The sequence below is a fragment of the Myxosarcina sp. GI1 genome (genome assembly GCF_000756305.1).
Classification (GTDB): Bacteria; Cyanobacteriota; Cyanobacteriia; order Cyanobacteriales; family Xenococcaceae; genus Myxosarcina.
In genome coordinates, this window is sequence record NZ_JRFE01000019.1 from 57,672 (window position 1) to 250,313 (window position 192,642).

Here is a 192,642-nt window from a genome sequence, read left to right on the forward strand (position 1 = left end):
GAAACCAAAATTGTCTACACTTCTGAGACAAACAACAACTCTGCCCTTAGTTTTTATAGCCAACATCAAATTATTTATTTAAATGTTTCACAGCTAAAGCAATACTGGACAGAAAGCTCATCTGCTTATCTGTTGCTAAACAATGAAGCAGTTCGGAAACTCGATCTATCTGCTAAAGAAATTAACGCATTTCCCACAGTCGAGGATACTTGGGTTCTTGCAGTCAAAAACACCAAAAATAAATAGTAACACTGACGCAGCGTGAAAAAAATAGGGTGAGGCTGTTAACTATTATTAGCTTGAAATAGCATTACAACCTCAAAGTTCCGCTCSRRCTKYTTYGAGCAAGCTCAATTTTTTAGCTAAGAAGCTACTAACCTAAGCATGAACTTGCAAATAGTAACATTGAAAAATGCCAATTACCAAGTTAGTTTATTCTTCTTCATCTCCACCTATTTGTCGGAGGTGGATATGTTTTCTACCAAGAGTAATTTCAAACTCATCTCCTCGTTTTAAACCCATCTTAGAAGTATATGCCGAACCAATAAGCAAATTACCATTAGACTGAACGCTAATCCGATAACTGGCAGACCTTCCACCTCTACCCTGTCCGTCGGAAGTACTGTCTAATTCAATTCCTTCTGCATCAATTAATGCGTTAAGAAATTTCATCATGTTGACTCGTTCTACACCGTTCTTAGTAACCGTATAGTAACCACATTCACGAGCTTTTTGCTCTTTAGAGAGATTATCTAGTTTTTTGACTTTATCAATTAGTTCTTGACCAACTAAAGGTTTGGGCTGAGTTGTTTTTGCCATTAACTTAAGACAACTAAATTATATATTTGGTTTACAGATTTGCACTTTAGCTATAGCCATGCCAAAGCAATAATATTTATCTTGCTAATCTATCTAAAACTATATTACACTTCTCTTGCAAAAATAACTAAACTAACAAAAATAAATTTTGTTTAACTAGCTCGATTGGAGTAAATTATCTTAATACCTATTTAATACATAAAATCAAACAGATAAATATACTTTATCTACCAACTAAATTATTCAGATGAAGTTAACAACTAGAAGTCACTACAGTGTTAAAGCACTACTAGATCTTAGTTTGCAACCAGGATACGGACCGACATCTGTTAAAGAAATTGCCCTTCGCCAAGATATACCAGCTCCATATTTAGAAAAATTGCTGATAGAAATGAGACGTTCTGGCATAGTTATTTCAATTAGAGGTGCCAGAGGCGGATACCAGTTGGCACATAGTCCCGAACAAATTTCTCTGGGCAAAATTTTTGAGGCAGTAGGAGAAACTATCGAACCTTTATCTAAACATAGCCCCGATACAAACATTGCCGAAGACTGGGTGACATTTAGTCTTTGGCGCAGACTCCATCAAAAATTAAAAGAAGCTCTATATAATATTACTTTGGCAGATTTATATTATGATGCTCGAAGCCGTCAGGCAGCACAGGGTGAAGAAAATAATTTTATTGTTTAGTTAGGGTACGATTTAATGACTAACAAGAAAGAGGCAAAAATTTTTCAGGGAGGCTGCCACTGCGGTGCGGTTCGCTTTCAAGTGTCGATAGATCGCTTTGTAGCAGATGACTGTAATTGTTCGATTTGCCGTAAAAAAGGTTTTTTACATCTAATTGTCCCTCCCGAAAATTTTACTCTTATTAAGGGTGAAGATGTTTTAACTACCTATACTTTTAATACCCATATTGCTCGCCACACATTTTGCTCTATTTGTGGTATCCATGCTTTTTATCGTCCTCGTTCTCATCCCAACGCGATTGATGTCAACCTCCGCACTCTTGATGGCGAAGCAATGGCGTACTTTGAAATTAAACCGTTCGACGGCAAAAATTGGGAAGATAACGTTCACAAAATTCGGAATTAACAACAATTTTCGTATCCAGTTTTAGCAATTCGGCATTAATTTTATTTCTAGCAGCGATCGCAGATTTTATTATTGGCGATCCTTGGAACTGGTATCATCCCGTACGTGTTATGGGTTGGGGCATTAAAAATTTATCTCAGTGGATAATTGCTGGCACTGACAAAGCAATACTGCGACGTTTGGCAGGAATCGGGCTTGGTATCGGCTTAATTTTTGGTAGCGGCTTGGCTGGCTGGATAATAGTTTGGTCTGGCAGTTGGATTCATCCTTGGCTGGGTAAGCTCGCCGCAGTAGTTTTACTGGCTAGTTGCTTTGCAGGAAAAAGTCTGCGATTGGCAATTGAAGACGTTCTACAGCCTCTTGATTTGGGAGATTTGGTTGCGGCGAGGACTCGCTTGAGTTTATACGTTGGTAGAGATACGGACAATTTATCAGAGTCAGAAATATTGCGAGCATTACTGGAAACTGTAGGAGAAAATGCCGTAGACGGCGTTACCGCTCCGCTATTCTATGCAATTGTAGGCGCGTTTATTCCTGCAATCGGCAGTGTGCCTTTAGCATTGGGTTATAAAGCTGCTAGTACCCTTGATTCAATGATAGGATATCGCCGCGAACCCCATACAGATTTAGGTTGGTTTAGCGCGAGACTGGAAGATTATCTGACGTGGCTTCCCTGTCGGTTGACCGTACTGACTCTCAGTTGCTTTTCTGGTTCTCCCTTACGAGTTTTAGCTTTATGCAGACGCGACGCAGTAAGCGATCCCAGTCCTAATTCGGGCTGGAGCGAATGCGTTTATGCGGCAATTTTAAAAGTTCAGTTAGGAGGTACTAATTTTTATCAAGGAATAGCCAAAGTTAAGCCGCTGTTGGGAAATTTAGTTGAATCTATTACTCCAGAGAAAATAATTGGGGCTTTACGGCTCACTCGTTACTGTTTTTTGCTTTGGCTGGCGATCGCAACATTGCTATTGAGCTACATGAGTTTTTAGTAATATTCACTATTTACTGCTTACTATTCTCTGTTTTTTCTCTATTCAGACTTATTGTTATCTACACCTTAAATAAAAACAGTCATTATGAGTTAGTTCGGCAATCCCTCCTATCAATAGCTTTAAATAGCAACTATTTTCGATCGATAATAAACTTAGTAGCGATACTGTAGTTTACATAACGTTAAAAATCCGTTTGAGGTTAGATTGTTAAGCAATTTTTGAAATTTTTATCGAACCTTTAACTAGTTTTCAACGTCTAAAATAACCGAACGCCAATTTGAGTTGAGTTGACCAATAAACACCAAGAAGAATAAAAATATTCCTCTTGCCGATATTTCGGATTGAATAGGTTGAAATTCAGCTAAATCGACGGACTTTTGATAACTTCAAAGGAGTCAGAACTGTAAAGATGCCCAAAGCCAAAATTGATAAATCGACAAAAAAAGCAAACCATTCAGCAGATATGGTTAGAACTTATCTGCATGAAATTGGTAGGGTACCGTTGTTAACCCACGAACAAGAAATTGTTTATGGCAAGCACGTACAGAAAATGATGACCCTGTTGGCAGTAAAAGAAGAGTTAGAGCAAAAGTTAGATCGTCAACTCAGTCTGAAGGAGTGGGCTAACGAAGTCCAAATGAGTGAAGTAGAACTAGACAGGGTTGTCAAGATAGGACAACGGTCGAAAAGAAAAATGATCGAGGCTAATTTGCGTCTGGTAGTAGCGATCGCTAAAAAATACCAGAAGCGCAATATGGAATTTCTCGATCTAATTCAGGAAGGAAGTTTGGGTTTGGAAAGAGGAGTAGAAAAATTCGATCCCACTAAAGGATACAAATTTTCTACTTATGCTTACTGGTGGATTCGACAGGCAATTACTAGAGCGATCGCCCAACAGGCTCGCACGATTCGTTTGCCAATTCACATTACCGAAAAACTCAACAAAATTAAAAAAACCCAGCGAGAACTAGCCCAAAAACTCGGACGTAGTGCCGAACCAAAAGAGATAGCGGCAGAATTGGGCTTAGAAACTTCCCAAATTCGGGAGTATTTAAGCGTAGCTCGCCAACCAATTTCACTAGACGTACGCGTCGGCGATAATCAAGATACGGAATTGTCGGAACTTTTAGAAGATGACGGCATTTCTCCCGACAATTATGCAACTCAGCAACTGCTCAGACAAGATTTATACGATTTGCTAGCAGATTTGACTCCCCAGCAACGAGAGGTATTATCCTTGCGTTTTGGGCTAGAAGATGGCAAGGAACTATCTTTAGCTAAAATTGGTCAAAGAATGAGTCTTAGCCGCGAACGAGTACGTCAACTAGAGCATCAAGCTCTATCACAACTTAGACGCAGACGTTCTTTTGTCCGTGAATATATTGCCAGCTAAAAAGTGAAATATCTTTCATTGGACGAGTGGCGATCTAAACTGGTTTGTTATAGATTCAATCTAAATCTAGTAATTTATTTTTAACCAGAATGAGGTCGCCGAGCAATTGAAAATAAATCGACTAACACCAACCCCTGCTAAATACACTAGTATTTTGGCGGGGGTTCGTGGCAAAATAACCATCGTATCCGAGCGCATGGTCTGGGAAAGTGTCGGCTAGACCAAAAGTTAAAAAATAAAGTGGTGTAGGAGTTAATAATGACACTATTAAATGAAACCTGGAACGGTAAGGAAAACAAAAATGTTTCTCTGAGAAATGGTACGTTACAAAATCTTAGTAATTCATCTAAAACAGAAGTCATTGAAGGATGGCTGATCGACAAGCTGTCACAAATATTAGCAATTGAACCCAATCAAATAGATGTAAGCCAAGATTTTGACGAATTCGGTCTGGATTCAGCCGAAGCTATCAACCTCTCAGGAGAATTAGAAAATTATCTGGGCTGTCGGCTTTCCCCTACTTTGCTTTGGGATTATAAAAACATTGAAACTTTAGCTAAATATTTAGCGACCAACTTCAAGCCTGTTTCTTCTGAGGAAACCAGCGTAAGTTTGGAAACCGAAGCCTGCCAACCAAATGAGGTAGCAGAAATTTTGCCAGAAAACTATATTTTTGACCGATTCCCCGAATATCAAAAGTTGCGTTCTCAGCTCGAGCGAGTATCTAGCTTAGGTAAGGGCAATCCTTTTTTTGTTCCCCAAGAAAAAATAGTTAATGACAAAACAACCGTTAACGGTAGAGAACTAATAAATTTTGCCACCTATAATTATGTTGGAATGTGCGGCGATCCTGTGGTTTCGCAGGCAGCTAAAGATGCTACAGATCTTTACGGAACCTCTGCCTGTGCCAGTCGCCTAATTTCAGGAGAAAAACCCTTACACAAAGAATTAGAAGCTGAAATTGCCGACTTTATTGGTGTAGAAGATAGTATCGTCATGGTAGGCGGACACGCTACCAACGTTACTACCATCGGGCATCTGTTTGGTAAAAACGATCTGGTTATCTACGACTCTCTCAGTCATAACAGCATTCTACAAGGCTGTTTTCTTTCGGGAGCGAGCTTGGTAGCTTTTCCCCATAACGACGCTGCGGCTCTAGCCAAAATTTTACGCGAGCGTCGCCACCGCTATCAACGAGTTTTGATTGCCATTGAAGGTGTATACAGTACCGATGGTGATATTGCCGATCTACCTCAGTTTATCGCGCTGAAAAAACGCTACAAAGCATTTTTGATGGTCGATGAAGCTCATTCAATGGGAACGATAGGTAACAGCGGTAGGGGTATAAGCGAATATTTTGGTGTAAATCCTCGCGATGTCGATATCTGGATGGGAACTCTCAGCAAGTCGTTTGCTAGCTGCGGTGGCTATATCGCTGGCGATCGCGCTTTGGTAGAGTATCTTAAATATACTGCTCCAGGTTTTGTTTTTAGCGTGGGGATGTCTCCTCCTAACACAGCAGCGACTTTAGCAGCAGTCCGCGTTCTTAAAGCAGAACCAGAACGAGCCGTTATTTTACAAGCTAGAGCTAAGTTGTTTTTAGAACTAGCTAGAGCTAAAGGACTGAAAACGGGGATGAGTAAAGATTCTCCTGTAATTCCAATTATTGTTGGCGACTCGCTTAAATCGATTCAGCTATCGCAGCAGCTTTTCCAGCGAGGAATTAACGTTCCTTTTATGATTTATCCTTCTGTACCCCAAAATGAGGCTCGCTTGAGGTTTTTTGTTACCTGCAATCATACTGAAGAGCAAATTCGTTTTACTATCGATACTGTGTCTGAAGAGTTAGCCAAGTTGTAAAAACACTAGTACCCCAATCCTTCTCGAATAAGCTATCAAAATTATCTAGTTGTATTCGGGAAAAGGTCATAAACCAGAGTAAAAAAATAGAGGCGTTCGAGAAAATGCTCGCGTCTCTATTTTTTTTGAGCCAAAAATCAAAATTTATTGACATTGCTTAAATTGACTAACTGCCAAGACTTTTCAAGGATTTTGATTAGTAATTTCAATTCTAGTTATTAACTTTGTTTATCAAAATATCATTGCGGGGATCGCAAAAGTCATGAAACGATCGCATAACGATCCCCAAAAGCCAGGAAATTCGTTTGATAAACATTATTCGTTAGTTTGACCCCTGGATATCTCAAAAATTTTTTTGTTAAATATAGTTAAGCAGTCGCAGACCGATTTTTATTTAATTCATCAAACTAAAAATTAAATTTGTGAAGAGCGGAAATTTTGCTATTAGCAGTTTGAATACAAACAGACTCAAATTTACAAAACACCGTATAGAACAAAATGCCTGCGACAAACAATACAGATAGACAAATATTGGAAAGTATCCAATATTGTTTGAATAATTTTTAGTAGACAAAACACAAATAGAAAAAGCTTTAATTATTTTAAATCTGGAGATATCGCCTAATTAAATATCGTCTACAAACTGGAGACTGTACACACAATGGCAAAAGAACGTCCACCATTAGAAGAAATGACTTTAAGGCAACTGAGAAAAGTTGCCAGCGAGTTTAGCATTTCTCGCTACAGTCGGATGCGTAAAGCGCAATTACTGACTGCCATTAAAGAAGCAATAACAAGATCGGAAACAGAAAGATTTTCTCAAAATTCAATAGTAGTTACAGAGGAGCAAGAAGTGGAAGCTGCAAAATTTGAAGTAGGTCAAGAAGATAATCAAACCGATTCTTTAACTTCGGTCGATCGCGATTTAGGAGAGCTACCCGACGGCTATGGCGAAAGTCGTATCGTGCTAATGCCTCGCGATCCTCAATGGGCATACGCATATTGGGATGTTCCTAACGATCGTAAAGAAGAACTACGTCGTCAGGGCGGACAGCAGTTAGCCCTGCGTCTTTATGACGTTACTGACATCAACATCGATACTCAAGCCCCTCACAGCGTTCAAGAATATCTTTGTGATGAAATGGCAAGAGAATGGTATCTACCCATTCCCGTAAGCGATCGCAATTACGTGGCTGATATTGGCTATCGCTGTGCGGATGGTCGTTGGCTAATTCTAGCTCGTTCGACAGCAGTTAGTATTCCTCCCGTCTATCCTTCAGACTGGATTGAAGATGCCTTCATTACGGTTAATTGGGAAGAAGATTTACGAGGTAAAACTTTCTACGAGTTAGTTCCTCCTGCTAAGAAACAAGCAAGCGTTACAGCCGAAGGAGTTGCCGAAGGTAACAAGATTTACGACCGCGTCTTTGGTATGACTAAAACTACCGAAGCTATGCGCGTTGCAGGCTCTTTGTTTGGATCGATGCAGCAAGTTCCCGAACAGGCAGTTAGCTCTTATGTCTTCCCCTCTGGCGTTGGTATGTGGGCTGTACCAAATGTATCGGGCTTGAATATGTCTGGTGTTGGCTTTTCTGCTGATGTCGTACCTCCCCGTCCTCGTCAGTTCTGGCTGGTTGCCGACGCAGAACTAATCGTTTATGGTGCTACCGAACCCGATGCCACCGTAACTATCGGCGATCGCCAAATTAAGCTCAATCCTGACGGAACTTTCCGCTTCCAGATGTCTTTCCAGGATGGTTTAATCGACTATCCCATCAAAGCAGTAGCAGTCGATGGGGAACAAACCCGTTCGATTCACATGAAGTTCGAGCGCGAAACTCCTTCCCGCAATACAAATACTAAAGAAGAAGCAGTTGAAGAGTGGTTTGCTTAATTTTAAATTTTAAGCTATGGCAATATAACGCCATTTAAAAAAATAAGTTCGTTCGAGCTAGGGGTTTGACAAGTTCAAACCCTTTTTTTAGTTTCAATATAGAATTAAAAATTACGGTGAGACTTCTTGCCGTTAAGCTAAAAATTTTCTTTTGCGAGCGCAACTAAAGTTTATTAAGTTTTTTTTCTTTGTGTTATGATTAATTGGCTTACAGATAAACTTAATTTAAAAAGTATTAATAAATACTTAATCAAAGGTATTTGATACAGGCAAAGTTGACCTATTTTGTTTTATTGTAAACTTATGCTCAAAGCTAAGTTTTTAGCTTTTTGCGCTCAAATTATACTTTTTCAGTAAAAAAGAGGAATCAATTTGATGAAACTGAAGTCAAATTCTCTGCAAAGTAAACAAGTACCGATAATATTAGTTATTGAAGATAACGAAGATAATTTACTGTTTATTTCTCACGCACTGATTTTTTTAAAGTATACTTTTGTAGCAGCAAGAAATTTAGAAGAAGCTAGAGCAATTATCGAGCGGCAGCAGCCAGCATTAATTTTGTTAGATATTATGCTTGGTAAGGAAAATGGCTTGAGCTTGGTGCGGCAACTAAAAGGGAATCCTCGGACTAAAAAAATTCCAATTGTAGCAGTAACGGCAATAACTCAGCAGCAAGAATGCGATCGCCTTTTACTTGAAGGCTGCGATCGCTATTTGAATAAACCTTACTTACTAGAAGATCTGCAAAAAATTATTGCGGGTTACATTAGTAAAGCGGCTGTAAATGTCCAGGGCTTGTTTCCGTTAATGGCTTTTAGCTAAATACACAAATTAGATGACGGTAAATAATCTTAGCTTTTGGGATACAAAACCTATATTAGCAAGCAGCATAAATCCAAACTTCGTATTTGGCTTGAGACGATAACTGTCTAGTTAAAGAACCGTATTTTTTTACACAAAACTCTTCAAACTTTTTTATTATTCGCTTAAAAATTTTATCTGACACGCTCCAACATAAACCGTACGCTTTTAATTTATAGAAGCTAAGAAGTTCTTCAACAGAGTTGCTTACCGTCCATTCAGACGCGATCGCATAATTAGATTGATAACCTTGGCTCTGAAAATAGCTTTCTATATCGATTTCGACTACTTTCGATCTTGGTTCGACTCGATACTCAGCCAAAATAGCTCTCAAGTAATTCTCAAATTCCAGACGTGCTGGTGGAGTAATCCAGCGAGCGTTGAGGTAAAAACCTTGTGGTTTTAAAACGCGATCGATCTCTCTCAAAAATTGCTGCCAATTTGCAACCGTATGAATCATGTTAACTGTTAACACAACGTCAAAACTACAGTCTGTAAAAGGTAGTTGTGAAGCATCGGCATGAATGAGCTTGAGATTTAGCGGAATTTCGTGCAGTTTTTGTCTGAAGCGATCGATCATTTCTTGAGAAATATCGATTCCAGTCACAGAGTAGCCGCGTTTAACTAAAGGCAGAACATTTAAACCAGTACCGACCCCAGGTTCTAAAAAAGAAGTTGTAGGAGTCGCCTTTACTAATTCCAAAATAAATTCTGCAATTTCTTCAGCAACTGATTCTGTCATCCAGCGAGTGCGATCGTAGAGATGAGCAATATTGTCGTAATAGTTAAACTGGCTCATACACTATCTGTTACGCTGCTAAAGTGAAAATTCTCAACTTGGCAACCAGGAATAACGCTACTGCCACAACGCTGCGCTTCACTCACTGCGACAACATTATTTAGCATTTCAGGTAAACTTTGATTGAAGCGTAAATTTTTAATGGGATATGCTAGCTTACCATCTTCAATGAGGAAAGTACCATCTCTAGTCATTCCCGTTACTTCTAAGGTGCGGGGGTTAACATAACGCACGTACCAGGCGCGACTGACAAAAATACCTCGTTCGGTGCTAGTTATTAAATCTTCGATGCTTTGTGACGAGCCAGTCATCACGATGGGATACATTGCGCCAGTAGGTTGTTTGCCCTGTTTTTCTGCCCAATACTGACTGTAGGATAAGGTTTGGGGAATACCATCTTTGATAATGTCTAAATAGCTATTAGCCAAACCGTTACCAAAAAATCTACCCGACTGTAACAGAGGATGAGCGGGATTGCGCTGTACCTGCACGATAGGATTGAACAACTGCTCCCCAACTCTATTACCCATAGCTCCAGTTTCATCGCTACGGGACATAAACGATCGCCCTTCATCAGCCGAGCGCGCATCTAAATTCCAAATTACCCAGGGTAACAGACTGCTCATCGCCGCAGGTTCAAAGATAACCGTATAGTCTTCTGGTTTAATTTCACGGGGATTAACCGAAGCGATCGCCCGTTCGATAACTCTTTCTGTAGTTTCCTCAATTGGCAACTGCGATACGCTCCAGGCGGTGCGCCTACTCCAGCTAGAACCATTGTCCAAACGAGCGGTAAAGCTAAAATTGGCATCCGTACCGCGATCGCTGACTAATAAACCGCGAGAGTTACCGATGGCGTATAGTGAAGTATCCGTACTTAGGGTTCCCGAACCATTTACCCCTGCCTTTTTGCTCAAGGAACAGACTTTTTGAATCATTTCTCCTTTAGCTAATGGGGAAAAATTAGCAGTGGCGCGATCGAAAGCTGGAACACGTTCTTCGTAACTTTGAGGCGGCAGCAATTCTACCCATTCTGGATCTTCTGGGGCAAAACGAGCTAAAGCTTCCGAACGGCGTAAAGTCTGAGTAATAGCGTCTTTATCCAGTTCGGTGGTAGATGCCGAAGCACTGCGCTTGCCAAAATAGCTAGTTGCCGTCAGGTTGAACTTATTTTTGCGAATATTTTGCCCGATCTGATTTTCGCTAAAGCGGCTGAGAGCAGATTCGCTCGCACTCAGACTGATAAATACTGCTTCTGCTTCCGATTGTGCGATCGCCGCTTCAATTAAAGTTTGGGCTTCTTCTCGACTGATAAGAGTGGTTTCAGTAGCTATGGTCATAAACTATCTAGCAACAAACAGTAAAATTAGTTTTATTATGCTTTTAGCTTAGAAAATTTTTAAAAACCGTGCTTTTAGATTCTTATAGTACCGAAAATTTTTTCGATGAGTATATGACAGCTACTGGCGAGGCGCGATCGCCAGTTGTAGCAGTTGTTGAATGGCTTCAGCAACGCTCATTAGCAGAACTGGAAAAGATCGAGCAGCAGGCGCAGCAAATACTAGATGACTTGGGAGCTATTTATATTGTTGACGGTAAAAAACAAGTTTTGCCTTTCGATATTATTCCCAGAATTATTGCTGCCAAAGAATGGCAAAAGTTAGAAGCAGGTTTAAAACAAAGAGTTCGCGCTCTCAATTTATTTTGCGCCGATATCTACGATCGCCAGCAAATTATTAGCGATGGTATTATTCCAGAAAATATTGTAACTTCAGCAGTTGGTTTTGTTCCCGAATGTATGGGCATGAAGCCACCTAATGACGTTTGGTGCCATGTTAGCGGTATCGATCTAGTTAAAGACAAAGACGGAAGTTGGTTTGTACTAGAAGACAATCTGCGTATCCCCTCTGGTATTGCCTACGCGCTTTACAATCGCTCGACCATGAAGCAAGTTACACCACAACTATTGGACAAAGTAGCAGTCGAACCAATTGCAAACTATCCCCAAGAACTATTAAAAACCATGCAGAATAATTTTCTTGGCGATAAAAAACCAACTATAGCAGTAATAACCCCAGGTAGCCACGAAACGGCATATTTCGAGCATTCTTTCTTAGCCGAGCAAATGGGAGCTTATTTAGTAGAACCAAAAGATTTGGTTATCGATGATGGTTACTTGAAATTACACGACGATGAACGATTACAGCAGATTGACGTTCTCTACCGTCGCGCCAATTTCGATCTGCTAGATAAGATGCCAGGCAACAACTATGACAGCGGTACGGCAGCAATTATTGCTCTATGCAAACAAGGTAAGCTCGCCGTAGCCAATGCCGTCGGTACGGGAGTAGCAGACGACAAGGTAATTTACGCTTACGTACCAGAAATGATTCGCTACTATCTAGATGAAGAACCCCTATTATCTAATGTTCCTACCTATCTCTGCTGGCAGGAAAGCGATCGCGCCTATGTTTTAGATAATTTAGATAAGCTGGTAGTCAAAGCGGCTAGTGGCGAGGGGGGCAAGGGAATGTTAATTGGTAATAAAGCTAGCCAGGAAGAAAGAGAAACATTCGCGCAAAAAATTAAAGCCCAACCCAGAGAATATATCGCTCAACCGACACTTGCTCTATCTCGTATTCCTACATTAGTTGATGGCAACATAGCAGGCAGACACGTAGACTTGCGCCCCTATATCTTACACCAGGGCGATCGCCTGTATGTTTTTCCTGGAGGCTTAACCAGAGTAGCTTTGGTCAAAGATTCTTTAGTAGTCAACTCTACTCAAGGTGGCGGTAGTAAAGATACTTGGATTTTGGCAAACTAATCTAAGTTACATTTGTGGCTAGATAGATAGTGGTAGGATTAATTTTTGCTGAGGTTAGATAAATATACTTATGGCTGAAACTTTGATGTTTAACGCTTTAAGAGAAGCGACAGACGAAGAAATGGCAAGAGATAACACCGTCTTTGTCTTGGGAGAAGATGTCGGACACTATGGTGGTTCGTACAAAGTTACTAAAGATCTGTATAAAAAGTATGGAGATTTACGTCTGTTAGATACTCCCATCGCCGAAAATAGTTTCTGTGGTATGGCGGTAGGAGCGGCTCTCACTGGCTTGCGCCCGATTATTGAAGGGATGAACATGGGCTTTTTATTGTTAGCGTTCAACCAAATTGCTAACAATGCGGGAATGCTGCGCTACACTTCGGGCGGTAACTTTAAAATCCCGATGGTAATTAGAGGACCTGGAGGTGTAGGCAGACAGTTGGGTGCAGAACACTCTCAAAGGTTAGAAGCGTATTTCCATGCCGTACCTGGCTTAAAAATTGTTGCCTGTTCTACTGCCTACAATGCTAAAGGTTTATTAAAAGCAGCGATTCGCGACGACAACCCCGTATTATTTTTTGAACATGTCTTACTTTACAACCTCAAAGACGATTTGCCAGAAGAAGAATATATCGTACCTCTAGACAAAGCAGAAATTGTTCGTAAAGGCAAAGACGTTACTATTCTTACCTATTCGCGGATGCGCCATCACTGCACCCAGGCTTTAAAGGCGATCGAAAAACAGGGTTACGACCCCGAAATTATCGATCTAATTTCTCTCAAGCCTTTTGATATGGAAACAATTCGGGAGTCGGTACAAAAGACTCATAAAGTGATTATTGTCGAAGAATGTATGAAAACAGGCGGTATAGCTGCCGAATTAGTCGCTTTGATTAACGAACAGCTATTTGACGAACTAGATGCGCCAGTACTGCGTTTATCTTCCCAGGACATTCCTACCCCTTACAACGGTGCTTTGGAAAGATTGACCATCGTACAGCCAGAACAAATCGCTGAAGCCTTACAAAAAATGATGGAATTGCGAATATAGACGAGTAGTGAGTAGTGAGTAGTGAGTAGCAAGTCAAGATAAACTACCCATTACCCGCTACCTAATATATTTTCGTCTATGGTAAATCGTACAAACTATTATCAGGTAAATTAGTAACCGCACGTTGCAGTTGAACATAAGACTGATTGTAGTCAATAATTGCGCTTACTAAATCGCCTCTCGCCTGAGTTAAGGCTGTTTGAGCGTTAATAACATCGGTTTGCGTACCTACACCAGCCTGAAAACGCAATCTCGCCAGTCGTAAACTTTCTTCGGCTAAATTTACTCCTCTAGTAGCAGTGTCGATGTTTTCCTGGTTGGCTTCCAAACCGTAGTAAGCTTGCTCCACTTCAAAACGTACCTGATTGCGCTGGTCGGCAAACTGTGTTTCAGCAATGTCAATATCGGTTTCTTCCTGGTCGGCTATAGCACGAGCTGCGCCACCGTCAAAGAACTGCCACTGAACAATCGCCGCAGCAGTGTAACCATCACCCAACTTATCGACATCATCATTAAAACCATTAAATAGCTGGTAACTACCAGTTACACTTACTTGAGGTCTAATATCTGCTAAAGCAATTTGTCTTTGCGCCGCGTTAATTTCCCTTTGTAGTAAAAATTGTTCTAATTCGGCACGATTTTTATATGCTAGTACGATACTTTGGGGTAGAGTCAAGTTCCAATTACCAGCTTCTTCGATCGCATCAGCACTTCTTAAGTTAACCTGTTGCCCCAAACTCAAGGTTTCTGCTAGCTGTCTTCTGGCAATGTTTTGATTAGCTATAGCGGTAGTCAAATCCTGCTGTGCCTGAGCAAGTTCTACTTCGGCTTGTAAAACTTCAAAGCGCGTACCTAATCCTGCCTGCTCTAAAAGCTGTGCGTCTTTGAGTGTTTGTTGGGCATCTTCTACGGCAGCACGCTGAATTTCTACTTGTGCATCGCTATTTTGCAGTTGGTAATAGTCGCTGGCAGTGTCAAAGCGTGTTTGTTCGACGATTGTTTCTAAATCTAATTCATTAAAACGTAGTTGTCTTTTGGCTCGGCGAATATCTGCTCCTCTTCTACCTCCTGTATAAATATCGTAGTTGACTGACACAGAGCCATCAAAGCTAGTACTAGATTCATTGGTACTTCCAAACTGTTGCTCTAACTGTTGTGCAGTCACAGGATCTGCTCCCTCTATAGCTGCCTCTGCGGCTGCCTCACTTAAATCTGCACCCGCAGAGCGAGCATTTTGAACATTTACTGAAGTACTAAAAGTCGGATATAGATCGGCTCTTGCCTGACGTAGTTCTTCCTGCGATCGCTCTACATTCAGACGCGACACCTGTATATCTTTGTTATTTTTAATTGCTAATTCCAATGCCTGTCTTAAAGTAATCGGTTGGGGGGCATCAACATCAACTTCACTAGGTTTAGTAGGAAACAGCAAGGGATTAGCATTAGGATTGAGAATTTCTGGGTTGGGAATTGGCTCTTCTGCCGATTCTAAAATGTTAGTTCTATTTTCTGAAGATGCTGGCGTTGGTGTTGACTGAGAGATTATTGGTACCGACTCAATAGTCAAATTGCTGTCTGTATTTACTAATTTGTTACTTTTGGGGCTAACTACTACTGGTTTAAATAATCCTTTGGCAGAGAGAAAATGAGCTTCAAACTGCGGATAAGGTTCAATCGTATTTAAATGTTTATTTGCTTTGGTAGATGCTTCGGCAGCAGCCAAAGTTACGTTACTCAAAACTATAGCTGTACCAATACTTACGGCTTTTAAAAAAAAATCGATCTTGTCCACTCCTCACTCCTCATATTAAAAAAACATCAACTTTAAAAATCAAACACTACAGACTTTCAATCTCATTCAACAGTCACATTAGTCGCTATTGACGGCGCGAGAAAGTTAGTTTTCAACTCAGTTATATAGGTAGCAAAGCTTACCCAAGCTAGAGCCAGCGATTCTCCTGTAAGTGCCGTTATTTCACGGCAGAACGATCGCCAATGTCAATTGAAATAGTTGAATTCGTTCCTAATATAACAAGCCTCTAGAACTTGCGAACATAAAATAAATTAAAGTATTTCTCAATTTAATTTTTGCCGCGATCTAACTAGCTACTTTATTAAAGTCTGTAATTTTACCCGATCGCAGCAACCTAAGTTAGAATTTGTTGAGAGTCCATTCTGTCTGAACTTTATTGCTTTATTAGGAAGTTAAAAATGAATAAGACCATAAAGTTAATGGGACGCAGTATAGACGATTTAACGGCAGAAGATGTAGCTGCTGTAGCCAATCGTTTAGAAAAAGATGAATATAGTAGTCCTTTTGAAGCTTTGGAAGATTGGCATCTGTTGCGAGCAATCGCCTTTCAAAGAGAAGAGTTGGTCGAGCCATATTTCCACTTATTAGATATTGAAGCTTACGACGAAGCATAAAGTTTCAATTGTTAGAAACCAATAAATAACATTTCTACAAATTTTTGTTAACCAATTCTTTAAAGTTTGTGGAAAACTATGGGGTAATTTGTGGAAAAACAATATTTGCTGTGGAAAACATTTAACTTCTCATCTTGTTAGCAAAATATTAAGATCGAGTAATAGAGTTAGAGAAAGGGTTTCTGTTAAAAACCAATAGTGCCATCTTATAGTAGTGTTGCATTTGCGTACGGCTTTTTTGTAAGCTCTAGTACGCGAGCAAAACCCTTCTAACTAAAGAACCAACTCGATCTTAATTCAAACGTGAGCGACAACAATACGGGGAGAATGCTGCTTTCCCATAATTTCAATCTTTTTAACAACGAACTGCCCGCACTTAATAGAGAACAATTTGCCCAAATATTTATCGATGGATTGAGCGATCGCGATAAACTTAGCTGTAACTCGATTGACAATCCACACTGGATTGTAGAAATTATTTTCTCGAAGCAAACTTTCACTGCCGAACAGATTGGCAAAATATGTGGCGAGCTACTGGCAAACAAAAGACGGGGTGACTTTGGAAATAAATCTAATAGTGAGAAAGCTGCCGATATTTTATTACTGGGAGGAATGAAAACTACCCCAGCTTTGGGTTCTCCCAGTTCATTGCAGCCAGGGGAATGGGGCGTAGATGTAGTTGAGACTAACTCAGCGGCGGAGTTTTTAACTGCTCTCGGTTGGTCGAGTCGTATTGCCCAAAAACCTGTCGAAAGTATTTTTAAAATTGAGATAAAGGGTGAACAATGAATTCTATTTTTCAAGAGTTTTTTCAAGATTGCGTTGGTAGTTGGAAATCGGAACGTACCTATCACTATTTGCCAGAACAACACGTAGAGCGATCGCAAACTACGTTTCAGGTTCGACCTTTAACCAGCGAACAAAAAGTCAAAGTCCTCACAGACAACAGCTACAATTTAGAGCGAGATTTAGATAATCTGCCAGGATTCAATTTAGGTTTTTATACGATTTCTGAAACGGGAGAAGAGGTAACTCAAAATTTAAACTTAATGTTCGTACCCACTACCGAAAGTGGCTCGCTCCTTGAAGGAGATTATTTGCGCGATCGCGCTTATGAAGAAGCCAGACCAATTATTTCTCATTTTCGGTTTAATTCCGTTACCAAAGAATTATTGATGACTACTAACTATACCAAGGTAGTTTCGGTAGATTCAATTACTCTCAACAATCCCAAGGTTCGGATTCGCAAAATACTTAATTATTTACGTCCTTCAGAAGGTCAACCTTTAGAAAACCTACTGTTAGTAGGGTTTGGTGTGGAACTTAAGACAAATTGACAGGCAACAAAGTCTGAAGTTACTTAACAATAGTTAATAATATCCAGCATAAATTTACAAAACTTGATGCTATGTGTTCTGGCTGCATTGTATAAATGAACTTGTAACAGTATATTTTGCCGTTAGCAATAGAGTATGCGTAGGGCAGTGAAACATCACAGAGTAATAGAAAGCTGTGCTGTAACAAGCGCAGAGTCTCTCTAATAAATAACTAACTCGATTTTTCGTTACCTTGCGTTGGCTTGAAGCTTGGCATAATTGATTGATTCACGAACAAAACAAATATTGTTGACGAGACAAGAAAAAGAAGTCACTGAAATGTTTACCTGGGACTTACAACTTTTACTTGTCGAGTTCGCGTATCGATTTTACCAAAGCTCGGAGAAAGCTCCACTGCGGCTAGCAACAGGCTGGCGGAACATACCTCACAGTAGCAAAGCTGCTTTGCCTGTAAAACGCAATAGGAGTTTATCTGACTGACAGTCTGAGTAGGCTGCATCAATCATACTTTGGCAGTATTCTCGACTGGAAATATTTTTAGTATGCTCTAGCGTACTATTTTCTGTTAATCGATCACAAGATTGTTTCTCATAGGAGATTTAAACATGGCTTTTGGTTCATTTGGACCTGCATCAGAATTGGGAGTAGCTCAATATGAAGATACTCCACCTCTAGAACGCACGCCAAATCTTTCCACAGACGAATTAGACACCATTATTAGAGCAGTTTACAAACAAGTGTTAGGTAATGCTTATGTAATGGAAAGCGAAAGGGTAGAAATTCCCGAATCTAAATTCAGAGATGGAGAACTTAGCGTTCGCGAATTCGTCAGAGCAGTTGCTAAATCCAATTTATATCGCTCGCGATTTTTTGAAACTTGTCCCCGCTATCGTTTTACCGAACTAAACTTCAAACATTTTCTCGGTCGCGCTCCTAATAGCTACGACGAGATGAAATTCCACAGCAACATTTTAGATACAGAAGGCTACGAAGCTGATATCGATTCCTATCTCGATAGTGATGAGTATCAAAATGCTTATGGCGAAAACTTCGTTCCTTTCTATCGCGGTTATAAGAGCCAACCAGGTCAAACAATGGTTGAATTCACCCATATGTTTGCATTGTTGCCTGGTGCGGCAGGAAGCGACTTAAAAGGTAGCCTGGCAGGTAACAAACCAGCATTAAATAAAGACGCGATTTTAGGACTTCCCGTTCCCGTAGTTCCTCCTTCTGGTGGTGCTGCTGGTAATGGCTGGTCATTCCAGGAACCAGATACCGCTGGTGTAACTCGCCAAGGATATGGTGCTGGTGCTAATGGTACGGTTTATCGTGTTGAGGTAACGGGTTATAAAGTCTCTAACGTCAAAAGAGACCGCGTTGGTAGATTCCCCGTCAACTCATATTCTAAATTCCGTCGTAGTAATAAGGTTTATTTTGTACCTTACGACCAGTTATCCAAAGAATATCAGCGCATTCACAAACAAGGCGGTCAAATTGCCAGCATTACTCCAGTTAACTAAGACTGACATTCATCTTCGGTAAATACTGAATCAGGAAGATAGATATAAAAGAAAGAAAAAATCACTTTCTTTTATCTTCTTCCTTGGTGTCAATAAAAAGCTCCTCATGTCAGAGATCGAGCAAATCGTTTATCAAACTAAAAACTTTTATTTAAATACAGGGAAAAAATCATGTCATTTTGGGTTACAGATTTACAGCCTGTAGAACTCCGCGAACGTCAAGACGACCAAGATTTTGATGTTATTATTCGTGCGGTCTACAAACAGGTGTTGGGCAACGCTTATTTACTAGAGAGCGAGCGTTTGGACACGGCAGAATCTCTATTGCGTAATGGAGATATTACCATACGCGGTTTTGTGCGTTTGGTCGGTCAGTCAGACCTATATCGCTCTTTATATTTTGAGACTTGCTCGCAGTATCGCTTTATCGAGCTAAATTGCAAACACTTTTTAGGACGCGCACCTTTCGACCAGGCAGAAATTTCTCGGCACGTTCAAATTTATAACGAACGAGGTTACGAAGCAGAGATCGACTCCTACATCGATAGCGATGAATATCTCGATGCTTTTGGCGAAAATATCGTTCCCTGTCCTCGCACCGAGAGTAATCAAAAAACCCTGCAAAACGTAGGTTACAATCGTACCTATGCTTTATATCGTGGTTATGCCAGTAGCGATACTGTTACTAATGAAGCGAGATTAATTAAAGATTTAGCAGCTAATCTACCTACACCAGTCGTGTTACCCAAAAAAGGAGGTGGCGGAACTCCTGGAAATCGCAGCAAACGCTATCGGGTTCAAACTACCAAAGCCAGCCAGGGTTCTCTCAACCGCTTTAGCAATCAAACTTTTGAAGTTAGTTACGACCAGTTAAACGCCAGAATCAAAAACATTCAGCGTACTGGCGGCAAAATCGTCAGCATTACTGAAGTTTAAAGCTTTGGGCGAAGTCAACTTCGCCCATAAAAATCCTAATAAATCTATTCTATTAAATGAGGTAGCAAAATTATGTCAGGAATGGTCACAACTGGAGATACCAATATCAGCAGTTATGGTAGCCGAACGCTAGAAATTACCGTTACTGGTGTTGCCCGACAAGACATTGCTATGCGTAATAGCAACTATACAATGAAAGTCCCATACAGTCGTTTGTCTTCTACAATCCAAAATATAATTCGGATGGGTGGAAAAGTAGAAAAAGTAACTACTTTACCCGCGTCATCTACTTCTACTGAGGAAAATAATTAAATTTACAGCCTCAAAATCTCAACTATAGCTAAGTTTTGTTGCGCTTGAGTCTAGCGGTTATTTACTTAACTGCTAGCACGACGGTTCAAAAAAAGTTTTGTCACTATTTAATTAACAACAATTATTTAATTATTTTTTTAATGGACATCACAGAATTTGTCGAGCTATCTTTAGGAAGATGGCGATCGCAGCGTAGCGTACATCATTTGGCTTTTCGTCATTTTGAACAAGTCACTTCTACTATTGATATCGAACCAATAGACAGTAGCGATAAAGCAATTATCGAGCTTTGTAAAATTCATCAAATCGAACCAAAATTAGCATCTAGTGCTTTTCGGATGACTTGGGAAGGAGAATCGGACTGGGATGAAGATGAAGTTACTCAGGGTTCGACGATTTTAGTTCCTATTCCCAACCGCAGCGATCGCACTAAAGGCATTCTATTGCGAGAACAAGGATATGCCGAGACAATTCCAGCAGTAGGTAACTATACTATAAGTGCTGACGGCACTTTCATTTTACATACTAAATATCAACGAGCCACTGCGGAAGAAAAAATTTGGTTTGCCATGCCAAATTTGCGCTTTCGAGTTTCTTCGATTAAAACTAGTGAGGGAACGGGAGTAGTAACCGCTTCTTTTTCTTCTGAAATTCGTTCTTTAGCATCAAATAATTAAAATAATAGCCAATGTTATTACTTCATAAGTAACTAGCGAACTTTTTAGCAAAAACTTTTTAAAATGTCATCGAAAACCAATAGTTTAGGAGCAGAAAAAAATAGTTTATTATACGAACTAGCTAGCCTAATGGCTGGAGACTTTGATAACTATCGTCAAGCACTTGCAGATCCCAAAACTTACGCTCGCATTCGCATTTTTTTCCGTCCTTTACCTTGGGATTTTTTTTCAGGAATTGGTTTTTATTCCGAACAAGTTTACGAATACGATCTTTGGAGTCCCTATCGTCAGGGAGTACACCGTTTAGTAGATCGCGGAGATGATATTTATATTGAAAATTATCGTCTTTTAGATGCTGAAGAATATGCGGGTGCGGGTCATAACCGCGATATTTTGCTAACTATAGATCGCGATCGCATTCAAAGACGGTTGAACTGTTCGATGGTGTTTAAAAAAGAGGGCGATTTATTTCGTGGTAGCGTCGAACCTGGAAATAAATGCTGGATTGAGAAAAAAGGAATTCAAACTTATTTAGTTAGTGATGTCGAACTCACCGCCAATACTTGGATTAGTTGGGATCGAGGTGTAGATCCTAATACCGAGCGGCAAGTTTGGGGGTCGGCAGCAGGAGCTTTAAAGTTTGATAAAAAAGAAAGTTTTGCTGCCGAACTTCCTTTTGCATAACTGTAAGCAAAGCTTTTAATAGTAATCTTTGTAATATTTAAAATACAAAAATTTAGATTACAATTAAAAGCAAAAAATAAAATTTTTTATTACGCTTTTAAAAAACAAAATTATATTTGGTGACTCGTTATAGCAACAAGTGAGGGTCTTGATTTTTTACTCTAATTAACAAAAAGTTTGTCTTATCGCTCGACACTATTTAAGACATATTATGCCAAATACTGAAAATACCATATTCATTAAAAAATTTTAAAAATTATGATATCGGAGCTAAAAATAAACAGGATGTTGCCACCAGTAGCGAGCAAAAAAATGCAAGCATGGATTAGAAGTAAACATCTAATTTGTGAGGGTCATTTTTTTGTTTTTGAAACTTTAGAATACTCTACGGTAGAAAGGTTTGAAGACTGTGTTAAAAGTTTAGGAGGTAGCTTGATTTCGGTTGAGCCTGTTAAAAAAGTTTGGATTGGCAATCATCGTCAGGTAATTCTATATCAAGCTAAAGCTAGCTTACATACTCCCCATCACGATTTGAAACAATATTGGGTTAAATATGGCGGATTTTATACCAGATTTGACGAACGTTATTGTTAAATTTAGTAGATGGGTTTAATTAATTAAATATAAATTAGCTTAGGCAGGGAACAGGGAACAGAGAAGTAATAAGTAATCAGTAATCAGTAAATTATTTTGACTCGCTACTTGCTACCTCGCGCCTTCCCTTGCGCCTTACTCTTTCAGAGAAGCTTCGCAACGTCGGCGCGGGGTCGCTCGTCTACTTACGAACAAATAACTGTCATGTTTTACCATAAGTTCGTACTGCTCTGGCAACTACAGCTACACCACCTACTCTAAAACCAAAACTGGTTAAAATTTTTGTAGCTTCTATTGCTGTGGCACCTGAAGTATAAATATCGTCTAATAGTAAAAGAGGATATTTTGGTGTCTGTTTGCCAAGACAAAAAGCATTAGTAATGTTTTGCTTTCTTTCTAAGGGGTTTAAACCAAACATAGCTTCAGTGTTGTGTTGTCTAAGTAAAACTTTGGTCTGTAATAAATCACCCGTTTGCTGACAAAAACCCTTGGCAATAATCTCTGCTTGATTAAAACCTCTCGATCGCTGTTTATCTGGATGTAAAGGAATAGGAATTACCGCCATTTTTTCTGGCTTTAAAGCAGTTTCGCGCCAAGTTTTGCCCAAACAGTTGCCCAAAACCATGCCAATTTCTGGGTGAGAGTCGTATTTCATTGTAGCGATCGCACGTTTTAGCTGTCCGTCATATCTTCCCCAGGCAAACAGCGGTAAATCGCCTTGCCACCAGCAATGTTTGGCTAGACGACAACTCTCTAACTTTCTTTCGCAGTAGATGCAAATTGTCTCTGCCGAAGTGCGGTCGCACAAAGGGCATTTTGTTTCGAGAAAAACAGAAAGTAACTCTTTAAACATATACTGTTGGTTCTAAAGATCGATTCAATTGTGCGATCGCTTTAGAGTCAACCGCCACACTTTTAAATGTTAAAAAAAAACTAAGAATTATTTATAGCGGTTCTCATAATTAGTAAAGTACAAATCTACACTTGGAACAGAGCGCTCAAATCCTAAAGCCTAGTGCCTAGTGCCTAGCAAAACCGAAGTGTACCTCATATGACCGAGAACCACTATATTACGATTTTGAGTAAGAGATCGGACGATTAACTTTTGGTTTGGCAAAGCGTTCCCAGGCGTTGCCTCCACGCAAAAATAACTCCATCCAGGTTACTTTGGTGCCGTCTTTTTTTTGCCAGCCAGAACTACCAGGAGCAAAAGCAAGAGTACCTTCGGGGACGCGAAAGCTACCGTCAGAATAAATAGCATCGCTAACTACATCACCAACGCGGACTACTACTTTACTAGACTGAGGTAGATCGACACTGCTGGCTGGTATGGTAGTTTTGATATTGCCGTAACCGTCGCTCCAGGCTACGCGATCTGCTGGTGGATCGGGAATTGCTGCTGGCGCGATCGCATCACCTAAAAGACTGTAATCTTCCATGGCGATCGCTGCTGCTGCTTGCGGAAACACATCCCGCGAACGAAACTGCGAACCTCCTCTAGATACGTTTATATTATTAATCTGTAAAGCTTCTTCTTTTACAAAGGAAAGAGTATAGCCTGCCAAAACTCCAACTATCTGTACCCCGTTGGCAAGTTTCACATAGGTCAATCCTTCTCCTTCATTGTCAGGTCGCGCTTCAAGATTATCCTGTCGGGGGGCGCAGTTATGATAGATCAGGCGATCGGAAGCACCAGGGTTTAAACCAAGTTGGGCGATCCAAAATCCCGTTGCTAAGGTACTAAAAGGAGGCACGCTCAAGCAATAAATTTGTGCGGCAGGTAATTTTTGATTTAAGCGTTGGCTGACTTCAGCAAATGCAGGATCTCCTATACCGTAATCCCCAATCAGATTTATCAACATCTATCTTTTTATAGCGGTAGTTTTCTCTCTAATTTTATTCTCTAAAAAGTTGAAATTAATAAATAACTCTTTGTAGCTACGCTCGCTAGAAAGTTTGGCTGCTGAAGTCAAACTTATTTGTATACTGTATGTAATGTTTCAGAATAAAAATTGTATTGAAGTTAATCTAATTTAGTTAAGAAAGATCGGGCAATCTATCCTGAGTCGGAAAACGCGATCGGTGCCAACAAGAGCGAAAGGCATTCTTAACTATTTATGGTTGAATTTTGAAAGTTAGCTTAAATCAATTGATAAACAAAACGTTATGCATGCATTTATCCGAGACTTACCCAAAGCCGAACTGCATTTACACATTGAAGGTACGTTAGAGCCAGAATTAATGTTTGAATTAGCTCGACGCAACAATATCGATCTACCTTATAAATCGGTGTTAGAGGTAAAAGAAGCTTATAACTTTGAAGATCTGCAATCTTTTCTCGATATTTATTACCAGGGTTCGCAAGTATTACAAAAAGAAGTAGATTTTTACGATTTGACCTGGGCATATTTGCAAAAAGCCGCCAGTCAAAACGTGCGGCACACAGAAATCTTTTTCGATCCTCAATCCCATACCGATAGAGGTATTGCTTTTGAAACCGCCTATCAAGGTATTTACCAAGCTTTACAGGATGGTAAATCTAAGTTGGGTATTTCTAGCCAGCTAATTCTTTCTTTTCTCCGCCATCTTAGTGCTGAAGAAGCACTTGCCACCTTAGAACAAGCACTACCTTATAAAGATAGTATCGTGGCTGTGGGTTTAGACTCTGCCGAACAGGGCAACCCACCTTCAAAGTTTAAAGAAGTTTTCGATCGCGCCCAAGCCGAGGGATTTTTAACCGTTGCCCATGCAGGAGAAGAAGGACCACCAGAGTATATTTGGGAAGCAATTAATTTGCTAGAAGTATCTCGGATCGATCACGGGGTTCGGAGTATGGAAGATCCAGAATTACTACAGTATTTGGCAGAAAAACAAATTCCTCTAACCGTTTGTCCTCTATCTAATGTCAAACTAAAAGTGTTTGATTCGATGGCAAAACATAACCTGAAAAAACTTTTAAACTCAGGTATCTGTGCCACAGTTAACTCTGACGATCCTTCTTATTTTGGTGGCTATATTGCCGAAAATTATCAAGCAGCACAAGAAGCTTTGGATTTAAGCCAACAAGAGCTATATCAATTAGCAAAAAATTCTTTTCAAGCCACTTTCTTATCGCCAGAATCTCAGCAGAAATTAATAGCAGAACTGGATAATTATTGTCAGGTATTGAGTTAACTGTAGCGATACTGTATTTATATTTATTTGTGAACTAAACAATAGAGAAAGGCAATAGAATTTTTTTCAGGAATCATTTAGGATTGCTAATTGCTATAACAATTTATTACCAATATCAATTGCAAACAGCAATCTAAGCTACATTGAGCCGTGAAGCGAGCGTATCAAATAATAGGCAGCGAGCGATCGCTTCTGTTTTTATATCAACTTACATAAGGTTAGGCTCAAATGATCCATCATCTTTCTATTCCCGCTAAAAATCCCTTTCACGTAGCTAAAGTCTTAACCGAACTGTTTGACAATAGTTATTGCGCTCCTTTTCCGTCTTATTCGGGTAGCTACGTAGCTTTTGCTGGCGATAAATACGGAACCGTAATTGAAGTTTATCCCCTCGGTACGGAAATGCTGCCAGGAAAAGACGATAAACCCATACAATTTCGTCATCAAGACACCTCAAATCCATTTATTGCTACTCACGCTGCTATTTCTATTCCCATCGAGCGAGAGCAAGTAGAAGCCATTGCCAAACGCGAACAGTGGCGATGCGTACGTTGCGATCGCGGCTACTTTGAAATAATTGAGTTTTGGATTGAAAATGCCGTATTACTCGAATTAAGTACTCCAGATTTGGCAGGACAATACATAGACGCTTTATCACCAGACAAGCTAGCAGAATATTTTACTAAAGCTAATTCTTAAGTAATCTAAAGAATTTAAACTTTAGCTTATCGCTATTTGAGAGTATAGCTCTCAAATCCTAGTTTTTTGGTAAATATCAAAATGGCAACTATTATTGGTACTACAGACAACGATTTTCTCTTTGGCACACCAGAAGACGATGTTATTAAGTCTTTGGCAGGTAACGACGATATTATTAGTGCTGGAGATGGTAACGATACGGTTGCTGCTGGTAGCGGCGAAGATAATGTTTTTGGTGCCGAGGGTGACAATCGCATTACGGGAAATGCAGGAACAGACTACATTCGAGGCTGGTTTGATAACGATTGGCTCAATGGCGGTAAGGGAACTGATATTTTAATTGGAGAAGACGGCAATGACAGTCTCTATAGCGATAAAGGCAATGACTTGATGTTTGGTGACACAGATGATGTTAATGGTATTGGCGATGATGTCCTAAACGGCAATCTTGGTTAATAATGGCGCTTCACCAGAACTGGTTGCGATTTTGGCAGACGTTTCCTCTGATGCACTCGATCTAAATAATTCCGAGCAATTTGTCTTTTAAACTTGAGATTATTTGCAGCTATAGAGCTAAATATACATATCTCAGTATAGGATGCGATCGCAACTATCTCAATCGTTTTTAGTGTAACGCTGCTGCGGTCTAAATAGTCAGCAGCTTGTTCTTGAAAACGCGAGTGATAAAAATTAAATTCATCTATAGCAGTAAATCTATAGGTATTTAGCATAGTTTTACTGCTTTTTATTGTTTAATCATAGATAATTCAGACTTTAGTTATAAAAAAATATACTCAATGAAACAACTAAAGTTTGTAGTAGTTCTATTTCTTTGGTAAAGCTCAGTTAGAGACGGTTTTCAAATATTTATTATTTTTGTTGTTTATCTGATTATGTCAATCGTTACAAAAAAGTGCATTTAAATAACTACATCAATATCTAATTGAGTTTTATTCATTTGCATAAAACATTCAAATTAAACGTAATAAAAAATAGCAGACAGAAAACCAAAATATTTTAGTCAACTATAGTCTCGTTATTAAGGAGAAAGCTGATGAAACGTTTGATAGTTTGTTGTGATGGAACTTGGCAGAGTCAAAATAACAAAGTAGCTACTAATGTACTTAAAATAGCTCAAGCAATTGAAACAAAAGGAAAAGATAAGAAAGGAAACGAAATCTCTCAAATTCTCTATTACGACCAGGGAATTGGCGCAGTTCCGAACTATGGATCGAAACAATCATTTTTAAAAAATACTTCAGAACGTCTACAAAAACTAGGTGGAGGAGCTTTTGGCTGGGGAATTGATGAAAAAATTGAGGAAGCTTATATTTTTCTTTGCCTCAATTACGAGCCTAAAGACGAAATATATTTATTTGGTTTTAGTAGAGGAGCATACACAGTTCGGAGTTTGGCTGGTTTAATTAGCTATTGTGGGCTACTTCAACGTCCTGATATTAATCATACTGCTGATGCTTATAAAATTTATCGCACTAAAGATGAAACAAACCGAAAACAAAAAGCTGATAATTTTTGCAGTATACACCAAATTAAAGACATCAATATTAAATTTCTTGGATGCTGGGATACTGTAGGAGCTTTAGGAATTCCTAATATCATTCCCTGTTTTTCAATTGATAAATATCTCACAAAAAAATATAAATTTCACAATAATAAACTAAGTTCGATTATTGAAAATGCCCGTCATGCGATCGCCATTGATGAAAAGCGATCGGCTCTTGAAGTTACATTGATGAAACCAGGAGACGGTTTTGAAGAAAAAAGTTTAAAACAAGTTTGGTTTCCAGGCGATCATGGTTGCGTTGGCGGTGGCTCAGATGAAATTATTGAGTTGTCAGACGGTTGCCAGCTAAATACTTTAGATTTGTCTAAAGTAGCTTTAGAGTGGATGGCAGAAGAAGCCAAACAGTTAGATTTAGATTTAGATTTAAAACTTGTAAAAGATTGTGGTGACTTGGCGAGTAATCAGAAGTATTTAATAGGAAACAAAAATATTAGAGAATTTGTAAATAAAATTCTTAGGGCGACTTTGAAACCTATTCAAGACAAGCTAAGTAGTTTTGTTATTAAGGAACGAGATCTTAGCAAGTTTAAGGATTTAGAAAAAGACTTTGATGAAAGCGTTATAGATCTCTGGTGCGATCGCAACTACCGCCCTAATAATCTGAGTTTTATTAACAAAGAGCTAGAGAAGCATTGTTTTTCTAAAAAAGATGTTGATATATAGGCGAGCGCAATCTACTCGAACACATTTAGCTTAGTACTTATAGCTATTTAAGCTTATAAAATTGTCAGTAAAGTTAGCTTGTTTTTTTTGGTGTTATAGCTGGTGGCAGTCAAGGCGTTCACGAACTAGCTAATGCTTATCAAGGAATTATGCAAAGACTCAAAAAGTAATAAACTAATAAAAAAGATATCAAAATGATATTTTGTAATAGTTATCGATTAGAAAAAATAAAAGAAATTTGTTTAATTATCTTTAGCAGAAATTGGTGAGATTATAGTTTTATGAAGCAACAGCAAGGTGACGTAACAATTCTTGCAAAGGGTCAAGCCACACCAAAAGGAACGACTACACCACCGAGAAAAGCAAAGTGGTACGATACGTTTGTTTATATTGCCGATCCTGCTAAATTTTGTCAGCAAAATCTTAAAAAATACGGCGCGGTTTTTAATACAGGTGTTTTTGGAGGTAACACGATCTTTGTTGGTTCGCCTCAAGCAATTCAAATGGTCTTTAACGGCGACTCGCAGTATACCGAAATTTTCTTACCCGACACCACAATGGATATGTTTGGCGAGTATAGTCTGTTTCAACGTCCCGATTTACATAAAGAGCGGAAAAGTGCCTTGAAACCAGGACTTACTGGCAGTGTTTTAGCGGGATATATACCTCAAATTAATAAAATTATTATTAATGGTCTAAATAACTGGACTGAAGGAAAAATTTCACTTTATCCAGCAGTAGAGAAAATTTGTTTTGAAATACTCGTTCCTCTACTGTTAGGAGTTGACATAAATGAGGCTAACCCTAGTTTTAAAGGATTGCCTCTCTCTTCTCCCGATGAACTAAAATCTCTCTACCAAACTTACTTTGATGGTTTCTATGGTTTGGTGAAATGGAAATTACTTTTAACTGCCTATGGTAGAGGACTGAAAGCAAGAGCAAAGTTGCTGGAGTTTATGCGTGCGGTTATCGCACAACGGAGAGCTGCCTCAGCAGAAATCGATCCTCAAGCCGATTTTCTGGCGATGATGCTTGTCAGTCAGCAGGAGAACCCCGATGGAGTTTTTAGCGATGCTCTAATCGAAAATCAATGTTTGTTGCAATTATGGGCATCTCATTATGAAATTTCTGGGCTGATATCGTCCTTAATTTATCTGCTGGGAAAACATTCTCAGGTATTAGAGAAATTGAGAGCCGAGCAACAAGAAATAGGTATTGAGTCACAAGCGAATACCTTATCGCGGGAGAAGTTACAGCAAATGAGCTTTTTAGAAGTAGTTATAAAAGAGACTCTACGAATTTTGCCTCCTACTTCAACAGCTAACCGCCGCTTGACTAAATCTGTAATTGTCGAGGGAACGCTCTATCCCCAAGGTTCTACTGTTATTGCCGAACCGCGTTTAGCACACATTATGCCAGAACACTTCGAGCGACCCGAAATGTTTGAACCAGAACGTTTTCTACCGCCTCGCAACGAAGGCAGAATGTATGAATATATTCCTTTTGGTGGTGGCGTACACGCTTGTTTGGGAGCGCAGATGGCAATGATAATTACTAAAATATTTGCTTCTCAGTTAATCCAGTTGTTTGACTGGCAACTAATAGGCGAACCTTCTTTTGTGCAGTTTCCCATTAAAAGAATTAAAGATAACTACCAAATTAAGCTACAAAAGCGTTAGATGTATTTTGAGACTACAAAGAATTAATCATAGCAACACAGTACGCAAAGGTTTTATCTGCCTGCCTTGCTTTATCAGTTTGTCCAAATGATACAGATTCTGCTGGTTATGTCTGACAAAATCGATCGCGCTCTTTGATAAACAGTTAATAGTGACTGACAGCAAATAAAGCAAATAAATAGAAGACATTTTTCTCAATCGGAAATATTACCTGAATTTTTCCTCTTTTTTCTATCTTCTAGCGATCGCCCAATATTAATAAACCAAATCCAAACTGCTACAGCGCAACCGCAAGATGAACGAATAAACAAGTTGAAAAGTACTGTCTCGTATCGATTAAGCTTATGACTGAAATACAAAACCGCTCGTCAAAAAATACTCAAGATGCGATCGCGTCTACGGCATATCATTTTCGCCTGCGAGATTTTCTACTCGGCGCACAAATGCTGTTTGTGGCTTTTGGTGCTTTGGTCTTGGTGCCAATTTTAGCGGGGTTAGATCCTAATGTGGCTTTGTTTACCTCTGGAATAGGAACTTTATGTTTTCAACTGGTTACGGGGGGTAAAGTTCCCGTATATCTGGCATCGTCTTTTGCTTTTATCGCACCTATAACTTTGAGCGTCGAGCGATATGGTGTGGCTGCGACTCTATCGGGGCTTGCTGCTGCTGGAGTGGTGTATTTAATCTTGAGCTTAGTTGTATTTTGGGGCGGTTCGTCTATTATTAATAGGGTTTTACCTACTATAGTTACTGGTCCTGTAATTATGGTCATTGGTTTGAGTTTGGCTTCTACTGCTGTCGAAATGGCAACAGAAGCAGGAGAAACCTACAGTGCGGCGATCGCCATTTTAGTAGCTGCGGTTTCTTTACTGGTAACTATGCTGACGGCAATTTTAACCAGAGGCTTCTTACGGTTAATTCCGATTTTGTTTGGCATACTTGCAGGCTATATAATCTCTTTGCCTTTGGGCTTGGTAGATTTTTCCCCAATGGCGCAAGCACCCTGGTTGGCAGTTCCTAGCTTTACCGTACCGAGTTTTCATTTACCAGCCATACTATTTATTTTACCTGTAGCGATCGCCCCTGCGATCGAGCATATTGGCGATGTCGTAGCAATTAGTTCGGTAACGGGCAATAACTATCTCAGAGATCCTGGAATACATCGAACTTTATTAGGAGATGGCATTGCTACCAGTCTGGCGGCATGTTTGGGCGGTCCACCCAATACGACCTATTCGGAGGTTACGGGAGCGGTAGCTCTGACCAGAGCCTTTAACCCTGCAATCATGACCTGGGCAGCGATTGCAGCTATATTACTCTCATTTTTTGGTAAATTAGGAGCGGTCTTACAAACAATTCCCGTTCCCGTTATGGGGGGAATTTTAGTGGTGCTGTTTGGTACGGTGATTATTGTCGGCATGAATAGCATGACTCAAACGCAAGAAGACCTACTACAACCGCGTAATATTGCCATCGTTGGCGCAATTTTAATTCTCGGTGTAGGTGGCATGAGCGTTAATGCAGGAGCTTTTGCCTTAGAAGGAATTGGTCTATCGAGCATCATTGGAGTGTTGTTAAATCTGTTGCTTCCTCAAGGTAAGGAGCGGAGTTAGTCATTTAAACTATTTTTATTGTCTGTTTCTCGTCGATAAATAAACTTCGATCGTAAGGTATTAAGATGCAGCATATTCGTACTAAAGGTTTGGCTAAAGTTAGTTCCTTATTGGTTCTTGCTGGAGTAACATTTTTCTCTAGCTGTGGTGTTGCGCGATTGCAACTAAAAACCGAAGAATTAATCGCTTTAGATTCAGCAACAGGAGAAGAACTTTTATTTACCAGTCAAGCTCGTAGCGATTATTTACCTCTATCAATAGAGTTCGTCACCCAGGACAATCTTGCTTACTGTGGTGTTGCTACTCTGGTAATGGTTCTCAATGCTTTAGATATTAAAGCTCCCGTTGCACCCAATCATACAATTGCAGGTCTAGTTTCCTATCGGTTTTTTACTCAAGAAAATGTTTTTGAGAACGAGCAAACCCATAAGGCGATCGCACCCGAAACAGTCGCCAGACAGGGAATGACATTGGAGGAATTGGGAAAACTGTTTCAAAGCTATCAGTTAGAGGCACAGACTTTTCATGGTGAAGATGTAAATCTGGAGCGATTTCGCCAAAAAATCGTTCAAAATCTTCAGCAAGCAGGCAACTTTATCGTAGTAAACTATTCACGGCGCAGCTTGGGGCAACAGGGTGGTGGACATATTTCTCCTGTAGTTGCGTATCATCAACAGTCCGATCGCTTTTTAATTTTAGATGTAGCTCGTTATCGCTATGCACCTGTCTGGGTAAAAGCCAAAACTTTATGGAAAGCGATAAACACAATAGATTCGGTATCGAATAAGACCAGAGGATTTGTAGCGATTGAGCTTTTAAAGTAGATTATTCAGTTCAGAGAATTAGTACAAACCCTACAGCCAGCCTTTTAAACGGTATATTACAAAACCAATGTATTCTTTAATTGCATTTGTAGTCCAATCTAAGTATATAGAAGCAGGAATCAAACTTAAAATTCTAGTCTGAAAGCTTTCATCGCGCTCGCCTGCAAACTTTGTTACCAAAAAATCTGTCGGTGCGGCAATAGCAGAAATATCTTGTTTGTTAAAAATAGCCAGCGATCGCGGCATGTGTATGGCAGAAGTTACTAACAAGATTTGGTTTATTTTTCGCTCGGTTAAAATTTTCTTGGTATAGATAGCGTTTTGATAGGTATTGAGAGAATCTGGTTCTAAAATCATTGCCGTTTGAGGCACTCCCATTAACCTCAGTAAAGTAGCCATATCTGCTGCTTCCGAAGCGGGATTTCCATACCAGGGAATACGACCACCAGAAAGAATAATTACTGGTGCTTTACCATCTTTATATAGTTTGGCAGCATACAACAGGCGATCGCCTTGCTGGTTAATCTCTGGCATAACTCGCGGTGGCTCGACACTGTAAGTAGCACCACCCAAAACTACAATAGCTTCGGCAAGAGGCAGGTTATCTGGAGGTAAATTTTGCCACTCTAATGACTTAACCAGCCAGCTACTAACTTTTTCATTGCCAGCAGTAAATAAAATTATTAAGGCTAACAACACGGGAATAAATGCAGGACGCGATCGCTTCCTACTAAAAAATAAAGCCCATAACAGCAAAACACAGCTTAATCCTACGGGATAAATCAGCAAAGGCAAAAGTTTGGAAAAAAATAGAAAATCCATGTTGTTTAAGCGATCTTTTTGCCATTAGTTTAAATAAAAATTTTTGTATTGAAAACTCAAATAGGCTTAAATAATACTTCCTTACCTAGTTATTGCCACACATGTTAGACTATATAAGTTTGTAAAATCACTGGGCAATCCATTACGCCCATTAAAATTCACACATTCAAGGTTTCGGGTGTTTTCTTAGAGAAAATAATCGCCGAACTTCGAGTGCTGATTCAGCAATTCGGTTCCCCTTGAATGGAGGCAACAACCCGAACAGGAGCAAAAAAGAATATGCCAGTTGTATCTCTCGCAGAACTATTAGAGTCTGGGGTTCATTTCGGTCATCAAACTCGCCGTTGGAATCCTAGAATGTCTCAATATATTTACACCGCTCGTAACGGCGTTCATATTATTGACTTAGTACAAACTGCTCAGTTAATGGAAGAAGCCTACGAATACATGCGCTCTTCTTCCGAACAGGGCAAAAAAGTTTTATTTGTCGGTACCAAACGTCAGGCAGCAGGAATTATCGCTCAAGAAGCCAGCCGTTGTGGGGCATACTATGTCAACCAAAGATGGTTGGGAGGTATGCTAACTAACTGGGAAACCATTAAAACTAGAGTCGAACGACTCAAAGAACTAGAAAACTTAGAGGAAAGCGGTGCTTTAGACAAAAGACCCAAAAAAGAAGCCTCAATGTTGCGTCGCGAACTAGGTAAGCTACAAAAATATCTTGGCGGGATCAAAACTATGCGCAAAGTTCCCGACATTGTAGTGATTATCGACCAAAAACGCGAACATAACGCTATTTCCGAATGTCAAAAATTGAGCATTCCTGTTGTATCTACTTTAGATACTAACTGCGACCCCGAAATCGTCGATATTCCAATTCCCGCCAATGATGATGCTATTCGTTCGATCAAGCTAATAGTTGGCAAACTAGCAGACGCAATTTACGAAGGTCGTCATGGCGAACTCGATACTCAAGAAGATTATGACTATGAAGAGTTTGAAGAGGGTATTGATGAAATGGACTATCCCGACGAAGAGGAAGAAGAGGCAGCAGAAGAATTTGAAACTGCTACAGAAGCCGATAATCTAGAAGTCTCTGAAGCCGATACTGCTGCTGTAGCTGCCAGTTCTGAATCTCAAGAAGCTGATACTGCTGCTGTGGCTGCCAGTTCTGAATCTCAAGAAGACGACAGCGAAGAATAACACCAACTAAAACAAGATCGACCTTAGAGTAAAGGCGTTGCCTGTTTGCAGGATGATTTCAAACTGAGAAAATAAACAGCAAAAAGCAAGAAGTATTAATTATCTGGCTTTTTCTGCTCGGTTAAAATTCAGCATCCCATAATGATGCAACGCCAAAGTAACTAATGAATGTATAAATTACTCTCACAGAGACTAAAATCATTTTGTCTTTATTAATATTGAGTTTTACATAGGGAAAAATTAGATGGCGAACATATCGGCAAAACTAGTAAAAGAACTCCGTGAAAAAACAGGTGCGGGGATGATGGACTGCAAAAAAGCTCTGGCTGAAAGTGATGGTGACATGACTAAGGCTACAGAGTGGTTGCGGCAAAAAGGTATTACCTCAGCAGATAAAAAGCAAGGTAGAGTTGCCGCAGAAGGCTTAGTAGAAAGCTATATTCACACGGGCGGACGCATTGGCGTATTGGTAGAAGTAAATTGTGAAACCGACTTTGTCGCTCGTCGCCAAGAATTTCAGGAACTAGTCAAAAATATTGCCATGCAGATTGCAGCCTGTCCTAACGTCGAATACGTTAGGGTGGATGATATTCCTGAAGATGTAGTCACCAAAGAAAAAGAAATTGAAAAGGGACGCGAGGACTTGGCTGGCAAACCTGACAACATCAAAGAGAAAATTGTCAGTGGTAGAATTGGCAAACGTCTCAATGAAATTTCTTTACTACCCCAACCTTATATCCGCGATCAAAGCATCACCGTAGAAGAGTTGGTCAAGCAAAGCGTGGCACAATTAGGCGAAAATATTCAAATACGCCGTTTTGCTCGGTTTGTTTTGGGTGAAGGTATTGAAAAAGAAGAGACTAATTTCGCTGAAGAAGTTGCGGCTCAAACGGGTAAAAAATAAGTTAGTGATTAGTGGTTAGTAGTTAGTAGATTAGTAGTTAGTCGGGGAACAGAGTCTAGTCAAGAGTCAGTTAAGACAATCTACTTCTTAATTTATTTACTTTCTACTTTCTACTTTCTACATTTTTACTTTCCCAACCTGACTCTATTGTAGTTTGAAACTTAGTTTTGCTATAACTAAACAAAAAATCAGATGGCAAAATCGATCAAGCAAATTCAACAAGAGTTAAAAACGTTAGAATCGAGCGTGGAAGAAGCTGGACGAGAACTTAAAGATGCTTACGCTCGATATTTAGAGTTATTAAGTCAATCTGCCAAACAACAGCTTATTTTGGCTTGCTATCAGTTGTGCACTCAAGTTTATCCAGAGTTTTTTTTAAGCTTGTCATTAAGCCAAAAACAAGAATTACAGCAGAAATTAAGAACCCTCGGTCGAGAAATTCAACCTCAAATAACTAACTGTGCGGCAAATGAGGAGATTCAGCCAGTGTCGGTGCAGCGCGAACTCGATCTCCTGGCAGAAATGGTCAAAAAATTACCAATAACTCCAACCGACAGAGATAAGTTAGCAGCTAAACTCAATTTTGGTTCTGCTAACTCTAGCTCGAATATATCAGATATAGAAGAAATAGAAACAGAAGAAATATTTTTGCCTGAAGAAGAACCAGATAGTTCCGAACCACCACAAAAACTAGATTTGAAAAATCCCGAACATCTTTTTCTCTGGCACAAACAGGTAGAAAAAACGATTAAGAAAACTTTAGACGATATCTCTGAAAAAGCAAATAAGTGTTTGCAGGAAGCTGCAATAATACCCAGTCGCTTACCAGCTAAAATTATTGAAGTAGCAATTCAGGCTGACGAAGCTAGCTCGTCCTCTGGCGATCGCCAGGTGAAAAAATCACCCAACATTCTTAGTTTGGCAATTGAAACTGAAAAAGAAAAAAAGTCTAAACCGCAGAATATACAGCAGTTCGAGCTATTACGTTTGCGTTTAGCAGAGATTGAGTTTGCCGATCCGAGGCTAAATGTCCGACGCAATCAAGTTCGTAGTGTAGTGGGAAAAATTGCCAAACTACGCCAGCGATTTGGGCAGCTAAAGGAAGAGTATACTGTAGCAGAAGCAGAGGCAGCGTGGCGATCTACCTGGTATGAAGATTAGTCAAACGGCGAATTGGGAATGAGCGAGCCAGATTGGATTAGATTGCAAAAGGCATTGTCTATAGAGGCAGAAAAAGGTTACGGCGATTTGGTAGGTAATCAGTATCGCTTTAGCGAGTTTCTCTGTCTGAGTTTGGGAAAACCACCGTCAAGTATACCCCAACAGGAGCGATCGCGCTGGCAGGATTTAGCCGCCAAGTTTGCAGCTTATACCCAACTCAGTCAGGCACAAAGACAGCAGCTAATTATTAGAACTTGCAATTTTTTGCATCAGCAACGGGCGATCGCCACAACTGCCAACCAACCCCCCAAACCAAAACTACCCCGCACCGCTTCCTTAAATAGCACTTCAACTTCAAACTATTTTACACCCAAGCTAACTTTAGATAAGCCTTTAAGTCAGGTTATCGATGTCGGACGCAGAAGCCATTATTTAGAGCGTCTGGGCTTGCATACAGTAAGAGATTTACTATTTTATTATCCCCGCGAACATCTCGACTATGCCCGACAGATGCAAATTGCTCACCTTACCCCAGGCGAAACGGTAACGGTAATCGGTACGGTGAGAAGCTGTAAGTGTTTTAGCAGCCCCAAAAACAAAAAATTAACCATTTTTGAGTTAGTTATGAGCGATCCGACGGGAAGACTCAAAATCAACCGCTTCCTAACAGGTAATCGCTTTAGCAGTCGAGCATCACAAGAAAGTCAAAAACGCCGATATCCTAAAGGCTCGATTGTTGCCGCATCGGGATTGGTCAAGCAAAATAAATACGGTATTACCTTAGATAAGCCAGAAATAGAAGTTTTAGACGGCGCGGGTGCCAGTATCGAATCGATTAAAGTAGGGAGAGTTTTACCCGTATATAGCTTGAGTGAAGGAGTTCCTGCCGATACGGTGAGAAAATCAGTAATTGCGGTAATGCCTGCTGCCACACAGCTTAAAGACCCCTTGCCAGCAGCAATCCGTAACCAGTATGGTTTAATAAAACTAGAACGGGCGATCGCCGATATTCATTTTCCCGATACTCAAGAGCGACTGACACACGCCAGACGCAGACTGGTATTTGATGAATTTTTCTATCTCCAGCTAGGCTTTTTACAGCGTCGCCAACAGCTAAAGCAAAACCAAGCCAGTGCTAGCTTTGCTCCTACAGGTAAATTGGTACAGCAGTTCCAGCAAATACTGCCCTTTCCCCTAACTAATGCCCAACAGCGAGTAGTAACAGAAATTTTTCGAGATCTAGCTACTACCGACACTTCGATGAATCGTCTCGTTCAAGGTGATGTAGGTTCGGGAAAAACTATCGTCGCCGTGTTTGCCATTCTCGCAGCAATTCAGTCTGGCTATCAAGCAGCATTAATGGCACCAACTGAAGTATTAGCAGAACAGCACTACCGCAAATTAGTCACCTGGTTCAATCTGCTGCATCTTCCCGTAGAGTTACTAACGGGTTCTACCAAAACCGCCAAACGCCGCGAAATTCACTCCCAACTAGAAACGGGAGAATTACCCTTATTAGTAGGAACTCACGCTTTAATCCAAGATCCCGTTAACTTTCATAAGTTGGGTTTGGTCGTAATTGACGAACAGCATCGTTTTGGGGTGCAGCAAAGAGCCAGACTGCTAAGTAAAGGCAAATCACCCCATGTTTTGACCATGACTGCTACTCCCATTCCTCGTACTCTAGCACTTACCCTACATGGAGATTTAGATGTCAGCCAGATTGACGAATTACCGCCGGGCAGACAGGTAATTGAAACCAGAATGAAAACTGGCAGAGATCGCAGTAAAGTTCACGACTTGATTCGTCGTGAGGTAGCAAAAGGCAGACAGGCATATATTATCTTTCCTTTGGTAGAAGAATCAGAAAAGCTAGATCTTAAAGCTGCTGTAGAAGAACACCAACGTCTAACCGAAGTTATCTTTCCCGAATTTCAAATTGCTTTACTACACGGACGCATGAGTTCGGCAGATAAAGATGCAGCTTTAACTGCTTTTCGCGATAACCAGTGTCAAATTATTGTTTCTACAACGGTAATTGAGGTCGGTGTAGACGTACCCAACGCTACGGTAATGGTAATCGAACACGCCGAACGCTTCGGTCTATCGCAGCTACACCAGCTACGGGGACGAGTAGGTAGAGGCAGCCATAAATCCTATTGTTTTTTGATGAGCAGCAGTAAAACTCCCGATGCCAAACAGCGACTTACGGTATTAGAACAGTCCAACGACGGCTTTTTTATCTCCGAAGCCGATATGCGCTTTCGTGGACCAGGAGCGGTTTTAGGAACCCGTCAGTCTGGCTTGCCCGATTTTGCCCTAGCAAGTTTAGTAGAAGACCAGGAAGTGCTAAACTTAGCGCGAGAAGCAGCAGAAAAAATTATTACCGCCGATAAAAATTTGTCTGGCTTTCCCAGTTTGCAGCAAGAGTTAGAGATTCGTTATCGTCGCTTGATGGGTGGGGATATTTTAAATTAACATGAGTTCGATGATTACAGAACTTATCGGTGAAGGTAAGGCAAAAGCAAACTGACGTTGAATTAAAAGCGATCGCGCCTACCAACTTTATTAATAGACAATTGATAATTATTTCTTCTTTTTGCCAAATTATCTGATTGGTTCACCTTTTGTCATCTGAATAAGTTATATCCAAGCTAAAAAAATGCCCGATCGCCCTTAAGCTCAGTTTAGTTTCGACTGGCGATTGCTAAAAAATTTATTTTATCGTTCAGCAAAACCATAAGTCAGAAGATAGCTACAAAATGCTTGATAATAAATAACTGACGCTAAAAAAATACTAGATCGCAGATGGCACGAGTAAGCTTGCAGGGAGTTACCCGTAAATTTGGTAACGTAACGGCAATTGAAGATATCACCTTTGAAATAGAGGATCGCGCTTTTTGGGTTTTAGTCGGACCTTCTGGCTGTGGTAAATCGACGGTTTTAAGGGCGATTGCGGGATTAGAATCGATTACTAGCGGCAGACTCTATATCGGCGATCGCCTAGTAAACGATATCCCCGCCAGACAGCGAGATGTAGCGATGGTATTCCAAAACTATGCTTTGTATCCCCACCTGAGCGTAGCGGAAAACTTGGCTTTTGGCTTAAAAATGCGTAACGAAAATTCCACGAAGATTGAAAACAGAGTAGGGGAAGTAGCGCGATCGCTCAATATAGAACACCTACTCAAACGCAAGCCCAAACAGCTATCGGGAGGACAACAACAGCGAGTAGCTTTAGGACGGGCGATCGCTCGACAGCCACAGGTGTTTTTACTAGACGAACCTCTATCTAATTTAGATGCTCAATTAAGAGACGATACTAGAGCCGAATTAAAACGACTGCACGATCGCGTCGGCATTACTACAGTTTATGTCACTCACGACCAAGTAGAAGCCATGACTTTAGGCGATCGCGTAGTAGTGCTGGAAAACGGTAAAATTCAGCAAATAGGCAAACCCCAAGAAGTCTACGCTCATCCTGCCAATCGCATGGTAGCTAGCTTTTTAGGTAATCCACCGATGAATATTTTGTCAGTAACTTATCAAGACGATAGTTTGGCGATCGACGTTACCGACAACGGCAAGCGGCAAAAAATACCAGTTCCTCTAGCAATGTCTAGCCGCATACAAGCATCTGGGTTGCGTAAATTTGATTTAGGTGTTCGTCCCGAACATATTACAGTAGTTCCTTCAGACACGGCATCGGGCATCATGTTGGTAGTAGATCTTATCGAGCCTTTAGGCAGAGAAACTCTAGTCAAAGCTAGCTTACCAGACTCTAATTTAAGCCTCGGTTTCATCACCGATGCTGCTTGGCAGGGAAAGCCAGGAGAGCTTTTAAAGGTTCGATTCGATGCAGAAAAATTATTTATTTTTGATTCTAATAGTGGAGAAGTTGTTAACGGGCATTAATTGTTCGAGGCAATTGCTTAAAATTGGAGAAAATCTAAAGTAGCTACTGAAGTCTAAATAGCTTCTACTACACTTAACTATTGAACTTTGTGCTTAAACTAAGAAAAATTCTATGGATACCGCTAAACTTTGGCAACGCTACCAAGACTGGCTTTACTACGACAAAGATTTAGAATTCTATCTAGATATTAGCCGTATTAGCTTCGATGATGCCTTTGTCAGAGACATGAAACCCAAATTTGAAAAGGCATTTCAAGATATTGATGGTATAGAAGCAGGTGAAATTGCCAATCCCGATGAAGACCGAATGGTCGGTCACTATTGGCTGCGCGACCCCGAACTCGCTCCTACTAAAGAACTAAAACAAGACATTATCGAGACGCAAGAGCGCATTCTCCACTTTGCCAAACAGATTCATAGTGGAAAAATTACTCCTCCAACTGGAGGCAAATTCACCGATATTCTCTCTATTGGTATAGGTGGTTCGGCATTAGGACCACAATTTGTCGCTCAGGCTCTAGCTCCTTTAGACGCACCGTTAGACATTCACTTTATCGATAATAGCGATCCCGAAGGAATCGATACAATTTTAGCTCAAATCGGCGATCGCTTGGATACTACTTTAGTTTTGACGATCTCTAAATCTGGCGGTACCGCAGAAACTCGCAACGGAATGTTAGAAGTCCAAAAAGTCTATCAAGACAGTAATTTAGATTTTGCCGCTCATGCCGTTGCAATTACAGGTAAGGGCAGTAAATTAGAAGGAATTGCCAAAAGAGAAGGCTGGTTAGAAATTTTTCCCATGCGAGATTGGGTAGGCGGGCGTACTTCAGAACTATCTGCCGTTGGTTTGGTTGCCGCCGCACTACAGGGAATTAATATCGTAGAGATGTTAGACGGTGCCAAAGCAATGGACGCTCTAACCAGAAAACACGATCTCAAAAACAACCCTGCTGCTTTGCTAGCTATGGCTTGGTACTATGCTGGTAACGGTCAGGGAGAAAAAGACATGGTAATCTTGCCCTATAAAGATAGCCTGTTGTTGTTTAGTCGCTATCTCCAGCAGCTAGTTATGGAGTCGTTGGGTAAAGAAAAAGACCTCGATGGTAATGTGGTTAATCAAGGTATTGCCGTATATGGCAACAAAGGCTCTACCGACCAACACGCTTACGTACAACAGCTAAGAGAAGGAGTAAATAATTTCTTTTTAACTTTTGTCGAGGTACTGGAAGATCGAGAAGGTAAACCCGTAGAAATAGAACCTGGAATTACTTCTGGAGACTATCTTTTAGGCTTTTTGTTGGGAACGCGCCAAGCACTTTTCGATAAGCAAAGAGACTCGATTACAATTACCATTTCTAGAGTCGATGAGTTTAATGTTGGTGCTTTAATAGCTCTTTACGAACGTACTGTCACTATCTACGCTTCATTAATTAATATCAATGCCTATCATCAACCTGGAGTGGAGGCAGGTAAAAAAGCTGCAAATTCCGTACTTAAGCTACAAGATCGTGTTGTCGATATTTTAAAACACGCTCGTTCTCCACTGTCTTTGTTGGAACTAGCAGAAAAAGCCAAGTCTACAGACCAGATTGAAACTATTTATAAAATAATCCGCCATCTTAATGCTAACGATCGCGGTTTGATTTTAAAAGGCAATCTCGGTCAACCAGATAGTCTTGAAGTTTTCTGGCAAAAATAACGAAAGAAAAAGGAAGAAGGAAGATGTTTTCAAGTCCCTTCATCTTTCTTCTGTCTCACTTCATCCTTAAGTCAATTTGTAGCAAGCGAAATTTATAAAAATTATTTCTATATCATAAAATGGCACTAAAATGTCGTTTCGATCGCATAAATTTTAAAATTGGTAGTTAAAATAGGAGCATTAACTATCTACCAAATACCAAAGTGCAAACATGGGACTAATTAAAGGAGTAACAATTCGCCCAATAGAATCAATTAAAGGAGGAATGGCAGAGTTTTATACTCCTTTGTCTAGCGATGAAACAATGGTGGTAAAAGTTCCTGCTAACACGGTTGACGATTTATTCGTTCACAAACATCAAACAGACCATCTGCTAGTAGTAAAAGGTAGCTTTGTTCTGGTAGTGCTTTACAATCGTCGCTATCAATATATTCCCTTAAGCGAACACTATCCCCAGGCAGTTACAATTCCTCCCAACGTGCTGCATGGTGCGATTAATCCCAACTCAGAAGATTGTTTGTTGGTTAATGCCTTACAGCGCCATGGAGAACCGAACGATCGCGACTATCAACCAGTCAAAAAACCATTTCACTACGACTTAGAACGAGCTAAAAATAGTTTGATGCAGTTAAATTTGACTAAAGTTGCTTAACTAAAAACTAAAATCTTTCTCAAGGCTATTGATTTTAGTTCTAAAATTTGTACTACTAAGTATTATCAACTTGTAGATTGTTAGGCTCAATTATACACTATTTATTGCTAAAACAAGCGCAATTTTGTAAAGTTTAAATAAACTATAATTTTGTATATAGATTTATTTCTAATAAACTATATGTAAAGTTACATATGTATACTGACCTAACATTAATAATACTTAATGCCTTTATTAATTTTAATTGCCGAGGACGACCCGAGTATTCGCTTGTCTGTTAAAGACTATCTCGAAGATCGGGGATATTCAGCGATCGCTGCTGAGAACGGAAATAGTGCATTATTAATGTTGGAAAAATTTCATCCTCATTTACTAATTTCTGACATCAAAATGCCAGGAATTAATGGTTACGAGTTAGTTAAAAAAATTCGTCAACTACCAAAATTTCGTCTGCTGCCAGTAATTTTTCTCACCGAACACAATAGCGTAAACGAGCGTGTTAAAGGATATGAGGCGGGTTGCGATATTTATTTACCAAAACCTTTTGAATTAGTAGAATTAGGTGCGGTCATTCGCAATCTGTTAGAGCGATCGCAAATGATTCATTCAGAACTACGATTTTCTCAGGAGGAAGAACGAGAAAAACCGCAGTTAGATAACAACGATGGCAACAGCAGTAATAATTTGCCAGAATTTTGCGAACATTTAGAACTAACCCAACGCGAACGTGAAGTCCTCATTTTACTAATGGATGGTCATTCAAATCCAGAAATTGGTAATCAACTGCATCTTTCACCTCGTACTATTGAAAAATATGTCAGTAGCTTATTGCGTAAAACTGGTAGAAACAACCGCGTAGAATTAATTCGCTATGCGTTACAGGGAAATTTAGTTTAAAAAAGCTATAAGCTCTAAGCTTTTAATTCTAAGCTAATTAACAGTACTCAAACAATTTTAACAGTCAAAATAAGCTAAAATACTTTTGCTGATTGACTTTAACATTATGAGTCTTCAGTTTACTGGTAAGTTAATCTAGATATAGCTCAAACCACGAAATATATTAACTTTTACCTAAAAAGCTTTTTCAAAAATGACCGATCTTAAAAAAATTATAGAATCTAATGCCAGAGCGATCGCTGCACTAACCGACGATATCTAAGAAATGAAGCGCGATAAGCCTACGGCATGACTTCATGTTTTTGTAAATCTGCTTCATCGGAGATAAAGGTAGACATAGCAATTTCTACTTTGTCTTCATGGCTGCTAATTTTCGAGATAAAGTTTATATAGAGACGAGCGGGATAGAAATGAAAGCAGCAGAGATAGTAGTTGTTGGTGGCGGTATAGTTGGATTGGCGATCGCGATTGAGTTAAAGCGGCGCGGTGCAGACGTTATGGTGGTTAGCCGTAATAGTAGTGAGGCGGCGGCTAATGCGGCGGCAGGAATGCTGGCACCAATGGCAGAACAGATCGATTCTGAGCCAATGAGGGAATTGTGTCTGCGATCGCGCGATCTCTATCCCGAATGGATCGGCAAGCTAGAAGAACTAACGGGAATAGATACGGGTTATTTACCACGCGGTATTTTAGCACCTGTGTACACTCAGCCATCAGCGATTGAAACCGCTCGTAGCAGCATTTGGCTGGATGAAACTGCAATTCGACATTATCAGTCGGGTTTGGGTAAAGATGTCGTTGGTGGTTGGTGGCATCCCGAAGATGGACAGGTAGATAATCGGGCATTAATGCGATCGCTTCTGCAAGCCGCTCGAACTCTCGGTATTGAACTTAAAGAAGGAGTTACGGTAAAAGCAATTCGACAACAGCAGGGACGAGTAGCTAGTTTAGTTACCGATATTGGCAATATAGAATCAGAGCAATACGTTATCGCTGCTGGTTCTTGGATAAGTCAACTGTTACCTTTACCAGTACGTCCCGTTAAAGGACAAATGCTAGCATTAAAAATGCCTCCAGAGATTCAGCCTTTATCGCAACAAGTTTTATTTGGCGAAGATGTTTATTTAGTTCCTAGACTGGCGACTAGAAGATGCGAGGCTTCATCGCATCTCGCGCCCTCAGAAAACGGACGCTTAATTGTCGGTGCTACAGTAGAAGAAATCTCTTGGACACCAGGCAATACAGCTCAAGGAATACAGAGTTTGTTAAATAAAGCTACCAGACTCTATCCCGCGCTCGCGCCCTTGCAAATAGAAGAATTGTGGTGGGGTTTTCGTCCTGGTACTCCCGATGAGTTGCCCATTTTAGGTCGAGGTAGCTGTGATAATTTATTTTTGGCTACAGGACACTACCGCAACGGTATTTTGCTAGCACCTATTACGGCTAGGATAATGGCAGATTTAATCTCGGAACAAAAAGCCGATCCACTACTGAAGCATTTTAGCTATCTACGTTTTCAACAAATCAAAGTCAAAAGTCAAAAGTTAGAAGTCAAAAGTATGCTTGAGTTACAAAGTAACGGCACCTCCCCTCAACAAATCTCTTTACCTGCAACAACAGAACATAACGAAGATTTAGTTATCGCAGGACGAACCTTTCAATCGCGTTTAATGACGGGTACGGGGAAATACCCCAGTATTGAAGCGATGCAGCAAAGTATTGCAGCTAGCGGTTGTCAAATTGTTACCGTTGCCGTCCGCCGAGTGCAAACTAAAGCCGCAGGACATGAAGGTTTGGCAGAGGCGATCGACTGGAGTAAAATCTGGATGTTGCCCAATACTGCTGGCTGTAAAACCTCAGAAGAAGCCATACGAGTAGCTAGGTTAGGTCGAGAAATGGCAAAACTGCTCGGTCAGGAAGATAATAACTTTGTCAAGCTAGAAGTTATTCCCGATGCTAAATATCTATTACCCGATCCCATTGGCACCTTAGAAGCTGCCGAAAAGCTAGTAAAAGAAGGTTTTGCTGTCTTACCTTATATCAACGCCGATCCCTTACTGGCAAAACGGCTAGAAGAAGTAGGCTGTGCGACGGTAATGCCTTTGGGTTCTCCTATTGGTTCGGGACAGGGGATTAAGAACGCCGCTAATATTCAAATTATTATCGAAGAAGCCAATGTACCTGTAGTAGTGGATGCGGGTATTGGTTTGCCCAGCGAAGCCGCATATTCTATGGAACTAGGGGCAGATGCCTTACTGGTTAATAGCGCGATCGCCCTGGCTAAAAACCCTCCAGCAATGGCACAAGCTATGGGCATGGCAACAGTAGCAGGAAGACTAGCGTATTTGGCAGGTAGAATTCCCATCAAGCAATATGCTAGTGCTAGTTCTCCGCTAACGGGAACGATTGATTCGTAGGGTCGATGGATATAATTTTATGCCACCAAACGGTAGATTTTGACGCTCTAGGTTCGGCGATCGCTCTATCGCGCCTCAAACCAGGAGCCAAAATTGTCTTAACGGGAGGCGCACACCGTGCGGTTAAGAATTTTTTGGCTCTATATCGCGATGAATTTGCTTTAGTAGAATTGCGATCGATTACTCCTGAAAGCATCACTGCAATTAATATTGTCGATACCCAAAAGCGCGATCGCCTGGGAAAAGCCGTTGAGTGGTTGGATTTACCTAACGTAACTGAACTCGAAATTTACGATCATCATGTAGATTTGACCTCAGATATCCCCGCAACTAAAATCCATACCGAATCTTTAGGGGCAATAACGACATATATAGTTGAGTTATTACAACAACAGGCAATTGTGCCTACGCCTTTTGAGGCGACAGCAATGGCTCTCGGCATTCATGTCGATACGGGTTCGCTAACCTATAGCGGTACTACCCCCAGAGATGCAAAAGCTTTGGCTTGGCTGATGGAAAATCAAGCTAATGTCGATATTATCTCGGAATATGTCGAACCTGGATTATCACCTCAACTACAGGAATTACTTCAACAGGCTCTAGCAGATTTGCAAGTAGAAAATATTAGAGGTTATGCGCTAGCTTCAGTTTTGTTGCAAACCGATGAATTTGTACCTGGTTTGTCTAGCTTGGCGGCGAGATTAATCGATCTGACCGAAAGCGACGTTCTGTTGTTAGGACATCAATACAACAAAAAAAACGAAAAAAAATTAGTAGTTATCGGGCGATCGCGTCTTAAAGAGATCGATTTAAATGAATTGTTTGCCGCTTTTGGCGGTGGCGGACACGCTCAGGCTGCGTCAATGACGATCAATACTAAAGAACCTACATATATTTGGCAACAAATAATCAGTCAGTTACAAGAACAAATTCCCCATCCCCCTACTGCTAGAGACTTGATGTCTTCTCCCGTTCGCACTATTCGCCCCACTACTACCATCGAACACGCCCAAAGAATTTTGTTTCGCTACGGTCATTCGGGACTGTCGGTAGTTGATGAGAGCGATCGCCTGGTAGGGGTGATTTCTCGTCGCGATCTCGATCTGGCTTTACATCATGGCTTTAGCCATGCCCCAGTCAAGGGATACATGAGCCGTAATTTAAAAACTATTACTCCCGATACGCCATTGCCAGAGATTGAGTCATTGATGGTAACTTATGATATTGGCAGACTACCCGTACTGGACGACGAACGATTAATTGGCGTAGTTACTCGCACCGATGTTTTGCGGCAGCTACATCAAGATCGCAGCGCGATCTCTCCAGACATAGGTGCTAAACCCAAGTTTACTTCTCATTTATTACCGACTCTGCAACAACGTCTAGAACCTCCTATTTGGCAGCTTTTATCCCAAGTAAGTCAAGAAGCAAAGGCAAAAGGATGGAATTTGTATTTAGTTGGTGGTGGCGTAAGAGATGTTCTGTTGGCAAAAGATAAAGAATGTTTACTATTGCAAGATATCGATCTAGTAGTAGACGGATTTCATCGAGCGGCTGACAACCGCGCTGGCGTAGCATTAGCCGAAACTATTAGGGAAATTTATCCTCAAGCTCGTTTATCCGTTCATGGCGAGTTTCAAACTGCAGCATTACTCTGGCATCAAGATCCAATCTTAGGTAATCTCTGGATCGATATTGCTACTGCCAGAACCGAATTTTATCCCTATCCAGCCGCTAACCCCGAAGTGGAAGCCAGTTCGATTCGTCAAGACTTGTACCGTCGCGATTTTACTATTAATGCTCTGGCAGTTAGACTAACGCCACCTAGAAAAAGAGAATTATCTCGTAAAGGAGATTTGTTGGACTTTTTTGGCGGTTTGTTAGATTTGGAATCTGGTTTAATTAGAGTGCTTCATCCCAACAGCTTTATTGAAGATCCGACACGCATCTATCGGGCAGTAAGGTTTGCAGTGCGGTTGGGTTTTACCATCGAACCTCAAACTGAGGGCTATATTCGTTATGCCATTGACAGCGGCGTGTACGATCGCCTGCGTTTGAGCGATCGCCAAGCACCAGCATTGACTACCCGATTGAGAGCAGAATTAAAATATATTCTTGACAGCAACTATTGGCAACCTGCTTTAAAGTTACTATCAGATTTAAAGGCATTGCGCTGTCTGCATCCAGATTTGGAATTAACTACAGAACTTTGGCGACAAGTAAAAACGGGTTCGGGTTGGTTACAATATTTAGATCCCAATCGCGACTGGCAACACTGGTTAATTAGACTAGAAATCTTAATCGCTCATTTACCTCCTTCGGAAAGAAAAATTGTCGCTACCAATCTACAGCTACCTAAAGACAGTCTGCAACGTCTCAGACAATTGCAAAAACTAGAAACAGAAATAGCCGAACAGTTAAAATCGAGCGATAAATCTAGCGAAATTTATCAGTTACTTCGTCCATATAAATTTATTGGTTTAGTTTTATTTGCGATTAGAAATTCTCTAACAATACGTCGGATAGTCTGGCAATATATGACACGATTATCTAAAGTTCAACCACCTTTAAACGGCAACGATCTCAAAACTTTAGGTTATTCTCCAGGTCCAATCTACAAACAAATTCTCGACGATTTATTATGGGCAATTTTAGATGGAAAAATAAAAGATCGCGATGGCGCGATCGCCTATCTAAAAGCAAAATATTAATTGCGAATTAATTAAGCGGCAATACCTACCTTACTAGCAATTGAGTTTTTAATAGTATTAAGATCGATATACTCATCTGCTAAAAATCGTAGTCGATTGTTAACAGAATCCTGTGCAGCAATAATCGTAACTTTAACATCGCGTTGCTTGATTTTTTTAATAACGGGGCAAAAATCTCCATCACCACTAATCAAGATAACGCGATCGCCAGATTTTACTTCGTCTATAATATCGATGGCAATATTTACATCGTCTCCACTAGTTTTAGAAGTACCATCTTGATGAATATCTTTAGGCAAACAGGTGACTCGATAACCAAGTCTACGCAAATGAGAATGCTCTTCTATTTTTTTACTTCCAGAATAAACACCACTATAAAAATTTAGCTTTGATTTGCTGTTAAATGGGTTATAACAGGATTGCAAATAAGATTTTAATGCTTGATAATCTATTTTTGATTTCATCCGAAAAATAGAACAATTTAGATTATTACCATCTATATACACATGAGTAGTAGGCTTTTCAGCAATTAATTGCGAGGTAATTTTTGAGGACTTTGAAAACTGAGTAGATTCGGTTTTAAATTTTAAATTTGTAGCTTTGTTTTTTTCTATTTTTTTAACACGGTGCTGTAATTTATCATACTACGATCGCATTTTATTTTGCTGTTTTTCCTGCGCTTTTAGTTGCTGCTTGTTTTTGTCAATTGTCTGTTGATGATGTTTTAGTTTTACTTCTATATTTTGCAATTGACGATCGAATTGCAAATTAGATTTGACAACTTTATTTTCTAACTCTTGATGTTTGTGGTTAAGTTCATTTTCTGTAGATTCTAACGATCGCGATATGGTTTCAAGACATTCGTAAATATTATTTTGCCAATCGGTTAGCTTTTGCTTTGTAGTAGCACGTTCGCGCTTGTTAATAGTTTCTTGTTTAATTAACCCCGTAGCGATAAAGGTGCCAATTCCTAGATCTTTCAATGATGAATTTTGGACGACTGCACCCGTTATAAAAAATGAACTGGCAATAGCGAAAATAGTATTAGCGATTGTGTTAGTATTTTTCATAATGATACAGAAAATAGAAATTTAAAAAACTTAGAAGTAAATCAATTAGTAAGATAGAGCGATCGCTAATTTAAAAAGAAATATTAATCGGCAAAAACTACGGGATTATTATTAACAATCATCATCACATCTTGTAGATCGTAAGCCGAACTTGCAGTATTAGTTGTTCCCAACTCTACTAAAAATAGTTCTTCGTAATCATTCAAGCCATCTAAAATTTCTTGGATGGATTGTTGTTCGTATGCGCCAGGAAGATCGGGAACTAAATCGTTAGGAGCCAAAACCATTTCGGTGGGAGTGCTAGGGTTACAGCTAGAATTGACAAAACTATATTTAAATGTCAAATCCCGTACAGAATCAACAGGTAGTAAAACTTTTTCCTCTACTGATATAGTTCTTACCAACTGACTATTCTGATAGATATCAATATTGACATTTATAGGAGAACCGTTAGTACCGCATTGAATTTGAGAAGCTAAATATAGTAGTTCTATCATTGGTATAAATCTTTAAGTATTATTGGTTTAAAATAGTTACATATTTATAATTACTTACTTGTTTTTTAAATAGGTAAACTTACTGTAAAAAGTCAGTGGTTTAATTTAAATTTAACGTTAACAACACCGTCTCTAAATTTACTATTATTTAATTAAGCCACTAGCAATCGCTGCCGATCGAGCAAACGTCAGGATATTCATTGACATTTTTGCTTATTAATTGGGAATTATGAAGCAAGGATAAAGACAATCTATTACTTACTTCAAAATGCTATTAAAGATCGTAAACTTGATAGTCTCGCGCCTTAACCGATTTTGCAGCGCAGCATTTTTTGTAGCTTGTTTTGCTGCATTAATGAATCCACCACCATATTTACTTATTGGAACGTTTTTTTTGATGATGGGGTTGGTATTATTACCCTCAACTAGCAAATTGACTACGCAATTATTTAATTGGAAAATTAACGGTGGAACCAAGACAGCGGTGATTTTAATCGGTTTTATCTTAATTTACTTGCTCGTACCTCAAGTAGAGACAAAACCTTCTCCTTATTCTAAAAATCGCGCTTATCATTTGGAAAGAATTAATAATTAATCTTTCTGTAGAATTCTAGCGATCGCACTAACTAAAATCTGATTGTCTTCTGCTAAACGGACTGCTACACGAAAATAGCGATCGCCTAGTTCGGGAAAGCTAAGGCAATCTCTAATTAAAATTTTGTCTTGTTTCAGTAATGTTTGCTGTAGTTGAGTACAAGATATTTCCGACTTAACTAATAGAAAATTTGCCGCACCTGCTAATGGCTGGAGTTGGGGAATTTTCGATAAGCCCTCAAACAATTGCGATCGCGCTGTAGGTAGCCATTCCCATGTCCGTTGTTGAAATTCATAATCTTGGAGAACTGCTTCGGTGACAAGTGCAGCTAATATATTCACCGACCAGGGATCGCGCCATTGTTGCCAACGTTGTAGCCTGTGGGGATGAGCGATCGCATAGCCGATACGTAGCCCAGGTAAGCTGTAAAATTTGGTTAGAGAACGTAAGATTATTAAATTAGGAAAATCTTTGACCCAGGCAATTAAACTTTGTTCGCGATCGCTGGGCAAAAAGTCCATAAAGGCTTCATCTACAACCACTAGCTCAAATCTTTCCAGATAAGGTAAAATCTCCTCTCTCGTCCATAGATTACCCGTTGGGTTATGAGGATTATTAATAATTATTCCCGCTCTATTTAGTTTCGGTTGTGTATTGCGAGGGAATTCTAACCAATGACAGACAGAAATATTAGCGTTAAAAGCCGATAATGCTCTTTGGTAATCGCCAAAAGCAGGAGTAACTAAATATGTAACTTCTTGTTGGGCTAACTCCCTAGCTGCCCAGGTTAACAATTCTGCCGAACCGTTACCAGGCAAAATATAGTCGGGACTAAGGTTATGGTAATCGCCCAAAACAGAGCGCAACCGAGCATAGTTTGGATCGGGATATGCAGTAAGCCGTTCCAGATTATTATTAATTGCTGCGATCGCGCTTTGAGGCAATCCTAAAGGATTGATACTGGCAGAAAAGTCCAGAATAGCAGAAACTGGACAGCCTGCAATTGCGGCTGCCCAAGCTAAATTTCCACCGTGTTTTGGTCTGGACAAAAAGTAAATGCCAATAAGGCTATTTAGGAGCGACTTTATCCTTAAATAGTTTACCTGCGGAAAAAGCTGGTACTTGAGTCGCAGGAATTGACATTTTTTCGCCAGTTTTTGGGTTACGTCCCTCTCTTTCTTTGCGATCGCGTCGCTCGAAAGAACCAAAGCCGACTAAAGTAACTTTGTCGCCATCGGATACGGCTTCCATAATGGTTTCGATTGCTGCCGATAAAACTGCATCGGCTTGTTTTTTGGTAACAGTCGCTTTTTGAGAAATGCGATCGACTAATTCACCTTTATTCATAGAATAATCTCCTTCTAGTGTGTAATTTTGGCTTATTTAAACGAAATAACCAGCTTAATTTATAGCATTAGTAGAGAAAAATCCCCACAATAACCATAGACTGTGTATTTCACTGCCTTATTCTAAGCTCTACTTGGCAAATATGGAGCGTCAAAACCATTAATTTATATAGATTTCAACAATTTTTTCGTTTTCGAGCTTAAAAATTGGTCACAGAGCGGGAGATGAAATTTACATACTTGCCTCTAAAACCCTTTGTTTTTAAGGGTTTTCACAATCTTTTCTTTCAGATTTTGAAGTGCAGGAAAACAAAATTTATTCAACTGCATGAGTTATGAAGATTTTTAATTTAAGTTAAGGATTACCAGGAAGACCAACCCCATTTTCTCTAAGGAGTTCGCGACTTTCTTTACCTGGGGTGTAGTCATAACCAAAGTTAGAATCTTCGTCAACCACTTCAGGAGTCAACAGAACTATGACTTCTGCCCGTTCGTTGGCTTTGTCCGTGCTTCTAAACAAAGAACCGAGTAAGGGAATGTCGCCTAAGATCGGTACTTTCGATACAGTTGTCCGCTCTTGGTCTTGAATAATTCCCGAAAGAATTAAGGTTTGACCATCTCTAAGGCGAACCAAACCAGAACTCAGTTCGCGCTTACTCAACAAGTTCAAAATGTTAGTCGCACCACCGCCACTATCAAATTCCTGGGTTTGACCCACAGAACTTACAGTAGGACTCACAGAGAGAGAAATAAAACCATTATCATCAATGCGTTCGATGTTGACAGTCAGGACTACACCAGCTTCACCGATAACTGGTGTAATAGTTCTTGCGCCACTTTCGGCATCAATGCTAGTCTCTACACTCTCAACAATGTTTTGCGCCAGTTTTACCGTCGCCTGCTGTCCTTCCTGCACCATCAAAGTCGGATCGGTAAGAATTTTGGCGTTACCATTGGTAACTCTAGCTTCTAACTGAGATAAAAAACTGTCGGGAAATTGAAATAGACTAGGAAGACTATATTCATATTCAATTTGTCCAGTCTCTGAATCGATATTTACGTCCGATAGTCCTGGTTGAAAAGGATTGTTGTTTTTACCGAAATTAGGACGAGCATAAGGAATAGTAGTGTCAGTAAATTCATTAAAACCAGGATTTATTTCATTAAAAGGAGTATTTTCTTGAATATCAAAGAAGGGTGCTAACTCTGCCTCCCCTACTTGTAAAGGAGCGATAGTAGGAAAAAACTGACTGCTGTTTACTTGTGCGGCATTAGGTGGTGCGGTATCACCAAAGTTAAGAATAGCAGAACCATTATCTTGTACGAAGAAAGTATCGTTAATTCCAAAAGAAAAACTGCTGTTATAGGCATCCTGATTGAGTAAGTTAACATCTATAACTTTGACATTAACTGCTACCTGACGGCGACGGGCATCTAATTGAGTTAAGAAAGAGGTTGCGACTTCTACTTTACGCGGTTCGCCAACTAAAGTAATGGAGTTAAGACGGTCATCTGTAGATACCTGTAATCCTTGGAGTAAAAGTGCTTGGGTACCGTCTTCATCTTCCAAACCGCCATCGAGATTTTCTAAGGTAGCTGGTAATTCGACTCTTTGAACTACTCGTCCTGTTTCGGGATCGATAGTTTCTTCTACTTCCGTAGTTAGTCTTTTACCCTGTGCGCCCTGACTAGCCAGATATAATGCTGCGTTCTCAGCACGAACTTGGTTGAGGCGGAGAGTGCGACTGATTAAATTGCGGGCTTGAGGAGGTAATTTATCGCCAATGTAAATAATATTACCTTTACGATTAGCATTCAAATTAGAAACTAAAAGCACCGAATTAAATGCTTCTTGTACGGATTGATTTTCTAAATCCAAGCTTACGGTAGGACCAATTACTTCTCCTTCTTCGTTGGTTGGTGCGCCTTCAGTTTCGCTTAGAGAAAAGACAATATCTAATCCAGCCTCGCGAGCCAGTATCGATAATACTTCTCTAACAGGTGCATCACGTAAAACTAAACGAGGCACAATAGTCTCAGAACCTAAATCGACAATATCGGGACTGGCATCGATATTAGAAACCGCCATGTCTCCTACAGGAGGAGCGACGGCTCTCGGTAAGGTGGGAAGATTTTGATTGCCTCCCGTAATTTCAACATCGGGGTTGGGAACTAAAACATCGGGTTCGGTATTGTTCTGAACTAAACCTTCTGGAGGAGTTGAGGCTGGTAGAGGCTCGCTATTGGATAAATCTTCTACGCGATCGTCGATAATTATTTCGGAAGTGGTGTTTTGAGCCAGTTTGGGAGCGGGTTTGACTTCATCTTTAGACTTGCTATCGCTACCAAAAGCCGAATTATAGGTTTGCTTAACAGTGTCGATCGCTTTTTTACCTAATTCCTGTAGTTTATTAGGTTGGTGCGATCGCTCCAGACTGAGAAGAATTTCTTTTTCTTGTTGTTGCAGTTGTTTGAGATCGAAATCTTTTTCAGTAGTAACTACAACTTTAGTATTTTCTTTATCTACTTTAGTAATTTCAACTGAGTCAATACCAGGAAAGGGTTTAGTTTGCTCAAACCTATCTCCTTCTGGTAGCTCTAGTTCGGTATCTAAGAGATTAGCTTCAATAGTATTTTGATTGCGAACGGTAAAGAAAGAAGCTTCAGCATTATTTTTAGTTGTCAGTTTTAGTTCGAGCTTGTTATCAATTTCTTTTAGATTTACTCCAGTAATCGAATTTTCGGCAGCAAGTGCGGGGTTAGCTGCCAACAGCATTACTGTTAATCCCGTTAATAAAGAAAAGCGATCGCGATGATTATTCATAGTTTTTCCTCAACCTAATATTGATAACGAATAAAAATAGTTCTACTTGTAAAATTTCTTGACGATATTACTGTTGTGGTGCTTCTTCGGCAGTTGCCTTAGCTGCTTCGAGTTCTTCTGGAGTTCGAGCCAAAATAGCGTCTAGCTGTATTTGAGTTTTGAGTTTTGCCTCTTGCTGGGGTACAATTGCGCTGCGATCGCTCGATAGGGCTGCCGTTGGCTCTTCGCTAATGCTAGAGTTAATGTTTTTGACCATCAACAGAGGCTGCAATCTTTCTATATCGCGGATAATTCCTTTAGTTTGCTTAAACGTCCCTTCAATAGTTAGAGATATTCCTTTGCGTTTGACCTTTCCCTGTAGTTCCGTTCCTAAAGAAGCGTCTTCCACCACAGTAACGCCGCTGTCTGGCTGATATTGCAGTAATGTACCTTGATTGGCAGCGATAAAACTGTTGAGATCGATCAACAAAGTTTCTAAGTCGCTTTCATTGGTATACATAGCTAAAATGGTAGACTTTAGTGCTTCTTGCCGTTCTATTTCTGCATTTAACTCGGCAATTTGCTGTTGTATATCGCCAGATTTAAGTCCCTGTAGTTGTCCTGCTGTTTGTTGCTCTTGAGTTAGAACTTCTTGGTATTTTGCCCGTGCGGGTGCGACCATATTAAAGTAAATATAGCCTGCCCCTACAATTCCCAAAATTGCCAGAGCAATTCCCGAAACCTGGGGGGTAAAGGTAATGCCAAAGGCAGACGGATAATCTGCTTCTAGCTCTTTTTCATCTAGAAAATCACCTGTTAAAGTCATTTTGCGATCGCTCCTTGACGTTCTAGGGTTTTTAATCTGGTAACAACTCCAACCGAACCTTTATTGTTTATTTCCTGGATTAGTTGTGAAGTTGGAGTGTCGCTCAATTGAGCGAAAATAGTATATTTAACTCCTTGAGGAATGACCAAAGAAGCATTTTCGGGTAATTCTGGTTCGTCTTCAAAATTGACCGCTAATTCGGTGGTGCTAGCACCGTTTAATTTAGTGTTTCGACTATCGAAAAAAGGCGAGCGTTCTAAAAACAGTACAAAGTCATTCACATCATCGTAAGAAAGAGCCACACCTGCTAAATTGATACCTGCTTCTCCTTCCGCACCCGTTTGCTGAAGAGAATCTACTCTTACTCCAGGGGGAGTGCGATCGCTAACTTCCTGCAAAATTGCCGCCCAGGGAGTGAGCTTTTCAAATACGCTGACAAAAGCCTGGGTTTCTGCTTTTGCTGTCTCTACCTGTTGCTTTAGTTCGTCTAGCTGGCTGTTTTCTTGACTGAGCTTCGCTATTTCACCCTGTGTCTGTTGAATCTCTCCTTCAAGCTCGGCAGTTTTAGCTTCTACACGTTTGAGATAGCCAAACATCAAAGCGGGAAAAATGAGAGCCACTGCTGCTCCGATAGCGATAGGTGCTTTGTCAGCAAGAGCCGAAGGATCGGTTAGAGACTTGGTAGTAGTTTCCGAGGTTGTTACTAAGTCTCGGTCTTTAAGAAAATTAATATCTAAACTATACATAATAAGTAAATAGTGATTTTTAGTAATTACTTACAGTAAAAATTTCGCTCAGTCTTCTCTCATGCCCAAACCCAGAGCCACGCCCCAGCCAGGCCGTTGAAAAGGTGCGATACTATCGTTTGCTTCTAATGCCAAAGCCATTACAGGATCGATTTTGAGAGCGGGTAAGTTTAATTTTTGAGTTAAAAAGTCATCGAGTTGCGCGATCGCTGCTCCTGGACCTGCCAGCAATAATTGGGCTATTTCCAAATCTTCGCTTTGGTTGAGATAAAAATTGATCGATCGTCCCAATTCATCGGTCAGTTCGCTCAAAACTCTCAAAACGGCAGAAGTAATAATGGAAGCATCCATATCGTCTTCTTCGCTGGGTACATTTTCCATCAACCGAACCTGCTGCAAGAACTCTAAGTCATCAACAATATTTTCATCACCTATTGCTTGAGACATCGAATCATACATCTGTTCGAGTCCTACAGGTACGGTTCTCGAAAACTGAGGTACTCCCTCGACAATTATGGCAATTTCAGTGCTATCAAAATCAATATCGACTAAAACTACTCCCTCTCTAGAACCAAACTGACGAAGCTGTTCGCGAATAGTTCTAATCAGAGCAAAGCTATTAATTTCGAGTACGACAGTTTGTAAATTTGCATGCTCGAAAACTTCTAAATAGAGGTCGGTAACTTCTTTTCTGGTTGCAACTAATAAAACGTTGACTTTTTCAATGCCGTCTTCGTCCATAAAGTAGCCCAACTTAACATAATCGAGATCTACTTCTTCTCGCGGATATGGCAAATACATGCCCGCTTCATGAACCAGAACCATATCTTTTAACTCTTCTTCGTCTAGTTCGGCAGGAACGGGAACGATTCTGATAATTGCTTCCCGCATTGGCACAGCACTAACGACTCTTTTGGCTTTAATATTATTAACTTTAAGCGTATCTTTAATTAACTCTGATAGAGTTAAAGCATCGACAATTTGACCATCTTCGTACACGCCATCAGGAACATTAGCCGAAACATTTTTAAGTAGTTTGTATTTTTGACCTTTTTTGGCTATCTGAACGATATTGATTTTGCGGGGATTTATTTCAATACCAATACTGTCACTCTGTTTGGCAAAAATATTGGTTAGATTTTGGAGCATAACTTTGTCCTTAATAATATTATTTCTAATAGCAAGCGCGTGTTTTCAGTTAAAGTATGCTATTGAGTCTGGCACTCGTACTAGTTATACTCAAATTTATTGCTAGCCGCACCTTTTCTATTCGCCACAAACACACTTTGTTGCAATTGACAGGCTTTTTAGCCAATTTTTTACTTGTCAAATATCCAAACATGAGTTAAGCATTTACTTAATAAATTTCAATCTAATGCTCGCTATCTAGGACATTGTAGCTGCTAAAATTAATTTTCAAGATAAGTGGTTGTACTGAAAAAATGTAAAATACAGTGTCATTGTTTTGGTTAATAATACTTATTAAGTCTATTTGTTATTAGTAAAAAATATATTAATTTACTTGAGGAATAACATCAAAAAATGAACGGTATTTTGAATTTTAAAAAGTTTGGTCTGTGGCTCTCATTAGGACTATTAATTAGCTGGTTGTTTAGCTGTAGTCCGAATACTGGTTCTAATTCTCAAGAGCTTGAATTTTGGACGATGCAGCTAAAACCGCAATTTACTCAGTACTTTCAGAAACTAAATAGTAATTTTGAAACGACAAACGAATCGGTAAAATTGCGTTGGGTAGATATACCCTGGTCGGCAATGGAGAGTAAAATTTTGACTTCTATTTCGGCAAAAACCGCGCCAGATGTAGTTAACTTAAATCCTGGCTTTGCTTCTCAACTGGCAACTCGCAATGCTTGGTTAAATCTAGACGAGGCAGTCTCTTCCCAAGTAAAACAAACCTATTTACCTCAAATCTGGCAAGCCAGCAGTGTTAAAGTTTGTGAAGAAAATAACTGTAGCCAGACTACCTTTGGTCTGCCTTGGTATCTAACTACCAGGGTTACTATTTACAATCAAAATCTCCTACAGCAGGCAGGTATTGCTAAACCCCCTCAAACTTACGAAGAACTAGCTGAAGTCGCCAGACAAGTCAAAGAAAAAACTGGAAAATACGCTTTCTTTACTACTTTTGTTGCTGGTGATTCGGCAGAAGTATTAGAATCTTTGGTGCAAATGGGAGTAAATTTAGTAGATGAAAATGGCAAAGCTGCTTTTGATAATCCTCAAGGGATTGAGGCGTTTCGCTACTGGGTAGATTTATACCAACAAGGATTACTGCCGCCAGAAGTGTTGACTCAGGGACATCGTCACGGAATCGAACTTTATCAGGCTGGAGAAACGGCTTTACTTGCTTCTGGTGCGGAGTTTTTAAACGCTATTACTAATAATGCGCCAACTATTGCCAAAGTTTCCGCTGCTGCCCCCCAAATTACGGGTAAAACTGGCAAAAAAAATGTCGCGGTAATGAATTTAGTCATTCCTCGTAGTAGCGATAAATTAGATGCAGCATTAAACTACGCACTTTACGTCACCAACACCAAAAATCAAATTGCTTTTGCTAAAGAAGCCAATGTGCTTCCCTCTACTGTCGAAGCAGTAGAACAATATGTTCGAGAGATAGAAACCCAAGAAACAACTACCTCAGTAGAACAAGCTAAAAAAATTAGCGCACTTCAATTAAAAGATGCCGAAGTCTTAATTCCTGCAATGGACAATCTTCAGGTATTGCAAAAAGCAATTTACGACAATTTACAGGCGGCAATGCTAGATGAGAAAACTGTAGAACAGGCGGTTAAGGATGCTGCTATGCAATGGAATAATAGCTAATTAATATATTGCTATGACTTACGCAAAGACACTAAACGAGGGAAGCTGTTCCCTCTTGCCTGAGATTTTTATTAACATTTAAAGTCGGTCAAAACTCCGTAAATTCCCCAAATAGCCATTGCTCTTAAATAGTGCGAAGCGCGAAACGTGCCAACGGCGGTAATAGCTTCTGGGGTACGGAACTGCAAGCCGTTTTCATATACTTGTTTGACTGCGGTTTTAGTGAGTTTGAATGCTTCTTGTTTCATGCCCATTTGCAGCATAAAAGCCGCCAAACCAAAATTAATCCCCGTCCAGACTTCCAAAGGATGTGTATCATCTGGGTTCACAGGACTACCATCGGGCATAACACCATTAGCCGCACCAAATTCCCCTTCGTGAAATTTRAGGAAGCAAGCATCGTAGATTTTGTTTAGTGCAGACTTGGTATATTTTTCTTCAACTACGTCTGGTAAACCCAATAAACGAGCGTAAAACTGTCGTCCGCATAGCCGATCTGCCATAACGACATCCGAACCGCTTTCGGTATCGAGTTGGTAATATTCACCATTCCAGAGAGCATTGTGATATTGCGATCGCGAAATTAGTTAAAGACATTCTGTCTCAGAATACTCGACAATTCGATCTCAATTGAGGCTATAAAGCTGCTTGATTGAGGGTTGGGAAAAGATAATTAATGTTGTTATACCAACCAAAAAACCATAGCGAGGAATAAAGCATTCTAAGCAAGCGACTATAATTTCTCTAATGTTGTAAATTACAGCAATCGCGATTTGCTTCTGCGGTTCTTCAAAACTTTGAATTTGCAGTCAATCTTGCAATTAAATAATTAAAAATGCTTGTTTCTAAGTAAACAATTTCTTTCATTTGTATTGGATTTTAGCAGTGAGCGATCGCCTTTTAGCGCAATTATGCTGCGCGTAGCTAGGTATTCAGTTCTCAAAAACCATACTTGAAAAAAAATTATTAGTTACTATACTTGAATGAAAGTAAAAGATGCAGTTAAAAAACTAGAACAAGATGGCTGGTATCTTAAGAGAACAAAAGGCAGTCATCGTCAGTTTAAACATCCGACTAAATCGGGTACAGTAACAGTATCAGGAAAACTCAGTAAAGAAATTCCGATTGGCACTTTAAAGAGTATTTGGAAACAAGCACAGATAGAAGAGGATTAAATTAATGCGCTATGCAGTCATAATCGAACGAGGTAAAAATAGCTATGGTGCTTATGTTCCTGACTTACCAGGTTGTATTGCGGTAGGAGATACTCCAGAAGAAGTTAAGATCTTGATTCAAGAAGCAATTGAATTTCACTTAGAAGGTTTGCAAGAAAACGGAGAATCTATCCCACAGCCTAGCAGTTCTATTGAATATATTGAAGCAAAAATATCAGCATAAAGATTAGTAAAAGGCGATCGCAATTTGTCTTTATTTATTAGCTCTCCGTTTGATTGAAGTTTTATAATCTTTTGTGAATAAGCTTTTTATTTATTTTTTAAATCTTGAAATATAGCGTTGAGATTGTGATTAAAAGATTTAGCATGCTCTGCTTCTTTCATCTGTACTAGACTTTAGCAGTTGGCGATCGCATCTGTTTTTCGGCTATAAACTTTAATTTAGCGCGATTGCTTTTTAGTTATATATTTACTTCTATGTCGCTGGATTATACTTTTGAGTAGGAGCTTTTGCTATTTCTTCTTGCGTAGGAAGTCTATCGTTTTGTGATAAATGTTCACATGACCAAGCTCTTTCATAGCAGAATTAACAGCATTATCAAATGTTGTTGTATCGAAGTTAAAATTTTCCACTGTTATTTCAGTTTTATTGTTTGTTAGTTATGTTCATTCTTTATATATTTATTTAATTCACTTTTTGTTTAGGTGAAAATGATTTCGATCGCTAAAAATGCTTGGTAATCAAAATTTTTTAGCCTATATATGAAACTATTCCCACCCACATAAAATCCCGTAAATTCCCCAAATAGCCATTGCTCTTAAATAGTGCGAAGCGCGGAAAGTTCCGACGGCAGTGATGGCTTCTGGGGTACGGAACTGCAAGCCGTTTTCATATACTTGTTCGACTACGGTTTCTGTTAGTTTAAATGCTTCTTGTTTCATGCCCATTTGCAGCATAAAAGCCGCCAAACCAAAATTAATCCCCGTCCAGACTTCCAAAGGATGTGTATCATCTGGGTTCACAGGACTACCATCGGGCATAACACCATTAGCCGCACCAAATTCCCCTTCGTGAAATTTAAGGAAGCAAGCATCGTAGATTTTGTTTAGTGCAGACTTGGTATATTTTTCTTCAACTACGTCTGGTAAACCCAATAAACGAGCGTAAAACTGTCCGCATAGCTGATCTGCCATTACTACATCTGAACCGCTTTCGGTATCGAGTCGGTAGTATTCGCCGTTCCAGAGAGCATCGTGGTAGATAGTTCTTGCCTGTTGCAACCATGTTGTATAAAGCTCTATTTTCTCGATGATACTTTGAGGAAAACGATCGGGCTGTAGGTTAGGATTTTGGGGAGGATTATCGATTAAGACTTCGCCAATTTCTTTGGCTGCTTCTAGTGCCGCGATCCACAAACCGCCGCAGTAGGCACTAATACCCCTAAGTTTCCAGTCGTCGAAGGTTTGATCGGGTGCGCCAGAGTTTTCGGGTATGCCATCATTGTCGAGATCGAACTCTTTTAAATATGCCAGAGTCTGGGTAATACTATCCCAACATTCCCACAAGAAATTTGTGTCTTTACTGCCAGTCAGAATATAATCGCGATATACCTGCAAGACAAAATCACTCGGTAAATCTTTCCACTGATTGCAGTCTTGATAGGAGGTATAGTTAGTTTCCTGCCAGGGATGCTCGTTGGGTGCGCCGAGGTCGTGTGGAGTAGCACCAGCAGCCTTCCTAATGGCTTGAGCCTGGTTATAACCGATGATGCGAGGAGTATTGTCACCTTGAGGAATTGCTCTGGCAAACGCCTCTAACACCGCCTTATCCAAACGCGACCACAGCATTAATAAGCCAAAAGAGCCATACAGGCGCACGTCTAGACTTTCATACCAGCGATAATCCATACATTCTAGAACGCCAAACTGCCCGATGGGGTAGTCTTCTGTCGCTGCAGTCCACAGAGTTCCACCGTCTGCAAGCAGATACAGTTCGTTAAACAATGCCATCTTAAACCAGTCGGGTAGATCTTCTCGTTGTAAAATGGGTTGTTGCCAAGTTTCAATATTTTCTCGCCACCAGTCACCGTGTTTTAAAGCAGTTCTAACCATACTCCAGGCATTTTTACCCGATCGCCCGAAAAAGTCTGTATAGCGACGATAATAGTTTACTCCTTGCTTGAATTCAGTTACGGGCAAGTCCCACGCCAAGACAAAGGGAATTTTCTTGGTTTTACCAGGACGCACCGTAAAGCGAATCGCGATCGCCGTAGCAATTTGTTCTCCAGGATCGGCAGGTGTCTCGTTTTCTTTGTCGGGTAAAGAACCGTCAGCGGCAAAATAATCCCAGACCTCTGCACCATCGCTATGAGGATTCCAACGACCGAAATAAAATACTTCTACACTGGGATTGGCAACTGAGGCGATCGCCATTTGTCCTTCTCCTTCCCCTACTTCTTCGTGAGGACGTACGCGATCGAGCAAACAGCCAACGCGATAGTTATCCTGAATCCACTGATTGTAATTTCCCGTACTGTCGCCCCATTTTGGCTGATATTCGTATTCGGGACTGCCATCATCTCTTACCTTTACCGTTGGCGATTTAATGGCGTTAGAAAACCAGCCGACCGTATTTTGCCAGGTCAGCATGATACTAAGGGTAATCGGTTTATCGGTAGGATTGTGTACCGTCCAGTTAAAATTAACTATGGGATAGCTGGTTTCCTGGTAATTTTCTGCCCAAATTGGCGAAAACTGTTCGCAAACTAATTGAGATTTAAATACGCCCTGGTACTCAAACCAACTGCGAGGATAGAGGGCGTGATAAGTTCCTTTATTTTGGGGATACCAAGACCAGCGCGATAGCATATCATCTTCTGGTGCGTCGGTACACATGGCATAAGCTTGAGGCTGTTCTCCCTCCACTCTCTCGAAGACACTAAACTGACAGGCAGCAAGGGTTTTAAAGATATGTTCGCCGCCGTCTAAATGCCACAGATTAAAATCTCCCCTTGGCGATCGCCCGATACAGCCAGCACCAAAGCCTCCCAAAGGCATTCCGTGCCAGGGTCCATCGTCTAAGTTACTTGCGTAGCGTACGGTATAGGGTTTTTCCCATCCTTGACCGATAAGTCTTTGCCAAGCACAGGAGGGTATTTTTGGTAGGGCGATCGGATTTATCATGACCCTATTTTATGGGGTTTTTTAAATTTGTCATGAGCTTGGAGAAAATTTTTTTGCTGTGGCGATCGCTCTAATTTTACTTTCATATTACAACTTCAATATCTATTAACTGTCCCTCACGAACAAATTTTACGAGGTTGGTTATTTCTTTCATGACATAGCCGTGAGATTTTGTTCACCTCAATTGGGGAAAGTTTCATTTACCTACTTTAAAACCTCAAATCTTTTGACGGTTTTTAACTGGCGATCGAAAGTAACGGTGCGATCGCCTTTATAGTGGTGATTTATTGCACCGATGAGATAAGCGGCAAAGTCGGCTGTTCCTTGCCTGGCAAGACTAATAGCTTGATAGATAACTGATTTGTTCTCAAATTCAAATTTAGGGCTTTGCAATATTAGTTCTAGAGTCCTCATAATTTCTGCTGAAGAATATTTATAGGGTTTACCTTTTAAAACCCAAAATATTTCGCACAACACTACATTACAGATAAAACAAGATTCTGCGCGATCGATAATTTCTACCGCTTTTCGCCATTGTGTTTCATCGTCGCATTTAGCGATCGCAATTAACTGCGCTAATAAATTAATTAATACTTTTACACTGCAACAAGTAGCAACTTTACTCAAACCATACACGCTCGAACTATTGAAAGAAGAATATCCAGGTACAACTCCTTTGGGTGAAGATAGATACTGGCATATCTTTCATATCGTCGCTAGAAAAAAATAATCTCAATTACTGTAAAGGCGAACGAACCGTTCGCCCCTACCAATTTATGACTGACCTAACTCCAATTTGGATTTCCCTCAAAACTGCCACTACTGCCACGATAATTACCTTTTTTCTAGGCATTATGGCAGCGCGGTGGATGCTGGGCTATCGGGGTAAAGCTAAGGGAATAATTGAAGGCTTGCTTACCGCTCCTCTGGTACTCCCTCCAACGGTGGTAGGTTTTCTGTTGTTGCTGTTATTAGGTAAAAACGGATTTATCGGTCAAATACTAGATTACTTTGGCATTACGGTTATTTTCTCTTGGTACGCTACCGTCATCGCTTCGACGGTGGTAGCTTTTCCCTTAATGTACAAAACTGCTTTAGGAGCCTTCGAGCAAATTGACAGTAATTTGCTTGCCTGTGCCAGAACTCTGGGAGCTACAGAATGGAGTGTTTTCTGGCGCATTATGCTGCCCTTAGCCAAACCAGGATTAATTGCTGGTACTTTACTAGCTTTTGCGCGGGCTTTGGGTGAATTTGGCGCGACTTTAATGTTGGCTGGTTCGATTCCTGGTAAAACTGAAACTATTCCCATCGCTATCTTCTTAGCATCGGAAAGTGGAGCGATGGATCGAGCGTTATTGCTGGTAGTTATTATGCTGACAATTTCTCTGGGAGTGATAACGGCAGTTAATTATGGTACGGAAGGTAATAGGGCAAGGGTTAAAGGTAAAAGGTTAAAGGATAAGAAGAATAGTATCGAGCGGCTAATGAAGAGGGCGATCGCCAAATCGATCGCCCGTCCCAATATTAGCAACCGTGAAAGAATTGACTATCCTTTACCAAAATATTCCATTGAATTAATTGTCGAGATTCAAAAACAGCTACCTGGGTTTTTATTAGATGTTTCGTTTCAAGCAGATCGAACGCCATTAGGATTGCTAGGGGCTTCTGGAGCAGGAAAAACCCTGATTTTACGCTGTATTGCTGGCTTAGAAACTCCCGATCGAGGACGCATCGTTTTAAACGACAGGGTCTTATTTGATTCGGCTAAAGGGATCGATTTACCGTCACGCGATCGCGCATGTGGTATTTTGTTTCAAAATTATGCCCTATTTCCGCATTTAACTGTTGCTGAAAATATTGCTTTTGGTATGCCTTCAGGTAGATCTTATCGAGAACTAAAACAAGAGGTAGAACGACAATTAATTGCCGTAGACTTACCGAGTATTGGCGATCGCCATCCAGTAGAACTTTCAGGAGGACAGCAACAACGGGTAGCGTTAGCTAGAGCAAAAGCAAGCGAACCAGAAATAATGCTTTTAGATGAACCTTTTTCCGCTTTAGATACTTATTTGCGCGATAAACAGGAAAAAATGCTCAGAAATAACCTAATTCGCTTTCGAGGAGTAACTCTGTTTATCACTCATAACTTAGAAGAAGCCTATCGAGTATGCCCAAATTTGACGGTAGTAGATCGAGGACAAGCCATCGCTAGCGGTACCAAACAAAATATTTTCGAGCATCCTGGCAACTTTAGAACCGCTCAAGTAACTGGCTGTAAAAACTTTTCTCGCGCCGTGGCAATTAGCGAACACCGAATTAAGGCGATCGACTGGGATTGCGAACTCGAGGTAATTGAGACAATACCACCTACTTTGGATTATATTGGCATTCGCGCCCATCAATTAATTTTTCCCGACAGTGAAGAACCAAATACTTTTTCTTGTTGGTTGGCAACTATCAGCGAGACGCAACACCGTATGACTTTATATCTTAAGTTAAATCGACCTGCTAATAATCCCGAAGACTATCATCTACAGGCGGAAGTTTTCAAGAAAAAGTGGCTGGATTTAAAAGAGCGTCCCTTACCTTGGAAAATTCAACTCCATCCACTAAGAATTATGCCATTAGAGAATTAATCTTTTTTTAAAATATTATCATCGGACTAAAAGATCGCAATCTAAAATTGGTTGATTAAAGTTATCGCACGATAGAATTATAAGCACATAACATTGCTTTCTCCTCATAAGATCCTCAAGCTTTTAGCTTAACTTGAAGACAAAATTCTCTAATTGCGATCGCGCTATTCGTGGCTCTCCGTAGATTTGTCTCTAGTTAGGTTATGCCCAATAAGCTCGATCTGCCCTCTATAAGAGCTTTAGAAGGAACGATGCAGCCATCGGTCTGCCACGATTTTTTGACTGTGGTAGTAAAGGTTTAATGATTTTCCATTCTGTGTCGCTTAAGTCTGAAGGATATGGTTTACGAGCCATTTTGAACTTTTAGTTCGGCTTATTTCCTTTTTACAAACAGTCTCTTAGCAGAATTGTCATGTTTAAAACAGTATAAAAAAAATGCTTGTTGCCCCTTTAAAAATTTAAAGAAGGCAACATCAAAAGGCGATCGCTTATCTTTTAGCCAGCTTTTTAGTCTGTACTTTCCGTAAGCGAATTGATTCGGGCGTTACTTCTACCAGTTCGTCTGCACCAATATACTCTAAAGCTCTTTCCAAGCTCATTTCTGTAGGTGCCTGTAGCTGTACCAATTCATCGCCACTAGCAGCGCGGTGGTTGGTTAGCTGTTTAGTTTTGCAGACATTTAGATCTAAGTCTTGAGCGCGATTGTGTTCGCCAACAATCATACCTTTATAGACTCTAGTTCCTGGAGTAATAAAGAAGATACCGCGATCTTCAGCATTTTTAAGAGCGTAGAAAGTTGCCAAGCCTTCTTCAAAAGCAATAATTACGCCGCTGTTGCGAGTTTCTAGTTCTCCAGAGAAAGAACGGTATTCAAGGAAACTGTGATTCATAATGCCTTCGCCGCGAGTCAGACGCACAAAGTCACCACGAAAACCAATCAAACCACGAGCGGGAATGACAAACTCTAGCTGAGTACGTCCTACATTTGCCTGCATATCGCGCATTTCTCCCTTACGCTGTCCGAGGCGTTCGATACAGCTACCTACAGCTTCTTCGGGAACGTCTAACACTAAATATTCATAAGGTTCGCATGGTTCGCCATTAATTTCGCGATAGATTACCTGGGGTTGGGAAACCTGAAACTCATAGCCTTCACGACGCATGGTTTCGATTAAGATACCTAAGTGGAGTTCGCCCCGACCAGAAACTAAAAATTGTTCGGCAGAACCACCATCTTCAACTCTTAAGGCTACATTAGTTTCTAGTTCTCGATACAGGCGATCGCGCAACTGTCTGGAAGTAACAAATTTTCCTTCTTGTCCTGCAAAGGGCGAGTTGTTGACCGAGAAGGTCATTTGTAAAGTAGGTTCGTCTACCTTAATTAAAGGTAAGGCTTGAGGTTCGTCTGGACAGGTAATAGTTTCGCCAATATTGGCATCGGTAAATCCTGCTACCGCTACAATGTTACCTGCGGTCGCTTCTTCTAGTTCGACGCGAGCAAGTCCTTCAAAACCCATCAACTTACTAATTTTAGTTTTGACAATTTTGCCATCTTCTTTGATTAATGCAGCTTGCTGCCCTGCCTTAATCACACCATTATGAATTCTACCGATCGCAATTCTGCCTAAATAATCGGAGTAATCTAAAGTAGTTACCTGTATTTGTAAGGATTTATCTACATCTCCCGCTGGTGGTGGAACGTGGTGTAAAATTGCTTCAAATAAAGGCTGCATGTCTACGCCTTCTTCATCAACATCTTCCTTGACATAACCCTGCAAGCCAGAAGCGTATAAAGTAGTAAAGTCGCACTGATCGTCATCTGCACCTAATTCTACAAACAGATCGAATACTTTATCTACTGCCAAATCTGGATGGACGTTAGGGCGATCTATTTTGTTAACTACTACAATCGGACGCAAACCTTTTTCCAAAGCTTTTTTAAGCACGAATCGCGTCTGGGGCATCGGTCCTTCGTTGGCATCGACGATTAGAACGCAACCATCAACCATACCCAAAATGCGCTCTACTTCTCCGCCAAAGTCGGCGTGTCCTGGAGTATCGACAATGTTAATTAAAGTATCTTTGTAGCTTACCGCAGTGTTTTTAGAAAGAATGGTAATACCCCGTTCTCGTTCGAGGTCGTTAGAGTCCATAACACAATCTGGTACTTCTTCTCCTTCGCGAAAAATACCCGACTGTTTGAGAAGAGCATCGACTAACGTAGTTTTACCGTGATCGACGTGAGCAATGATAGCAATATTGCGAATGGGAAGAGACATAAGATTTGTCTATAGACTTTTGTATAGTTAGTTCAAGTTTTCTTAATAATTATAGCGTAATTGTACTGCTGCTTAAGCCATTGGAGTTTAGTAAAAATACTATAAAGTGACGGCAAAAGGCAGAAGAGTTTGAAACTGTTAGCAAAGACAACAGAATAAGATTCTGCTAGGTATTTACAGACGTTATCGAAATTCAAATAGTAATCTTGCTTTTAGAAATTTGGATTACCATTGGTATCTTACGGTAATTTGACTAAACTTGCGATCGCTGGGTTTTAGAGTAAATAGAGTTGCGATCGCGATTTTTTAAAGCGATTAAAACTGTATTGCACTGTCAAGATTAAATTTGCTATTTACGATCTGAATACCTATTACCGTAATTTATTGACATTCGGAATATCTTTAGCATTGTGTATAGTTGCATTTTTTGTTTTTATTAGAGCAGAAAGAATTAATCGCTATAAAGCAGCCATTCCAGAAGAACTAGAAATAAACGGTATTGCTTTACAAAGGGAAAATAATACGCCTTTAATTTTTGCTTTATTACCATCAACTGTCCGACCTTTTTCTTGCGGTGGTGGAGTGTTTAAATTATCTCAGTCTACTATTGATGCTATTAAGTTAAAAGGATTAGCATTTTTTGAAGACGCAACTCAGCCCAGAAGAAAAAAATACACTTATACTGATACTTATCCTGCTTGGCAAGAAACGCCTGTTCCTAATACTTGGACTAACAATAGGACATGGACAGTTAATGGAGAATGGGCAGGGCTAGATTGTATTAATAAAAACACTGAAATAATACGGAAAAACACAGAAGCCTCCAAACTTCCTGGTTCTTATTACTTGGATATAGGCTATTACAAGATTGTGGTATTACCAGAACTTGGTTTTGTTACTTTTACCTTTTGGGGCATTACTAAATGCTTATGGCGGTCGCAGTAACAACATCTCAAATTCTTTTAGTTGAAAAATCTACACTAGCAATCTAAAAAAGGGTTTAGCATAGCTAAACCCTTTGAGAATGTATAATTAAGCTGCAATTCTATTAAACAGTTGCAGGTTTTGGTTCTGGTTTGGGTGGTTCGCTTTGAGCCATCTCTTGCTGTACTTTCTCTGCTAGTTCTGGAGAAACATTGCGGAACAACTTCATTTGGTCGTCGATAATTTGTTGTTCGCATTTACCAAGACTACCAGCAATATTATGATACAGACGTGCTTTTTCTTCAGCATTTAGCATATCGTAATACATACGAGCCTGATCGTAATGATCTTCTTCGTCTAACTCGATTCTGGCTGCCATACCCGATACATGATATGCAGGATCTTCAGCGCGTTTGTCTGCTTCGGGATATTCATCATGAGTGGGATGATAATTAGTCCGTCCGCCGTTGTTGTCGTCTACCCGCATAAAGCCATCGCGATAGGGAGTATTAGCTTTAGTAGCATGAGGTTTGTTGACAGGAATCGTGTCGTAGTTTACGCCCAGGCGATAGCGGTGGGTATCGGCATAGGACATAATCCGCGCCTGTAACATGCGGTCTGGCGACCAAGAGATACCAGGAACTACATTACCAGGAGAAAATGCTGCCTGTTCTACTTCGGCAAAGTAGTTTTCAGGGTTGCGATTTAGTTCAAATTTACCAACTTTGTGCAGAGGAAAATCACCATGAGGCCAAACTTTAGTAAGATCGAAAGGATTCCACTGAAAGTTTTGTGCTTGTTCGTCGGTCATAAGCTGAATGTGCATCGTCCAGGAAGGATAGTTGCCTTCTTCGATCGCCTGGTATAAATCCTTAGTTGCCCATCGGGGTTCTACACCCTGCATTTGCATCCACTGTTCTTCAGTGAAGAATTTATTGCCCTGGTCGGTAGTAAAGTGAAATTTAACCCAAATACGTTCGTTAGCTTCATTAATAAAGCTAAAAGTGTGGCTACCATAGCCGTTCATATGTCGCCAGCCCATCGGTGCGCCGCGATCGCCCATCAGCCAGAGAACTTGGTGTATACTTTCAGGTGATAGCGACCAAAAATCCCACCACATGCGATCGTGTCGCCAGTGTTCTTTAGGATGTTCTTTTTGCGAACGGATAAAGTCCATAAACTTCATTGGATCGCGAACAAAGAAAATTGGCGTATTATTGCCTACCATATCCCAATTGCCGTCTTCGGTGTAAAATTTAAGCGCAAACCCTCTCAGGTCGCGATAAATATCAGAACCACCTTTCGACTTAGCAACAGTAGAGAAACGGGCAAATACTTCGGTTTGTTTGCCGACTTCGGAAAAAAGCTTGGCTTTGGTATATTGAGTGATGTCGTCGGTAACGGTAAACGTACCGTAGGCTCCAGCACCTATTGCATGAACTACTCGTTCTGGAATGCGCTCGCGGTTAAAGTGAGCCATTTTTTCCAGAAGCGTGTAGTCTTCTAACAGTAAAGGTCCCTGTTTGCCAACGGATTTAGAAACTTCATTGTTTTCAATAGGAATTCCTGCTGCGTTAGTTAAAACTTCGTTATTATTATTCAAAATAGAGATAATACCTTTCGTTGCATTGCGTTTTTTGATGTATAAATCTTAGTCAAGTTAAGCTTCAAGAACCATCTGACTTAAGTTAGAGGCGTTAATGTTAAAGTCAATTGTTTCTTACTATTGGTACCATTAGGTACTTTAACTGCGATCGCCTGTCAGCTTTGCAACAAGAACAAGAAAGAAAAAGTCAAATTGGCATTCTGATACCCTTTAAACTGCTGTAAATGGCAGTACTCAAACCAACTTACTAGCGAAATCTATTAAAAAAATCGGACTTATGGTCAGCAACCCTATCTCAAACACACCACAATCCACTCCTGCACAATGTCCTTTCCGTGGAACCCGCGTTGGCGGTGCCCTCGGCTCTAAACCGCAAATTGATGACTGGTGGCAGAACCGACTTCAGGTCGAGCTACTTCACCAAAATTCTCCCCAGGCTAATCCGCTGCAAGATTTCAACTACAAAGAAGCGTTTCAAAAGATCGACTTCCAGCAGTTGAAAAGCGATATCAAAGCACTGCTGACAGACTCAAAGGACTGGTGGCCAGCCGACTATGGCAACTATGGACCTCAGATGATCCGTATGGCGTGGCACTCCGCAGGTACCTACCGTATCGCTGACGGTCGTGGTGGAGCGAGTCAGGGTATGCAACGCTTTGCCCCGATCAATTCCTGGTGGGATAACGGCAACACCGACAAATCACGGCGACTACTCTGGCCCATCAAACAGAAATACGGTGCGGCACTGAGTTGGGCAGATCTGATGATCTTGGTCGGCAACTGCTCGCTGGAAATTATGGGCTTCAAAACCTTTGGCTACGGTGGCGGTCGCATCGATGCCTGGGAGGCAGACCGCGCCACCTACTGGGGTCCTGAGTTCTGGAACGGTCAACCGTTCGGCGAAAATGGCAAGCAGCACGAGGGACATCCAGATGAGATGGTCACTCGAACAATTCGCTGGGTAGGCGAGCCAAAAGATAAGTACTATGACCTAGAGAACCCATTGGCAGCCTCGCATCAGGCACTAATCTATGTCGATCCAGAAGGACCTAATGGAAGCGGCGACCCGATCGCATCCGCCCGTGACATCCGTGAGACTTTCGCGCGCATGGCGATGAACGATGAGGAAACCGTCGCGCTAATCGCTGGCGGTCATGCCTTCGGCAAAAGTCACGGCATGGTCGCACCAGACAAAATTGGTCCAGCACCAGAAGGCGCGCCGATTCAGGCTATGGGTCTGGGGTGGCAAAACCCTGAAGGCACTGGCTTTGCCAAGTATACAATGACCAACGGAATCGAAGGCTCTTGGACTCCAAACCCGACCCAGTGGGATAACAGCTACCTGGAAAATCTATTTAAGTACGAGTGGGAGCAGAACGAGAGTCCAGCAGGTTCGATTCAGTGGAAGCCGAGCGATCCTGATGCGCCCAAGACCCCAGATGCTCATGAGTCGGGTGTCGAAAACGATTTAATGATGATGACCTCAGACATTGCTTTAAGAGAAGATCCAGACTATCGTGAGGTCTGTCAACGCTTTCTCAATGACTTCGATTACTTTAGTGACGCGTTCGCGCGTGCTTGGTACAAGCTGACTCACAGAGATATGGGACCAAAAGTGCGCTATCTCGGTCCAGAAGTTCCAGAGGAAGATCTGTCCTGGCAAGATCCGATTCCTGCGCTCGACCATGAAGTTGTTGATGATGCTGACATCAACGCGCTTAAGAACCAGATTTTAGCGAGTGGACTCTCCGTCTCGGCACTCGTGTCAGCAGCCTGGGCATCGGCATCAAACTATCGCGACTCCGACAAGCGTGGTGGTGCCAATGGCGCGCGTGTTTGCCTGGACCCACAAAAAGACTGGGAGATAAACCGCCCGCAGGAACTTGGCGAGGTTCTATCGACCCTAGAGAAAATTCAGTCAGAATTTAATGACGCTCAGTCGGGTAACAAAAAAGTCTCCCTGGCAGATCTTATCGTTCTTGGCGGCTGCGCTGCGGTTGAGAAGGCTGCAAAAGATGCTGGGATCGATGTCAGTGTTCCGTTCGTTCCAGGTCGGATGGATACAACTCAAGAACAGACCGATGTGGAAAGCTTTGAATGGCTGAAGCCAGTCTCGGATGGTTTCCGCAACTACCACAACGATGCTGTTGGCTATAAGGTGAAGCCAGAGCGGATCTTTCTCGATCGCGCACAGCTTTTGACGCTAACCGCGCCCGAATGGACGGTTCTCGTTGGCGGACTTCGTGCCCTCGATCAGAATTGGGATCGCTCTAAGCATGGCATCTTTACCGATCGACCAGGTGTACTAACCAACGACTTCTTCCGCGTCCTGACCAGCATGGACTACGAATGGAAGCCGATTGACAATCGCGAAATGATTTTTAACATTGACGATCGCCAAACGGGCGAAACGAAATTCACAGCGACACGGTGCGATCTGATTTTTGGTTCAAACGCGGAGCTTCGTCAGGTTGCAGAGGTTTATGGTGCTAATGATGGTCATGAGCGGATGGTCAAAGACTTTGTTGCTGTTTGGAATAAAGTGATGATGCTCGACCGCTTCGACCTATGCTAGTCTAAGCAAGAACTTTCAGGATTTCAAAGCATAGCCTCGGTTCAGCATCTGGTGCTTCAGAAGTTGAGGCTATGCAGACTTGCAAAAATGTTAAGGGAATTCCAGAAAATAAATTATCCAAGCTTATTCAGAAACAGGAAAGATATCAACTTTGGTACGGTCACAGTGCCATACTTGACTGCTATGAGTGATGTTAGTCTCTCTCTATTATTACTAATAAGCTTTTACACCATTACTAATGATCGATATTAGCCACTCTTCCAATTTATCTCGAAAGATACTTTTAGAACGTTACAAACAACCACAACATCGTGGTATAACCAATCCAGTCGATTTACAGGAATGCGGTCACAATCCCTATTGTGGCGATACAGTTAAACTAACCTTGGCATTAAATAAAAATAATAATTGTATTAAAGATATTAAATTTGAGGGACATGGTTGCGTTTTATGTTTGGCTTCAGCCGAGCTTTTAGCATCGGTAGTTAAGGGAAAGAGCATTACAGAAGCTTTGGCAATTGTATCCCAGGTTCGTCAGGCAGTTATCGAACAGATACCATTGCCACTAGATTTAGATACCTTAAGGGTTTTACAAGGAGTCTCTCAATATCCTAGTCGCGTTAAATGTGTGACTTTAGCCTGGCATACTTTGAAAGCTGCTTTGGCAAAAATTTAAAATTGAGTTTTTAGGCAAATACTAACAATGTCTTTTATTTTTTAGTCTATTTCTATAGCCATCGCATTTTTATATTATTTAAGATTTGCTAATGATATTTCAGAATTACTGTTATTGCCAATAAACCAATTAACATTAGTCCAACTAAACATAGAGAGCGACCAAAATCATGAAAGCAGAAGAAAGAAAAGGATTTTTGCAGCGACTGGTAAAGCTTATTAGCGACATTTTCTCGAAGCTAGTTCGTTGGCTGCAACCACGTCGGCAATAAGAATAAACGAAAAAGTATAGCTTGTGTTACTTGCTTTTAAAAATATGCCTTGGCACTGGAAAGCAGGGGGATCTCAGTCCAACTAATTTTCCCCTGCTCCCTATCTCTCTGTCTAATATTTTGGCTACGCTCGGCGTTAGCCCTGAGTTTCGACAGGCTCAACTTCCACAAAGTAGAAGGGCTAATACCTAAATCTGGACTACTAAGTGCGAAAAATGCCGTTACAAGTCTTCCGTTGCCAACATTTGAATCAAACGTGGAACTCCAGGATCGAATCCTGCCAAATTCCAAACTCGATTGTCGTTGGGATCTGCCAAATTAATGCGGTAAGGTGCGAGGGTAACATACACTGCTTTAACCTGCGGATTAACCAGACGACGATATTCTGCCAAAGCTTGAGAGGGATGTTTTCTACCCGCCCAGCTTTCACTATCAGTCCAAAAACAAACTACGTCTGCTTGGAACTTGTTTTTAATCATCCAGTCATAGGCAACCGAGGCATCGGTACCGCCAAAGTTACGATCTTGAGCTTTTTTTAAAGCCGAACTAAATGAATCGCGCCGTGTAATTCCCAGATTGATAAAGGAAGTCGAAAAACCACGAATCATGTAGTTTTTCTCTGCCTTAGCCGTTGCCAATGCCATAGCTGTGGCAATTTCGCAACAGCTTAAGCCAATAGAACTTACAGTGCTGTAAGCCATCGAACCAGAAATATCCACCGCGTGTAAAAATACCGCCTCGGTCGGCTTGACAGTTTCAAAAGATAATTCTAGAGCTTTCTCTAAAATATCTACAATCCGAGGTACGGGAGTCCAAGTTTTTTGACTGCGACCGATTTTACCGCCAGAAGTGTAAGTTTTTAAGGCTTTAAGCACGTCAATAGGGTGAATTCTACCGCGACGTAAATGCTTTTTGTCGTTTAATACCGCTCGAACTCTCTCTAAATTCTTGCGGCGATCGCCTGTCAGCACTTCTAACTGAGTTAGAGAACCCAAGTTACGCAACATTGCCCCAATTGGCATCGACTCAAACAGTAACTGCCAAGCCTGTTTATCCATATTACCTACAGGAGCAGCCATTTCGTGAGTTAATTTACCTTGTGCGATCGCGCGATGAGTCTGTTCGGGGTTGCGTTTGAGCCATTCATACCACCAAATTTGTGCCAGAGCTTCACTCTCGATTGCCAACGGTAACTCAGTCCAACCATTAACCGCCCATTCAAACAGGCGATCGTGGTCTATCGTCGGTGGTTTGACGTGAAACAGACGCAAAGCATCGCGATGTTGGAAACCATGACGCTGTTGGTATTTCAATAACTGGTAAGCCAAACCTCTAACGTCTTCTCGCGATAGCCAAGCCGTACCTACTTCTCTAATAATTTTGCCAAAACCTCGTAGAGACTTAGTGTAATTCAACCATTCATAAAAATGGCTGCCAGTCCGTACTACTTTGGGAAAAATTTCGCGAAAAGCATTTTTAGCTTGAGGAGTTTCTCCCATAGACAATAAGACCAAGGCTAAAATTGGCGCACTATTGTTGAGAGAGCGACCATCACTAGCATAAAGAATTTCTTCAGCGACGCGATCGCCATCTTCGGCTACTGCTTGCCGAACAACATCGACAAAATCATTAGTCAATTCTCGTTTGTCTGCATAATAGGTACTTTGAGCAGTACCAATCAACAAACAACGCCGCAGCATTTGCCAAATACCGGCATCAAACATCCAACCGCCAGAGCGACCTCGAATCATTTCTGCTTCTCTTCCTGGAATTGGCTGAGTTTGAGGTGTACCTCTGGCTTTATTTACAAAAAAACTATAATTCATTAGACCTCCAGCTCTTGCGAGCAAATTTGTGTAAATTAGTTCGGTTAAATTAATGGCATTAACCAAACAGGGGGCGGTTAGGAGTCGAACCTATAAAAACCAACGATAACCCTCATTCTGCGACCCTAAAGGATAAGTAAGGACACGACTACCGACACAAGTTCTGTAGTTTGAGTCGTCCGTTTTGAATAAGGACTTTTCTTTCTCAATAGCTAACTACCAAGAAAGTACCGCCCCAAGCAATCATTTTTGGGGCGACGAAGTAGGAATCGAACCTACAAGACTTTTTCATCAATAGACCCCGATAATCCTCAATTCTTCAGCCCTTACGGACGAGATACAAACCAAGGTTTTTTTCTATCGCGTTTACCATTCCGCCATCCGTCGCATAAAGTAATAATTGGGGGGTGGAGCAGGAGTTGAACCTGCAATCTCCGACGGGGCATACAAACCCCGAAACGAATTCGAGGGACAGCCCCTTACGAATTAAGGGGGAGTTCGTGCCAAACGATAACCCTCAATTCTTCAGCCTTTGCAGACAAGATGGTGCTGTGCCAATAGCAAACCACCCCAAGTAAGTATGGGTGCGTTGTGTGGGATTTGAACCCACGTCTTCTGGGAAAACCCAGTTGCTCTAGGTCGATAACCTTCACTCTCCAACCCCATTGGGATAAGGTACGAATAAAGATGTTTTGTACTGAGCTATCAACGCTTGTTTTTAGGTGATTTGGTGCGTTGGGTAGGACTCGAACCTACGTCATGCCGATTATGAGTCGATAACCCTCATTCTTCGACCCCAAAGGGATAAGCTTTTGAATAAGGATAATGCTGCTCTACCTACTGAGCTACCAACGCTTGTTTTTGAGACAATCTAAACTAGCGCAATTAGAACAACAAAGAGTAAAATCTTCGATCGATCGTTGCAACCATATTTAGATTTAACAAAGTCAGAAAAAGCTCCGTCAAATCGAGATAAACTTTCTCTAACTCATACCCCTAACTGGATTTGAACCAGCAACAGACGGTTTTTAAGTCCGTCACCTCTTCCAATTGGGTTACAGGGGTTTATCAGAATAGCAAGCATTTAACCTGCATATCTTGTTAAGACAAATTACTTTATTGCCCTGCCAGGACTCGAACCTGGAGTCATCTGAGCCAAATTCAGATGTGTTGCCAATTACACCACAGGGCAATAACAGTGCTGACGGGATTTGTTGGCGAAGTCTTCTCGAAGAGTACCCGCAATTTCCTGCTTGAAAGAAGGAGGACACGGGTGCTGAAATGAATTCAGCACCGTGAGATGTCCGCGCGACTTTACCAGTTTGTCTACAGCACCATAAGATATTCTTTATAGCATCGGGTATGATTTGAACTCTAATAGTTTTGCGAGGCAAAGCGTCTTGAGAGTTCCCCTCATAGAGCTATTGCCGAGAGAGCAGACCACCGCCTTACCAACTTGACTGAGGAAGCCCGCGTCGGTGTAAGACGCAAGGGCAAATCTCAGTGTTGGCTACCGATGCCAGAAAAATATATTGCTTTATTTAATTTTCAAGGTTCTAAATTTTATTTTTTGGAACAAATAAATAATCAAAATATTATTTATTAATCTACGTAAAACATCGATTTTATAGCAGCAAAAACTGTTTGTAATATACGTATTATTACAAGTAGCAAAAACTGCTTGATTTTTAAAATTGATATTAACACCAACTCAAAAATAATTTAAGTTACTGTGTTTTCTATCGATATTATTCTTTTCTATGAAATAGTAAATTTCTCATGGCAAATTTTGGCGCAATACGCTTTGCGATCGCCTGACGCAACGCAATTTATTACGATAAGTACTAAGAATTTCAGCTTAAACTATGCTGGCTAAATGTCTGCAAACAAAAACTCAGCTAATAATAAAAGCCCAATTAAAATAATTTCAAGCAAATGCTACCGCCAGATATTGAATGTTGTTTATTCAGCAATACGTGAAAAGCCTCTATGAATATGCTTTCGTTAGTAACACCTAACATAAAGCATCTAGTCTACAAAACGTAAGTACGAGCATGACTAGATATATAGATACGAAAACTGAAGTATCGATCGCTGTAAGAAGCTAATATGGCTCTGCGGCTTCAAGTACAGTAGCTGTATAGTAATGAAATTCTAATAATAACTAACTCTGTATTTGCTGTAGTGGCGAGTAACAGCATAGACTATCCATTTGACAAAGTGTCTCTTTGGTATCGAATTGCCAACAATATACATTTCCTTCCATTTTGCTGAAGCTAAATTTTACAGTAGTTGTATTCATTGGTTTCGACCTCCTTTTTTTAACTTTTTGTAGTATAGCACTATTTTTTAAATTTTGTACTTTATTTTTGAAATATAATTTTATTTTTTCTGAATTTGTATTTTGATTCAGTAAACAAGCCAATTTGCAAGGCTTAAAAACTCAAATTTATAACTATAAAAATAAAGAACAAAGAGAAGCAATTGAGCTTTGCTTTCTCTAATCAGTTATCTGGCGATCGCCACAATCTCTATCGTTTTCACTTTTGAATAAAACTGTCGCTCGCTTGCTATAGATGTGGTTTAGCTTTCTGCAAACACCACAGCAGGAACTCGTTTAAAAGCTGGCGTACCGCTACGAGTTTCTAAAGGTGCATTAAAGATTACATTTACTTCAGGGTAAAACATCAAAGCCGCACCAGGACGCACCGCACCAAAAATAATCTCAATATTTTCTAGTTCTCCTGCATTACCGCGAACTGTAGCTCGCTGGTGTTCCTCTAATCCCACGCTTTCAGCATCGCTACGATTCATCAAGATACAATTACGATGAGGTATACCGCGATATTTGTCTGCAGTGCGATAAACTACCGTATTGTGTTGGGCGTAACTTCTTCCCGTCATTAAAGCTACCACAACAGAGCGGGCATTATCGGCAACGTTAAAGTCTTTTGGTTCGGGTAAAGTCAACTCTGGCAGTGGGGTAATAAACATCGATGCCTTGCCAGAAGGAGTAGAAAATTTTGGTTCGGTAAAAATTCGTCCACCAATAGTAAACTCTTCCTTGGTTTCATCTATATTAGCCATCTGCTCGAATCCAGGAATGGTTTGAGCAATTAACTGACGCACGTATTTAGTGTCTTGAAGTTTGCGCCAGTTAACGGGATAGTCTCCATGAAGGCGATGGGCGAGTTCGCTGAGAAAATCTACCTCGGCAATTAAATCGGCATCAGCTAAATGAGTTTTACCTTCATCGTTGAGACGAACAAAGTTATTACCAGATTCAACTGTAGTTTTATGAGGATTTTCAAAGCGATTGAGAACGGGAATAACAATCGTGTTTTCTTTTGCCAAACCATGAAAATGTCCGAGGTTGGGTTTGGTAGCCAGGTAAATAATGGTTTGAATTTTGCCCAAGGCTCGTTTGACTTTTTTAGTATTTGGATTAGCAGCGTATAAATTGCCCCCTACACAGATAAGGGTATCTACTTTTCCTGCATCTGCGGCTTCAATTAAAGCTTGAGCATCGTATCCCTGCACCCGACTGAGAGATTTACCCAACAGCTTTTCTAGTGCCTGTTGGATTTCTTGCTTGAGGTTGACGGTAACACCCATCGAACCAAAACCTTGAACGTTAGAGTGTCCCCGTACTGGCATAACTCCAGTGCCTTCTCTGCCGATATTGCCCGTTAATAGTGCGGTATTACCAATACTGTAAACATTATCTACGCCATTTTGTTGCTGAGTTATACCCATTGCCCAGGCAAAAACTACTTTCTGAGAGTCAGCAACGATCGCTGCAGCAGCTTCAATTTCAGCTTGAGTAATGCCACAGGTAGAAACAATAGTTTCCCAGTCAGTCTCTTGGGCATGAGTAATTACCTGTTGCCAATTTTCTGTATGTGCCTGTAAAAACTCTTGTGCGATCGCGCCACGTTCGATTAATGCTTTTTGAATACCGACAAATAAAGCGACATCGCTACCTGGGATTGGCTGTAAAAACAACGAGGAAATATCGGAACCGACTAGCAAAGACTTGACAAAAGCAGGAGAACCAAACTTAACTAGCCCCGTTTCCATAACGGGATTGATAACAATTACCTTACCACCGCGATCGCGTAATTTAATCAATTCATTCATCAAGCGAGGATGATTGTAAGCGGCATTAGAACCCGCCAGTACGATACAGTCTGCCTGTTTTAAACTTTTGAGGCTTACTACCGAGGTACTCGTACCAAACATCTGTTTGAGTCCAAAAGTAGAAGGCGCGTGACAGAGATCGGAACAGTCGGCAAGGTTATTTGAACCCAAGGTTCGCATCATTAGCTGCAATAAAAAAGCAGCTTCGTTAGAAGAACGTCCAGAACTATAGGAAGCGACTCGTTTTGGTTCTCTCTTAAAAGCAGTTTCGGCTAGTTGATAAATTTCTTCCCAACCAAGGCGTTGATAATGAGAATTACCTTCTCGCAGAATTACAGGGTAACTCCATCTTCCCAATCTATCTGCTTCTTGGGAAGTAAGCTGTTGCAGTTTGCTTATGGTTTGCCGTTCAAAAAACTCAGTAGAAATTGGCGGTTGAACTTCGGCATAAATTGCCTCTACGCTTTTCATACAGCGTTGCAGCTTTTCACCTTCTTCATTAGTAAAGCCGCCTTTTTGTCCTCCAGTTCCCCAAGAACAGGATAAACAAGCACTTTTATGTAATAGAGTTTGCCAAAGTTTGGCTCCTTTTGGTGCGATCGTATGTTCTGCCCAATATTCAATTACGGGTAAGCCACCACCCATATCTGGAGCGTGTTCTTGCTGTTCTTCAAAAGGTGGTGTGGGTCGAACTTCTTGTCTATCCATGCTTCGCACTCTACTTTAGATATAAATTTATGATAGACAATCAAATTTTTAAAAGTGTATCTATAACAAGATAGGTAATCAAAATTTACGCTCATATTTGCGCCAGCATTAAAAGCAGATTTAAGTTTAAATTTTTTATTGAGAACTTTAAACTATACATACTCTCGATATATTATCTTGTCGATCTAGTTTGGCATTTTCCATACTTTAGATAATTTCAATTGGTAACATACATTGCTACTGTATGGCACATAAAATGATTAATAAAAAAGATAGCAATTGCAATAATAATAATTTTAACGCGGTCGCCCATTCCTTAGAGAAAGTTCGTTTTTACCTAATAAACCTATTAAATGAATTAGGCGATCGCTACCGAACCAACATCTCAAAGTTTCCGCTAACTCGTCGTCAGTAGATTGATATATTTCAAAGTCAATTGGTGGATAAGTTATAAAATCTCGTTCGTATAGCTCATCTATAAAATCTAGTGAAGTCTGAATTGCAGAACTTATTTTATTTTTCATTTATTCTTTTTTTGATTTTTAGTAAGTGCGATCGCAATAAATAACTTCAAAGTTATTGTTAAACTTCAAGTATTTATTTTTATAGTTACTTTTAATCGAAATAAACTGTAAAAAGCTTTTTATAAAATATTTTAAATCAATTTATTTTTATCTGTAAAAATAATTTTTCGATCGTTTGTTAATAGCTTCATATTCTTTTCTTAACCAGATCGTGAAATTATAACTAAGTGATATTAGCGAAACTAATAAATTGCTATTGTCGCTAATTAAAACAGTATTCATGTCAATACTAATTTCTAATTATTTCTAGGTTAAGTAAAAGTTAAACATGGCTAACGAACTAATCGGTTTTGCCTCGCTTCCTGCGGATACTTTTGCCGAAGGACCGCAATCTGGTGCGGATGATGGTGAAGGTAATCCTATCGAAGCCAACGGTCGAACGGGACCATTTGACGGACAGCCCGTACAGGGTTTTAGCGGCGTACAGTTCGCTCCCGATAATAGCGGTGCGTTGTGGTTTTTATCCGACAACGGCTTTGGCGCRCAAGAAAATAGTACCGACTATYTATTACGYATYTATCARGCAGATCCCGATTTTGCTGGTGCAGAAAAGGGAGACGGTAGTGTAGAAGTGCAAAACTTCGTACAGCTATCCGACCCCGATAAGCTAATTCCTTTTAATATTGTCAACGAAAACAGCGAAGAACGTCTACTTACTGGTAGTGACTTCGATATTGAGTCCTTTGTCTTCGATAGTAATGGCGATATTTGGGTAGGTGATGAATTTGGTCCCTATCTACTTCATTTCGATCGAGGTGGCACTTTAATCGAAGCTCCCATTCCCACACCCAATATCCCCAGGCTCAATACTCTTAACGGACAAGACCCCTTAGTAATCGGACATCGTGGTGCTAGCGGTTTATTACCAGAGCATACCTTAGAAGCTTACCGTGTGGCGATCGCGCAAGGAGCAGACTTTATCGAACCCGATTTAGTTTCTACCAAAGATGGCGTGTTGATTGCCCGTCACGAGCCAATTTTAGACGATACTACTAATGTCGCAGAGGTATTTGGTGAAGACAGAATGTCTACCAAAATACTCGACGGCGAAGAAGTTACCGCTTATTTTGCTGAAGATTTTACCTTAGCAGAAATCAAGCAGTTAAGAGCGGTTCAACAAAACGATTTTCGCTCGCAAGAATTTAACGGTGCTTTTGAAATTCCCACATTTCAAGAAGTCATCGAATTAGTACAAGAAGTCGAGGCGCAAACGGGAGTACAAGTAGGCATCTATCCCGAAACCAAGCATCCTACTTACTTCGATCTTCAGGACTTATCTCCAGAAGAATCGTTAATTGAAACTTTACAAAAAACGGGATTTACCAATCCCAACCGCATCTTTATTCAATCCTTTGAGTTTGAAAACTTAATTAAACTACAGGGAATGTTAGATGAAGCAGGTTTGGGCGATATTCCTTTAGTTCAGCTTTATGGAGACACTACTAAAGATGCCAGTCCCGAAGATGGTTTCTCCGTTCCTTATGACATTCGTTATAACCTCGAACAGGGTAACGACTTAAAGGCAATTTACGGACAAGAGTTTTTAGCTGCGGTCGAAAACGGTTTATCTGAAGCTACTACCTATCGTGACATGGATAGTGCCGAATTCTTACAGGTTATTGCCGACCTCTATGCAGAAGGTGCTGGTCCCTGGAAAAACAATATTCTGCTTAGAGAATCTTTGGAAGAACCAGTTGATGGTAATGACGATGGCGAAGCCGAAATTACCACTCAGCTTACTGGCGAAATTACTTCTTTCATCGATGACGCTCACACTGCGGGTTTGCAGGTTCATCCTTACACTTTACGCAACGAAGAACAGTTTTTAACTTTAGAAGCAGACGGTACCCCTCAAACACCCGAAAGAGAATTCGAGCAGCTAATTCAAATCGGTGCCGATGGCTTCTTCACCGACTTTCCTGGTACTGGAGACAAAGTTAGAGATGCGGTAGTTGCTGACTTGGTTAAATCTCCCCAAAATCCTACATTGGGCGAAGAACAGTTAGCCAACTTGAATCGCTCTCAAGGCTTTGAGGGTATGGCGTTTAGTCCCGATAATACTACACTCTATCCTTTGCTCGAAGGTCCAGTATTGGGCGATCCCGACAATGCTTTACGCATCTATAAATTCGATCCCGAACGCAGCGAGTACAGCGATGAGTTAGTTGGCTACTACCCTACCGAAGACTCTCACCCCATTGGCGACTTTACTCCCATCAACGAAAACGAGTTTTTAGTTATCGAACGGGACAACAACGAAGGTGAAGAAGCCGAATTCAAAAAAATCTTCAAAATCGATTTTTCTAAGGTAGACGAAAACGGTTTTGTTGCTAAAGAAGAAGTTGTCGATTTGCTAAATATTGCCGATCCTAACGACCTTAACGAAGACGGCAAAACTTCTTTTTCTTTCCCCTTCGTAACTATCGAAGACGTAGTGGTAGTAGACGAAGACACCATCTTAGTCGCCAATGACAATAACTATCCTTTCTCGATGGGCAGAGAAGGCGATATCGACAACAACGAAGTAATTCTTATCGACTTAAACAAGCCATTAAACATAGATTCAAGAATTGGAGAAAATCCCATGACTACGAATAATTTTGCAATCGACTCTGGAACTACTAGTGTATTTCTCGATTTACCTTTACTAGAATCAGCAGCAGGATTAAGTTTTACAGGTGCAAAGAGCGAAGGCGAGCCTTTTTCCGATAAATTTCAAGTTGGTTTTCCTATTACAGAAGAAACTGACTTTAGTTTTGAAATACCTTTTGCACCAGTTGGCGGTGCGATCGAACATTCTGGCACTGTCTCCTTTGCTTTAAATGAGGGTGAAATAACTCTGGGAAATTTTTCAATTGGCTACGATCCTGCAAGAGTTTCAGAAACTGCCAGTGGCTTTTTTGTTGCCGATACTTTGGAAGATTCTCTAGGACTAGAGATCTTGTTTGATGTTGGCGCGCCAGGAAAAGTATCTGCTACTCCTAAAGATTTAAAAATTGCTGAAGCAGATTTATTACTAGCTCCTGAATTTGCTGAAGCTTTAGAATTATCCAATCTTAGTGGTGCTGACGTTGGTGATACTCGCATTGATGCTTCGGTAATACCTATTGAAGAAAAGGATGCGCCCAAAGCTAAAAATGTCATCATTATGATTGGCGATGGTATGGGCTGGGAAATGGCTCGTGCTGCAGCAATTCAGAAACTAATTAATGAAGGCGATGAAGGTACTGCTTTAAAGGACTTTTATACAGAAGGTACTGGAAGCGGCTTGAGTTTCCAAGAACTAGAAAAATATGGACTGGCAACTACTACCACCACTTATATTGACGGTAGTAAAGATAATTCTGCTTTAGAAGGCGACACTTTCGACCATGTAACTGGTGAATCGGAACTAAGAGAAGGCTTTGAATTTAGTAGCGATGCGGCAATTGTCGAAGGTTTCTCTCCTGCAATTCGCGAACGCATCAACGGTGAAGTAGATGCTGATGGTAATCCACTCGAAGCCACATACGACCCCGAACTAGGATTTAATGAAAACCCAATTTTAGACGCTAACGGCGATCCTTTGGGTGGCAATCTGCCCATTTACGATCTAGATCTCGGCGGGGCATATCCTTGGGAACAGGGCGCAGATCCAGAGTATATTAAAAATCTCTATCCCGATTCAGCCAACACTGCCACCACTTTATACACAGGTGAAAAAACTTATTCTGGCGCGATTGGAGTCGATGTTTTTGAAGAAACTGTCGAAACTTTAGGAGAACGTGCTGAAGCTGAAGGTAAATCCTTTGGTATTGTCAGTTCTGTACCTTTTAGCCACGCCACTCCTGCTGCTGCTGCCGCTCACGTCAACGATCGCAATAAATATCACGATGATAGCGTCGTAGAAGTAGCGCAAAATGGCGATCCAGTTTTAGATAAAGATGGCAATCCCATTCCTGCCGAAGTAGACGAATTCGGTCATCCCATTCCCGACACTGACAATATCTTCCGTCAAATTGTCGAAGAAACTCAACCTGCCGTAGTTTTAGGTGGCGGACATCCCGCAGCCGAAACCGAGTTTAACTACATCAGCGAAGACGGCTACAATGAGCTAGTCAATGGTGAATATGACGACGTTTATACTTTCCTCGAAAGAGGACCTAATGCAGGTCAGACCTTACTAGAAACTGCGGCTGAGATCGATCCCGATAACAGCGAACGTCTATTTGGTTTGTATGGTGCTAGAGGTCAAAGCGGTAACTTGCCCTGGAGTACTGCTAATGGTGACTACAGCAACACTGGTTTGACCAGTCGTACCGATGCCGAACGTCCTTTGGAAGAAGGTGAGACTGTAGAAGAGTTCATCGCTACAGAAAAAGACGAGAACCCCACATTAAAAGAACTAACTCAAGCTTCATTAGATGTTCTGGGTGATGACGACCAAGGTTTCTGGGTCACTATTGAAGGGGGAGACATTGACTGGTCGGCTCACGATAACAACCTCGACAATATGCTAGGTACTACGTTAGACTTTGCCGAATCTGTTGGCGCAGTTCAAGATTGGATTGAAAACAACGGTGGCTACGAAGAAAACTTACTTATCGTTACTGCCGATCACGACCACTATTTTACTCTCAATGAAGACTTCCCCGAATTACTTCGCACTAAAGGCGCAGAAGCTTTGACTACAGGAGTTGATGACAATGGAGATCCTCTGCTAGAAACTAATGATGACGGCGAACTAGCAAAAGTAGACAATGAAGATCCTCAAGCTTCTGGTCACTATTGGGGTTCCGATCCTAACGAAAAATACGGTTGGGGTACTCATACAACTCGTCCCGTTCCCGTATACTATCAGGGTGCTGGTAGCGAGTATTTAGATAACGCTGTCGGTCAGGGATTTGAATCTTACGGACAACAAGTTCCTGGTATCGATGGCTATATCGATCAGGTTCATATTGCCGAAGCACAGTTTAACGCTCTTGGTATGTAGTTAATTTTCTTAGCAAATTAGTCAAAATATTTGCTGTGTAGATAAACCTAAACTTAGACGACTAATTCATTCTTAAATTAATAAGGCGAGTATTTTGGCTCGCCTTTTTTTATGCGATCGCGCCAATTCAATAACATTCCACTTAGCGATCGCAAGTAAGATAGAAGTAAAACCAAGCTTTGTCAGGTAAATGTACGAATTACAAGAGCTTAGAGCCAAAATTGAAGCCAAAGATTATCAGGGTGCGCTGGCAATTATCGACGAATTAGAAGAGATGTCCAAAGATGACAAGTTAAATAAAATTTACAGTTATTTGGTTGTCTTGTTGATTCATTTAATTAAACAAAATGCTGAAGATAGAAGCACTATTTCTTGGGAGCGATCGATAAAAAATTCGCTTAAATATATCAAAAAAACTAATAAAAGGCGGCGCTTTGGCGGTTATTATGCTTCAACTAATGAAATACTTGAAATGCTCGACGAAGCTTATGAAGATGCTTTAGATGAGGCTGCTTATGAAGCTTTCGGCGGTGCTTACGATCGCGATGAATTTAACAATATGGTTAGAGAGAATGTTATCAAAAAACAGGCAATCGCTCTAATTCGAGATTCCTATTAATTACAGCACTTCTCAGCCGCTTTAAAAGCTTGAAATTGTAGAGAATGCGATCGTAACTTTAATTACTACCATTGTTAGCTGGTAGGCTATTTTTAGTTTCCCAATTAATTATTTAGCTTGCTTTAAATTAGATTGCAGTCATCAATTGAGGGGTTGTTTAAACATCTGCCAAATTTAAAGCTATTTTCAAAGCTTTTTGTACTTCGACTGACCAATCTGCCGCTAAATTGCCTAATTTTCTCTGAAATACTGATGTACTAACTGTAGCTATCTTATCGGCTCTAATCAAAGATGTTTTCTTTAAACCTTTCTGTGAAAAATGAGCATCGCTATCTCGAATCAAAATCCAGCTATTTTGCAAGTCGCCAGCAGGAATTTTGGAAAATATACCCAAAATGATTACTTCTTCTCGATGAACCGCTAGGATGAGTGCTGGTCTTAGTTTAGCAGAAGTTAGATCGCTAAAAGGAAATCTTACTAGCCATATTTCTCCAGGTTGAGGCTTAGACATCATAGATATCTTCTTCATCATCATTCCATTCTGTAAAACTCGTTTCTGCGAGTTGCATCATATGTAAGGTTTCTAGTTTTTCTTCCAAATCTTCCATCAGTATTATTTGTTCTTGTATAGGTAACTGAAAGATCATTTGTTTAATTTCTTCTAGTGTTGGCATGGTTTCACAAACGATTGAGTCATCTTCATTATCATTGTCTCAAACTCATCAAGAGATGCGATCGCCTCGATCGCTTTGATTCAGGATTTATAACTAATTACAGCACTTCTCGGTTGTTATAAATGACAAGATATTGAATATCCTAACTGTCCAACTTGCGATCGCGCTATGAATAGTTTTATCTTTGAATTTGCTTCGGATGACAATGTACCTTTTCTTTGGGGTGATGGCGGTACGGGTTACATCGTTCAATGTCCAGAACATAAAGAACAGGTTGCTTTTTTTTGGCAATGCGGATAAACAATCATTCTTAAAGAGATCGATTGAACACTCTCAACAGGCAAAAACCAATTATCATCGCTCATCGGGGTGCTAGCGGCTTGCGTCCCGAACATACTCTAGCTAGTTTTCGACTTGCCTTAGAACAAGGTGCGAATTTTATTGAAACCGATGTGGTGATGACTAAAGACGGGATACCAATTATCCGTCACGAACCGTTGTTAGATAATACTACTAATATTTGTGACCATCCTGAATATAGTAATTGCTACACTACCAAAATCATTGATGGCAAGAAAGTTACGGGCTTTTTTGCCGAAGACTTTACCCTAGAAGATATTAAAACTCTACGTGCCAGACAGCCAGTTGTAGAACGCAGCAAAGAGTTTGACAATCTTTGGGAAATTCCTACTCTGGCTGAAGTTATCGAACTGGTAAAAGATTTTCAGGCTAATACGGGCAAAGCAGTTGGTATCGTTCACGAACTCAAACACAATAGCTATTTCAACAGTATTGGTTTAAATGTAGAAGAAGCCGTAGTAAAAGTTTTAGTTGAATCAAACTTTACCAAGCGAGAACAAAACATCATTCAAGCTTTTGAAATCACGCCTTTAATCCGTTTGAAAAATGAAATTATGCCTGATGCAGGGATCGATCTTGCTTTGCATCAGCTTGTAGGGGCAACTATTCAAAACAATTATCCTAATTTTTCTTTACCTTACGATTTAATAGTTAATTTAGGTGATTCTAATTTGACCGAAGCAGATTTACGTTCAATTTATGGTGACTTAATCGAGCTTATCGATCGCCCTTGGCGGTACGCGGAGCGTAATCGCAATACAACGAATAACTATAATTACAGCAACTTACTATCGTCGCCCGAATTTTATCAATTTGTATCTACCTATGCTGAGGCAATTAATCCCGATAAAAATATAGTTTTGTTACGTAGAGATTTAAACAGATCGGTTAATAGCAATAACAAAATCACCTTTAAACTAACAGGAGAAGTCTTTCCCCTAATCGATCTGGCTCATCGGGCTAGTTTAAAAGTCAACATTTATACTTTACGAAACGAAGAACCCTATTTAAGCCTGAACCTCGATGGAATGCTGCAAACTCCAGAAGCAGAAGCGGAAAAATTAATTCGCCTGGGTGTAGATGGTTTAATTGGCGACTTTCCCCAGACTCTTGTTAATGTGCGCGATCGCATCTTCCAAAACGACAAATAGAAACTGCAAAACCTTAACTATTTCCTTTCTATACGAGCGATCGCAGGATGACTCGATTTTAACAGTTGGTTCAGTGCCGTTATTGCCTGTGTTTGAGAGCGAACATGAGCATCGATAAATAAACCGATAGTTTCTGCCATTAAATTTCTGATGTCTTCTTGAGATCGCGCTGTAGGAAAATCGAGAAAGGTAGTACCCGTATTAGCATCAAAAGGATGAGTAATGGCAAAATGATTGGCTTCTTTTAAAAGTAGTAAGTAGCTATCGTTTCTACCACCTGCGATCGCTTCATTAAAAGTGCGCTCTATAGGAGTTGTGGCTCGTTCCCAGGTAACTCCGTAGATATTGCTGCTTTGAGCGATAACTCCATCATTAGTCCCTCCCATTAGCATTAGCGGTAAAGAGTCGGGTAGGGGCAAAATTGTTCCTGGTACGTATCCCGCCTGTACTGCTGCAGCTGTATGTGCGCCGTAGGCAAAAGCGGCTACAACTTGCGGAAAAAATTGCGGATTGGTATTTTCCATTGCTATTCTACCGCCAGCAGAATGCCCTCCGAGAACAATTCGTTCTAAATCTAGCAAGCCAGCTAAAACGCCTTCAGATTGTAAATCTTCTAGAACTTGTAATAGCGTAGGCAAAGCTGAAGCTGAAGGAATAGTGCCATAGACATCGGGAGTCCAAGCTTTAACCTCGACACCAGGAGTAATAGCGATTCTTCCAGGTAGATTTTCGGCAATCCAGTTAAAGGTAACTACTACTAGCCCGCGTTCTGCCAATTTTACCGCTAGCCATTGATATCGTTCCGCGCCGCAGTTGACACCGTTGAAGAAGATAACAATTTTAAAAGGAGAGCGATCTTTATTAGCAGGAACGATACCAAAATTTTGCTGACTTTCCTTACCCGATAGGCGAGCAGGATAAAATACTTTGAGGTGAATAGTGTCATAAGGCGAAGGGGCATTTGCTACTTTGGCAGCCCGATACAAGGCGCGAACGCTCATATAGTAATATTTTGAATCTAGCTTTGCGTTTTATCTTAAAAAACTTTATAGCCGAAAAAAATAAAATTTTTTGTCTTCTGCTCATTTGCAGTTTAAATTAGGAAAAAATTAGCAACAAGACTTAAAATGCTTCTGATAACAGTTAACACTGAGACAGCAATAGATCGCTTCTGGAGTTTAGTCTCTGGTGTATTAACGTTAAATACCGATACTTTTGGCGAGATTCATCAGCTACCTTTAAGTTTAATAGCCAGCATTTTAGTGGTTTTATTAGCGGGTTTATCCCAATCTATCGGACAAAGCGTGATGCTGTTTGTCAATCAGGTGCGTCCGTTAAGATTTTTGCTATCAGTGGCGATCGCCGCCGTCTTGTTTTTGTTTAACTATAATTTTTGGGTGTTGAGTACCTGGTTGGTTGCTAACTGGCTATATAAAGTTTCAATTCCGCTGCTTGAGGTGATTAAAACTCTGGGATTTAGCTATGCTCCCTTATTATTTGGCTTTTTAATGGTTATTCCCTATTTTGGGATGCCAATCTTAATCGTGCTGTCGATCTGGACTTTACTGGCGATCGCTAGAGGTATTGGTGCGATATCTCCGTTGGGAATCTGGGATGCGTTTGAATGCTGTCTCGGTGGCTGGCTAGTCTTACAACTTTCACAGCGTATTTTTGGCAGGGCGATCGCTTCTGTTACCAATAAGCTAGTTAACTGGTTCGCGGGGGTAAAATTAGTTACCGATCCCAGTCAATTAGAACAAATGTTATACAGTGGCTTACCAATTCCTCCTGCTAGTTCTGATATCCCCAATCTTTTGGGAGAAGAAGAGTCGTGAGCAGACAATTAATAAGACGTTCGGCATTTGTCATCCTGGCTCTAGCTTTGATTGCCTTTCTGTCTCCTGCTAATGCTTGGTGGCGACAATGGTATTTGCTGCTTCAAGGCGAGTTATTCAAGCTGTTATTTGATGTCGGTAGAATTATTTTAATTTCGATGACTATAGCAGGGTTGCTAGCTCCTTTTGAAGCTTTGGGCTGGTGGGCGGGATGGTACGGCGAAGAGAGAGATTTACCTCTACCAGAAATATCTACTGACAGTGCCAGTACTATTGAATTCAAGCCAATATCTAACAAAATTAATCACTACGTCGTCTATTTGGATGGAATTGGCAAAAGTTCTTTTGATTACTCTTTTAGAGTCGAAAAATTTCTGGAACGCTTACAGGAATCTTTACCGAGCGATCGCCTATTAATCCGCGATATCATTCCCTATTCGGTTAATAATCTTCCTCTAACTATTGGCAGACCTCTAGCAGCTATTTGGCGAAAAATTGAGAGTATTGCCAGGCTGGAAGTACTAATTTTGCTCCGCAATATGTTTCAAGTAGCAGTATCGGTAGATCGTCGCTATGGTCCTATCTACAATCGCGGTGCGGCAGAGGTAATAATCGAGAGTTTGCTGTCTCGCGGCTATAAACCAGGAAGCGGTGTTTTAGTAACTTTAATTGGCTATAGTGGCGGTGGGCAAATATCTTTAGGCTCGGTTCCCTATCTTAAAAAGGTTCTAGCTGCACCTATAGAGGTAATTTGTCTGGCAGGGGTAATTAGCGGTAACACTGAGGTAGTTAGGTTAGAGCATTTATATTATTTGGCAGGTAAAAAGGATCGGGTAGCTCGTCTAACTCCCTATTTATTTCCGCAAAGATGGTCGTTGTTTTCCTGGTCGAATTGGAATCTTGCCAAGAGTCGGGGTGAAATTAGCTTTATTTCTTTGGGAGATGTAGGACACGATTCTAAAAATGGACCTTTAGATGAAGAGGCAATACTACTCGATGGACGCAACCATTTGGAGCAAACTTTAGATATTGTTACTCGCATTTTAACTCGCAAAGATGGCAAAGAACCTTTTCCTGCGGCGGTTCCCGAGCTTGCTCCCAATAAACCTCAAGTTACCAGTAATTACGAACGTTATCTTCAAGCTGCTTTTAACCATCCCAGTTACTATCCTATAGAGCCAACTATTTCTGCTAATTATTTGCCAGTAGGCAACTGGCTCGGTCGATTGATTTTACCCCAGGTTGAAGAACGTTCCAAAGTTAAAGGAGTTTATTTTGAAGTCCACCACGCACCAAATTCCGATCGAGATTTAATCGGACAAACGGTATACTTGCGTTGGAGCGATCGCCCAGATCTTCAAGCTTACGTCAATCAGGTCAAAGTTGGGATCGATTTTTCCGAACAGGCTTATGAAAGTATCGCTCAGGGGATAGTTCATCCTACACGCTTAAACCATTGGCGACAGGTACAGCCTTTAGAGTCTCTAGCAGGTGCCAGACCGAATGATGACGTAATGGTTTCTTTGGGTCAAGCGGTAGAGGTAAATAGAGAAGCAACAATTACCAGTTTATATATTAGCCGCGAACCAATTGTCATTACTGGTAAATTCTTCGCGCTGGTAAGTATTGGAGAGGCAGTAGAGCCAGATCTGTATCAAGTACGTCATTACAATCGCGCTTCTAAGCAGTTTGACGGCAGAGAAGAAACTATTTATCTACCGCAAGTAATTGCCGACCGCCGAGGGGTATTACCCGCCACTACTAATAAAATCGAACGCTCGTCATCAAATGCCAGTGGGTGGTACATCTACGGCGCAAAAAATGCAGAGGGAATGTTTACCGTAAGGGCGATCGCGCCTCGCGCTTTATTTCAACTTCAGCCACAAAAAATTATTACGGGTCGTCGCCGCAGCTTTAGCTATATTCGCGATTGCTACTGGCAGGGAGCCAAAAACAAGCAGGGTCAGATCGACTCTATTTTACTCAATCCCCAAAACCTCGACCCAGAAAAACTAATCTCTTCCTATCAAGAAGGCGATCGCTTATTAGTTTTGCATACTTTTGGGGGAATAGGCGGCAACAAAAAAGAATTTGCTCCGTTAGGCATTTTTTTCGGTCATTTTGCCTTTGGTTTGGCAAGAGTAGTACGCGATCCTTTTAGTCGGGAACTTACTTTTAAAATTACTTATAGCCAGGTTTATACCCAAAATACAGCAGGAATTATTGCAGGTAATTTAGACTGGACTAACTACATGGGCGATCGCCAGTTTGGCTGGTTGGGAACCCGCCCGATAACCGATATTATTGTCAAGCTGGACATTTTAGACGAATACAACTTTGGCGGTTTGCGCCGCTTCCCGCTCAATGCCTTAGTCTATCAGCTAGATAAAATGATGGCGCGTTACCGTACGGGAGACGGCACTGGTGCCACCTTTGTAGGCATGGCAAACTCCTGTGTTCAAGATTCTTTTCAAGCACTCCATCAGGCAATTAATATGACGATGTCGGAAATAGAGCGCAATGCTCAAATCCAAGACTGGATAAAAGCTAATCCCCAAGATCCTCAAACTCTACGCTTAGAGAGATTATTTGCTTTCAATCAAAGTTTGAGAAATAAGTTAATTCCCTGGCAGGTTCGCTCAGATTGGGTAGATTCGACTCAATCACTAATCGGAACTCGTTTGGAAGACCGCCCTATTACTACCATTATCAATGCTTCTACTAGCTGGCGATCGCTCTTACCCCGTCTGGCTAACGACCGACTAGCAGAAATTTTCTTACAGCATGGTGCCACTCTCTGGCTATTGCAAACATTTCAGGTAGGCGGTAAAAACGAAGATATTGCACCTATTGTCCCAACCAAATTGTGGATTTAATTTACCTACCGCAAAGGCGAGCGAATAAATGAGTAATGAGTAATGAGTAATAGGTTCTATTCAACTGAAAAGCGCAGTAAAGTAATTATCCGTACTTAGGATAAATCCCTGTTTTTAGTATTGTTCGTCCCAAACTTTTAACTTTTAACTTTTGCTATAGATTGTGCTGTTTGAGAAAATCTAGCCAAGCCCAAACTGCGTAAGAAAGATTGCAGTTAGTTAGAGTGGCAGCGACAACAGTACGTTCTAATGGTTGGGGTAACTGACAAACCTTTACTCCTTCAGGAAGATGGAAAACCGAAAGCTCAGGTAAAATTGCCGCTCCTTCACCTGCGGCTACTAGCTTAACGATCGTATCGCTTTCTTTTACCTGTTCGCAGGGTTGAAACTGATAGCCAGCATTTTGAAAATACTCAGCGATCGCAATAAAACAGCTATTGCGATCGGGATAAGAAATGATTGGTATAGAATTTAGCTGTTGCCAGGTTAGCTTTTTTGTCTGCTTCAACTGTGAGTTGGGGGGTAATAACAATACGTAGCGATCGCACACTATTTCCACTGCTTCCATATCTTCGGGAATAGGCAAAGTAGTAAAACCTAGATCTGCTTTACCTTCACGAATAGCATTTTCTACTTGGGGACAGTCTGCTTCTTCGACAATTTTGACCTCGATTTGAGGATAATTAGCTTTAAAATCCGCTCTGATTTTAGGTAACAACTGAGCCGCCGCACCCCGAAAGGTAGAGATTCTAATCTTGCCTCTCTCTAGAGTTTTATGACGCTCTGCCTCTTGCTGTATTTCTGTCAGAGTCTCTAAAATGCGATCGCAACGAACTAATATACTTTCTCCTGCGGGGGTAAGTCGGACACCTTTGCTACCGCGAAATAACAGCTGTATGCCCAATTCGTCTTCTAAAGTAGCGATGGCATGACTGACGGTAGGCTGTGCTAGCTGTAATTCTTCAGCAGCCTGACTAAATTTGCCGCATCTGGCAACTGTGACAAAGGAGCGAATTTGAGAAAGCTTCATCATCAAAGCCTCAATCTTAAGAATTATCTTTTCTTATTGTTCTTAATCTATCATTTGCCACATTTGGAAAACTGAAAGATCGCTCATTCTAAGATCTTTTCTAATTCTGCTACTGACTCTATTACAAAATCTGGCATTTCATCGGAGCGCTCAGCTAATTCTATAAACCCTTCAACTGTTTTTTCTCAAGCTACTCGAATTCTTTGCCAACTTGCTCAATTAAAATTCAGAGGAAAAGACGAAAGAGTGAGAAGAAAAGGAACGAAGAATTGGGCTTTTATTTCCCACCTTTTATCATTTACCTCTGCTTGTAGAGAACATTGCCTAAACGCCCCAATCAAGATTGCCCCGAATGAATAATAATAAGACTGAAGATGTTATCGAGCTTTACTACATTTGTTTGGGAGACATATGAAGACCAATTGTATTCCCTTCTGTATCTAAGATTAAAGCAATGAAGCCGTATTCACCGATTGAGCTTTTTGGTTTGTAGATTTGCCCGCCCGCTGGTTCGACACGCTCTAACTCTACAGCAACATCATCGCAATAAAAATACGGTAAAGTGCCGCTGCCACCAGATTTAATGCCCTCCATTTTAACTAACGCTCCCGAAGCCCCTGCCGAATCCATATTCATAGGAAAGCCCCACATCTCATCGGCGTTTTCAAGTTTCTCCAATTGCACCTGAAATACATTCTCGTAAAAACGCTTCGCTCGCTTTATATCCTGCACGTAAATTTCAAACCAGATAACGGGGTTTGGTTTCACTCTCTACCTCCTGCTCTCTTAAAAGCGAAGTTGTTTGATTGTCAATTTCTACCTCAGTTTAATACATTAGCCCATCCAGACAAGAAATTTAAGGCATACATTCTTGCCTGAAGTTAAGTTATGCTATCGCTTAACCCAACTGACCTATCTACACTTCAAAAGCTTGAGGCAAACCTAGCCAAAATAATCGGGTTCGTTACCTGGTTTCCACTTGATGTTGCATCCCAAACTGGGCATCTGATCGGAATCTACTTCCTTACCTGCTAAAACTGCCTCGATCGCGCCGCGTAAATCTTTACCCGTCACTGGTATATCGGTACTAGGGCGACTATCATCTAGCTGTCCGCGATAGACTAGTTTTTTATCGCGATCGAAGAGAAAGAAATCGGGGGTACAGGCAGCAGTATAGGTTTTAGCTACTTCCTGAGTTTCGTCGTAGCAAAAGGGAAAGTTAAAATCTAATTCTTTTGCCATTTTAAGCAGATGTTCGGGAGAATCATCGGGGTGGTTCTCAACATCGTTAGCACTAATTGCCACAATACCCAAAGGGCGCTCGGCGTAATCTTTACCAATCTTGGCTAATTCTTCTTTTACGTGTTTGACAAAAGGACAATGCTGACAGATAAACATTACCAACAATGCTTCATTATCGGCAAAGGTATCTAAAGAAATTTGTTGACCAGAAATTACATCTTTTAATTGAAAATCTGGTGCTTTAGTGCCTAAAGGCAACATGGTTGAAGCTGTTTTGACCATTGTTTATTGAACCTACTTAAATCGTGTCTGAATAAATTCTAGTAGTTTAAGATTAATTGCTGGCGATGAACTCTCAATAGTTGAAATTCTCTTTGGGTAACTCGTTCGAGCATATACACCAGATTATCGGGAACTAAGTTGGTTCCATCGTTGCCACAGCTACCAGTAAAACGCAACACCGCAGTATTAGCATCATTCGATTCGAGACTGAGAGCAAACAGGCGATCGCACAAATTAACCTGCTGTTTTTTTCCCGATTTGGTAATTTTTTCCCAAATCACCTCTTGGCTATTGTTTACCTCGGCAATCCACTGCTGCCAAGTATCTTTGCTAATGTCTTCCTCTGTCTCTACAGTAATAAGGTATTCGGCTTTAGCTATTAGCTGAGTTGCTGCTTTGGATTTAAGATCTATTTCTTCTACTGCATAGATAGGAATATTATCGGGTAGCTGTGCCTCTAGGCGACTGCGAAATTCTTCCAGTTCTAAATCTTCTGTCAGTTCAAAATCGACAACTTCCCCACTGCTGGTAATACCTAAAGAGAGAGCATTGGCGATTGAAATTCTCGGTCCTGGATGATAGCCTCCAGTAAAGGAAATAGGTAAAGCTGCCCGACGTATGGCGCGATCGAACAGACGCACTAAATCTAGATGGCTAACTAACGCCATCTCTCCTTGTTTGCCAAACCAGACTCGAATTCTCTGTTCGCGGTTTTTGTTTGGTTGAAAATGCCCTTTAAACTCGGGTATGGGTAAGGGAGGAACGACGATATTGTGTCCGAAATCGGTACCGCAAACGCCACAGTGAGAACAGCCTTCAAAGGCGCAGTCGGGAACGGTAGCAGCTTCTAAGGCGCGATTTAAATCTTCTTTGAGCCATTGTTTATCGATCCCCGTATTTAAATGATCCCAGGGTAAGGGTGCATTAGTAGCATCTTGAGGTGCTGCCTCTTTTTCTTCTGCATTGGCTGCAAACAAATTCCACTCGCCGTTTTCTACCTGACGGTATTTCCAGGTTAAATCCGATTCGGCGATCGCTTGTTCCCAAGCTGCATAGGCTTTATCTAAATTTTCCCACCAGGAATCCATCCCCGCCCCTAATTCCCAAGCGCGACGCACTACAGCCGACAGGCGGCGATCGCCCCGACCGACAAAATCTTCCATTGCCGAGATGCGAACGTCGGTATAGTTTACCTTAGTGCCTTTAATGCGTCTAAATTCGCGGCGCAGTAATTCTTGCTTGCGCTTAAATTCGCTAGTAGAAACCGAATGCCATTGAAACGGAGTATGGGGTTTGGGGGTAAAATTGGAGATGGTGATGTTAAAGTTGAGGCGTTTTTTGCCTAACTGAGCGCACTCGCGACGCAGCCAACGGACTGTATCGGCAATACCGATAACATCGACATCTGTTTCTCCTGGTAAACCGATCATAAAGTAGAGTTTGACTTTATTCCAACCCTGTTCGACGGCAGTTTTAACACCTCTAAGAAGTTCTTCATTAGTTAAGCCTTTATTGACTACATCCCGCATCCGCTGCGTTCCTGCTTCGGGAGCAAAAGTTAAGCCCGACTGCCGCAAGCCGCCAATAATATTGGCAATATTTTCATCAAAGCGATCGACTCGCTGACTTGGTAGGGAAAGAGAAATATTTTCTGACTGCAAGCGGTTTTTAATTTCCATACCGACTGCTGGTAAAGCCAAGTAGTCGGAACAGCTAAGAGAAAGCAAAGAAAACTCATTATATCCCGTCGCCCGCATTCCCGTTTCAATTGCCTCTACTACCTGTTCTGGTTCTACATCAGTTGCGGGACGGGTTAGCATCCCAGGCTGACAAAAACGACAGCCGCGAGTACAGCCTCTTCTAATTTCTACCGTCAGGCGATCGTGTACGGTTTGGATGTAGGGAACTAAACCGATAGAATATGCCGGGATCGGTGTAGCTACTCGGCGAAGAATTCTGGGTGGAATTTCTGGACGAGAGGGATAGACAGAACCATCCGCCGCCATTTCGTAAAACCTGGGAACGTAAACTCCTGGTACTTGAGCGAGATCTAATAACAAATCTTCCTTACTCAAGCCTGCGGCTTTACCTTCTCTTATTACCAAGCCAATTTCTGGCAGTAATTCTTCTCCGTCCCCCAAAGCGATAAAGTCAAAAAACTCGGCATAGGGTTCGGGGTTAGAAGTAGCGGTTTGTCCTCCTGCAAAAATTAACGGATAATCTCCCGTTGCTCTTTCTTTCCAAGTTAGAGGAATCTTAGCCAGATCGAGCATTTCTAAAATATTTGTCGCCCCTAGTTCGTAGCTGAGGCTAAAGCCCAAAATATCGAAGTCTTGTAGGGAGCGTTTTGATTCTAGAGCGAATAAAGGCGTATCTGTCCCTCGCAACTTAGCAGCTAAGTCTGGTGCTGGTAGATAGGTGCGATCGCACAATTGCTGGGGTTGCGCGTTGATAATATTGTAAAGAATGATATGCCCTAAATTTGACGCACCAACTTCATATATTTCGGGATAGGTTAAAACCCAGCGTACTTCAGCATCGTTCCAGGGTTTGTGTTTTGCTCCTAGTTCGTTACCCAAATAGCGTGCTGGTTTGGTTATGTCTGCTCCCAAAACTATTTCGCTACCATTTTTAGAAGGTGACGAAGTATCTCCTGAATTTTTGTCGGTGAAAATATTAGAGGCAAGGGTCAAAATAAGTTTCTCCTGCAATATCGATATACGAGCAACACTTCTAATTTTCTTACTATAGCTAAGGTTGCTTGTAATTTGCAGCGAGAATAGTTATGGGTTCTATGATATCTTTACGAAGCTTTTGTTTTGGGGCTAAATAACCAGGCTTAATTCCTTGCTGCTTCAAAACTGCTACGGTTTTCAAAAATCTCAATGAGCTTATCTAGCTGAGTTAGCTCGAAGATCATCTTTACTGAAGGAGCGACAGAACAAACAGATAGTTTTCTGCCCGAGTTTTGACACCAGCGAAAAGCTTTAATCAACACTACCAATGCTGCGCTATCCATAAATTCTACTTCACTCATGTCAATCAAAATAGGCGAGTTTGAAGAAGTTTTAATAGCAACTGTCAGCTCGTTTGACAGTTCTTCAGCGTTTGCCGCACTAAGATATCCTTGCGGTTGAAAAGTAACAAATTCGGTTTGTAGTTGTGTGCTGTTCATAATTTTTTTTACTCGGTCGCCCTAGATAATACTTAAAAATCGAAGTTTATTTAATAGAAAAACATATTGTAATATAACGTATATTTACCAATAGCACCAGTTTTTTACAAAAACTTGATTTAAACGTGAAGTTGTCTTTAAATCTAGATGTAATCTCTTTATTGTCTACTGTTGATAGATTTTAGAACGTTAAAAACAATTTAAAAATACCCCAGTAGATATATATTTTTTGGCTCAAACGCATTAAATTGAAAATCACTTTACTTTTATAGCCAGTTTTTTCCAATTGTAATATTGTGGCAAATACTTAAATATTTGCTTTAATATTTAAACCAAAATTGCTTGCTCCGCGATTGCACTTAAAATTATGCTCGATCGCCAAAAACATGCTGTATCCCCAATTACAAAAATTTAGTTTAAATTAATTGTATTTTTAAACGAAGTCATCAGGCGGTCATAATAATCAGGTTTACTCTTTATTACGACCGTTCGATGAAGAGAATATAAATAATAAAAGTAAAAAACTCGATCGGTAATCGAGCTAACGATTAATAACAAACTTGAAATAAACTACATTCAAAATTACTCGTAGTCAAATGCTTCTCGGTTTGTTTGCCAGAGAGATCTTACAAAACTGTATAAATAGTTATGACTTATAGATTCGGCAGGGGAACAATTATGGCTATAAAGTTTGGCTAATAGAGGAATTATCTCCGTGTCGAGACGGCGATCGAACCAATTCTGGGGCAAAATCAAATCGGAACTTTGGCGTAGATCGATAAGATTGCAGTCAAGGGAACTGGTTTGATTACAAACGTCCTCAACTAAAAAAAGCGGTCTAAACCAATAAACCTGTTTGGGAGGGATCGCTTGAATCACCTCTCCATAAAGTCGATCCCGTCGATCGCTCAGACTGAGAATTTGACGAGACGAAGTAGACAATTGGCTCATACAGATTAGCAGCTAGTTGAAAATTTGAGGTAATAGCGTAGACTTCGATCGCTTTAATTTGTTGCCACCGCCATTACCTCATTAGTTAATCAAACGTTCTGTTTGGGTTTTATAACTTAGGCAATATAACCCATCTCCTGTAGTTTACCGTAAATTTTATCAACGCTCTCTGACAAATCTTCTAGATCGGTTCGGCATTCAACTTCAGGATTAGTTGGCGGTTCGTAAGGGTCATCAATTCCAGTAAACTGCTTGATTTGTCCCGCACGTACTTTTTTATAAAGTCCTTTGACATCTCTTTTTTCGCATTCTTCAATGGGAGCATTAACAAATACCTCGACAAAATTACCAATTTGCTTTCTCATTTCGTCTCTAATCGCTCTGTAAGGCGAAATTACAGGAACCAGCACAATTACTCCATTACGAGCCAGTAGCTTAGCCACATAACCAATACGACGAATATTAGTATCTCGATCTTCTTTAGAAAACCCCAATCCTTTAGTCAGATTTTCCCGAATTTCATCCCCATCTAAAACTTCAATTTGATAGTTCTGAGATTTTAGTTTTTCAGTAAGGGCTGTGGCAATAGTGGTTTTACCCGCACCACTAAATCCAGTAAACCAAACCGCTACTCCACGTTGCTTCATGTATATTTTCCGTTAAATTACTAAATGGCTCTTCGTATTTTACCCATCTAAATCGTGATTTCAAGACAATTTCTCAAAGAGAACAGCATGAATTATCTAGAATTAAATATGCGATTAAATTAATTAAGAATTTATCAAAGATGACGGATCGACCTATTTTTCACCTTGCCATTCCTATTAACGATGTGTCTCTAGCCAAACAATTCTATCGAGACGGTTTGAATTGTCAAGTCGGTCGCGAAAATCGCAATGCGGTTATTTTTAATTTCTATGGCACTCAAGTTGTCGCTCACGTAACCAAACAGCCGTTGACGGAGCAAGCAGGAATTTATCCACGTCATTTGGGTTTGATTTTACCTACAGAATTGGAGTGGCGGCAACTTTTAGAGCGCGCCAGAGAGAAACAGCTATCTTTTTACGAAGAACCAAAGCTGCGTTTTCCTGACAAACTGACCGAACATCGAACCTTTTTTTTAGAAGATCCCTTTCACAATTTGCTCGAATTTAAATATTATCGTCATGATGAAGCCATATTTGGCGGTAGAGAAATAGTAGAAATAGGCGATCGCGACTAAAAGTAGCAAGTAAGTTTTTTTAACTTTTGACTTTTGACTTTGAGCGAAGCGATAAAATTTGGGTTGCTACTCTGTAATATGCTGACTAGAATCTACAGAAGTATAGGGTATCAACAAAAGGGATAAGTTTGGGAGAACGATCGTGGGAGAATACAATGCCGCAGAAATTTTAGTTCGATGTTTGGAGAATGAAGGTGTAGAGTATGTCTTCGGTTTACCAGGAGAAGAAAACTTACACATTCTCGAAGCTCTAATCGATTCGCCAATTCAGTTTATTACCACCCGTCACGAACAGGGCGCGGCGTTTATGGCTGATGTTTACGGTCGCCTGACGGGGAAAGCAGGAGTTTGTCTGTCTACTTTAGGTCCTGGGGCGACTAACTTAATGACTGGGGTAGCAGATGCCAATCTTGACGGCGCGCCTCTGGTGGCAATTACAGGTCAGGTAGGCACCGATCGCATGCACATAGAGTCCCATCAATATTTAGATTTGGTGGCAATGTTCGCCCCCGTTACCAAGTGGAATACTCAAATCGTTCGTCCAAATAACACGCCAGAAATTATTCGTAAAGCTTTTAAAATCGCCCAAACTGAAAAGCCAGGGGCGGTTCATATCGATCTGCCCGAAAATATTGCGGCAATGACAGTTCAAGGTCAACCTTTGCGTATAGACGATCGCGAAAAGACTTATGCTTCCTATCGTAGTATCAATGCCGCTGCCGCAGCTATTTCTAAAGCGGTAAATCCTTTAATTTTAGCTGGTAATGGAGCGATCCGCGCTAATGCTAGTGAAGCCCTGACCGAATTTGCCACGCAGCTAAATATCCCTGTTGCCAATACTTTTATGGGCAAAGGAGCAGTTCCTTATACTCATCCGCTGTCTTTGTGGACGGTAGGATTACAGCAGCGAGATTTGATTAGCTGTGCTTTTGACGATACGGATTTGGTAATTGCCATCGGTTACGACTTGATTGAATATTCTCCTAAAAAATGGAATCCCGAAGGCAAAATTCCCATCGTCCATATTGGGGAAACTCCAGCCGAAATCGACAGTAGCTATATTCCCGAAGTCGAAGTTTTTGGCGATATTTCCGACTCGCTAACTGATATTATCAAACGTTGCGATCGCCTGGGAAAACCCACCCCTTCAGCAGTAAGACTACGCACTCAAATTCGCGAAGATTACGAATTGTATGCAGAAGATAAAGAGTTTCCCATCAAACCGCAAAAAATCATTCACGATTTGCGTCAGGTTATGGAACCTTCAGATATTGTGATTTCTGATGTTGGCGCACATAAAATGTGGATGGCAAGACACTATCACTGTGATTGCCCCAATACCTGCATTATTTCTAATGGCTTTGCGGCTATGGGTATTGCCATTCCTGGCGCGATCGCTGCTAAATTAGTCCATCCCGATAAAAAAGTAGTGGCGGTTACGGGAGATGGCGGTTTTATGATGAATTGTCAGGAATTAGAAACAGCGTTGCGAGCTAAAACTCCTTTTGTAACTTTAATTTTCAATGACAATGGTTACGGTTTGATTGAATGGAAACAAATCAATCAGTTCGGTCATCCTGCTTTTGTCGATTTTGGCAATCCCGACTTTGTTAAATTTGCTGAAAGTATGGGGGTAAAGGGTTATCGAGTTGAATCTGCTGCCGAGTTAGTTCCCACATTGAAAGAAGCGTTGGCGGCTGATGTACCTGCGGTAATTGACTGTCCTGTAGACTACAAAGAAAATCTGCGTTTTTCTCAAAAAGCTGGCGATTTGAGTTGTGAAATAGGTTAATACCATTGTTTAAGTTAAGCTAACAAACGCTGCTGTATCGTACCAATAGCGATAGGATCTAAACAGCAAAATATCTTAGCCATTTTAAAAAACTAACTATGCCCCGCAGCCAAAGAAACGATAATTTTATAGATAAAACTTTTACCGTTATGGCAGACATTATTCTTAAAGCTCTGCCAACTAACAAAAAAGCTAAAGAAGCATTTGCTTACTATCGAGATGGTATGTCGGCTCAAGCCGATGGCGAATATGCTGAGGCATTAGAAAATTACCAAGAGGCTCTAACTTTAGAAGAAGATCCCAACGATCGCAGCTATATTCTTTACAATATGGGCTTGATTCATGCCAGCAATGGCGAACTAGAGGAGGCTTTAGAGCTTTATAACGAATCGATCGAACTCAACCCTAGAATGCCTCAATCTCTAAACAATGTGGCGGTAATCTATCACCATCAGGGCGACAAAGCCAAAGCAGCAGGAAAAACCGATGAAGCTGAAGCTTTGTACGATAAAGCGGCAGAATACTGGAAACAAGCAGTTCGCATCGCACCTAATAACTATATGGAAGCGCAAAACTGGCTTAAAACCACAGGGCGATCGGAAATGGACGTGTTCTTCTAAAAAGTAAAAAGTCAAAAGGAGCGGCGACCCCGCGTCGTAAAACGACGCTAGGGAATGCGCCGCGATGCAAAAGTCAAAAGTTTTTTCGGTTCTTTTGAACCTGCGATATAAAATTTAGAGAGAATAATTGCCAAAGGCATACTAGGTAAGGTTTTGAGTATATGATAGCTTTATTTTGTATGCTTTTGTCTCAAACTATTTACAGAATAAAATTTCTACCTAATTCATTAGTAAGTTCGGTAGAACCGTTTTTTACCAAACCATAACTTTAGATTAACTACTAACTACCAACTATCAGCAATTAACCAATGAAAATCGATCGCCAGGAAGTAAAAAAAGTAGCCAATTTAGCCAGACTGTCTATTACTGAAGAAGAAGAGGAGCAGTTTACTACTCAACTTAACGATATTTTAGAATACTTCGACCAGTTGAGCGAGTTGGATACTGAGAATGTAAAACCTACCACTAGAGCGATTGAAACTAGCAACATTACTCGCCCCGATAAGCTCGCTCCTTTTTCCGACAAGGAAGCCTTAGTCAAAGCAGCTCCAGAACCCCAAGGGGAATTTTTTCGCGTTCCCAAAATTCTCAGTACGGATGAGGAAGGGTAATAAGAAGTAAAAAGTAAAAAGTAAAAAGTGAAAATATATGGCTAGTTTACCAACTTAAACAGAACGGTAAGGATGATACTCAGTAGCAAGAGAATTGCGCTAAAAGCAAATCCCATAATCCATTTGAGCCATCCCAAATCATTTTTGACGAGTTTAATTTCTGCTTCTACACCATCAACTCTCTTGTCAACTTTTCTATCTAGCAGATCGATTTTGCGCTCTAGCTTTCCTAATAGCTCTTTAACTTCGCTATTAGTCTGTGTCATACCAGTCAAGAATTAATATACATATTGCAGGCAGCCAAAGAGCTACCTGTCTTTTTTTATTATCACATTTTCGTTTGTGGCGATCGCCGATCGCCCCTACGGTTTAATTGCTCAAACGTATTTTCAACGCCTCCCTAGCCTGTTCGCGGTCGTCAAAGTGAATTTTTTCCGTTCCCAAAATTTGATAGTCTTCATGCCCTTTACCTGCAATTAAGATTCCGTCTCCAGGTTGTGCGTCGGTAATTGCGCTTTTAATGGCAGTAGCGCGATCGCCTACCACTTTATAATTAGCGGTATCGGGAATACCAGCTACCACATCGGCTAAAATTTTTTGGGGATCTTCAGTACGGGGATTATCGGATGTTACTACCGCAACATCTGCTAGTCGGGCGGCAATTTTCCCCATTAAAGGACGTTTGGTGCGATCGCGATCGCCGCCACAGCCAAAGACACAAATCATTTTGCCGCTGATAAAAGGACGAGATGCCTTAAGCATGTTTTCTAAACTATCTGGGGTGTGGGCATAATCGACAATGACGCTAATATCTTGTTCTGGAGAGATTTGTACTCTCTCCATCCTCCCTGGTACGCCTGCAAATTGGGGCAACGTTGCCGAGATCGTCTGCAAGTCAACTCCCAGATGCAGCACCGCACCTACAGCAGCCAGCAAATTGGCTAGATTAAATTGTCCCACCAGAGGCGAATCAAACGGTACTTCTCCAACTGGAGTATGCAAAATACCGCTAACACCAGTAGGCTGATAGTCTAATTCGCTTAGATATAAATCTGCTTGGGAATTGTTGACGCTATAACTCCAAACTTGCTTGTCTAATTTATCGAGCAAACGCCTTCCGTAAGCATCATCTAAATTAATAATTGCTTTTTGTTGCAAATATTCAGGACTAAACAGCAATGATTTAGCCTGAAAATATGCTTCCATGTCTGGGTGGTAGTCCAGGTGATCTTGAGTAAGGTTGGTAAATACGGCAACTTCATAACGACAACCTTTTACTCTACCCTGATCCAGAGCATGAGAACTGACTTCCATCACGGCATATTTATTACCCGCAGCTACGGCTTGGGCTAAGAGAGACTGTAACTCAACGGCAAAAGGTGTAGTATGTACTGCCGTTTGTTGGTATCCCTGCCAGCGAGTATAAAGAGTGCCAAATAAAGCTGTGGAAAGTTTTGCTTGTAACAAAAAATATTCGACCAGATGAGTAATAGTAGTTTTGCCATTGGTTCCCGTTACCCCTACCAAATTTAATTTTTGAGCGGGATAGTCATAAAAAGCAGCAGCGATCGCGCTAGCTACAGCGATAGTATCTTCAGTTACGATCGCACAAGCTTCTGAGGTTGGCAGCTGTTTGGCGGCAGCTTGAGGAGAAATTATTGCCGCGATCGCTCCTCCATCAATCGCACTTTGCCAAAATTCTCCACCGTCAACTCTGCTACCTGGTATGCCGATAAACAAATCTCCCTGGCGACAGGCATGAGAATTAGTACAGATTCCCGTAACATTTTGCTCTAATGCTCGATTTGCTTCTGGCTTTAGATCGATCTTTGCTAGTAATTGGCGCAGCTTCATTAGTTTTATTAGTGATAAAAGCGTTTGTTTTTTTGACTTAGCTACATTTTGGATATTTTTTTTAGATTATATAGCCAAAAATTTCTGTAGCATTTGCTCTAATCTAGATACTGAAGTGCGCGGAGACAAGCGAGGCAGGGTTTTTTCTCCTTGTGGGAGTTTTTGACACAATACGGGAATTTCGTACCGATAGGCAGCAAACCAATCTTCATTAGTGGTAATGTCTCGCACCTCTAGCTGTATATCGAGCTTTTCAACTCGCTCTAGCTTTTCTTGTAAACCTTCACAGAGATGACATCCTGGTTTGCTATAAAGAATTAAGTCCATTGCCAATTTTATTGAGATTTAAAAGAAGTTTCAATTGTGTTTGAATATTAGTTTATTCTAAGAGACGATTTTGCTATAAAGCGATCGCTAGATTTGATTAACTTGCGCAACAGACAAAATTGCAGCTTCAGGCAATAGCCAAGCTAATAGTTTTCAACATTGCAACTTCGCTATATTATTAACTTTAATCGATTTGTTGCAAATTTTTTTAACTATTTATCCACAAGTTTTCAACAAAAAATTTGGCAATCGTGCAATTGTCAAAAAGCAATTGTTGCAGAGCAATTTACGATTTTATTATACTTGCATAGCAGATAAAAATTACTAATTTTAATATAAATGCTATAATCAATTTTATTATGATTTTTTAGTCCGTTGACAAAAATAAATTAAATTGAGAAGATACAAAATATAGCTTTATTGAAAAAGTAAAATAAGCATTTAGTTAGTTTTAGTTAAATACTTACTGCAATACAATAATTTTACAGAGATATAATTAGCTTAGAGTATCGAGTTAAAAATATTAATATTTATTCTACCGAGTACGGTTTTTCCAGGTTTATAACTATAAGAATAAGGCATAATTTACATGAATAAAGAACATTATATTAGCGTTGTAGCAGAAATCGATCCAGAATTACATCAATCTTTGTCAAAATATTTAGACAAACATCCTTGTTGGGATATAAATAAAGTATTCAACGCTTCTTTGTCTTTGTTCATGTTGCAAAATTGGCAGGGAGAAAACAAAATTGAATCAGAAGATATGCGTACCTGTAGTCGAGTTTATCTTGACAGCATTTTTGCCGAATATTGCACTTATAACTATTACAAAAAAAACAAACTGTAGACAATTAGAAAAAGTAAAAAGTAGAAAGAGACAAGATATGCAAGGGAATCCTCTCCAAGAAAGTAGAAAGTAAATTAGGCTTTAGAAACGAGACATTCAGCATTTATTTTTTGTACTCTTCACTATTCATTACTTAATGTTTACTGTTCATTGCTCATTGTTCATTGTTTCCTGCTTCCCCTTCTACTTCTAGTTCTGAAGCATCGGGTGTTAAATCGTTTAAAGGGCGAATAATTGCCCCTTCCGAATCACCTTGAGTGAAAATAGCATCTAATGCCGAGTCCAAAGTTTCCGCCATCACGATTTGACTCTCATACACCACAATTACCCTGGCTAGAATTGGCAGACTATTGCGTTCGGCTTCGAGATATAGTGGTTCGACATAAAGTAAAGATTGCTCTATAGGTATAATCAATAAATTTCCCTGAACGACGCGAGAACCTTCGCGATTCCATAGAGAAATCTGTTGTGAAATTACGGGATCTTGGTTGATTAACGCTTCAATTTGATTGGGTCCATAGACCAGCTTTTGTTTGGGGAACTGGTAAAGTAACAAACGTCCGTAGTTAGCATTGTCAGAACGTGCTGCCAACCAGGCAATCAGATTAGGACGACTTACAGGAGTATAGGGATGTAGTAAGATAAATTCTTCATTAGTAGCAGTAGGAAGCTTCATAATCAGGTAATACGGATTAATCGGTTGAGCTTCCGTGCCGTATATTTCTTGAGGAATTTGCCACTGGTCTTCTCGATTGTAAAACACCCTGGGATCGAGCATGTGGTAGGTTAACAGCCTTTCTGATTGAATAGCAAACAAATCTTCGGGATAGCGAATGTGACGACGCAAGTCGGCTGGCATTGCACTTAAAGGCTTAAATAATTGCGGAAAAACTCGATCCCAGGTTTGAATAATCGGATCGCTGGGTTCGGCAATATAAAAATCAACATTACCGTTATAGGCATCGACCACAATCTTGACCGAATTGCGAATGTAGTTAAAATTGTTTTTTCCTGGATCGGAATAAGGATAGCGATCGCTAGTAGTATAGGCATCGATAATCCAGTAGAGATAATTGGCTTCACTCTTATCTTCGGGGTTGCTAGTTTCTGCCACTACTAGATAGGGATCGCGATCGAAGTTAAGAAAGGGTGCGATCGCTTTAACTCGTTGTTTGATGTTGCGTCGAAACAACAGACGTGTTTGAGATGTAAAGTTGCGGGTAAACAACATTTGCCAATCTCTAAGATACTGAGAAAATAGTATTCGCCTGCCGTAATTGTTAAGAGCGATGCCTCCCTTGCCATCGTAAGTGTTATATACGTTGTCTTCTCCACTGGGATAGTCTAATTCTCTAACTTGAGTAGAAGTCATGATGTAGGGATTGGTTAATTCGCCGTAGTAAATGCGAGGTTTGCCAATCGGAATATTTTGCTCGATCGCCTTATTAGAGACAGATAAATCACCTTCTTCTTCCGTACCAGCACCAATATCTCTCACAAAATAAAACGGTAATCCGCCATCATCTACTTCGTTGACTGGCGAGAGCGTAAATCCATAACCGTGAGTGTAAACTAAGTGTTGATTGACCCAGGTTTTGGCGCGATCGGGTACGGTTTCGTAATCCAATTCTCTAGCAGCAATAATTACCTGTTGTTTGTAATTATTGACAACTTCACCAGTTTCGACATTCCTTTCATCTAAGAGATAGCGATCGATATCGGCATCGGGAAACTGATAGTAAGGGCGAATGCGCTGTAGCTGACGATTAGTTTGCAGAATGGGACGTGTATCCCAAAGACGAATATTTTCGATAGTAAGATCGTTTTCGGCAATATCCCGAGCGGTTAAATCTCCCTGGGGGTTAAAAGTTCTTGCTTCTATGGCATCGAGATTAAATCCCTGTCTGGTTAGAGCAATGCTGCGTTCGATATAAGGGCGTTCGGCATCTAGTTCGTTGGGTTGAACTGCCAACCTTTGAACGACCTCACTGCCCAAGTTGCCAATTAGCAAAATTAACAGGTAAGTTGCTAACGGAATTGCAATTAAAATAATTTTAGAAAATCTTTGCTTGAGAATTTTTGGCAGCGAATAGCCTGTAAATGCTTTAATTAAAAACCAAATTGCGATCGCCAAAGAAACCAAAGTCAGTATATTTTCTACTGGTAGCTGAATTTTGATATCCGTATAGCCAGCACCATACACTACTCCTCTAGAAGCATAAAGTAGGCGGTAGCGACCGAGCCAGTGATGCACCGCCAGACTTAACATCAATCCCGCAGCCAAAAAAGAGAGATGGCGCATTTGAGGTCGCGAAAAACCAGGAAATTTACCTTCAGAAAGACTGTTGGCAGACAATAAATAAACTAAAAAGCAGATTGCCAAACCGCAACCAAACAAACCCAGCAGCCAAGTTTCTAGCAGTTGCCATATAGGAAAACGAAAAATATAAAAGCTAATGTCTCGATTGAATTGAGGGTCTAAAACTCCCAATAGTGTCGGTTTAAAAAATTTGAGTAATAGCGTCCAGTTTCCCGCCCAAATAAACCCAAAAACAATACTAATCAATCCTGCGATCGCCCAGGACAAATATTTACTCTGCCAGATTAGTAACAAAGCAATAAAAATTATTACACTTAACTGTTTTAAATACAGCCAGATAAAATTTCTCAGATTTTCTAATGGAGAAATATCGGCTGGKGGTTTGAGAGCCAAAGCTACTTTGGGCAAACGATAATTAGACTGCCAAACGTCTAAAGCTGTATTGCCGTAGTGCAAAAGCATAGTAGCAATTGCCAAAGCTGCAATTATAGCCAAAGGTAACAGCAGCGAAAGCTTAAATTTTGGAGTATTGGTTTTGGTTATTAAGTTATTATTACGCTGCAAATTAGCCAAATAAGAGCGATAGGAAGGAGGATTGTTTAACTTGTCAATTAACTGCCTGGAATCTTTACTGGTATAGGAAATACCGTTTTCATACCATTCTTTTTGTGCCAGCCACCGCCATTGCAGCCGACTGGTCAACCACAGATTGCCCCAAAGAAATAAAATTGAAACGCTGCTAAATACCAGCCACAGTCCACCTTGAGTTTGCCACTTCGTATATAGTACCGATTGATACTCAACTTCCTCAAACCAGAGTATTTCGGCAAAGACGCGACCAACTAACTGGAATATTAGCCATAGTCCGAAGATAGCAGGGATAATAACTAAAATTTTGCGGGATAGACGTTTGGTCATCAGGGAAGCAGCTTACGAGGGTAGACTTTTTACTTATGACTGTTTTGGTCGATCGGGAATGGGGTGATAGGGAGAGGGGAAAGTCAAACTCTCTTCCTCAAATAATAATAAAAAAAATAGTGCCGTCCGACAGCGCGATCGCTTTAGTATAAAGATCGACCGCACCGCTACAACGACACAAATTTTATAAGATACTTATAATTGCTTAGTATGCCAGACCCATACTGCGGGTAGTTTCTGCACCTAAATAAACGCGAATACTCAAAAAGTCGGTAGGACAAGCAGTTTCACACCGCTTGCAGCCTACACAGTCTTCGGTGCGAGGAGAAGCAGCAATTTGACCTGCTTTACAGCCGTCCCAGGGTACCATCTCTAGTACATCGGTAGGACAAGCCCTTACGCATTGAGTACAGCCAATGCAAGTATCATAAATTTTGACGCTGTGTGACATAAGAAGGTTGACTCCCAGTCTATGTATTTTTTAGTTATCGTATTCTTTATAGAATCAAAGCTAGTTTACCCTATGCTCATAGCCCGATTTTGTAAAAGCCAGGATAACTTTAAATTCTGTAACAACAATCAGCCTCAAACCAAAGAAAAAAAATAAAAATTAATATAGCAGTTCTACTTGATTGAAGAGACTATATTCTTGGTAAAGGGAATAAGTCAAGTGGGAAAAGAGTTTTTTCATTTAGGATTGCTAAAGTTTAGAAAAACTGTCTGGCGATTGGCAAAGCCAGCGCGCCATCCGCTTCGCGATCGCGAGATTACTATTGGACTAGCTATAATTTAAAGTACGAAACCCCTCCACAGTTGGCTACTTTAGATTAATATCGAAAAAAAACTATGTTTTTAATAGGACTTAGAATTATCATTCTGCTAGCAGTTGCCTACTTGTTTGGCTTGTTAGTAGCCTGGTTGTTTGCCATGTTTGGTAATGGTAATGGTGGTGATGATTTTCGTAGAGACGATCCCGAAACTCCTTCACCACAGGGAGATCCAGAAAATAAGAAACGCCTGGTAGAAGTAGATGAATCTTACTATCTTGAAGAATTCGATCTCAGTAAAAAGTAACGCGAAAGGCAAATAGAGCTCAGTAGTTTATCAATATTTAATAGGCTTTTTTATGCAGGGGGGCAGAGAGCAGGGGGATTTTTGTCCGACTTGTTTTCCCTGCTCTCTTGCACCCTACTCCCAAGCGAAGTGATGCTCTCTACCTACGTTATCCCTCATTAATTAATCGACAAAGCACTAGCCTTTTAAGGCGATCGAGCAATAATGGAAGCAATGCTATAATTTATTTAAAAATGGCAAACCTGTCGCCCCAAGACCGAGAACGGGCAAAAAAAAGCAATCTTTCTCCTGAAAAATACGCCAGACTTCAAGCCGAAGCTAAAGCTCCCTTCAAAGGCTTAAGAAAGTTCTTTTATCTAGCTTTTGCCGCATCTGGCTTTATTGGAGCGATGATTTTTTTAGCTAAGTTAGCGGCAGGAAAAGATGTAGCTTCTAACCTGCCTAATTTTATGCTGCAATTGGGTTTAATTGGTTTAATGTTTTTACTATATAGTTGGGAACAAGGAAAAACTGACTAGATACAATTGTCAGCGGCGACCTAATTAAAAGGTCTAGGTTAAAAAACCATAGAGGCTTTGATAATTAAGCTTCTGAGTAATAAATGCTACCACTAAGTCATCAAACCCAGATAAAACAACTACATATTCGATCGGCATGAGAATATACAATTAATCTCGCTAGTGTTAGTGAAACAAAAAAATTAGAGTTTTATGCCCCGACGCGACGATCTTCACAAAATTCTACTTCTTGGTAGTGGTCCTATTGTCATCGGACAAGCCTGCGAATTTGACTATTCTGGAACTCAAGCCTGTAAAGCATTACGGGAAGAAGGATACGAAGTAGTCCTGGTCAATTCTAATCCCGCTTCGATTATGACCGATCCCGAAATGGCAGACCGTACCTACATCGAGCCATTGACCCCAGAAATTGTGGAGAAAGTCATCGCCAGAGAAAAACCCGATGCGCTCTTACCAACTATGGGCGGACAAACTGCATTAAATGTGGCAGTATCTCTAGCCAAGAATGGAGTTTTAGATAAGTATGGTGTCGATTTAATCGGAGCTAAATTACCCGCTATTGAAAAAGCCGAAGATCGCCTGTTATTTAAAGATGCAATGGCAAAAATTGGCGTTCCCGTATGTCCTTCGGGGATTGTCAGCAATATTGCCGAAGCCAAAGAAATTGCCGATGAAATTGGTAGCTATCCCCTAATTATTCGTCCTGCCTATACTTTAGGCGGTACTGGAGGCGGTATTGCCTACAACCAGGAAGAATACGAAACAATGGCTCAATTTGGTCTTGACGCTTCACCAGTCTCGCAAATTCTGGTAGAAAAATCGCTTTTAGGTTGGAAAGAGTACGAACTTGAAGTAATGAGGGATTTAGCAGATAACGTAGTGATTATCTGTTCGATCGAAAATATCGATCCGATGGGGATACATACGGGGGATTCAATTACCGTCGCTCCAGCCCAAACTCTTACAGATAAAGAATATCAGCGTCTGCGAGATTACTCTAAGAAGATTATTCGTGAAATTGGCGTAGAGACGGGTGGTTCTAACATTCAGTTCTCGGTCAATCCTGTAAACGGCGAGGTAATTGTTATTGAAATGAACCCCCGCGTTTCTCGTTCTTCGGCACTGGCTTCTAAAGCGACTGGTTTTCCAATCGCTAAATTTGCGGCAAAACTAGCAGTAGGCTATACACTCGATGAAATTTCCAACGATATTACCAAAAAGACTCCTGCTTCCTTTGAACCGACAATTGATTATGTAGTTACCAAAATTCCTCGCTTTGCCTTTGAAAAATTTCCTGGCACCAAACCCATTCTCACTACGCAAATGAAATCTGTAGGGGAAGCAATGGCAATTGGCAGGACATTTAACGAATCCTTTCAGAAAGCCCTGCGATCGCTTGAAACGGGACGTTATGGCTTTGGCTGCGACAAAAAAGAAACTCTGCCTTCAATTCCCCAGGTTAGAGCGCGTCTGCGTACCCCCAACCCCGAACGCATCTTTAGTATCTATCATGCCATGAAGTTGGGAATGTCTCCCGAAGAAATCCACGAACTGACGGCAATCGATATGTGGTTTTTAGATAAGATGCAGGAGTTGGTAGAAAGCGAGAAGTTTCTCAAACGCACCAGTTTTAAAAAGATTTCCGCTGAGGAGATGCGCTATATCAAACAGCAGGGATTTAGCGATCGCCAGATTGCCTTTGCTACTAAAAAGACCGAAGATGAGGTTCGCACCTATCGTAAAGAGTTGGGAGTTTTACCCGTCTACAAGTTGGTAGATACCTGCGCGGCAGAATTTGAAGCCTTTACTCCTTACTATTACTCTACATACGAAGAAGGAGAGTCGGAAATCGAACCCTCGGAGAAATCTAAGGTAATGATTTTAGGCGGTGGTCCCAACCGTATCGGACAGGGAATTGAGTTTGACTACTGCTGTTGTCATGCGGCGTTTTCTCTTTCAGAAGCGGGTTACGAAACGATTATGGTCAATTCTAATCCCGAAACCGTTTCTACCGATTACGATACCAGCGATCGCCTCTATTTTGAACCCCTAACTAAAGAAGACGTTCTCAATATTATTGAAGTCGAACAACCAGCAGGTATCATCATTCAGTTTGGCGGACAGACCCCGTTAAAATTGGCTATACCCTTACAGAATTACTTATTTAAAGCTCGGCTGGAAAGTTCTTTTGTAACCTCAAAAGCAACGGAAACAGAAATTTGGGGAACTTCTCCAGATTCGATCGATACTGCCGAAGATCGCGAAAAATTCGAGCAGATTTTGAGAAAGTTAGAAATCGAACAGCCACCCAACGGCATTGCTAGAAGCTATGAAGAGTCTTTAAATATTGCCAATCAAATTAGCTATCCCGTCGTAGTTCGACCTTCTTACGTTTTAGGAGGAAGGGCAATGGAAATTGTCTATTCCGATAACGAACTCAAACGTTACATGACTTATGCGGTAGAGGTAGAACCAGACCACCCAATTTTGATTGACAAGTTTTTAGAAAATGCAACTGAAGTCGATGTCGATGCTTTGTGCGACAAAGAAGGCAAAGTAATTATCGGCGGCATTATGGAACATATCGAACAGGCTGGCATACATTCTGGAGACTCGGCATGTTCGATTCCCTATACTTCGCTTTCAGAGACAGCTTTAGCAACCATTCGCGACTGGACGGCAAAGCTAGCCAACGCTCTAGATGTAGTCGGCTTGATGAATATTCAATATGCCGTTCAAGGAGAACAAGTATACATTCTCGAAGCCAATCCTCGCGCTTCCCGTACTGTCCCTTATGTATCCAAAGCTACGGGAGTACAGTTAGCCAAACTAGCTTCTTTAATCATGTCGGGCAAAACTCTAGCAGATTTGGGAGTTACTAAAGAAACTATTCCCCAACATATTGCCGTTAAAGAAGCGGTGTTGCCCTTTAATAAATTCCCCGATAGCGACACTTTATTAGGACCAGAAATGCGTTCTACGGGTGAGGTTATGGGTATCGATACCGACTTTGGTAAAGCCTTTGCTAAAGCTGAAATTGCGGCAGGGGTCAATCTGGCTTTGTCGGGAACGGTATTTATTTCCATGAACGATCGCGATAAAGAAGAGATCGTCCCCGTAGTTAAAGATTTTATCGAGCTAGGATTTAAAGTGGTGGCTACCTCTGGTACGCAAGAAGTCTTACAACAAAACGGCATTGAAGATGTAGAAATCATACTCAAACTACATGAAGGTCGTCCTCATGTGGTTGACTGGATTAAAAACAAACAGATTCAGTTAATTATTAATACTCCTACTGGGGAAGAATCTCAAACCGATGCGCGGTTAATCCGTCGTATGGCATTAGACTACAAGTTACCAATCGTAACTACCATTGCAGGAGCAAAAGCCACCGTCGCCGCGATTCGTTCGCTACAGTCAGAACCAATGGAGGTCAAAGCGTTACAAGACTATATCTACTAAATAGGTAGAAATGAAATACTTAAAGCGCGGTCGCTAATTTTATTCATTTATTATAAACCGTCAAGCTTAGAAGTATATTTCTTTATATCGCTTGAAGATAAGCCTTCTCTCCTCGTTCCTTATATAAGCTCTTTAGAGCGTCTATGAAATTGTTTAGGAGAGCAGGTTCTGTTTTCAAGTAAAGCGTTGCCTCACTAGCTGCTTTCATGACCGAAAAATCTTTAAACTCCGATTGTTGTTTGCAAGTAATGTAGAGTTTACCTGGCTTTGCAAAATGAAGCCGTGCATGAAATGCTCCATTAGCATACTCTAGTCCAAACTCCCCAAATCTAAGATCTAGTACCCCTCCGTAGACTTGGTCTTTAAATACATCGAGTTCCGTGATAACATTGGCAATTCTTGAGTAGCTAACGTATACTCGATTTGAGAATAACGAGTTACCATCTGAAACATCAATTTTTAGCTCGATAATATCATTATCAAACCAAATTTTAGTTAAGTGAATACCTGACTTTATTGGATTATGGATTATATTTTCACTCCTCACTCATCCGACAACCGACTATGTTCATCGCCTGAGTTATAGGAGCAAAATCGGGAGCAAACTGACGGGACTTTCGATAGGTATCGCAGGCGGCATCGTAGTTTTGCTGCTCGGTCAAGATGGAACCTTTAGTCTGCCACAGTAAGGGGTTTTGAGGTTCGAGGTCCAAAGCGCGATCGATCGCGTTAATAGCTTTTTCTTGACGACCGACTGCCTGTAAAGCATTGGCAAAACCCACCCAGGTTTCACTGTCTTGAGGATTGAGTTGACTGGCTTTGGTAAAAGAAGCAACTGCCCGAGCGTATTGACCTGCCTGAATCAGTGCCAGACCGCGGTCGCGCCACAGTGCGGCATAATCGGGATTTAGCTCGATTGCTCGCTCGTAAGCTGTAACTGCTGCTATGGGGCGTTCCAAGCCATCTTTGAGAATCGAACCGCGCATTTGCCATGGTCGGTCGGCTTGGGGACGAATTTCCGAGGCGCGATCCAATGCGGTTAAGGCTGCCCGATATTCACCTGCGGCTAGGAATGTTTTGGCTTTACCAATCCAGGCTAGATAAGATTCGGGTGAGATGGCAGTTGCTTCTTCGTAAGCTGCTATTGCCTTACTCTGAATTTGTAAGGGGGAAGAAAAAGCTTTGTCGGTAGCAGCATTAGCAAACAAGTTTTGAGATTGAGTGATGCGTAACTGAGTCAAAAAATCGCCTTTTGCCAGCCATAGACTATAGTTGGCGGGGCTTTGTTCGACTAAATCCTGATAGGTGGCAATAACATCGCGGTAAGTGCGATCGGCTTCATCAAACCGACCGAGAGCTTGCAGGGCAAAAACCTTATCCTGCCATAGTTGGGGACTATTGGGTTCGATGTTTCTAGCTCGATCTAATACCGCTAGCGCGTCATAATAGCGACCTAGTCTAATCAAAACTCTAGCGCGATCGCTTAAAAACTCGGCATTGAGGCGATCGCCCTTCAACGCTGCTTCATGAAATGATAGAGCTTCTTCGTATCGCTGTAAATTTTCCAGGGTTTTACCTTTACTATTGAGGACGGCACGATCGCTTGGTTTTAGCTTTAGTGCGCGATTGTATGCTGCTAGAGCCTGGGGAAATTTTTCCAAACGATAGTAAACATCTGCTTGTTTTTGCCAGTTTTGAAAATCGTTAGCGTTTAATTCACCAGCGCGATCGTAAGCCGTTAGAGCGCGATTGAAGTATTTGAGGTTGTATAAAGCATCTCCTTTACCTTCCCAAGCTAAATAACTGTTTGGCTGTAGTTCTGTAGCTCGCGCAAAGGCGTTTAAAGCAATTTGAGGCTGTTGTGAAAGAAGCTGTCTGCCGCGATACCAATAATATGCTGGTCTGAGAAACGGAAAAGCAAATTCAATACTAGCCAGTAAGCTAACAATTCCTAAAGTTGCGATTAATATTTGACCTGGCTGTAACGACCATTTGGAGAAAACAAGTACTAAATCGGAGCGCTCGAGTTTATTGCGTCGAAATTCTGAGGTTTCTTCAGAATGGACGCTGGAGCGTCCCGACGCGGACTGGAGTCCGCCGTCTTCGCTTGGCGAAGGCGAGTCGCTCCAGCGACTTTCGGAACGGCGAAGCTCTCCAGAGCTTGAGGCAGTAGTTTTACCAGTAAAGACTCGTTGAGATTTAACCTTTACTTTTACTTTACGCAGATCTGCAATTGCTTTTTCTACCGCTTGATAGCGTTTACCAACATCTGAAGCAGTCATTTTAGCGATTATTTTTGTCAGGCGGTTGCTGACTATTGCTTTTTGCCTCAGAAAGTTTGCTGTTTGCTCGTGCTTGAAATGTTTGGGTTCGATTCCCGTCAGAGCTTCAATAGCGATTATGCCTAAAGCATAAATATCGCTGCTTAAGGTTGCTCTGCCGGCAATTTGTTCTGGAGCAAAATATTCACTATAGTCAGTTTGGCGTTCGTCCGTGCTGCTCTGACATGAAACTTGAATATCTTCTAAAATTCCCAGTCCCGTCAATACAACTCGCTGGCGATCGTCAATTAGTAAATTTTCTGGACTGATATAACGATGAATTATACGTTGTTTGTGTACGAATGCTAATGCGGCGAGCGCGCTTTTAAGAAAATTTAATACCTCAGCTTCGGAAAAATTGCGTGCTGATAGTATTTGTCTGAGGCTTTTGCCCCCAACATAAGCCTTAACTAAGTAAAACTCACCATTTTGTTGAAAATGATCCCATAGCTGGGGTATTTGAGGACAATCATTGAGCTTTTCTAAAACTGCAAGCTGTGCGGTCAAACTCTGCTCGATTTTTTGCCAGCTTACAGCATCGCAACCGCTCAATTCTACTCGTTCGAGTATACAGGGAGACTGATAGGAGCGGCGTAAATTTTCGGCAAGATAACTATCGATTGCGCCTTTTTGCTGTAGATGTCTGATAATGCGATAGCGTCCGTCTATTACTCGGTCTACAAACAATAAAGGCTTGAGATCGGCAAGAACTTCTAAAGCATTGTGATAGCGTTGGGTGTGGTTGGCAGCAGTCATTTTTTCAATAATTGCTACCAACCTCTCGCTGACCTGACAGCAGCGATACCAAACCGTGCTGGTTTGTTTTAAATTTCGCGGTAATAGTCCTGTCAAAGCATAAATAGCAGTTTTGCCCAATCCGTAAATATCGCTGCTAAATCTTGGTTTTCCTATTTGTTGTTCTGGTGCTATATAACCATTATTGGCAGCATATACAGTTATTTTGCTCGAACCGCCGTTAGGGGAAGGGTTAAACGCGCTAAATTTGACTAGCGCGTAACTATTTAACTCTTGGCGTTCGACTAAGTTTGCGGGGACGATCGCCTGATGAATGAGGTTGTTTTTGTGAATTAAATCTAAAGTTTTAAGTACGTCGTGCAGTAGATGTATTGTTTGCGCTTCGTTAAAAGTGCGACCTTCTATTTTTTGCTTTAGTGTTTCACCATTGATATATTCTCTAACTAAATAAATTTGCCCTTTGTCAATAAAAAAGTGTCTGTATTGAGGAACTTGCAGGCGATCGCTCAGTCTTTGAAAAACTTCTAGTTGTCGAACTAAGCAGGCTTTGACTTCGTCTTTAGATTCAGAACTATTCAAATCCAATCCAACTAATTGCTCGATAACACATCGCGCATCCCCCTCTAGTTTTAAATCTTTAGCCAGATAGATTTTGTCTGCTTTTTCTTTGCCCAACTGCCGTACAATTTGGTAGTGTCCGACAATTGCACCAGGAGAATAAATTTTATTACTGCTAGAAATTGAAGCTGCCGAATCAGTCTGTTGGGGTTTGGGGTCTGGCATAATTCTGATTGGCGATGATAATCTAAAGCAATTTCTTTAACGCTCGAACCATTCTAATTCATCTAAATAAAAATACTTAGATTTTAAATAGGATAATGATTTTTGCCGTACATTAGTATTCTAATTTACGAACGCAGAGACGGCTTGAGATCGATTACCACAGCTCGATCGCTCTCTCTGGCAACTCTTACCAGCAATCCCGCTAACAGCAATGAAGCTACGACAGAGTTTATTCCGTAGCTAAAAAACGGTAAGGGTAAACCCGTAGTTGGTAAAGTCCCCGTAGCTACACCAATATTTATTAGAGATTGTCCGACTAACAAGACCATTGAACCTATAGCGATCGCCTTGGGAATGGCTTGACGGCATTTAATTGCCACTCTTAAAGCCAGGGTTGCAAAACCTAAAAGCAAGATTAAAAATAATAGACAGCCAATAAAACCAAATTCTTCAGCATAAACGGCAAAAATAAAGTCTGTCGAGCGAATTGGTAAATATGACAGTTTTTGTTGCGATAGTCCAAATCCCGCGCCACTAATTCCCCCTGAAGCGATCGCCAGTAAGCTTTGAATTAACTGATATCCTTTGCCGTGATAGTCTCGCCAGGGATCGAGAAAAAACACGATGCGATCGCGCTGATAGGAATTGATGGCAAGACTCATACTCGCGAGAGTCGAACCTACAATAGCAGAGCCAATTAGCTGCTGCCAGGGCAGGCAGGCAGATAGGGCAATCAGCCACAGGCTCAAACCGCACAAAGCAGCCGTACTCAAATTAGGCTGCTTTAAAATTCCCAGCAGCATGAGGGCAAAAACGATCGACCAGACTAGTTTTACTTTCGGTTTTAATACCTGCCAACGTGAAAACAAATAGCTAGCCTGTAAAACTAAAAACGGTTTGATTAATTCCGAAGGCTGTAAAGAAAAAGGACCGATAGCAATCCAACGGCTCGCTCCCATAGTGGTTTTGCCCAAACCAGGAACTAAAGTTGCCAAAATTAACAGCAGCCAGATTAATACCATCCAAGGGGCAGACTTAAGAGTTTTTTTTAGTGACTGTCTGGATACTAAATTAAAACCTAAAATACCGAGCAAAACACCGATCAGCTGTTTTTTGAGAATATACAGTCCGTCGTTAAAAGTAACTATTCCTTCGGCATAAGATGCAGATACCAAGGTAACTAATCCAATTAACAGCCAAATACAGGTCAACCAGTTTAATAATCGAGCCTCCCACGACCAAGATTTGACTTGAGGATCGACAAAGGGAATTAAATATCGTAGATATCGCCTCACGGTTTTAGTTATTAAATTGCTTACCCTATCAAAAGTAACAGACAAAAAATAAAAAGAGGTCGCGATCGACCCCTTTGATTAAATTAAATTTTGTAATGTAATAAATTTTATGATAAGCCCGTGTTCATTCCTTGCTTGCCCGTAGCTAGCTCTACTTTCATAATTTTGCCGCCCATTTTCATGATGCGCTGCTGTTCGCGGAACCAGTTATCGTAGGGAACGAGTTTGGTAAAGTAGGTGTTTTGTAACTCTCTTTGCGTACGAATCCTGGACTGGCTAGGAACGCAAGCAGTAACTTTAAACATTCTCATAAGTTTTTCTTCTCCTATTTTTCTTAATTAAATTATTTTCTTTTGGGATACCAAGGTTAAACCCTGATGAAAATTATGGTTTTTGTAAATTTGTCAAAAAATTCTACCGATTGTCATCATTCCGCAGCGTTTGATGACCTAAAAACGCTAAAGTTCGGGAGTCAAAAGTCAATACTAGATCGTCAAAACTTATTGCCGACCGATGCGATCGCTTATCCTAAGCTTCATTAGAACTAGCACTCACTCTAGACTTCCCGAACCAACGCGACTACTATTTATGAACGACTTTCAAACCAGGTTTAGTTTAGCTCAAGCCAGAGCAAATGTAGTCAAAGTAAACGCCCATTTCTTTACCAGCATCAGCACCAACTAAGCTAGCAGTTACTTCTTTCATAGCCTGGATGGCTTGAACTGTAGAAGAAACAGGTACGCCTAAAGAGTTATAGGTTTCTTTCAAACCGTTGAGTACGCGCTCGTCTAGGATCGAGGGATCGCCAGCCAACATAGCGTAAGTAGAATAGCGAAGATAATAATCCAAGTCGCGGATGCAGGCTGCATAGCGACGAGTAGTATACATATTTCCGCCAGGACGAGTAACATCAGAATACAGTAGAGATTTAGCTACTGCTTCTTTGACAATACTCGCTGCATTAGCACTGATTACGCTGGCTGCACGAACGCGCAGTCCGCCAGTTTGAAAATAGTTTTTGAGCTTGTCCATGGCAGAACCATCGAGATACTTGCCTTGAACGTCAGCGGAATTAATAACAGAGGTAATTGCGTCTTGCATAATTTTATTTCCTTATCTTACCTAGTCTTAAATGCTTTAACACCGATAAGTTAGTGTATCTTTTTTAGAATTTGCGATCGATATTTTGAGTTAGTTTGGTTAACAGCAACTAAATGCTACTGCATAGCCCCAATAACGTAGTCGAAGTAAGAAGCTGCTTCGTTTTGGTCGTCAGCCGACATCATCGAAGTTGCTACGTCTTTCATTTCACGAATGCTTTGAGCCATAGCACCGACATCGGTTCCAAGAGATTTGTACATCTCCCGCGCACCAACCAAACCAATTTCTTCAATAGGAGTAACGTCTCCTGCAACTACACCATAAGTGATCAGACGCAGGTAGTAATCCATATCCCGCAAACAAGTTGCTGTCATTTCTTCACCGTAAGCGTTACCGCCTGGAGAAACAACGTCGGGACGTTTTTGAAATAGTCGATCGCCAGCTTGCTTGACAATGCGTTCTCTAGACTCGGTTAGAGTTTGAGCGATACGCAGACGGCTTTCGCCAGTAGTAACAAAAGACTTGATTCTTTCTAGTTCGCCTGGGCTCAGGTAACGAGCTTCAGCATCGGCATTCACGATTGATTTCGTGACAATACTCATCGATGGATTCCTCCCAATACAATGAAATCAAATAATGGATGAGCTACCCCAAGAGATAGTGTTTCTCAAACAAGGTTTCCAGCTTTTTATTTTTACTCTATATGACCTACTTGAGTTGTAGTTTTAGAGTAATAAAGCTAGCCGAACAAATCTAACTAACTTTAGCTGGTTAAACCCCTCAGATTTTAGATTACTCTATTTTGCTAATTAGTTTTTAACTTTCAGCTACAAAATAGTATTGCAGTTAGTCAAACCGAATATATCAAAGGTAGCCATTACATTAACAAACTTTTACATAAAGACAAGTTCATTAATCAAAGTTGCTTTAAGTTAGCTATATTTTTACAGATGCGATCGAGTAAGCGATCTGGTACAGACTAACATTCGAGCCAATTGTTGAATCGACCCAACTCAATTATTTTGCGATATTTGGTTCTAAAAAGCTATTTTTTCTTAACAAAAAATAATAATCTTCTTCAGAAACGAGGGACGAAGCGATCGCCTCAGCTATAAATTTTAAGTAAGGCAAAAGAAAAATCCTCTACTTCCTCACTTTAGTAAAAGAGTAGCATAAGCTATCTATGCCAATTGATAGCGGGTGACGATGAGTAAAACTCACCATCCCCATCTCTAACAATTGCCAATCGCTAATTTATCAAACAAATACCGCTAAATTTTGAATTTAGTAGGTCCAAAGCTAGGAATGACAATATCGTCGCTTTGCTTGGTCAATCTTTGATATAGCTTCTCTGTGTTGGGGAAATTGGCTGCGGGTAAGGTTGGATAGCGACGATAGGGAACGGTATCTTCGCCAAATACCTGTAGGTATTCCATACAGTTGACCATCGCACCGACAAAAGCGCGAATTCCCTGAGAAGCCAAAATCTGGTTGTATTTTTGGATTTCTTTCTGGTTTAAAGGAGCGCGTCCTAAGAAATGCTTGGTTCCTAATTCGATCGCTTTAGTGTTGGGATAAGGAGTATAGAATTCTCGAATGTATAGTTCGGAACAACCCAAACCTTCAATAAATTCTTTAACGTTAATTTCTCCGTTACCCAGACGACTTTCTAAAATTGAGAACTGAGTTTGCACTACATAAGGATTGATGTCTCGCTCGAAAATCTGACGATAAGCTGCGGCGATCGCATTTTTTACAGCTACCTTATCTACCGTAGTAGTGAGCTTAAAGATTTTCTGCTGTTCCCGTTTGGCTCTTACACCTTGCTGAATGCGTTGTTTGACTTCAGGCTCGGTGCGGCTTGTAGAAACCTGTCCGAGTTCGACAAAGCGAGGAGTTTCTACTTTCTCAACTTTCGCTCCAATTCCCGATTCGATCGCGCCAGGACGGAATTTACGCAACTGTACGCCCGCAGGTGTTAAATAACGCTCGTAAGGAACGGTATCTTCGCCAAAGGCTTCGACGTACTCGGTGCTGTCGATCATCGCATCGACTACAGCATAGAATCCTTTTTTCGATGCCAGATCGAAGTAAGAGTTCATCTCTTTACGACCATAAGTAGGACGACCCAAGAGGCGACGATGCATGTATTCTATAGCTTTAACTACATACAAAGAAGACCAATAGAGATTACGGAAGACATCAGATTTGGCTAAAATCTTGATGAACTCGCGAACGCTGATATCGCCGTTTTCCAGCTTAATTTCTGCTTGTTTTAAACGCTGTCCGTCATAAACATCTCGTCCGAATACCTGACGATAGCAGGCGCGTATTACAGCTTGAGTAGTGCTTTCGGCATATTTTACGCTACTGCCATTACTCGCTCCTGGTAGTTCGTTGTTGAGACGAAATACCTTAGCTCCCAAAGATCCTGGGAATTTTCCTCTCGCGCCAGGATTGCTATTTTGGTTGTCAATACCCGCACCTCGGTGAATTAACAGACGCTTGGTGTCTTTATTAAACGGTGCGGGACTAGTGCTGGGATTGCGAGTTTCTTTCGGGAAAATTGCCCCAAACTGAATTTCTAGCGGATCGTTGCCCGAACCATAAACATGTTGGTCTGGTAGAGGGCGATTATACTGCGCGAAAGTAGTAACAAATTGAGGAACTTTACGATAGGGCGCGCTGTAGTTAAACAGATCTTGCTGCATGCCCCAGTTGCGACACTCTTGGGCTTCTTGTCCCAAACCGCGTAGGTAAGGAACCGTTTCTTCCCCAAAGTAGTCAGCGTATTCTTTAGAATCTACTAAAGCATCTACTAGAGCCGATAGTCCACCTTCAGAAACGATAGAGAAATAATCCTGTACTTCTTCGCGAGAGGAAGGACCGCGACCTAGTATGTGACGAAAAGCCAGTTCTAAGGCGCGACTATTGATAAACGGCTCGAAAAACTGTTTGCGGTATAGAGGCGATTTACACAAGCGGCGCACGAACTCTTTCATCGAAATATCGCCGTTTTTAACCTGGGATTCCAGATAAGAAATAGACTGTCCGTAGGCGCGAGTAATGTCTCGCTCGAAAATCTGCCTATAGGCTGCCTTAATTACTGCCAGTTTTTCGCTGGTAGATAAACCAGGCTTCATGACAAACTTTTGTCGTCTTTCAGAAGCATTAAAGTAACTTTGAGGTAACTCCAAACCCTGCAAATCGCTTGAAGGACGCTGACGCAGTTTGGTTGAAGGTGTGGGTGCTTTAAATTCTTTGATTACTAAATCGAAATAACGAGTAATGATTTCTGTACTTTCTTCGTCTCTTTGAAAGTATTTTTTAGCCGCCGCTCGCATTTCCTGTAGAGCTACTACTGTAGCATCAGTAGAACAGGCATTTTCGATTACTTCCCTCAGTCCTCTGACGTTAACTGTCAAAATGTTTGGATCGCCCGCCACGATCGCGTAGCTGATATAACGCAAAAACCATGCCATATCTCGCAAAGATTTTTGCATATTGCCAGGTCCGTATTGACTGACGCTTATCGGTCTAAAACCTGGCGGCACTGGACCCGAACCACCGCTAAATAAGGAGCGCAAAGAACCGAAAATACCGCTGCTATCGTTTTTATCTTCTTTTTTTTCAACATAAGATATTACTTCTCCCTGGACATTGGTATTGCCGCTGGGAGAAGCCACAGCCATTTCTTCTACATCTTCTGGTTTCTCTAAATAAGACATAGGAGAACCGCCAGAAAAAATTCGATTTGCCGCCCGAGAAACGATTAGGTCGGCGTTGTTGGTTATAGTTTGGGCAATTTCCAAGCGTTTTGCCCCAGATTTATAATATTCTGTTAATTCTCTAAGTTCGCCTCTTTCTAAGAAACGGTCTTGCTGTTCTGCTTGCAGAATTGTAGATACCGTAACTGTTTGATAAAGTTGAGGACGGGCTAATGAACTGCCACCACTTGCCGTTACACTCATGTGATTTTAATTATCGTTTTTACTTATAGTTCAGCTTTTAGATTAAAACTTTTCGCGCTTTCTGAGGAGATTTATTAAGAAGTATGTACTATATCGTTAAATTATCTTTACCAAAAAAAATCCAAAATTTTGTCAATACTTTGTTTACAAATATTTAATTTACTGCTTTTTTACTAACTTCAAATCGGCTCTCAGCACTCTTAGAAACTATACTAAAAAAATATTAGATAAATAAACCTTTTGCCATAATAAATGGCGTAAGGATCGAGATTGTTAGAATAATAACCATTTCTTATGACTGCTACTTTTTCTGCACCCAAATCCATTGCTTCCTGGCTCGGAGATGAAGCCGAAAATTTGCTAACTTATGAAGCAAAAGTCTCCCAAGAGATGCTGCACTTACCAGGCGCTGATTTTGTCGATCGCATTTTTAGCAAAAGCGATCGCAACCCTCAAGTATTACGTAGTTTGCAACAGCTATACTCTACAGGCAGATTGGCAAACACGGGATATCTATCTATTTTGCCCGTCGATCAAGGTATCGAACACTCTGGCGCAGCTTCTTTTGCACCAAACCCAATTTATTTCGATCCAGAAAATATTGTTAAATTAGCACTGGAAGGCGGTTGCAATGCCGTTGCTACTACTTTGGGTGTTTTGGGTATGGTGTCTCGCAAATATGCCCACCATATTCCCTTTATCGTCAAACTCAATCACAACGAACTGCTAACCTATCCCAACGCTTCGGATCAGATTATGTTTGGCAGCGTCGAACAAGCTTGGAACTTAGGCGCAGTTGCCATCGGCGCGACGATTTATTTTGGTTCGGAAGGTTCTGCCAGACAAATACAGGAAGTTAGTAAAGCTTTTGCCCGCGCCCACGAACTAGGCATGGCAACTATTCTCTGGTGCTATTTACGCAATAATGCCTTCAAACAAGATAAAGACTATCATTTAGCTGCCGATCTTACAGGACAAGCCAACCATCTAGGCGTAACTATAGAGGCAGATATTATCAAGCAAAAGCTACCCGAATGCAATGGGGGTTATACCGCAGTTGCTAAAGCCACTGGTAATAAATACGGCAGAACTCACGATAAAGTGTATAGCGAACTAACTAGCGACCACCCGATCGATTTGACTCGCTATCAGGTTCTCAACTGTTATGCAGGACGTAGCGGTTTGATTAACTCTGGTGGTGCTTCTGGTGACAATGACTTTGCTACTGCCGTTCGTACTGCGGTAATTAATAAACGCGCAGGGGGTTGCGGTTTGATCTCTGGTAGAAAAACCTTCCAGCGTCCGATGGATGAAGGGGTCAAACTATTCCACGCCATTCAGGATGTTTATCTATCTGAAGATGTGACTATTGCTTGATATTGCTTGATGTAGTTTAGGGCGAATGAACTTCGCCCACTAACGTTATTTATTTCTAGTTGTACTTAAATCGATCTAAAAATTGCTACAAATACGATCGCTAGTTATAAAAGCTGTTTAAACTCTTCAATTGTCAAACCAGCATCTTTAACAATTCCAGCCATTGTATAAGCATTTACAGGATTGGCTCTAGGAATGACAATAACGCGAGTGTCGTTAGTCATGGTAATATGTTTACCCTGTCGCACGATTCTAAAACCAGCTTTTTCAAAAGCCTTAACGGCTCTTTGGTGATTAATACCTGGAAGCTTTGGCATAGTTATCCTACTTCCACATATCGAGCATCTGTGTCTTTATTCAATTCCTCGACTGTCGCTAAATAAGCACTGATCGCATCTTTAATATTTTCTAAAGCCTCTGCTTCTGTTTCTCCCTGCGACCAACAACCAGGTAAACCAGGACACCAAACTGCATATCCTTCTTCGCTTTGTTTTAGTCTGACTTGGTAACGCATAAATTTTAAACGATATTTGTTTTTTCTTAGTACATAAATTAATTTTAGTGGTCTACTGATATGAAAATCGCAGTAATTAATAATCAGGAGATTCTGCACCGATGACTTTTTCACCTTGTTGTTCTTTCTCTGCAAGTTCTAAATTTAGTTCTAGAAGTTTGGCTAAGATATCATCTTGTTCTTTAAAACCGTAAGCTTGCATCACTAATTTATCTAACTGTTGATGTAGCTGATAGAGTTTACTTGCTGGTTCGTGAAAGTATTGGTTATAAAGTTGCGTAATGCCCCACTGTTTTTGTTCCATTTGTTGCGAGCGGTATTAATGTAGTTCGATCGCTTTATTGCGGATTTGCTGGATTAGGTTTTTCGTTGGGGCAGTTCGCGAACTGTCCTTACGGGGCATTTGCGGAAAGGGAAAGGTTTCAAAACAAGTTGTGTTTGTGTATCGCGTTCTATCTTCTAAAGTAGAACTTTGCGCTTGTACCCATAGACGATGAATATTAGATGTAAGAATGCCTAAAACATAGTAATCATCCGAAGCTACAACTTTTATTGTTCTCGCAGGTAGCCAACTAGTATTACAAGGAACAAAAATACACCATTTAGATACCTCTGAAACCATAAAGCAATAAGACAAAGTTGATAATGCTTTTCTCATTCCTGTTCTTATGCCTTCATATTTCCACCAATAAGTTTTTAACTTATCATTACGATTATCTTTCCTTTCTACAGGAATAGTAGATTTTAGCCATTCAAATGGAAGTTTGTATGAGCTTGCTTCTTCAATTGACATATTATTGAAATCAATAATCCATCTTGCAGGGGTGAATTTAGGATTTTGTGTTAAGTTTTCACCAATTAAAAGCAGCTTTAGCACGTTTTTATTTTTTTCTTCCTCTTTAGTCGATTGTTTATATTGTTCATCCGTAATAATAAAACCATCTCCGTTGGGTAAGACTCCTGTAAAACACTTATTTTTATTAGCTTTTATTTTTATTGTCTTACTAACATCTATAGTAGTTTTAAGAGATGAGTTTATACTATCTACTTCGCTGTTATCTAAGTAACATTTTTTAGGTTTTACTTTACTCCAATTAACAATGCTGACATGAACTTTAGCTTCTCCAGACCATGTTTGGCTAGAAATAGCTTCATTTATATAACCACCATTTTGTATGATGTAATCCAAAGTTGCAGTTTTACTTTGTCCTTGACTAATTGAATTCGTTCCTACAAAACCAACTCTAGTGTTATCAATATTGTCATGGGCAACCCGAAACCAATAGCTGCAAAAATCCACCTGTCCCTTGACATCAGGAAATTTTTTAAATACTTTTTCTGTATACTCGTTTCCGAATTCCGAACGTAAGCGATATCCACCCAAAAAAGGAGGGTTGCCGATAATAGCGTTAGCTTTTACCCAAGGAGTAAATAAAGCATCGGTGCAAACGATGTTTTTATCTAGAGTATCGAGAGGTAATTCTGGTTCGGTTAGTTCCAAGCGATCGATCGCCACTTTTTTAGCAATAGTTAGAGTAACTTTAGCCAACTCTACCGCAAAAGGATTGATATCCATGCCGTAAAACTGTAGCGGTGTTACCAAACCCATTTGCACCTGTTGTTTGAGAGTTTCGGATCTACGGCGTTCTGAAATTTTATTCAGTAGTGACTTTTCTATTTCTTTCAATTCTTGATAGGCAATATATAAGAAATTTCCCGAACCACAGACAGGATCGAGAACGCGATAGTTTTGCAATTCTAGCTGTAGGGAATTTAGTTCGGAAATGCTGTTAGCAGCTTCTATCTTTTCGTCCCAATAATTACTAATAGTCGGTTTGACGATTTTCATAATGTCCGCTTCGGAAGTGAAGTGCATTCCGTAAGCGTGACGTTCTTCTTTATTCGCCGTCCCCTCAAAAATGTTACCAAAAATAGCAGGACGAACTTGCTGCCAATTTTCTCGCGCTGCTTCGTCTAAACGCTTTAATTCTTCCTTAGTCAGTTCGATGGGATGAATTTTGGCAAACAATCCCCCATTAAAATAGTCTACCCCTTTATATCTTCCTGCGGGCGTAACTCCACGTCGATTCATCTGCTCGAACAGTCCCCCAAAACATCGTAAGAACTTTGACCGTTCAAACAGTCCCGAACGCAGCTAACAAACATATCCTGGGGTAATAAGCCGCGATCTTCGGCAAACATCGCTAAGACGCACTGCAAAACCAATCTTTGAGCGTCGGCAACGCTAAAACCTGCCCGTTCGCCTCGTTCTTTAAGAATTTCGCACAGTTCCCCCATTTTACGAGCGGTATTTTGGGTAACTTCTACCTGATTATTACGAAAGACAGGAGTTTGAGGCTGCAACCCCATAAAGCCAAAAGCAGAGGCTCGTTCGGGTAGAGTATTTATGGCAATAACGTCTACAGGTTCGTCTACTTGATTATCAAAGTCGTAGATCCAAAACTCATCAAAATTACACAGCATGGCGTAGCGAGGACGATTGGGAACTATTCTCGTCCAGTAATTAAAAGCCTGACGATAATGTTTGCCTAAATCTTCCCCTTGTTTCTTCATTTCGATTAATACGCGGGGCTTCCAGACTAAATCGGCAAAACCAGTTTTACCTTTTTTGCTTCCTTTTCTTATTGCAACCTCGTATTCCGCCCCCGCCTGTAATGCACCTGAATGACCAAAAGCACGAAAAAAACGATCTAGAAATATTTGCGCTTCGCTTTTCTCTTTTCCAGTAATAAATTGCAGACGATAATTAACAAACTCTTGCAGACTTTGAGGAGTAGCTACCATAAAAATCGTGGATAACTGACTCTCTCAAAGTTCCCCTTCGAGAATTAGGATCTATAAACAAATCTACGTGATTTCAATTTATATTTCACAAATCACGCCAAAAATTCATTTTTTTACGTAGGTATTTTCTTTTAGAGGTTTCCTAAAAAGCTTACTTCTTATTCACCGCAACAGCGATCGATACCCAAACTGTCTAAAATCAGATCGCTGACGGCATTAGCGATCGCAAATTCGCTGTAAAAACTCCGACTAAAATCAAAAGCCTGCATTTCGGTAATAATTGCAATTACCAGCGAACCTAAATCGTTTTCACCTTCCAAACGTTGGCGTACAAAAATTTGTGAGGCTCTAGAAGCAATCTTTTCATTAATTGTTTCTGGGATAAACTCAGTATCCAACCAGTTGTGCAAAGACTGTTTGAGCCATTGGGCTTCTACCTCTGGATTCTGTACGGGAGGTAAAATAACTGGAGGAATCGGTTGGGCAGATTCTGTCATCGGTTTTTCAATCGCTATCTTAAATTAATTGTAGCTAGTACCGCTACGCGGAAATTAAAAGTTAAAAGTTAAAAATTAAAAGTCAAAAGCTTTACATAACAAGATTTTCAAACGGTTGCTTTATTTACGCATTAGTCTACTAGCTCTCGATCGCTCTATCGTTCATTATTTACAGCAATTATTAATTAAATTGATTTAATTTAGGAAACAGGTAATAGGCAACAGTTAATATTAATTACCGTACTCTAGTTTTTCTCAATTCTCTTGTTTCTCGCTACTCAAAACTTTCTAGCCAATTGTGTAAGCATAAACAACTGCCAATCCGATAGCGGCGATCGCGCCAATAATAGTATTAATAAAATTAACTATTTCATTAGTCAGCCAGGCAAACTTGGGTTGTAGTGTCGCACCAATTAAACTTTCGATAGTGGTGGCAATAAATGCGGCGATCGCACACCAGACAATACCAATAGGCTCGATAAGTCCAATCACCCAGGCGACAATAGCAATAACTAACGAAGCTACTACACCAGCGATGGTACCTTCCCAACTTACTGCCCCTTCCGTACCCTGGGGAACGGGTTTTAAAGTCGTAACTAAAAAAGTGTGTTTGCCATAAGCTTTGCCTATTTCGCTAGCCGTAGTATCGGAAAGCTTGGTAGCAAAACTGGCTGCATAAGCCAAAATTAATAATTCTTTAACTGGAGAGGCGAAAAATAAACTCAATATGGCGCAGATAGCTGCTGTCAGTGCCGATCCCCAAACATTTTCGGGACCCCGCATTCCAGAACGTTTTTCGGCTATGCCTTTGGCTTCTTTTTGCTTCATCCCCAGGCGAGTCATTAGCGAACCAGCTAAAAAATAAAACATTACTACGCTGTATCCCCGCCAGCCCAAAGTTGCCCAAACTATTACTCCCAAAACCCAGGCGTGAATGTAGCCAGCTGGAGTTAATAACTTTTTCGGCAAAATCCAGGCGATCGCCAAAAGGAGACTATTTAAGGCTAGAGCAAGAAACCAAGGATTATACCAATTAATTTCAGTCAGCATTTTAATTACAATAAACTACGGCAATCTTTTAGCTAAATCTTATGTCTATTTCCAAAGCCGAAGCCAAACAACTTTTAGAACGGATGATTTTTGATGACCAACATCCCCAACAGTGGGTAGAAGATGTTTGGGGTATAACGCCAATTTTAGGAGACAGTGCGGCAAAATTACTAGAAGTTTATGAAGCATTGATTGAATGCTGTCCTGAAGAAAAACTAGACAATCTGGTGCAGTCTTATTTACAGCAAAAAATGCAATAGCATCTTATTTCTATTTAAAGTCTCCTGGTCGCGATCTTAGCCAACGCTCTCCTTTTAGCTGAACGATCGCTAATTTTGCAGGTTCGTTACCTACCGTACCAGAGAGATGTCCTCGATGCCCTTCTACGTCAAGTTTGGTATTCTGGTCGCCACCAAAAGAAACCTCGCCTACTCCCATCTCTACTCGTACACCGTCCATAGTTTCGACAAACCATTTCCCAGACAGAGGAATAATCCACTGCGGCTTGGGGTTTTCGTGCCATTCTCCTATCCATCCTACAGGCAGTTCGGCAAAGATTATTTTCGCCTCGGCAGTAAGCAAAAGGTCATTCCACTGTGGTGCAGCATCACCCCCCATACTTTGTTGCTGAAAATCGCTTAACTCACACTGAGTTTGATGGCTGATACTCTTGTCGTCCGTCCAAACGTGCCAATAACTTAAGGTGGGTACGGAGCGATCGCTTTCTACAAAATCGCTTATAAAATTATCTCCTCTTGCTGGTTGGCAAAATCCATTAGTAGTTACGAGCAAAATTACCGTAATAACAAGGATTTGGGCTATTATACTAAATTTGCCGATAATTGTTTTGTCCACTAGTCTCAATGAGAAATACTATATTACAGTATCTATAATTTCTGTCGTCGTTTAACGCTCGTGAGATCGAGGTGAATGTCTTGTCGCTCTTCTACAGCTAACTTCAAATGTACTAAATGGAACTATATAGTCGATCTTGCTGATGTCTTAATTCAAAAAGACGGGTAAACTTTAAAAAATCCCCTGTCAGCTTGTTAATATTTTTTAAAATATGGAAAACCAGCAGCTTTCTTTGCTGCAACAAATTTCTCTAGAAGAGTGGAGAAATACACCAGTAAATGTCAAACATTTGTTAATATCATCGCTTACTAATGCAGTTCGCTCAGAAAGCGAAAGCTATTTAGTTCGATTACTAGATGAGATACAGATTGGAATTGCTGTTTGTAATGCGACAGAACAAATAGTTTATCTCAACCGTAGTGGACGTTTGTTACTAGAGAGCGATCGCCCTGCAAAATTCGCTCCAGAGCAATTCAATACTGCCTTTCAAGTTTACTGTCAAGATACTCAAGAACTTTATTCCATAGCCCTACTAAGTACAAAAGCACTAGCTGGAGAACAAGCATTTGCCGATAACTTAGAAATACGCTGCGGCGATCGCCAAATTCCTATAGAAGTTTTAGCCACACCAATATTCGACAGCCATGAGCGAGTAACTTATGCCATTGTTTCCTTTTATAAAATAAGCGATCGCCAAAGTAAAGAATTGGAGCAGCAAATTCAACGCGAACGCGCTCTCAATCGAGTTCTTCAAACTATCCGTAACTCACTTGACTTAAATACTGTATTTGCCACCGCTACAGAAGAAACGGCTCGACTCTTAAAAATTTTACATTGTTGTGTGGTGCAATATTTACCACAACTAGGAGTCTGGCGGCATCTTGCAGAATTTCGCTGCGATCCGAACACTTCAACGGCAATAGGAATTGATATTCCCGATGCAGGAAATCCATTTGCAGAGCAACTCAAAGATTTACAAATCGTACGTATAGAAAATGCCTCCAAGTTAGATGACGAAATTAACCAAAAACTGGCAGCAACTTTTCCTGGAGCCTGGCTGTTAATTCCCCTAACTATTGAAGGTACTTTATGGGGCAGCTTAACAATCTCAACTACACAGCAACCCCACATCTGGCACGATAGCCAAGTAAAAATAGCCCAAGCTGTTGCCAATCAATTAGAAATAGCTATTGGGCAAGCTAATCTCTATCAGCAAGCTCAATTAGAAATAGCAGAACGCCGCCGAGTGGAAATAGCGTTAAGAGAGAGCGAAGCTAAATTTCAAAATATGGCAGCTAATGTACCAGGTGTAATTCTGCGCTATGTGCTTTGTCCTGATGGCTCTGATGCAATAACCTACATTAGCCCAGGCGGTTATAGTCTTTGGGAGATAGAAACTCCGCAGATTCTAGCAGATAGCACTGTACTCTGGGAGATGGTTTACCCTGAAGACTTACAGAGTCTCATAAAATCGATCGAAAATTCGGGGAAGAATCTACAACCTTGGAGTAGTAGCTGGCGAATTATAACACCATCGGGACAGACAAAATGGCTGCAAGGAGCGGGTAAACCTACAAAACAGGCTAATGGCGACATTATCTGGGATACATTAATCCAAGATATAAGCGAACGCATCTTTTCCGAAGCAGCAATTAAGCGAGAAAATGCTTTCCGTCAGCAAATTTTGGAAAACATGTCCGAAGGATTATGCGTCCACTATGAACTGAAGGACGCTCCTTTTGTTCGCTTTACGCTCTGGAATCGTCAAATGCAAGCAATTACGGGTTACACCCTAGAAGAAATTAACCTTCTGGGATGGTTTGATGTCTTACATCCCGATTCAGAAACTCGCGATAGAGCGATCGCAAGTTATCAAAGGATGCTACTTGAAGAAGACCTTTTCGCTGGGGAATGTGAAATTAGGCATAAAGATGGACAACTACGTACAGTCTCAATTTCAGCCTCATTCTTAACAAATCACAATGGACTAACCCACGTTCTACTCATAATCCAAGATATTACCGAACGCAAACAAGCCGAGCGACAATTAATTGCTAGTGAAAATAAATTTCGTGCTATTTTCGAGCGTGCTGCTGTAGGAATTGTTTATGCTTCGTTAGAAAATCAGGGAAATCCAAAAATATTAGCTTGCAATCCTCGTTTTTGTGAAATGCTCGGCTATACTGCTGCGGAGTTATCTCAACTTACAGCCGTAGATATTACCCATCCAGATGACCGAGAACATTTCGATCGACCCAAGTTATTTAGCGGCGAAATTCCCCGCTTTATCTTAGAGAAACGCTATCGTCGTAAAGATGGAACGGTGATGTGGGCTAATACGACTGTGACCATATTAGAAGGTGAACCCGAACAGCCATTAAAAACGGTAACAGTAATTGAAGATATCAGCGAACGCAAGCAAGCCGAAACCGATCTGCGCGAAAGTGAAGCTCGTTATCGACTGGTGACGGAAAATATGAACGACCTGGTATGTTTGCATGAGTTAAAAGGTTCGTATCTATACGTTAGTCCCTCTTGTCAAACCCTGCTAGGCTATTCTCCAGAAGAAATGTTAGGGAAAGACCCCTATAGCTTTTTTCATCCAGAAGATGGCGATCGCATTTACCAAGAACACTCGGATGCGATTAAGGGAAATCCCCAGCCCGTTACTTATCGAATGCGCCATAAAACTGGTAGCTATATCTGGTTTGAAACCCTAACTAAACCAATTAAAGATGATAGCGGTCAAGTTATCAGGTTACAGACAACCTCCCGCGATGTGTCCGAACGCGTTCGGGCTCAACATCAGTTAAAACATGAGGCTCTACACGATACTCTAACAGGCTTGCCCAATCGTACTCTGTTGATGGAACGCTTAGAATTAGCCATTAATCGTGTTAAACGTTCGGAACAACATAGCTTTGCAATTTTATTTCTCGATCTGGATCGATTTAAAATTATTAACGATAGTTTAGGTCATTTGGCAGGCGATCGCTTGCTAATTACTGTCGCTCAAAAGCTGCAAACTATTTTAAGAGCGACGGATCTAGCGGCGCGTCTGGGGGGAGATGAGTTTGTCGTTCTTTTAGAAGACATTGAAGGAATTCAAGAAGCCGTAAATATTACCAAGCGAATTTTTGCCAAACTGCAAACGCCTCTAATCCTAGAAGGACGAGAAGTATATACTACCCCTAGTATTGGTATAGTGTTGGGGGATAGCAGTTATAGACAGGCAACCGATCTTTTGCGAGATGCTGATATTGCTATGTATCGGGCAAAAAATAAAGGAAAAGCTCGATATGAAATTTTTAATACGGAAATGCACGTTCGAGTTTTAGAGCGACTGCATCTAGAAAGCGATTTGCGAAAAGCAGTCGAAAAACAAGAATTTATACTTTATTATCAACAGTTAGTTGACTTAAATACCAGAAAACTTATAGGATTTGAGGCACTTATCCGCTGGCAACATCCCACTCAAGGGTTAAAAACTCCCAAAGAATTTATTACCGTAGCCGAAGAAACAGGACTTATTGCGGCGATCGATTCCTGGGCGCTTCAAACGGCTTGCAGGCAACTGGCAGCATGGCAAATAGCTTTCCCCAATTTTTCTAATCTTAGAGTAAGTGTCAATCTTTCGTCGCCAGACTTACAAACCAAACATTTTCTAGAAAATATCGATCGCATCCTTCAGCAAACTGATTTGGATGGTCAGTTTCTAAACTTGGAAATAACAGAAAGTATGTTAATCGATAATGTGGATTGTACAATTACCTTACTCAAACAATTGCAAACACGAGGCATTCAAATCAGTATTGACGATTTTGGTACGGGATATTCTTCATTAAGCTACCTCCACCGCCTACCAATAAATACCCTCAAGATAGATCGTTCTTTTGTCAGTGCCATGAAAGAGGGAGATAAAAATCATCAAATTGTAAAAACTATTACCGCTCTAAGTAACCAATTAGAAATTGATACGATTGCTGAAGGAATTGAAATACCATACCAACTAGAAACATTAAAGAACCTCGGTTGTAAGTTCGGTCAAGGTTATCTTTTTTCGCAGCCTTTGAGTCAAGCAGAAGCAGAAGCACTTTTGGCTAGTGCAAGCTAGATATAGCAATTCTCGGTTGAATAAGTTACACTTCGGTCTTATCAGACATTAGGCACTAGGCACTAAAATTTGAGTGATTTATTAATCGAATTTTGTATAACTTGTCTACAAGCAAAAGCAATCTATAGCAGCGAACAGAAGAATTACAATACCCTTGTATTAATGAACATTGAACGGTGATAAATGTTAAATGTTGATTGCTCATTGTCCATTGTCAAAAGGTTAGACATTTTCTTTTTAATTCGCGGCGCGTTCCCTAGCGTCGTGAGACAAACAGCGCGTACGCGCAAACGCCATGCCCTGGAGGGCATCGCCGTTGCGGAGCAACGTCGGGAGTCACAGAGCCGCTCTTTTTGACTTTTAATTTTTGTCTTTTGACTTTTGATATAGTTTACCTACGAATTTCAAAACCTTTAAATTCTTCATCATCGGCTAAACATTCGACCTGCAAATCATTAACTACAGCCGATGGTGGTCCCATCTCAGCCCAGGTTAAAAGTTCATTTACTGGCTCTGCTTCTCCTGCAGCCACAATTTCTACCTCTCCACTGGCTAAGTTTCGCACGTATCCAGCAACGCCAATTTGCTTGGCTTTACTTTGAGTAGACATTCTAAAACCTACACCTTGTACCCTACCCGAAACTATTGCTCTAACCTTTTTCATCAACAGTAATTTTAAAATCTAATAAACTATATTAGTCGAACTCTTTATTCAAACAAAACTATAGACTTACCAATATTTCCTAATTTACTTAGCCCACAGAGCTTACTATTTAATCGCTCCAAGCAAAAAGCTTTTTCCTCTGGTTTCAAGTCTGCCAACTCAATGTCGTGCCTCAAAATAATGCCGTTATGTGCTGCGATAAAACGTGGTAGCTGCTCCTTTTTAATTAATTCCAAAGTTTGCATATCGTAAGTCGTGTAGGTAGATAGTGCCTGTAAATCGAAATTAATGTCTACTATAGTTATAGTTTTTTGCGGTGGTAAGCTGCTGTCAAGTAAAGGTCTTATACCCGAACCTAAAATACCTGTATGTAGTAACTGTAGCTTGCCCCGATGACCGGGATAGTAAGCATGGTGATGACCGCTAACGTAAGTATGAACGTTATATTTTTCTAACATTGCCCGTAACCGATCGGCATTATCCATGACTTCCCCAGCCTCGTCACGTCCTACTGCTACTCCATAGAGAGGAAGATGTCCTAGTAAAATTCGCATCTTAGCCTGCTGTGCTTGCCGACTGGCTAAAGTTTTTTCTACCCAAGCCAGTTTATTAGCAGGAATTTTACTGGAAGAACCATCCCATACTAAAAAAAAGATGCCCTGATGTTCAAAAGTGTAATAAAAAGGAAACTCGAAACGGTCTACAAATCGAACCCCAGGATCGTGTTGCGGATCTTGCCAGTATGCCTGAGCTAAATCGCGTTCCTGTTGAAACAAATATTGTCCCTCAATTCCTAAAGCACTAGAAGCATCGTGATTGCCAATTGTAAATCCAAAAGGTATTTTCGCCTGACGTAAAGGTGCAGCTACATGGTCGTCAAATGCTTGCCACATTGCTTTTATCTCTGGTTCTGTAAGCGCAGGATTTTGACCTGCCACCATATCACCTCCACAAAGCACCAAATCTGGTTGCCATAAGGATAGTAGCGCGATCGCTCGATCTATTTCAGGTTCGTAATCGGTAGCTCCGTAGGCACTATTGAGATCGCTAATGACGGCAATGCGGACATCACTACGAGGAGGAACAAAGAGATTTTCTGTATTGGTATTAGTTCGAGCGGTTTCTGAAAGAATGGGTATTCGCCCTATTGTCTGCAAACAGGTAAAACCAATACTTAAAATCATTGCGATCGTAAATAGTTTCAAAAATCGCCATTTGTTCATCTTGAGAGTAGTTAAAGCCAACTAAAAAATAAACATCACCATGTTCGCATATTTTTAGTAATAGAAGTTGAAATGGCGCGATCGCTGCATTCGCAAAAATTCAAATGATGGTGGTAATAAAAACATAGTGATAATTTTTTAGATATTAGTTTCTTTTTATTTATCGATCTAAAAATACATCTAAGTAGTTTTTGAATATTTTTTAGGTGTTTTTTCTTAGTATGTTTGGGGGTTTTTTCTCATGCTGATTTTTGAAACAAAAGCCAGATTATAAATACGTTTCATGTTTCAGATTGGAGCAATCGATGGCAATTACTCAATTAACGTCAAATGGAGTATCGGAAACTCCAGATGTAAATAAAGACCGTATAGTTTGGATAAAAAATGGCAGTGAAATTATTCTTTATGATGGCACTAGCAATACTAAATTATCAAATACAGGAAATAATTTAATTACAGATCTTCAAATTTCTGAAACTGGAATTTTGTGGAATGGTTATACAAATGGATGGCAAATTTTCTTTTATGACAATAACAATATTAATCAGTTAACCAACGATCCCTATATTTTTGATGAAAAACTTTCAGGTAACAAAATTGCTTGGCGAAGTGCGCCAGAATATAGTTCTACTGGAAGCTTATATGAAGTATATGTTTACGATAATAGTACTCAAGCAACAACTCAATTAACTAACAACAACATTGGTGAAACTTTCATAGATATCTCTGGACAAAATGTTGTTTGGCAAGGAAGCGGTAACACAATTTTTCTAAATGATGGTACTAATACTACTCAGCTTTCAACAAATGGTGTTAATCCTCATGTGTCAGAGGATTTAGTAGCTTGGGAAGCTTATTCTGGAGGAACAAAATCAGAAATTTATTTATACGATTCTGGGAACACGACTCAAATCGTCGATAGCGTTAATAATGTCTCAATTCAGGGATTTTTCGATGGGAATTTAGTTTGGGGTGAATGGGTCGGCAATGATTGGGAATTATTTCGCTTTGATGGAACAAATACTTATCAAATCACTAACAACGATATTAACGACACCTTAAATCCTAGCAGTACAGTTAACTCTTACAGTGCCAATAGCTCCGCTGCTGTTGATGGTTCGGGAAATAATCTAGTTTGGAGTAGCTATGTCGATGATAATTGGGAAATTTTCTATTACGACGGCTCCGAAACCATTCGAGTAACCAATAACGATATTGATGATCTCAATCCCAAAATTTCAGGCAACACCGTAGTTTGGAATACTAGTGGTGCAACTTCTGATGTTTTTATGTTCGAGCCAGAACTAAGCAGCACTGGAAATATCACTGGTTCCGATGGCGACGATCGCCTGTTTGCGACTGATAATTCTTACATTGATGGTGGTGCGGGTTTCGACACTTTGGTAGTTGATTACACTGACCGTCGCGAACGCTTGGATGTCATAGCTAACTTTGGTTATTTAGACATTTTCTTTCCCGAATCTGGCAATAGCAGTCGCATCGACTTTGACAACATCGAAAGTTTTGAAATCACTGGCGGTCGTAGTAATGACAATCTCGATTTAGGTATTGATAACTTTAGTGACGATACGGTTAATGGTGGTGCGGGTAATGACCTGTTTAGAACTGGTCGTGGTATTGACAGCGTTGATGGCGGTGTGGGTACTGATAAGCTTAGTCTTGACTTTAGCAACAGCAACAGCAGTGTTACTTCTAATCTCACCGATAGCACTAGCGGTGAATATAGCGATGGTGAAAACAGCGTCAGCTTTAGCAATATCGAAACCGTTGAGGTATTTGGTTCCAACTATAGTGATGTGTTGGTAGCTCCCGATGCTGGTATGACTAACAACAATTTAGAGCCTATTTTTGCTACTTCTTACATTGACGGTGGAGAAGGTTTCGATACTTTAGTAGCCGATTATTCCGAGCGTCGCCAACGCTTTGACCTGGTACTCAACTATAATTCGTTAGTCTTATATTCTTCAGAATTTTATTTTTCTGAAACTAGCAGCAACAACCGTCTTATAGACTTTAATAACATCGAAAGCTTTGAAATTACGGGCGGTCGCAGTGATGACACTTTTGATTTGGGTGCTGATAACTTCTCTAACGATACGGTCAATGGCGGTGCGGGTGATGATTATTTTATCGACTTAGGACAAGGCAGAGATAGCGTTGATGGCGGTGCAGGAATTGACAGACTGCGTCTAGACTATAGCGACAGTTTTAACAGCATTATTTCTACCATAAGTAACAGTATTAGCGGTGAATATAGTGATGGTGAGAATAGCGTCAGTTTTAGCAATATTGAAATTTTAGAGGTTACGGGTTCGAGCTATGATGATGTGCTGGTAGCTACAAATGCTGGTACGACTAACAACTATTACGATCCTCTTACTGCTAGTTATTATCCTCCTGCTTCTTATATCAACGGTGGAGACGGTGTTGATACTGTTAAATTCTCTCAAAGTTTGGCTGAGGCGGGTGAGATTTCTACTGACGACGGATTTATTAATATTGGTACGGAGTATACGCTGTTTGATGTCGAATTTATCGAATTTAGCGATGCGCGACTGGAAGTTGCACCGACAATATCGTTAGCGGACTACGAGACTTCAATTTCAGAAGGCAATATTGATTCAACTTTTGTAACTTTCGACTTTAATCTTTCCAATCCTACTATTCAAGATGTAACGATTGATGTTTTTGCTTACTCAGATTCTGCCGATGCAGGAATTGATTACTTACAACCTAGTCAGTTGATTATTGAAGCTGGAAAAAGTTCGGGTACTCTAGCTTTAGAAATATTAGGCGATACTGTTGCTGAAGCGGATGAAGCAATATCACTTGATTTTACCCTGGATTCTGGCGGTACATTTGCTGATGGAAACCTGTTAGAGACTGCTGTTGTAAATGTACTTGATAACGATATTATTTACACTACTGATGAAGATGTAACTTTAACTATAACAGCAGCCGAATTATTGGGTAATAATACCGAAGGCTGGAGTATTGACAGTATTGGCAATTCAGTTAACGGAACCGCAATTGTTAATAATGAAGGCAATGTTGAATTTACTCCTGCTGCCAACTTGAGCGGTACTGCAAGTTTCGATTACATCGCCACCAATGGCGCGGAAAATACCACCGCTTCAATAGAAGTTACAGTCGCACCTGTTAATGATGCTCCCGTTCTTAATAATTCAATTACTGACCAGATTGCCACTGAAAATGCACTATTTAGCTTTACCATTCCAGGAGACACCTTTATTGATGTCGATGCAGAAGATAGCTTGACCTACACCGCTACTTTAGCCGATGGCTCTAATTTACCTACCTGGATCAGTTTTGATGCTAGTTCCCATACCTTGAGCGGCACTCCTCTAAATGAAGATAGCGGAAATATTAGTATTAAAGTCACTGCTAGTGATGGAGAAGCTGAAACCAGCGATACCTTCGATATTAGTATCAGCGATGCTAATGATGTGGTCATGGAATATGGCAAAGTTGAAAATCTTACCGACCAACTTCAAACCATTAACTTAACTAACAGCTTTACAAACCCCGTCGTTTTCATTCAACCTCTCTCTAATAATGAGTCAGATCCCGCTATTGTAAGGTTACAAAACATTACCGATAATAGCTTCGATTTGCGAGTTCAAGAAGCTAATTATCTTGACGGTTTACATACAGCAGAAGCAGTTAGCTATTTTGTCCTGGAAGCAGGAACCTGGCAGCTTGATGACGGTACGCTGTTAGAAGTTGGAACTACTGACAGTGAGGGACTGGTAGCAAAAGGAGCGGGATTCGATCGCGTTGATTTTAATTCTGATTTTGCTGCTACTCCTGTCGTTTTATCTCAAATACAAACTGAAAATGGACTTGATTTCGTACGGACACGCCAGCGAAACAGTACCGTTGATGGTTTTGAAATTGCTATGGAAGAAGAAGAAGCCAATCAAAATACGGCTCACGTTTCTGAAACTGTCGGTTGGCTGGCAATGGAAACGGGTTCTGGGCAATGGGGAGACTTTTCTTATTATGCAGACCGTACTGGAGACATAGTTACTCATGACTGGTCTTCAATTGAGTTTGATGGCTTATTAACACAAGAACCACAGCTTGCTGCCAGTGTTAGTACTTATGATGGTGCCGATGCTTCGGGATTGAGATATAACAACCTCTCAACTGCTGGAGTAGATATTAAGGTAGAAGAAGATCGTAGTTTAGATAATGAAGTAATTCATACTACAGAGATTGTCGATTTCCTTATGGTTGAGGGTAGTGGTAGCTTAAGTGCCACTCCTGTAGATTTTTCCTCAACAAATGAAACGTCAGCAAATACTATTTTTGTCAATGCAGCAGGCGATGATTACACTGATAGTTTGAACAGACAATGGTCTAATAACTATAGTGGTTTTACTTGGTCTGACAATTTCACTGGTCTATACTCATCACCTTGGGAAATAGAGAAAACTGAGGAGGACGAGCTTTATCAAACGGGATACTATGGTAGTGACTTTAGTTACAACACAGCACTTGATAATGGCGTTTATGATGTCACTCTTAAATTTGCCGACCTCTTTTTTGATGCAGCAGGCGAACGAGTGTTTGATGTCAGTGCGGAAGAACAGTTAGTTTTGGATGATTTGGATGTTTTTTCCGAGGCTGGTGGACAGAATATTGCTCTTGATAAAAGTTTCACTGTTGAGGTTACTGATGGTGCGCTAGACCTCAATTTTACTGCTAGTGTTAACAATGCGATGGTTGCAGCGATCGCTATTGAGCCTTCAATTGGTGTTTGAGATTTTTAATTAATTATTACGTTTTCGTAACGGAGAATTGACAATATAGCACATTACCTGAAATAGATTTGGTAATGTGTTTTTTATTTTATGCAGTTCATAATAGCTATTGTATATAGTCAAAATATAAGTAAAAGTATTTTAATTTAAAACTAATGGTTTTTACCGTACCCAATCCCAATTCCGTCAATTTATCACAGGTTCGTTTAGAAATTCGTAATTTACAGTCGCAATTAGTAGCATGGCGGCGCAAGCTGCACCAAAAGCCAGAATTAGGTTTTCAAGAGCGAATAACAGCCGATTTTATTGCTAGTAAGCTACGGGAATGGCAGATCGACCATCAAACAAACATTGCCGAAACGGGTATCGTTGCGACGATAAAAGGTAGTAAAGAAGGCTCAAATAAAGTCTTGGCAATTCGCGCCGATATGGATGCCTTACCCATTCAAGAAGAAAATGAAGTTCCCTATCGATCGCAACACGATGGTAAAATGCATGCCTGCGGACATGACGGTCACGTAGCGATCGCGCTAGGTACGGCATACTACTTATCTCAGCATCAACAAGCCTTTACGGGAACGGTCAAAATTATCTTTCAACCAGCCGAAGAAGGTCCTGGTGGTGCAAAACCAATGATTGAAGCAGGAGTATTACATAACCCCGATGTCGATGCAATAGTTGGTCTACACTTATGGAACAATCTTCCTTTAGGTACCGTAGGCGTTCGAGAGGGGGCATTAATGGCGGCTGTCGAATGTTTTCGCTGTACTATTCTTGGTAAAGGCGGACATGGCGCGATGCCCGACCAAACTATAGATTCAGTCTTAGTTGCCAGTCAGATTGTCAATGCCTTACAGACTATAGTGGCACGTAATCTCAATCCGTTAGATTCGGCAGTGGTTACTGTGGGCGAACTTCATGCAGGTACCGCACATAACATTATTGCCGATACCGCCAGAATGAGCGGTACGGTGCGATATTTTAAACCAGAGTTAGAAAATTATTTTGGCAATAGAATTGAGGCAATTGTTGCTGGTATCTGCCAGAGTCACGGCGCAAAATACGAACTAGATTACTGGCGACTATATCCACCTACAGTTAATGATAGTGCGATCGCCGAACTAGTGCGTTCTGTTGCCACTCAAATAGTAGAAACACCCGTCGGAGTCGTACCAGAATGCCAAACTATGGGCGGTGAAGATATGGCTTTCTTTTTGCAGCAAGTACCTGGCTGCTATTTCTTTTTAGGTGCTGCCAATCCAGAAAAAGATCTAGCATATCCTCACCACCATCCGCGTTTTGATTTTGATGAAACCGCTCTTCCTATGGGTGTAGAAATCTTTGTGCGTTGTGTTGAAAAGTTTTTAGATAATTAAGCCAGATCGACTAGTTCTGAAGAAATAGAAGGTTACTGGTATGATAGTTTTGTCAAGCAATAGGTAGTTTGAGTAAGTGAATCTAATTTAAAGTTAGCTGATAATAATTGAGAGTTATGAATAAAACAAATTTTACAGCGATTTTCAGTTGAATAGAACACCAATAATAAATTAATTTTCACAAAACACATCTCAACTGACTTGTGGCTATTATTAAAAGTTTGAGCGAGCGTCTGCTTGAGTAAGTCTCAGCTTACATCGTTACAATTTTTTTGACCTAAAAATTGGAAGACTTTTTTGCCATAACCAATATTCCTATAGACATATTTCAATCGCTCGCAAGCAGATAAAAAATATTACTGCTTAATTTTTAGATCGGGCGATCGCAGCAAATAGAATCGATTTTAGTTATTATTTGAGATTTGAATTTCCGCTCGATTTGTATTTTCTTCCACAGCTAATGAGAATTTTATTAATTGATGACGACGAACAGTTAATGGAAATTTTGGCAGATAAATTAATCGAGCAGCATTATGCTGTCGATATTGCCAGCAATGGAGAGATGGGCTGGGAATTTATTTTGCTGTTTGACTACGATTTGGTAGTTTTAGACTGGATACTTCCCGACACAGAGGGAATTACCCTGTGTCAAAAAATCAGAACCAAAGGCTACGAAATGCCAATTATTTTATTAACCGCACGCGATCGCCACAGTGATAAAGTAAGAGGATTGGATGCGGGTGCAGATGACTATGTAGTCAAACCCTTCAATTTTGACGAACTTACCGCCAGAATTCGGGCATTATTAAGACGAGAAATTCATGTAGCCTCGCCTATATTACAGTGGCAAGATTTGAGTCTCAACCCCAAAACTTATGAAGTTAAATATCGACAGCAGCTTTTGCTGCTCACACCCAAGGAATATGGGCTTATAGAGCTTTTTATGCGACATCCGCAACAGGTTTTTAGTCCTGGCGCGATTATCGAAAATCTTTGGGCGGGTGAAGATCCTCCAGGGGAAGAGGCAGTTAGAACTCATATTAAAGGCTTGCGTCACAAACTAAAGGCAGCTGGTATGGCTAAAGATACAATTACCACAGTTTATGGTATTGGCTATCGTCTCAAAGCCATTCCCGAGCCAACACAGGCATCAAAAGGCACATCCAACTACCCCGAGCATATTATTCATGCTTGGGAAAAATTTAAGGATGTAGCTTTCCAAAGAATTGCCATTTTAGAGAATTTTGCTGCCGCACTAGGAGAAGAGAGAAGCACTACAGAATTATATGCCGAAGCAAAAAGTGTGGCACACAAGCTTGCAGGTTCTTTGGGTGTATTGGGCTTCCCCAAAGGCTCGCAAATTGCCAAACAACTAGAAAATTTATTAGAAAAAGAGCCTTTAGAAGTCAAACGAGTAAGCGAACCGCTCCTAGCACTCAAGCTCGAATTACAGCATCAGCCTTTTGAAGAGATAGTCAGAGAAACCCTGGAAAAAAATATTTCACTATTAATTATCGATCGCGATACAAAATTTCGGCAGCAGTTAGTTACCGAAGCGAAGAACAGTGGTATGAATGTTTATACTGCAGCTAATTTAATTCGAGCTAAAGAAATAATTACCCAGGAATCACCTACTGCGGTGTTATACAAAATTATTTTTCCCGACGGAGAAGATTTAGAGTTTCTCGAACAGCTACATCAACAAAAGCCTCAGTTGCCAATTGCCATTATTGTCAAAGAGGCTAAGTTACTAGACCGATTGGAGATAGTTCGTAAAGGGGGAAGTTCGATCTTACAAAATTCAATAACACCTAGTACCGCAATTACCTCTGTCGTCGAACTAATTAAGAGTACGGGAACTACCGCCAAAATATTGATTGTTGATGATGACCCACAGGTTTTACTATCGTTGGAAATATCTCTGGCACCTTGGGGATTTGAATTAACTACCTTAGATAGACCGACACAGTTTTGGCAGGTTTTAGAAGCAGTCAAACCAGATTTGCTGGTATTAGATGTAGAAATGCCAGAAATTAGCGGTATCGAACTATGCCAGGTCTTACGCAGCGATCGCCGCTGGCAGCATTTACCAGTTTTATTTTTAACCGTACACCAAGATAAAAAAACCGAACATCAAGCCTTTGCAATTGGTGCAGATGATTATCTGGTCAAACCAGTCATCGCTTCGGAATTAGCCAGCCGTATTTTAAATCGCCTGCGACGCAGCCAGTTTAATCGTCAGCATTAGAAGTAAGGCGCTGCCTTGCCCCTCTTGTCAAACCATATTCTGCGGACAGTAACCCAATCTGGCAATAATTTGCTTGCGGAAAATATCAACTTCTTCCAATTCTGGTTGACCGTACGCCACAATTACTACTCGATAACGATTCATGACTGCGGTTGGCGAATCTCCAGCAGCTAGCTGCTTGAGTGCTAATTCTATTCGTACTGGTGGTTGACAGGAAACACCCATTTCGTTCAAAACAGCCTGGAGATTTTTGGCAGATTCGATGTCTATAGAATTTTTCAGGTTGATATTAATTAGCCAGCGATCGATGGTGTTGATTACTGTTACTGAGTTTAGATTGAGTCGATAGTAATTATGCAGATGCTGAATAACGTTAAGAGTGAGGCTAGCATTAGCAAAAGAGTACAAATATTGAGTGTGAGTTTTCATTATTCTTGACTAAGCTATTTCTAACCAATCAAATACAAGGTCTAGTTGTTTTTTATCAAGCAGTCCATATTGCCAGAGAACTATCGGTAATATATGTGGTTCTACAGGAGCGGTTTTTCGCGCCAGCGATATTGCTTCGGCAGAAATTTTCAACTCCGATTTAAGAAAATTAATTAGTTGCTCCAACATTACCGATATCCCTAATACTCGAAAAAAGTATTTATTCGTTTTCAGGACAGATTAAATCAAAACAATGAGGAACTTGTGAAGAACAGAAAAATAAACTCAAATTTAAATTATGTAATTACCTTCTAATTTCTTAGGGCTATCGATTGTAAACTAGAGTAATTACATCTCATACAAAATCTTTCTTCATGTTAAGAACTTAAAGCAAATTTTAGACTTATTAAAGTATCTAATTAGTAGGCTGATATTGGCTAAAAACGTCGCTATAATCGAATTTTCAAACGACTAACCCATACCTACTAACAAAAAAACCAAAGTATTAACTGCGATCGTTCAAATGAGAACTGCCAGATTGAGTTTCTCGGCTAACTTTTCAGATTCTAATGTCTAATTTAAATTCTGCTCGATTTATAATGCAGCATGAGCGTCTGCCTAATTCATACAATTTGGAACAGTTTATCGATCGCCCGCCTTTAGTTGTCGAACCAGATACTTTACTGGCAAACGTTGTAGCTTCAATTCATAGACAGCAGCAAAATAAAAATAATCGCTCGGATTGTGTCTTAGTAGTAACAGCAGAGCAGTTAGTAGGAATTTTTACCAAAAGCGACTTAGTTCGAGCGATCGCCACTGAAGTCGAGCTAACAACTACAGCTGTGGCTGCGGTAATGACTCAACCAGTTACGACGATAATGCGATCGCAATGTGACGGCATTGAATCGGTTTTGTCGTTCGTAAAACACCATTTATATAGCTATCTGCCAGTTGTAGACGACGAGCAAAAATTAATTGGCGTACTCGATGTTTGCCGACTGCTTCAGTCTCTCAATCCAGTCCAGCCAGAGTCTAGTAGGAACGAGATCGACCGAGATAATGAGCCAAATAACAAAAATTGCAGCGAATGCTGGCAACCAGATAGAGAGTGGAAGCGGTTTTTAAATATCAATCCTAGTATGCTTTGTATTGCTAGTTTTGATGGCTATTTCCAACGCCTCAATGCTGCTTTTACTAAGATTCTCGGCTTTACACAAGATGAGCTATTTGCCGTACCGTTTATTAACTTCGTTCACCCTGAAGATCGTACTGCAACCATAGCCGAATTTGAAAGTTTAATTACAGGAAAAACTACAACTTCTTTTGAAAATCGCTATCGTACTAAAAACGGTGACTATCGCTGGCTATTGTGGACGGCAGAAGCTTATGGGATAGAAAAGATAGTGTGTGCGGCGGCCATAGATATTACCGAGCGGAAGAAATTCGAGCTAGCTTTAATAGAAAGTGAATCGAGATGGCAGCTAGCTTTGAAAGGAGCCAATGATGGCATTTGGGACTGGAACGTCAATACTAACCAGGTTTTTTTCTCTCGTCGTTGGAAAGAAATGCTGGGGTATAGCGAAGCTGAAATTGGCAATAATCTAGAAGAATGGACTAAACGAGTGCATCCAGAAGATCTAGACTGGGTAACCCGGGTCATTCAAGACCATTTTGCCAAAAAAATTCCGTTTTACATTACCGAGCATCGAATGTTGTGCCAAGACGGTAGCTATAAATGGATTTTAGATCGGGGACAGGCATTATGGGATAAAGCAGGTAATGTCATCCGTATGGCTGGTTCCCATACCGACATTAGCGATCGCAAACAGGCAGAGATCGAACTAAAACAAGAACGAGATTTTTCTAATGCCGTAATCGATACTGTAGGGGCATTAATAGCTATCTTAGATCGCCTGGGAAGGATAATTCGCTTCAATTATACCTGCGAACAAATTACAGGATATACGTTTGCCGAGGTTGAAGGAAAACAAGTATGGGATTTTTTGATCGCTCCCGAAGAAAAATCGGCGGTTAGAGCCGTATTCGAGCGACTACTAGCAGGTCAAATAACCGATCGCTATGAAAACTTTTGGCTGGCTAAAGATGGCTCTCGCCATTTAATTTCCTGGTCTAATACCGTTTTATTCGATGCTGAGGGCAAAATAGAATATATCGTTGCTACGGGAATTGATGTTACCGAACAGCGAAAAGTTTGGAATCAATTAGAACATCAATATCAGCAAACCAGGTTGCTAGCAGAAGTAACTCGCAAAATTCGGATGTCGATCGAACTAGATGAAATATTACAGACTACGGTTACCGAAGTTCAGCAACTTCTGGCTTGCGATCGGGTTTTGATTGTCAAAGTACTCCCAAATCATACTGCAATACCGATTAGCGAATCGCTTTTACCCGAACTACCACCCATGCTGGGTTACAAGCTTGCCGATCCGCTTCTGGTCGGTGAGGACGCGACCCTGCCCTCGAAGGACGGTGCTAATGCTGTCGGTCAGTATTTGCCTAAATATCGCCAGGGAGAAATTTTAGCCATTGACGATTTAGCTACCGCATCAATTTCTTTTGACATCAAACAGCTATTAGCGCAGTTTGAAATTAAAGCTAAATTAGTCGTACCCATTCTCAGTCAAAACCAACTTAAAGGACTTTTAGTAACACATCAATGTTACCAAGCGCGGCAGTGGCAACAAAACGAAATAGAGCTATTAATTCGTTTGGCAGACCAAATTGGGGTAGCTATATCTCAAGCGCAACTACTCAATCATCTTGAAGAATCGGTAGCAGAACGTACTATTGAGTTAACTACTATTAATAGTCTGTTGCAAGAAGAAATAAGCGAACGCAAGCAAACCGAAGCCGCTTTAAGAGAAAATCAGCAAAAGCTGGCGGGAATTTTAGACAATGCCGATGAGGCAATTATTTCTATTGACGAACGACAGCAGATTCAAATGTTCAATCAAGGTGCAGAGAAAATTTTTGGCTATCTAGCCTGCGAAATCATCGGACAGTCATTAGATTTGCTTTTGCCCCAAGCTTACCGCCAGATACACAGGCAACACGTTAAGAAGTTTGGCAACTCTTTAGAGTCAGCACGCTCAATAGACGAACGAAGCAGCAAGGTATTTGGACTGCGTAAAAATGGCGAAGAATTTCCTGCCGAGGCTTCAATTGCTAAATTATCCACTCGCGAGGGAATGCTGTTCACAGTCATGATTAAAGATGTTACCGAACGCCTGCAGGCTAAAGAAAAACTAGAAGCTTCTCAAGCATTACTGGCTAAAGCCGAAAAAATTGCCAAGATTGGTAGTTGGGAATACGATTCGATCGCTCGACAAATAAGTTGGTCGGAAGAACTGTTTATAATTTTAGGATTTAGCGACAGTCGCTCCATACCACCTTGCACGGAAGTTATATCTCGCATTCATCCAGATGACTGTCTGCTGGTGACAAATACTCTTCAGAAAGGACATAGAAATGGCGAACCCTGGCAATTTAACTTTCGCTGGTTGTTACCTAACGGTAAAATAAAATATTTTGAATCGAGAGGCGAGCCTACTACTGATAGTCGAGGCAAACTGCTCAAAGTTTGGGGAACAATTATTGATATCAGCGATCGCATTCAGGCAGAAAAAATCCTCCAGCGCAGTGAGGAACAGCTAAACCTGATTACTAATGCTCTGCCAATTTTAATTGCTTATATCAACGACCGACAGTGCTATCGCTATAACAACCGTACCTACGAAACCTGGTTTGGCAAACCCCGTTCTGCCTTGCTGGGACTTCATATTAGAGAGTTAGTCGGAGAAGCCACCTATCAACAAATGCTTCCCTATATCAAAACAGCTTTATCTGGAAAAGCGGTCACTTTTGAACTTCAGTCCCTTGGGGAAAGCGGCAATAGCTATTGGCTGAATAATACTTATATTCCCGATTTTGATGCAGACGGCGAGGTCAAAGGATTTTTTTCCATGACTGAAGATATTAGCGATCGCAAAGCAATAGAAAAGATGAAAAGTGAGTTTATTTCGGTTGCCAGTCACGAAATGCGAACTCCTCTAACTTCGATTCATGGGATAATTAAATTATTATGTGCCAATCGTTTGGGCGAACTTTCCGATTTGGGAAGAGAAATGGCAACCCTGGCTTTGAGGAATAGCGAACGTCTGGTGCGTCTGGTTAACGATCTTCTCGATCTCGAACGTATGGAGTCGGGAAAAGATCGGCTCGAATGCCAACAGTGTAATAGTGCCGAGTTGATCGAGCAGGCAATAACTACTATAGAATCAATGGCTCGGGAACATGAAGTCGTTATTGAAACTAACGTTCCCTCGATTGAACTCTGGGTCGATCGCGATCGCATCCTTCAAACAACTATTAACATCCTTAGTAACGCAATTAAGTTTTCAGCTGCCAACTCTAAAGTATTAGTAACTGTCAAACTACAAGGTAATGAAGTATTATTTGCAGTTAAAGATCGAGGTAGAGGAATTCCCGCAGATAAATTGGAAACTATTTTTGAACGTTTTCAACAAGTAGACGCTTCGGATTCCCGCCAAAAAGGCGGTACTGGCTTGGGTTTGGCTATTTGCCGTCACATTGTCGAACAACATGGCGGCAAAATTTGGGTGAAAAGTGTTTATGGTCGAGGCAGCACTTTTTTCTTTACTTTACCTCAACTAAAAAACCCTTCGTAAACTTTCAATAGCAATATTTCAACCGCAATCGACTTTTACTTCCGAAGAACATGGGTGCTAAACGTATTTTATTTATTGACGATGAAGAAGACATCAAAATTTTAGCTGGTTTTTGTCTCAAGACCGAAGCTGACTGGGAGATGCTGACGGCAGCTAATGGTATTGAAGGAATAGCAATTGCCGAAACCGAACAGCCAGATGCCATTTTGCTAGATGCCATGATGCCAAAACTCGATGGGTTGCAAACTTTAAATCTGCTACAAAATAACCCTAAAACCAAGCATATTCCCACGATTTTTATTACTGCTAAAGCTCAAGCCAGCGATCGCAGCCGCTTTTACGCTGCTGGTGCTAAAGGTGTAATTCTCAAACCATTTGATTCTCTAACTTTGGCAAGTCAGATTTCTGGATTTCTTGGTTGGTAGCAAAACAATTACAATTTATTAATTTTTACATCTATAATTTTATTGATATTTTAGAATAAAAAGTTTTTTAAAAAACTATAGTCTAGAACATTTTGCGCTATACAAAATCTTCGTATTTATAAACTTCTTCACAAGTTCTTTAGATTTAAAATTTATGATTTAAATTAGCTTGAAGCAAGTTTAACGCGACAAAATTCGAGCGATCGCTTAAGGGATCGTAAAAATTACTAGCAAACCAAGTTCGATATAAAACAAAATTTGCTGGAGCTATGACTTTAAAATCAAATGCGATCGAGCTATTTAAATTAACTTAAAGCGGATAAAAAAATGAAAACTCATCCTATTTGTCCCAATTGTTCTGGTACTATGCTACATCACTTTGGTAGTCATCGTGAGTACTGGTTTTGTCGTAGATGTTGGCAAGAAATGCCAGATTTAGAAACCATCATCGAAAACAAATATTATCCTCAAAAACAAATAGTTAATTTATCCATTGGCTTATCAAATAAAAACCAGCCAGTATCTGTATAGGCGTTGCCGCTTGAAGTGATGACGTTTCATAAGCTAAAGCCTAAAGCCTTGTCTTAAAAGGACGGTAAATTAGACTTCTTGCATAAATATACTTTTTCGATACTAGTTTTTGATTTCAGACACAGCCCTTCGGAGAAGGGCAAATATAGAGGCTATTGCTTCAAAGCCGCGCAGTCTGGAGGGCATGACGTATGCGCGGGCGGCACAAGGGCTCGAACACAGCGCGTTCGCGCATACGCCGCAAAGCGTCTTTGAGCCGTTAGGCTCTGTTTCAAGCCACGCGCCCTTGCGTATGCGCTGTGACTTCAGACTTCATACCCAACCAAGTTTGATGATTCGTGCGAGAGGTCTATTATTGCGGCATCAACTGCTGGAGTCGCTGTGGTTCTTCTCCCAACCACTGAGGATTTTGGGCAGTGCTATCAAAAATAGAAGAAGTTTTAAATGGCTCGAATTCTCCCGTCGCCGCTGCCTCAGCGGTTTTATCTAACAACGATTGCACCTGCTTTTCGTCCATTGACTCGAAGGTGCGTACCGCTTCAAATGCCTGGTCGAGAATTTCCATACTATCGATACCCGTTATTACCACTGAAGTAGGTAGATTGAGGGCGTAATGCAGACATTCAATAGGAGTAGCGGTATTAGAGCGTAACAGAATCCCGTTTGCCATAGTTTTCATCGCCAATATTCCAATATTTTGCTCGACCAATTCTGGAACGACTAGCTGGGCGAAACTTCGGTAGTGGGCATCCATTACGTTCAAAGGCATTTGTACCGTATCAAACTTAAAGCCTTGTTTCGCTGCTACTTCAAGCATATGTAAGTGTATCTGAGGATCTTTGTGTCCCGTAAATCCAATGTAGCGCAGCTTGCCAGCTTCTTTTGCTTCAATAAAAGCTTCGTTTGCGCCTCCCTCATCAAATACTCGATGGGGATCTTCGTAGCGAATAATTTCGTGGTGCTGTACGAGATCGATGCAGTCTACCTGTAGACGCCTCAAAGACTCGTCTATTTGCTTGGCGGCTTCTTGCTTGGAACGACCATCAATTTTGGTCATTAAAAAGACTTTTTCGCGATAGCCGTCACGAAGGGCTTTGCCCATTCGCTTTTCGCTAATTCCATCATTGTAATCCCAGCTATTATCCATAAAAGTAATGCCGCGATCGATCGCCGAACGAATAATTTTGAGGCTTAGTTGCTCGTCAACTTTATCTAAACCGAGATGCCAACCGCCAAGTCCGATAACAGAAACTTTCTCGCCCGTGTTACCTAGTTCTCGATATAGCATTGAGGAATTTTGGGAATTAGCTGGCATATTTTTCTCTAATTTTAAAATCTACTATTATTTGATTAAATTAGAAAAATTCAATATATGGTATCCCCCTAAAGGTTGAGTGGTCTGGTAATTTGCTAGAGAAAAAAATATCGACAATTGAAAGCTGTAGTCTGCCACACATCTAAAGACAGGAAAAAAAGTTATCTGTAGAATAGGTAAATGAGCGATTGATGTAGTAAGGAGTTAACTATGACCAATATTGCTGTCATTGACTATGACATGGGCAATCTTCATTCTGCTTGTAAAGGCTTAGAAAAAGCAGGAGCAACTCCTACTATTACTGATTCTGCCGCAAAAATACTTAATGCAGATGCGGTGGTTTTGCCAGGAGTTGGGGCATTCGATCCTGCGATGCGGCATCTTAGAGAGCGGAATTTAGAAGCACCAATCAAACAGGCGATCGCCCAGGGAAAACCGTTTTTGGGTATTTGTTTGGGTTTGCAAATTCTTTTTGAGGGTTCTGAGGAAGGAACAGAATCTGGCTTGGGTATTGTTGCGGGAATGGTACGGCACTTTAAAAGAGAACCAGAAATTACTATTCCCCACATGGGTTGGAATCAACTAGACTTGATACAGCCCCAGCTTCCCCTTTGGCAGCAGTTAAACCCAAATCCCTACGTTTATTTCGTTCATTCTTTTTATGTCGATCCGCTAGATTCTAGTATAAATGCCGCAACCGTAACTCACGGTACGCAAACGGTCACTGCGGCGATCGCTCGCGATAATTTAATGGCGGTTCAATTTCACCCCGAAAAGTCTTCAGATAACGGGCTGCAAATTCTATCAAACTTCGTGGCTTTAGTAGAACAGTATCAGATGGTTAGTAGCGTATAGCAGTTATTGGCTAAATAAGACAAATTGCGATCGCGTTTTTATAGCTAAAATTCTTTTATTTATTTGCTCGTAGAAAGTTTTTCTGCGAAGAGCTACAGCATAACCTAATGTAACTTAATATAAGTTTCAGCTTGTCTGACAGCTAAAATAACAAACGCCAGCCATAGCAAAGCAATTGCCAGTCCTGCAATTAGATCGCTGGGCCAATGTGCGCCAAGCACCAACCGCGACATCGAAATTAAACCAATCCAGACTAAAGCGAAAACAATAACAATTAATCGCTCTAACCAACTATGGGAAGATCGAAACCAAAGATAAAATAAAAAACCATAGACTACAGTTACTACAACCGCATGTCCAGATGGAAAAGAGTGTAACCCTGGTGCAGCTAGACCGTTGGCAATTAAATTGGGGCGATCGCGATTCCAAATTCCCCAACCAACCCAAACGATAGCAAATTGTAGCACGTAGGCGATCGCTGTCGTCGCTGCAATTAACGGTCGCGAAAACCAAGAAGTTAGAGCAGCAAAAGCAATTACTACTGGTAGCATACCCACTAAATTTCCTGGAGATTGCCAGGTAACACCTTTGTTAAAACTCATAGGAAAGTGTTTGTCGATTTTTAAGAGCATTTGCTCGTCCCACGCTTGTAGACCTTCTGCGCTCATTGCCCAACGAGTTGCTACAAACATAATTAGCATACATATCCCCAAACCAACTGCTAGAGTAATAGCCCAACGCTGCCAGGCTTTAGCAGGAATTGCTTTTGCCGAATGCCAAAATCTTTGAGTAACGTCTGTTGCTGTTCGAGCAATGAGCCATTGGTATTGTCTTGCGGACATAATCTTAAAAAACAAATTATATTTTGGTAGTTATCAACAAGGTATTGACTGTAACAACAATGTTTCTAAATTTTTATCTTTTGCAATCAATAGCGACGTTAAACCTAAATATTGAGGCGACCAGTAGTAAATAGTTGATAACCTCCGAAAAAACAAGCTAAAGATAGGACGAATTGCCATAAGCTCGTAGGATTTAAAATAGCTCTACTGCTGGCAAAAATTAGTAAAATTCCAATGCATATTGCTATACCACTCAAAAATTTGTTTCTTTAAAACAAAAAACATTAAAACACCTGCTGTGAGAAACCAAATAGAAGCATCAGCAGCTATACCACGCCACCAATATGGATAAGAATTAGTTGAAAAATAAATATTTTGCCCTAAAAAATATATCCCTAATAGTAATAAAGCTAAACCAACCAACCTAATCAACAATCCCATGTTCTTAAATATATGCGTTTTACAATTTTAGATTTCCCAAATAAGTAAACATATCGAACAGATAGCAAGTCTAAAGCATAGTTTGGTTAATCAAAGCAGCTCTAACTATAGGGAGTTCGCTTCAACAGGTCGTGTATCTCGGACTTACTTTGTCTTTTCTAGTCGCTTAAGATTTTTCAATTTCTGCAACGGCAAAAGTAATAGTATTTTGACCCATAGTTGCGTCGAGGCGATCGATACTTTTCATCAACCGTTACTGTTTGTCTTAATTTTTTGCAGGACAAGTAATATCTACAAGAAGAACAAATATGTTGTACGTATTACTCGTAAAAATGCTACTAGCTTCAACCAGTGGCAACCACACCGAGTGCCATAGATTTAGCGTAAGTTAAATAAAGCCAATAAAGCATAAAAAACATTTAAAATAAGCCAATATTTTTTATTTATTATCAAAATCATTTTTTTGCATAATTTTTCTCCTTCGATCGTATAGAAATACAGAACAAAACAAATCAACTTAAAACAGGAGAAAAAAACAATGGGAACTTACTACGGTAACAACAAAAACAATGTAATCGAAGGCAGCAAGCACGACGACTATATTTATGGATACAAAGGCGACGATTACTTATATGGAGATAAAGGTCATGATTGGTTAGATGGAGGTAAGGATCATGATTGGTTAGAGGGTGGTAAAGGCGATGATTATCTCTACGGAGATAAAGGCGACGATTACTTATACGGAGATAAAGGTCATGATTGGTTAGATGGAGGTAAAGGTCATGACAATCTCTACGGAGGTAAAGGCGATGATTATCTCTACGGAGACAAGGGGCATGATTGGTTAGATGGAGGTAAAGGCGATGATTACTTAGATGGAGGTAAAGGCGATGATTATCTTTACGGAGGTAAAGGCGATGATTATCTCTACGGAGGTAAAGGGGCTGATACCTTTAGCTTCTATGAACTTGATGAAGGAATTGATACAATCGCAGACTTTAATTGGCAAGAAGGAGATATTATTGAGATAGACTCTTATGGTTTTGGAGCTTCTTCAACTCACGAATTTGAATACGATTATCACACTGGTGCTTTATCGTTTGATGGAACTCAATTCGCTACTTTAGAAAATGTGCCTAACGATTTTGCTACTGACTTAGATATTGTTTTATTTTAAAACTACACAATAATACAAAGCCTTGTCGAATTTACTAACTAAAATCGTTATTTTGGCTTATATTAGTCGCTAATTTAGCCCTGTAAGTTGCCTTATGGGGCTATTTTGTTATCTTACTCTCAATCCTAAAAAGCTTATTTTTCAAGGATATTGGCAATTTCTTTTAAATAAACTCCTTCTAATAACTCTCCCGACTCTAATTCGTATTGTTCGAGTAAACCTTGGCGTTTGATAGTTATTTGATTGTCTTGCTTGATTACTATAGTTGAGTCGGTAAAAACATCGCGAGCTAACATCATTTCGGTTTCAGAAGGATTGTCTAATACCACTAAATCGCTGCCATAGTAAAACATTCCTTCTCTTTCTAATTCTTCTTCATCGTATTCAGCAATTAAAATATTTAGTTTGGGGTTGCGTAGCAAATTGAGAATGTTGCAGTTGTAGTAACGATTGAGTACTTTTTCAGAGCGATTGATTAAAATACCTTCGCGACATACCGCACCTACTACCCAATCAGGATGAAAAGTCAAAATGCGATCGCTCAACTTTTGTAACTCTCGCAGAGTAACGCGATTGAAGGTAACAATGGGAATCCTGGCATCATCACCAGACTTGAAAAAGGTTTCTAAAATACGAGAAGTAACATCAACTGGTTCGCCGATCGCAGGATTGAGGTGCATATAAACTCCAGGAGCGGCGTTAATTTCAATAATACCAAAATTACCTTCTTTCCAGGAAACCGAAATATCTTTAGTAATCACATCGATTCCCAGACAGGTCAGGCGAAAATGCTGGGCGATGTCTTGCGCCAAAATAATATTATCGGGGTGAACTCGATTGGTGGCATCAATACTAAATCCTCCCGAAGAGAGATTGGCAACTTTACGCAAGTATACGGCGCGATCGCGATCGACAACGCTATCTAAGTCTAAATTTTGCTCTTCTAAATAACGGTGCATCGCTTCATCGGTTTGAATTTTACCCATCGGCGAGGTAGGCGTGTCGCTCCGCTGAGACGAACGATTTTCCCGTTCGATTAATTCGCCAATTGTACTGATTCCATCTCCAATTACAAAAGCTGGTTGTCGTTCGATCGCGGCAACAAATCTACCATTGACGCAGAGTAGGCGAAAATCATGTCCCGCGATGCTATTTTCGATAATAATACTGGCTCGTTCTTCTTCTGGTACGGAAGCTACCGCACGTAAATAAGCTGTTTCTAATTCGACTTCGTTTTGCACGTCAGCAGTCACGCCAATTCCTTTATGACCAGAGACTGGTTTTACCGCCAGAGGATAGCCAAGTTCTGCCGCTACTTCTCCCGCTTCTTGCCAACTTACTACTACATCACCCTGGGGTACTGGAAATCCTAACTCTGCTAAAAATCTTTTGCAGTCATCTTTGAGAGTCGTAAAATCAGAATCTAAATGACTATCGGCATCGAAGGTCGTAGCAATTCCGCGAATTTGCTGTTTGCCGTAGCCATACTGCATCAATCTTTCATCCCACAAATAAAAAGCAGGAATTTTTTTAGCATTGGCAGATCTTAATAAGGCGTAAACCGTCGGACCTCCATAAACCGAGGAGCGAAATACCTGTTGTAAAGAAACAATTTGCTCGGCAATATTAAAGTCATCTCCTCGTTCGATCGCTTCAAACCAATCCCAAACGCAATAAATTACTTCTCTGGTAGTACGCTGATGTAACGATTCAATGGCAATTCTCTGGTAGTTTGCCTCTTCTCGTATACTCCAACTCTTAAGGTGCAAATCCATGTCCAGTTGATTGACTTCTGATACCGTACGAGCAAATAATTCCCCGTGAGACTTGTATTGAGCTTCTAATAAATGAGGGTAGCGATCGCCGATAATAGCCAAGTATTTTTCTATTGGTAAAGGTTGACCGAATTTGGTTAGAGCCAAGTCAAATACCACCGCAGCACGATTTAGATAGGGATTTGCCCCGACATATTGTCTGATATTAAACAGGTCAAAAATATCTGTATTTCTGGCATTAACGCGAACAACTTCGGCAGTATTTTCTGTGAGCATCTCGATTTGACTTTAAGCAACACCGATCTAAAGTACCAGCGAAACAGTACAGTTGCCTCTATCTGAGGTTAGTAATATTTCAATTGACGTATTCGAGAATCTACAAAAAATTAAATTTCAAATGTTTTACAACAAAATATAAATATGGGGATCGCTAAACTAACAATTGATATTGGCTTTAAAAACTACAAAATTTAGCTATATCTTTTTAAATTTTTGGTAAAACAGCAAAATATATCTAAAGAAACAAGGAAGCGATTGGCAAATATGTTTTACTTTAATTATTAATTATTTTTGCCATTGGTAGGTAACTATGGTCGCAATTACTAAAAACAAACAAGATCGTGAAGAAATAGAAAGCTCCGTTTCAGGATCGCAGAAACAGGGACAACTAATCATTATTGGCGGTGCAGAAGATAAAGAAAGAGAATGTACCATCTTGCGCGAATTTGTTCGACTTTCTGGGGGTAGAGAAGCTCAGTTGGTAGTAATGACTGTGGCTACAAGTTTGCCAGGAGAAGTAGGAGCGACTTACAGAGATATTTTTGAAAGATTTGGTGCTAAAAGAGTAGATATTGTCGATACCGAAAGGCGCGAAGATGCTGAAAACTCTAGAGACATAGAGATTATACAGCAAGCGACTGGCGTATTCTTTACTGGTGGCGATCAGGCTCGCATTACTGATTTGCTTAAAGATACTGAAATCGATCGCTTATTACACCAAAAGTTCGACAGCGGTTTGGTAATTGGCGGAACTAGTGCGGGTGCGGCAATGATGCCTGAAACTATGATCGTTGAGGGAGATGCCGAAACTCATCCACGTTTGGAAACTGTAACTTTAGAACCAGGTATGGGTTTTCTCTCGGGAGTGGCGATCGATCAGCACTTCTCTCAAAGAGGAAGATTGGGAAGGCTGGTATCAACTTTAATTCAACAACCTTCCATGCTAGGAATTGGTATTGATGAAAATACTGCAATTATCGTTAATGGCGATGAAGTAAGAGTTATAGGTGAAGGTGGCGTGACAATTATCGATCTTGCCGATTTGTCTCATACTAACGTTGACGAATCTTTGCACGATGAGGCTTTGGCAATTTGTGGTGCCAAACTGCACATTTTACCCGATGGCTATCGATTTAGTCTCAAGCAACGAGATTGTGTTTGCTAACTCAAATTGGCGATCGCTCTTAACATAGCTCGGTAGAGTAAATGCGATCGCCGCATTTGAGAAAGTCTATTTAAAGAAATGTTTGAGCAAACCTTCCTAAATATCGATCTTTTAGAGGAGCAAAGGAAAGAAAAGACGAAAAATTGCTAGTTGTCTAAATAAGTTCGTGAGGAGATAAAGCGATATTTGCAGTAGTTAATGCTCAAATAAATTTTATCAATAGCTTCAAGCTGGCAAGCTCTCGTTCGCGTTGATTTGTCAACCAGAGAGTTTTATTGAGTATAACCAGAAAAAATCGTTCCATCGGGCATAGTTGCACCATCTAAGTTAGGACGAGACAAATAAGATTTTTCGTAGTCTTCTGAAAATATATAATTGGGAAGTTTGGCACCTAACAAGTTTGCTTCCTTGAAATTAACGTTACTGATTTTAGATTTACTTAGATCTGAGTGTTCTAGATTAGCCCCTTGAAGATTAGAGGAAGTTAAATATGTTTCTCTTAAATTGGCACTACTAAGATTGGCATTTTTCAACTCAACGTTGTATAAGTCGGCTTCTGTGAGATTAGCCTCTTTTAAATTGGCTTCTGTAAAATCGACCCCCGATGAGTAAACCTTTTCTAAGTTGGCTTCTATGAGATTAGCCTCTTTTAAATTAGCTTTATGTAAATCGGCATTTTTTAAATTAGCATAGCTAAGATTTCCCTGTTCTAAATCGACTTTTCTTAGGTTAGCTCCTGATAAATTAGCCCCCTCTAAATTAGCTTTCTTTAGCGAAGCAGAAAAATCGACATCGCAAGTCTCTGATAATCCCCATCCAGTATCAATATCGTACCAACTCAATTGAGCATTACTTAAATTAGCCTGTTGTAAGTTAGCACCATCTAAATTAGCTTTGACTAACATAGCTCCCGACAAATCTGCACCTGCTAAATCTGCACCACTTAAATCGGCATCGCCTAAGTAACATCCTGGACATTTTTTAGTTTCAAGCAACCGCTTTAGATGTCTAGGTTTAGTAGTCTGTTTACTCAAACAATCCTTTCCATAGCATCCCGAAAGGAAAACGAGCATAAAAATTGCAGCAGTTAAAGGCTTAAGTTGCATTTCTTTAATACCATAAACATTAGAAACAAATACTTAATCAGCAAGCGAGCAGATAATTTGTTAACCATCTCATTTCTAGTCATATAGATAGTAAGAAAGGTGTTTTGGTCTTAACCTAAACAAAGTTCCGTTAGCATCTCAAACCCAATCGCCTTAATAACCGCTCTCATCACTACCAATATCGAGCGCATTTTTCTCTCTTTCAATGCGATCGCTCTACCTCATCACCAAACACGATCGCACTAATAAACTTCATCATGAGTCCCAATTGATTCTAAGAGAATTGCTTGTGTTTGTTCGTATTCAACAAATTTGAAAATAATTCTTAGATCGTAGCCCGCACTGCAAGCATAAGAATCTTTAAGCTCTCCTTTTAATTTGTGAGTTTTTAATCGTGCTTGAAACGGATATGAGCAGAGTAGCTCTATGGTATTTTGAATATTTTGAGCTAATTGAGGTTGTCTTTTGATAATTTTGCGAGCATTTCTAACAAAGGCATTAGAGCGTAATAAGACAAACTTCACGAAAGAATTTCCTTCATCAGTTGCTCTAGTGTAACAGGTTGACATTCACCTCGCTCGAATTCTTGTTGAGCTTCTCTAACATCTTTAACCACATCGGCTCTTTTTTGTTCTCTCAAACGATTTTGTAAAATACGAATCAAGTCTTCTCGCTCTTCTATAGAAAGTTGTTCTGCTGCTTCTAAAATTTCTCCAAAGTTTATCTGTGCCATGATATTTTTTTTAATAGCTCACTAAGATTATAAGATCTATTATCTTCAGCTTTATTTGATGAGTAAGTAATCGAGACTATTCGCTCTAATTGAAAGACAAGCAATCGCGCCATTAGGATACTTAGTATGTAGATAAAAAGTAGGTTAAATACCCTTCATCAATTTAAGTCAATCGCGCTCGCTCGGAGTTACTTTAACTTATGCGGCGATCGCCATCAGATTTTTGGAATAATTATCTTTGAATCTAGAGGCTATTGGATTCAAAAGCGGTTAGATTAGTGCTAATCAAAATTTCTATTTCTAATCCCAAACAAGATGCCTGCTAAATCTCGCTCGAAATTACTTTATCTCAGCAAATATCTGCATACAGTAGTTCAGCCCTGGCAACAACTCGACTGGCTGTTGCTGCTGTTAGTAATCGGCGTAACTATATTTGGCGGCTTGACGATTCACAGTACGGAGTTAGCAGAAGGATTAGATCGCGCCTATCAACATATTTCTATCGGTGCCATTGGCTTGGTTATTGCTCTGTTACTTTCTCGCTGGCGTTATCAATCTCTATTGCAGTGGCATTGGTTAGTTTACGCTTTAACCAATGCTTCTTTAATTGCGGTAATGATAACTGGAGTAACCGCTAAAGGCGCACAACGCTGGATTACAGTTGCAGGTTTTAACATTCAACCGTCAGAGTTTGCCAAAATTGGTGTAATTATTACTCTGGCAGCCTTACTGCATAATGAAAATACTTCCAAAATGAGCGCGATCGCCCGTACTCTAGCAATTACTGCCGTTCCCTGGGGGCTGGTATTTTTGCAGCCAGACTTAGGTACTTCGTTGGTATTTGGAGTAATAGTAATCACCATGCTCTATTGGGCAAATACCAATCCAGGATGGTTGATTTTACTTGTATCTCCTTTAATTTCAGCTATTTTATATCATGTCTATCTTCCTGTCTGGTTAATTTGGGTGTTAGTTATGGCAGGCATAGCCTGGCTGAGTTTCCCCGTAAAAATAGTAGCCTTCTTGGCAGCGAGCGCGCTAAATTTGGCGGCGGTAGAGTTAGGCAATGTCTTTTGGGGACTGCTCAAAGACTATCAAAAAGCCAGATTGATTTTATTTCTCGATCCAGAGAAAGATCCTCTGGGAGGAGGCTATCATTTAATTCAATCGCGTATTGCGATTGGTGCGGGACAGTTAAGCGGTAGGGGATGGCATCATGGAACCCAAACTCAACTTAACTTTATTCCCGAACAGCATACTGACTTTATATTTTCGGCAGTAGGAGAAAATTTAGGCTTTGTTGGCTGTATGATTTTGTTGCTAGTTTTCTGGGCAATCTGCTTTCGTTTAGTTTGGATTGCGGCTACGGCAAAAGATAACTTCGGTTCTCTGCTGGCAATTGGTTTTCTTTCAGTTATTGCTTTTCAGGTAATTATTAATATCAGCATGACTATTGGACTAGCTCCAATTACTGGTATACCCCTGCCCTGGATGAGTTACGGGCGATCGGCTTTACTCTCTAACTTTATCGCGATCGGCTTGGTAGAATCTGTCGCCTATCATCGAGTTAGTAAGAAGAAACGTTACAGACTTCTGCCTTCAGGAGCGAAGCGAAGTTAAAAAATATCTTTGCGACGTTGCACTATTAGAGTAACAATTGCATAAGCTAAAGCATGAACGACTAAAATTCCCCAGTTCAAAGCCAAGTTTTCCCAGGTGGCATTGTATACCGAACTAGGCTGAAAAATGTCTGCTAGCATTTCCGTCTCTAATCCTGGCATTTCGGGAGGTGCCATAGCATTTACATTAGCTAGCGAACCAAAAGCTCCAATCGACCAGCGACTTAGCATTAGCCAGGAAAGCTTGCTCGACCAACCTTCTAAAGTAAACAACACGCCTGAAAAAATTATCTGAGGTATCATCACTAAAGGTAAAATACCGTTACCTTCATTTTCAGTTTTAACCACTGCAGAAAGCATCAAACTTAGACTGGTACTGGCAACAAGAGTTAAAAAGGTAGTAATTGCAAAGCCAACTGACCAGGGAATCAGATTTGACTCTGGCGCATCAAAAACTAAAAGAACTACCAGAGTAATCAAAATAGTTTGCGCTAAAGCAATTCCTCCGCGAATTAGTAGCTTGGACGAGAGATAGGGAATTAAACCGAGATTGAGCAGCCGTTCGCGAAAATAAATCCCTTCTTCTTTGACAATTTCGCGAATTGCATTAGAAAGACCGAGCCAAATCGCAACGCAGCTAAAAATAAACAACAGTCTTAGTGCTAGAGAAGCTTGAGTTGCGCTGGGAACATCGACTATACTTAGTGGTTTTTCGTTACGTAGGGGTAAGCCTGTTAGAGCAATGGTAATTGGTCCTGCTAGCAAAGTTAAGATTAAACTATTGGTATCGCGACTAACTAGTTTCCAGTAACGTCGAGCTAGTAGTGATAATTGTGCTAAAGGTGAAATACCCGTCTTAACTGCCGCATTTGATTTTTGCTGTATTTCTTTACCAGGACTGAGAGAACTTTCGATATAGGCTTCGTATAGTGAGGACTTAGAATAAGTATCAGACCAATAATCGACCCGTTCTAAAATGGCTTCTTCGTTTTTGCCTTTATTTAATTCGATGTAAATATCGGCAAAATCATTAAATTTTTCGTCGATAAATTTTCCCGAATGCTGCTGAAAGAAAGACAGAGCTTCTTGAGGAGGTCCATAATAACAGAGTTTGCCTCCCAAACCCATAAAAGCAATGCGATCGCAAATACCAATATTATCTGTAGCATGAGTAACTAAAGCAATAGTTCTGCCTAAATCTGCCTGTTCGCGCAGTAGCTGCATCATTTCTTTATCCAAACCAGGATCTAGACCAGAAGTAGGTTCGTCGAGAAAAAACAGCTTGGGGTTGGCTAACAATTCTACGCCGATACTAACCCGCTTGCGCTGTCCACCGCTGAGTTTGGACACCAAACTATGACGGACGTGAGAAAGTTTAACTTGTTCTAGAGTGTTAGTAATTACTTTACCGATATTAGTATCGGGAGGAAGCCGTAGTTGACAGGCATACTTTAAAACCTCCTCAACAGTTAGCTCGCGGTGAATAATATCATCCTGGGGAACATAACCTACCTGAGAACGGTAAACTGCCCAATTTTGCCGCAAATCGTCACCATTTAAGTAAATATTACCTGAAGACGTTGGAGCAATTCCTAACAAAGACTTCATTAGAGTTGATTTACCAGCACCACTACCCCCTACCAAAGCAACTAGCTGTCCTGGTTCGATAACTAGTGAAACATCATTGAGAATAATTTTTTCTTTGCCTCGTTTGTCTTTTACCTTGCGTACCAGTTGATGGGCATCAATACGAACCCGATCTGTAGCGTTTTTAAGCTCTAAAGCATCTCCCGTGTAAATCAGAATATAAGGACCAATTTGAATAGCATCTCCTGGTTCGAGTCGATGCCGCTTTTCTAAGCGATTGCCGTTGACAAAAGTTCCGTTGGTACTACGATCTTGTAAGATGTGACTGCCTTGGCGATCGGCATAGATAGTTGCATGGAGACGAGATACTGTAGGTGCATCTAGTTGAATCGACGCACGATGATTGGGATTTGGGGATCTGCCCAACTCTACGAGATCGTTTTGCAAACCAGTCAATTCCAAGCGATGTAGTTTTGGTACAGATACATTACTGCTTCTAGGATTCTGGTAAGTCAGACTAATTTGATACCGAGGATCTTGACCGATGTATAATTGTTCGCCGCTTTTCAGTAAATGACCTTCAGTAAAGTTAATTCTAGTTTGATTGAGAAAAATGCCGTTACCTCTTTTTTTGGCGCGATGCCTTTGGCTAGCTTCGCAATCGCCATCAAAAATGCGATAGCTTTTACCTTCTTTTTGGATAATTGCCTGGCGGCGCGAAACAATTGTCCAATCTTGCGGTACCTGTATCGTTGCCCATTTAGGATCTCTTCCGAGGCGGTTGACCTCGTCGCTCAGTCTCAAGCGTACTACTTTACCTCGATTGTTTAACTCAATGTAAGGTTCTATATTGACAACAGTTGCTTGAGAAAAACGATCTGTCATTGGTATTTAATAATTTAATAGTGTATTTTTGGCAGCGGTCGTGCTACAAAAAAAATTATATATCTAACCCTTTGTTACTAGTCCAGTCCATACAGCTTTTTGATTGTCTTTATAGATAATCGATACAAACTCTTCTTGATTCTTAACTAAGTTTGATGAATTAAGCTCAGTTTAAACACGTTGCTTTGATTCTGAAATAATAGTTGGATAAGCCATTGTAAAGAGCATTATTAAATTCGCCACCCAAAACAACAACACCAACCACAAACAACTCAGCCAAGGCTGGGGATAAATAGCCAACTGAAGACCATACCATAACTGCCAAATCCGAAATCCCGTATATATCGTCCCGATAGTTACCACCACACTTTTACACAACCAACGGCTAAAACCAATTTCACTAGCTAACTGAATAAAAACAGCCACTAAATAACAGCTAAAAAATTGACAAATATCTGGTTGTTGCCAAAAAACAATCGCCATAACTATAGGTACAATTAACCCAATAAGTAAAGCAATATTGACCCAAACTTGTAAAAACTGCTGTTGTGCTTCCGAGTAAGGAATATTGGAAGTAAGTGGTAATGTTCCCTTTTTCGTCAGCCAGCCAACTTCGATACTTAACAAAGTGGCGATCGCGATAAACGAACTAACGGTAAGCCAGTTATTAGGATTCATACTTTTAAAGTGCTATTATTTGCCTGTCGTAAAGCCTTAACTGTGTTTATCGTTGCCTTGCCTACGGTTTCTATTTCCTTAGCAGTATTAAAGCGTCCGATACCAAAACGCAAAGAAGCATAAGCTAACTTTTGCGATCGCCCCAATGCCGTCAACACATGAGATGGTGCCGTAGAAACACTAGAACAAGCCGAACCAGAAGACAAAGCTACGGTAGGCTGCAAACCAAGTAGCAAAGCCGAACCGTCTACTCCTTCAATACTAATATTTAAATTACCCGATAATCTTTGCTGATAATGACCATTTAACTCAATTCCAGGCAATTCTTTTATCATTTGCCATAGCTTTTTTCTTAACTCAAATTGTCGCTGCGACTCCGATCGCATCTCTGCTAGTCCCAACTCTACTGCCTTACCAAAGCCGACAATTTGCGGGGTGTAAAGCGTACCAGAACGCCTGCCTTTTTCTTGTCCTCCTCCCTGAATTTGCGAGGCAATTTTAACTCTGGGATGGCGACGACGTATGTATAACGCACCGATGCCTTTAGGACCGTATACCTTATGAGCGGTTAGTGACATTAGATCGATTTTCATTTCCTCTACATCTAAAGGAATTTTAGCGATCGCCTGTGCGGCATCAGTATGAAATAAACAGTTGCGGTCGCGACAGATATTACCAATTTCTGTCAGAGGTTGAATTACGCCAATTTCGTTATTAGCTGCCATTACCGAAACTAAAATTGTATCGTCGCGAATTGCCGTTTCTAATTTGTTGAGATCGATTAACCCGTCAGACTGCACTGGTAAATAAGTAACTTCAAACCCCAACGTTTCTAAATAACCACAGGGATCTAGTACGGCACTATGTTCGGTTTGGACGGTAATAATATGTCTTCCCTGGCTAAAGTAAGCCTCTGCCACACCTTTAATAGCTAAATTATTGGCTTCGGTAGCACCGCTAGTAAAGACAATTTCTTCGGGAGTAGCACTAATTGCATTAGCAATAGTTTCTCTGGCTTGCTTGACTGCTGCTTCTGCTTCCCAACCATAAACATGAGTAATGCTAGAAGGATTGCCAAATTTTTCTGTAAAGTAAGGAATCATTGCCTCTAACACTCTTTCATCTACAGGTGTTGTGGCGTGATTATCTAAATATATAGGTCGTTGAGACATTGGCAAATTAGTAACTAGCTGTCTGGGTTGGTTTGGTAATTTATTTTAAATTTAGTTTATTCTCTGACTCATAATATAAAAGACTCTGATGTTTTTCTCTACCGACCGAAAATTGGTTTCTTAGAGTTAAATTTTTTACGTCAGTGTATTTTGATTAAATAAAACCTTTGTTCTGTATTTTCTCTTTGCCTCCCACAGAAGAAGGATTCTACAAATTTAATTTATCTTTACATTTGCGACTTCTTATAGGTGTTTCTTACAGAATCATTGTTCATGATGAACAACAGATAAGGTTTTAAACCTTGTTTGAAAATTATTAAAGGTATTTTATTTTTATGTCTGCGGCAACAGAAAAAATTTCCACTCTTCGTTCTTTAGAAACTGACGAACAGCTAGCAATTTTATGGTACGCTTACCAGAAAATAAAAGGAGATTTAACTCCCGAACCAGAACGTGAAGGAGAAAATTTAGGCGATACTGACAGCTTAGTCAGTAACATTAAACAAATGTCTGAAGAAGAACAGCTACAGGTACAGCGTGATTTTATCGCAGGTAGCGATCGCCAAGAATTTCAGACTTATAAATCTTATTCTTCTAATCAAAAGCTTTATTTTTGGTATCAGTTAGCAGCAGCAATGGAACAAAACTCTGTAGTGAGTTTTCCTAATGACTACAGCCTATCGTCTGGCGGTAAAAAACTGTTAGGGTTGCTTAAAGAAGAAGATTTTACCCAACAACTAGTATTTATCCGTGATGCTGTTGGCGTAAGTACTGAAGAAACAGCTAGAGTCTAATAAGACTTATAAATCCTCTACAACCGAGGAACTGGTTAAAAACTTCCTCGGTTTTTTAATAAAAAAACAGTCGCTATGTTATTAGCGACTGTATCTATATGCGATCGCTACTACTCTAGTAAAGTGCAGCGATCGCGTTTTTATCGTTTAGTAATTAAATAAGACCGACCTCATGCGCCGAACGTCTTAACATAGACTCAGTGCGGTTTTTAGCTGCTTTTTCTTTATTGAGCATCAACCAACGAGCCTGTTCTGTAACAGAAACCTGCTCTCGAACATCTGTAGTTGGTACGGGTCGGTTGTTATAAGCTACGCCGCGATAGGTGAGGTTAACAGGTGGTTGCAGCACTGGGGGTTTTTTGAGATTGCGAAATCTCCAGTCCAAGCCGCGAAATTTACCTGCAACTCCGCCTTCGCCTACTTCAACCACAGGTGGGTTGTATTCGTAACTTACACCGCGATAATTAAGTTTCATATATATTTACGCCTCCGATTGCGTTGATAAAATGAGGCGCGTTCCTTCGGGAGTTTTCCCTACTTCCGTCTCTCTAAATTTTAAATTTACAGAGAGATGAACGATTGCTTTAATTTATTTCTGTATCTATTGTAACCGTTTTAAAATTAATGTCTATACCCCTAAAGACGGAAAGCCACATTTTGCGTTGCGGCTTCCCGAATCTTTGAGAAAATTTTATATTTGTATATTTTTAGCTGCACATAGACAAATAGAAAGGTGAGAAGCAGGGGGAGCAAAAAACAACTAGCGTTAAACAACTGATAAATGCTAAATGCTAAATGCCAAATGTCTACTTTGCTTCAATTGAATAACCACAGCGATGTTCGCCGTTATTGATCCAGTGAGTTCGTTCGATATTGCAGTCGGGTAAAACTGCGGCAAACATTTCCAGTTCGTGTCCGCAAATACTAGGGTAAGATTCTGCTACTTCCGATATGGCGCAGTTGTGTTCTACTAAAACAAATTTCTTTTGTGGCGACTGAGAAATTGTATGCAGTTCTGCCATATAGCCTTCTTCTTGTCTTAAGTGTACCAATCTGGTTACTCGCTGCAACAGAGAACCTCCACCCACGCGATCGCGATATTCGTTTGCTTTTCGCTGCCACTGTTTTTCTAAAACTTTACCAACCTGTTCTTCACCTACGGTTTCAGCTAAAGTATCTAAAAAAGACACGGCAAACTCTCCATAGCGATGGGGATTGAGGCGATCGCGTCCTTTGTCGCTTAGCCGATACAGATGCTGTGGTCTTCCCATTCCTTGCTGTACCGCATGATATTCAATAAATTCTTCAGCTTCTAATTCATTTAAATGACGGCGAATTGCTTGAGTTGTAAGTTTTAAAGCTTCAGCCAACTGTTTGGCGGTAGCTCGATCTTGTTTGAGTAGGTATTGTAAAATACTTTGTTTGGTAGACGGTAAACCAGTGGTCGTCATCGTCCTATAATTAAATTTCGAGTCTTAAAAAGATAAATCCGTACAAAAAATTGAGAAATTTTCCGACTTTGACAACATCTTTGTTGTTAATGTAACTTACAATAGACTTAAACAACAAATTTGTTGTTAAACTTTTAAGTAGAGTAGTCGTTAACTTTAATTGTACACAGCGATTAGCTTTTACTGACATTCTCGACCGAGAAAATAACGGTATTAGATTTAGAACACCACAGCAATAGCTTGCCATTAATTATGAGTGCCACAGTCAAAACTTTAGTCAATCAACCATATAAATACGGCTTTGTAACTGATATTGAAGCAGATACCATTCCTCGCGGCTTAAGCGAAGAAGTAATTCGTCTAATTTCAGCCAAAAAAAACGAGCCAGAGTTTATGCTAGAGTTTCGCCTCAAAGCTTATCGACAGTGGCAAAAGATGAGCGAACCCAAGTGGTCGCAAGCAAAGTATCCCGCGATCGACTATCAAAATATCATTTATTATTCTGCACCTAAGAAGAAGAAACAGGAAAAGTTAGGCAGTCTAGAAGAAGTAGACCCTGCTTTACTCGATACCTTTGAAAAACTTGGCATTCCCCTTTCCGAACAAAAAAGACTTAGTAATGTTGCGGTAGACGCTATCTTTGACAGCGTATCGGTAGCGACGACTTTTAAAGAAAAACTAGCAGAAGAAGGGGTGATTTTCTGCTCGATTTCTGAAGCTTTGCAGGAACATCCAGAACTGGTGCAAAAATATCTTGGTAGCGTGGTTCCTGTAGGAGACAACTATTTTGCTGCTTTAAACTCCGCTGTATTTAGCGATGGCTCGTTTGTCTTTATTCCCAAAGGCGTAACTTGCCCGATGGAACTGTCTACTTATTTCCGCATCAATACTGGCGATACGGGACAGTTCGAGCGTACCCTAATCGTAGCCGAAGAAGGAGCGAGCGTTAGCTACTTAGAAGGCTGTACCGCACCGATGTTCGATACCAATCAACTTCATGCTGCGGTAGTAGAACTAGTAGCCTTAGACAATGCCGACATTAAATACTCTACCGTTCAAAACTGGTTTGCTGGCGACGAACAAGGCAAAGGCGGTATTTACAACTTTGTAACCAAACGTGGTTTGTGCAAAGGAGTCAATTCTAAAATTTCTTGGACGCAGGTAGAAACTGGTTCGGCAATTACCTGGAAATATCCAAGCTGTGTCTTAGTTGGCGATAATTCGGTAGGAGAATTTTATTCGATCGCCCTAACTAATAACCAGCAACAAGCCGATACTGGTACGAAGATGATTCATATTGGCAAAAACACTCGCAGTACGATCATTGCCAAAGGTATTTCCGCTGGTAATTCTCAAAGTAGCTATCGAGGCTTGGTCAAAATTGGTGCCAAAGCCGCAGGTGCGCGTAACTATTCTCAATGCGACTCGATGCTAATTGGCGATAATGCCGAAGCCAATACCTTTCCCTATATTCAAGTAGATAACAACACCGCCAAATTAGAACACGAAGCTTCTACCGCCAAAATTGGTGAAGAACAATTGTTTTATTTGGCTCAAAGGGGTATTTCAGAAGAAGATGCCGTCACTATGATGGTTAGCGGTTTCTGTAAAGACGTTTTAAATGAATTACCGATGGAGTTTGCTGCCGAAGCAGATAAATTACTAAGCCTCAAACTAGAAGGTACTGTCGGCTAAGAAGATTTTTGACTCCTTACTATATATAAATGAACGGTAATTTGTAGGGGAAAGGAAAAGAAGCCTTTAGTAGGTAAAAGGGAAACGGTTAAAGGTAGCTATATCTTCCTTTAGTCTTTTCTTTTTTACCCTAAACTCTAAAAAACCTTTAGTTTTAACTTTTGACTTTTTAAATACTTATTTTGGTTGATATAAGAGTGCTGGTTTGTCGTTAATATTTTCGGCAATTGGACGAACTCGCTCGATAACTTTAACTAAGTAATCGTAGTTGGGTGGTTCTTCATTAGGCAAAAAACCCATAGAACCTGCAATAAACGAAGGTGTTTCGGCTAACTTTTGTTCGATCTGTTGTTGCAAATTGCGTTCGATGCGATCGCCTATTAAAATCGCTCCAGGGGGTACGTCATGATAGTCTACATAAATGACTTTAAAACTATTGGGTTTAAAATTTTGTCGATAGCGTTGAAACTCTTCCATTGACAGCGCACCTGCCGCAATCTTTTCTTCATCTAGCCAGGTCAAAATAGTACTAGGTGTAGGCGCGAATTTAATTTCGGAAAAATGCAAGCCATATAAATTGTAGATCGGTAAATAATAGCCAGTCGCCGAACCCCGTTGACCTAGAGCGATTACCTCCCCTGCTAAATCCTGATGGCTTTCAAATTTTGAATCTTGCCTGACAGCTATAACCGAGCGTGTTTGTCGTAAACTTTCGAGAGGTACTAAAGGTAGATAATTGTAACGAGAAATAGCGATCGCTGCTAATCCAGAAGGAGCAAAAACCAAGTCCCACTTTTTCTGTGCAATCTGTTGTAAAGCCTTGACTTCATTATAAACAGGTTCTACTTCTACGATGCAGTTAAGCTGCGTTTCTAAATATTGTTTGAAATCAATATATTTTTCTAAGGTATTATCTTGCGCTTCATACCTAACCACCCCAATACTTAGCTTATAAATATCTGTTTGTTCGGAAGTGCGGCTACAGCCCGAAACTACGAATAAGATAGCTATTATACATATTTTTTTAAAATTCATACCTCTACAAAATAGTTAACAAATTAACAATAAAGTATTTATAAATTTTTGGTTCTACAAAAGCAGAAACTGCGAAAATATAATTTATAAGATATCAATAATACATTTTTACAACCACAAGACTAAAACAAATGTTTAATAATCTTAAGCTAGGGGTCAAACTAAACCTGCTTTTAGCCGCGATTTTATTATTACTGATGATAACGATAGGAGCGACGCTATCAATAGTCATACAAGGTTATGCTGAAGAAGTAGTGACCGAAAAAGCCTTGTTGTTGATCGAAACAATGAATTCAGTTCGTAACTATACCAGCACTCAAGTTAATCCAGAATTAGCTTCGAGGCTAGAAACTGAAGAATTATTTTTGCCCCAAACTGTCCCTGCATATTCGAGTCGAGAAGTATTTGAATATCTTAGAAATAGCGATAGATACAGAAACTTTTTTTACAAGGAAGCTACTTTAAATCCTACCAATCTGAGAGATAAAGCCGATAGTTTTGAAGCAGAAATTATCAATTCTTTTAGAAATGATTCCCAGCAACAACAACAAGGCTTTCGTAATATACCTGGAGGAGAAATTTTTTATATCGCTCGCCCTCTAAGTGTCACGAAAGAAAGTTGTCTTAGGTGTCATGGCAGTCCCGAAGAAGCTCCTGCTAGCTTACTTGCTACTTATGGAACTGATAATGGTTTTGGCTGGAAGCTTAACGAAATTGTTGGAGCGCAAGTTATTTCGGTACCTGCAAGTCAGGTGTTAGAGGATGCCAGACGTTTGCGTTTGCTAGTTGTAGGTAAGATATTAATTTTTTTGGTACTTGCTGTAGTTTTATTAAATGTTTTCCTTAAGTTCGTTATTACTAATCCCATCAATGAAATGTCTCATTTATCTAAAAAGCTAAGTATGGGGGATTTAGACGTAGAATTCGAGCAAAAAAGCAATGACGAAATTGGTATATTAGCAGCTTCTCTCAATCGTCTAAAAGCCAGTCTTAAAATAGCAATGGAAATGCTGGATTCTAAATAATCTCGATCGTACAGCTTTCTTAACTCAACCGTTGCTTGAAAATAAAAGCCTGTTGGGGATTGGCAATTTTTTCAGCCAAAGTTTCCAACAGTTCGGTTTTGGTAAGATTGGGATTTTGAGCCAAGGCACGTTTGCAAACAATAGTTGCCATCGGACCGATGAATTCGGCTAGTTCCTGGCAGCAGCGTTGGATAAATTCAGGGGTAACTTCAGAAATAGAACTAGACTGTGTGGGAAAAACAGTATTTTGTAAAGAGCGATCGATGAGTGATGATTGGGGATGCTGAAGTCGTTGGGGCTGATAGCTAATATAGTCAGAGTATAAATTTTCTTCTAGACCTTGAAGACTAGGAGCTATTGTAATTACTTCATTGTATATTTCACGAGCTGTTCGGGGGCGTTGAGTGGGAGAAAACGCCGTCAGGCAGTCTATTAAATTAGCAAATTCTGTTGGCACCTCGGGTGCAGCTTCATGCCAGTTAAATCTATTATCGGCAAAACTATACAAATTACTAGGATTTTGAGCGGTTAACAAAAAAATTGCCGTACCTCCCAAAGCATAAAAATCTGACTGTAGTACGGCTCTACCTTTCATCTGCTCCATTGGCGTATATCCTGCCGTAACTACACCAGTAATTTCTCCAACAGCTTGTTTTTTAATGTAGCTTTGGTTTAATTCTCTTGCCGTACCAAAATCAATCAGTACTAAAGAACCATTAGCTTTAAGCATAATATTGGTCGGTTTAATATCTCGATGAAAAAAATTATGCTCGTGAACTTTTTCTAAAATTAAGCTTAGTTCTGCCAACCAGCGTAAAACTCTTTTAGGCTGGAGTGGGCGATTTCCCCGTTGATGAATATACTGCTCTAAATTTAAACCCTCAACTTTTTCCATAACCAGACAGTGCAAGGGTTCTTCCCGTCCATTAGGAAAGTAAAGAAAATAACTGTCTGGCTCGACTTTGGGTATGCCAGGGTGATTTAAAATAGTTAATACTCGAGCTTCTTGCTGAAACAATTCTACATATTTTGGATGATTATCCATCAAAACTTTGAGTACCAAAAGATGAGAATTAGAATCTGAGACTTCATAAGTAGTAGCAAACCCTCCTTGACCCAATTCATTTAGAACTCGATATCTTCCATCTAATAGCAATTCCGAACCACACCCCTGACAAAAAATCATGGTATCGGAGTTTTTATTAGGATTCTGGCATTGAGGATTTATGCACAAATTCATTAACTTAGTCAGTCTATATTTTTAAAATATTAAGCTACTGGCGATCGAGCTTGTTTGACTTATAACAAAAAAATAATATTTATATTAAATATGTAAATTATTAGCCAACTACATTAGTCACAACTCAAACTTGAAGAGCAATTGAACCAGTTCATAAATAACTTAAACCAGGTAATCATTGCTACTGAAATTCTTAAACCTTTAATAACGGGCTTACCTGCAAGCACTTCGGGATTAAAAGAAATGCATTTGAGAAGATTTTGATTATTCATAATTAATAACCTTTTGTTCTGGTTTTTGCCCAATAAAATTAAAAACAGTTTCGCTATCTACAACTTCGCCTCTTTCTGCTGCCTCAATCTCCACAAATTGAAATTTTATTATCTAACAGATACTTAGTTCAACACGCTATGTATAGCGTATTTGCGTAAGCCCTGTTAACGCTTCTACGGCTGCTTCTATAGCGATCGCCACATGAGTCCAATGAGTACCCCCCTGACAAAAGGCAATATAGGGTTCGCGCAAAGGACCATCGGCAGAGAATTCCGAGGTACTGCCGTCGATAAACGTGCCTCCTGCCATAACTAACTGGCTTTCATACCCAGGCATATGAGCGGGAACGGGTTCTAAATAAGAATCTATAGGGGAGTGCTGCTGAATAGCTCGACAAAAGGCAATAAGTTTTTCTGGCGAACCGAGTTCGATTCCTTGAATTACGTCGCGACGAGAGACTAAAGGTTGGGGATTAACTGGATAACCCAGGCGATCGAAAACATAGGCGGTTAAATGAGTTCCTTTAATCGCTTCTCCTACCATCTGCGGTGCTAGAAATAGTCCTTGAAATAGCAGGCGATTTTGTCCAAAAGTCGCACCGCTGCTGCTCCCAATACCAGGTGCGGTGAGACGGCAAGCCGCAGCCTCTACTAATTCGGCTTTTCCCGCTACATAGCCGCCAGCAGTAACGATTGTACCACCTGGATTTTTGATTAACGAACCCGCAATTAGATCGGCACCGACTGCGGTAGGTTCTTGTGGTTCGACAAATTCGCCATAGCAGTTATCTACCAAACAAACAGTGTTGGGATTTTGCTGTTTGACCGACTCTACTATCTTGGCAATTTCGGCGATCGACAAACTCTGTCGCCAGGAATAACCGCACGAACGCTGAATAAAAACCAAACGAGTTTGTTTGCGAACTGCCGAATTTAGGGTTTTCCAATCGATTCTTCCATCTTTTGTAAGGTTTAATTGGCGATATTCAATGTTAAACTCTCCAAGGGAACCAGCATCATTGCCTCTCAAACCGATTACTTCTTCTAGAGTGTCATAGGGGGTGCCTGTAACCGATAGCATTTCGTCTCCAGGGCGAAGTACGCCAAATAAGGCACAGGCGATCGCATGGGTTCCCGAAACAAACTGAACTCTTACTGCTGCTGCTTCTGCACCGACAATTCGAGCAAATACTTTGTCTAAAGTTTCTCGTCCTAAATCGTCGTGTCCGTAGCCATTAACGCTAGTAAAATGCTGTACGCCCACACGGCAATCTCTATAAGCCAAAAGCACTTTTTGCAAATTTTGCTTGACCTGAGAGTCAATATTAGAAAAAATCGGTAATAGCGTTTTTTCGGCTTCTTGTAATATTTGGTGACTTTTCATGATTTCGATCGAGATATGAAAACATCGGGCGGTCAACGTTTGGAGGAAGCCTCCAAACTACGCCCGTTTAAATTTATTTTCTCTCTTATATCGCCGAATAGTTAATTTGTTTTTGCCGACTGGGACGTATTTTAATAAGGGATTTACCAATATCCAGATCGAATAAATTTTTCTAGAAGTTAAAGAGTTAAATAATAATTAGTATTTTTACTTTTTACTTCTAGATTTAAATATGTCGCTCGAACAGCACAAATTTATCGTATAAAGTTGAAATTCAGGTTTAAAAATGACAGTTGCTCAAATAGAAAAAATTCCTCCAGCATGGGGAACCATTATATACATGGCTTCAATACACCTAGTGGCATTACTAGCTTTGTTGCCGCAAAATTTTAGTTGGAGTGCCGCAGGTGTTGCCTTCGGGCTTTACTGTCTCACTGCTGGTGTGGGAATTACCTTGGGATTTCATCGCTTAGTTTCTCATCGCAGCTTTGAAACTCCTAAGTTAGTTGAATATTTCTTAGTGTTTTGCGGTACTCTAGCTTGTCAGGGTGGACCTTTGGACTGGATTGGGCTACACCGCATTCATCATAAGTATTCCGATACCCAATTCGATCCTCATGATTCCAATAAGGGTTTTTTGTGGAGTCATTTGGGTTGGATGCTTTGTCAAAATCCCGCCAATGAAAAGATTCCCCAATACACTAAAGACATTGCTGGCGATCGCTTCTATCAATTCTGTCAATATGGAATGATCCCAATTCAGGTTGTTTTAGGTTTGATTTTATATCATTTTGGTGGCTGGTCTTGGGTTATCTGGGGCATTTTTGTCCGTCTGGTTGTCGTATTTCACGTTACCTGGTTTGTTAACAGCGCGACTCACAAATTTGGCTACAAAAGTCACGAGTCTAACGATAATTCTAAAAACTGCTGGTGGGTAGCATTGCTAACTTTTGGCGAAGGTTGGCACAACAATCATCATGCCTATCAATATTCAGCCAGACACGGTTTGCAATGGTGGGAAGTAGATCTCACCTGGATGATGATCTCTACCTTGAAATTTTTGGGTTTGGCAAAGAATGTCAAATTACCACCTACTACTAAAGTAAAGCAAGCATAAAAATAGCCAAACAATTTTTTATGGCTAACTTGCGATCGCTATTAAGCTAATTAATTACATTAAAGGTAATGGACAAGCTGTTAAAGTTTTGTTTGTTACCTTTTTTTATACGCAGTTTAAATACTTAGATTTAAATAAATATTTTATAAAATAATTTAAATTGCGCTCGATATTATTGCTGAGATTAAAATACGTTATTACCAGTCTTTTATAAATATCAACAAACTACAATATTTATGAATGCAGTGTTTTTGCGCTTCAGACTATCTTTAAAAAAAAACTGGTTTTTAAAACAAAAGTTTTTTGTAACTTTAATGTATTTTTGTTGTTATTACTGTATACGAAAAAGTTTTTGTTATACATAATTGTATACAAGATCGAAAATTAGGGAACAAACAAGCTGTTATTTCTGGTCTTTCGGCTCGCCCTAAATTTTCGGTCTTTTTTAAGAGCGACTTTCTTTAATACAAGAAATTAGTAAATTAATTATGTCTGACGAAGAGCAATTAAAGAATACGCGGTCTATAAAACAAAAACAGAAACAATCTACATCGTCAGCAGAAAACATAGAGGATAGCTCTAGTATTTTAAAACAGTTGGACAATAAATTATCTTTACTACTAATAAACGAGAAAAATTCTCAAAATGGCTTGAAAATTTTTTCTCTATTAAATTGGATTGAAGCTTTACAAAAATGGTCTGTAGAGCAAATTAAATCTAATTATAATAATGATCTATACTTTTGTAAAAGTCATGCTCTATATTTAAATATCGAACGTTTTAAACTTATAGATAACAATTTAGGACGTATTTTAGGAAATCCATTATTAATTAAAATAGCTCAAAAAATAGCAACTAGTTGGTCTAACATTTCTTTCCAGTTTAAAAGCGATCGCTTGACTATTAAACTTCAAAATCTTGGCAAAGCTGAAGTAAGTAAAGAACCGGTTTGTTATTCTGCGATCGCCAAGCAGAGTATTTTTGAAGAATTATCAGAAATTGAAGTCTTAACCAATTGTCTAGTAATTGCTAATACAGATAATTGGGAAGCAGCTATTTTGGATATAGCATTTAAGACTAGCGAATCTACAGATTCAAATGCCTACGGAGTATATTACGTAGAAGCTAGCATCGAACTTGTCATTCAAGATAACGACAGAGTATCGAAGGTACTATTAAAAATTCAGCAGCAAAACCAACTGCTTAACCAACAAGTTAAACCTGATGCTACAAATATTAAAAGCTGTGCCGAACTACGACCGCCACAGTTTTCTAAAGAAAAATTATTAATTTATATCGAGTCTTTGCAACAAGAATTACAGGAAATAAAACAAGAAAAACTCAATCTCAAAACCGATTTAAACAAAATAACCAACCAGGCTAATTTAACCGAGAGCCAGCTACAAAACAAAATCATCGAACATCAGCAGGTTCAAGCCAGCCTAATTGAAGTCAATCAAGAATTAAAAAAGCTAATTTATACGGATAGTTTGACACAAATAGCCAATCGTCGGCAATTTGATGACTATTTGCGATCGCAATGGCAAAAATCTCGCCAAAATTTGACTCGTTTATCTTTAATTCTTTGCGATATCGATTACTTCAAATTATATAACGATACTTACGGACATTTAATTGGTGACTATTGTTTACAACAAGTAGCTTTGTCGATCGAATCTGTAGTGGATGCTGATGATGGTTTGGCTGCACGCTATGGAGGCGAAGAATTTGGCATAATTTTACCAAATATCGGCGAAGAACAAGCACTAACGATCGCCAATGAAATTCGGTTAAAAGTTAAAAATCTTAAAATAGAACATCAAGCCTCGCCAGTTCATCAATACGTTACCCTGAGTTTGGGAGTTTATAGCTTATCTCCCGAATCTAAGTACAGTCCTGAATTAATGGTCGCTTTAGCAGATAAGGCTTTGTACGAAGCTAAAAAGAAAGGACGCGACTGCGCTTGTGTATGTGTTGATTAGCAAAAAAACTAACTTCGTGCAACGCTCGATTGCAACACTTAAAGATGGCTTCAAGTAACCGATTGAGTAGCAGCCAAACGACTTTGCTCTAGCTGTTTGATTTTTTGACTGCAATCACGAATTTCTCGATAGTAATAATCGATCAATTCTAGATCGGTATCGGGGTTGAGATTTTGTAGTTGTTGGCTACAGTACATTTGATACTTAATGCGATCGACTTGTTCTACCGACGCGATCGCTTCGGCGATTCTAATTTCGGCACGAAAAATATCTTCTTGGGTTTTTTCATCGAGATAAAATAATTTGGTTAACTGCGCCATCGCTTCGGGAAAATTCAGGCTGTGGGTGTGTAATTCTGTAAGCAAGAAATTTGTATCCGCTTCTGTCGTCTGGATCGAGCTAGACTCGATCTCAATTATTTGCTGCCACAAAAATCGATGAGGGGATAAGTTAAATAATAAATCTTTGTCTTCTAGATGATTTACTATTGTTTCTCTATATTGGGGACAGTGAATATAAATACGCAGTAATAAAGATTCTGCACGCTGTAACAACTCTGTTTCTGGACTGGTAGCTACCTGTACGGGTGCTATAACAGCAGATTTTTTTCTAGTTTGTAGAGTTTGTTTTTGTGGTTTGATGCGGCGGTTGAGTGTTTTTAGTTGAGAACTCAGACTAGATAAATTTTGCTGTAAGAGTCTGCTGTCTCCCTGACTGAGTAAATCGGCACAGTATGCCAGATAGCGATCGCGCAGGTTGGTATCTTGCAGTTTATCTAATAGTTGCACCATTCCCTTAGCTAGCTGCTGAAGGGAATAAGGCTGCATATTTTTAATTTCTTTTATGCCTTCTCCGTCCTCTAAGATATTATCGACGAGGCGATCGATTTGCCAATCCAACCACAAAGGAGCGCGATCGAGAGACTGAGAATAAATCGCTACTCCATCATCATTACTCTTAATAAACTCGTCTGCGTCTTTACCATCTGGTAAATTGAGTATTTTTAACTGTACTACTCCTCCATAGATTAAATCTTCAATTTCAGCGATCGCTCTTTCGGTAGCTTTTTGACCCGCATTGTCAGCATCAAAATTGAGAACTACCTGTTTGGAAGGAGTGTAGCGCAATAGCTGTTTGAGTTGAAAAGAAGTAAACGCCGTACCCAGAGAAGCAACCGCATTGGTAATACCTGCTTCGTGTAGGGCGATCGCATCAAAGTAACCTTCTACTACCACAGCGCGATCTTCTTTACTGATGCTGCTTTTGGCTTTGTCGAGAGCAAATAGGGTTTTGCTTTTATCAAACAGAGGCGTTTCGGGAGAATTGATATATTTTGGTAAGTTATCCTCTTTAAGAGTACGACTGCCAAACCCAATAATCCGACTCTGAGTATCGAGTATGGGAATTATTACGGCATCGCGAAATACATCATAATAACCTTTACCGTTTTTTCGTTCTTTGATTAATCCTGCTTCGGCAACCAAATTTACTGGATAGCGTTTTTGCTCTACTAAATAACGATATAAAGTTTCCCAGCCAGAAGGAGCATAGCCCAACTGAAAATTATCGATCGTGGTTTCTTGTAACTTACGCTGTTCTACAAGATATTTAAGTGCTATTTCTCCCTGTGGCTGATGTAGTGCGTGTCGGTAGAAACTAGCGGCAACTGCCAAAATTTCGTAAAGTTGTTCTTTAAGGGTTAGCTGACGCTGTAACTCTTGTCTTTGTTCTGGTTCGACAGTTTGAATCTCAACTTGGTAGCGACGAGCCAGATCGAGAACCACTTCGGCAAAAGACTGTTTGCCAATTTCCATCAGAAATTTAAAGGTGTTTCCCCCCTCACTACAGCCAAAACAATAGTAAAGCTGTTTATCTTGGCTGACGCTAAAGCTAGGAGTTTTTTCGTTGTGAAACGGGCATAACCCTAAATAATCCTTACCTCGTTTCCGCAACACTACGTGTTCTGAAATGACATCGACAATATCGACTCGCTGTTTTACCTCTTCAATAGTATCGGGATGCAGACGGGGAATAGACACAGAGATATAGGGTTACTTGTTGCCTGGAATGCTATTGTACTATCTAATTACTAATTATTACCTACTTCAATATATGCTGTCTCAATGGGATTGTTTTCTAAAAAATTTAGGCGAATGGCATGGTTCGTTTACGCGCTTTTCACCAGCAGGAGTAGAAACTGAAGATACCCCTAGTATAGTAACCATAGAAGGACGAGACGATAATCGAGCCGTCCATCAGGTAGTTCGTTATCTCCCCCACGATGAGCCACCACGCGATGTAGTTGTAGACTATAGCCATAATTCTTTAAACCGCAGCATTCTCTTTTTTGAAAACGGTGCTTTTTGCCAGGGTAGTATGCAGCTGGCACCATATAGTCAGTTTGGTGCAGAGTTTGGCTTAATAATGGGCGATCGCCGCTTGCGAACAGTGATTCTTTACAATGGATTGGGGCAACTAGAAAGGGTAGTAGTAATTAGAGAAAAATTGCCTGAAAGTAAAACACCAGAACAACCAGCTTTGACTGTAGATAGTCTAATCGGAAACTGGCAAGGAGAAGCTATTACCATGTATCCCGATTATCGTAACCCCGACATTTATAACACGGAGTTGCAAATTACAGCAAAAGATAGTAACCACATCGAACAAAAATTAGCTTTTGGCGATCGCGCTATTACCTCTCAAGCCAGAATAGACGGTTCGCGATTATTATTTGAAAATAGTAATTTACCCGTACAAATTTTACTCTTACCTGATGGTACGTCCTGTAACTGCCCTATAGAAGCCAAACTCGGTCACAAATTTGTTTTAGAAACGGGTTGGCTATGGCAACCTAATAAAAGACAGAGACTGATTCGGACTTACAATGAAAAAGGCAATTGGGTCAACTGTACTTTAGTAACAGAAGAAAAGATTGAATAAAAAATAGGCTCAACTGGACTCGAACCAGCGACCTTTGCGATGTCAACGCAACGCTCTAACCACCTGAGCTATGAGCCTATAATCACTAGTTAGTCATTATACATCATCTCCAACTCTTTGCTCGCACCTCAAAAGAATTGTTGCTACCAAGAGATAGAAATTGCTCCGATCGCTATTTATAACAAGCGAACTATAGGTTAGAAGATTACAGTTTTATTCAAAAGGGAACAGGGAACAGGGAACAGGGAATAGGCAATAGTAGTTAGGATAATTTTAAAGTGTCTAATCTTTACTTCGACTACTATAGAACTAAAGTATTTGTCGAATCATTCTTTGCGCCTGAGAACCATAACCACCGCCAAAAATATTGAAGTGATTGAGAATATGGTACAAGTTGTAAATTGTTTTGCGTTGCTGATAACCGCTGTCTAACTGCCAGGTTTGGTTGTAACCCTGATAGAAAGCTGCGGGAAAACCGCCAAACATTTCAGTCATACCAATATCTACCTCGCGATCGCCATAATAGGTAGCAGGATCTAGAATTACTGGTTCGCCATCGGCAGTAACGGCAGCATTACCCGACCACAGATCGCCGTGAACCAAAGAGGGCTGAGGGTTTCTGTCGGCTAGTTGTTCGGTAACAGCGGCAATTACTTTATTGGTATCGGGAAAACTACCGCCTTTACGTTTGGCTAACTTTAACTGATAGCCAATGCGGTGTTCGGCAAAGAATTTACTCCAATTATCTTCCCAGGTATTGATTTGGGGTGTAGAACCGATAGTATTATCTCGATCCCAACCAAAGCGATCGCTCGTTCCTTGTTTGTGCATTTGTGCCAGTTGAGAACCCATCAGTTCCCAGGCTTTGCCGTTACCGCTACCTAGATCTAGCCACTGCAAAACCAAATAACAAGAGTCGTTTACCGTTCCCCAACATATAGGCTCAGGTATGGTAATAGTTTGGGTGTCATACATCTGTTGCAGTCCTACCGCTTCGGCGATAAACATCTCCAGTTGCGTAGCGCGATTGAGTTTGACAAAATAACTGGTGTTATTGCCGCTAATTTTATAACACTGGTTGATACAGCCACCGCCTACCGAACGAGTATCGTTAATTTGAAAAGACTTGTCGGTTGCTTCATTTATTGCTTTGGTAATTTGTTGCCACATTACTAAATTCGTTTGATCTCTTTTAACTATCTAACCATCTTCCCTGGCGATCGATCGCTGTTACTCCCAATAATCGAGAAAAGAACCCTGATTGATTCCCGTAAGGCGACGATACTGCAACACTGCCTCAGCTTCACTCAATCCAGCAACGATATCCACCGCCATGCGAGTTTTTTCTAGTTTTATGTCTTCTCCATTGGTAGCACGAGATTCCAAATCTAAATATTCTCGAACAAATCTGGCAGGAATAAAGCTAAGATCTCTGGCTTGAATGGCTTCTAAATAAATTTCAAATAATGTGCGAATAATTCTTTTTTGCCCGTATCTTTGAGTAGCCAAACGGGGGTTAGAAATTACGTAAGACCAAACAATACGCTGCAAAAACTTAAGCTCCTCTTCTTTGGCTCGGTCGTATTGTAAGTAACCGCGATCGCCATACTCTGTAGTCAGACTTACCGAATGAATATAATTTTGAATTAACTGGGAACTAATCCTTTTTATCTGAGCTTTTTGCTCGAACGAACCAGGTCGATATTGTCCTTTAAGATTATAGGTAGCATCGAGAAAATTTTGAAAGCGATCGGGATTTTGTTTGACTGCTTTGGCAACATAGTTATGAGAAGATTCTCGCAGCCACTCAGTAATAAATCTATTTAATTCATCTCGGTCGGTTGCTAATAATTCTAAAGGAATTAAACCAGCTAAATAAAAATCTTCCAGGTCATGGACGCTATAGGTAATGTCGTCAGCAAAGTCCATAATGCTGGCTTCGATGGTTTGGCGTTTGTTTTGGTCTGGTCGGACAAATAGAAAAGCTGCTTTATCGAGATCGTATATAGAATATTTGCGCTGTTGTTTCGACCGAGGAATTAGCGATCGCATCCAGGGATATTTGCAAACTGCATTGAGAGTTGCCCTGGTTAAATTCAAACCATAATAATCGATCCGATGAATTGCCAGGCGGGTCAAAATGCGAAACGATTGAGCGTTACCTTCAAAACCATCGGCTAAACCTGCCTCTCTAGCACAGCGGTCTAATTCTTCTTCGGCAGTGTGTCCAAAAGGAGGATGTCCGAGATCGTGTCCTAATGCACCTGCTTCTACCACATCGGGAGCGACACCGCCAACGTCCGCAGCTATATCTGGCTGTTGGACTAGCAATTTTTCAGACAGTCTTCTGGCAACTTGAGCTACTTTTAAAGAATGAGTCAGACGGTTGTGAAACACATGACCTTCCTGGGCACTTACTACCTGAGTTACCTGTGCCAAACGTCGAAACGCCGAAGAATACAGAATGCGATCGCGATCTATTTGAAAAGCCTGGCGACTGTCTCCTGGTTTGTGACCTCGATCGCTAAATAAACTGTGCTGTCTTTCTTCTCGGCTTAACATCACTACCGATCCTTAAAATTACTTTACTTCCACTTTAAACACACAAAGTAGTTAGTGGTTAGTAGTTAGTAGTTGCCTGTTTAAATCTGGGAACCTATTTTATCGACCCAATCACTCAAGTTGTCACGATTGAGACGATAGCTCAAAGGATGAGCGATCAGTCTAGCGCTACTTTCGTATAAAACGTCAATTTCAATTAAGCCATTATCTTTTAGAGTACGTCCAGTAGAAACTAAATCGACAATCGCTTCAGACATTCCAGTAATTGGTCCGAGTTCTACCGAACCAGACAGAGGTACAATTTCAACAGGCAAATCGATACTTTCAAAATGCTCTTTAGCACAATTGACAAATTTAGAAGCCACTCTACCATGAGGTGGTAGTTCGAGCGATCGCTTGTAGCTACTAGTTGCGGGTACGGCAACAGACATACGGCAATAGCCAAACTGAAGGTCGCTTAAATTAGCAACCTGGGGCTGTTTTTCACGCAAAACATCGTAACCGACAATGCCTAGCTGTGCCTGTCCGTATTCCACGTACACGGGAACATCCTGCGCTCTAACTAACAAAGCGCGAGCAGTTTGAGTAGACTCGACTTTTTGTAGCTGTCGATTGCTTTTATCGAGAAACACACTAAAATCCCAACCAATATTTTGCAAGATTTTAATACTGTCTTTTAATAATGCGCCTTTGGGTAAAGCAATAGTAATCATAAAAATACTTTGTCAGAATCAATCTCGATTTTCTCAATCTCAAGCTGCATATTCTAAGTTACCATCGCCTGGGCATCGGTGTTAGGCAATCTATTTCTATCGAGCCAAACCTTGCTAATGTCAGGAAACAAAGATACAAAGTCTTTGAATTTAACAGAAACTTTGTCAATATAGTTAACTAATACACAAAAATTTATTTGAGAAATGATAAGCTCGATGCGTAAATACAAAAGTAATTAAGTCGATTATTTTTGCTGCTGCGTCTTCGGGTAATCGTATTAACATCTATCATTACATAGCAGAGGTTTCACTGGAATGGATTGCAGGCACATTCAGTTCTGTACGGATAAATCAAAAGTCGATTTTTCTCAACTGCAAGACTTATTTAAAGCTGGTGCTTTTTGGGCGAGAGAACGCAAACTAGAAGATTTACAAATTGCGATCGCTAACAGCAATCCCATAGTTACTGTTTGGGATAATCTACGTTTGATTGGCTTTGCCAGGGCTACGTCTGATGGTATTTATCGCGCTGGCATTTGGGACGTAGTCGTTCATCCAGACTATCAGGGTATCGGGTTAGGACGCAAATTAGTTGAAACGGTATTATCTCATCCCCACGTAAACAAAGTAGAACGAGTTTATTTGACGACAACCTATCAACAAAGTTTTTACGAGCGCATCGGCTTCGTACGTAACGATACGACTACGATGGTATTGTATAACTCTCAACCTGCTGCCAACTTGTCTTTATTGCAGCAGCGATCGCCAGCAGAAGCGAAGTCTTAGTTTTAAATTCGGCTAAAAAAGTTTATAAAGCAGTAATGCCAGACCGCTCTTGTGTCTACTAATTCTAAACTTGAAGAATACTTATAAAGCGCAGAAGCGCACGACGGAACGTGCCAATAATCAAAGATTGACGATTCGACGTACATCGAATGACGTTCGCTACCGCGTTACGTAGCCAACATCTAGTAACAGTAGTAATCTTTTGTATGGTATTACTCCCTTGGCAACACCATGTTTTGTTTGTTATTTCTAGCTTTCTGGTTCGGAATCGCCAAAATTAAGTAATTCTTTTCTCGAACTTTTCAATTGATGCCATAGCTCTTTAATACGATGATAGGCATCATCTGAAGAAATTTTGCCATTAGTTTCCAAGCCACAGATGTAGGCTGTCTTTTGGGCAAATTCTTGAAGATTGGCGTTGAAAGCTAAGTTTCCAGGAGAAAAATCTCCTCGGTAACTGCTTCGAGGATATAAAAACTTATCTTTGCTATTTTCTGGCTTGTCGGTCATATTAAAATCTCTAGACTTACAATTATTTTACCTACTAAAAATTTTTAGTATAAAAAAACTATTTACCAGCACCTATTGATATTAAGGCTCGAATGAGTTGCTACTATAGCAATCGCTATTAGCTATTTTAATAACTTACTTCTTACTTAAAACGGCTAATAGCTTTTTGATAAAATCAATTCGACATTCAACACATTAGACTAAAAAATCATCCACCTGACTTCAATTTATTAAGGAAGACAAAAAAGCTGTTATCTTATGGGGAGATAAATTAAGCAAGATCGTGTCGAGGATTATTTTTCTAGAATGAGTTACCAACGGGTTTTATTAAAATTAAGCGGCGAAGCCTTGATGGGTAATTTAGGCTATGGTATCGATCCGACAGTAGTTGCAGAAATTGCTCAAGAAATAGCCAATGTCGTAAAAAGTGGCGTACAGATAGCAGTTGTAGTTGGTGGCGGTAATATTTTTAGAGGTATGAAAGCTTCTGCCGCAGGTATGGATCGAGCGACTGCCGACTATATTGGTATGATTGCCACAGTCATGAACGCCATGACTTTACAAGATGCTTTAGAGCAGATTGGTATTGCCAGCCGACTGCAAACAGCGATCGCCATGCAGGAAGTTGCAGAACCATATATTCGCCGTCGTGCTATTCGCCATCTAGAAAGAGGAAGGGTAGTTATTTTTGGCGCGGGTTCGGGAAATCCCTTTTTTACCACCGATACTACTGCCGCACTAAGAGCCGCCGAAATTGATGCGGAAATTATTTTTAAAGCGACTAAAGTTGATGGTATCTATGACTGCGATCCTAAAACCAATGCTAATGCTCATCTCTATCAAACGCTAACATACAATCATGTCCTGACTCACGAACTAAAAGTAATGGACAGTACGGCGATCGCGCTGTGCAAAGAAAATGATATTCCCATTTTGGTCTTCAACCTGGCGGTGCGTGGTAACATTGTCCGTGCGGCTAAGGGTGAACCTGTTGGAACAACTGTAGGAGGAAGCTGTGAAGTTAGCTGAAGTAAGAAAAAATATGCAGAAGACGATTGAGGCAACTCAAAGGTCTTTTAATACCATTCGGACTGGTAGAGCTAATGCTGCTCTATTAGACCGAGTTATGGTGGAATATTACGGCATGGATACCCCATTAAAATCTCTTGCCAATATTAGTGTTCCTGACTCTAGTACTATTACCATCCAGCCTTTTGATAAGGGAAGCGCGGCTCAAATTGAAAAGGCAATTGCTATGTCCGATATTGGATTGACCCCTAATAACGATGGCGAACTAATTCGTTTGAATATTCCTCCTCTAACTAAAGAACGCCGCCAGCAATTAGTAAAAACGGCAGGKAAACTAGCTGAAGAAGGCAAGGTGGCAATCCGCAATATTCGCCGCGATGCGATCGACAGCGTCCGTAAAGAAGAAAAAAACAGCGATATTTCTGAAGATGAATCGCGAGACTTACAGGACGAAATTCAACAAATCACCGATGAGTTCAACCAAAAAATTGACGATCTTTTAGCAGTTAAAGAAAAAGATATTACTACCGTTTGATAAGGTTAGAGGATACCTGACTTTTACCAACTAAACCAACTCGGTCACTATTGACCGATATTTTTTTTGACGTTAGTACAACGCGGAACTTTGAGTTTGGCTTTTAGTCGGTAACGTACTTTATCATATGCCACTTTATTTATTTTTATACTGTACTAGTGTAAAGCTTTTCAATCTATAGTTTCGATCGCAAATCCTATAGATTACCTGACAATTATCAATAAATAATATATAGAAGTTACTCAGGGAGCATCCCATTTTGGCAAATAGACTAAGCAGCAATTTGTCTATTAAGATAAGCACAGCGCAATCGCAACATTGGACTGACTGAATTAAAATTCCATTGCGCTCCTGAAATTTTTAAACGGCGATCGAGTTGTTTAATAGCTGATTCGACTGCCCCAGAACCAATTGAAATATAATCTTCAGCTTGTAATAGCTCGTAATTAACTAGACGATGACGGTGTTTTTCAACATAAGCAATAAATTTCCGCGCTCGTTTAGGACATTCTTGTTGAAATAAAGAGATCGCTTGCTCGACTTCTCCTTGCCATAAAAATGTTTCTGCCTGTCTCAGGCGTTTTAATGAACCACCAACTTTGAACAAGTTTTCTTTGAGATGAAACCAATCTAGAATTTCATATCGTTGTTGTGTGGTAGAAATTTGACTAAAAAGATTCCACACTCCTGAATGTCCATCTCCCAGACAGATTAGGGGATTTGTTAATACTTGAGAATTAATCCATGCAGTTAACTCTTCTTTCCTTCGGAATGTTGCCCCGTAATATACTCCCGACAAACGCGCTGCTTGATAGTCTCGCCATTCACATTTTTCTCCTCGGCGTTGAGTTCTCAATCTTACTTTACCTCCATCAAGACATACCTCATGAATGGCTATTGGGCTATCGGGAAAATCTAAATGCTTTTGTTTTGTATAAACTTGTCTTTGTAAGGTGCTATGTCCTACTTTCATTCCTGTCAGCAAAAATAGATCTTGTTCTGCTTGAGAGAACGATTCATTAGCACTCAAACATAGACAACATTTTTGAAGTAAAGGACTAATACGAGTTCTTGCTTCTACAGCTTGCTTTTCTAATTGTCTGTGACGTAGACGTAGTTTTCCTACAGAGCTTTTAATTATTCGCTCTTTCCCGATGTTTGTTTGAGTTTTTTGTTTGACAAAAAAGCGGTGCGACCCCGCTGCGGTTTCCGCAGCTAGGGAACGCGCACCAAGACAAATGCCATTTTAGGTCCAACTGATTCCAAGAGATGTTCTCTGACTGATTTTTCTATATCCTCCAAAGTTTGGCGCGGACTGGAGTCCGCCGACGTTCCAA

Annotated in this window: 157 protein-coding genes, 6 tRNA genes, 4 pseudogenes and 1 riboswitch (1 of these 168 cut by a window edge); of the genes and pseudogenes, 80 read left to right on the forward strand and 87 right to left on the reverse strand. The window is 40.5% G+C overall.

Going from position 1 to position 192,642, the window contains the following annotated elements; all coding sequences use genetic code 11:
- On the forward strand, positions 1-246 hold the final stretch of the coding sequence (locus KV40_RS14430) for a glycosyltransferase family 39 protein (protein ID WP_036482769.1). The gene continues 1,380 nt to the left of window position 1, outside the view; 246 of the gene's 1,626 nt are visible here — the last part of the coding sequence; the start codon falls outside the window, past its left edge; its stop codon occupies positions 244-246.
- Positions 247-432: 186 nt separating this feature from the next.
- On the opposite strand, the gene KV40_RS14435 is transcribed toward KV40_RS14430, so the two are convergent.
- Positions 433-819, reverse strand: coding sequence for an AbrB family transcriptional regulator (locus KV40_RS14435; protein WP_036482772.1), 387 nt, complete (start codon positions 817-819; stop codon positions 433-435).
- A 247-nt stretch (positions 820-1,066) separates the two neighbouring features.
- Here KV40_RS14435 and KV40_RS14440 point away from each other — a divergent pair, with 247 nt between their 5' ends.
- The 7 genes from KV40_RS14440 (at position 1,067) to KV40_RS14470 (ending at position 8,876) form a co-directional block, all read left to right on the forward strand.
- A complete protein-coding gene (locus KV40_RS14440) occupies positions 1,067-1,510 on the forward strand; it encodes an RrF2 family transcriptional regulator (RefSeq protein ID WP_036482775.1) in 444 nt (147 codons plus the stop codon).
- A 15-nt stretch (positions 1,511-1,525) separates the two neighbouring features.
- A complete protein-coding gene (locus tag KV40_RS14445) occupies positions 1,526-1,915 on the forward strand; it encodes a GFA family protein (RefSeq protein WP_036482778.1) in 390 nt (129 codons plus the stop codon).
- 5 nt (positions 1,916-1,920) lie between these two features.
- Positions 1,921-2,904, forward strand: coding sequence for an adenosylcobinamide-phosphate synthase CbiB (cbiB, locus tag KV40_RS14450; protein ID WP_036482780.1), 984 nt, complete (start codon positions 1,921-1,923; stop codon positions 2,902-2,904).
- 412 nt (positions 2,905-3,316) lie between these two features.
- The gene (locus KV40_RS14455) at positions 3,317-4,300 is read left to right on the forward strand and encodes an RNA polymerase sigma factor, RpoD/SigA family (protein ID WP_036482783.1); all 984 of its coding nucleotides are present in this window, start codon (positions 3,317-3,319) and stop codon (positions 4,298-4,300) included.
- Positions 4,301-4,558: 258 nt separating this feature from the next.
- Positions 4,559-6,160: an aminotransferase class I/II-fold pyridoxal phosphate-dependent enzyme gene (locus tag KV40_RS14460; RefSeq protein ID WP_036482786.1), complete on the forward strand. Its 1,602-nt coding sequence runs from the start codon at positions 4,559-4,561 to the stop codon at positions 6,158-6,160.
- A 661-nt stretch (positions 6,161-6,821) separates the two neighbouring features.
- Positions 6,822-8,054 (forward strand): DUF4912 domain-containing protein, encoded by a 1,233-nt coding sequence (locus KV40_RS14465; protein ID WP_036482788.1) that lies wholly within the window; start codon positions 6,822-6,824, stop codon positions 8,052-8,054.
- A gap of 375 nt (positions 8,055-8,429) precedes the next feature.
- On the forward strand, positions 8,430-8,876 hold the full coding sequence (locus KV40_RS14470; protein WP_052055644.1) for a response regulator: 447 nt from the start codon (positions 8,430-8,432) through the stop codon (positions 8,874-8,876).
- 55 nt (positions 8,877-8,931) lie between these two features.
- Here the strand turns inward: KV40_RS14470 and KV40_RS14475 are convergent, their stop codons facing one another.
- Both KV40_RS14475 and KV40_RS14480 read right to left on the reverse strand, forming a co-directional pair.
- Positions 8,932-9,714 carry a class I SAM-dependent methyltransferase gene (locus KV40_RS14475; RefSeq protein WP_036482791.1) on the reverse strand — a complete coding sequence of 261 codons (783 nt, stop codon included), beginning with the start codon at positions 9,712-9,714 and terminating at the stop codon, positions 8,932-8,934.
- Complete coding sequence (locus tag KV40_RS14480; protein WP_036482793.1) at positions 9,711-11,054, reverse strand: TldD/PmbA family protein; 1,344 nt, start codon at positions 11,052-11,054, stop codon at positions 9,711-9,713. Before KV40_RS14480 ends, KV40_RS14475 begins: the two co-directional genes overlap by 4 nt.
- 113 nt (positions 11,055-11,167) lie before the next feature.
- Between KV40_RS14480 and KV40_RS14485 the strand changes: the two genes are divergently transcribed.
- Positions 11,168-12,541: a circularly permuted type 2 ATP-grasp protein gene (locus KV40_RS14485; protein WP_052055662.1), complete on the forward strand. Its 1,374-nt coding sequence runs from the start codon at positions 11,168-11,170 to the stop codon at positions 12,539-12,541.
- Positions 12,542-12,611: 70 nt separating this feature from the next.
- Positions 12,612-13,595 (forward strand): alpha-ketoacid dehydrogenase subunit beta, encoded by a 984-nt coding sequence (locus tag KV40_RS14490; RefSeq protein WP_036482798.1) that lies wholly within the window; start codon positions 12,612-12,614, stop codon positions 13,593-13,595.
- A 76-nt stretch (positions 13,596-13,671) separates the two neighbouring features.
- Here KV40_RS14490 and KV40_RS14495 read toward each other — a convergent pair whose 3' ends face one another.
- Complete coding sequence (locus tag KV40_RS14495; protein ID WP_036482801.1) at positions 13,672-15,387, reverse strand: TolC family protein; 1,716 nt, start codon at positions 15,385-15,387, stop codon at positions 13,672-13,674.
- Between the two features lie 419 nt (positions 15,388-15,806).
- Here KV40_RS14495 and KV40_RS14500 point away from each other — a divergent pair, with 419 nt between their 5' ends.
- From KV40_RS14500 to KV40_RS14540, 9 genes are all read left to right on the forward strand, one after another.
- The gene (locus tag KV40_RS14500; protein WP_036482803.1) at positions 15,807-16,022 is read left to right on the forward strand and encodes a DUF2555 domain-containing protein; all 216 of its coding nucleotides are present in this window, start codon (positions 15,807-15,809) and stop codon (positions 16,020-16,022) included.
- A 303-nt stretch (positions 16,023-16,325) separates the two neighbouring features.
- On the forward strand, positions 16,326-16,811 hold the full coding sequence (locus KV40_RS14505; RefSeq protein ID WP_036482806.1) for a DUF2656 domain-containing protein: 486 nt from the start codon (positions 16,326-16,328) through the stop codon (positions 16,809-16,811).
- Entirely contained in the window at positions 16,808-17,359 is a 552-nt protein-coding gene (locus KV40_RS14510; protein ID WP_036482809.1) for a phycobiliprotein lyase, read from the forward strand. The genes KV40_RS14505 and KV40_RS14510 overlap by 4 nt, the downstream gene beginning before the upstream one ends.
- 605 nt (positions 17,360-17,964) lie before the next feature.
- On the forward strand, positions 17,965-18,879 hold the full coding sequence (locus KV40_RS14515; protein ID WP_036482812.1) for a phycobilisome linker polypeptide: 915 nt from the start codon (positions 17,965-17,967) through the stop codon (positions 18,877-18,879).
- Between the two features lie 171 nt (positions 18,880-19,050).
- Positions 19,051-19,815 carry a phycobilisome rod-core linker polypeptide gene (locus tag KV40_RS14520; RefSeq protein WP_036482815.1) on the forward strand — a complete coding sequence of 255 codons (765 nt, stop codon included), beginning with the start codon at positions 19,051-19,053 and terminating at the stop codon, positions 19,813-19,815.
- A gap of 72 nt (positions 19,816-19,887) precedes the next feature.
- Positions 19,888-20,127 carry a phycobilisome linker polypeptide gene (locus KV40_RS14525; RefSeq protein WP_036482817.1) on the forward strand — a complete coding sequence of 80 codons (240 nt, stop codon included), beginning with the start codon at positions 19,888-19,890 and terminating at the stop codon, positions 20,125-20,127.
- Between the two features lie 140 nt (positions 20,128-20,267).
- Complete coding sequence (locus KV40_RS14530) at positions 20,268-20,804, forward strand: phycobiliprotein lyase (protein ID WP_036483101.1); 537 nt, start codon at positions 20,268-20,270, stop codon at positions 20,802-20,804.
- A gap of 63 nt (positions 20,805-20,867) precedes the next feature.
- The gene (locus tag KV40_RS14535; RefSeq protein WP_036482820.1) at positions 20,868-21,488 is read left to right on the forward strand and encodes a chromophore lyase CpcT/CpeT; all 621 of its coding nucleotides are present in this window, start codon (positions 20,868-20,870) and stop codon (positions 21,486-21,488) included.
- Between the two features lie 285 nt (positions 21,489-21,773).
- On the forward strand, positions 21,774-22,082 hold the full coding sequence (locus KV40_RS14540; protein WP_036482822.1) for a hypothetical protein: 309 nt from the start codon (positions 21,774-21,776) through the stop codon (positions 22,080-22,082).
- 202 nt (positions 22,083-22,284) lie between these two features.
- On the opposite strand, the gene KV40_RS14545 is transcribed toward KV40_RS14540, so the two are convergent.
- Complete coding sequence (locus KV40_RS14545; RefSeq protein WP_036482825.1) at positions 22,285-22,935, reverse strand: ComF family protein; 651 nt, start codon at positions 22,933-22,935, stop codon at positions 22,285-22,287.
- 217 nt (positions 22,936-23,152) lie between these two features.
- Positions 23,153-23,944 (reverse strand): S-adenosyl-l-methionine hydroxide adenosyltransferase family protein, encoded by a 792-nt coding sequence (locus KV40_RS14550; protein ID WP_036482832.1) that lies wholly within the window; start codon positions 23,942-23,944, stop codon positions 23,153-23,155.
- A 304-nt stretch (positions 23,945-24,248) separates the two neighbouring features.
- Here KV40_RS14550 and KV40_RS14555 point away from each other — a divergent pair, with 304 nt between their 5' ends.
- The 3 genes from KV40_RS14555 to KV40_RS35740 all read left to right on the forward strand — a co-directional run bounded on the left by KV40_RS14555 (position 24,249) and on the right by KV40_RS35740 (position 26,411).
- Positions 24,249-25,256 (forward strand): adenosine deaminase, encoded by a 1,008-nt coding sequence (locus tag KV40_RS14555; RefSeq protein ID WP_036482835.1) that lies wholly within the window; start codon positions 24,249-24,251, stop codon positions 25,254-25,256.
- A gap of 228 nt (positions 25,257-25,484) precedes the next feature.
- Positions 25,485-25,955 (forward strand): hypothetical protein, encoded by a 471-nt coding sequence (locus KV40_RS14560; RefSeq protein ID WP_036482837.1) that lies wholly within the window; start codon positions 25,485-25,487, stop codon positions 25,953-25,955.
- An 81-nt stretch (positions 25,956-26,036) separates the two neighbouring features.
- Positions 26,037-26,411: a calcium-binding protein gene (locus KV40_RS35740; protein WP_052055646.1), complete on the forward strand. Its 375-nt coding sequence runs from the start codon at positions 26,037-26,039 to the stop codon at positions 26,409-26,411.
- Here the strand turns inward: KV40_RS35740 and KV40_RS14570 are convergent.
- Complete coding sequence (locus tag KV40_RS14570) at positions 26,408-26,686, reverse strand: hypothetical protein (RefSeq protein ID WP_036482838.1); 279 nt, start codon at positions 26,684-26,686, stop codon at positions 26,408-26,410. The two genes, KV40_RS35740 and KV40_RS14570, sit on opposite strands and share 4 nt — an antisense overlap.
- A gap of 323 nt (positions 26,687-27,009) precedes the next feature.
- Here KV40_RS14570 and KV40_RS14575 point away from each other — a divergent pair, with 323 nt between their 5' ends.
- The 4 genes from KV40_RS14575 (at position 27,010) to KV40_RS14590 (ending at position 32,319) form a co-directional block, all read left to right on the forward strand.
- A complete protein-coding gene (locus KV40_RS14575; protein WP_036482840.1) occupies positions 27,010-28,203 on the forward strand; it encodes a DUF2235 domain-containing protein in 1,194 nt (397 codons plus the stop codon).
- Positions 28,204-28,484: 281 nt separating this feature from the next.
- Positions 28,485-29,882, forward strand: coding sequence for a cytochrome P450 (locus tag KV40_RS14580; RefSeq protein ID WP_036482843.1), 1,398 nt, complete (start codon positions 28,485-28,487; stop codon positions 29,880-29,882).
- A gap of 344 nt (positions 29,883-30,226) precedes the next feature.
- The gene (locus tag KV40_RS14585; protein ID WP_052055647.1) at positions 30,227-31,495 is read left to right on the forward strand and encodes a uracil-xanthine permease family protein; all 1,269 of its coding nucleotides are present in this window, start codon (positions 30,227-30,229) and stop codon (positions 31,493-31,495) included.
- 65 nt (positions 31,496-31,560) lie between these two features.
- Complete coding sequence (locus KV40_RS14590) at positions 31,561-32,319, forward strand: phytochelatin synthase family protein (RefSeq protein WP_036482850.1); 759 nt, start codon at positions 31,561-31,563, stop codon at positions 32,317-32,319.
- Positions 32,320-32,349: 30 nt separating this feature from the next.
- Here KV40_RS14590 and KV40_RS14595 read toward each other — a convergent pair whose 3' ends face one another.
- Complete coding sequence (locus KV40_RS14595) at positions 32,350-33,141, reverse strand: YdcF family protein (RefSeq protein WP_036482853.1); 792 nt, start codon at positions 33,139-33,141, stop codon at positions 32,350-32,352.
- Positions 33,142-33,420: 279 nt separating this feature from the next.
- On the opposite strand from KV40_RS14595, the gene rpsB reads away from it, so the two are divergent.
- The 10 genes from rpsB (at position 33,421) to KV40_RS14645 (ending at position 48,703) form a co-directional block, all read left to right on the forward strand.
- A complete protein-coding gene (rpsB, locus tag KV40_RS14600; RefSeq protein WP_036482854.1) occupies positions 33,421-34,344 on the forward strand; it encodes a 30S ribosomal protein S2 in 924 nt (307 codons plus the stop codon).
- A gap of 244 nt (positions 34,345-34,588) precedes the next feature.
- Positions 34,589-35,248, forward strand: coding sequence for a translation elongation factor Ts (gene tsf, locus KV40_RS14605; protein ID WP_036482856.1), 660 nt, complete (start codon positions 34,589-34,591; stop codon positions 35,246-35,248).
- Positions 35,249-35,440: 192 nt separating this feature from the next.
- Positions 35,441-36,409, forward strand: coding sequence for a hypothetical protein (locus tag KV40_RS14610; protein WP_036482858.1), 969 nt, complete (start codon positions 35,441-35,443; stop codon positions 36,407-36,409).
- 18 nt (positions 36,410-36,427) lie between these two features.
- Complete coding sequence (gene recG, locus KV40_RS14615; protein WP_036482861.1) at positions 36,428-38,887, forward strand: ATP-dependent DNA helicase RecG; 2,460 nt, start codon at positions 36,428-36,430, stop codon at positions 38,885-38,887.
- 330 nt (positions 38,888-39,217) lie between these two features.
- Positions 39,218-40,324, forward strand: coding sequence for an ABC transporter ATP-binding protein (locus KV40_RS14620; protein WP_036482865.1), 1,107 nt, complete (start codon positions 39,218-39,220; stop codon positions 40,322-40,324).
- Positions 40,325-40,436: 112 nt separating this feature from the next.
- Positions 40,437-42,026, forward strand: coding sequence for a glucose-6-phosphate isomerase (locus KV40_RS14625; protein WP_036482868.1), 1,590 nt, complete (start codon positions 40,437-40,439; stop codon positions 42,024-42,026).
- A gap of 211 nt (positions 42,027-42,237) precedes the next feature.
- Positions 42,238-42,678: a cupin domain-containing protein gene (locus tag KV40_RS14630; RefSeq protein ID WP_036482870.1), complete on the forward strand. Its 441-nt coding sequence runs from the start codon at positions 42,238-42,240 to the stop codon at positions 42,676-42,678.
- A 225-nt stretch (positions 42,679-42,903) separates the two neighbouring features.
- Positions 42,904-43,575 (forward strand): DNA-binding response regulator, encoded by a 672-nt coding sequence (locus tag KV40_RS14635; RefSeq protein WP_036482872.1) that lies wholly within the window; start codon positions 42,904-42,906, stop codon positions 43,573-43,575.
- 410 nt (positions 43,576-43,985) lie between these two features.
- A complete protein-coding gene (gene thiO, locus KV40_RS37105; RefSeq protein WP_036483107.1) occupies positions 43,986-45,992 on the forward strand; it encodes a glycine oxidase ThiO in 2,007 nt (668 codons plus the stop codon).
- 5 nt (positions 45,993-45,997) lie between these two features.
- Positions 45,998-48,703 (forward strand): CBS domain-containing protein, encoded by a 2,706-nt coding sequence (locus KV40_RS14645; RefSeq protein WP_036482875.1) that lies wholly within the window; start codon positions 45,998-46,000, stop codon positions 48,701-48,703.
- An 11-nt stretch (positions 48,704-48,714) separates the two neighbouring features.
- Here KV40_RS14645 and KV40_RS14650 read toward each other — a convergent pair whose 3' ends face one another.
- The 3 genes from KV40_RS14650 to KV40_RS14660 form a co-directional block, all read right to left on the reverse strand.
- Positions 48,715-49,209, reverse strand: a complete 495-nt coding sequence (locus tag KV40_RS14650) for an NYN domain-containing protein (protein WP_072013828.1) — start codon at positions 49,207-49,209, stop codon at positions 48,715-48,717.
- Between the two features lie 138 nt (positions 49,210-49,347).
- Positions 49,348-49,773 carry a hypothetical protein gene (locus KV40_RS14655; protein ID WP_036482879.1) on the reverse strand — a complete coding sequence of 142 codons (426 nt, stop codon included), beginning with the start codon at positions 49,771-49,773 and terminating at the stop codon, positions 49,348-49,350.
- A gap of 83 nt (positions 49,774-49,856) precedes the next feature.
- Complete coding sequence (locus KV40_RS14660; RefSeq protein ID WP_036482881.1) at positions 49,857-50,270, reverse strand: hypothetical protein; 414 nt, start codon at positions 50,268-50,270, stop codon at positions 49,857-49,859.
- A gap of 355 nt (positions 50,271-50,625) precedes the next feature.
- Here KV40_RS14660 and KV40_RS14665 point away from each other — a divergent pair, with 355 nt between their 5' ends.
- Complete coding sequence (locus KV40_RS14665) at positions 50,626-50,865, forward strand: hypothetical protein (RefSeq protein ID WP_156114044.1); 240 nt, start codon at positions 50,626-50,628, stop codon at positions 50,863-50,865.
- On the opposite strand, the gene cobD is transcribed toward KV40_RS14665, so the two are convergent.
- The 6 genes from cobD to pilM form a co-directional block, all read right to left on the reverse strand.
- A complete protein-coding gene (gene cobD / locus KV40_RS14670; protein ID WP_036482886.1) occupies positions 50,862-51,914 on the reverse strand; it encodes a threonine-phosphate decarboxylase CobD in 1,053 nt (350 codons plus the stop codon). The two genes, KV40_RS14665 and cobD, sit on opposite strands and share 4 nt — an antisense overlap.
- A 19-nt stretch (positions 51,915-51,933) precedes the next feature.
- Positions 51,934-52,212, reverse strand: coding sequence for an HU family DNA-binding protein (locus tag KV40_RS14675; protein WP_036482889.1), 279 nt, complete (start codon positions 52,210-52,212; stop codon positions 51,934-51,936).
- Between the two features lie 354 nt (positions 52,213-52,566).
- Positions 52,567-55,035, reverse strand: coding sequence for an AMIN domain-containing protein (locus KV40_RS14680; protein WP_036482892.1), 2,469 nt, complete (start codon positions 55,033-55,035; stop codon positions 52,567-52,569).
- Positions 55,036-55,102: 67 nt separating this feature from the next.
- Entirely contained in the window at positions 55,103-55,840 is a 738-nt protein-coding gene (locus KV40_RS14685) for a hypothetical protein (protein WP_036482895.1), read from the reverse strand.
- Positions 55,837-56,586 carry a PilN domain-containing protein gene (locus KV40_RS14690; RefSeq protein ID WP_036482897.1) on the reverse strand — a complete coding sequence of 250 codons (750 nt, stop codon included), beginning with the start codon at positions 56,584-56,586 and terminating at the stop codon, positions 55,837-55,839. The genes KV40_RS14685 and KV40_RS14690 overlap by 4 nt, the downstream gene beginning before the upstream one ends.
- Positions 56,587-56,634: 48 nt before the next feature.
- On the reverse strand, positions 56,635-57,735 hold the full coding sequence (pilM, locus tag KV40_RS14695) for a type IV pilus assembly protein PilM (protein WP_036482900.1): 1,101 nt from the start codon (positions 57,733-57,735) through the stop codon (positions 56,635-56,637).
- Positions 57,736-58,128: 393 nt separating this feature from the next.
- Between pilM and KV40_RS14700 the strand changes: the two genes are divergently transcribed.
- Positions 58,129-59,430, forward strand: coding sequence for a sugar ABC transporter substrate-binding protein (locus tag KV40_RS14700; RefSeq protein WP_036482903.1), 1,302 nt, complete (start codon positions 58,129-58,131; stop codon positions 59,428-59,430).
- A gap of 71 nt (positions 59,431-59,501) precedes the next feature.
- Here KV40_RS14700 and KV40_RS14705 read toward each other — a convergent pair.
- Positions 59,502-60,011: pseudogene (locus tag KV40_RS14705) on the reverse strand (GH116 family glycosyl hydrolase); the annotation flags it as partial.
- 402 nt (positions 60,012-60,413) lie between these two features.
- Here KV40_RS14705 and KV40_RS14710 point away from each other — a divergent pair.
- Entirely contained in the window at positions 60,414-60,605 is a 192-nt protein-coding gene (locus KV40_RS14710) for a type II toxin-antitoxin system HicA family toxin (protein WP_036482909.1), read from the forward strand.
- 4 nt (positions 60,606-60,609) lie between these two features.
- Positions 60,610-60,828, forward strand: coding sequence for a type II toxin-antitoxin system HicB family antitoxin (locus KV40_RS14715; protein WP_036482911.1), 219 nt, complete (start codon positions 60,610-60,612; stop codon positions 60,826-60,828).
- A gap of 545 nt (positions 60,829-61,373) precedes the next feature.
- On the opposite strand, the gene KV40_RS14720 is transcribed toward KV40_RS14715, so the two are convergent.
- Positions 61,374-63,788, reverse strand: coding sequence for a GH116 family glycosyl hydrolase (locus KV40_RS14720; protein ID WP_036482913.1), 2,415 nt, complete (start codon positions 63,786-63,788; stop codon positions 61,374-61,376).
- 204 nt (positions 63,789-63,992) lie between these two features.
- The gene (locus KV40_RS14725; RefSeq protein ID WP_036483109.1) at positions 63,993-64,415 is read right to left on the reverse strand and encodes a PIN domain-containing protein; all 423 of its coding nucleotides are present in this window, start codon (positions 64,413-64,415) and stop codon (positions 63,993-63,995) included.
- A 149-nt stretch (positions 64,416-64,564) separates the two neighbouring features.
- Between KV40_RS14725 and modB the strand changes: the two genes are divergently transcribed.
- Complete coding sequence (gene modB / locus KV40_RS14730; protein ID WP_036482914.1) at positions 64,565-66,424, forward strand: molybdate ABC transporter permease subunit; 1,860 nt, start codon at positions 64,565-64,567, stop codon at positions 66,422-66,424.
- 246 nt (positions 66,425-66,670) lie between these two features.
- Here modB and KV40_RS36980 read toward each other — a convergent pair.
- Both KV40_RS36980 and typA read right to left on the reverse strand, forming a co-directional pair.
- Positions 66,671-66,778, reverse strand: a pseudogene (locus KV40_RS36980) (transposase); the annotation flags it as partial.
- 134 nt (positions 66,779-66,912) lie between these two features.
- The gene (gene typA / locus KV40_RS14735; protein WP_036482917.1) at positions 66,913-68,703 is read right to left on the reverse strand and encodes a translational GTPase TypA; all 1,791 of its coding nucleotides are present in this window, start codon (positions 68,701-68,703) and stop codon (positions 66,913-66,915) included.
- A 408-nt stretch (positions 68,704-69,111) separates the two neighbouring features.
- On the opposite strand from typA, the gene KV40_RS14740 reads away from it, so the two are divergent.
- A complete protein-coding gene (locus tag KV40_RS14740; RefSeq protein ID WP_036482918.1) occupies positions 69,112-69,648 on the forward strand; it encodes a hypothetical protein in 537 nt (178 codons plus the stop codon).
- A 103-nt stretch (positions 69,649-69,751) separates the two neighbouring features.
- Here the strand turns inward: KV40_RS14740 and KV40_RS14745 are convergent, their stop codons facing one another.
- A complete protein-coding gene (locus KV40_RS14745) occupies positions 69,752-71,230 on the reverse strand; it encodes a catalase (RefSeq protein WP_036482920.1) in 1,479 nt (492 codons plus the stop codon).
- 280 nt (positions 71,231-71,510) lie between these two features.
- Here KV40_RS14745 and katG point away from each other — a divergent pair, with 280 nt between their 5' ends.
- A complete protein-coding gene (gene katG, locus KV40_RS14750; RefSeq protein ID WP_052055648.1) occupies positions 71,511-73,808 on the forward strand; it encodes a catalase/peroxidase HPI in 2,298 nt (765 codons plus the stop codon).
- Between the two features lie 238 nt (positions 73,809-74,046).
- Entirely contained in the window at positions 74,047-74,484 is a 438-nt protein-coding gene (gene sufU / locus KV40_RS14755) for a Fe-S cluster assembly sulfur transfer protein SufU (protein WP_036482922.1), read from the forward strand.
- Positions 74,485-74,976: 492 nt separating this feature from the next.
- Here the strand turns inward: sufU and KV40_RS14760 are convergent, their stop codons facing one another.
- The 8 genes from KV40_RS14760 to KV40_RS14780 all read right to left on the reverse strand — a co-directional run bounded on the left by KV40_RS14760 (position 74,977) and on the right by KV40_RS14780 (position 81,953).
- The gene (locus tag KV40_RS14760) at positions 74,977-76,581 is read right to left on the reverse strand and encodes a TROVE domain-containing protein (RefSeq protein ID WP_036483114.1); all 1,605 of its coding nucleotides are present in this window, start codon (positions 76,579-76,581) and stop codon (positions 74,977-74,979) included.
- A 250-nt stretch (positions 76,582-76,831) separates the two neighbouring features.
- Positions 76,832-76,969: transfer RNA gene (locus tag KV40_RS34935), tRNA-Phe, on the reverse strand.
- Positions 76,970-77,166: 197 nt separating this feature from the next.
- Positions 77,167-77,293, reverse strand: a tRNA-OTHER gene (locus tag KV40_RS34940).
- A gap of 16 nt (positions 77,294-77,309) precedes the next feature.
- Positions 77,310-77,436, reverse strand: a tRNA-Met gene (locus KV40_RS34945).
- Positions 77,437-77,572: 136 nt separating this feature from the next.
- Positions 77,573-77,646 (reverse strand) — tRNA-Leu (locus KV40_RS14765).
- 54 nt (positions 77,647-77,700) lie between these two features.
- Positions 77,701-77,773 (reverse strand) — tRNA-Gln (locus KV40_RS14770).
- A 1,391-nt stretch (positions 77,774-79,164) separates the two neighbouring features.
- Positions 79,165-81,429 (reverse strand): FdhF/YdeP family oxidoreductase, encoded by a 2,265-nt coding sequence (locus tag KV40_RS14775; RefSeq protein WP_036482925.1) that lies wholly within the window; start codon positions 81,427-81,429, stop codon positions 79,165-79,167.
- 296 nt (positions 81,430-81,725) lie between these two features.
- Complete coding sequence (locus tag KV40_RS14780; protein ID WP_036482927.1) at positions 81,726-81,953, reverse strand: hypothetical protein; 228 nt, start codon at positions 81,951-81,953, stop codon at positions 81,726-81,728.
- 328 nt (positions 81,954-82,281) lie between these two features.
- On the opposite strand from KV40_RS14780, the gene KV40_RS36705 reads away from it, so the two are divergent.
- Both KV40_RS36705 and KV40_RS14790 read left to right on the forward strand, forming a co-directional pair.
- Entirely contained in the window at positions 82,282-86,988 is a 4,707-nt protein-coding gene (locus KV40_RS36705; RefSeq protein ID WP_253274266.1) for an esterase-like activity of phytase family protein, read from the forward strand.
- A 190-nt stretch (positions 86,989-87,178) separates the two neighbouring features.
- The gene (locus tag KV40_RS14790) at positions 87,179-87,607 is read left to right on the forward strand and encodes a DUF29 family protein (RefSeq protein WP_036482928.1); all 429 of its coding nucleotides are present in this window, start codon (positions 87,179-87,181) and stop codon (positions 87,605-87,607) included.
- A 157-nt stretch (positions 87,608-87,764) separates the two neighbouring features.
- Here KV40_RS14790 and KV40_RS14795 read toward each other — a convergent pair whose 3' ends face one another.
- Complete coding sequence (locus KV40_RS14795) at positions 87,765-88,121, reverse strand: type II toxin-antitoxin system PemK/MazF family toxin (protein WP_172657289.1); 357 nt, start codon at positions 88,119-88,121, stop codon at positions 87,765-87,767.
- Positions 88,111-88,281 carry a hypothetical protein gene (locus KV40_RS35745; RefSeq protein WP_172657290.1) on the reverse strand — a complete coding sequence of 57 codons (171 nt, stop codon included), beginning with the start codon at positions 88,279-88,281 and terminating at the stop codon, positions 88,111-88,113. Before KV40_RS35745 ends, KV40_RS14795 begins: the two co-directional genes overlap by 11 nt.
- A 168-nt stretch (positions 88,282-88,449) precedes the next feature.
- Here KV40_RS35745 and KV40_RS36985 point away from each other — a divergent pair, with 168 nt between their 5' ends.
- Entirely contained in the window at positions 88,450-88,581 is a 132-nt protein-coding gene (locus KV40_RS36985; protein ID WP_256381131.1) for a hypothetical protein, read from the forward strand.
- Between the two features lie 23 nt (positions 88,582-88,604).
- Complete coding sequence (locus KV40_RS14800; protein WP_052055649.1) at positions 88,605-89,792, forward strand: glycerophosphodiester phosphodiesterase family protein; 1,188 nt, start codon at positions 88,605-88,607, stop codon at positions 89,790-89,792.
- Positions 89,793-89,809: 17 nt separating this feature from the next.
- Here the strand turns inward: KV40_RS14800 and KV40_RS14805 are convergent, their stop codons facing one another.
- The gene (locus KV40_RS14805) at positions 89,810-90,793 is read right to left on the reverse strand and encodes a dienelactone hydrolase (RefSeq protein ID WP_036482930.1); all 984 of its coding nucleotides are present in this window, start codon (positions 90,791-90,793) and stop codon (positions 89,810-89,812) included.
- A 126-nt stretch (positions 90,794-90,919) separates the two neighbouring features.
- Between KV40_RS14805 and KV40_RS14810 the strand changes: the two genes are divergently transcribed.
- Both KV40_RS14810 and KV40_RS14815 read left to right on the forward strand, forming a co-directional pair.
- Positions 90,920-91,627, forward strand: coding sequence for a hypothetical protein (locus tag KV40_RS14810; RefSeq protein ID WP_036482932.1), 708 nt, complete (start codon positions 90,920-90,922; stop codon positions 91,625-91,627).
- Positions 91,624-94,503: a hypothetical protein gene (locus KV40_RS14815; RefSeq protein ID WP_036482933.1), complete on the forward strand. Its 2,880-nt coding sequence runs from the start codon at positions 91,624-91,626 to the stop codon at positions 94,501-94,503. Before KV40_RS14810 ends, KV40_RS14815 begins: the two co-directional genes overlap by 4 nt.
- 154 nt (positions 94,504-94,657) lie before the next feature.
- On the opposite strand, the gene KV40_RS14820 is transcribed toward KV40_RS14815, so the two are convergent.
- The 7 genes from KV40_RS14820 to cysC form a co-directional block, all read right to left on the reverse strand.
- Positions 94,658-95,536: a LysR family transcriptional regulator gene (locus KV40_RS14820; protein WP_081942859.1), complete on the reverse strand. Its 879-nt coding sequence runs from the start codon at positions 95,534-95,536 to the stop codon at positions 94,658-94,660.
- A gap of 387 nt (positions 95,537-95,923) precedes the next feature.
- The gene (locus KV40_RS14825; protein WP_036482940.1) at positions 95,924-96,301 is read right to left on the reverse strand and encodes a VOC family protein; all 378 of its coding nucleotides are present in this window, start codon (positions 96,299-96,301) and stop codon (positions 95,924-95,926) included.
- Positions 96,302-96,475: 174 nt separating this feature from the next.
- Positions 96,476-97,057 carry a thioredoxin family protein gene (locus KV40_RS14830; RefSeq protein WP_036482943.1) on the reverse strand — a complete coding sequence of 194 codons (582 nt, stop codon included), beginning with the start codon at positions 97,055-97,057 and terminating at the stop codon, positions 96,476-96,478.
- A gap of 38 nt (positions 97,058-97,095) precedes the next feature.
- A complete protein-coding gene (locus tag KV40_RS14835) occupies positions 97,096-99,675 on the reverse strand; it encodes a TIGR03960 family B12-binding radical SAM protein (RefSeq protein ID WP_036483122.1) in 2,580 nt (859 codons plus the stop codon).
- 221 nt (positions 99,676-99,896) lie between these two features.
- Complete coding sequence (locus tag KV40_RS14840; protein WP_036482946.1) at positions 99,897-100,232, reverse strand: STAS domain-containing protein; 336 nt, start codon at positions 100,230-100,232, stop codon at positions 99,897-99,899.
- 582 nt (positions 100,233-100,814) lie between these two features.
- Entirely contained in the window at positions 100,815-101,183 is a 369-nt protein-coding gene (locus KV40_RS14845) for a hypothetical protein (RefSeq protein WP_036482949.1), read from the reverse strand.
- 116 nt (positions 101,184-101,299) lie between these two features.
- Positions 101,300-101,830: an adenylyl-sulfate kinase gene (gene cysC, locus KV40_RS14850; protein WP_036482952.1), complete on the reverse strand. Its 531-nt coding sequence runs from the start codon at positions 101,828-101,830 to the stop codon at positions 101,300-101,302.
- A gap of 140 nt (positions 101,831-101,970) precedes the next feature.
- On the opposite strand from cysC, the gene KV40_RS14855 reads away from it, so the two are divergent.
- The 4 genes from KV40_RS14855 to gatC all read left to right on the forward strand — a co-directional run bounded on the left by KV40_RS14855 (position 101,971) and on the right by gatC (position 105,428).
- Entirely contained in the window at positions 101,971-102,405 is a 435-nt protein-coding gene (locus tag KV40_RS14855; RefSeq protein WP_036482956.1) for a VOC family protein, read from the forward strand.
- A gap of 142 nt (positions 102,406-102,547) precedes the next feature.
- Complete coding sequence (locus KV40_RS14860) at positions 102,548-104,197, forward strand: acetolactate synthase large subunit (protein ID WP_036482959.1); 1,650 nt, start codon at positions 102,548-102,550, stop codon at positions 104,195-104,197.
- Positions 104,198-104,295: 98 nt separating this feature from the next.
- A complete protein-coding gene (locus KV40_RS14865; protein WP_036482960.1) occupies positions 104,296-104,817 on the forward strand; it encodes a photosystem I assembly protein Ycf3 in 522 nt (173 codons plus the stop codon).
- Between the two features lie 308 nt (positions 104,818-105,125).
- Entirely contained in the window at positions 105,126-105,428 is a 303-nt protein-coding gene (gatC, locus tag KV40_RS14870; RefSeq protein WP_036482962.1) for an Asp-tRNA(Asn)/Glu-tRNA(Gln) amidotransferase subunit GatC, read from the forward strand.
- A 41-nt stretch (positions 105,429-105,469) separates the two neighbouring features.
- Here gatC and KV40_RS14875 read toward each other — a convergent pair whose 3' ends face one another.
- The 3 genes from KV40_RS14875 to KV40_RS14885 form a co-directional block, all read right to left on the reverse strand.
- Positions 105,470-105,694 carry a hypothetical protein gene (locus tag KV40_RS14875; RefSeq protein ID WP_036482964.1) on the reverse strand — a complete coding sequence of 75 codons (225 nt, stop codon included), beginning with the start codon at positions 105,692-105,694 and terminating at the stop codon, positions 105,470-105,472.
- A 103-nt stretch (positions 105,695-105,797) separates the two neighbouring features.
- On the reverse strand, positions 105,798-107,282 hold the full coding sequence (locus KV40_RS14880; RefSeq protein WP_036482966.1) for a UDP-N-acetylmuramoyl-L-alanyl-D-glutamate--2,6-diaminopimelate ligase: 1,485 nt from the start codon (positions 107,280-107,282) through the stop codon (positions 105,798-105,800).
- Positions 107,283-107,348: 66 nt separating this feature from the next.
- The gene (locus KV40_RS14885; protein ID WP_036482969.1) at positions 107,349-107,609 is read right to left on the reverse strand and encodes a glutaredoxin family protein; all 261 of its coding nucleotides are present in this window, start codon (positions 107,607-107,609) and stop codon (positions 107,349-107,351) included.
- Between the two features lie 589 nt (positions 107,610-108,198).
- Between KV40_RS14885 and KV40_RS14890 the strand changes: the two genes are divergently transcribed.
- Positions 108,199-108,459 carry a DUF2811 domain-containing protein gene (locus KV40_RS14890; RefSeq protein ID WP_036482979.1) on the forward strand — a complete coding sequence of 87 codons (261 nt, stop codon included), beginning with the start codon at positions 108,199-108,201 and terminating at the stop codon, positions 108,457-108,459.
- A gap of 154 nt (positions 108,460-108,613) precedes the next feature.
- Here KV40_RS14890 and KV40_RS14895 read toward each other — a convergent pair whose 3' ends face one another.
- The 3 genes from KV40_RS14895 to psaC are packed head-to-tail and all read right to left on the reverse strand — an operon-like array spanning position 108,614 to position 112,148.
- Positions 108,614-111,697 carry a UPF0182 family protein gene (locus KV40_RS14895; RefSeq protein WP_052055650.1) on the reverse strand — a complete coding sequence of 1,028 codons (3,084 nt, stop codon included), beginning with the start codon at positions 111,695-111,697 and terminating at the stop codon, positions 108,614-108,616.
- Positions 111,698-111,730: 33 nt separating this feature from the next.
- Positions 111,731-111,862 (reverse strand): hypothetical protein, encoded by a 132-nt coding sequence (locus tag KV40_RS36990; RefSeq protein ID WP_256381132.1) that lies wholly within the window; start codon positions 111,860-111,862, stop codon positions 111,731-111,733.
- Positions 111,863-111,902: 40 nt separating this feature from the next.
- Entirely contained in the window at positions 111,903-112,148 is a 246-nt protein-coding gene (gene psaC / locus KV40_RS14900; protein WP_026102542.1) for a photosystem I iron-sulfur center protein PsaC, read from the reverse strand.
- Positions 112,149-112,543: 395 nt separating this feature from the next.
- Here psaC and KV40_RS14905 point away from each other — a divergent pair, with 395 nt between their 5' ends.
- From KV40_RS14905 to carB, 3 genes are all read left to right on the forward strand, one after another.
- On the forward strand, positions 112,544-112,771 hold the full coding sequence (locus KV40_RS14905) for a hypothetical protein (protein ID WP_036482987.1): 228 nt from the start codon (positions 112,544-112,546) through the stop codon (positions 112,769-112,771).
- Between the two features lie 233 nt (positions 112,772-113,004).
- Positions 113,005-113,289 carry a DUF3493 domain-containing protein gene (locus KV40_RS14910; RefSeq protein ID WP_052055651.1) on the forward strand — a complete coding sequence of 95 codons (285 nt, stop codon included), beginning with the start codon at positions 113,005-113,007 and terminating at the stop codon, positions 113,287-113,289.
- Positions 113,290-113,481: 192 nt separating this feature from the next.
- Positions 113,482-116,751 carry a carbamoyl-phosphate synthase large subunit gene (gene carB / locus KV40_RS14915; protein ID WP_036482989.1) on the forward strand — a complete coding sequence of 1,090 codons (3,270 nt, stop codon included), beginning with the start codon at positions 113,482-113,484 and terminating at the stop codon, positions 116,749-116,751.
- A gap of 82 nt (positions 116,752-116,833) precedes the next feature.
- Here carB and KV40_RS14920 read toward each other — a convergent pair whose 3' ends face one another.
- The 7 genes from KV40_RS14920 to KV40_RS14950 all read right to left on the reverse strand — a co-directional run bounded on the left by KV40_RS14920 (position 116,834) and on the right by KV40_RS14950 (position 126,978).
- Complete coding sequence (locus KV40_RS14920; RefSeq protein ID WP_216595615.1) at positions 116,834-117,298, reverse strand: hypothetical protein; 465 nt, start codon at positions 117,296-117,298, stop codon at positions 116,834-116,836.
- Positions 117,288-120,611: a tetratricopeptide repeat protein gene (locus tag KV40_RS14925; RefSeq protein ID WP_036482992.1), complete on the reverse strand. Its 3,324-nt coding sequence runs from the start codon at positions 120,609-120,611 to the stop codon at positions 117,288-117,290. The genes KV40_RS14920 and KV40_RS14925 overlap by 11 nt, the downstream gene beginning before the upstream one ends.
- 125 nt (positions 120,612-120,736) lie before the next feature.
- Complete coding sequence (locus KV40_RS14930; RefSeq protein WP_036483132.1) at positions 120,737-121,906, reverse strand: FtsW/RodA/SpoVE family cell cycle protein; 1,170 nt, start codon at positions 121,904-121,906, stop codon at positions 120,737-120,739.
- 107 nt (positions 121,907-122,013) lie between these two features.
- Positions 122,014-122,217, reverse strand: coding sequence for a phycobilisome linker polypeptide (locus KV40_RS14935; RefSeq protein ID WP_036482993.1), 204 nt, complete (start codon positions 122,215-122,217; stop codon positions 122,014-122,016).
- Positions 122,218-122,521: 304 nt separating this feature from the next.
- Positions 122,522-123,007 carry an allophycocyanin subunit beta gene (gene apcB, locus KV40_RS14940; protein WP_036482998.1) on the reverse strand — a complete coding sequence of 162 codons (486 nt, stop codon included), beginning with the start codon at positions 123,005-123,007 and terminating at the stop codon, positions 122,522-122,524.
- A 116-nt stretch (positions 123,008-123,123) separates the two neighbouring features.
- Positions 123,124-123,609: an allophycocyanin gene (locus KV40_RS14945; protein ID WP_036483000.1), complete on the reverse strand. Its 486-nt coding sequence runs from the start codon at positions 123,607-123,609 to the stop codon at positions 123,124-123,126.
- 669 nt (positions 123,610-124,278) lie between these two features.
- On the reverse strand, positions 124,279-126,978 hold the full coding sequence (locus tag KV40_RS14950; RefSeq protein ID WP_036483003.1) for a phycobilisome rod-core linker polypeptide: 2,700 nt from the start codon (positions 126,976-126,978) through the stop codon (positions 124,279-124,281).
- Between the two features lie 294 nt (positions 126,979-127,272).
- Between KV40_RS14950 and KV40_RS14955 the strand changes: the two genes are divergently transcribed.
- A complete protein-coding gene (locus tag KV40_RS14955) occupies positions 127,273-128,355 on the forward strand; it encodes a class I fructose-bisphosphate aldolase (RefSeq protein ID WP_036483006.1) in 1,083 nt (360 codons plus the stop codon).
- Between the two features lie 104 nt (positions 128,356-128,459).
- Here the strand turns inward: KV40_RS14955 and KV40_RS14960 are convergent, their stop codons facing one another.
- From KV40_RS14960 to KV40_RS14980, 5 genes and pseudogenes are all read right to left on the reverse strand, one after another.
- A complete protein-coding gene (locus tag KV40_RS14960; RefSeq protein WP_036483009.1) occupies positions 128,460-128,672 on the reverse strand; it encodes a type II toxin-antitoxin system HicA family toxin in 213 nt (70 codons plus the stop codon).
- A 2-nt stretch (positions 128,673-128,674) separates the two neighbouring features.
- Positions 128,675-128,869, reverse strand: a complete 195-nt coding sequence (locus tag KV40_RS14965) for a type II toxin-antitoxin system HicB family antitoxin (protein ID WP_036483135.1) — start codon at positions 128,867-128,869, stop codon at positions 128,675-128,677.
- A 76-nt stretch (positions 128,870-128,945) separates the two neighbouring features.
- Positions 128,946-131,674 (reverse strand): annotated as a pseudogene (locus tag KV40_RS37315) (DNA methyltransferase).
- Positions 131,675-131,832: 158 nt separating this feature from the next.
- Positions 131,833-132,171, reverse strand: coding sequence for a hypothetical protein (locus KV40_RS14975; protein ID WP_036483011.1), 339 nt, complete (start codon positions 132,169-132,171; stop codon positions 131,833-131,835).
- 288 nt (positions 132,172-132,459) lie between these two features.
- Complete coding sequence (locus KV40_RS14980) at positions 132,460-133,221, reverse strand: TIGR00297 family protein (RefSeq protein ID WP_036483014.1); 762 nt, start codon at positions 133,219-133,221, stop codon at positions 132,460-132,462.
- A gap of 41 nt (positions 133,222-133,262) precedes the next feature.
- On the opposite strand from KV40_RS14980, the gene KV40_RS14985 reads away from it, so the two are divergent.
- Complete coding sequence (locus KV40_RS14985; protein ID WP_036483016.1) at positions 133,263-133,481, forward strand: hypothetical protein; 219 nt, start codon at positions 133,263-133,265, stop codon at positions 133,479-133,481.
- Positions 133,482-133,491: 10 nt separating this feature from the next.
- On the opposite strand, the gene KV40_RS14990 is transcribed toward KV40_RS14985, so the two are convergent.
- On the reverse strand, positions 133,492-133,962 hold the full coding sequence (locus KV40_RS14990; RefSeq protein ID WP_036483138.1) for a hypothetical protein: 471 nt from the start codon (positions 133,960-133,962) through the stop codon (positions 133,492-133,494).
- A 325-nt stretch (positions 133,963-134,287) separates the two neighbouring features.
- Here KV40_RS14990 and KV40_RS32185 point away from each other — a divergent pair, with 325 nt between their 5' ends.
- A complete protein-coding gene (locus tag KV40_RS32185; protein ID WP_052055653.1) occupies positions 134,288-138,190 on the forward strand; it encodes a PAS domain S-box protein in 3,903 nt (1,300 codons plus the stop codon).
- 391 nt (positions 138,191-138,581) lie between these two features.
- On the opposite strand, the gene yccX is transcribed toward KV40_RS32185, so the two are convergent.
- On the reverse strand, positions 138,582-138,854 hold the full coding sequence (gene yccX / locus KV40_RS15000; RefSeq protein WP_036483018.1) for an acylphosphatase: 273 nt from the start codon (positions 138,852-138,854) through the stop codon (positions 138,582-138,584).
- Positions 138,855-138,898: 44 nt separating this feature from the next.
- On the reverse strand, positions 138,899-140,038 hold the full coding sequence (locus tag KV40_RS15005; protein ID WP_052055654.1) for a metallophosphoesterase: 1,140 nt from the start codon (positions 140,036-140,038) through the stop codon (positions 138,899-138,901).
- 344 nt (positions 140,039-140,382) lie between these two features.
- On the opposite strand from KV40_RS15005, the gene KV40_RS32190 reads away from it, so the two are divergent.
- The 3 genes from KV40_RS32190 (at position 140,383) to KV40_RS15020 (ending at position 148,509) form a co-directional block, all read left to right on the forward strand.
- Positions 140,383-144,885 (forward strand): malectin domain-containing carbohydrate-binding protein, encoded by a 4,503-nt coding sequence (locus KV40_RS32190; protein WP_052055655.1) that lies wholly within the window; start codon positions 140,383-140,385, stop codon positions 144,883-144,885.
- A 155-nt stretch (positions 144,886-145,040) separates the two neighbouring features.
- Positions 145,041-146,261, forward strand: a complete 1,221-nt coding sequence (locus KV40_RS15015) for a M20 family metallopeptidase (protein WP_036483020.1) — start codon at positions 145,041-145,043, stop codon at positions 146,259-146,261.
- A gap of 460 nt (positions 146,262-146,721) precedes the next feature.
- Complete coding sequence (locus KV40_RS15020; RefSeq protein WP_036483022.1) at positions 146,722-148,509, forward strand: response regulator; 1,788 nt, start codon at positions 146,722-146,724, stop codon at positions 148,507-148,509.
- Positions 148,510-148,536: 27 nt separating this feature from the next.
- Here KV40_RS15020 and KV40_RS15025 read toward each other — a convergent pair whose 3' ends face one another.
- Positions 148,537-148,938, reverse strand: coding sequence for a hypothetical protein (locus KV40_RS15025; RefSeq protein ID WP_036483024.1), 402 nt, complete (start codon positions 148,936-148,938; stop codon positions 148,537-148,539).
- Positions 148,939-148,947: 9 nt separating this feature from the next.
- Positions 148,948-149,127, reverse strand: coding sequence for a DUF2949 domain-containing protein (locus tag KV40_RS15030; protein WP_036483026.1), 180 nt, complete (start codon positions 149,125-149,127; stop codon positions 148,948-148,950).
- A gap of 410 nt (positions 149,128-149,537) precedes the next feature.
- On the opposite strand from KV40_RS15030, the gene KV40_RS32195 reads away from it, so the two are divergent.
- The 3 genes from KV40_RS32195 (at position 149,538) to KV40_RS15050 (ending at position 154,606) form a co-directional block, all read left to right on the forward strand.
- Positions 149,538-153,650 (forward strand): PAS domain S-box protein, encoded by a 4,113-nt coding sequence (locus KV40_RS32195; protein WP_172657291.1) that lies wholly within the window; start codon positions 149,538-149,540, stop codon positions 153,648-153,650.
- A 50-nt stretch (positions 153,651-153,700) separates the two neighbouring features.
- Complete coding sequence (locus KV40_RS15045) at positions 153,701-154,075, forward strand: response regulator (protein ID WP_036483028.1); 375 nt, start codon at positions 153,701-153,703, stop codon at positions 154,073-154,075.
- A gap of 327 nt (positions 154,076-154,402) precedes the next feature.
- The gene (locus KV40_RS15050) at positions 154,403-154,606 is read left to right on the forward strand and encodes a hypothetical protein (RefSeq protein ID WP_036483030.1); all 204 of its coding nucleotides are present in this window, start codon (positions 154,403-154,405) and stop codon (positions 154,604-154,606) included.
- A 352-nt stretch (positions 154,607-154,958) separates the two neighbouring features.
- On the opposite strand, the gene KV40_RS15055 is transcribed toward KV40_RS15050, so the two are convergent.
- Positions 154,959-155,921 (reverse strand): aldo/keto reductase, encoded by a 963-nt coding sequence (locus KV40_RS15055; RefSeq protein WP_036483031.1) that lies wholly within the window; start codon positions 155,919-155,921, stop codon positions 154,959-154,961.
- Positions 155,922-156,131: 210 nt separating this feature from the next.
- On the opposite strand from KV40_RS15055, the gene hisH reads away from it, so the two are divergent.
- Positions 156,132-156,776, forward strand: coding sequence for an imidazole glycerol phosphate synthase subunit HisH (gene hisH, locus KV40_RS15060; protein WP_036483033.1), 645 nt, complete (start codon positions 156,132-156,134; stop codon positions 156,774-156,776).
- Between the two features lie 104 nt (positions 156,777-156,880).
- Here the strand turns inward: hisH and KV40_RS15065 are convergent, their stop codons facing one another.
- Together KV40_RS15065 and KV40_RS15070 are read right to left on the reverse strand one after the other, a co-directional pair.
- Positions 156,881-157,618, reverse strand: coding sequence for a phosphatase PAP2 family protein (locus tag KV40_RS15065; RefSeq protein ID WP_036483035.1), 738 nt, complete (start codon positions 157,616-157,618; stop codon positions 156,881-156,883).
- A 104-nt stretch (positions 157,619-157,722) separates the two neighbouring features.
- Positions 157,723-158,059, reverse strand: a pseudogene (locus tag KV40_RS15070) (hypothetical protein).
- A gap of 538 nt (positions 158,060-158,597) precedes the next feature.
- Between KV40_RS15070 and KV40_RS15075 the strand changes: the two are divergent.
- On the forward strand, positions 158,598-159,236 hold the full coding sequence (locus tag KV40_RS15075) for a calcium-binding protein (protein WP_036483036.1): 639 nt from the start codon (positions 158,598-158,600) through the stop codon (positions 159,234-159,236).
- A 134-nt stretch (positions 159,237-159,370) separates the two neighbouring features.
- Here the strand turns inward: KV40_RS15075 and KV40_RS15080 are convergent, their stop codons facing one another.
- Positions 159,371-161,287: a cyanophycin synthetase gene (locus KV40_RS15080; RefSeq protein WP_036483037.1), complete on the reverse strand. Its 1,917-nt coding sequence runs from the start codon at positions 161,285-161,287 to the stop codon at positions 159,371-159,373.
- 313 nt (positions 161,288-161,600) lie between these two features.
- Between KV40_RS15080 and KV40_RS15085 the strand changes: the two genes are divergently transcribed.
- Positions 161,601-162,455 carry a cyanophycinase gene (locus KV40_RS15085; protein ID WP_052055657.1) on the forward strand — a complete coding sequence of 285 codons (855 nt, stop codon included), beginning with the start codon at positions 161,601-161,603 and terminating at the stop codon, positions 162,453-162,455.
- Between the two features lie 272 nt (positions 162,456-162,727).
- Here the strand turns inward: KV40_RS15085 and KV40_RS15090 are convergent, their stop codons facing one another.
- The 3 genes from KV40_RS15090 to KV40_RS15100 form a co-directional block, all read right to left on the reverse strand.
- Positions 162,728-163,489 carry a pentapeptide repeat-containing protein gene (locus tag KV40_RS15090; protein WP_172657292.1) on the reverse strand — a complete coding sequence of 254 codons (762 nt, stop codon included), beginning with the start codon at positions 163,487-163,489 and terminating at the stop codon, positions 162,728-162,730.
- A gap of 314 nt (positions 163,490-163,803) precedes the next feature.
- Positions 163,804-164,085, reverse strand: coding sequence for a type II toxin-antitoxin system mRNA interferase toxin, RelE/StbE family (locus tag KV40_RS15095; RefSeq protein ID WP_036483038.1), 282 nt, complete (start codon positions 164,083-164,085; stop codon positions 163,804-163,806).
- Complete coding sequence (locus KV40_RS15100; protein WP_036483039.1) at positions 164,082-164,294, reverse strand: hypothetical protein; 213 nt, start codon at positions 164,292-164,294, stop codon at positions 164,082-164,084. Before KV40_RS15100 ends, KV40_RS15095 begins: the two co-directional genes overlap by 4 nt.
- A gap of 315 nt (positions 164,295-164,609) precedes the next feature.
- Here KV40_RS15100 and rodA point away from each other — a divergent pair, with 315 nt between their 5' ends.
- On the forward strand, positions 164,610-165,914 hold the full coding sequence (rodA, locus tag KV40_RS15105) for a rod shape-determining protein RodA (RefSeq protein WP_036483040.1): 1,305 nt from the start codon (positions 164,610-164,612) through the stop codon (positions 165,912-165,914).
- Here rodA and KV40_RS15110 read toward each other — a convergent pair.
- The 3 genes from KV40_RS15110 to KV40_RS15120 form a co-directional block, all read right to left on the reverse strand.
- Positions 165,911-168,385 carry an ATP-binding cassette domain-containing protein gene (locus KV40_RS15110; protein WP_036483041.1) on the reverse strand — a complete coding sequence of 825 codons (2,475 nt, stop codon included), beginning with the start codon at positions 168,383-168,385 and terminating at the stop codon, positions 165,911-165,913. The genes rodA and KV40_RS15110 overlap by 4 nt on opposite strands.
- 171 nt (positions 168,386-168,556) lie before the next feature.
- A complete protein-coding gene (locus KV40_RS15115) occupies positions 168,557-169,063 on the reverse strand; it encodes a hypothetical protein (protein WP_036483043.1) in 507 nt (168 codons plus the stop codon).
- Positions 169,060-170,235, reverse strand: coding sequence for a cysteine desulfurase family protein (locus tag KV40_RS15120; RefSeq protein ID WP_036483045.1), 1,176 nt, complete (start codon positions 170,233-170,235; stop codon positions 169,060-169,062). Before KV40_RS15120 ends, KV40_RS15115 begins: the two co-directional genes overlap by 4 nt.
- Before the next feature lie 335 nt (positions 170,236-170,570).
- Between KV40_RS15120 and KV40_RS15125 the strand changes: the two genes are divergently transcribed.
- Positions 170,571-171,029 carry an orange carotenoid protein N-terminal domain-containing protein gene (locus tag KV40_RS15125; RefSeq protein WP_052055659.1) on the forward strand — a complete coding sequence of 153 codons (459 nt, stop codon included), beginning with the start codon at positions 170,571-170,573 and terminating at the stop codon, positions 171,027-171,029.
- 154 nt (positions 171,030-171,183) lie between these two features.
- Here the strand turns inward: KV40_RS15125 and KV40_RS15130 are convergent, their stop codons facing one another.
- Positions 171,184-171,504, reverse strand: a complete 321-nt coding sequence (locus tag KV40_RS15130; protein WP_036483047.1) for a DUF4278 domain-containing protein — start codon at positions 171,502-171,504, stop codon at positions 171,184-171,186.
- Between the two features lie 35 nt (positions 171,505-171,539).
- Positions 171,540-171,609, reverse strand: a riboswitch (Glutamine riboswitch).
- Between the two features lie 226 nt (positions 171,610-171,835).
- On the reverse strand, positions 171,836-172,480 hold the full coding sequence (sufR, locus tag KV40_RS15135; protein WP_036483050.1) for an iron-sulfur cluster biosynthesis transcriptional regulator SufR: 645 nt from the start codon (positions 172,478-172,480) through the stop codon (positions 171,836-171,838).
- A 252-nt stretch (positions 172,481-172,732) separates the two neighbouring features.
- Here sufR and sufB point away from each other — a divergent pair, with 252 nt between their 5' ends.
- Complete coding sequence (gene sufB, locus KV40_RS15145; RefSeq protein ID WP_036483053.1) at positions 172,733-174,175, forward strand: Fe-S cluster assembly protein SufB; 1,443 nt, start codon at positions 172,733-172,735, stop codon at positions 174,173-174,175.
- 177 nt (positions 174,176-174,352) lie between these two features.
- Here sufB and KV40_RS15150 read toward each other — a convergent pair whose 3' ends face one another.
- On the reverse strand, positions 174,353-175,210 hold the full coding sequence (locus tag KV40_RS15150; protein WP_036483055.1) for a phosphate/phosphite/phosphonate ABC transporter substrate-binding protein: 858 nt from the start codon (positions 175,208-175,210) through the stop codon (positions 174,353-174,355).
- A gap of 131 nt (positions 175,211-175,341) precedes the next feature.
- On the opposite strand from KV40_RS15150, the gene KV40_RS15155 reads away from it, so the two are divergent.
- Complete coding sequence (locus KV40_RS15155) at positions 175,342-176,235, forward strand: DUF3365 domain-containing protein (RefSeq protein ID WP_036483058.1); 894 nt, start codon at positions 175,342-175,344, stop codon at positions 176,233-176,235.
- Positions 176,236-176,254: 19 nt separating this feature from the next.
- Here KV40_RS15155 and KV40_RS15160 read toward each other — a convergent pair whose 3' ends face one another.
- The 3 genes from KV40_RS15160 to KV40_RS15165 all read right to left on the reverse strand — a co-directional run bounded on the left by KV40_RS15160 (position 176,255) and on the right by KV40_RS15165 (position 179,131).
- Entirely contained in the window at positions 176,255-177,475 is a 1,221-nt protein-coding gene (locus KV40_RS15160; protein WP_036483061.1) for a serine/threonine-protein kinase, read from the reverse strand.
- A 113-nt stretch (positions 177,476-177,588) separates the two neighbouring features.
- Positions 177,589-177,747: a DUF433 domain-containing protein gene (locus KV40_RS37320; RefSeq protein WP_081942860.1), complete on the reverse strand. Its 159-nt coding sequence runs from the start codon at positions 177,745-177,747 to the stop codon at positions 177,589-177,591.
- A gap of 136 nt (positions 177,748-177,883) precedes the next feature.
- Positions 177,884-179,131 (reverse strand): methionine gamma-lyase family protein, encoded by a 1,248-nt coding sequence (locus tag KV40_RS15165; protein WP_036483062.1) that lies wholly within the window; start codon positions 179,129-179,131, stop codon positions 177,884-177,886.
- A 286-nt stretch (positions 179,132-179,417) separates the two neighbouring features.
- Between KV40_RS15165 and KV40_RS15170 the strand changes: the two genes are divergently transcribed.
- The gene (locus tag KV40_RS15170) at positions 179,418-180,248 is read left to right on the forward strand and encodes an acyl-CoA desaturase (RefSeq protein WP_036483066.1); all 831 of its coding nucleotides are present in this window, start codon (positions 179,418-179,420) and stop codon (positions 180,246-180,248) included.
- A gap of 488 nt (positions 180,249-180,736) precedes the next feature.
- Positions 180,737-182,230 (forward strand): GGDEF domain-containing protein, encoded by a 1,494-nt coding sequence (locus tag KV40_RS32200; RefSeq protein WP_052055660.1) that lies wholly within the window; start codon positions 180,737-180,739, stop codon positions 182,228-182,230.
- Positions 182,231-182,280: 50 nt separating this feature from the next.
- On the opposite strand, the gene dnaG is transcribed toward KV40_RS32200, so the two are convergent.
- Entirely contained in the window at positions 182,281-184,269 is a 1,989-nt protein-coding gene (gene dnaG / locus KV40_RS15180; protein ID WP_036483068.1) for a DNA primase, read from the reverse strand.
- Between the two features lie 73 nt (positions 184,270-184,342).
- Here dnaG and KV40_RS15185 point away from each other — a divergent pair, with 73 nt between their 5' ends.
- A complete protein-coding gene (locus tag KV40_RS15185; RefSeq protein WP_036483163.1) occupies positions 184,343-185,170 on the forward strand; it encodes a DUF3598 family protein in 828 nt (275 codons plus the stop codon).
- A gap of 4 nt (positions 185,171-185,174) precedes the next feature.
- Here KV40_RS15185 and KV40_RS15190 read toward each other — a convergent pair.
- The 4 genes from KV40_RS15190 to hisG form a co-directional block, all read right to left on the reverse strand.
- Positions 185,175-185,248, reverse strand: a tRNA-Val gene (locus tag KV40_RS15190).
- A 231-nt stretch (positions 185,249-185,479) separates the two neighbouring features.
- The gene (locus tag KV40_RS15195) at positions 185,480-186,340 is read right to left on the reverse strand and encodes a fructosamine kinase family protein (protein ID WP_036483070.1); all 861 of its coding nucleotides are present in this window, start codon (positions 186,338-186,340) and stop codon (positions 185,480-185,482) included.
- 60 nt (positions 186,341-186,400) lie between these two features.
- Positions 186,401-187,732 carry a deoxyguanosinetriphosphate triphosphohydrolase family protein gene (locus KV40_RS15200; RefSeq protein ID WP_036483071.1) on the reverse strand — a complete coding sequence of 444 codons (1,332 nt, stop codon included), beginning with the start codon at positions 187,730-187,732 and terminating at the stop codon, positions 186,401-186,403.
- Between the two features lie 80 nt (positions 187,733-187,812).
- A complete protein-coding gene (gene hisG, locus KV40_RS15205) occupies positions 187,813-188,445 on the reverse strand; it encodes an ATP phosphoribosyltransferase (RefSeq protein ID WP_036483074.1) in 633 nt (210 codons plus the stop codon).
- Positions 188,446-188,760: 315 nt separating this feature from the next.
- On the opposite strand from hisG, the gene KV40_RS15210 reads away from it, so the two are divergent.
- Positions 188,761-189,231: a GNAT family N-acetyltransferase gene (locus KV40_RS15210; RefSeq protein ID WP_036483076.1), complete on the forward strand. Its 471-nt coding sequence runs from the start codon at positions 188,761-188,763 to the stop codon at positions 189,229-189,231.
- A gap of 249 nt (positions 189,232-189,480) precedes the next feature.
- Here the strand turns inward: KV40_RS15210 and KV40_RS15215 are convergent, their stop codons facing one another.
- Positions 189,481-189,741, reverse strand: a complete 261-nt coding sequence (locus tag KV40_RS15215; RefSeq protein ID WP_036483078.1) for a hypothetical protein — start codon at positions 189,739-189,741, stop codon at positions 189,481-189,483.
- Positions 189,742-190,047: 306 nt separating this feature from the next.
- On the opposite strand from KV40_RS15215, the gene pyrH reads away from it, so the two are divergent.
- Together pyrH and frr are read left to right on the forward strand one after the other, a co-directional pair.
- Positions 190,048-190,770 (forward strand): UMP kinase, encoded by a 723-nt coding sequence (gene pyrH, locus KV40_RS15220; protein ID WP_036483080.1) that lies wholly within the window; start codon positions 190,048-190,050, stop codon positions 190,768-190,770.
- Positions 190,757-191,305, forward strand: coding sequence for a ribosome recycling factor (frr, locus tag KV40_RS15225; RefSeq protein WP_036483081.1), 549 nt, complete (start codon positions 190,757-190,759; stop codon positions 191,303-191,305). The genes pyrH and frr overlap by 14 nt, the downstream gene beginning before the upstream one ends.
- 271 nt (positions 191,306-191,576) lie before the next feature.
- Here the strand turns inward: frr and KV40_RS15230 are convergent, their stop codons facing one another.
- On the reverse strand, positions 191,577-192,545 hold the full coding sequence (locus tag KV40_RS15230) for an ISKra4 family transposase (protein WP_156113950.1): 969 nt from the start codon (positions 192,543-192,545) through the stop codon (positions 191,577-191,579).
- Positions 192,546-192,642: the final 97 nt, after the last annotated feature.

What these genes read in the sequence shown, in the direction of transcription:
- KV40_RS14570 (WP_036482838.1), bottom strand. Translation starts at nt 26,686, where the DNA reads ATGCTAAATACCTATAGATTTACTGCTATAGATGAATTTAATTTTTAT.
- KV40_RS14500 (WP_036482803.1), top strand. Translation starts at nt 15,807, where the DNA reads ATGAATAAGACCATAAAGTTAATGGGACGCAGTATAGACGATTTAACG.
- KV40_RS14575 (WP_036482840.1), top strand. Translation starts at nt 27,010, where the DNA reads ATGAAACGTTTGATAGTTTGTTGTGATGGAACTTGGCAGAGTCAAAAT.
- KV40_RS14985 (WP_036483016.1), top strand. Translation starts at nt 133,263, where the DNA reads ATGTCTATTTCCAAAGCCGAAGCCAAACAACTTTTAGAACGGATGATT.
- KV40_RS14665 (WP_156114044.1), top strand. Translation starts at nt 50,626, where the DNA reads ATGAATCCACCACCATATTTACTTATTGGAACGTTTTTTTTGATGATG.
- KV40_RS14760 (WP_036483114.1), bottom strand. Translation starts at nt 76,581, where the DNA reads ATGAATTATAGTTTTTTTGTAAATAAAGCCAGAGGTACACCTCAAACT.
- KV40_RS15055 (WP_036483031.1), bottom strand. Translation starts at nt 155,921, where the DNA reads ATGCCAGCTAATTCCCAAAATTCCTCAATGCTATATCGAGAACTAGGT.
- sufU (WP_036482922.1), top strand. Translation starts at nt 74,047, where the DNA reads ATGATCGATATTAGCCACTCTTCCAATTTATCTCGAAAGATACTTTTA.
- KV40_RS14950 (WP_036483003.1), bottom strand. Translation starts at nt 126,978, where the DNA reads ATGAGTGTAACGGCAAGTGGTGGCAGTTCATTAGCCCGTCCTCAACTT.
- KV40_RS15110 (WP_036483041.1), bottom strand. Translation starts at nt 168,385, where the DNA reads ATGACAGATCGTTTTTCTCAAGCAACTGTTGTCAATATAGAACCTTAC.
- KV40_RS14720 (WP_036482913.1), bottom strand. Translation starts at nt 63,788, where the DNA reads ATGATAAATCCGATCGCCCTACCAAAAATACCCTCCTGTGCTTGGCAA.
- KV40_RS14645 (WP_036482875.1), top strand. Translation starts at nt 45,998, where the DNA reads ATGGATATAATTTTATGCCACCAAACGGTAGATTTTGACGCTCTAGGT.
- KV40_RS14830 (WP_036482943.1), bottom strand. Translation starts at nt 97,057, where the DNA reads ATGGTCAAAACAGCTTCAACCATGTTGCCTTTAGGCACTAAAGCACCA.
- KV40_RS14790 (WP_036482928.1), top strand. Translation starts at nt 87,179, where the DNA reads ATGTACGAATTACAAGAGCTTAGAGCCAAAATTGAAGCCAAAGATTAT.
- KV40_RS14675 (WP_036482889.1), bottom strand. Translation starts at nt 52,212, where the DNA reads ATGAATAAAGGTGAATTAGTCGATCGCATTTCTCAAAAAGCGACTGTT.
- yccX (WP_036483018.1), bottom strand. Translation starts at nt 138,854, where the DNA reads ATGAAAAAGGTTAGAGCAATAGTTTCGGGTAGGGTACAAGGTGTAGGT.
- KV40_RS14550 (WP_036482832.1), bottom strand. Translation starts at nt 23,944, where the DNA reads ATGTTGATAAATCTGATTGGGGATTACGGTATAGGAGATCCTGCATTT.
- KV40_RS14965 (WP_036483135.1), bottom strand. Translation starts at nt 128,869, where the DNA reads ATGCGTTACCAAGTCAGACTAAAACAAAGCGAAGAAGGATATGCAGTT.
- KV40_RS14820 (WP_081942859.1), bottom strand. Translation starts at nt 95,536, where the DNA reads ATGATGAAGCTTTCTCAAATTCGCTCCTTTGTCACAGTTGCCAGATGC.
- KV40_RS15150 (WP_036483055.1), bottom strand. Translation starts at nt 175,210, where the DNA reads ATGAATTTTAAAAAAATATGTATAATAGCTATCTTATTCGTAGTTTCG.
- KV40_RS14960 (WP_036483009.1), bottom strand. Translation starts at nt 128,672, where the DNA reads ATGCCAAAGCTTCCAGGTATTAATCACCAAAGAGCCGTTAAGGCTTTT.
- KV40_RS15030 (WP_036483026.1), bottom strand. Translation starts at nt 149,127, where the DNA reads ATGTTGGAGCAACTAATTAATTTTCTTAAATCGGAGTTGAAAATTTCT.
- KV40_RS14460 (WP_036482786.1), top strand. Translation starts at nt 4,559, where the DNA reads ATGACACTATTAAATGAAACCTGGAACGGTAAGGAAAACAAAAATGTT.
- KV40_RS14620 (WP_036482865.1), top strand. Translation starts at nt 39,218, where the DNA reads ATGGCACGAGTAAGCTTGCAGGGAGTTACCCGTAAATTTGGTAACGTA.
- KV40_RS14515 (WP_036482812.1), top strand. Translation starts at nt 17,965, where the DNA reads ATGGCTTTTGGTTCATTTGGACCTGCATCAGAATTGGGAGTAGCTCAA.
- KV40_RS15215 (WP_036483078.1), bottom strand. Translation starts at nt 189,741, where the DNA reads ATGACCGACAAGCCAGAAAATAGCAAAGATAAGTTTTTATATCCTCGA.
- KV40_RS15020 (WP_036483022.1), top strand. Translation starts at nt 146,722, where the DNA reads ATGAGAATTTTATTAATTGATGACGACGAACAGTTAATGGAAATTTTG.
- KV40_RS14945 (WP_036483000.1), bottom strand. Translation starts at nt 123,609, where the DNA reads ATGAGTATTGTCACGAAATCAATCGTGAATGCCGATGCTGAAGCTCGT.
- KV40_RS15100 (WP_036483039.1), bottom strand. Translation starts at nt 164,294, where the DNA reads ATGGCACAGATAAACTTTGGAGAAATTTTAGAAGCAGCAGAACAACTT.
- KV40_RS15080 (WP_036483037.1), bottom strand. Translation starts at nt 161,287, where the DNA reads ATGCTCACAGAAAATACTGCCGAAGTTGTTCGCGTTAATGCCAGAAAT.
- KV40_RS14660 (WP_036482881.1), bottom strand. Translation starts at nt 50,270, where the DNA reads ATGATAGAACTACTATATTTAGCTTCTCAAATTCAATGCGGTACTAAC.
- KV40_RS15005 (WP_052055654.1), bottom strand. Translation starts at nt 140,038, where the DNA reads ATGATTTTAAGTATTGGTTTTACCTGTTTGCAGACAATAGGGCGAATA.
- KV40_RS14905 (WP_036482987.1), top strand. Translation starts at nt 112,544, where the DNA reads ATGTTTTTAATAGGACTTAGAATTATCATTCTGCTAGCAGTTGCCTAC.
- KV40_RS14775 (WP_036482925.1), bottom strand. Translation starts at nt 81,429, where the DNA reads ATGGATAGACAAGAAGTTCGACCCACACCACCTTTTGAAGAACAGCAA.
- carB (WP_036482989.1), top strand. Translation starts at nt 113,482, where the DNA reads ATGCCCCGACGCGACGATCTTCACAAAATTCTACTTCTTGGTAGTGGT.
- typA (WP_036482917.1), bottom strand. Translation starts at nt 68,703, where the DNA reads ATGTCTCTTCCCATTCGCAATATTGCTATCATTGCTCACGTCGATCAC.
- KV40_RS14480 (WP_036482793.1), bottom strand. Translation starts at nt 11,054, where the DNA reads ATGACCATAGCTACTGAAACCACTCTTATCAGTCGAGAAGAAGCCCAA.
- KV40_RS14880 (WP_036482966.1), bottom strand. Translation starts at nt 107,282, where the DNA reads ATGAAGCTGCGCCAATTACTAGCAAAGATCGATCTAAAGCCAGAAGCA.
- KV40_RS14805 (WP_036482930.1), bottom strand. Translation starts at nt 90,793, where the DNA reads ATGAGCGTTCGCGCCTTGTATCGGGCTGCCAAAGTAGCAAATGCCCCT.
- KV40_RS14980 (WP_036483014.1), bottom strand. Translation starts at nt 133,221, where the DNA reads ATGCTGACTGAAATTAATTGGTATAATCCTTGGTTTCTTGCTCTAGCC.
- pilM (WP_036482900.1), bottom strand. Translation starts at nt 57,735, where the DNA reads ATGCTCCAAAATCTAACCAATATTTTTGCCAAACAGAGTGACAGTATT.
- katG (WP_052055648.1), top strand. Translation starts at nt 71,511, where the DNA reads ATGGTCAGCAACCCTATCTCAAACACACCACAATCCACTCCTGCACAA.
- recG (WP_036482861.1), top strand. Translation starts at nt 36,428, where the DNA reads ATGAGCGAGCCAGATTGGATTAGATTGCAAAAGGCATTGTCTATAGAG.
- apcB (WP_036482998.1), bottom strand. Translation starts at nt 123,007, where the DNA reads ATGCAAGACGCAATTACCTCTGTTATTAATTCCGCTGACGTTCAAGGC.
- sufB (WP_036483053.1), top strand. Translation starts at nt 172,733, where the DNA reads ATGAGTGCCACAGTCAAAACTTTAGTCAATCAACCATATAAATACGGC.
- KV40_RS14435 (WP_036482772.1), bottom strand. Translation starts at nt 819, where the DNA reads ATGGCAAAAACAACTCAGCCCAAACCTTTAGTTGGTCAAGAACTAATT.
- KV40_RS14555 (WP_036482835.1), top strand. Translation starts at nt 24,249, where the DNA reads ATGCATGCATTTATCCGAGACTTACCCAAAGCCGAACTGCATTTACAC.
- KV40_RS14470 (WP_052055644.1), top strand. Translation starts at nt 8,430, where the DNA reads ATGAAACTGAAGTCAAATTCTCTGCAAAGTAAACAAGTACCGATAATA.
- KV40_RS14855 (WP_036482956.1), top strand. Translation starts at nt 101,971, where the DNA reads ATGACGGATCGACCTATTTTTCACCTTGCCATTCCTATTAACGATGTG.
- KV40_RS14475 (WP_036482791.1), bottom strand. Translation starts at nt 9,714, where the DNA reads ATGAGCCAGTTTAACTATTACGACAATATTGCTCATCTCTACGATCGC.
- hisG (WP_036483074.1), bottom strand. Translation starts at nt 188,445, where the DNA reads ATGATTACTATTGCTTTACCCAAAGGCGCATTATTAAAAGACAGTATT.
- KV40_RS14535 (WP_036482820.1), top strand. Translation starts at nt 20,868, where the DNA reads ATGTCATCGAAAACCAATAGTTTAGGAGCAGAAAAAAATAGTTTATTA.
- KV40_RS14520 (WP_036482815.1), top strand. Translation starts at nt 19,051, where the DNA reads ATGTCATTTTGGGTTACAGATTTACAGCCTGTAGAACTCCGCGAACGT.
- KV40_RS15120 (WP_036483045.1), bottom strand. Translation starts at nt 170,235, where the DNA reads ATGTCTCAACGACCTATATATTTAGATAATCACGCCACAACACCTGTA.
- KV40_RS14910 (WP_052055651.1), top strand. Translation starts at nt 113,005, where the DNA reads ATGGCAAACCTGTCGCCCCAAGACCGAGAACGGGCAAAAAAAAGCAAT.
- KV40_RS14715 (WP_036482911.1), top strand. Translation starts at nt 60,610, where the DNA reads ATGCGCTATGCAGTCATAATCGAACGAGGTAAAAATAGCTATGGTGCT.
- KV40_RS14440 (WP_036482775.1), top strand. Translation starts at nt 1,067, where the DNA reads ATGAAGTTAACAACTAGAAGTCACTACAGTGTTAAAGCACTACTAGAT.
- KV40_RS14875 (WP_036482964.1), bottom strand. Translation starts at nt 105,694, where the DNA reads ATGACACAGACTAATAGCGAAGTTAAAGAGCTATTAGGAAAGCTAGAG.
- KV40_RS14810 (WP_036482932.1), top strand. Translation starts at nt 90,920, where the DNA reads ATGCTTCTGATAACAGTTAACACTGAGACAGCAATAGATCGCTTCTGG.
- KV40_RS15185 (WP_036483163.1), top strand. Translation starts at nt 184,343, where the DNA reads ATGCTGTCTCAATGGGATTGTTTTCTAAAAAATTTAGGCGAATGGCAT.
- KV40_RS14975 (WP_036483011.1), bottom strand. Translation starts at nt 132,171, where the DNA reads ATGACAGAATCTGCCCAACCGATTCCTCCAGTTATTTTACCTCCCGTA.
- KV40_RS35740 (WP_052055646.1), top strand. Translation starts at nt 26,037, where the DNA reads ATGGCAACTATTATTGGTACTACAGACAACGATTTTCTCTTTGGCACA.
- KV40_RS15115 (WP_036483043.1), bottom strand. Translation starts at nt 169,063, where the DNA reads ATGAATCCTAATAACTGGCTTACCGTTAGTTCGTTTATCGCGATCGCC.
- KV40_RS14465 (WP_036482788.1), top strand. Translation starts at nt 6,822, where the DNA reads ATGGCAAAAGAACGTCCACCATTAGAAGAAATGACTTTAAGGCAACTG.
- KV40_RS14595 (WP_036482853.1), bottom strand. Translation starts at nt 33,141, where the DNA reads ATGGATTTTCTATTTTTTTCCAAACTTTTGCCTTTGCTGATTTATCCC.
- KV40_RS14455 (WP_036482783.1), top strand. Translation starts at nt 3,317, where the DNA reads ATGCCCAAAGCCAAAATTGATAAATCGACAAAAAAAGCAAACCATTCA.
- KV40_RS14530 (WP_036483101.1), top strand. Translation starts at nt 20,268, where the DNA reads ATGGACATCACAGAATTTGTCGAGCTATCTTTAGGAAGATGGCGATCG.
- cysC (WP_036482952.1), bottom strand. Translation starts at nt 101,830, where the DNA reads ATGAAGCAACGTGGAGTAGCGGTTTGGTTTACTGGATTTAGTGGTGCG.
- KV40_RS14935 (WP_036482993.1), bottom strand. Translation starts at nt 122,217, where the DNA reads ATGAGAATGTTTAAAGTTACTGCTTGCGTTCCTAGCCAGTCCAGGATT.
- KV40_RS14795 (WP_172657289.1), bottom strand. Translation starts at nt 88,121, where the DNA reads ATGATGTCTAAGCCTCAACCTGGAGAAATATGGCTAGTAAGATTTCCT.
- KV40_RS15160 (WP_036483061.1), bottom strand. Translation starts at nt 177,475, where the DNA reads ATGAATTTGTGCATAAATCCTCAATGCCAGAATCCTAATAAAAACTCC.
- KV40_RS14710 (WP_036482909.1), top strand. Translation starts at nt 60,414, where the DNA reads ATGAAAGTAAAAGATGCAGTTAAAAAACTAGAACAAGATGGCTGGTAT.
- KV40_RS32190 (WP_052055655.1), top strand. Translation starts at nt 140,383, where the DNA reads ATGGCAATTACTCAATTAACGTCAAATGGAGTATCGGAAACTCCAGAT.
- tsf (WP_036482856.1), top strand. Translation starts at nt 34,589, where the DNA reads ATGGCGAACATATCGGCAAAACTAGTAAAAGAACTCCGTGAAAAAACA.
- modB (WP_036482914.1), top strand. Translation starts at nt 64,565, where the DNA reads ATGACTGACCTAACTCCAATTTGGATTTCCCTCAAAACTGCCACTACT.
- KV40_RS14955 (WP_036483006.1), top strand. Translation starts at nt 127,273, where the DNA reads ATGACTGCTACTTTTTCTGCACCCAAATCCATTGCTTCCTGGCTCGGA.
- thiO (WP_036483107.1), top strand. Translation starts at nt 43,986, where the DNA reads ATGAAAGCAGCAGAGATAGTAGTTGTTGGTGGCGGTATAGTTGGATTG.
- KV40_RS14525 (WP_036482817.1), top strand. Translation starts at nt 19,888, where the DNA reads ATGTCAGGAATGGTCACAACTGGAGATACCAATATCAGCAGTTATGGT.
- gatC (WP_036482962.1), top strand. Translation starts at nt 105,126, where the DNA reads ATGAAAATCGATCGCCAGGAAGTAAAAAAAGTAGCCAATTTAGCCAGA.
- KV40_RS14630 (WP_036482870.1), top strand. Translation starts at nt 42,238, where the DNA reads ATGGGACTAATTAAAGGAGTAACAATTCGCCCAATAGAATCAATTAAA.
- KV40_RS15200 (WP_036483071.1), bottom strand. Translation starts at nt 187,732, where the DNA reads ATGTTAAGCCGAGAAGAAAGACAGCACAGTTTATTTAGCGATCGAGGT.
- KV40_RS14610 (WP_036482858.1), top strand. Translation starts at nt 35,441, where the DNA reads ATGGCAAAATCGATCAAGCAAATTCAACAAGAGTTAAAAACGTTAGAA.
- KV40_RS15210 (WP_036483076.1), top strand. Translation starts at nt 188,761, where the DNA reads ATGGATTGCAGGCACATTCAGTTCTGTACGGATAAATCAAAAGTCGAT.
- KV40_RS14780 (WP_036482927.1), bottom strand. Translation starts at nt 81,953, where the DNA reads ATGAAAAATAAAATAAGTTCTGCAATTCAGACTTCACTAGATTTTATA.
- KV40_RS32200 (WP_052055660.1), top strand. Translation starts at nt 180,737, where the DNA reads ATGTCTGACGAAGAGCAATTAAAGAATACGCGGTCTATAAAACAAAAA.
- KV40_RS14685 (WP_036482895.1), bottom strand. Translation starts at nt 55,840, where the DNA reads ATGACTTTAACAGGTGATTTTCTAGATGAAAAAGAGCTAGAAGCAGAT.
- KV40_RS37320 (WP_081942860.1), bottom strand. Translation starts at nt 177,747, where the DNA reads ATGAATAATCAAAATCTTCTCAAATGCATTTCTTTTAATCCCGAAGTG.
- KV40_RS14490 (WP_036482798.1), top strand. Translation starts at nt 12,612, where the DNA reads ATGGCTGAAACTTTGATGTTTAACGCTTTAAGAGAAGCGACAGACGAA.
- KV40_RS15015 (WP_036483020.1), top strand. Translation starts at nt 145,041, where the DNA reads ATGGTTTTTACCGTACCCAATCCCAATTCCGTCAATTTATCACAGGTT.
- KV40_RS14840 (WP_036482946.1), bottom strand. Translation starts at nt 100,232, where the DNA reads ATGAACAGCACACAACTACAAACCGAATTTGTTACTTTTCAACCGCAA.
- KV40_RS14885 (WP_036482969.1), bottom strand. Translation starts at nt 107,609, where the DNA reads ATGGACTTAATTCTTTATAGCAAACCAGGATGTCATCTCTGTGAAGGT.
- KV40_RS14510 (WP_036482809.1), top strand. Translation starts at nt 16,808, where the DNA reads ATGAATTCTATTTTTCAAGAGTTTTTTCAAGATTGCGTTGGTAGTTGG.
- KV40_RS14485 (WP_052055662.1), top strand. Translation starts at nt 11,168, where the DNA reads ATGACAGCTACTGGCGAGGCGCGATCGCCAGTTGTAGCAGTTGTTGAA.
- KV40_RS14635 (WP_036482872.1), top strand. Translation starts at nt 42,904, where the DNA reads ATGCCTTTATTAATTTTAATTGCCGAGGACGACCCGAGTATTCGCTTG.
- KV40_RS14445 (WP_036482778.1), top strand. Translation starts at nt 1,526, where the DNA reads ATGACTAACAAGAAAGAGGCAAAAATTTTTCAGGGAGGCTGCCACTGC.
- KV40_RS15050 (WP_036483030.1), top strand. Translation starts at nt 154,403, where the DNA reads ATGAAAACTCATCCTATTTGTCCCAATTGTTCTGGTACTATGCTACAT.
- KV40_RS14925 (WP_036482992.1), bottom strand. Translation starts at nt 120,611, where the DNA reads ATGCCAGACCCCAAACCCCAACAGACTGATTCGGCAGCTTCAATTTCT.
- KV40_RS14580 (WP_036482843.1), top strand. Translation starts at nt 28,485, where the DNA reads ATGAAGCAACAGCAAGGTGACGTAACAATTCTTGCAAAGGGTCAAGCC.
- pyrH (WP_036483080.1), top strand. Translation starts at nt 190,048, where the DNA reads ATGAGTTACCAACGGGTTTTATTAAAATTAAGCGGCGAAGCCTTGATG.
- KV40_RS14700 (WP_036482903.1), top strand. Translation starts at nt 58,129, where the DNA reads ATGAACGGTATTTTGAATTTTAAAAAGTTTGGTCTGTGGCTCTCATTA.
- KV40_RS15085 (WP_052055657.1), top strand. Translation starts at nt 161,601, where the DNA reads ATGGTCGCAATTACTAAAAACAAACAAGATCGTGAAGAAATAGAAAGC.
- KV40_RS15130 (WP_036483047.1), bottom strand. Translation starts at nt 171,504, where the DNA reads ATGAAACTTAATTATCGCGGTGTAAGTTACGAATACAACCCACCTGTG.
- sufR (WP_036483050.1), bottom strand. Translation starts at nt 172,480, where the DNA reads ATGACGACCACTGGTTTACCGTCTACCAAACAAAGTATTTTACAATAC.
- KV40_RS15065 (WP_036483035.1), bottom strand. Translation starts at nt 157,618, where the DNA reads ATGTCCGCAAGACAATACCAATGGCTCATTGCTCGAACAGCAACAGAC.
- KV40_RS14545 (WP_036482825.1), bottom strand. Translation starts at nt 22,935, where the DNA reads ATGTTTAAAGAGTTACTTTCTGTTTTTCTCGAAACAAAATGCCCTTTG.
- KV40_RS14680 (WP_036482892.1), bottom strand. Translation starts at nt 55,035, where the DNA reads ATGAATAATCATCGCGATCGCTTTTCTTTATTAACGGGATTAACAGTA.
- KV40_RS14865 (WP_036482960.1), top strand. Translation starts at nt 104,296, where the DNA reads ATGCCCCGCAGCCAAAGAAACGATAATTTTATAGATAAAACTTTTACC.
- KV40_RS15165 (WP_036483062.1), bottom strand. Translation starts at nt 179,131, where the DNA reads ATGAAAAGTCACCAAATATTACAAGAAGCCGAAAAAACGCTATTACCG.
- KV40_RS15170 (WP_036483066.1), top strand. Translation starts at nt 179,418, where the DNA reads ATGACAGTTGCTCAAATAGAAAAAATTCCTCCAGCATGGGGAACCATT.
- KV40_RS35745 (WP_172657290.1), bottom strand. Translation starts at nt 88,281, where the DNA reads ATGCCAACACTAGAAGAAATTAAACAAATGATCTTTCAGTTACCTATA.
- psaC (WP_026102542.1), bottom strand. Translation starts at nt 112,148, where the DNA reads ATGTCACACAGCGTCAAAATTTATGATACTTGCATTGGCTGTACTCAA.
- KV40_RS14690 (WP_036482897.1), bottom strand. Translation starts at nt 56,586, where the DNA reads ATGTATAGTTTAGATATTAATTTTCTTAAAGACCGAGACTTAGTAACA.
- KV40_RS14625 (WP_036482868.1), top strand. Translation starts at nt 40,437, where the DNA reads ATGGATACCGCTAAACTTTGGCAACGCTACCAAGACTGGCTTTACTAC.
- KV40_RS15155 (WP_036483058.1), top strand. Translation starts at nt 175,342, where the DNA reads ATGTTTAATAATCTTAAGCTAGGGGTCAAACTAAACCTGCTTTTAGCC.
- KV40_RS14585 (WP_052055647.1), top strand. Translation starts at nt 30,227, where the DNA reads ATGACTGAAATACAAAACCGCTCGTCAAAAAATACTCAAGATGCGATC.
- KV40_RS15125 (WP_052055659.1), top strand. Translation starts at nt 170,571, where the DNA reads ATGTCTGCGGCAACAGAAAAAATTTCCACTCTTCGTTCTTTAGAAACT.
- KV40_RS14845 (WP_036482949.1), bottom strand. Translation starts at nt 101,183, where the DNA reads ATGAGCCAATTGTCTACTTCGTCTCGTCAAATTCTCAGTCTGAGCGAT.
- KV40_RS14890 (WP_036482979.1), top strand. Translation starts at nt 108,199, where the DNA reads ATGAATAAAGAACATTATATTAGCGTTGTAGCAGAAATCGATCCAGAA.
- KV40_RS15075 (WP_036483036.1), top strand. Translation starts at nt 158,598, where the DNA reads ATGGGAACTTACTACGGTAACAACAAAAACAATGTAATCGAAGGCAGC.
- hisH (WP_036483033.1), top strand. Translation starts at nt 156,132, where the DNA reads ATGACCAATATTGCTGTCATTGACTATGACATGGGCAATCTTCATTCT.
- KV40_RS14540 (WP_036482822.1), top strand. Translation starts at nt 21,774, where the DNA reads ATGTTGCCACCAGTAGCGAGCAAAAAAATGCAAGCATGGATTAGAAGT.
- KV40_RS14590 (WP_036482850.1), top strand. Translation starts at nt 31,561, where the DNA reads ATGCAGCATATTCGTACTAAAGGTTTGGCTAAAGTTAGTTCCTTATTG.
- KV40_RS15195 (WP_036483070.1), bottom strand. Translation starts at nt 186,340, where the DNA reads ATGTGGCAACAAATTACCAAAGCAATAAATGAAGCAACCGACAAGTCT.
- KV40_RS15045 (WP_036483028.1), top strand. Translation starts at nt 153,701, where the DNA reads ATGGGTGCTAAACGTATTTTATTTATTGACGATGAAGAAGACATCAAA.
- rpsB (WP_036482854.1), top strand. Translation starts at nt 33,421, where the DNA reads ATGCCAGTTGTATCTCTCGCAGAACTATTAGAGTCTGGGGTTCATTTC.
- KV40_RS32185 (WP_052055653.1), top strand. Translation starts at nt 134,288, where the DNA reads ATGGAAAACCAGCAGCTTTCTTTGCTGCAACAAATTTCTCTAGAAGAG.
- KV40_RS32195 (WP_172657291.1), top strand. Translation starts at nt 149,538, where the DNA reads ATGCAGCATGAGCGTCTGCCTAATTCATACAATTTGGAACAGTTTATC.
- KV40_RS15025 (WP_036483024.1), bottom strand. Translation starts at nt 148,938, where the DNA reads ATGAAAACTCACACTCAATATTTGTACTCTTTTGCTAATGCTAGCCTC.
- KV40_RS14655 (WP_036482879.1), bottom strand. Translation starts at nt 49,773, where the DNA reads ATGAAAAATACTAACACAATCGCTAATACTATTTTCGCTATTGCCAGT.
- rodA (WP_036483040.1), top strand. Translation starts at nt 164,610, where the DNA reads ATGCCTGCTAAATCTCGCTCGAAATTACTTTATCTCAGCAAATATCTG.
- KV40_RS36985 (WP_256381131.1), top strand. Translation starts at nt 88,450, where the DNA reads ATGAATAGTTTTATCTTTGAATTTGCTTCGGATGACAATGTACCTTTT.
- KV40_RS14560 (WP_036482837.1), top strand. Translation starts at nt 25,485, where the DNA reads ATGATCCATCATCTTTCTATTCCCGCTAAAAATCCCTTTCACGTAGCT.